Here is a 230,686-nt window from a genome sequence, read left to right on the forward strand (position 1 = left end):
TCATTTCGGGGCAGGCCTATGCCAAGGGGCTGCGCACGGTCAAAACCTGCGTAGGCTCCGACTGGTGTCGCTTCGGAACGCAGGATTCTACGGGGCTGGGTATCCGCATCGAAAAATTCATGTGGGGTTCCTGGACGCCGGCGAAGCTAAAGATGGCTGTCTCCGGTTGTCCGCGAAACTGCGCCGAGGCCACCTGCAAGGATATCGGCGTCATCTGTGTGGACAGCGGCTTCGAGATCCACTTTGCAGGTGCCGCCGGTCTCGACATCAAGGGAACCGAGGTGCTCGGCCTCGTCAAAACCGAGGACGAAGCGCTGCAGCATATCGTGGCACTCACCCAGATGTACCGCGAGCAAGGCCGCTATCTTGAGTGCATCTATAAATGGGCCAAGCGCATCGGCCTCGACGAAATCCGCCGTCAGATCATGCACGATAGCGAAAAGCGCACAGCGTATTACGAGCGCTTCGTATTCTCGCAGAAATTTGCCCAGGTCGATCCTTGGTCGGAGCGCGTCTCCGGCAAGGACAAGCACGAGTTTAACCCGATGGCGACCGTTACCTTCGGGCAAGCGGCGGAGTGAGAGGAGATGGACATGAACTGGATCCCGATCGGCAACATATCCGACATCCCGCTGCGCGGCGCCCGTTGCGTGAAGACGCCTCAAGGCAAGGTCGCTGTTTTTCGCACGGCCGAGAACGAGGTCTTCGCGATTGAAGACCACTGCCCGCATAAAGGCGGGCCGCTCTCGCAGGGCATCGTGCATGCCAAAGCCGTTACCTGCCCGCTTCATAACTGGGTGATCTCGCTGGAGACAGGAAAAGCGCTCGGTGCCGATGAAGGCGAGGTCAGGACAATTCCGGTTCGTAACGAGGATGGCACATTGTCGATTGCAACAGAACGATTAATGCTCGCAGCCGAGTAGGGGCTCCAATGACCCTTTCCCCAGGCGCGGCCGATAATTCACGGATCGGCTCACTCGACGTGTTGCCCTTGTTCTTCCCTCTTAAGGGTCGCGCGGTCTGTCTCGTCGGCGGTAGCATCGCTGCGGCCTGGAAAGCGGAGCTATTGCTGGCAGCCGGAGCTCGCATCGATCTGTTTGCGCATTCGCTTTGCGAACATATGCAATCTCTGTCCGGCAATCCCGACCTTTCGTTTTCGGGCAGGGACTGGAGATGCGCCGATCCGCAGAAATACGTGCTTGTCGTCGCAGATATCGAGAAGGATGATGAGGCACAGGTCTTGGTCGACCATTTCGGCAGGTGTAACGTCCCGGTCAACGTCGTCGACAACCCGCGATACTGCACCTTCCAGTTCGGATCGATCATAAACCGGTCACCCGTCGTCATCGGCGTGTCCACGCATGGCGCGGCTCCGGTGCTGGCGCAGGCGCTTCGACGCAGGATCGAAGCTTTATTGCCGAGACGACTGGGCGAGTGGGCCGCGCTTGCCGCAAAAATGCGCCCCGCTATCTGTGACATCTTGCGAAGCGCCGGCCACCGACGCCAATTCTGGGAAAACTTTGTCGATCGAGTCTTTGCGTTTTCTCCGGGAGGCCCAATGTCCGGTCATGAGGAAGCTACCCTGCTTAACCTCGCACGGGCGAAATTGGACATTTCCGAACTTCCGGGTGTCGTTCTGGTTGGTGCAGGGCCTGGCGATCCCGAACTATTGACCATGAGAGCAATGCGAGAACTGCAAGCGGCGGATGTTATCCTGATAGACGATCTCGTACCGCCCGAAATCGTCGAATTATCGAGGCGTGAAGCTCAAAGGATTCACGTTGGAAAACGTGGCGGTAGAAAAAGCTGCAGTCAAAGCGAAATCAACGACCTCATGCTCGCTCACGCGCAATCTGGTCGAAGGGTTGTTCGGTTAAAATCGGGAGACCCTTCCTTGTTCGGAAGGGCGGGGGAGGAGATTGAGTTCCTCATGTCGTTCGGCGTGCCGGTGAGGATCGTCCCCGGCATTACAGCAGCTAGCGCGATGGCGGCTGGCGCGACGACATCCCTCACGCATCGCCTTCATTCCAGGGCAGTCCTTTTCGTTACAGGCCACTCAAAGAATGGCACGCTCCCCACAGATCTGGATTGGCGGGCAATTTCAAATCCTTCGTCAACAACAGTGTTCTATATGGGCGGCAGGACTATCCGGGATATTCAGGAAAGACTCATTGAGGAGCGCGCTGATCCCCAAACGCCCGCTATCATGGTGGCCAATGCCAGTCGGCCCGACGAACGCATTTGGCGAGGGTCGATTTCGGCGCTGATCGACGGGGTTGGAATGATCGGGCTGCACGATCCGGTTTTGGTCGGTATCGGTGCAGTCTTTGCCGAACGGAAAAGCATTTCTGCGCCCACCTCGACTGTGTCCAGACAGCAGATTCAAGCGTGATCATCATCTGGCCGTTACGGCTATTTCAAAGGCATGTCCCGCCCAGTATTTGTTCGATGCAGACTGTCGCACGGAAACGATTTTTAATGCGATGAAGTTGTGAGGTTTTTTCTTCCCAGACAGCGCGCCATCAAGCGAATCTGGTATGCTGCTTGCTTGTACGTTTCAGGTTCTCACCGAACGCTATGGGCCAAACGCTATGCGCATGTTTGATCTTCAGGAGATCGGTACGTCAAGTAGGTTCAGCTACTGGAAAGAGGTGCTGTGCAATGTCTATGTGGCACTTGAATCCGCCCCGACATCGCGGTCGAATTTTGTCGGTTCCGTTACCGAACACCCTTTCTCAAATGTGTCCGTTTCAAAGATCAGCTCCCAACGGCAGGTGATCACAAGGAGCCCGAAGGGAATTCGCCGGGATTCCGAAGCCTACTGTTTTCTCAACCTCCAGGTCAAAGGATCGTGTAGGGTCATCCAGGCGGACAGGGAAACAATTACCGATCCCGGCGAGTTCAGCATCGTCGATTCCACTGAACCTTTCGTGCACGACTATTTCACCGATGAGTGGGAAATGGTCTCGTTCAAGATTCCAAAGGCAATGGTTGCGACGAAAATGGACATCCGACGCGATGTCGTCGCCCGCAAAGTGAGTGACAAGACTCCAGTCGGAAAAATTGTGGTCGAATATCTGATGTCCATTGCACAAAGGCCTGACAGCTTGGAACCGAGCGCGCTTGATCTGAACCGGGTCATGCTAGATTTTATAGAGCTTTCTTTGGGGCAGTCGCAGGACCCTCATCAAGGCCCGCGGCGCACCTTTCGCTCGGGGCTTTGTCGCTCGATATCCAACTATGTGGAGCTTCACTTCGCCAATCCGCAGATGTCACCTTCCAAGGCAGCAGCTCACTTCGGGATATCGACACGTTATTTGCACATGGTGCTCGCAGAGCAGGGTGAGACTTTCAGCCAGAAGTTGCTGAAGTTCCGGCTTGGGCAAAGCGCCCGGAACCTGATTGACCGGCGGTTTGCGACAATTTCGGAGGCTGCTTATGGAGCCGGCTTCAACGACTTGTCACACTTCAGCAGAGCTTTCCGGGCCCACTACGGTATGTCACCGCGAGAGTACAGAAATGCGGCTCCTGACGAAAAGTACCAGACGAGAGAGACGCGAAAACAAAACGCTTAGGGCGACGTCACAGCGACGTCGCCCTTGCCGATTTGATGTTGCTGACACAGCCTCAGCCAGCGTTGTCGGTGGGTATTACATTCCCGTCATGCCGCCGTCGATGGTGTACATGCTGCCGGTGATATAGGACGCCTTGTCCGATCCCAGGAAAAGAACGAGGTCCGCGATCTCCTCTGGCTGTGCATATCTCTTCAGGCCCGTCAGATTCTCGAACTGTCCCTTCACGCCCACAGGATCAGCCTCGGAAAACCCAGATTCGATTCCACGCATCATACGGGTATCCACGGGCCCCGGGCAGACCGCATTCACTCGTATTCCATGAGGTGCGACTTCGGAAGCAGCAGCGCGTGTCAAACCGATAACTGCGTGCTTGGAAGCCGTATAGACGCCGAGTGAGTGAAAACCGATCAGCCCAGCCATGGAGGACGTGTTCACGACTGCACCACCGGCCTGTGCCGTCATCTGCCTGAGCACATGTTTCAGACCGAAGAAGCAGCCTTTGATGTTGACGCTGAGAAGCTTGTCGACAGTTTCCTCGCTTGTGTCGACCAGCAGGCCGGTCTTGCCTTCAACACCGGCATTGTTGAAAAACACGTCGATTCTTCCGAACGTTGCAACCGTTGCTTGGACAAAGCCTTCCACCGCTGCTTCCTGCGATACGTCAGCGGCGATGACGACACTGCGGTCGGAATCAAGTCCAAGCTCGTCTGACATCATATCGAGCGCTTCCTTGCTCAGGTCGACGAGGACGAGCTTCGCACCTTGTTCGTAAAATGCCTTGGTTGCAGCTCTGCCAATACCGCCTGCGGCGCCGGTAACAAGCACCACTTTGCCTTCATACTGCATTTATGACTCCAATATTGTGTTGGGGAACGCAGTTCCCGAGGTTGTGCACAGACGACCTGATGCGCTCAGGTCGGCTGGGCGAATTCCGTGAACTTGACCTTGTATTCGACATCACGGCGACTGTACTTCCAGGCGCCGTCTACCTGTTCGAGCCAATCCTGGTAGACGCAGATGCTCCCCTCTGTCTTGCCATCCTTGACGGCAAAAAATTGCAGGTACACCTTCTGTCTGGCCGTCGCCCCATCGAAGCTGATGATTTCGTTTGTCGTCAGATGGTGCATCATGCCGAAAGTCTCGTTGCAAAGCCCGACGAACGCGGCAAGCTCTTGTGGCCCGCAGGGGCGTTGGCCCTCAATTAGAGCATTGAACACACCTGTTTTTGTAAAGCATGACGCCCATTTCTCGCCATCGGCGTCATCGACGGCGTAATTGTATTTCGCATTGAGCGCCTTGATCTCGAGTATATCGGCCAAGCGGGCCTTATCGAACGTCTCAGTCATCGGTTCCCCTTTTGGGCTCTCTTGTGAGAAATCATTTCTCGTCGCCTCCTCGGTAGAATTGCGCGTTCCCAGCGCGTGGTCTTGGAGCAGAGGGAAAAAAGACTGTGCCTGGAGTGAAATGACGGTACTGCGACATCCAAAATGAGCGTCGGCCATCGAACGGACCCTGGCAGCATCGCGAATCCGTACCGCCTGGTGACGATCGCGATAATGCATGGGGCCGATCATCCACGCTTACTTATCGAATGAGACCCGGCACGACAGATCAACTTGAGGCGCAATAGGTCAAACGGCGAGACGCCACAGACCAAGAGATCAATCCGTTCGCGCGTTACAACTCCACGACTGGCAGCTCGGTCAGATGATGCGTTTGCAGACATTGGCCGCTGGGGGAGCTGCTAGCCAAATGAGGTAATGGACTTCCGACAAGCGGAAGCCGGTCGGGAATGGGAGGAGCATATCTTGGAAAATGATGTTGATCTGAAAGCGCTTATGCTGATCAACGGCGAGTTGGTGGAGGGTGCAGGGTCGCTCGACGTCGTAAACCCGGCAACCGGTGAGCCATTCATCACCATCGGGCTCGCCTCGGAAGAACAGGCGCAGGAGGCCATTGCTGCGGCAAAGGCTGCGTTTCCGAAATGGGCCGCGCTGCCGCATTCGGATCGCCAAGCACGTCTCGTTCGCCTCGCCGATGCAATCAATGCAAACAGTGATGCGCTCGCCCGGGCGCTCACGCTGGAACAGGGCAAGCCCCTCGCGGAATCCCTGGGAGAACTGGCCTGGGTCGAGGGTTATATCCGCCACTATGCCACGCTTGAACTTCCTGGCCGTACAGTACGCGATGACGCGTCTGCTCTCGCTGTTGTGCGGTACCAGCCGCTGGGTGTCGTCGCTGGCATTGTCGCGTGGAATTTTCCTCTGCTTCTGGCTGGCTGGAAAATTGCTCCCGCAATTCTCGCAGGCAACGCGATCATTCTGAAGCCCGCGCCGACCACGCCGGTCGCAACGCTGATGCTGGGCGCCTTGTGTCGCGACATCTTTCCCGCGGGCGTGGTCAACATCATCGCCGACAACAATGACCTTGGGCCATTTTTGACTAACCATCCCGACATCGCCAAGATCAGCTTTACCGGTTCGACGGAAACCGGTCGGCGGATCATGGCCGGTGCATCCGGAACGCTGAAGCGGTTGACACTGGAACTCGGCGGTAACGATCCGGCGATCGTGCTGGACGATGTGGATGTTCCAGCGGTCGCACAGCAGATCTTCACCTATGGCTTCCTGAATTGTGGCCAGGTCTGCCTGGCAATCAAACGCGTCTACGTTCATGCCTCAATTCATGACGCGCTTTGCGACGAATTGGCCAGACTCGCCCGCGATGCCGTGGTCGGAGATGGCTTGGAACAGGGGACGACGATCGGCCCGATTCAGAACCGGCTCCAGTATGAGAAGATACAAGCCTTTCTCGAGCAAGCCCGCAAGGATGGCACCGTAATCGCGGGGGGAGAAGTTCTGGAGCGGTCAGGTTACTTCATCAGCCCCGCAATCGTTACCGATGTGTCGGATGGCGACGAAATCGTCGACAAGGAGCAGTTCGGTCCAATTCTCCCCGTCATCCGCTTCGACGATCTCGAGACGGTCATCGGTAACATCAACGCCTCGCCTCAAGGACTCGGCGGTTCGGTCTGGTCTGCCGATACCGAACGGGCCATCGGTGTCGCCAATCGTATCCAGACCGGAGCCATCTGGGTCAACCAGCATCTGGCCATCGGCCCGCATTTGCCGATGGCAGGATTCCGGCAATCCGGCATTGGCGTGGAGCAATCGGAGGAAGGGTTGAAGGAGTTCATGCAAATTCAGGTGCTCAACGTCGCACGGTGAGCCAGGCGTTTGCTGAGCTCGCACCCCGAGTGAATGCTGTCAGACGGATCATAAGCGCCGGCGCAACGGGGCGGGTGCACTGTCGATGCCAAGCGTAAACAATATCAAAAAAGGGAACGGACTATATCATGTCGATTGATTTCACCTTGAGCGATGAGCAGAAGGCTCTTCGTCAGAATGCCCGCGCTTTTGCGGAAGCGATCCTCAGCCAGGTAAAGGCGACGATTGCCCCCTTCGCTCAACCGGAAGACAGGTTCTACGCGACAAAGCCCTTCTACCAAAAGATGGTGGACGCGGGCTTCCTGAAGGCGCTGCTCCCGGAGGCATACGGCGGGACTGCCATGTCAACCTTGGACTTTGCGCTTGCTGCCGAAGAACTTGCTCGTATCGATGTGAATGTCCCTTCTGCGTTGCTCGCCACCGGTCTGGGCATCATTCCCATTGCGCGGTTTGGTACGGACGAACAAAAGAAACGCTTCTTGCCCGATTTCGCGGGAAGCGATGCCAAGCTTGCGGCGCTTGCCTTCACGGAAGTGACCGGTGGAGCGAACTTCGATTGTCCAGACCCGCGCTTTGGCGTTCAGACATTCGCGATCCGCGACGGCGACGAATATGTCATCAACGGCGAGAAGCATTATACGACAAACGGTACCGGATGGGACGGTACCACCTGCCATCTCTACACCGTCACGTGCCGCACTGACCCGGCAAAGGGCCCTGACGAATCTCTGGCCATGATTGTCGTTCCCGGCTCCGCGCCGGGCATCGAGGTGGTGGGTTTCCTCGATACGCTCGGCCATCGCGCCACGGTGTCGCCACGCATAAGGTTCAACAACGTGCGTGTACCGGTATCGAACCTTCTCGGCGCCCCCGGTGACGGTAAGCGCATCCTCGAACAGACCTTTGCATGGACAGCGGCATTGATCGGGGCAGCCTCCACCGGCGTCATGCGCGCGGCATTCGAGATAGCCTATCAATTCGCCCGTACGGACTGCCGGTCAGGCCCGGCACCCATCATCGGTTACCAGAATGTTGGTTTCATGCTTGCCGACCTCAAAATGCGGATTGAGGCTTCCCGGTATCTTACATGGAAAGCGTGCCACCGTTTGGATGAGAGCGATTTCGAGGATGTCGAACTGGCGGTCACGGCGAAGGTCTATTGTTCGGAACTTGCAGTCCAGGTAGTCTATGATGCGATGCGGCTCGTCGGCGTCGATAGCTACACCCAACTCCATCCTCTGGGTGAGCTTATGCAGGATGCGCTCTGCTTCCCGCTCTATGACGGCGGCAATATGGGCGCACGTCGGCGACAGCTCCATGAGATGTTTTTGAAAGACGACTATGATCCGTTAGGCTCTTGCGGCGGCTGAGAGGTCGTTGATCTGGCCTGCAGGACTGTTATGGTTCCTGCGGGACCATCTTGACTACGCATGACGCCGAGGCTGTTGCACAGACGGCCTCGGTGCGTGGGAATTGATGACCACGCGCGCAGAACACGCCGTTTCGATAAAAAGCATAAGGATGCGGCGGGAGGGGTTAATCGCGAGTCGGGAGTTAAGGGATGACTGTTTGGACCACGGAGAATATGCCCGAGAAAGACCAGTTTAGTTACTGGCGCGAGGTTCTTTGCGAGGCATTCATAAATCTACTGCCGGAGCGTCGAACGAACGGAGGCTTTTCAAGTCGCGTTGAAGCGAGACTTATCTCCGATACCAACGTCGTCAACGTCACGTCGCAGTCCCAGATCGTGCATAGGCGAAGTCGGGAAATTAAACGAGACGATGGCAGTTATTTTTTTCTCAACCTGCAGCTCGCCGGTTGCAGCCGCGTCGCGCATGCGGGGCGGGAAACCTTGGTTTACCCGGACCAGTTCGCGATAGTCGATTCGACACGTCCCTATTCTCTCGATTTTATCGATAACTGGAACGTCGTCTCGTTCCGCATCCCGCAACATTTGCTACGCCCGCTTTTCAACAGACCTGATGCAGCGATTGCTGTGACAGTGGGGCGTGATAGCGGTGTTGGAGGGGTACTGATCGATTTTCTCAAGTCGGTTGCTGGCAAGGCGCGGGATATCGATCCGAGCTCGGCCGAGGTGATTTCGCGCAGCATCGCACAGATGACCGCGGTTGCAATGGGCGCGACACAGCCTGCTCTGGAATCCAGCCGCGATATTCTTCGATCTGAATTGAAGCGGTCCATAGCGCGTCACATCGAAGAAAATGCCGCCGATACGGACATGAATATCGACAAGGTGGCACTACGTTTTGGCGTATCCAGACGGCAAATTCAGCGCCTGCTCCACGAGCAGAACACGTGTTTCGAAAGGATGTTACTGGAGAAACGTCTTGATCATTGCGCTGATACGCTCGCCAATCATCAGTCCCGATTGTCCATATCGGAAATTGCCTTTGCCTGGGGATTTAATGATCTTTCGCATTTCAGCCGGACCTTCCGCAAACGGTTCGGGGCCAGCCCGCGTGAGTTCCGGGAATCGCACCACGGCGGGCGGCTGCGCTTCGTCTTGTAGGTAGCAGGATGAGCGCAACTGGGGGCGAGATCATATCCGGGGGCCGTGAAGACCGGACAGGGTAATCGTCAGGACCACGAAAGCGTCTTATCCGTTCAGGGCAGAGCCGGGCCGGGCCGCACGACGGGCTAAGCAGGACGAACCGAAGGCCAATAGCCTCTCCCATTCCATCGCTGAAATCCAATGCTCTTGTCGTCACAGGAAAGGATGGCGCATGTCCATCGAACGCCCGCCTGCAGCACACTTGTCGCCCGTTCGTGCATTCGAACTCAATGGACACTGGAACACATTTTGACATCACCAGGAAATACCAATCGGGGCGGATCGAATGCGATATCCGCCCGCTAACAAGGGGAACGAATGAGATGCATTTTCTGAATAAACGGACCAAATTGCTTGCGGCGTGGCTGGCATCTGGCTTTGCGATGAGTTCACCGGCCAAGGCCGTGGATCTTGATGCGCTGGATCTAATTCCGGCTCCTAGCGGAACGAATGCCGTTCTGTCCTATTCGACCTTCGCCACGCGGGGAAGTTTCGTCACCACTGATGAACAGACGATCAAGGACGGAACCGGGCTGGATTCCTATGTGGGCATACTTCGCTATGTCCATTATACCGATATCGGCGGCCTGGCGTTTGCGCCGCAAGTGCTTCTGCCCTACGGCCGCTTGTACGATGGCAGCATAGGGGGAACGGCGCTGGAATCGGCAAGCGGCATCGGCGATCCGATCTTCGCGGCGCCGCTCTGGCTCGTCAACAACAAGGAAAGCGGGACGACATTCGCCGTTGTGCCATATCTCTTTGTGCCACTTGGGTCCTACGATGCCGGCGATGCGCTCAATCTGGGGGAGAACCGATGGAAATTCGATCTCCAGATCGGCGGTACGCAAGCACTGGGCAACGGTTTCACGGTGCAGGCGTCATTTGATGCCATGTGGTATGGGCGCAATCGCGATGCGATTTCAAACGGCGTCGGGCTGCTTGAGCAGGACAATACCTATCAGGGGCAAATCTGGCTGTCGTACACGCCGCCCGTTGATACGAGCTGGAACGTGGCCGTTGGCTATTCGAAATACTGGGGTGGAGAACAGACACTGGACGGCATTGCGACCGGTTCTGCGACCAAGTCGGACCAGATCCGGTTGCAGGTCGCGAAGTTTCTGACACCGACATTCCAGATCCAGGGTCTTCTGCAGCGCGACGTGCGTGTGGAGGGCGGCTTCAAGGAAGATACCCGCGTGACGTTGCGTTTGATGAAGTTGTTCTAGGAGCCGGAGATTTACGCGTCGTTCCTGCAAAAGAAGATACGATTTCTTTGACAACAGAGGCGACTGCCGTGTCGCATAGTCACACAGAGCTGAATTCCCGAAAGGGCAACCGGGTAGGTGTCACGGCCTGACGGCAATATGGAGAGGGACGGAGGACCGGGCATGCTCGCTGTGCTCCTCTGCCCTCCGCTCCACACGTGTGCGTCACATTGATAACGCATGAGGAGAACTGGGAATGAGCAGTTTCGTGGTGGCGCACTTCTTCGCGTGATGCCTCTGAGACAGGCGGACCATCCCGTTCAATAAGCTTGTGACTGCGAATATAGAGCTGAAAAGACTTTGATCGGATAATGACGAGTGGATTGTTGCCGCGCAAGGCAATCCGCTATGCAGGATCAGATTGCTTATCCGCCGCTGATCTATCGCTCGGCTCGCTGTGTCAAATCGAGGGATGTTTCAATCTGCGTCATCTCCAGCGGAGCGATCGCCGATGGACTGGCGAAAGGCCGCAGGCGTTATACCGGACCATTTTATGAAGGCGCGATAAAAGGCGCTTGGTTCTGCGTAGCCCAATCGAGCCGCGGTATCCGCTACGCTGAACTTCTGTGTGCCCATCAGGTTACGCGCCTGTTTGTACCGAATTTCGTCGCGAATGGCGATAAAACTCTGTCCCTCGCTTTTCAATCTGCGCCGCAAGGTTGCCGGAGACAGCTTCATCTCACCGGCAAAGGCCTCAAAATCCGGCCAGTCTGCCGCATCCGTCATTTCAAAGCGGTTCCGCAAGCGCGTGGATATGCCCTGGTCATGACGGTAGCGCAGCAGGATATTGGCGGGCGCACCGCGCAGGAAGTGCCGCAGCGATTTTTCATCCCGGATTATCGGCAGCGTTAGATAGGTTGCGTTGAAGACAAGCATGCCGCGTGATCGTTCGAAGTGCACTGGCGCACCGAAAAACTGCAGATAATCGCGACGATTTACGGGAGCTGGACAGGCGAAGTCGACCCGCCGCAGCGGTATCCGCCGCCCGATCAGCCAGCAGAGAATGCCAAGCAGGATGAGCCAGTAGGTTCGATAGGCAAAGGCGGGCCGCGGCGCATCGGCGCTGGTCAGAATGATTTCCGCTTGCCCGTCCTGGTGGCGCAGTTCTCCAGTCGGGCTGTCGAGCACGATGTTGAGAAACGTCAGGGCCCGTCGCAGGGCCTGCTCCAGCGTCCCTGCATGTAAAACAGCCTGACACAAGAGCTTAAAACTCCCCGGGCGCATCGGCCTTGCCCCCAGCCCGAAAAATTCGTCTCCGGAGAGCGCCGCGATCTCAAGCCAGAGCGCACCGTATTGCTCGTTCGAGACATAGTCGGGCACACAAGGTGAAATATTCGCCCGCGCCAAAGCCACGGATGGATCGAGATTTCGGCGCCGCAAACAATCAAGGGCGTCCTCGACGAAGCCCGATGATATCATACGTCGCTCAATCACGGCATCGCCTTCATTGTTTTTTCAATCACCAATCATGTTCATGGCTGTCATTGTTTGCAAGCCAAAACTTGATAGTTTCTATGAATACCCGGAGGAGACGCGTTCAGCGCGGGTTTATAGGAGGAAAGCATGCTGCATTCACTAGGTGATGCGCCAAAACCCAGCTATGCGGCCGAAAAATCGGCATTCCAACTGAAAGAGGCCATCGGACTTCTTGCCGGTGATCTGGACAATGCAATCAATGCCTGCGTGGAATGTTGTGACAGGCATGTGGGGGGCGACAAGGTCGCGCTTCGCTGTCTTTCTGCCGATGGTGTGTTGCGTGAATATTCTTTCGAACAACTGCGCGACATGTCGGCGCGTGCCGCGAACTTTTTCGCGTCTCAGGGTGTGAGGCAAGGAGACGTCGTCGCAGGCATGCTGCCGCGGACGGTGGAGTTGCTGGCGGCCATCCTGGGCACGTGGCGGATAGGCGCCGTGTATCAGCCGCTTTTCACCGCCTTCGGACCGAAGGCGATCGAACATCGGCTTAAGATGAGCAATGCCCGACTGGTGGTGACGAACACGCCGAACGCGTCGAAGTTTGCCGAGATTTCGGACCGTCCCACACTCGTGCTTGTTCGTGTTGAAGGCGAACCGTGCAGCGACGGTGTGATCGATTTCCGCAGTGCTCTTGCTGCGAGTAGTCCGACCTTCGAGCCGGTCATGCTCAAGGGCGACGATCTCTTTATGATGATGTCGACATCCGGCACCACCGGGCTTCCCAAGGGTGTTCCCGTTCCGTTGCGCGCCCTTGTCTCGTTCTCCGCCTATATGCGCTACGCCATCGATCTGCGCGAGGATGACGTCTTCTGGAACATTGCCGATCCGGGCTGGGCCTATGGACTGTATTACGCGGTAATCGGCCCCTTGATGCTGGGATGTGCGACCGTGTTGTACGAAGGCGGTTTTACGGCGGAAAGTACCTATAGCATCATCGCGCGACTGGGTGTTACCAGCCTGGCGGGATCGCCGACTGCGTATCGGTTGCTGATTGCCGCGGGTGACGAGGCGGCGGCGGGTGTTAAAGGGCGGCTGCGTGTCGTCAGCAGTGCCGGCGAGCCGCTCAATCCGGAGATCCTGCGCTGGTTCGAAACGCGTCTGGCCGCACCCATTTACGACCATTACGGCCAGACTGAAACGGGCATGGTCGTCAACAACCATCACGGGCTGACCCACGCGGTTCGGCCCGGTTCAGCGGGATTTGCCATGCCGGGCTACCGCGTCGCCGTGCTCGACGACGAGGGCCGAGAGCTTGGTCCCAACGAGCCCGGCGTGCTGGCCGTCGACATCGCCAACTCGCCTCTCATGTGGTTCAAGGGCTATTTCCAACAGGAAACACCGGCGATCGCCGGGGGCTTTTACCGCACTGGCGATACGGTCGAGGCCGAGGCCGATGGATCCATCAGTTTTATCGGCCGTGAAGACGATCTCATAACGTCGTCCGGCTACCGCATCGGCCCTTTCGATGTCGAGAGTGCTTTGACCGAGCATGCCGCCGTGGTCGAGGCTGCCGTGATCGGTGTGCCGGATCCGGATCGCACGGAAATCGTCAAGGCTTTTGTCGTGCTTGGCAAAGGTGTGGAGGCCACGCCCGCGCTCGCCGAGGAACTGGCGCAGTACGTCAAGAGGCGTTTGTCCGCCCATGCTTATCCGCGTCTCGTGGATTTCGTCACGGAATTGCCCAAGACGCCGAGCGGCAAGATACAGCGGTTTTTGCTGCGCAAGGCAGAGATCGACAAAATGAATGCTGACCAGAATCAGGATCATTCGGCATGAAGATTGAGAAGAGTGTGTTTCTGGTCAGTGGGGCAGGTTCCGGCCTCGGTGCTGCTGTCGCCGCGATGGCGGTGAAGGCGGGTGCTCGGGCCGTGCTTCTGGATGTGAACACGGATCGTGGGGCAGCGCTGGCGGCAGAATTGGGTGAGGCGGCCCGCTTCGTGCGCGCCGACGTCACCAACCCCGATGACGGTGCCGCGGCGGTAAGGGCCGCCATCGAAACATTCGGCCGCGTCGATGTGCTGGTCAACTGCGCCGGCGTGTGCCCCGCAGAAAAGATCGTCGGTCGTGAGGGGCCGCACGGCCTTGAGAGCTTCGCGAAAACGGTGGCGATCAATCTTGTCGGCACGTTCAATATGCTGCGTCTCGCAGCGGACGCTATGGCGAAGCAGACGTCCCACGATAACGGGGAGCGTGGCGTAATCGTCAACACCGCTTCGGTTGCGGCGTTCGAAGGGCAGATCGGGCAGGCCGGCTATGCTGCCTCCAAGGGCGGTGTTGCATCGCTCACATTGCCGGCGGCACGCGAACTGGCCCGGCACGCGATCCGCGTCATGGCAATTGCGCCGGGAATTTTCGAAACGCCCATGGTGTCAGGCTTGCCACAAGACGTGCAGGATGCGCTCGGCGCCTCCGTTCCCTTTCCGCCCCGTCTCGGGCGTCCGGCGGAATATGCGTCGCTGGTGCGCCACATCGTCGAAAACCCGATGCTGAATGGCGAGGTCATCCGCCTCGACGGCGCGCTCAGGATGCCGCCGCGCTGATTCCCTTTGCATGCTGAAAACCGGGCTAGTTTGTCGATTGCACGCTGCAACGGGATGAGCAGGAGAAACAAAGATGAATGAACGAGATCCCATCGTGATCGTCGGCTCCGCCCGCACACCCATGGGCGGTTTCCAGGGCGACCTTTCCGGTGTTCCAGCGGCGACACTCGGTGCAGCGGCCATAGACGGCGCGCTGTCGCGGGCCGGCCTGGGCAAAGAGAACGTTGAGGAAATCCTTATGGGCTGCGTGCTGTCGGCAGGACAGGGGCAGGCGCCGGCGCGTCAGGCGGCGATTGCCGCTGGGCTACCGCTGACGGCCGGTGCCACCACGCTCAACAAGATGTGCGGTTCCGGCATGAAGTCCGTCATGCTCGCCCATGACCTGATCTCTGTCGGCTCAGCGGATATCGCCGTCGCCGGCGGTATGGAGAGCATGTCGAACGCACCTTATCTTTTGCCGAAGGCACGAACCGGTCACCGTATGGGGCATGGGCAGGTTCTCGACCACATGTTTCTCGACGGGCTGGAAGATGCCTATGATAAAGGCCGCCTGATGGGCAGCTTTGCGGAGGATTGTGCCGAGGCCTATCAGCTCACCCGGGAAGCGCAGGATGCGTACGCGCTGGCCTCTCTGGAACGGGCCAGACGGGCAATCGCCGAAGGCCGGTTTGCAGCCGAAATCGCGCCGGTAACGCTTCCTGCGGGCAAAGCTCAGGCCGTTGTTTCCATTGATGAGCAGCCGGGCAAGGCACAGCCGGAAAAGATTCCCAGGTTGCGACCGGCGTTTCGGGAGGGTGGAACAGTGACCGCGGCCAATGCCTCATCCATTTCGGACGGGGCGGCTGCGCTGGTACTGATGCGGGCGTCCGACGCAGAGCGCCGTGGGTTGACGCCGAGGGCGCGCATTGTCAGCCATGCGACATATGCCAGCGAACCTTCGCTTTTTGCGACTGCCCCTATCGGAGCGCTGCGTCGGTTGTCACAGCGAACGGGCTGGGCGCTCGGGGATGTCGATCTGTTCGAGATTAACGAGGCTTTTGCGGTGGTCGCCATGGCGGCGATGAGAGAGCTCGACCTGCCGCATGACAAGGTCAATTCGAACGGCGGCGCCTGCGCGCTGGGCCACCCCATCGGGGCGTCCGGTGCGCGCATTATCGTCACATTGCTGGCAGCACTTGAAGAACGCCGCCTTGACCGCGGCATGGCTTCGGTCTGCATCGGCGGCGGCGAAGCCACCGCAATCGCCATCGAAAGGATCAGCTGATGTTGCTTGACGACCTGCAGGAGCAGATTCGTGAGACAGCGCGTGATTTTGCCATTCATCGCCTGGCGCCCGGTGCTGCGGCGCGGGATCGGGAAAATGCCTTTCCTCGCGCCGAGTTGACGGAGCTTGGCGAGCTGGGATTTCTCGGAATGCTTGTGACGGAAGAGTATGGCGGCTCGCAAACGGGAACGGTTGCCTATGCGCTGGCGCTGGAAGAAATAGCCGCCGCAGACGGTGCGTGTTCGACAATAGTCTCCGTCCACTCCTCCGTCGGCTGCATGCCCATCATGCGCTTTGGGACGCAAGATCAGAAGGCGCGGTTTCTGCCGAAAATGGCTTCTGGCGAATGGATCGGCGGTTTCGCCCTGACCGAAGCGCAGGCAGGCTCCGACGCCTCGGCCTTGCGCACCCGTGCCCGTCTGGAGGGCGATCACTATGTCATAGACGGATCGAAGCAATTCATCACGTCCGGCAAGAATGGCAACGTGATCATCGTTTTCGCCGTGACGGATCCAGACGCAGGCAAGAAGGGTATCTCTGCCTTTATCGTGCCCACCGACACGCCGGGCTACAATGTGGTATCGGTGGAACACAAGCTGGGACTACATGGCTCGGACACCTGCGCACTCGCTTTCGACGGCATGCGCATCCCGGTGGAAAATCGGTTGGGTGACGAAGGCGACGGCTACAGGATTGCACTCGCCAATCTCGAGGGCGGACGCATCGGTATCGCCTCGCAGGCCGTGGGTATGGCGCGGGCCGCATTCGAGGCTGCAACGGCCTATGCCAAGGAGCGCAAAAGCTTTGGCAAGGTCATCATCGAACATCAGGCTGTGGGCTTCAGCCTCGCCGACATGGCGACCCAGATCGAAGCGGCGAGACAACTGGTGCTGCATGCGGCAAGCCTGCGTGATGCTGGACGGCCCTGCCTGACGGAAGCCTCTATGGCCAAGCTTTTCGCGTCGGAAATGGCTGAAAAGGTGTGTTCCGCAGCCATCCAGGTGCATGGCGGTTATGGCTATCTTGCCGACTATCCGGTCGAGCGAATTTATCGCGACGTCCGTATCTGCCAGATCTACGAAGGCACCAGCGAGGTGCAGCGCCTCGTGATTGCCCGCCAACTTTAGGAAATGGCCATGCCAAGCTCGATCGACATCAGCAGGGAGGGCCGCGTCGCACTGATTCGGCTCAATCGTGCAGCACAGCTCAACGCGTTGAATTCACAGCTCGCAATCGAGATGATTGCGGCCGTCGAAGCACTTGACGCCGACAAGGGCGTCGGCGCTTTGGTGATCACCGGTTCAGACCGCGCCTTCGCCGCAGGTGCCGACATCGCCGAAATGGCGGGCAAGAGCGCCCAGGAGATGATCGAGGAAAACTTCTTCGGGATCTGGGACCGCTTTGCAGACAGCCGCTTGCCGAAGATTGCGGCCGTCAACGGTTATGCGCTCGGCGGCGGTTGCGAACTGATGATGATGTGTGATTTTGCCATTGCAGGCGAAAGCGCAAAGTTCGGACAACCGGAGGTCAAGCTCGGCGTTATCGCAGGAATGGGGGGCACCCAGCGTATGACGAAGCAGATTGGCCGGGCCCTGTCGATGGATCTGCATCTGACCGGGCGCATGATGGGAGCAGAAGAAGCACTGCGCGCCGGCCTCGTGGCCCGTGTTGTGCCCGATGCCAATGTGATCGAAACCGCGATGGCCGCAGCGACACAGATCGCCGGCTATTCGCGTTCCGTATCGCGCCTGGCACGGGAAGCCGTCATGAAGGCTGAGGAGCTGTCTCTGCGCGAAGGCATTCTGTACGAGCGAGCCATGTTCCATCGGCTGTTCGGGACCAATGACCAGCGCGAAGGCATGGCTGCCTTTATCGAGAAGCGCCAGCCCGATTTTCAGAGAGAACAGTAGGATGTCCGAGGATTTTCCAAGAGACATCGGCGCGAACGATACGGTGCTAATGGGGGTTGATGGCGCATTGGGGCGCATTCATCTCAACCGGCCGGAGGCGTTGAACAGCCTCAATCTGGATATGGTGCGCAAGATCGCCTGGGAAATCGAAGCACTGGAAAGCAACCCCGCTGTTCGCGCAATTGCGTTGACCGGCGAGGGCCGGGCACTGTGCGCCGGTGGCGATATCAAGATGATCTGGCAAACTGGACGAACAACGCCGGAAGCGGCGCTCGCCTTCTGGGCGGAGGAGTACCGTCTGAACGCCCGGATCAGCCATATGCGCAAGCCCTGGCTCGCCGTCATGGACGGGATCTGCATGGGCGGTGGCGTTGGCCTTTCCGTTCATGGAAGCCATCGTGTCGTAACGGAGCGGACACGTTTTGCCATGCCGGAGACGGGTATCGGCTATTTTCCCGATGTCGGCAGCACCTGGACGCTGGCGCGGGCGCCAGAGCATCTCGGATTCTGGATCGGTCTCACTGGGGCAAGTATCGGTGCCGCGGACACGATTGCGGCCAGTCTTGCCGATGTCATGATTCCCTCCGAAGCCGTTCCGGGCTTGTTGTCAGATATTGCATCAGGCCGGACCGTGGATGCTGCCCTCGACAGCTACAGCGTCGATCCCGGTGCGTCGGCACTGAAGGACAATGCCGCTCTCATTGACCGCATATTCCGCATTGAGAACATCGCCGGGATTTTTGCAGCGCTGCGTGCCGACGGGTCGGATTTTGCGATGGCGACACTGGCGCATCTGGCGGGGAAATCACCGACTAGCCTCGTCCTGACACTGCACCTTTTGCGTGAGGCAAACGGCTCGACGTCACTCGAAGACTGCCTCGACCGTGAATACGCCGCCGATGCGACGATACTGGCAGGGCACGATTTCTATGAAGGTGTGCGTGCCGCTGTCATCGACAAGGATCGCGCTCCCGTCTGGTCACCGGCACGGCTGGAAGACGTCAATCAGGCAGCGCTTCTTGCCGCGATCAAGCCGCGTCCCTCGCTGTTTCCAAGGCTGCCGTCAGATTCTCTCCAATGGAAGGAAAATTGATATGACCCGGTCGATCGCTTTCATAGGTCTGGGGAATATGGGCGCGCCGATGGCGGGTAATCTCGTCAAGGCGGGTTACACAGTCACTGGCTTCGACGTAGCGCCAGCGGCACGGCACAATGCCGCCGAGCGTGGAGTACGGGTCGTCGATTCCGTGAATGCGGTCGTCGATGGTGTGGATGCCGTCATCTCCATGTTGCCAAACGCGGCACTCGTCCTCGACGTCTGGACACAGCTTGCTGATATCGTCCGTCCGGGAACTCTGGTCATCGACAGTTCGACAATAGATGTCGAAAGCGCGCGCGCCGCGCACCTGCTGCTGCCCGCCTGCGTGACGGTGGATGCGCCGGTCTCGGGGGGAACGGGCGGTGCGGAAGCCGGAACACTGAGCTTCATGCTGGGTGGCGAAGCTGACGCGATCGAAGCCGCGCGTCCGGTGCTCGAGCCGATGGCCGGACGTATCATTCCCTGCGGAGCAGCAGGAGCGGGACAGGCGGCGAAGCTCTGCAACAACATGCTGCTGGGTATTTCCATGATCGGTGCGGCCGAAGCGTTCGTGCTGGGAGAGAAGCTGGGACTGGAACATCAGGCACTGTTCGATGTCCTGTCGACATCGTCTGGTCAATGCTGGTCGGTCAACACCTATTGCCCGGTGCCGGGCCCCGTTCCGACGTCACCGGCAAACCGTGATTATGCACCGGGATTTGCGGGCGCTCTGATGCTGAAGGACCTGCGCCTCGCCAGCCAGGCCGCGACCGATTGTGTGGCGGCAACCCCGCTGGGTGCAAAGGCGCGGCGGCTTTACGAGGCGTTTGTGGCGTCGGGGCAGGGCCACAAGGATTTCTCCGCCATTTTCGCTTATTTAAGGGATAATCACGTCGAGCACGGTGAGCAAACTGTGTGATGGTTCAAGCTGTGAACTGTTCCGAACGCGAAAGCATGGAATTCGACGTTGTGATCGTCGGTGCGGGTCCTGCCGGCCTTTCGGCGGCGATCCGGCTGAAGCAGGTCAATCCTGATCTCACCGTCGTCGTGCTGGAAAAGGGCTCGGAGGTCGGCGCGCACATTCTTTCCGGCGCCGTGGTCGATCCCATCGGCATCGATCGCCTGCTGCCGGACTGGCGCGAGGATGCCGATCATCCGTTCAAGACCGAGGTCACGGACGACCATTTCCTGTTCCTCGGCCCGGCCGGCTCGGTGCGCCTGCCCAACGCCTTCATGCCACCCTTGATGAACAACCACGGCAACTACATCGTCTCGCTCGGCAATGTCTGTCGCTGGCTGGCGACCAAGGCGGAAGAGCTTGGCGTCGAAATCTATCCCGGCTTTGCCGCCACCGAAGTGCTCTACAATGACGAAGGCGCCGTCATCGGTGTGGCCACCGGCGATATGGGCATCGAGCGCAACGGCGAGCCCGGCCCGAACTACACGCGCGGCATGGCGCTGCTCGGCAAGTATACGCTGATCTCCGAGGGCGTGCGTGGTTCGCTTGCCAAGCAGCTGATCGCGACGTTCGACCTCCAGAAGGATCGCGAGCCGCAGAAATTCGGCATCGGCCTCAAGGAACTCTGGCAGGTCAAGCCGGAGAACCACAGGCCCGGCCTCGTGCAGCACTCCTTCGGCTGGCCGCTCGGCATGAAGACCGGCGGCGGCTCGTTCCTCTATCACCTCGAAGACAACATGGTCGCCGTCGGCTTCGTGGTGCATCTCAACTACAAGAACCCCTACCTTTATCCCTTCGAGGAGTTCCAGCGCTTCAAGACGCATCCGGCGATCCGCGGTACCTTCGAGGGCGGCAAGCGGCTGTCCTACGGCGCGCGTGCGATCACCGAGGGCGGCTACCAGTCGGTGCCGAAACTGTCCTTCCCGGGTGGAGCGCTGATCGGCTGCTCGGCCGGCTTCGTCAACGTGCCCCGCATCAAGGGCAGCCACAATGCGGTGCTGTCGGGCATGCTGGCAGCCGAGAAGCTGGCGGATGCGATTGCGGCCGGCCGCGCCAATGACGAGCCGATCGAGATCGAGCAGGGCTGGCGCGACAGCGCCATCGGCTCGGACCTCAGGAAGGTGCGCAACGTCAAGCCGCTCTGGTCGAAGTTCGGCACGGCGATCGGCGTGGCGCTGGGTGGTCTCGATATGTGGACGAACACGCTTCTCGGCTTCTCGTTCTTCGGTACGCTCAAGCACGGCAAGACCGATGCGGCCTCGCTGGAACCGGCGGCGAAGCATCAGCGGATCGACTATCCGAAGCCGGATGGCGTTCTGACCTTCGACCGCCTGTCCTCGGTGTTCCTGTCGAACACCAACCACGAGGAAGACCAGCCGATCCATCTGCAGGTCAGGAATCCCGAGCTGCAGAAGACGTCCGAACTCGACATCTACGCCGGCCCGTCGACGCGCTACTGTCCGGCAGGCGTCTACGAGTGGGTCGAGAAGGATGGCCAGGACGTCTACGTCATCAATGCGCAGAACTGCGTGCACTGCAAGACCTGCGACATCAAGGACCCCAACCAGAACATCAACTGGGTGCCGCCGCAAGGGGGCGAAGGGCCGGTCTATCCGAACATGTAAATCCCGAAAAAGAGAGAAAATCCTCCTATGAGGAATGTTATCGAGAAACTGCAGCAAAAAAAGGAATCTGCCTATCTGGGCGGTGGGGCACATCGGATCGAGGCGCAGCATGCCAAGGGCAAGCTGACGGCGCGCGAGCGTATCGATGTGCTGCTGGATGAGGGTTCCTTCGAGGAATACGACATGTACGTGACCCACCGGGCGGTGGATTTTGGCATGGCGGAGCAGAAAGTGGCGGGCGACGGTGTGGTGACCGGCTGGGGTACCATCAATGGCCGGCAGGTCTATGTCTTCTCGCAGGATTTCACCGTGCTCGGCGGTTCTCTCTCCGAGACCCATGCCCAGAAGATATGCAAGATCATGGATATGGCGGTGCGCAACGGCGCGCCGGTGATTGGTCTCAACGATTCCGGCGGTGCGCGTATCCAGGAGGGTGTCGCCTCGCTCGGTGGCTATGCCGATGTCTTCAAGCGCAATGTCACCGCCTCGGGCATTGTGCCGCAAATTTCCGTCATCATGGGACCTTGTGCCGGCGGCGCCGTCTATTCGCCGGCCATGACCGACTTCATCTTCATGGTGCGCGATACCTCCTATATGTTCGTGACCGGGCCGGATGTGGTGAAGACGGTAACCAACGAGATCGTCACGGCTGAAGAGCTTGGCGGAGCCTCTACCCACACGAAAAAATCCTCCGTGGCCGATGGCGCCTATGAAAACGACATCGAAACACTGGAGCATGTCCGGCTGCTCTTTGATTTCCTGCCGCTCAACAATCGCGAAAAACCACCGATGCGCCCGTTCCACGACGATCCGGCCCGGCTGGAAGCGCGGCTCGATACGTTGATACCCGACAGTTCCAACAAGCCCTACGACATGAAGGAATTGATCCACGCGCTGGCCGATGAGGGCGATTTTTTCGAGTTGCAGGAGGCATTTGCCCGCAACATCATTACCGGCTTCATTCGTCTTGAAGGCCAGACGGTGGGGGTTGTCGCCAATCAACCGATGGTGCTGGCCGGCTGCCTCGATATCGATGCCTCTCGCAAGGCAGCCCGTTTCGTGCGTTTCTGCGATGCCTTCAACATTCCGCTGCTGACACTGGTGGATGTGCCGGGTTTCCTGCCCGGTACAGCGCAGGAATATGGCGGCGTCATCAAGCACGGGGCTAAGCTTCTGTTCGCCTATTCAGAGGCCACGGTGCCGATGGTAACTCTGATCACCCGCAAGGCCTATGGCGGCGCTTATGACGTGATGGCATCCAAACATATCGGCGCTGATGTGAACTATGCCTGGCCGACGGCGGAAATCGCTGTCATGGGAGCAAAAGGAGCGGCCGAAATCCTCTATCGTTCAGAGCTTGCCGATCCCGAGAAGATCGCCGCGCGCACGAAGGAATATGAGGAGCGTTTCGCCAATCCCTTTGTGGCGGCGGAACGCGGGTTCATCGATGAGGTCATCATGCCGCATTCCTCGCGCCGCCGCATCGCCCGCGCCTTCGCTTCGCTGCGCAACAAGAGCGTCGAAACACGCTGGAAGAAACACGATACTATCCCCCTTTGAGAACGAAAACATGATCAAAAAAATCCTCATCGCCAATCGCGGCGAGATCGCGTGCCGTGTTATCCGTACGGCCAGAGCCATGGGTATCAAAACCGTCGCGGTCTATTCGGATGCGGACGCCAATGCACTGCATGTGGAGATGGCGGATGAAGCCGTTCATATTGGCCCGGCTCCCTCGTCGCAGTCCTATATCGTCATCGATAAAATTCTGGAGGCGATCGCAAAGACCGGAGCGGATGCAGTCCATCCCGGGTACGGCTTCCTGTCGGAAAATGCCGCCTTTGCCGAGGCGCTGGAAAAGGTGGGCGTCGTCTTCATCGGCCCGCCTGTCGGCGCGATCGAGGCGATGGGTGACAAGATCACCTCGAAGAAACTGGCCGCCAAAGCAGGTGTTTCCACCGTTCCAGGCCATATGGGGCTGATCGAGGATGCGGATGAGGCGGTGCGGATCGCATCGCAGATCGGGTATCCCGTCATGATCAAGGCGTCCGCCGGTGGCGGCGGCAAGGGCATGCGCATCGCCTTCAACGATACCGAGGCGCGCGAGGGGTTTCAGTCCTCGAAAAACGAGGCGAAATCTTCGTTCGGCGATGACCGCATCTTCATCGAGAAGTTCGTCACCCAGCCGCGCCACATTGAAATTCAGGTGCTGGGCGATCAACACGGCAACGTCGTCTACCTGGGAGAACGGGAATGCTCCATCCAGCGCCGTAATCAGAAAGTCATTGAAGAAGCGCCTTCTCCGTTTCTCGATGCTGCGACGCGGCAAGCCATGGGTGAACAAGCCGTGGCACTTGCCAAGGCCGTTGGATATTATTCCGCCGGCACGGTCGAATTTATCGTGGACGGCAATCGCAATTTCTATTTCCTTGAAATGAACACCCGCCTCCAGGTGGAGCATCCGGTAACGGAGCTCGTGACAGGGATCGATCTCGTGGAGCAGATGATCCGCGTTGCATCCGGGGAGAGGCTTGCTTTCGGCCAGGGCGATGTGAAGCTTGACGGATCGGCGATCGAAAGCCGGCTCTACGCAGAAGACCCCTACCGGAACTTCCTGCCCTCGATCGGCCGGTTGACGCGCTATCGCCCGCCAAAAGAAGGCGCGCAGCCCGATGGTGTCGTCATTCGCAACGATACCGGCGTCTTCGAAGGCGGCGAAATCTCTATCTATTACGATCCGATGATCTCGAAACTCTGCACCTGGTCTCCCGGTGAGGCGGGGACTGCGCGGGTGGCGGCAATCGATGCCATGGGAAAGGCACTCGACGCTTTCGAGGTGGAAGGCATCGGCCACAACCTGCCTTTTCTCTCCGCTGTAATGAACCAGGCGCGGTTCCGTTCAGGACAGATCACAACCGCCTATATTGCCGAGGAATTTCCGGAGGGATTTCTCGGCGTCACCCCTGATGCGGCATCGGCACAGAAGCTTGCCGCCATTGCTGCGTTGATCAACCACCGCCTTCAGGAGCGCGCCGCACAGATCTCCGGAACGATTGGCAACCATCGTCGCATAGTCGGCAAACAATGGGTCGTCACCTTCCCAGGCTTCGAACAGGTCTTGCGGCTGGAAACCGACGCAGCCACAGCTTCCATCGTGTTTGAGGATGACGCCCGGATCGGTGTTGCCAGCGGGTGGCTTCCTGGCCAGAGCCTCGCGCCCTTCGATGTCGATGGCGAGACCATCGGGATCAAGGTTGATCTCATAGGATCCGCCATCCGGCTACGCTGGCGCGGTATGGATGTGACGGCAAGGGTGCGTAGTCCCCGCGTTGCGGAACTGGCAAGACTGATGCCGGTCAAGCGCCGGTCGAATAGGTCAAAAATGCTGCTGTGCCCGATGCCGGGCGTGATCACCTCGGTCATGGTGATTGAGGGCGAGCATGTTGAAGCGGGTCAGACACTGGCGACCGTGGAGGCGATGAAGATGGAAAACGTGCTGAAGGCGGAGCGCAAGGGCATCATCAAACGCGTCGCTGCGGCAGTCGGTCAAAGCCTTGCGGTCGACGAATTGATCATGGAGTTCGGGTGAACCCGTCTTCTGCGAATGCAAGACAGGTTTCTCAATTGCAGGCATGGTGAAATTGGAGTTAGGCGATGTCCGAGAAAACACTTTCAGACTGGGTGTTGCTTGCAGAAAAAGAGTTGAAGGCGAAGCCCGATCAGCTCATCTGGAACACGCCCGAGGGCATCGCGGTCAAACCGCTTTACACGGCACGGGATCTGGAAGGTATCGAGCATCTCGACAGCCTCCCGGGTTTCGAGCCTTTTTTGCGTGGTCCGCGCGCGACCATGTACGCAGGACGCCCCTGGACCGTCCGGCAATATGCGGGTTTCTCGACCGCTGAAGAATCCAACGCATTCTATCGGCGCAATCTGGCCGCTGGGCAGAAGGGTTTGTCCGTCGCTTTCGATCTTGCCACGCATCGTGGTTATGACAGTGACCATGAACGCGTCGAGGGCGACGTCGGTAAGGCGGGCGTGGCAATCGATAGCGTCGAGGACATGAAGATCCTGTTCGACCAGATCCCGCTGGACGAGATGTCGGTATCGATGACGATGAACGGCGCGGTGATCCCGATTCTGGCCAATTACATTGTCGCCGGCGAGGAGCAGGGTGTTGCGCGCGCCGCGCTTTCTGGCACGATCCAGAACGATATCCTGAAAGAGTTCATGGTCCGCAATACGTATATCTATCCGCCGGAACCCTCGATGCGGATCATCGCCGATATCATCGAGTATACGGCCAAGGAGATGCCAAAATTCAATTCCATCTCCATTTCCGGCTATCACATGCAGGAGGCGGGCGCGACGCTGGTTCAGGAATTGGCCTTCACGCTGGCGGATGGCCGTGAATATGTGCGGGCTGCTTTGGCCAAGGGGCTGAATGTCGATGAATTTGCCGGCCGGCTTTCGTTCTTCTTCGCGATCGGCATGAATTTCTTCATGGAGGCCGCAAAGTTGCGCGCCGCGCGCCTGCTCTGGTCTCGGATCATGGAGGAATTCAAGCCGCAGAAGGCGTCGTCGCTGATGCTGCGAACCCATTGCCAGACCTCCGGTGTCTCACTGCAGGAACAGGATCCCTATAACAATATCATCCGCACGGCCTTCGAGGCCATGTCGGCCGTGCTGGGCGGGACGCAGTCGTTGCACACCAATGCCTTGGACGAGGCGATTGCGCTGCCAACGGATTTTTCCGCCCGGATCGCCCGCAACACCCAGCTTATTCTTCAACATGAGACTGGCGTCACCAAGGTGATCGATCCGTTGGCCGGATCCTATTATATCGAAAGCCTGACGAACGATCTGGCAAACGAGGCCTGGGCGCTCATCGAAGAGGTCGAAAACCTCGGCGGCATGACCAAAGCCGTGGCGGACGGCCTGCCGAAACGCCTGATCGAAACGGCCGCGACCCGCCGCCAGGCTGCGGTTGACCGTGCCGAGGAGATCATCGTCGGTGTCAACAAATACCGGCTGAACGACGAAGCGCCGATCGACATCCTGTCGATCGATAACAGCACCGTTCGCATGGGGCAGATCAAGCGGCTGGAAGACGTGCGCCGGCGGCGCGATCCGACTCACGTCGCTGCCATGCTCGGCATACTCTCGGAAACAGCGAAAACCGGCAATGGCAATCTTCTGGCGGCTGCCGTCGATGCTGCGCGCGCCAGGGCCACTGTAGGCGAGATTTCGGACGCGCTACGACGTGTCTTCGGCGATCATTCCGCCGTGCCGGAAGTTGTCGGCAATATTTATGGACCAGCCTACGAAGGCGATCCGGAATACAGCATTCTGGTCGAGCGTCTGTCGGCCTTTTCCGCGAGCATTGGCAGCAAGCCGAGAATTCTCGTCGCCAAGCTTGGACAGGACGGACATGACCGTGGTGCAAAAGTGGTTGCCTCCGCCTTCGGCGACATCGGTTTCCAGGTGCTGGCCGGCCCTCTGTTCCAGACGCCAGAGGAGGCGGCGGACCTTGCGCTCAGCGAGAGGGTGCACGTTGTCGGTATCTCCTCTCTGGCGGCCGGGCACAAGACGCTCGCGCCGCAACTGGTCGCGGCATTGAAGTCGAAGGGTGCGAAGGATGTGATCGTAGTGGTCGGGGGGGTTATTCCACGCCAGGATTACGACTTCCTGCTTGAAAACGGCGTCGCTGCCGTTTTCGGCCCTGGCACCAATGTTCTGGATGCTGCGCGCGCCGTTATGGATCTACTTGAAGGTAAGCGTAGCAACTGGTGATGCCCTCATGATGAATGGCCAGAACCCTATTGCAATTGCCGTACCCGACATCGCGGCGATAGCGAATGCCGGTCGCCTGAAGTGAAGGTGTCAGAGCAGGATGACCCGTGGAGCACGACGTGACCGTCGTCGTCCCTTGGAGCAGGATGAACGGAAACGGCTTCTGCTTGTTGGGGGCGATCGGGCATTTTGGACCTTAAGGGAACTGTGCCGGCCACTGTGAAGCGGGCCGGACGGATTATCTCGAAAACATTGATATGTCCGGAGTCCCAAATCGGAAGTTCCAATCGTCAAGCCAATGAGCGGAATGTGATCTGCTTCATTGGTGGACTGTGGCGCCTTGAACGCCATATGGATTGGGGATTTTCATGCATACGAATTTTTCTGTCAGGGCGATGCTTCTGGCCGGAACCGCCGCTTTCGCGTTTGCTGCTCCGATGCTGGGGCGTGCTCCGGCATTTGCACAAGCGCAGTCTACGGCGCGCCCCATCAGCGTGCCGGCCGGTCCACTCACGCCGGCGCTGAACAGCCTTGCCGCCCAGACAGGCCTCCAGATTCTCTATGACGCCTCCCTGGCGAACGGAAAATCGACGGCTGGGGCAAGCGGCAGCTTGACGCCGGAGCAGGCCCTGAGCGCGATACTGGCGGGGACCGGTGTCGACGCACGGTTTGCCGGAAGCAATCAGGTGACGCTGAGTGCGGACACGGCGGGAACTGGGGTCACAGCGGGCGCGGGCGAGGAGGGGGCGACGCTCCTCGAAGCAATCACACTCTACGGTGCCCGCGACGCAACGACGCTCAACGACACGACCGCGAGCGTCGGGATCGTCGATGCCCGGGCAATTCAGAACGGCCAGATCAGGCATACGCAGGATGCCTACCGTCGCCTTGCCAACGTGTTGGACAGTGCGACTGTGAATTCCGGCTTTGTCATTCGCGGCATGAGTTCGGAAGGTTTCGTGCCGGGCGGCGCGCCGGTCGGCTCGCTCTACGTGGATGGCATTCTCCAGACCCGCTACAATGCACGCTTTGGCGCAAGAAACCTTTGGGACGTCGAGCAGGTAGAGGTCTATCGCGGCCCCCAATCGACGCTTTCCGGCCGCGCTGCCATGTCGGGTGCGGTCTATGTAAAGTCGAAGGATCCGACCTTCGATAGGGAAGTGGAGCTTTCCAGCACTGTCGGTAGCAACAATCTGGTGGGCGGCGCCTTCGTCGTGAACACGCCCTTGGTCGAGGACCAGATCGCCTTGCGCATAGCTGGTGCGTTCGAGCGGTCCCGTTCCGACGTCGACTATTCGAACTTCCAGCATTATGCGGGCTATGGCGACCTGACGAGGGATATCAGCGGCACCATAAGGGCCAAGATGCTGATCGAGCCCTCCGAAATGCCGGAGACCCGCGCGGTCGTGACCTATTCCTATTCAAAGGACCGTCCCAACGACCGTCTGGTCGGGCTTGATGACGGGCGCGGCGATTTCAACAACAATCCTGATACCTACACCGAATATCGCTGGACCGAGGTGCACAATCTCGGCCTTGAAGTGACGCACGACTTCTCCGATGCGTTGCGCTTCACCTCGCAGACGGGTTTCCAGTACGGTATCAACAAACGGCGCTCCGTCGATAGCGATACGCCTGGCTACATAACGGGCATCTGGGGTACGGACGACGATTCCATTTTTACCCAGGAGCTGCGCCTCAATTACGAAGCGGATCGCTGGAAATGGGTCGCCGGCGTCTTCGGCAGCCACCAGGTCTTCGACGGCACATCGCGCTTCATTGCGGAGCCTTATCCGGATTTCATGCCGGGCGTCATCTATCAGCTCGATGACGACCAGAACCGCCGGACGTCGAACTTCGCGGTTTTCGGCGAGGCGACCTATGAATTCTCGCCCACATGGTTTGCGACCGTTGGGGGGCGCCTGGACTATCTCAAGGAAAAGAATACCGAACTGAACTCGATGGTGCTCTACGGTATGGATCCGGCCTGGTCGCCGCCGAACGGCACATCGTCCTTCAACGAACTGAACTTCGTACCGAAAGTCGGTCTGGTAAAAGAGTTCGGCGATGACCATAAGGTCGGCTTGACCTACTCACAGGGCTTCCGCTCGGGCGGCTCCTACGTCAACCGCAGCCTGGCTCCGATCTATACGATCGATACCTACGATCCGGAGTACTCGCAGAGCTACGAGCTTTCCTACAAGGGCACATTGCTGGATGATCGCCTGACGCTGAATGCCAACCTCTTCTATACGAAGTATACGGATCAACAGGTCGAAATCCGGCCGCGCGCCGACATTCCGGGTTACCGCGTGACGGAAAACGCTGCATCTTCCCGCGCCTGGGGCTTCGAGATCGAACCGAATTATCAGATCACGGACCAGTTCTCGGCCTTCGCCTCGATCGGCTATCTCAATACCAGGTTCCTTGAATGGCACCACGCCGGTCTTGGTGACCAGTCCGGAAAGGCGTTCCCGGAGGCGCCGGAGTGGACGCTCGGTTTCGGCGGGCGGTATGAGTTCGAAAACGGTGTCTATGTCGGCGCGGATGCCAAGTACACCACAGACTACAATTCGCGCTTCGGCACGAAGGGCATGTACAAGATCGATCCTCGTTTCCTCGTGAACGCGCAGGCCGGATTCAAGAAGGACAACTGGGAAATTACCGCCTTTGCGGAAAACCTGACCGATGAGAAGTATTTCACCATCATCGACCGGGATGCGGCCTTGCCTTTCGGCCAAGCCGGCGCGCGGCGGTCTTTCGGCATCAATTTACGCACCAAGTTCTAAAATCGGACGCGGGGCGACAGCCCCGTAATCCCGCCGTTCGTTCCTCTGAAATGGGTCCGTCTTGCGTCTTTACCTGATCGTCATGTGCCTCTTGCCTCTCATCTCGTCGGCCAATGCTGCCTGCCAGGGACGGGAGATAACGGAAGGCATCTACAACCCGCCTGTCTGCGTTCCGGCGGAGGCCAGGCGGATCGTCACGCTCGATCCGTTGCTGACGCTCGGCCTTCTCATCGAACTCGAGGCGCCTGTCATTGCCACACCTTACATGGCGATTGCGGACAAGCAGGTTCTGGATGTCGTCAAGAAGGCAAAAATGGTGGATCTCGGAAATCCGCGCGAACCGAGCCTGGAGCGCGTCGTCGCTTTGAAGCCGGATCTCATCATCGGCAGCACAGAGGCCCATGCCGCGATTTATGAGACGGTTTCGAAGATCGCTCCGACGGTTTTCCTCGATCACACCGACTGGAAGGAATATCGCCGACGCGTCGCGCGGATAACCGGCCGTGAGGGCGTGGCAGAGGACGCGCTTGCACGCTATGAAACGCGCGTTGCCTCGATCCGCGAACGTATGAAGGACAAGGATCTCACCGTCTCCGCCGTCCGCTTCGCACCGGACCGTTTCGTCGTCTTTCTCGACGGCCCTTCCGCCTATGCGCCCTTCTCGGTCCTGCATGACGCCGGCGTGAAGCGCACGGCCTACGAGACGGTGACCGACGGCACAATCGTCAAACGGCCCGATTGGGAGGAGCTTGCCAATCTCGATGGCGATGTCCTGCTCTATGTATCCGCCAGTGGTTTCGAGAGCGGCCCGGACGATGCGCTAGAGAAAGAGGTGACAAGCAATCCGCTCTGGCAGCTGCTGCCCGCGGTGCAGAACGGCCGCGCCCATCGCGTCGATCGAGCAACATGGCAGAGCTTTCACGGTATTGCCTCCGCACACCGCATCCTTGACGATATCGAGCGCTACATCCTGGCAGAGCAATGACAAGCCGGGGCAGGGTGGACATGGCGCGGCGGCGTGGTCGCGCGGCAAGGGATGGAGTGAGGTCTCTCGGCCTGCTCCTTCTTTTCTGTCTGCTCGTCGCCGCTACACTGTGGTCGGTTGCGACGGGCTCCACGCGCATTCCGCTTGCGACTGTGTGGGATGCGGTCAGCAGCTTCGATGGATCGCGGGAGCACCTTCTGATCGTGATGATCCGCCTGCCGCGCGTGCTTGCGGCCGTGCTTGCGGGGAGTGCGCTTGCCGTTTCGGGTGCCGTCATGCAAGCCGTAACGAACAATCCCCTGGCGTCACCGGGGCTGCTCGGCATCAATGCCGGCGCGTCATTCGCGGTCGTGCTTGTCATCACGCTTTTTGGAGCGGGCAGCGGGGGCACCTTCATCTGGGTCGCCTTTGGTGGAGCTGCCCTCGCAGCTTTGCTTGTCCATGTCCTGGGATCGTTCGGAGCGGCGGGGCAGTCGACGATAGGGATCGTTATCGCCGGCGCGGTCGTCGCATCCTTCTTGACGGCGTTGACGAGTGCAGTCCTCATCTTCGACCAGAATACGTTGGACGCCGTTCGTCTGTGGACGGCGGGCTCCGTTTCCGGCCGGACGATGACGCAGAATGCCAGCGTGGCGCCCTATATCCTGGCAGGACTCTCAGCCGGTCTTCTCCTCGCACGCCATCTCGCAATCCTGAGCCTGGGGCGTGAAGCAGCGCGTTCACTCGGGCAGAACCAGGCGGTCTGGCGGACGGCTTCCATTGTCGTCGTCATCCTGCTGGCCGGCGGTGCCGTGGCGCTTGCAGGTCCCATCGGCTTTGTCGGGCTCGTCGTTCCCCATATCGTCCGGCTGGCGATCGGCGTCGATTATCGCTGGATCCTGCCCTTCAGCGCGATCGGTGGCGCGTTTCTTGTCGTTGTCGCCGATCTTGCCGGGCGCCTGATCTTTCACAGCCAGGACTTTCCCGTGGGTGTCACAACCGCACTGTTCGGCGCGCCGTTCTTTCTCTGGCTTGCGCGCAACCGGGCAGGGCGCCCGGCATGACGCGTTGGTGTATTTTCCTTGTGATGGTCCTTGCCGGGCTGACTGTCGCCAGCCTTGCGCTCGGAGACGTCGCGTTGTCATGGCGGGACCTCTGGAAAACCCTGATCGGTGCACAAGACGCTGACCCGCAGAATGCCATGATCCTTTACGATCTGCGCCTGCCACGCGTCCTGCTCGCCGTTCTCGTCGGTGCTGCGCTTGCGGTTGCCGGTACGATCACGCTCGCGATCATGCGCAATCCTCTCGCCGAACCGGGCGTTCTCGGCATCAACAGCGGTGCAGCGGCTGCGGTGATGGCCGTCATCGTACTTCTGCAGGACCCACCCATGCTGCTTCTGCCTGCCGCCGGTTTCCTGGGCGCCGCGGCGATGGCGGCTGCCGTTTATCTTCTGTCGTGGCGCGGTGGCACATCGTCTCTGCGCATTATCCTGATCGGCATCGGTCTTGGTTCGCTTGCGAGCGCGGCCACGACCTTCCTCTCGGCTTTTGGCGAGATCGGCGATGTGCAGCGCGCGATGATCTGGCTCGCGGGCAGCGTCTACGACGCCGATCTGGTCAAGGTTCGCTTCCTGCTTGCCTGGCTGATCGTTCCGCTTGCACTGGCCTGGATGGCAACGCGGGAGCTGGACCTCATCCGCTTCGGAGATGAGACGGCGAAAAGCTTCGGGCAGCCGGTGGATCGGGTGCGCGGCTTCATGATCGTGCTCTGCACGCTCATCTCGGGCGCTGCCGTTGCCGCGGCGGGCCTGATCGGCTTTGTCGGGCTGGTCGCGCCGCACGTCGCAGGCCGCCTTGTCGGTCCGGCGCACGCGCGCATTCTTCCGGTCGCCGCCCTGTGCGGTGCGATCCTCGTCGTGGCCGCCGATCTCGTCGGCCGGCTGATCATCGCACCCATCCAGCTTCCGGCCGGCATCGTAACGGGTCTGATCGGCGCGCCCTTCTTCGCCTCTCTTTTATGGAAGCGCCACCATGCCCGAGGATGAACACACCGTGCCGGCAAAGCTCGTCGCACAGGACGTAGCGATCGCCTATGGTGATCACCGCATCGTCGCGGACCTCGATCTCTTGCTGCCGGAACGACGGTTCACGGCGCTCATCGGCCCCAATGGCAGTGGCAAGTCCACTATTTTGCGCAGTCTGGCGGGGCTGAAGGCGCCCTCGCCCGGCTCCATCCTCCTGGATGGCAGGAGTATCGAAACGCTCAGCACGCGGGAGATGGCGCGTCGTGTGGGCGTTCTTCTTCAAGGCCCTGTGGCCCCCGACGGGCTGACTGTCCGCGATCTCGTGCAGCATGGACGTTATCCGCACCGCTCCCTCTTCGGACGATGGTCGGAAGGGGACCAATCGGCCTGTGATGAGGCCCTTATGCTGACAGGGATGACGACATTGGCCGACGCTACCCTCGAGACGCTTTCCGGCGGCCAGCGACAGCGCGCATGGATTGCGATGACATTGGCCCAGCATGGTGATGTTTTGCTGTTGGACGAGCCGACTACCTATCTTGATCTGGCGCACCAGATCGAATTGATGAACCTGATCACCATTCTCGTCCGCGATCACGGCAAGACCGTCGTTGCCGTACTGCATGATCTCAACCAGGCGGCGCGCTATGCGGATCACATCGTCCTGCTGAAAGGCGGAAAGATTCGCGCGGCGGGGCCTCCATATGATGTGATCTCGCAGGAGGCTATTGCCGAGGTGTTCGGGGTACGATCCCTCGTCATCCGCGATCCCGTGGCGGGCACGCCCCTTTGCATCCCGTTGTAGCGCTGCCGGCGTTGCGGAAATATCACGCTCTCCGGCATTCTGTGGTCTATGCCACCAGCTCGCAGTTCGAGCGCTGAAAGAATTCTGACAACGAAATCAGACATAAAGATGAGTTTTTTTGTCTTGATTTAACTGAAGGGCTGCCTGAATTCTAAGCCACTGCACTTGCACGCATTTTACGGAATCGGTAGCTGTTTGTCGAAGGCCTGAAAATCTCTTTAGCGTCAAACACCGGGCCATCGGATGCGACCGAGAACAGAGCGTCGATGCCAAACTCATCCTCTCCCCTCAATTGGGATTCCCTTGATAGCAACGATCTGCTCAACCGCGCCATGGAGGCCTACTACGCCGACATGACGAGGGCCGTGCGGCGCAAGGGGCACCCGCTTTCAACCGCCAGGGATGTCGTCCACGACCTCTATATCAAGCTGGCGGCCAAGCCCGATGTCCTGCGGCAGAAGCGTTCCATCAAGGCCTTCCTGTGCCGATCCGCCATCAATCTGGGTATCGACCGGCTGCGGCGCGAAAATCGGGAGGCGTGGCTTTTTTCAGGTACGGAGAAGGAGGCGCTCACTATCGCCTGCGTGGGCCCGGCACCCGACAGGGCGCTCGAGATCGAGGCGCGTATCGCCGTTCTCCGCGAAGCCATAGCGGAGCTGCCCGAACGTCGACGCGTTGTCTTCATCCTGCATCGGCTGCACCATCTTTCGCCCGATGAGATTTCGACGAAGCTCAGGATTTCCCGCAACATGGTCGATCGGCATCTGCGCCGGGCGTTCGCGCATTGCCTCGACCGTCTTCTTTGCATCGATTAAGAGTCCCGAACAGGCATTGCCGATCGTCTACCAAGCAGGATCGAGGCTCCAGGAGAAGTCGATGCGGAGCACCCGTGCCAATCAAATTCAGCGAAAGCGCAATCGGGAGGCGACGGATTGGCTTCTGCGTAATCGCGATCCCGGGCAGTCTGCCGAGGAGAGGGCACATTTCGAGGATTGGATGAAAGATCCCGGAAACTGTCGCACATACCAGGTCGCAGAAGGCCTGATCGGCGACGCGCGCGCAGCCATTCAGTCCGATCCAGCGCTACGCAACATCCGGACGGAAGCGCGCAGCCGTGCGAAGCCGGTCTTGTCATGCCTTCTGGTGATGGCCTGCGCTGCGACAGCGTTCTTCGCCTTCGATGGCCCCATGCGCCTCCAAGCCGATGCGCTCTCGAGCGTTGACGACATGCCGGCTCTGACGCTTGAGGACGGCTCTGTCGTGCAGTTGAATGCGTCGTCCGCGATTGCTGTCGATTTCGATGGGAAGCGTCGAACAGTGCGCCTGTTGCGCGGACAGGCGTTCTTTCAGGTCGCGCCTGCACCCGGCAGGCCGTTTACCGTGGAAGCCGGGGATACCCGCGTAACGGCCCTCGGTACAGCATTCGATGTCCGGTACGGTGCCCATGATACAGGCGTAACGGTCACCGAACATACGGTTCTGGTCGAGCCGGGCGGCGCGGGTTCGGCGTCGATGCGCGTTTCCGAGGGGGAGCAGGCCACCTATGACCGCGCCAGCGGAACAATGAATATGCGTCCGGTGGACGACCTCACTGCTCTTGCCTGGCAGCGCGGACAACTCGCCGTGGAGAACGCACCGCTGTCCTATGTCATCGAAGAGATCAGTCGCCATTTCTCCGGCCGTATTGTCCTTGCAGGAAAGGGGCTCTCCGATCGCCGGGTCAGCGGCACGATAACTGTCTCCGATACGGCGGCAGCCCTGTCCTTCCTTCACCAGGCGCTCGGCGTGAAGGTGATGCAGGTCGGTCCACTCGTCGTCATCCGGTGATGCGGATCAGAGGTTCCGCCGTTTCGAGACGTAGCAATCTGTTTAGGAGCAATAGTGTGATTAGAACGACCGCCGTAGTGAAGACCGAATTTGCCTCTAAGTATCTCGTGCAGATGTGCAAGCATTTCGCCCACAAGGTGGATGTCGAGTATACCGATACCCATGGCGAGTGCCGTTTTGATAATGGCATTGCAATGTTCGACGCAGACGCGGCGTGCCTGCATCTGGCCGTTGAGGGAACAACCGAGGAGGCCGTCACCTGGGCTCAGTCGGTTCTCGAAAGTCACCTGCTACGCTTTGCCTTTCGAGAGCATTTGGAGGGCCTCGCCTGGCACCGCTCAGATGGAGCCTAACAAAACATTCCAAACTGCTCAGACAATCAGAGCTACCTTTTTTAGCTTCTCTCGGTGCGGCAGAAACGCCGCCATGTCCTTCACAACCCTGCGCGACTGGAGCGAGCGTAAGGGCAGCACCGACGCGGAAGTGGATTCTGCCAGCGTGGCAATGCTGGGCAGGGTGCGGTAGAGGGAGAAATACTCGTCATGAAACCGCCCGCGATCGGCGAGCTCAGAACGACGTCCGGCTTTGCGTCGCGCCTCATCGATCGCGGTGCAAACGGGCCGGAAGCACTGCAGAAGGCTTCTGAGATGCTCGTGCGGTTAGCAGGCGACAGCAAGCTCTTGCAAGACGTCCGAATGGATGGACTGCCGAGCGGGCCAAGCGTCGGCCTTCACATCGACCGTGCGAAAGCCGGCGCGTTGGGTGTAAACTTTTCAACGATAAGCAACACGTTCGCCGCCGCCGCAAGCTCGACCTGCATCGATAATTTTCCGCGTGCGGAACAGCTCCAGGCATCGCGCCTTCTTCTGCGGCCCATCGTGATGACGTCGCTCGCCTTCACGTTGGGCATCGTGCCGCTTGTCATTGCCAAAGGTCCGAGCTCGGAGACACAGAACGCGATGGGGACAGGCCTCTTCGGCGGTATGATCACGGCCACTGTTCTCGCTGTCCTCTTCGTGCCGGTCTTCTTCGCGTCGATCATGCGATTTGCCGAGTGCAAGACATTGCATCAAGCTGCCGGGGCGGTCAGACAGTGAAAACGCGCTCGGACCGCGCATGAGAACAGGAAAACACTTATCCTGTAACTTCTCGAACTCAGTTTTGGAGAAAACAAGTGAGCGCATCATCGACAAGCGGTAACGTGACACTGGACATTGCGACGAAGGAGGATCTGCCGCGCTTCCGCAGGGATATTCAGGATTCCTTCGCAGTTGCAGTCGTGGAAACCTTCGGATCGCTCGACGAGGGGCCAATCCCGTCCGACGAAGACGTGGCGTCCTCCTTCCACGCTCCGAACGCAATCGTTCACCGCATCCTCGAAGATGGTCAATGGGTCGGCGGCGCCGTGGTTTCGATCAATGCAGAAACCCACCGGAACTCGCTCGACTTTTTCTTTGTGCGTGTCAGTGAATTGGGCCGTGGCATCGGCCGCAAGGCTTGGGCCGCTATCGAGGCGACTTACCCCGATACGACGGTCTGGACAACGCACACCCCTTACTTCGAGAAGCGCAACATCCACTTCTACGTCAACATCTGCGGCTTTCACATCGTGAAATACCATCACGCTGGTTACCCCGATCCAAACCGCCCGAATGAGCCTGACCTTCCGGGCGACGACGGGATGTTTGAATTCGAGAAGCGAATGCGCCCGGACGCCGGTTAGCAAGCCGAATCGCTTGCAAAAAGGATGCTCGCCGGCACTGTGAGCCTGTTAAATCGAGTGTAGCGATACGTGCTTCTCAAGCTCGGCCGCCTGCTCCTTCCGCTCGCTATAGCGGTCGGTGAGATAGGCAGAAGCGTCGCGGGTGAGGATAGTGAACTTCACTAGCTCCTCACAGACATCGACCACCCTGTCGTAGTAGGATGATGGCTTCATTCGACCATCGGCATCGAATTCCTGGTAGGCTTTGGCGACAGAGGACTGGTTGGGAATGGTGATCATCCGCATCCAGCGGCCGAGAATACGTATCTGATTTACGGCATTGAAGGACTGGCTACCGCCGGAGACCGCCATGACGGCGAGCGTCTTGCCCTGTGTTGGCCGCACGGATCCGACCGAAAGCGGGATCCAGTCGATCTGGGATTTCATGATGCCTGTCATCGCGCCATGGCGTTCAGGGCTCACCCAGACCTGCCCCTCCGACCATTGCGAGAGCTCGCGCAGCTCCTGGACCTTCGGATCGCTCGCCGGCGCTTCATCTGGCAACGGCAGGCCTTTCGGGTCGAACATGCGAATTTCGCATCCGAGCCGCTCGAGCAGCCGGCTAACCTCGAACGCGAGCAGGCGGCTATAGGAGACCTCGCGAAGCGAGCCGTAGAGGATCAGGATACGTGGCTTATGCGTCGAAAGTGTTGGGCGTAGAGCATCGAGATCGGTCGAATTCAGATGTTCTTCCTGCAATGCTGGGAGGGTATCAGGCAATGCGCTGTCCTTCCTGATCGAGGATCTGTTCACCGTCCTCCTTGAAGAACGACCCTTTGAAGCTGCTTGGCAGAATGTCCAGGGCGACCTCGGACGGGCGGGCGAGCCGGGTGCCGAGCGGAGTTACGACAAAGGGGCGATTAATGAGGATCGGTGTCTCGATCATCGCGTCAAGTAACTGGCTGTCGGTCAGGTCAGGGTTGTCCAGACCGAGTTCGGCATAGGGCGTACCTTTCTGGCGAATGGCTTCCCGGACCGTGAGCCCGGCATCCGGGATCATCGTCGCAAGCTGATCGCGTGTCGGCGGGTTCTTCAAATACTCGACGACAGCAGGCTCGATCCCGGCAGCGCGGATGAGTGCCAGCGTGTTTCGCGACGTTCCGCAGGAAGGATTGTGGTAGATGGTGACATCCATGGTCAGCGCCTTTCGGTGATAGCGTTTCGGGAAACGGCGGGAGCGGCTTCATACCAATCCTTCGAGCGGTTCACGATCCACACGACCGAAAGCATCACCGGCACCTCGATGAGCACGCCGACGACGGTGGCGAGTGCTGCGCCAGACTGGAAGCCAAACAAGCTGATGGCAGCGGCAACCGCAAGCTCGAAGAAGTTGCTGGCGCCAATCAGGGCCGAAGGGCCGGCAACGCAATGCCGTTCGCCGGTCATACGATTGAGCAGATACGCTAACCCGGAGTTCAGGTAGACCTGGATCAGGATCGGTACGGCGAGCAGGCCGATGACGGCAGGCTGGGCAATGATCTGCTCGCCCTGAAAGGCGAAGAGCAGAACCAGAGTCGCAAGAAGCGACACCAGTGAGATCGGCTGCAATTTTGCCAGCAAGCCATCCAGCGCCCGCGTTGTACCGTCAGCCGTGAGAAAGAGGCGGATGATCTGGGCGATAATGACTGGCACGACGATGTACAGGGCGACGGAGAGGACGAGCGTGTCCCACGGCACGGTAATGGCCGAAAGACCGAGCAGGAGGCCGACAATCGGAGCGAATGCGACGACCATGATGCCATCATTCAGTGCAACTTGCGACAGCGTGAACAACGGCTCCCCGCGTGTCAGGTTGCTCCAGACGAACACCATAGCCGTGCAGGGAGCCGCAGCGAGGATAATCAGCCCGGCGATGTAGGAGTCTATCTGGTCGGCTGGCAGGTAGGGGCGGAACAGCCAGCCGATGAACAGCCAGCCGAGCAGCGCCATCGAGAATGGCTTGACGGCCCAGTTTATGAACAAGGTCACGCCGATGCCGCGCCAGTAGGTGCTGACCTGCGCCAGAGATCGAAAGTCGATCTTGAGCAGCATCGGAATGATCATCAGCCATATCAGGAGGGCAACAGGAATGTTCACCTTGGCGACCTCGGCTGCGCCGATAATCTGAAAAAAGCCAGGCATGAGATGGCCGAGGGCGACACCGGCTATGATGCAAAGGAACACCCAGATCGTCAGAAAACGCTCGAACGTGGACATCAGACGGATTTTCCTTGTGGCGAAGTCGAACCTTCAATCGCGCCAATCCGGCGAACCTTCGTTTCGAGCGCCATGTGAATGATGAACGCCAGTGGCAAGTTGACGGGAGCTGCGATCCGGTTCTCGAGGTCTCGCGCAGCCTGAGCGACGGTGCGCCGTACCTCGATCTCCGAAGTTGGACGACGCGCGTCCGTCAAGGCTGCCGTGAGGCCGGCGTCGTTGACCTCAATTTGGTCCAACCTGAAGGCACTCATGACAAATTCGCCTCCGGCACGCAGCAGGGCGTCAACTCGGCGATGAGCGGAGCGCAAAGCTCCGTCGATCCGCCACAGCAATCCTTCAGAAGAAACAGGCTCAATTCCCTCAGGCCGTTGAGGTCTGCTCGATAGATGATCGACCGGCTCTGTCGTTCGCTCGTTATCAAGCCTGCCCGCGAAAGCGTAGCGAGATGCGCCGACATGGTATTTTGCGGCACCTCGATCAGGCGGGCAAGTTCACCCGCTGCGATGCCATTGGGTTCGTGCCGAACGAGAAGCCGGAAGGTCTCCAAGCGCGTGGTCTGGGCCAAGGCGCCTAGCGCCGCTATCGCAGATGTAGTATCCATAAATCCAGAATAATGGAAATATATAGGTTGTCAACAAGATGTAGACTATGGTCTTTCGACGTCACCTCACCTCCGGTTTGCCGTCGGCGGCCGGCCGGCTGATGCTTTGAAGCCGGTGATTCAATGGGCAACACGGCGCATCTCTCATCGATTTCGATCCAGGTTATTCAGGTTAATGCGCCTGAACGGCATACTGCATTCAGCGCCGAAGCCGGGCGCGCGTTATTGATCCGCGTCAAATCCTGGAAGTGCCGCACTTGATCTTCCGCAAGGCGGGCGTGCTTGTTTTTAGCTTATGCATGGCAGAGACCTTCATCCGGCATCATGCCAAGGGAGACGACGACGTGCCCCAAATAAGCGGAAGGATCTGGCACAAGCATTCAAGCATGATTCTCGTCGGGATCGCGTCAGGTGGATTGCTCGTCGGTCTGGTTCTGTCATGGCGGGGTTTCGACGATGCCGGTCTTGTCTGGACGGCTGCGACACTTGCTGTCCTCGTCAGCTTGCTCGTTCAGATTTTCGGCGCGTTGCGCAGGGGCGATGTCGGGCTCGATATCGTCGCGGCCCTGTCTATGTCCGCGGCGATTGCGTTCGGCGAGCCGCTTGCCGGAAACGTCGTCGGTCTGATGTATGCCGGCGGACAACTTCTGGAGGCCTTTGCCGAGGGACGGGCACGCCGGGAGATGACGGCCCTGATGGGGCGCGTCTCGCATTCCGCCATGCGTTACACCGCATCGGGGCTGGAGGAGATCGCGATCTCGCAGATAGGGCCAGGCGACCGCCTCCTCATCCGGCAAGGCGAAGTCATACCCATCGACGGGGTCGTCTCCGGTGAGGCGGCCACGCTTGACATGGCGGCTTTGACGGGGGAGCCGTTGCCCCAGCGGGTCACACAAGGGGCCGAGGCGCTCAGCGGCGCCACGTGCGTCGGCGCGCCCTTCGACCTCGTGGCAAGCCGCATCGCTGCCGAGAGTACCTACGCCCGCATTGTACATCTTGTCGAGGCGGCACAGGCCAGTCGGGCGCCAATGGTCCGCCTCGCGGACCGTTTTGCCATGGGCTTTCTTCTCCTGACGATCGCCATGGCCAGTGGTGCCTGGTATCTAACGGGCGATCCAATCCGGGCGCTTGCCGTTCTGGTCGTAGCGACACCCTGTCCGCTTATCCTTGCGGTGCCGGTCGCCATCATTTCTGGCATGTCACGCGCCGCAAAGAACGGTGTTCTCGTGAAAAACGGCGGCATGCTGGAAACGCTGGCACGGGTGCAAACGGCGATCCTCGACAAGACGGGTACACTGACTCACGGGCAGGCGGACGTTATAGATATCAGGACCACGTCAGGCTTTTCGGCAGACGATGTTCTGACGGCCGCCGCGGGTCTTGACCAAGCGTCCGGCCATGTCGTTGCGGCGACGTTGGTTCGAGCCGCGATCGACAGGGGGCTCCGTCTCTCCAAACCCGAGGCGGTAAAGGAAACGCCCGGAACCGGGATAGAGGGTCGGGTGGACGCGAAGACGGTGGTCGTTGGCGGAAGCAGTTTCGTACGGCGAATATCGGGTTGCGATGATCCTCGATCCCTGGCGACGCCGGCTACGCTAACCTCGCTGACAGTGGCCGTGGCGATTGACGGAAAGCTGGCCGGCATAATCGTCCTGCGCGATCAGATTCGCGCCGACGCACGATCCATGCTCGATGCCCTGCGTGAGGCGGGCATCCGCAAGATCGTGCTCGCATCGGGCGACCGCGCGGAAATCGCGCGCGCTGTCGGGGCGGAGCTGGGCATGGACGCCGTGCTGGGAGAGCTGACGCCGGAAGGCAAGGTGGCGGCCGTCAGGGCGGAAGCGCGCAATGGTACGGTGATGATGGTGGGCGATGGCGTCAACGACGCACCCGCGCTCGCTGCCGCTGATATCGGTGTTGCCATGGGTGCACGCGGCACGGCTTCCTCATCCGAAGCTGCCGGGGTCGTGCTTCTGGTGGACGAGCTTGGTCCTCTCGCGAAGGCCATCGCAATCGCGCGGCGTAGCCGCCGGATCGCGTTGCAAAGCGTATCGGCAGGCTTGGCGCTCTCCATCGCCGCGATGGTTGCGGCGGCGTTCGGATATCTGCAGCCCGTCGAAGGTGCATTCCTGCAGGAAGTGATCGACGTGGCCGTGATCCTCAATGCGCTCAGAGCACTCAGGTAAACCGTCGTATCACGCGGGGCGGGCCTGACCTAGGCGGTGGCTTCGCGTCCGCTCGTCTCGATGATCGCCAGATCGAAGAACACGTGCGGGGAAACCGCAACGGTCGCTAGGGGTTTTGGCTTGAGTGCGCCAGGCTCCCACCAGTCTACGTCATCGGACAGAAGTGACCACGCCTTAAGGCACTCACTGTCCCGCTCGGCGGTATTTTGAAGCTCATGGAATACGACGTCCAGCACCACGCTCTTCCATCGATGCCTGCCTTCCAGTGCTTCGACCAGCACGCAGGCGCGGGGGTTGGCACGGAGAAAATCAAGCTTCTTGCCCGGCATCGAAAACGCATAGAGATGGATGCCTGAATGCGCATAATGAATCGGGACGACATAAGGGACGTTATCCTTCGCGCAGGCCAGTCGCGCCAGATGGTACTTCGCAACCATCGCGATGCATTCGCTGTGCGTCATCTCTCGGATTCTCATTGCAGGCCCTCCATCGATGGATGCTCGTTCACCACGAGCGATTAGGGGACGCTCGGCAAAAGTCAGGGCACACGTTCCCCGACATCGCCGTTGAAATCTGCATGATAAACTCGCGGGATTTTCCATCCGAATGGCTGGTCGCGCATTGACACAGCGCAAGGCCGGCCTGCTCCGACAGGATTACATTCATCGGGACGGTCGCCGTTTTTTGCCCGCCGCTAGCTGGTCTCCAGCATCGCGACCGCTTCTTCGGCGATCACCTGCTCTTCGTCCGTGGCGATGACAAAGGCGGCAATGCGGCTTGCGGGATCGCTAATGAGGGTGGTGTTTGCGGCGTTTGCGGCGTGATCAAGACAAAGACCAAGCCAGCCGAGCCGATCGCACACGCCGGCTCGGATTTTCGGCTGGTTTTCACCGACGCCGGCTGTGAAGACCAGGGTGTCGAGACCGCCAAGCGTGGCGGCCAGCCGGGCGATCTCTCCAGCGACGCGGAAGGTGAAAAGGTCGATCGCCTCTTTTGCCGCCAAGGCATCGCTTTCCAGCAGGTCGCGGCTATCAGCGCTGATGCCGGAAACGCCGAGCAGCCCGCACTTGTGATAGAGGAAATCTTCCAGCGCCGCTGGCGTTTGTTGCTCGCGCATCAGCAGATGCAGCAGCACGCCCGGGTCGATCGTGCCGCACCGCGTCGCCATCGGAATGCCGTCGAGCGTTGAAAACCCCATGCTTGTGTCGCGACTTCGACCATCATGCAGACCGCACAGGCTCGCGCCACTGCCGAGATGTGCAACCACCACTCTGCCGCCGGCGTTTTCCGGCGCGACGCGGGCCAACTCGCCGGCTATGAACTTGTATGACAGGCCATGAAAACCATAGCGCTTGATGCCACTGTCATATAGCGCACGCGGAATGGCGAAACGGCGCACGAGCGTATCGTTCGTGCGATGGAAGGCTGTATCAAAGGAGGCCGTTTGCGGCAGGCCTGGCCGAACGCGTTCAACGGCGTGGATCAGGCGCAGGCTCTGTGGCTGATGGAGTGGGGCGAGCACCGTCAACGCCTCGATGGCCGCGATACTGTCCGCATCGAGACGAACAGCGCCGTCAAAGCGGTCGCCGCCATGCACGACGCGGTGACCGGCCGCTGCGACCTTGCCGATATCGAAATGGCGGCTGAAGGTTGCGAAGGTCTCGGCAAGGATGCCGCTCAAATCCGCCTGCGGCTGGGAATCCAATGTGAAATCGAGACTGGTTTCACCCGCGTCCACGTGTAACGTCAGGGGTGTATGGCGGAAGTCGATCACGCCGCGGGCGATCCGGGCGGGGCCATCGGAGCCAAGCGCGAACAGCCCGATCTTCACCGTGGAGGAGCCCGCATTGAAGGTCAGAAGCGTCTTCCTGCTCATGCGCGCAATACCTCCGCTACATGCGGTGCGGCGACTATCTTGGCGAGGGCGGCCGAGGCAATGCGGGCAGAGAGCGGATCGGCGCGGCTGGTCAGGACAATAGGCACTCGTGCGCCGAGCACCAGGCCAGCCGCCGTCGCACCGGCGAAATAGATGAGCTGCTTGGCCAGCATGTTTCCGGCCTCGAGATCCGGCACCAGAAGGATGTCTGCCTGTCCCGCGACGGGCGAGACTATGCCCTTGGTGCGCGCGGCATCCATGCTGATGGCATTGTCGAAGGCGAGCGGGCCGTCGACGCACGCACCGGTGATCTGCCCACGCGCCGCCATCACGGTCAGCGCTGCGGCATCGAGCGTCGATGGCATTTTTGGGTTCACGGTCTCCACCGCCGCAAGCACCGCCACCCTTGGCTCCTCCATGCCCAGCCGGTGCAGCAGATCGACAGCGTTCTGACAGATGTCACGCTTGTGCTCCAGCGTCGGCTGGATGTTGATGGCGGCGTCTGTGACGATGAGAGGCTTGCCATAGGCCGGAATGTCCATCGCGTAGACGTGGCTGATGCGCCTTTCGGTTCGAAGACCCGAGCCCGGTGCCACGACGGCGCTCAGCAACTCGTCCGTGTGAAGGCTGCCCTTGACCAGGACGGACACGCTGCCGGAAACGGCAATTTCAACGGCGCGCTCGGCCGCGGCATGGCTGTGCGCGACCGAAATGATCTCCACGCCTTCGAGAGAGACCTGCGCCGCCTCCGCGGCAGCAAGAATTTTCGCCTCCGGCCCGATCAGGACTGGCTCCAACAGACCGGCGTCGCGCGCTTCCAGCGCGCCGGTGATGGCCGCGGCCGAGCAGGGGTGCACGATCGCGGCGCGCAATGGCGGAAGGTCCCGCGCCCGCTTCACGAGGGCTTCGTAGCGGTCGTGCCGTCTCAACGATATGTCGGGCAGCTGCGTGCGCGGCCATTCGATCCTGTGCTCGGGCGCAATGACCTTCGCGGTTCCCTTCAGCACGATCTCGCCCTGGAGATTGGTGCAGATGGTATCGAGCAGGACAATGCGCTTCTGCGGCTGCTTCTCCTTCACTGTGACGGTTGCGGTGACCGTATCGCCAGGCATGACGGGTTTGAGGAACTGCAGGTCCTGACCGAGATAGATCGTCCCTGGCCCCGGCAGGCGCGTGCCGAGCACGGCGGAGATGAGGGCAGCTGTCCACATGCCGTGTGCAACGATGTGCCCGAAGAGGCCGGTCTTTGCGAAGGCGGCATCCAGATGGGCCGGATTGTGATCGCCGGAGACAGCGGCAAAAAGCTCGATGTCGTCGCGTCCAACAAGATGGACGATGGATGCGGTGTCGCCCGGCTGAAGTTCGCCAAAAGTCCGGTTGCGAAGGAAGTCGTCCATCGGCTGTTCACCTGTGCAAAATATCGCGGGTCGTATTCTTCAGAGCGTTTGCGTGGTCTTGTATCTGCAAGGTAACCGCTTTTTGCATCAAGTCCCATGGCCGGATGGCTCATTGTCGGGCACCTTAGAGAGCGCGTCGCCGGCTCCCCTTGACGCAGATCAAGTTTAAGCGCGCGAAATCGCCTAGCATGCATCACTATCGACGCTCGCGGCGTTGGCAGCCGTCGGTCGCTTGCGGTTTTATTGCCGCAATCGATATCCGCGCAGCCGGGTCAAGCCGGGCGAGCATACGTTGACATCCCACACACGTGACTTGGAGAAATGCCATGGCGAACGATCCGAACACCGAGGACTTGGCGCTGCTCGATCGCTATTGGCGCGCAGCCAACTATTTGTCCGTCGGGCAGATCTATTTGATGGACAATCCTCTGCTGCGAGAACCTTTGAAGGCTGAGCACGTGAAGCCCCGACTTCTTGGCCATTGGGGCACGACACCCGGGCTCAATTTCATCTATGCCCATCTCAACCGGATCATCCGGGCAAGGGATGCCGAGATTCTCTATATCTGCGGCCCCGGCCATGGCGGTCCGGGCATGGTGGCCAACACCTATCTCGAGGGCACGTATTCCGAGATCTATCCCGAGATCGGCGAGGACGAGGCAGGGCTGAAAAAGCTTTTCCGCCAATTCTCATTTCCCGGCGGCATTCCAAGCCATGCGGCTCCCGAAACGCCCGGATCGATCCATGAGGGCGGGGAGCTCGGCTACGCACTTGTGCACGCCTATGGCGCAGCGTTCGACAATCCCGGTCTTGTTGTCGCCTGCGTTGTGGGCGACGGCGAAGCCGAGACGGGGCCGCTCGCCGCCGCCTGGCATTCCAACAAGTTCCTCAGCCCGGTCTGTGACGGCACGGTGCTGCCGATCCTGCATCTCAATGGCTACAAGATCGCCAATCCGACCGTACTGGCGCGCCTGCCGGACGAGGAACTTGCCCATCTCTTCAAGGGTTACGGCTACGACCCGATCTTCGTGGAGGGCCAAGAGCCGCAGGCTATGCACCGCGACATGGCTGCCGCTCTCGACACCGCCTTCGACCGCATCGCAGCTATTCGCGCGGCGGCCAAGGCCGACCCGGCCCGCCGACCGCGCTGGCCGATGATCGTGCTGCGCAGTCCAAAGGGCTGGACGGGACCGAAGGAGGTGGACGGCAAGATGGTCGAGGGCCATTGGCGTTCGCATCAGGTGCCCGTTTCGGAATGCCGCTCGAATGCCGGCCATCGCGATATTCTCGAAGCCTGGATGCGCAGCTACGGGCCGGACGACCTCTTTGATGGAAGTGGTCGCCTGAAGCCGGAGCTGCGCGCGCTCGCACCTAAGGGTGAGCGCCGCATGGGCGCCACTCGTCACGCCAATGGCGGCGCTTTGCGCAAGGAACTGCGCACCCCTGATATCAACGACTATGCGGTTGCCGTCGACGATCCGGGGTCCATGGATGCGCAGGCGACGAAGGTTCTTGGTGACTACCTGCGCGATGTTATCCGGCTGAATGCGGCGGAGAGCAATTTTCGCGTCTTCGGCCCGGACGAAACGGCGTCGAACCGGCTCGGCAGCGTCTTCGAGGCGACGGATCGCGTTTGGATGGCTGAGACGCTCTCGACCGACGATCATCTGGCGCCTCAGGGCCGCGTGATGGAAGTACTGAGCGAGCATCTCTGCCAAGGCTGGCTGGAAGGCTATCTGCTGACCGGCCGCCATGGCTTCTTCTCCTGCTATGAAGCCTTCATTCACATCGTGGATTCGATGTTCAACCAGCATGCGAAGTGGCTGAAGGTGGCGCGCGAACTGCCCTGGCGAAAGCCGGTCTCCTCGCTCAACTACCTGCTCACCTCCCATGTCTGGCGCCAGGACCATAACGGCTTCTCACACCAGGATCCGGGCTTCGTTGATCTCGTCGCCAACAAAGGCGCCGATATTGTGCGCGTTTATCTGCCGCCGGATGCCAACACGCTGCTTTGGGTCGGCGATCATTGCCTGAAGACATGGAACCGCATCAACGTCATCGTCGCCGGAAAGCAGCCGGCGCCCCAATGGCTGACGATGGCGGAGGCGGTACACCACTGTGAGGCCGGGATTGGCATATGGGACTGGGCGGGCACGGAAGAGGGGCTCAGCCCCGATATCGTGATGGCCTGCGCAGGCGACGTGCCGACAATGGAGACGCTTGCCGCCGTCGCTCTCCTGCGCGAGGCGCTGCCGCATTTGCGTGTCCGCGTCGTCAATGTGGTGGACCTGATGGCGCTGCAATCGCCGCGTCACCATCCGCATGGGCTTCCCGATGCGGATTTCGACCGGATCTTCACGCGCGACCGGCCGGTGGTCTTCGCCTATCACGGCTATCCCTATCTCATCCACCGCCTGGTCTACAAACGCACCAACCATCCGAACTTCCACGTAAGTGGCTTCATCGAGAAGGGCACGACGACGACGCCCTTCGACATGGCAGTAATGAACGAGCTCGATCGATATCACCTCGCCATCGAGGCCATCGAGCGCTTGCCGGTTCCGGGCGAAAGGTCGGTGTCTATGGTAGACGCGCTGAAGGGCAAGCTTGCCGAGCATCACGCCTATGTGCGCGAATTCGGCGAGGACATGCCCGAGATCCAGAATTGGCGATGGCCTTATCCACGGAAGTAGGATCGTAGGCAGGCAGCGCTTTTATGGGCGCTGCTATTCTGCGAAAGTAGATTGCTCAGAGACCGCAACGTCAGCCTGCCGCGCGACGGGAGCATCGCTTTCCTGGTGCGAGATCCCTACCTACCTTCCGGAACGTTCCGCGCGGACCTGTGCTATCCGTGTGACGCCGATGTGCCCTCGCCGAGGGGATCGAGGATTGCCTGCGGCTGGCGGTGCTGGAACGTCTCGAGCTGTCGCTGGCTTGCGGACGCAACCGGCCCGCCCGCCAACAGCCTTGAACGCTGATGGAAGGTGGCCGAGATGGGGAATGCGCGGCGGCGCGCCATCACTGGCGCGTGCCACCGCGCATCTGGTCGACGTAGTACTGTTGATAAAGGTCGCGGTACTTTTCGGCCGTACCGGCATCGCTGTAGCGGGGCAATGTGTCCATGTCCGTCTTGTTGAGGATGACGCCGATGGTTTTTGCATCGATGCGGCTTTCGGCGGCGAGGAGGTCGCGCACCAGGTTCGCGGGGGTGCGACCCCATTCGACGACGAACAGGAAGCCGTCGGCCAGTGGCTCGAAAGCCTTGGCATCGATGACGGGGGCCAGCGGGGGCAGGTCTACGATGACATAGTCGAAGGCCTGGCGTGCTTCCTCGATGAGTTGTTGCATGGCTGGCGAGGAGATGAGGTCGTTGACGTGGGGTGCGCAGGCGCCGCCGGGCTGGACTGCAATCGGCAGCATGGAGAGCTGGGATTGCCGGTCGGTCTTCACGGCCTGGCCCCACGAAATGGTTCCCATAAGGGCTTCTACGAGACCCGCCTGCGGTGCCGGCTTCATGATCGCACCCAGGCTCGGCCTGCGCATATCGGCGTCGATCAGCAGCGTCCTTCTGCCGCTCGCAGCAAGAAGGGCTGCAAAATTGATCGCAACGGTTGATTTGCCTTCCCCCGGCAGGGCCGAGGTCACGCCGATCACGCGATTCTTGCTCAGGATTGTCATGTCGCTGATCAGCTTGGCGTTGCGCAGGGTTTCGGCGAAGACCGAGCGGGGCGCATCGAGAACGACGCGCGTCATCCGCTCGAGCGGAACGTTCTCCTCGCCGTCTTCCCCGGTAGGGCTGCCTGGTCCGGACTCCGACTTCACTGCCTGGGCGCCAATCGTCGCGGGTCTGCCTTTCCTTGTACCGCCGATGAGCGGCAGGTAGCCGAGCGGCTTCAGTTCAAGGATGGAGCGTATGTCGCTTTCGAGACGGAAGGCGCGTTCGCGCATTTCCTGCACGAAGGTCAGTGCACCGCCGGCCATCAGGCCGAGCACAGCGGCAAGGCCGAGCACCATGGTCTTGTTGGGGCTGGAGGCGGATGTCGGCACACCGGCGTCGGAGATCACCCGCGCCTTGGGGATCGGGAAGGACTGTTTCTGAGAGGCCTGCTCGTAACGGGCGAGATAGGATTCCGAAAGCGCCTTCAGCGCCGTTGCCTTCTGCTCCAGCTCACGCAGGTGCACGGAGGAAAGGTTCGCATCGGCATTGCTGCCGGTGACCTTCCGGATGCTCTCCCGCAGCGAAACTTCGCGTGAACGGGAAACTTCGTATTCGTTGCGGAAGCTCGCTGTCAGTTGCTGGAGTTCGCGGTAGATCTGCCCGGCGAGATTTTCCTTCTCGGCGCGCAGCGCGATGGCCTGTGGATGGTCTGCTCCGAAATTCTGCGTGATGTCCTGCGCGCGTTTCACGACGGAATTGTAGCGTTCTCGCAAATCCTGCAGCACCGAGCCACCCGTCTGCTGCGTCGGGATGGAGGCATTGTCGATGGCCTTGTCCGGTCCCTGATCGACGATGGCCCGGAACTGGGCGTAACGGGCAGAGGCGCTTGCAGCATCGGCCTGGGCGAGGATGAGCTGGCTGTTGAGGTCGGCAAGCTGCTGTTCGGACATCAGTTCGCCGCGGGCGGTGGTGAGACCGTTCTCGCTGCGGTAACGTTCGACTTCCAGGGCGGCGTCCTGCGCGCGGGTCTGAATGTCGGTAAGGCGCTCCTGCAGCCAGGTCGAGGCCTGTTCCGTCGCCGTGAAATTGGCGCTGAGCTGGTCTTCGAAAAAGGCCTCGGAATAGCGCCGGGTAACGGCGGCCGCTAGCTGGGGGTCTGTCGAGCGGAAAGAAACGGCAAGCACGGCGCTGCGGGAAACGCGCTCCACGGCCAATGACTGCTGCAGAATGCTGGCCGCCTTATCGCGGCGTCCCTTTGCAAGCGCCTCCTGCGAGGCTTCCGGGCCGGAGGAACCAAGCGAGGCGAGCGACTTCGCCCAGCCCTTGACGGTCGCGACGGGCGACTGCGGCGGGTTGAGAACGGTTTCATTGTCGGCCAGCTTGAGGTCATCGACCACGCGCAGCGCCAGCCGCCCCGACTTCAGAATTTCGACGGCGCTTGCGATACGCATGTCGACCTGTTGGCTGCTTTGGGGCGAAGGCTCGCTCTCCTCGGCATAACGCGACAGATCTTCATCGAGCAGGATCTGCGTCATCGACGTATAAATCGGTGTCGCGAACACCAGATAGGCGACAGCGAGCGCGACGGCGACCGCGACCGAAAGGGCAATCAGGCGCGCCCTGCGAACGAGGATCGTCATCAGGCGATTGAGGTCGATGAAAGAATCGGACGGGTCCGGTTCCCTGTGAAGAATGCGGCTTTGCGTTACCGTACGTTGATGCATGGGGCTCCGTTCTGCCTTTCGGCGCGATGGATGCTTTCCTCCCCGACATGTCTCCGGACCGCTCTTGGCCCGGAGACACGAGATTATGCCGCGCGAATCCGGCCCTCGTGCGACGACATCATGTCGCGCAGGGATTCATAGACGGCGCCTCCGATATCCGGACGAGCGAGCGCGAAGGCGACATTGGCCTCGATGAAGCCGTGCTTGGAGCCGCAATCATAGGTCCGTCCCTCATAGGGATGGGCGTGGAAGGGCTGGCCCCTGGAAAGTTCCAGCATGCTGTCGGTCAACTGGATCTCGTTGCCTGCGCCGCGCTGCTGTCGAGCGAGATGGCCGAAGATCTCCGGCTGGAGAATGTAGCGGCCGTTGAGGAAGAGATTTGACGGCGCTTCGCCGGCTTTCGGCTTTTCCACCATATGGGTTACGGCAAAGCCGTGACGCACGGCCGCACCTCTACCGACGATGCCATATTGCGAGGCATCCTCAGGTGCGCATTGTTCGACACCGACGACATTGCCGCCGACTTCGCCGTAAAGCTCCATCAAGCCCGCCAGGCAGCCGCGCACGCCGAAAGAAATCATGTCGGGCAGAAGCAGCGCGAAGGGCTCGTCGCCGATAAGGTCGCGTGCACACCAGACGGCATGGCCGAGGCCTAGCGGCGCCTGCTGGCGGGTGAAGCTCACCGAGCCGGCGGTTGGCAGAAGGCGGGAGAGCTCGCTGACCTTGTCGTTCTTGCCGGATCGTTCGAGCGAAGAGATGAGCTCCGGCGTGTCGTCGAAATGATCTTCGATGACCTGCTTGTTGCGGCTGGTGACGAAAACGATATGTTCGATGCCGGCCTCGCGGGCCTCGTCGAGCGCATACTGCACGACGGGGCGGTCGACGATGGTCAACATTTCCTTGGGCATGGCCTTTGTGGCCGGCAGGAATCGGGTTCCGTTGCCGGCGACGGGAATGACAGCCTTGCGGACGGTCTTGGTTCGCACCATGGCATTATCCTTTGTTCTTGAGCGCGAGTTCCTGCGCTGTCGGGGGAGCTGAGGCCGCGCGGGGCGCGGCCGTCTTGCGGTGGATCGGCGGCGCGGTCAGGCGGCGCCAACGGGCAGCGATCGGCATCGCGAGATGCCGCAGAGCACGCGGATCGCCAAGCGCTACCTTGGCGGCAGCGCCGAACGAACGGTTCTTGAGGTGTTGGACGAGTGCCAGAAAGGCGCGCGTTTCCATGAGGTTGCGCGTGCGCCGACGCTGCGCGGCGGCGGCTTCGCCCGAAAACGGGAAGCGTGCGAGAAGCCGACGATCGCCAGCCAGCATGCCATCGACATGGTGGAGGTGCAGCACGCGGGAAATCGAGCTTTCGCGGATATGGTAGAGATAACCCGCCTCCGGGACGACCGTGCAGCGGCCATCCGAAGCAAGCACGGCGGCGAGCAGAAGATAATCTTCGCCGATGCGCAGGGCCTCGTCGTAGGTGAGTCGGTTTTCCCGCAGGAAGGCGCGGCGGAAGACCGGTTTCATGTAGCCGAAATTGTGCGTGCTGCGAAAAATCCGGTTGGATTCGATGAATGCCGGCAATGTCAGGCCGGGCATGGCAGCAAGGAGGCTTTGCGGAAACATCCGCTCCGTGCGGCCATCCGCATGCAGCACATCAAGATTATCGACTGCCGCTACCGCACCCGCGCTTTCCGCTGCACCGATCATGCGGGCAAGACGGCCCGGCCGCATCGTGTCATCGGCATCGAGAACTGCGATCCAGCGGCCGCGCGCGGTGGCAAAGCCGGCATTGCGCGCTGCGCCGGGTCCGCCGTTGCAGTCGAGCGATAAAAGCTTCACGGCCGGCTCGCCCAGTGTGGTGACGATTTGGCGTGTCGCGTCGGTCGAGCAGTCGTCGGCAACGATTACCTCTACCGATACGCCATCCTGCGCCAGGGCACTGCCTACGGCTCTCTTGATCGTGTCGGCCGCGTTATATGCGGCGATCACGACGCTGACATCGGGAGTGGTCATTGCACCGCCTCCAGATTTCCATAGGGCTCGATGGCGCGTGCACCGAACAGACCGCCGATCGCGCCAGCATGAAGAAGACCGCGCAAGAAGAAGCGGTTACGGCGTACAGGGGAGAAGGCGAAGGCCGTCGCACCCGCAAAGCAGACAGCGCTTTTCGCAGCGGCCAGCGCGGCCGCGCTCAGGCGCGATGCACCTTCATGGCGCGCAGCGAGAAGCCGGCCATGGGTCTGCCCCATGCGCAGCCTCCGGCGCGCCAGCCAGGAGAGGCAGGCACGCTCCGCCGGAACGATTTCCTTCACCCAGGCCTCCTCGGCAAAGGCGATGTGCCCGCCTTCGGCATGAACCGCGCTGAAGAAGGCGGTGTCCTCACCGCCGCTACGGCCCAGCGCAAGATCGAAGCGCCGGCCAGCGATAGACGGCGCGGCACGACGCATCAGGACGTTGCAGGTATATCCGGTGCGAATTTCGCCGTTCACCCAGACGGGACGCGTGGCGTGGAAATCGCCCTCACGCATCCAGTCCGGCGCGCCTTGCCCGTAGAGCGCGCGCACGGGGCCAAGCACCACGTCGGCGCGACGTTTTCCTGCGGCGGCGAGCAGCGCGTCCAGCCAGAGGGGCTCCACCGTCTCGTCGTCATCGACGAAGGCGATGAAGTCGGCATCACTGTGTTCGAGGCAGGCGTTGCGGGCGATGGAGATATTTCCAGCGGGGCAGTGCACATAAAGGATGCTGGCCGGAAGCATTGGCATCGCGGCTTCGACGCGATCGCGGGCGCTCGGCTCCACGTCGTTGTCGGCGACAATGATGCCGAGGCGTACGCCCGCCGGAACGATCAGCTGCGAGAGTGAGGTGAGTGTTTCCGTCAGTGCGGTGCGCCGAAATGTGCAGATGGCGATGTCGATGCGAATAGGAGCCGTCATGCAAGGGCCCTCCGCTGGCGCGGATCCAGCACCTCGCGCCAGAATCCTGCCGACCACGCGAAATGCATGATCATGGCGGAAACGGCGGCGAGCGGGCCATATGGATTGCGTTGGCTGAGCGCCATCCACGCGCCATAGCCCATGCAAGCGGCAGCCCAGAGCACGAACGGCACGGCGGCAATCCAGTTGATGGCGGCAAGGAACGCACCGACGGCGACGGGCGCCACCATCAGCGGCAGCATCTGTCGGACGCTCGGGCGCGAGCGGTGTTTCAGGAAGTTTCTCGCCCGGCCGCGGCCGTAGCCGAAATACTGCCTGAAAAGCGGCAAGGCACTGGCCCTTGGATAGTAGACCATGCTTGTGCGTGCGGTCATCCACACACGGTAGCCCGCCCGATGGAGCCGGTAGTCGTATTCGGCATCCTCGTTGGCGGTAAACGCTTCGTCGTACCCGCCAATGGCGCGGAAGGCGGCGATGCGCATCAGCGCGTGATGGCCGTGATCCGTCCAGTGGCTTTCGGCGCCGACGCGGTGTTTGGCTCCGCCGTTGCCGAGGACGGAATTCTGCGCGACGGCCGTCGCCTTCTGAAAGGTGCCGAAGCCGATCGTCTGCATGGCAACCACGACCGAATCCGCGCCGGTTTCGAGCGCCTCCTCCACCAGCACGCGGCAGTAGTCGTCCGGATAGGTGCCATGGGCATCGATGCGGATGAGGTAATCGTGTTCGGCGCCGAAGGTCGCGACGGCGAGGTTGATTGCGGCGCTCTGGATGCGTTTGGGATTGTCGAGCACGTGCATGTTGGGCACCGCCACCGCGAGGCGACGAGCGATATCCCGCGTGCCGTCGCTGCTGCCGCCATCGACGACGACGAGGGTGGCAGTAAGGCCGGCCAGTGTCGGTTCGAGCTGGCGCACCAGATGCTCGAGATAAGGCGCCTCGTTGAGGCAGGGGATGACGATCAGGCAACGCACCGAGGCGACGGCATCAGCGTTCATGGCAATCCACCTTGTTGGCGATGAGGGACGGGAGGGGAGGAAGAGCCGCCAGTCCTGCCGGCTGGCGCAAGGCGCCCAGGCGCTGGACGAAGGCTGCGCAGTCGGCGCGATCCAGGACCCAGGGCCGTGTGCCAAGCGCGACAAGGCGGGCGTTGAGCGCTCGATAGGCATCTTCACCGAATGTGGCGAAGCGCTCGGTGAGCGTTTCGAGGCGGCCATCGGCAAGGGCAATGCCGATACCGTGCCGGGCGGCGAGGCGCGCGGTTTCGGTGCCGTCGAGAACGATGGGCAGGGCACCGTGCCGACCACCTTCATAGATGCGGTTGGGCAGCAGCCACTGCGAGTTCTGGCCTTCTTCGAAGAAGTCGATGGCCCAGGTGAAATCCACCTCGGCATAGATGGCCGACAGGTCCTCCGGGTTGCGGTAAGGGCCTTCGAAGCGGATGAAGGGTTCTCGATTGACGATGCCATCGAAATCGTCGAATTCGCGGTAGGCCGGCCGGCCGCGCAACACCACCTCGAAACGTCCTTCCATGCGTCGCGTGAACGCACAAAGCAGGTCAAGCGATTTTCGGCAGCGGATCGCGCCGAACCAGCCAATGCGCCACGGTGCGCCGTCCGGGCGGGCGCGTTCCGGCGGGCGGGTGTCGTGGCTGCCCAACTCCAGCACCCGGTTCTCCAGCAAGTGGATCGGCGCGCGGATGCCGGAAAGGGGTTTGAAGTAGTGTTCTATGAAGGCCGGTGAGCTGGTGACGACGAGGCCGGCGTTGCCGCCGAAATAGCTCTCGGCCCTACGCAGGACCCGGCCCACCGCGCCTGTTTTCAGCATCAGGCGGTGAACATCGAGGCATTCATAGGCAATCGGGACGGCGCCGAAGTGCGCCGAGGCGCGCCGCGCCAGCACCAGCATTTCGAGGTTGCGGGCGAGGATCACGTCCGGTTGCGGCAGGCCCGCCAGCTTCAGGGGCAGCCGCGCTACCGCACCGGCCACCGCGACCAGACGCTGGGCAAAGCGGGCGTCTGCGGTGGTGCCGAGTTCCAGCGGTGTGATGCTCTCGATGTCGGCGAAACGGTTTTCGCCGCGGCGGAAGCCTGCGAGCATCACCTCCGAGCCGCCCGCCTGCAGCATGAGAACCCGTCGGCGCACGGCAGGGTCGGAAAGGTCGTGAACGAGGTAGAGGACCCTGAGCATCGGCGTCATCCGCTCAGTTCACCAGGCAGGCGACGGAACCGTCGAACTGGCAAGGCTCACCTTCGGCGGTGAACGCGAGACGCTCCACTTCCACCCGCGTCGGGCCGGAAAACGCAAAACGCCCCATCCAGTCGGAAAGTGTGTCGGTGCCCCAAAGCGACAGGAAGATTTTCTGCGCGTGGTTGGGCAACTTCTTCGGGTCCGTCACCTCGTGCACCAAAGCGCCGTTCACATAATAGCGCAGGCTTTGCTTCTGCCAGACGAAGGCATAGTCGTTGAAGCCTTTGTCGGCGCCACCGGGAACGGGCACGAGTTTCTCGTTGCCGCCCTTACCGGCGATGTACTGGTTGAGCTGGACGCGACTGGTATCCTTGCCGAGAACCTCGAAATCTATCTCGTCATGCGGTTTTTTATCAGTCGGGCCGATATAGGTGAAGAAGGCCGAGTTGAGACCCGCGCCGGTGGCCGTTTTCATGCGCACCTCATAGGTGCCGTAGCCGTAGCGTTTGACAGTCTGCACCTCGCCACAGGCATACTGGCGCTCGCCGGAGGGCTTGGCGTCGAAGGAAAGCAGGAGTCTTCCGTCTTCGACACTCACCTGGTCCTTGGACCATGTGCAGTTCTGATGTTTCCCGTTGTCCCAGCCGTCGGAGATGTACCAGCGGGCGGCGTCGAGTCGGTCGAACTCTTCGACGAAAGAGGTACCGGAAGCCCCGTCCTGTGCGGCGAGGGGACCTGCGCCGCCAAGTGTGGCGAGGAGGGCGGATGCCCCGATGGCCTGTTTCAGCAGAATGGTCATGATCACCTCCGTTGAGCGATGGAGCCGTTGGGCTTCATCGGCGGGTGTGGGCGTTCGGCCAGCGGCCGTTTGCGATCGCCCATGCGGCGGCCGGTAAGGATGGCGTGCAATGCGGGTGCAAAGCGCCGTGCCAGCGCATGGGTGGAAAAGAGGATGACGAGGGCCAGCAGCGGACTTGCAGCGTAGAACAGCGGGTAATCGGCATGACTGCCGAGCCGATTCCAGACCATCCAGAAGAGGATGAGCAATGGATAGTGCCCGCAGAAGATCCAGAAGCTCAGTCCGCCAAGCTGCGCCAGCCTCTGGCCTGCGGCGGTGCGGACAAGGAGCGCCGAAAGTGCCCAGGCGCCGAAGATACCGGCGATAGCAGTGACGGCGCGGAGCATGTTGAGCCAGACGGGGAACTCTGGACCATAGGCGTAGAGCGCAACGGAAAGCAGTACCGCCATTGCAAGCACGGAGAGGACTACGGGCAGAGCGAAACGATCCATCCGTTTGATATCGATGCGATGGAGCGCCATTGCGACGCCGAAGCTGAAGCCGAACAGAATGGATTTCTTGAGGAAAATGCCACTGGGCACCGGCAGCACGGCATAGGCCAGCATCAGCCCGAGCACCGTGAGCGGATAGCGCAGGCCGGCAAGCGCGATCACCGGTGAGAGAATGAGGCAAACAAGCAGATCCCGCAGGAAGTAGAGCGGAATATTGATTGGCCAGTTCTCAATGGCGAGGGAGAGGTTCATCACCTCACGCGGCGTCGCATTGACGAGGTCGGGCAGGTAACCGAAGCCGATGCCGCGTGTCTGGGCAAGATAGACGAGTGCGAGAAACGCGATGTTCCAGAGCAGGAACGGCAGAAGGATCGTCGATGCCTTGCTGCGCAGTGTCCTGCGATAATCGAAGGCTTCGAAGCCGCGATGAAAGAGCAGGTAACCGGATATGGCACTAAGGCAGGGCACGCCAATACGGAACAGGCTGTCGCCCAGGAAGACGCGCATCCAGTCGAAGCCGCTGAACGCGCCTGCATAGGGGCTCGTTGCCGGATCGTGGGGAACATGCACGAAGATGATCCCAGATATCAGCACGATCCGCATCATATTGATGCGTGCCGAGACTGTCGCGTCGATTTGCACGGTTGCGTCACCCCTCTGGTGCGCCGTTCCCATCGGGCGGCCTTCGAACAAGGACAGACCGAAGCCTGAGAAGAGGAGTTTGCGCGACGGGACAGCAGAAAATGTGGCGGCGCAGCAAATTTGCCGGCGAATACGGTTGCATCGCAGCATCGGGTGCAAAATTGCATTCGGTCAGAAACACACGCTCACATACGTGTGAGACAAATGTGAAGTCCCGTTTAACAATACTTTGAAGGCTATTCGAATGTACTGATGTAGACGCAATTTTTGAGTGCAAGCGGCCCGGAATTTTTTTCAATTTTCTGCGATGATTTGGTTTGGATCAGCGACTATTCCGGCGCATCGCCCATGAATTGGGGCGGCCTCAAGGCAGGCCGACAGGCGATGTGGCGCCGGGACGACGCACCAGATCCAGCAGCTTTCGCAGCAACGGCCGCTCTGTAAGAAGCGTGAGGGCAACGTAGATCGCGCCGCCGAGCAAGATGCCGATCACGACCTGCAGCGCGGGATGGAACTCAGGCGACAGATAGTTGTCGAGGGCATAACGCACTGCAAGCGCCATTAGTGCGGCAGTGAGCATGGGGCGGATCGACTGGTAGAAGCCGGAGAGGAAAGGTGTTCTATCGGCCCGGAATACGACCCAGGAATAGCCGACGAGCACCGCCGCGTTGACAAGGCAAAGCGCGACCATCGCCTCGATGAGCGTGCCGTTATAGGCGCCGTAGGCGACGGCGGCGGTGGTTGCCGCCGCACGACCCACCGCCCACCAGAACAATGCGCTGCCATGGCCGGAACCCTTCAGATAGGGAATGAAGGTGCTGCACGGCGTCAGCAGTCCCTTGGAGATGGCCAGCAGCCCAAGCACCGGCCAGGCGGAGGCCCATTGCGCGCCAAAAAGCAGCAGCATGGCCGGCTCGGCAACTGCCCAGAGGCCGAACATCATCGGCGCGAGCAGCAAGGTCGTGACCTGTGTGCTCAGCATCAGCGCCTGCGAGCGGCGCTCGCGGTCATGCATCATTGCGCTAAAGGCGGGAAAAAGGACACCCATCACGCCCGACAGCACGACCTGATTGGGAATGCTGGAAAAGCGATTGGCGGCCGAATAAGCGCCGGCATCGGCCAGGCCGAGGAAGCGCGATATCACCACCATGGGGGACTGGAAGGTGACGAAATTGGCGAGCTCCGAGCCCATCAGCCCGAGGCTGAAGCGTGTCAGCCGAACGACGCTGGCCAGACGAAACTGCAGGCGCGGCAAATAGCGCGAAACGAAGAAGAGGCCGACAAGCCGGATCACCCCGGCGACAAAAAGCTGGCAAACGAGCGCGAAGATGCCGAAACCGGAAAATGCCAGGATCACCGCCGCAATGGCCGCGATCGATTCGGAAATCATGCTCCACAGTGCATCCCGGCTGAACTGCATGCGGCGGGCGACAAGCGCATAGGCAACGTCGCCAGCGAGCTGCAGGGGTATGAGCAAACACATAAGCCGCAGAAGCGATGCTGCGTCCGCTGCGCCGAACCAGTCCGCCAGGGGCTCGGCGAAGACATAGAGCCCAGCTGCCATAAGGAAGGCGAAGGCGAGATTGGCCCAGAAAACCGAGTGAATCGTCTCGGATTCTTCCTTCGCCTCGAGAATGAGAGCCGAAGCGAGACCGGCCCCGCCGATCATCGCCAAAAACTGCACGACGGCCAGCGCCACGGCAACCGCGCCGAATTCTTCGGGTGTCAGCAGTCGGGCAAGAATGGGCACAGTGACAAACTTAAGCCCGAATGTGCTTGTCTTGGATAAGACGCTCCAGCCGACATTTCGCGTTACCGACTTCGCGTTCACGGACTGGGACATGTCGGAAACCTGCTTCAAAAGGAGCATCGACGAAGACAAAAGCCTGCGCCGGAAACGGCCACGCCCCGGTGGGAGGAGACCAGACGAACCTCTTTCTAGAGAAACCACAGGGACGAAAAGATGGCGAAGCTGACAGTAATCATTCCCTTCTACCAGAAGGAGCCGGGCATCCTGCGGCGTGCGCTCACGTCTGTTTTTGCTCAGAAATTCAATGACTTCGATGTCATTGTCGTAGACGATGAATCGCCTTTCCCACCCCATGGCGATCTGATCGCTTTTTCGGAGGATGAGCAGGCGCGTGTTCGCGTCGTGCGCCAGGACAATGCGGGCCCGGGCGGCGCGCGCAATACCGGGCTTGATAGCGTTTCGGCCGCGACCGACTTCGTGGCCTTCCTCGATTCGGACGATATCTGGACGCCCGATCACCTCGCTATTGCCCATGCGGCGATGACCGGGTTTTCCGCGGATTGCTACTTTGCCTCCATCACGGGAGGCGAAGCGTTCTACTATCATTTCGGCGTGGAGGACCTCGCAAGGACCGAGACGGTGATACGTCTTTTGGACGATCCGCTTCTCATCGAAATTCCCGATCTCACCCAGGTCATGTTGAAGAACTGGAGCTTCCTGCATCTCTCCTCGATGGTGATCGGCCGGCCGGTGTTCGAGCGTATCCGCTTCGATGCGGCGCTGAGGCTCGCGGCGGAGGACGTGCTGTTTTTCTGCGACTGCGTGCTTGCCGCCCGGCGGGTGGTGCTGAGCGGCGCGGTCGGTGCGGTCCGCGGGGAGGGGGTCAACATCTTCCACGGCATCGACAACGACTCGCCCCAGTTCCTGCATCAACAGTTCAACACCTGGGTCGCGCTCGACCGGCTGGAGACGCGTTTTGCCGAGCGCCCGGCCGAGGTGGCCTCTCTGCGATCCTACAAGCAGACCGCCCGCCAGCAGGCGCTCTGGAGCCAGGCGCGACGCGTCAAGCACCGCAAGCTGCCGCAATTCGACATGCTGGCCCGCTGGGCGATGCGCGATCCGCGCATCCTCGCAAGCGCGGTGGGACTTGCCGTCGGCAAGTTCTCCCGCTGACCCGACAAGGAGAGACGGATGAAGCCCTATTACTGGGAATCGCAACACGGCAATTTCGGTGACGACCTCAATCTCTGGCTATGGGATTTTCTGTTGCCCGGGCTCCGGGAGGTCCATGCCGACTTGCTGCTCGTCGGTGTCGGCACCGTGCTGAACGATGCCCTCCTGCCCAAGGATGGGCGCAAGCTCGTGCTCGGCAGCGGTTTCGGCTACGGAACCCTGCCTGACATGCGCGACCGGGATCTGTGGGACGTTCGCTGCGTGCGCGGTCCGCTGACGGCCGCAAGGGTCGGCGTACCGGCGGAGCTGGGCATCATCGACCCGGCCGTTCTCGTCGCGGACATGCCGGAATTCTCGAACCGGCCGAAGCGCATCAAATGCGCCTTTGTTCCCCATTGGGAATCGGCCGTGGCAGGGCTCTGGCCGGTCGTTTGCGCCACAGCAGGCTTGCACTACATCGACCCGCGCGGCGAGGCGAAGGATGTGATCCGCGAGATCGCCGAATGCGAGCTGATTGTCGCCGAATCCATGCACGGCGCCATTCTTGCGGATGCATTTCGTGTGCCGTGGGTGGCGGTCAGCACTTCGGCCAACATCAATGGTTTCAAGTGGCGGGACTGGGCTGCGACGGTTGGCGTCGATCCGACCGCCCGGCGCATTCCCATCTCGACGCGTGCCGAGGCCATCATCAAGGGCGCCCGCTTCTGGGGTGTCGACTACGATGGCGCAGGGCACGGTACAGAGGAAGGCGCGGTTGCCGTTGCCGTTGCTGCGCCCCGTTCAGGTCTTCGCCTTGCCGCAAAACAGATGCTCGCCGCGCCCTCCACGTTGGCGCTCTGGCAAGCGAGTCGTGCTGAGCCGCAGCTCAGCGCAGATGCGCGTCTGCGGGAGCGCAAGGAGCGCCTGTATGCAGTGCTGGAAGGCGTGCGACGCGACTATCTCTAGACTTCTACCGCGTGGCGGAGGCGGGTAGCAGGTAGCGCAACCCGCCTTGCTTCACTGGCGGTTCCGATCGCATCCGGCGTTGCGCGGCTTGCAGTTTGTCTCGCAGGATGTCGCTGGCAACGGCTGGCATTGCCAAGGGGTTTTCAAGTGCATAGGTGAGGGCTGCACCTGCGCCGCCCTCCCGCTTGCGGTCGAGGAAATGACGCAGCGCATGGCGTCGGCGGATCTGGCGGCAATGGCGCCGCATGGCGTTCTGCGCCTCGTACGGCACGTTACCCGCAGCAAGGATCGCACGCTCCGCCTGATACAGTGCTTCAAGATCCTTCGTCCGGTGTTGGCCGCTCAGAGAATCGGCGCGAACGACCGCGCCATAGCCGCAGCTTTCGATAACGGTGTAGCGGGCGCCCGCAAGCAGCGCGCGCACATAAAGTTCGTAGTCCTCGCCGAGGCGCATGTCCTCGCGGTAGCGGAGATCGTGGGTGTCCAGGAAGGAACGGCGCATGACCGGCTTCAGGAAGCCGAGCTCGCCGCGCGGTGCGCCACGCCGGGAAATATTTCCGAGAACGAAATCGGCAAGACCGAGCCGGCGTGGGCGTGGCGCGAAATCGTCCGGCTGCCGGGTGAGCTCGCCCTCAGGGATGAAGGCGATGTTGTCGGCGATGAAGTCCCAGTCCGGGGAGGCGAGCATGCGTTTGAAACGGCCGGGAAAGAAGAAATCGTCCGCGTCGAGAATGCTGATCAGGGGCGCTCTGGACACCGCAATGGCATGGTTACGCGCTGCGGAAGGTCCCCGGTTCGTGCGGAAGCGAATGATATTCAGCCGTCGCGTCGTATCGTCGGCTGCGGCGGCAGCCGCAAGCGTGCGGTCGTCGGATCCGTCGTCCACGACCACGACCTCATCGACCTCCGGCTCCGCAAGGGCCGAGCGCACCGCGCGACCAATCGTTTTCTCCGCATTCTTCGCGGAGATAATGACGCAGACTTTTTCATCCTGGATCACGGCATACCTCTCGTGCACACTGAACCGATGGCGCGGACATGTCCGCGCTGCAATGCAGCATGAAAGGAAAAGGGGGCACAAAAACGGCCCTGCCGGATCAGTGCAGGGTCAGGGCTGGGAGTGGCCGGGCTCGTTCATCGAGACGGGGACCTTGGCAGATGCCTTTTCTAGATCTGTCGTGAGGTGTCCTGCTTTAGCCTTGCGGGCCTTGCTGACGCGCCAGGTGAGGTAGAGCACGGCAATAAAATAGCCGACCTGGATGAGAACTGCGCAGATGAGGGTTTGGATCGCTGTTGTCGCGACGGATCCGGTGCTGGCGTAGGTGACGACAGCGAACGCCACGAGCACGATCGCCATGCTCAGAAAAAAGCGTGGCACATAGGCCATGCTGTCCCGCCATTTTGTGTCCGGCGCTGGTTTCATCGGTGGATCGCCTTCTCCTCTGAGGCTGGCTGGAACTATAGGCGGTGGCGCGACCGCATGCAACTATCAGGATTAATGAGGTCATGCCTGGCCGGTTCCGATCCTTGACCCATCGATCTTGCGCTTCCGTTAAGACGGTTGTGGCCCTGCCGAGAATCGCGTCCGCCACTTTGCTGCCCAGATTTCGGCACCTTTCCCTCTAGAACGACTGGAAATACGCCGAAAAAGCGAGTCCGCAAATTTCCGTTGCAGCCATGGGGTTGCGCTTCGCAGCGGCAGTGATCACCTTTTGTTACAATGTGAGCGATTCCTTATGGAGAAAGTGTGCGGTGCAAAATAATATTGCGCCGCAAAATTAGTAGATGGTTTCATGTCGTGGTGTGCATATGTACCATCGCGTGTCGAGGCAGCAACGTATATCAATGTAAAAAAAGCTCATCAACCTCGGTCACTTCAGGCAAATTTGGCGCGTCTCAAGGAATATCAGTGCGTGATCGACGATCTTTTTGAACCAGACGCCTTGCTTTATGCTTTTCATATACTTCGACATCCAAAAATTTAGGACATCACGATTTTCTTAAATGTGCGGTGAGGGCGATAATTCGTCAGATCACGCGCAGAAAAACAAACTGTGACCACACACTGCGCATTGGATGTCTGAACGCGTCCGAGGGACCCGACCCTATCGCAATTCGAATGGAGCCATCTCTATGAAGTCCGCGAGCCGATCGGCCAGTTCGCCGTTATTCAGTTCTGTCGCAGCCGGCGCGCCGCCGGTGGGGGGGATATCGAAAAGGAGCTTTGACATCCTGGTAGCGCTTGCCGCGCTTATCCTGCTCAGCCCGATCTTCTTGTTGATCATGGCACTTGTGAAGTCCACCGACGGTGGCAGCATCTTCTATGGCCACCGCCGCATCGGCTACAATGGAACGACGTTCCGTTGCCTGAAATTCCGCACGATGGCGGAGAATGGCGACGCCCTTCTCCACCAGTATTTCGAAGAGAATCCTGAAGCCCTCGAGGAATGGCGGGCCACGCGGAAGCTGCAGGACGACCCGCGCGTCACTGTTCTTGGCACGGTGCTGCGCAAGCTCAGCCTCGATGAACTTCCGCAGCTCATCAACATTCTCAAGGGAGAGATGAGCATCGTTGGTCCTCGCCCGGTGGTCGAGGATGAACTGGAACTCTACGAGACGTCCGCCGTCTATTATCTGCGCAGCCGCCCGGGTCTCACCGGCCTCTGGCAGGTCAGTGGCCGTAATGACGTTTCCTACGCAGCGCGGATCGCCTTTGATACGCACTATGTGCGCAACTGGTCGCTCACACGCGATCTCGTCATCGTTGCGCGCACCATTCCGGCCGTGTGCCTTTCGCGCGGCAGTTACTGATTTCCGCAAGAGGTTCCTATGAAAACGATTCCGACCGCAGCCACGGCCGCGCACGCCTTTTCAATGAGAATGCTCGGTGGCCTCGCGCTTGTTGTGATGCTCGCAGCCGGATCCTCCGCCTCTGCGGAGGAGTACCGGCTCGGTGTCATGGACAAGTTGCGCATCCGTGTCGCGGAATGGCAGACAGCCGAAGGCGCGATCCGTGACTGGGGCGCCGTCAGCGGTGATTACCGGATCGGCGCAGATGGTTCACTCTCTCTACCGTTCATCGGCCAGTTGCCGGCCGATGGCCGCACCACTGCGGATCTCTCGGCCGATATCGGAAAGAAGATGCAAGTGCTCTTCGGCCTCAAGGACCTGCCGTCAGCATCGGTGGAGATCGCCGAATACCGGCCGGTCTATCTGTCCGGCGATGTACAGACACCCGGTGCCTATCCTTATGCGCCGGGCCTGACGGTCCTCAAGGCCGTCAGCTTCGGTGGTGGATTGCGCCGGGCTGATCCCGGCCAGCGCTTTGCTCGTGATTTCCTGCGCTCGGAAGGCGAGGCCGCCGTCTATGTCGCCGAGCGCAATCGTCTGCTGATCCGCCGCGCACGCATCACGGCGGAGATGACCGGCGCTACGGAGATCGAGATGCCGAAGGAACTCGTCAAATCCGAGGAGGCACGGGCGATCATGGAAAGTGAAAAGGCGCTGATGGCCTCACGCGAAAAGCGGCAGCGCTTGCAATTGACGGCACTGGCCGATCTCAAGTCACTGCTCGAGAATGAAATCGACTCGCTCGCCAAGAAGTCCGAAACCCAAACGCGCCAGCTTGAACTCGTCCAGGGCGACCTTTCCAAGGTCGATACGCTCGCGGAAAAGGGGCTCGCCATCAGCTCCCGGCGTCTTGCGCTGGAACAGCGCACCGCCGACCTTCAGGCAGCCCTGCTGGATATCGACACGGCCTCGCTGAAGGCGAAGCAGGATATCAACAAGGCCTCTCAGGACGAGACGAACCTGACCAATGACCGCGATGCCGAACTGGCGCAGGAGTTGCAAAACACCGAGCAGGAGCTCGACACCCTGGCGCTGAAGCTTGGCACCAGCCGTGATCTCATGTCGGAGGCACTGATGCAATCGGCCGATGCCGCCACGCTGAAGAACGGACTTTCCACCGCGAATATCGGCTATTCCATCCTCCGCACGGTCAAGGGCAAGACCGAGCAGATCCGCGCCACCGAAACGACGCCGGTCCTGCCGGGCGATGTCGTCAAGGTGGAAGCCAGCCTCGCGACCCAGTGAGACCGCCGATGCGGATCGCGCGGAGCCGGCTCATCGGACCTGACGGCAACGAGGCCTATGGCGCCTTCGCCGTCGCGCTGTCGTTTTTCGTGTTCGCCTATTCCTTCCGCTTCGGCCAGGTATCGATCCTCGCATACTACGCCCTGTGGCTGCCGCTGATCGCTGTCGATTACCGGCGGGTTCTCGGCAACTATGCGCACTACCTCTGGCTCTTCGCCTTTGCGCTTTTCGCCTGCCTTTCCGTCTTTTGGTCGCAGGCGCCAGGTGCAACGATGCGCACGTCGCTGCAGTATCTCTCGCATGTCGTGTGCGCGCTCATCGCGATGCGCGTCGTTGACACGCGCACGCTGGTGCGCGGCGGGTTGATCGGTACGGGGCTGGTGCTGTTCTATTCGCTTGCCTTCGGCGTCTATCATCTCGATCCGCTCGACGGGACCTACAGCTTTGTCGGTGCCTTTGCTTCCAAGAACCAGCTCGGATTCTACGCCTCGCTCTCTGTGCTGTTCGCCTTCGCCGCGCTCTTTCTCGGCATGGAGCGCGGTGTCTGGAGACTGGCGGCGGTTGGCTGTGTGCTGGTCGCGCTTTACTGCCTGAAGGCCTCGCAATCGGCGACGTCAGTTCTCACGACAGTCGCCGTCGCCGGTCTTTGCCTGGCGCTGCGAGCATTGGAAATGCTCGCACCACGTCACCGTAAGATGTTGTTCGCGACACTCGCCGTGCTGACCTTGGGGCTCGGTCTCGCCGCCGTCTATGGTGGTGGCTTCGAGATGGTCCTCGGCGTCTTTGGCAAGGATGCGACGCTCACCGGGCGCACCTATCTGTGGCAGCAGGGCATCGCGACGGCAAGCGAGGCGCCGCTCGTCGGCATCGGCTACCAGGCCTTCTGGGTACAGGGTTTTGCGGAAGCGGAACGACTCTGGGCGGCGTTCTTCATTGCGGGGCGCAGTGGCTTCCACTTCCACAACACGTTTATCGCCGCGACCGTCGAGACAGGCCTGATCGGCTGCCTGCTGCTGTCCATGGTGCTCCTTGGCACGCTCATCGGGCACTTGCGCCGTCTGCTGTCGGTTGCCCGCGACCGCGAGGCACTGGTGCTCTTCACGATCGCCGCCCTGCTGGCGGTGCGCACCTTCGTGGAGATCGATATTCTAAATCCCTATCACGTCGGCTCCTTCCTGCTGTATTTCGCTGCCGGCAAGCTGACGGATGGGCGGCGAAGCGAGGCTCATCGGTTCGTGACGGTTGGGCGGCCTGTCCGCCGTCGCCAGGGAGCCGTGTCCGCATGACGCCCGCGGCCATCCCCGAAGCTCGCCGAGAGACACTCTACGGTATCCAGTATCTGCGCGCGTTTGCAGCTCTTGCGGTCCTTGCCTTCCATGCAGCCGAGCGCAGTGGTTATGCCTTTGCCATCGGTGCGGCTGGCGTTGATGTCTTCTTTGTCATCAGCGGCTTCATCATGTGGGTGATTGTCGAACGGCGGCCCGTGTCGCCCGGACGCTTTCTGCGAGAGCGGATCCGCCGTATCGTGCCTGTCTACTGGCTGGCGACCGGGGTCATGGTGGCGGGAGCGCTCGCGGGGCTGTTTCCCAATCTGGTTCTGACAGCCGGCCATGTCGGCGCGTCGCTGTTCTTCGTGCCGATGCGATCGCCGAGCAGCGGAGAAATCTGGCCGGTTCTCGTTCAGGGTTGGACGCTCAATTACGAGATGTTCTTCTACGTCGCCTTCGCGACCTGCCTGTTCCTGCCTGCGCGCGCGCGCCTGACTGTCATCGCGGCGATCTTCCTGTTCCTCGTTGCCCTCGGTCTCGTGCTGAAACGCGACGATGCCCTTTTCGTCACCTATACGAGGCCGATCATCCTGGAGTTCGTCGCCGGTATGCTGATCGGCCGCCTATGGCTCTCCAGGCATAGAGCGCCCCGCTGGCTGGCATCTGCTCTCGTTGTCGCGGCAGTGGCCGGCTTTGCCACGATCGGAATTTGGAATCTGCCGTTTGACGAGTGGATCTGCGGTCCGCTTGCCGCCGCTCTCGTCTATGGCACCGCCTTCCTGGAAAAACAGGGCACCGGTATCCCGCTTTTTAAGTTTCCCGCCCTTTTGGGCTCCGCATCCTATTCTATCTATCTCTGGCACACATTCGCGATATCCGTAGCGGTCAAGGCCGGCAGCATGATCAGCCTCGCAACGTCGATCGTCTTTGTCACATCCATGTGTGCGGGATTGACTGTCGGGCTCTGCGCCTATTTTTTCTGCGAGAGGCCACTTCTACACGGCATGGGAAGAGCCCCTGCGCGTACCCGCCTTTCGCCGTCCATTCAAAACGAGAAGGCGTAACTCTGTTTCCCGAGACATGCAGGCTACTGATTTTGCTTTAAAATGGTGTTTGCCGCGATATAACCCCAGGTCATATTGGGGCCGAGTGTCGTGCCTGCTCCAACAGCACGGGTACCGAACGGGTTTGCCATTGCAAGGCCTGCCGCATATAGGCCGGCGATAACCGATCCATCCTCGCGAAGAACCTGGCCTCGCTCGTTGGTACTGGCGCCGCCCTTTGTGCCGAGGATCGAGCGGTTGAGCGACATGCCGACATATGGCGGTTTGTCGATGGGTTTCAGTCGGTTCGGCGCGCCGTGAGCCTTGTATTCTTCCCAGCTATTCTCGCCGCGGCGGAAGTCCGTATCGCGCCCTGTCGCGCACTGCGCATTCCAGCGTGCGATGGTTTCTTCAAGGGCATGCGGCGGAAGCCCCAGCTTGCCGGCCAGTTCGCTTACGGTGCTCGCCTTCTTGACCCAACCCCGGTCGTACGCCGCATACCATCGAAAGGGTAGTGCTGCGTCGAGGAAACGGTGATCGCCGACGAGGAATGCCGGGAGATTGACCGTCATTCCGTTGTCGTCGCGCGCATCCAACGCTTCGCCGATATTGAAATCGCTTTCGCTGACGAACCGCTTCGCATGTCGATTGACCACGATGGAATGCGGTTCAGCCTGAAATGTCATGGGCAGGCCGCTCGGGCGCCGCTCATACCGCGTCGGAAGGCACGGATAAATGTTTGCCTGATCCATACAGAGCAGCGCTGCATCGGCCAGGCGAGCCAGCATCTGTCCGTCGCCCTCATTGCTGCTTGGGCTGCCGATCCGGTCGATCGGGCCTGGAAAATGCTGGTCTAGCATCTCCTTGTTCCATTCGAAGCCGCCGCTGGCGATGATCACGCCTCTGGCGGCATCGATCTGGCTCTTCTTTCCATCGTGCTCGACCTCGACACCCGTGACGCGGCTTTCCGCATCCTGGATGAGGCGCACTGCGCGCGTTTCCAGCCGGAACTCAACGCCGACATCAAGGCACCCTTTGATCAGGCCAACCATCAGCGCGGTGCCTTGACCGCCTGCATTGGTCAGCCAGCGGTAGAGAAGCTTGTTCCAGACCTTCAAGCCTGCCTTAACGGGGTGATGATAGATGTCGAGATCGACGGCTTCCTTATAGGTAAAGCTATGCGGCAGGGTCGAACGGCGGAGTGTCTTGGCGAAACGGCCGAGAAGGCGGCGGCTTAAGGCCCTCGGCGTCACCATGCGGCCAAACATCTTGCCGCCCGGAGCTTCCGTGAAGGGATCGGGTTCCGCGACGAGCTGGAAATCCAGCGGCGTATTCTTCGCAAGGAACTGGAGCATGTCGGGTGCCGCTTCCACGAAGGCAGCCCACCGGCCGCTGTTAGTTTCCTTCTGCTTTGGCGGTTGGACGGCATGAAGATAGGCGAGCGCCTCCTGCTTACTGTCCGCAATGCCAGCGGCGGCGGCTATATGGTTCGCCGGGATCCAGATGCCCGCCCCCGACATGGCGGACGTACCGCCGAGCCGATCGGATTTCTCGATGACCAGGACCTTCAACCCGCCAATGGCGGCGCGCAAGCCTGCCGCGCATGCCGCGGATCCGGACCCGATCACCACAACGTCGAACTCGTTCATTGCCGTCTCCAATCGTATGCCGGCACTATAGAGAGAAGAATCTTTATCTGTCTACTATTGTGTAGACACTTTTTGCGCGCTACGCTCTCAGTACGGTTTGCTCCGGAAGGAGGCGGTCCTTCCGGCATGCCGTCGGGTCCATCCGCACCTTTTCGTGGGTAACATGCGCCTCGAAAGGGTGCGGCTCTCCGCCTAAGCCAGCCGTGTTCTAAACTTGCCCTTGCTGACCGGATTGTATCATGACCAAAGACGACATACCCGGCCTCCAGGATCCGCGCCTTACGCCGGGAGTTGAACTGCTCGTTCGTGGGCGAGCGATGGCGCGGGACTGGCGCCTTGGAACCAGCCGCTTCATGCGCGAGATGGGCGTGGCCTCCGAAGCGGAATGGAAGCGGCAGGCTGCCGCAAGCCGTCGGATCATGCAGCATGCCCATATCGGTTTCCGCGATGTCAACCGCACGATCGAGGGTATTCGCGCAGTCCATGGTTCCTGCGCTGAGGCCGGCGTGACAGTCGATCGTTTCGGTATCACGCTCGACTGGTCTATGGGATATCCCGAATCCTGGCGTGCGAAGGCGTCGCGCGGCACCGGCATCGTCCTGACTGGTCCAGAGGACTTCGCCCGTATCATCGAGGCGGCGCCTGCCGCTGCACATTTCGGCGATTTCATGCTCGGTCTTCCGGGCGCGCTGGAAAACACACGCGCCGCCATAGCGGCGGGCGCCACGGCCGTCGGCAATCTTGGCCAGTATTTCACGTTCCGTCTGCCCTATTGGGACGACGACGTGGCAACGACCGAGGCGACCGTAACGGCGCTTGGGCTTATTGCCGCGCAGGATGCCGAAATTCTTGTTCATTCCAATCTCGATGACGGTTTTGCGGGGCTTTTTATCGATATGGCTTGTGCACTGGGTATGGTGCTCATCGAAAAGCATATCGTAGAAGATCTCATAGGCGCGCGACTGGCGCACTGCTACGGTCACCACTTCAGCGATCCGCTGTCGCGCACGGCCTTCCATGCCGCCCTGGTTCAGGTAAGTGATACGCCAGGAACAATGATTTTCGGCAATACGGTTGCCTATCAATCGACCCCCGCCGGCAATTATGCGAGCCTTGCAAGCTATCTGCTGGCCGATATTCTCGCGCTCGGGCGCTGGCCGACGGGGCATGCGGTCAATCCGGTTCCCGTGACGGAAAACCAGCGCATCCCCGACATCGAGGAAATTATCGACGCGCAGACTTTCGCGCACCGGCTGACCTTGCAAGCGCCGTTTTACGATCCGGTCTTCGACTGGGCGCAGGTGGAGAAGATGGCGGGCGTGCTCGTCGAGGGTGGGCGCCGTTTTGCCAAGTCCACCCTCGAGGGGCTCGCGGCGCTTGGCGTTGCGGTGGACGATCCGGCCGCGTTGCTGCTGGCAATCCGCCGTATGGGGCCAAAGCGCATGGAAGCCCTCTTTGGCCCGGGCGCTCCTGGCGTGCGGGCCCGCACGCCGCTCATTCACGCCGAGTGGGCGCGCGAACTCAACCATAAGGCCGAGGAATGGGTCGCTTCGCGCGGCAAGGACGTCGGTGCGACCTCTGTTTCCGTGTGCATAGGCACCACTGATGTCCATGAGCACGGCAAGTATCTCGTCGAAAAGGCCTTTGAGGGGCTAGGCGTCGAAACAGTCGATGCGGGCGTCGCCGTAGACCCTGAGGCACTGGTCGCGCGCGCCGTCGAAGCCGGTGCCGATATGGTTGCGGTCAGCACCTATAACGGCGTTGCATTGTCTTATGCCAAGGCGGTGAAGGCGGCGATGAAGGCACAGGGCGTCAACTTACCTGTCTTGATCGGTGGCAGATTGAATGAGGTGCCGAAGGATTCGAACTCCGGCCTTCCAGTCGACGTGTCCAGCGATATTGCTGCAATTGGCTGCATCCCATGTCATGACCTCGATGGAATGCTGGTCGCACTCAAGGCGCATTCACAAACGCCTTAGACAAAATCCGGGATCTCAAGCGCTGCGCTTAAAAGTGTCTACACATTTGTATTGAGTTGAAGTACGAGTGTCGGCGGTGCCGCACTTCGGGAACAAGGGAACGGGAAATGCAACTTACATTCACGGCAGAAGGTCGGACCTGGCCAATTCGTCTGAGCGGAAATGCGACCCGCACACGCACGGCACTGCTTGCGAGTTTGCCTCTGCGCCTTCAGCTGCACACGCCGAAAATCGCCGGCAGCCACATCTACTGGCATGCGCCGTTCGTCGAGGATGTGGAAGGCGCAACCCACGTGCTCGACGCGAAGGCCGGTGCCTTTATCTATTGGCCCGTCCGTCAGTTCCTGGAGATCACGTTTGCTCCCTTGCAGGCGGAGAACGCGCAGATCACCGTGCTTGGGCAGCTAGACGCACCGGTCGACGGTATCGCAGAACTCGCTGCAATGCTGAAGAACGAGCAGGGCCATCGGATCATCGAGGGAACGCTTGCCTTAGCCGAGGGGGAGGAGACCGAAGCGACGGCTGCGGCTTCATCTCTGTTGCCTGATGATCTTGTGTCACGCCGAAAGACGCTGTGGGATGCCATGCCTGACGATATCGCGCGCCTGACGGTATCGCGCGCGATCATGCATCCTGCCGGCCCGGTCTTCGCGGCGGAAGCAGAGGCCCGTGTCCTGCACGAACTGCTCTGGTGGGTTCGCGCCGGCCAATCTCAGTATGATGACGCCGTGCTTCGGCAGACCATGGCGATCACACTCGACAAAACGGCGACGCGCTTGCGCGACTTCTGTCACATGGAGGAGACGCCGGCCCTGCTTTTCGCCCTGCGTGATGCAACGCAGACGGATGTGCCGCTGGCGGCCCTCGTCGATGAGGCAATCCTTGTCGCAGGCCGGATTGGCGCTTGGCTTGATCTGCTGATCCCATGGAACGATCTCAACGAAGCGTTCCGCGCTGCTCTCGATTGAGAGCGGTCATTTCTCTACTATCAGGCCTTTGAACGGCCGGACAACCTCAGTAGAACGGTGTCGCAGGCGGCTTGCCACGCCTGCGGCTGGCCTTCGCTCGCCAGGACATCAAGTCCCAGTTCCGTGATGCCACCGGGCGTCACCAATTCGCCGATCAGCGTTTCCATCGGCCTGTCGGTTTCCGCGATCAGACGACCGGCTGCGACGAAGGTCAGCGCGGCCAGCTTGCGCATCGCCACCGCATCCCCCCCCTGCGCTGTTGCCCAGTCGGCAGACTGGCGGATGAGATCCTGCGCCCAGCCGTAGACCGCTGCGTTGACAGTCGCGATCTCGAACTCATCTTCACTGCCAAGCGGGATAACAGGCCCAAGCTTTTTCAAAACCCCGATAGCCGGTTCGACGGCCGGGAAGCACACGGTCGGGCTCGCATTGATCGAGGCGGCCGTCAGCGGCATGGCGCGCATCACGCGAGCGGGGCCTGCTTCAAGATGAGAGATCGTCACACCGGCACAAAACGACACGAGCGTCTGGCCGGCGCGCCAGGGCAGGTCGGCAATGGCGGCGGGCGCATCGACAGGGCGCACGGAAAGCAGCACAATGTCCGCGCGAGTCACAAGGTCGTCATTATCGACGGCGAGGGGAATGCCCCAGCGCGCGGAGAGCGCGTGTGCCTGACCGCGTGGGGAAAGGAGAATGGAGGCCGGTTCAACGCCTGCTCTTAAGAGGCCTGACAGGATCGAAGCTGCGAGATGACCAACGCCGATGATGCCGACAATCACTGTTCGCCTCCAAAGTGATGACGGCGGCTTGCCATCGACGCGAAGTTGAGAAAAAAGATATTGTACAAAACTGTAGACACTATCATTGCAAGCGACAAGACGCAGGAAGCGCCATGACGGAAAGAATCGATTTGGAAGCGGCAGACACGTCGATGGTTGAATCCGAGCAGGACAGCCGTCGATCCGCCGACAGCAGCGAGCGTGCGTATAACACGATCCGCCAGCTCCTCGTCGAATTCAAGCTCAAGCCCGATGCGCGGTTGAACGAGGTGCAGCTTTCGCGCAGTCTTGGCGTCTCCCGCACGCCTGTCCGCGAAGCGCTCAACCGGCTTGCCTCTGAGGGCTTTGTATCGCTGACGCCGAACCGCGGTTTCTTCGTGCGCAGTCTGTCTACAGAGGGCCTTATCGATCTCTACGAATTGCGCTCCATTATCGAATGCGCGGCGTTCCGCCTGATGTGCGAACGGGCCGATGACTCAGAAATCGGCCGTTTAACGGCCTACTGGGCCAGCATCGTTGACGGCTACCAGGACAATCCGCCGGATGAGATTCTTGCGAAGGATGAGGGCTTTCATCTGCTGATCGCCGAGCTTTCAGGCAATCCAGAACTGGTGAACCAGCTTGCTGCGATCAATGCGCGAATTCGTTTCATACGGCGTATCCAGATCGAGCGCACCCATGATCCGCGCCAGGTTTCATCCCATTCTGAAATCGTCGCAGCCGCCGTGCGGCGGGATTCGGAACGCGGAATGACGTTATTGCGAGACCATATCGAAATGTCCGTTTCGGCAACGCAGGATGCTCTGAAGGACGCCTTGCTAAAGGTCTACACATCGCAGGATCCGGCCGCGCCGCCGCGAGGTCGGCGGAGGACAAAAGGCATCTAATGCAAAAATTGAACGCAATAGTGTCGACACTTTGTTGACGTCGCATTAAATGTCTGCTTCCTTATGTGCATGGCAAGAGACCGGAACGGCCGGCCGACAATTCGCGTAGCGTCCATCACAGGGGAACTCACATGAAAATCGCTGCCTCACTTTGCCTCGGCGTTTCGCTGCTTGCCACGCCGAGCTTCGCCGAAGAAATCTCCGTCGGTCTCGCTGCTCCCTTGTCGGGCCCGCAGGCCTATTTCGGCAACACCTGGCACAACGGCTTCAAGCTGTACTGGGACAAGCTGAACGCCGAGGGTGGCGTTAACGGCGTGACGGTCAAGTACAACCAGCAGGACGACAAGGCCGACCCGCGTGAAGGCACACTCGTTGCGCAGAAATTCTGCGATGACGAGAGCGTCGTCATCGGACTGGTGAACTTCAATTCCGGCGTCGCCCAGTCAACGCTTCCGATCTACGAGGATTGCGAGCTGCCGACCATGACGTTCGGCTCCAACCCGGATCTGACCAAGCAGGGCTACAAGTTCATGGTCCGCCCGGTCGCAAACGATCTGGCAAATGCACTGCTGCCTGCTGAATATGCTCTGCAGAAGCTCAATGCCAAGACCGCCGTCATCGTCAGCGACAAGCAGGTGTTCGGTCAGGGCATTTCCGAAATCTTCGGAACGAACTTCACGGCCGGCGGTGGTCAGGTGCTCGACACGCTCGCTGTTGCACCGACAGACGTGGACTTCACCTCCGTGCTCGCACAGATCAAGGCGAAATCGCCCGATGTCATCTATGTCGGCGCCGTCATGCCGCAGATCGCGCTGTTCGCCAAGCAGATGCACGAGCAGGGTGTAACTGCGTCGCTCATGGTGCCCGACGGCGGATACACGCCTGACTTCATCACGCAGGCAGGCGAAGCCAACGTTCAGGGCACGATGGTCGCCATTCAGGTTCCGCCGATGGATGCCTCCCCGGCCATCGCCGAATTCGCCAAGCTCTACAAGGAGAAATATGGCGAGGAAGCTGGCCCGTACTCGATCTACGGCTATGTCCACGGCCAGATCCTCGAAGCTGTGCTGAAGTCGACCAAGGGGCTGTCGCGTGAGGAAATCAACGATGCGCTGCATGTGGTCAAAGTTCAGACTGCGGTTGGCGAACTTGAATTCGACGACGTTGGCGAGCTGAAAGTTGCGCCCTCTTACCTCTACAAGGTGGAAGGCAACGACTTCAAACTGGCCGGCTCCAGGTAACGGTTTCGGGCCGGCTTCAGAGCCGGCCCGCCCTCCGCCGTACGGCCGGCGATCTAGCGCCGCCGCCGCGCACCGATTCCCGTTCGCCGCGATTGCTGCGAACTCTTCCGGGCAGGACATCCATGCTGGGAACCTTTATTCAACAGACAGTCAACGCTCTGACCATCGGCTCGATCTACGCACTTATCGCGCTCGGCTACACAATGGTCTATGGCGTGCTGCGCATGATCAATTTTGCTCATGGCGAAATGTTCATGCTCGGGGCGTATGCCGCCTTCCTCGTGCTGACGGTGTTCGTCGGCGACATCGGAGCGGTCGGCGCCTTCGGCCTCACATTGGCATTTTTCGGCGCCGTGATTGCCGTCGGTTTCTTCGGTGTCGGCATCGAGAGGCTGGCTTACAAGCCGTTGCGCAACTCGACGCGGCTTGCGCCGATGCTGTCGTCGCTCGGTGTTTCGCTGACACTTGTTACAGGCGTTCAGATCCTTGCTGGTCCGCAACCCGTCGCGTTTCCGAGCTTCTTCCCGACAACACGCTACGACTTAATGGGCGGCACTGTCACGTCGGTCCAGATCGGCATTCTCGTCGCCGCCTTTGTCCTGATGTTCGCACTCTATACGCTGGTCAACCGTAGCCGCATGGGCATCATCGTGCGCGCCGTTTCCGAGAGCCGTCCGACGGCGCAGCTGCTCGGCATCAACGTCAACCTCGCCATCTCGGCGGTGTTCTTCTCCGGTCCTCTGCTCGGTGCGGCCGGTGGCATTCTCTATGCAAGCTACTACGGTATCATGTCGCCGACGATGGGGGCCGTCATCGGGCTCAAGGCCTTCACCGCGGCCATTCTCGGCGGCATCGGCTCCATCCCCGGTGCGATGCTGGGTGCCTATATCCTGGCCTTCGTGGAAGTTGGCGGGACCGCGCTGCTGCCGCTTATTACGAATGGAGTTCTCGGTACGGAATATCGCGACGTTCTGTCCTTCGCCATTCTCATTCTCGTGCTTCTCGTAAAGCCCGCCGGCATTCTCGGTGAGCCCGTATCCGAGGAAAGCATGGTCTATAAGAGGGAGTTCTGATGTCCGTCGCCGGCATTTCCTCATCCGCAAAACCGCAGGCCTCGCGTCTCGTCGCAATTCTCGTGCTTGCGGCCATCGTCGCACTCGTGGCCGCAACGCCGTTCCTGCCAAACTATCATATCCGCGTCGTCAACAGCCTGCTCATCTACATCCTGCTGGGGATCGGTCTCAACATCGTCATCGGCTATACGGGGCTTCTCGATCTCGGCTTCGTGGCCTTCTATGCGGTCGGTGCTTACACCTATGCGCTATTGGCAAGCCCGCAGCTCGATCTTCATCTGCCGTTCCTTCTCATTGTCGGCATTGCCGCCGTGCTGGGCATGATCACGGGCATCCTTCTCGGCATCCCCGTGCTGAAGCTGAGGGGCGATTACCTCGCCATCGTCACGCTCGGCTTTGGCGAAATCATCCGTATCGTCATCAACAATGTCGACTGGCTGACGGGTGGGCCGAAGGGCATCGCGCGACTCGACAAGGCATCCATTCTCGGCGTCGAGATTGCGCGCCCGGTAGAGATCTACTGGCTGCTGCTCGTCACGGTGTTTCTGGTCGGCCTTTTCGTCTGGCGCCTTGAACGTTCGATCCTCGGCAAGGCATGGGCCGCGATACGCGAGGACCAGGATGCCGCGCGCGGCATCGGCATAAACACGACCAATGCCAAGCTCGCTGCCTTCGCCACATCGGCGACCATCGGCGCGATCGCCGGAACGATCTTCGCGGCCTCGCAGCGTTTCGTCAGCCCGGAAAGCTTCACGCTTCAGGAATCTGTCCTGATCGTTCTGATGATCGTCATCGGCGGCATCGGCAACATCCTCGGTATCGTTGCGGGTGCGGCCATTCTCATTCTCTTGCCAGAACTGCTGCGCGAATTCGCCGAATGGCGTATTCTCTTCCTCGGCATCCTGATGGTCGTGCTGATCATTGTGCGCCCGGCTGGCATCGTGCCGCGAACCTTCGGCCCGGAAAAACTCATTCGGGGGCTTTTCGGCAAATGACACTCGTCTTCAAAAACCTGCGCAAGCAATACGGCGCCAATGTCGCGATAAACGATGTCTCCACGGACTTCGCGCCCGGTCTCATCTACGGCGTGATCGGCCCGAACGGTGCCGGCAAGTCGACGCTGATCAATATGACAGCCGGTTCCTACACCGTTTCGGACGGCTCCATTTCGCTGGATGGACATCGCCTCGACGGGATGAAGAAGCACCAGATCGCCAATTCGGGCATCGCGCGGACCTATCAGAATATCCGGCTGTTCGATCAGATGACGGTGCTCGAGAACCTGGAGGTCTGCGCCTATCCTGCCGAAGTGTATAACACCTGGCGGGAGGTGCTTTGGCCACCCTATGGCCGAGAACGTGCCGCTGCGCGCCGCGAAAGCGCAATGGAAATCCTGCGCTTCTTCGGGCTCGAGGGCTATGGAGATGCTGAGGCTGGCAGCCTTCCCTATGGCCGCCAGCGCATGCTGGAGATCGCCCGGGCGTTGGCGATGAAGCCGCGGGTTCTGTTGCTCGACGAGCCGGCCGCCGGGCTCAACCATCATGAGACCGCCGAATTGACCGCAAAGCTCGCCGAACTGCGCTCGCCCGAACGGATCATGCTGGTCGTCGAGCACGACATGGACCTGGTGATGACGCTCTGCGACCGCATCGTGGTCATGCACCACGGTAAACTTCTCTTCCAAGGCACGCCCGCTGAAGTTCAGGCGAGCAGCGACGTTCAACTTGCCTATCTGGGGACCGACAATGACATCGATGACATCAGAGCCGCTGCTCAGGATCGCCGGGCTCAGCTCGGGATACGGGCGCGTCGGCGTTCTTGAAGGCGTCGATCTCGAGGTCGACACCCGCGAGATCGTCGTCATTCTTGGCCCGAACGGGGCCGGCAAGACCACGCTCCTGAACTCCATTTCAGGCGTTGCGCGCCCGACGGCAGGCTCGATCCATTTTGAAGGGCGCGACATCACTGGTGCACGGCCGGAGCAGGTCGTGCGCCTGGGGCTGACACATTGCCCCGAGGGGCGGCAGATCTTCCAGCGTTTGACCGTCGAGGAAAATCTGGTCGCCGCACATATCGGCCGTGCCGGCAAGAGCTTCGAGACGTTGCGTTCCGAAGTGTTCGAACTTTTCCCCGTATTGAAGGAACGCCGCAACGGCATGGCCAGTCGGATGTCCGGCGGTCAGCAGCAGATGCTGGCGATTGGCCGCGCGCTGATGGCGGAACCGAAGCTCCTGATGCTGGATGAGCCGTCGCTCGGTCTGGCCCCGAAGATCGTACACCAGATTTTCCGCATTATTCTCGACCTGTCGAAAACCGGCATGTCGATCCTGCTCGTCGAGCAGAATGTCCAGCTTGCGCTGGAATGCGGCGATTACGGCTACCTCCTGAATACGGGCCGGGTGAAATTGCACGGCCCGGCGCAGGAAATGGCGGAGCATTCGGCGCTTGGCGAGCACTATCTCGGCGGAGCGACCGAGGACACCATTCATGTTTGAGGTCGACTGGAAGACTCCGCACCTGTGGCGGAAGACGACAGTGGCCCGTAAAACCTCTCCGGCATTGACCGGCGATATCGAAACCGAAGTGCTCGTCGTTGGTGGTGGGTTTACCGGCCTGGCCTCGGCGCTCGGTGCTCGTGACAGCGGCGCCGGCGTCGTGCTTCTTGAAGGTAACGAGATTGGTTCGGCCGCTTCCGGACGCAACAACGGCCTCGTCATTTCGCACCATTCCAAGGCCTCGCCGTCGGAACTCGAGAAAGCTTATGGCAAGATCCATGGCGATCGTTTCAACACGCTCGTCGCGGGCGCAGCGGATGTGGCCTTTGGCTTGATGCAGCGTTTCGGCATCAATGCGCATCAGGTCCAGCAAGGCTGGATACAGCCCGCTCATACCGAGGCGACACATGCCCGCGCGCGGCAGTTCCATGATGAGTGGAGGGCTTTTGGCGCACATGTTTCGTGGTTCGACCGCGACGAGGTTTCACGTCGCGTGGGAAGCCGCTATCTCGGCGGATGGATGGTTCACAATTCGGGGCATATCAATCCCTTCGCCATGACAGTGGGACTGGCGGATGCCATCGAGCGCGAAGGCGTGCACATATTCGAGAATACGCGCTGTCTTCGCCTCGAGAAGGCTGAACGCGGTTGGAGGGTCTATACGGCAGCGGGCAGCGTCACTGCGCGCGAAGTCGTCCTCGCCACAAACGCGCTGACGGATGATCTCTGGCCGGGCCTGAAACGCACGCTGATTCCGATGAAGGTCTTTCAGGCGGCGACCGAGCCACTGGCTGACGACATCAAGGCGCAGATCCTCGTCGGTAATCCTGCCGTCTCGGACATGCACAACGACCTGCGCTATTTTCACTACGATTGCGATGGCCGGCTTGTCAGCGGTGCGACGCACACGTTCTGGCATGACGAGGACAGGCGCGGTCGTGCCAAGGTGGCGCGGATGCTGGCGGGCACGTTTAAGCCGCTCGGCGGCGAGCCTCGAATTACGGAATACTGGAGTGGTACCTTTGCGGTGGTGCCGAATCTCAAGCCGCATCTTTATCGGTTGGCGCCCGGCCTCGTCTTCGGGGGGCTTTATTCAGGACGTGGCGTCGCGCTCTCCATGGCGCTGGGGCAAGAGATGGGGCGTTGGGCGACGGGTCGGCGGACGGACGCGGACATGCCACTTCCTGTCACGTCAATGCAGCCGATTGCCTTTCATCCTGTCGCCGTTCAGGTCGCCAATCGCATGCATGCCTGGAACCGAATGAAGGACAGGCGCGCCTGAGCGCGCCTGTGGGCAGAACTCAGCCCGATTTATCGAGATTGCGGAAATAACGAACTTCGATGGCGCGCAGGATATCGCGCGGTTCGTCGTCGTAGCTTTCGGAAAACTGGTCATCACCACACTCGATCGTGATCGCCCAGCGGCCGCGATGCGGATTCAGCGCGCAGTCCGGAAAGTTCATGTGGTGGTGCCACACCTTGCCGGCGTCGTCGATCTCCATGAGGCGGCGCAGGAGCGGCGAGCCATCAAGCAGCGCTTCCTCTGCGCTGGAGGGGTGGCCAGCGTCGAGAATGTCGTCGCCATGCAGCATCCTTACAAGCTGCTTGTCGACCTGCGGGAAGCCGTCGGACGGCGCGATGTAAGCCGTATGCGTCGCGTCATCTTCGACTACCGCGGCGTAACGGCCGTCGAAAGGGTTGAACCGGCAGCCGGGGGACAGCACATGCGAATGCCAGGTCTTGCCTTCGCCTTGCAGGCGCCGGGCGAGCGGCAGGCATTCGTCGAGCGTAATAGTCGTGTAGTTGATGGTACTGTGGTGGGCAGTGCCGTTGCACATGACAAGGCCTTTCTTAGAGAGGGAACAGGGATCAGCTTTTCGAGAAGCGGGTGCCACCGACGACCTGCCGGGTGGGCAGCATCTCGACGATGGAGAGGTCGACGGCCGGCGGGGTTGCAAGCATATGCGAGATCGTCGCGGCGACATCGTCGGGCAGGATGCATTCATAGCCATCATAAAAATCGGCATCCATGTCGAGCTGGTTGTGGATGCCCGTGCGAACGCGACCGAGGCGGATCTCGCCGACACGGACGGGTGTTTCCTGAAGCTCGAAGCGCAGGTTGGCGGCAATCGATTGCATGGCGGCCTTGGTAGCGCTGTAGGCGCCCGGCCCCGCGCCGGGGACGTTGCCGCAGATCGAGCCAAGGAGCACGATGGTTCCGCGCTGCCTTTCAACCATTCCGGGGACGACTGCGCGCAGCACGTTGAAGAGGCCGGTGAGATTGACGGCGAGCAACTGGGCAATCGTCTCCGCAGGCGTCTTGTGAATGGGCAGGTTGGGGCCGAGGATACCGGCGCCGTGGACGAGAACATCCGCGTTTAATCCTGCAAGCGCGGCCTCGACGGCTGCCGCGTCACCGATATCGGCAGCGATGCCTTCGCAGCCATATCTTTCACAGAGTTCATCGAGGGCCGCGCGGCGGGTGCCGACCGCAATGACGCGAAAACCCTCGCTGACCAGTCGCCTGGTAACTGCATCGCCTATACCTCCCGTCGCGCCGGTTACAACTGCTGTTGCCGTCATTCGCTTCCTCCGGGAGGTAGATGTTATTTGTTGTAACATTTAACGCGATGCATTTTTTCGCGTCAAGGATGAGATTGGACATCCGGGCTTTTCTCGAGAAAATTGGAATAGCGGGACAAGCGGCGCCTGGACAGTCGTCTGGCGGTTGCGCAGTACACCCGGCCTTTCAGTGGCTTAACGCGCGGCCTTCTGCCGCCGCTCCGTACTCAGCTGCGCCTTTATCATGTCGACCAGCGTATCGGCCGCAAAATTGATGTCGACGACGACAGCGCTGGCGAGGCGCTCGGGGTCCCGTGATTGAAGTGCGCGCACCATCATGTGATGATTGTTGATGCCCTGCTCGATCTGACCGAACCGGGGATAGATGACGTTGAGATACGAACTGTTCATCATCCAGCGTTTCTCGATCATTCTCACCAGCTCATTCATCCCGCTGGCCCGATAGATCGCGAAGTGGAATTCCCAGTTTAACTCCATGACCTGGGCATAGTCCTTGCGCTCGTTTGCCTGGACCATCAGGTCGTTGATTTCGATGATATGTTCGATTTCCTCGTCGGTGATGCGCAAGGCGGCCTCGCGGGCGGCCAGCCCTTCGAGCGCCGCACGGATCTTCGTGAGCTCGATTATCCGTTCCGTCGTCAGAGTCGGAACATAGACCGAGCCGTTCGAGCGCATTTCCAGGATACCCTCGGCGGCGAGATTGTAGAGCGCTTCGCGGGCTGGCGTCAGGCTGACATCGAGCGCCGTGGCGACGGCGCGAATGGTGAGTTTCTGACCCGGCTTGAAGCGGCCGGCCATGATGGCGCTGCCGAGCTGGGTGCGGACCTGCTGGCCCAGCGTTTCGCTGCGACCGATCGGCGCCAGATCGATACCGGTGAAGGATGCGTCTGCGGTCTTGGTCTTGTTCATATTGTCGCCGGCACCCAAGACGCCTCCAGCCGGATAACTGAGGCGTGTATTGTTATTTGATGCACCACTTTACACGTGATTGCTGGTGGACGGAAAGGGGCGTTAGGCACCTCTCCCCTTTCAGTGGCTGAGTACCTGACTGAGGAAGGTACGGGTGCGTTCGTTCTTCGGATTGTCGAAGAGTTCGGCTGGTCTGCCTTCTTCGACGATCTCGCCCTTGTCCATGAAGATAACCCGGTCGGCAACCTGTCGCGCGAAGCCCATTTCGTGGGTGACGCAAAGCATGGTCATGCCGTCGTTGGCGAGTTCAACCATGACATCGAGCACTTCTTTGATCATCTCGGGGTCGAGGGCCGATGTGGGTTCGTCGAAGAGTAGAATCTTGGGCTTCATGCAAAGCGCGCGGGCAATGGCCACGCGCTGCTGCTGGCCGCCCGAGAGTTGGCCCGGAAACTTCAGTGCCTGCTCGGGAATGCGCACGCGCTTCAGATAGGTCATAGCGGTCGCTTCGGCTTCCTCGACTGGAACCTTGCGGGCAAGCGTCGGCGCAAGCGTGCAGTTTTCCAGCACGGTCAGGTGTGGAAACAGGTTGAAGTGCTGGAAGACCATACCGACGTCGCGCCGGATATGGTCGATATTGCCGATATCGTCATTCAGCTCCGTTCCCAGCACGTCGATGCGGCCTTGCTGGTGTTCTTCCAGGCGGTTTATGCAGCGGATCAGTGTCGACTTGCCGGAGCCCGATGGTCCGCACACGACGATCCGCTCGCCCGAGCGGACATCGAGGTTGATGTCACGCAGGACCTGAAACTTGCCGTAGTACTTGTTCATGCCGGTGATGCGTATTGCGGCTTCGCTCATGAGGGTTTCTTTCAATGCTGGCCGAAACGCATGCGCCGTTCGAGATAGGCGCCATAGCGGGAAAGGCTGAAGACGAACACGAAGTAGACGAGAGCCACGAAGATGTAGACCTCGAAATAGGCGAAGGACCATTCGCCGGTGCCATAGGCGGCATTGCCCGACGCGAGGATATCGAAAAAGCCGATGATGACGATCAGCGACGTTTCCTTGAAGGTGATGACGAGTTGGTTGATCGTCGGCGGCAAAGCATTGCGGAAGGCCTGGGGCAAGATGATGCGGCCAGTTCGATGCCAGTAGCTCAGTCCGAGCGCCTTGGCAGCCTCTTCCTGGCCAACAGGGATGGATTGTATGCCGCTGCGGATGATCTCCGCCTGATAGGCGGCAAAGAACAGGGCAAAACCAATGATGACGCGCCAGATCTTGTCGCCTTGAAGCCAATCCGGCAGGACGAAGGGGAAGATGAGCGCGGCCGTAAACAGGATGGTGATAAGCGGCAGGGAGCGGACACCATCAATGAGTGCACCGGTCATTCTTGAAACGAGCGGCATTTCGGATCGACGAAGCAGCGCCAAGGCAACAGCCATGGGCATGCCGATGAGGACGCCGGCGGCATAGAAGAACACCGTGAGCGTCAGCCCGCCCCAGTCGGCCGGCATAACGACCCGCATGCCAAACAGGCCGCCGCGCATCAGCACATAGAACGTGATGAAACCGGCGCACCAGAGGGTAGAGAGCCGCAGCGGTTTCCAGAACCAAGGCAGGCATGACAGCACGATCGTCGCCACCATGGCAATGCACGCCAGCATGGAGCGCCACTGTTCGTCATAGGGAAACAGGCCGAAGATGATGATGCGCCAGCGCTGTTGGATAACGGCCCAGCAGGCGCCCGCGATGTCGCGGCAGACGGCTGACGTGCCGTCGGGCGAAGCCCACACTGCTTTCAGCACCGCCCAGTCGAGCGCGTGGTAGACGAGATATAGGAGGGCTGCCATGCCCACCAGGGAAATCATGGCGTTGCCGGGCGTTCGGAAATAACGACGGCGCAGGCGCGCCCCCAGCCCGTCAGGCTGGAAGCCGGTATTGAGGGGCTGCGGGTGTGTGTTCACGTCGGAAACGGTTGTCATGGCGCGCTCCTCAGGTTCTCAACTGCGTGCCCTTGAGGGCAATCGCCTTGTTGACGCGGTTGAGGACGAAGGAGAGCGTGTTGTTCATGATCAGGAAGCCGGCCATCAGTATGGCGATCAGTTCCAGCGTCTGGCCGCTCTGGTTGATGGAAACCGAAATGACCGAGAAAAAGTCAGCGAAACCGACGACAATGCCGAGCGTTGTTGCCTTGAAAAGCCAGACATACTGGTTGATCAGGGTCGGCAGCACGGCGCGGATGGCGAGCGGCAGGTGGACGCGGGAAAAGACATGCCAGGGAGCGAGACCAAGCGCGCGCGCAGCCTCCACCTGGCCCTTGCCGACAGACAGGAAACCGGCGCGAATGACCTCTGCAATATAGGCGCCGCCATAGATTGCGGTGGCGATCGCCAGGGCCGAAAGTTCTGGCGGAATGGTGATACCCCCGCGGAAATTCAGGCCTTTCAGCTCTGGTACGGAGAAAATGTCCGATCCGGGTTCGCGGGCATAAGCGAGAATGCCGACCATGACAGCAAGCGTTAGGCCTGCAATGCCGAGCTGCAGCACGCCACGGTTCTTCATACGCTTGAAGCGCCGCGACATGGAGAACCAGGCAAGCAGCGACAGGCCGAACAGCAGTGCCAGCGCGACGGCGGCAAACCACTGGCCGCCGACGTTAAGGCTCGGCACGAACACGCCGCGGGCGGACAGGAAGATGGAATCAAAGACGGAGTAAGCCTGTCTCGTCGGCGGCAGATGAGTGAGCGCCGCATACCAGAACAAGGCCTGGAGAATGAGCGGCACATTTCGAAACGTCTCAATATAGAGAGTGCCGATATCATTGAGTACGCCATTGGAGGAAATTCGGAAGACGGCGATGATCAGGCCTATAATATTGGCCAGGACGATGCTCAGGATACCGAGGAAGATCGTGTTGACGATGCCGACCCACAGCATCCGAAGGTAGCTTTCGAACGGATCGAACGGGATGAGCGAGAAGCCGATCCGAAAACCGGTCGACTTATGAAGGAAATCGAAACCGCTGGTCATGCCTTGGGCGGCAAGCTTCGTCGAGGCCTCATGCACCGCGCCGAAGATGACGAGAGCGAGAATGAGGAGAAACGCCACCTGATAGGCGAGGCTGCGCGTTTTTCTGTTTCTGAACATCTGCATCGGAACACCCCTCCGCTGTCATCGCGGCCGCCGACGCGTGACGCGCCGGCGACCAGCCTTGGGAGAAGGATCAGTCGAGAACGAGCGGATAGAGGATGCCGCCGTTCTTCATCAGGGCGTTTACACCACGCTCGACCTTATAGGGCGAGTCCTTGCCGATGTTGCGGTCCCATATCTGGGAATAGTTGCCGACAGTCTTGATGACATTGTAACCCCAGTCATCATTAAGCCCGAGCGGCGCTCCCATGCCGGGCGTTGCGCCCAGAAGTTTGCCGATGGCGGGCGTCGGCGGGTTGGCTTTCATCTCATCGACATTTTCGCTCGTCACGCCGGCCTGTTCGGCAAGCAGAAGAGCGGTCTGCACCCAGTTGGCGATATCAACCCAATTGTCGTCGCCCTGGCGCATGACGATACCGACGGGCTCGGCCGACAGAACGTCCGGCAGGATAACGAATTCGTCCGGGTTCTTGGCCTCAGTAGCGCGCAGGACGCCGAGTTGCAGATCCCACTCCATCATGGCGTCGCAACGACCGGCGAGGAAAGCGGCGTTGGCTTCTTCCGTCTTCTCGAATGGAACGACGTTCAGCTTGTAGCCGTTCTGGGCCTCGTGCTCTACGGCGTAGCGCTCCATGGTGGTGCCGGTCGGAAGGCAAAGCGTGCCACCGTCGAGATCCTTGGCAGATGTGATGTTCAGGTCCTTGCGCACCATGTAGTGAATCGCGGCCATCATGTAGGGCTGCGCGAACTGTGCGCGGATTTCGGTATCGCGGCTGAACGTCCAGCCGGATGACTTGATGACAAGATCCAGTTCTCCCGACTGGAGCGAAGGCCAGCGCTGTGCCCAGCTGGTCGGCTTGATATCGACGTGACCTTCCCAGGTCCCGAAGATCGCCGTGGAAACGGCGCGGCACAGGTCAATGTCGAAGCCTTTCCAGTTACCTTTGTCGTCCACTTCGGCAAGACCCATGTAGGAGCCGTTATGACCGGTGCAGGCGAGGGCGCCTCGCTCCTTCACCTTTTTCAGGGTGTCGCCGAATTCCGCATGGGCCGGTGTGACCGAAAGCAGAACCGTACCCGCGAGTGCGGCGACAAGTGTCGACTTGATAGACATGGATTCCCCTTTTTTGCTGATGCCGACAAACCGGACCACCCGGCTGTCAAAAGTTATTTGTTATATAATGATCGCGGTTTGTAATTTGTCCAGATGATTCCCGTGGCGGTTGGAAGAATCTTATAAGTGCATGATTATACGCGATTTATTCCGTTTTCTGGAGGGTTTCAGGTTGAATTTTGGCACTTGCATAAAAAAACGAATTGCGCCGATTTTGCATTATGATACGTGTTATAACAAATTAAGGGTCACGAGGATTAAGATGATAAACGCGCCATCCACGGACGAACTGAAGGACATCCACCACAAGATGGTGGTGACGCGTGAATTGGAAGAAGTGCTTGGCGCCTATGCCAAGGAAGGCAAGACACGCGGCCCGATCCACCGCTGCGATGGCCAAGAGGCCGTGGGCGTTGCAGCCTGCGCGGCGCTGCGGGCCGACGATTATGTCTGCACCACCCATCGCGGCCACCATGTCTATGTCGGCAAGGGTCTGACGACGCGCGGTATCGTTGCCGAGATTTTCGGTCGCGAGACCGGATACTGCAAGGGACGGGGCGGACACATGCTGCTTGGCGATGTCAAGACGGGCATGCTCGGCGGCAATGCCATTGTCGGCGCCGGTATTCCAGCCGCTACGGGCATGGCACTGTCCATGCAGATCCTCAAGCAGGACCGCGTTTCGATGGTGGTCTTTGGAGACGGTGCGGCCCAGACAGGCATCTGCCACGAGGCGATGAACATGGCGGGTCTCTGGAAGCTGCCCGTCATTTTCGTGCTCGAGAACAACCAGTACGGCCTGACAGTGCGCCAGGAGGTGCAGTCGCCTGTCGAGGATCTGAGCGTCCGCGCCGCCGGTTATGCGATGCCTGGCGAAATCGTCGACGGCAACGATGTCGAGGCCGTCTACCGCGCCGTTGCCGCTGCCGCCGAAAGGGCGCGCCGCGGCGACGGCCCAACCCTCATCGAAGCCAAGACCTATCGCGTGAAGGGTTTCTCCACATCGGATATGGGCGGTTACCAGTCTGAAGAGGAGATGGCGCCCTGGCTAGAGCGTGACCCGATCAAGCTTTCGGCCGAGAAGCTTTCGGCATTGGTGGGGGCCGACACGGTTGCCGCCATCGAGGCTGCCGCCCGCGCGGAAGTCGCACAGGCTTTCGAGACCGCGCTCTCCGACCCATTCCCGACCTTTGAAATCCATGCCCCCTCGGCCGCCTATTCGGAGACCAAGTAATGACCGTGATGCGTTATGCAGAAGCGTTGAACGCCGCCCTAAGGGAGGAGATGCAGCGCGATCCGAGCGTGTTCCTGTTCGGCGAGGACATCGGGCGATACGGTGGTGTCTTCAAAGTATCCAAGGGATTGCGCGATGAGTTCGGCGATGCGCGCGTGCGCGACACGCCGATTTCCGAGCAGGCGCTCACGGCCATGGCAGTCACTGCCGCCATGTCCGGCACGCGTCCGGTTCTCGAGATCATGTATGCCGATTTTCTGCCCCTGTCGCTTGATGCACTCGTCAATCAGGCTTCAGTCTTCACCTATCTCTGGGAAGGGCAGGTGGATATTCCCTTCGTGCTGCGCACACAGGGTGGTGGTGGTGTGGGCACCGGTGCGCAACACGCCAAAAGCCTCGATGCCATGGTCTGCCATATTCCCGGCATCAAGGTCGTCGCGCCGGCCACGCCTGCGGATGCGAAAGGCCTGTTGAAATCGGCCATACGTGATCGCCAGCCTGTCGTCTTCCTTGAGCACAAGCTGCTCTACAACACGCGCGGTGAAGTGCCCGACGGTGACGATGTGCTCGTGCCGATCGGCAAGGCGAAAACCGTCGTGGAAGGAAAGCATGTCTCGATCTTCGCTTCTTCGAAGATGGTCATTGAGGCTGAGAATGCGGCCAAGCTGCTCGCCAAGGATGGCGTAGAGGCTGAGGTGATCGATCTGCGCACGCTGCGCCCACTCGATCTCGATGCGATCCGCCGGTCCATTGCCAAGACGAACCACGCGGTGGTCGTCAATGAAGGCTGGACTTTCTGCGGCTACGCCTCGGAACTTTCAGCGACGATCATGGAACATTGCTTCGATGATCTCGATGCACCAGTGGCGCGCGTCGCGATGCCCGATATGGCAATTCCCTATTCCGAGCCGCTGGAAATGGCCGTGCTGCCGAACGCGGTGAAGATCGCTGCAGCGGCGAAAAAGGCCCTTGCATAGGCCGGGAGACAGATATGGCAACGCCGATAACCGCGGGCGCAGTCGCCGGCGAATACATGGAAACGTTTGTGATCGTGGAGTGGCGCGTCGGCGTTGGCGATACGGTCGCGGAGGGCGACGTGCTCCTCACCATCGAAACCGCCAAGGCGGCAGTCGATATTGAGGCGCCCAGTGCCGGCGTGGTCAGCGCCATCTTCGCCGAGGCGGACAGCGAGGTACCGGCTGCGGCCGTGCTGTGCCTGATCGGCAAGGATAGCTCAGATGTGGGCTATGATGGCGATGATGCGCCGGTAAAGGGTTCCAGTCTGTCATCCGCGCCGGCACCGGCGATGATGGTGGCTGAGCGTGCCGCGGAGGCGCCGCGTGCGGCGGCGCTCTCCGCGCGCATAATTGCAAGTCCCGCAGCGCGTCGGGCGGCCAGTGCTGCCGGCGTCGATCTTCGCGCCGTCAGAGCGTCCAGCCCGTCCGGCCGCATCAAATTGCGTGACGTTTCCGGGGCATCGCAAAGTGTGCCGGCATTTGCCGCGCCGGTGTCGGCGGGCCTGCCCGCCGATGAAAATGGGCCGCTTGAGGTGCATCGCAGCGGTGCCAAAGGCGGAACGCCCGTTTTCATGATCCACGGTTTCGCCAGCGACTCGCTGTCGTGGTATCCGCTCGATCGTCAGTTGGCGAAGGACCATCCGGTTTACCGTCTCGATCTGCCGAACCATGGCACTTCGCCGAAGCGGCAGATCGGAAGCTTCGCCAATCTGGTGCGGGAGGTCCGCGACGCCTTCGATACTCTGGGCCTCGACGGCGCGCATGTGATCGGCCATTCGCTGGGCGGCGCGCTTGCCCTTGCCCTTGCCGATACGCGGCCCCGCAAGCTGGCCTCTCTAACGCTCTTTGCACCGGGCGGTCTCGGCCCCAAGGTCAACGGTGACTTCATCTCAGGTATTGCTCGCGCCTCGCGGCCCGACAGCCTTGCAGCTTGGCTGAAGGTAATGGTGCATGATCAGAAGCTCATCGATCCCGCCTTCGCCAACGCCGCCTTTGCGGCGCGCGCAGACGGGAACCTTCGTGCCGCGCAATCCCACATGGGCGAGACGCTGTTTGCCGATGGCACGCAGAGCTTCGATCTCGTGGCGGCCCTCCATCGTCTGGAATGCCCGACGCGGATCATCTGGGGTCGCAAGGACCGGGTTCTCGACTGGCACGATGCCTTGCAGGCACCCGGCCATGTCGGCCTGCACTTTCTGCCCGACGTCGGTCACGTGCCGCAGCTCGAGGCGCCGGATCTTTCGCTCGGCATCATCAGTGCCCTGATCAAGAGTGTTTGAGGAGCGATTCATGTCCCACACGCTCCTCCTCGTCGGCTGCGGTAATATGGGTTTTGCCATGTTGCGCGGCTGGCTTCGCGAAGACCCGATGCTCTCGGCTTATGTGGTGGAACCGGTCGATGCGCTTCGTGATCGTGCGGCCGCGGCGGGTGCCGTTGCCGTCTCGCACTTGGGCGATCTACCGCACGATTTAGCGCCCGATGTGGTGTTCGTCGCCGTCAAGCCGAAGCTCGTCGAAACGGTTCTGGCGGGCTGTGCGGACTTTGCCGCGCGGGGTGCGACCTTCGTTTCCGTCGCAGCTGGCGTAACCACGGCATCCATGGCGCAGCGTCTTCCCGCCGGTTCCTCCATTGTCCGCTGCATGCCGAACACGCCAGCTGCCATAGGCGAGGGCATGATGGTTCTCTACGCGTGCGATGGCGTTTCGGCTGCCGCGAAAACCCTTGTGGCGTCGCTGCTGACGACCTCGGGGGTGGTCGCCTGGATCGACGACGAAGCGCAGATGGATGCGGTAACGGCAATTTCGGGCTCCGGACCGGCCTATGTCTTCCACTTCATCGAGGCGTTGACAGAGGCCGCCGTTGCGCTTGGCCTGCCGGCGCAAACCGCTGCATTGCTGGCAAAGCAAACAGTGCGCGGAGCAGGCCGCCTTGCCATGGAGGCTGACGCCGATCCGACGGCGCTGCGCCTCCAGGTCACAAGCCCCGGCGGCACGACGGCAGCGGCCCTGAATGTCTTCATGAGCGATGAGCGTACCGGGAAACTCGTGGCGGAAGCCACGCGAGCAGCCCGCGACCGCAGCATTGAACTTGGCAAATCCAACTGACAGTCAATCTGGAAGGACAACGTAATGATCAGCCTCATAACAGGCGGCGCGCAGGGTATCGGTTTCTCCACGGCAGAACATTTCATCCGTCGCGGCGACAAGGTTTGCGTCCTGGACCGCGCCGGCGTTGCCGAAGCACGTGAGAAGCTCGGGGCTGACGTGCTGGCCATCGAAGGCGACGTCACGAACCCGGTGGATGTCGATGCAGCTGTCGCCCGCACCGTCGAAACCTTCGGCGGGCTCGACACCCTCGTTACGGCCGCAGGGATTGTCGCCGTAGAGCCGGCGCTGGATGTGGCGGCAGACGCTTTCATGCGCATGATGTCCGTCAACGTGCTCGGCAGCTTCCTGCCGGCCCAGAGCGCAGCCCGGTACATGAGCGAGAACGGCGGCGGCAACATCGTCTTCATCGGCTCCGTGTACGGCTCCGTGGGCGCGCCCAAGCGCACGGCCTACTGCGCTTCAAAGGGAGCGGTTCATAACATGATGCAGTCGTTGGCGACCGAATGGGGCCCGCTCGGCATCCGTATCAACGCTTTGGCGCCAACGGGCGTGCGCACGCCCATGGTGCAGGACCTCATCGACAAGGGCATCTACAACATGGCCGGCGTCCGCAACCGCACACCGCTTGGCCGCATCGCCGAGCCGCAGGAAGTCGCAGCGGCGGCTGCGTTCCTTTCCTCGCCCGAGGCCTCGATGGTGCATGGCATCGTGCTTCCCGTCGATGGCGGCTGGATCGCCAACGGCTACACCTGGTGACATTTCCCTATCGAACCATTTTGGTTCTGGCATGAAAGGCTGAGACAATGACGAAGCGCATCAACATTTCCTCCGGTTCCTCCTTCGAGAAAGCCTATGGCTATTCCCGCTGTGTGAAGGTGGGCGATACGGTCTACGTGTCTGGCACGGTCGGCATCAATTTTCAGACGGGTGAATGCAGCTCCGATCCGGTTGAACAGCTCCGCCAGGTCATCTGCAACATCGAGCCATGGCTTGAGAAGGCCGGCGCCTCGCTGAAGGATGTCGTCCAGATCACGACCTATGTGACCTCCGCCGAGGTGTTTGCGGCCATCGGCCCGACGCTCAAGGAAATTTTCGGCGACATCCTACCGACCAATGCGGCGCTTGTCGTGCAGTTCCCGGTACCGAACGTCAAGGTCGAGATTTCCGCAACCGCTGTCGTGGGCTGCGGCGCGTGACCGATCGGCCGCCGGTATGAACCGGCGGCCTTTCACTCCTTGAGCCGTCTGACAGGCGCCCGGCATGCTTCGCAACCTTCTTCATCCCGATAACCGGCATGCCATGACCGTTGGCATTATCCTCGTCATCGTCGGCTATTTTCTCTTTGCGTTGAACGATGTCGTCGCAAAGATGCTGGTTGCCAGTTTTGGCGTGGCGCAGGTCCTGACGATCCGTGCTATTGGCGCTTTCATGGTGCTCGTACCGCTGGTGCGCCAGCAGCAGGAGACGCCCTTTCACAATGTGCACCGGCCGTTTGTGCAGATGGTGCGAGCGCTGCTCATCACTCTCGATACGTCGCTGTTCTACGCGGCCGTCATCTACCTGCCGCTTGCCGATGTCATGACATTCTACATGGCCGGGCCAATCTACATGACGGTCGCCTCGCATTTTCTTCTGGGAGAGCGCGCCGGCTGGCGGCGCTGGACTGCGGTTCTCATCGGCTTCGTCGGTGTCGTCATCGCGCTCGATCCTTCGGCATCCGCGTTTTCCGCGCCGGCCTGGTTTGCGCTGACAGGTGGTCTTGCCTATGCGTTGACCCTGGTGCTCAACCGGTCTCTGGCACAAACCGGCGACGCGACCCTCGGTATCTACCAGGGACTTGCCACATTCCTTCTCGCCGGCGCCGCTTCTATTTTCGACTGGCGGTCCTTCACCCTTGCAGAGGGCGCTTCGATGCTGCTTCTCGGCGTAATCGGCGCTTTTTCCCACCTCGTCGTCACGCGGTCGCTGAAATTGGCACCTGTCTCCATTCTCGCGCCGTTCCAGTACACGTTGCTGCTGTGGGGCATGGTGTTCGGCTTCATTTTCTTCGACGATGTGCCGGGGACGAATATGCTTGTCGGATCGGCGATCATCGTCGTCGCCGGTCTTTTCATCTCGCATCGCAAGGCCCGGAAGATCGAGGCGGTGCCCGAGACCGATCTGCCGGCCCGCCTGCCATGACGATGCCTAATACAAACCACCAGCAGCAGTGCGACGTCTGCACAATCATTCTCGAATTCTCTTTCTGAAAACCCATCGAAGGTCAGTGATCATGTCCATGGCAAGCCCGATCGATCCCACCATGCAAGGCGTCGTCTGGACGAAGACCCTGCAAGAAACCGTCCGCGACTATCCGCGTCTTTCCGGAGAGGAGGTCGCGGATCTCGTCGTCATCGGCGGCGGATATTCCGGTCTCAACACTGCCATTCACGCCGCAAAGAACGGGCTGCGTGTCGTGGTACTGGAGGCCGGCCGCGTCGGAAACGGCGCCGCTGGCCGCAACGGCGGCTACAATGTGCCGCAGTTTCCGGGTGGCATCACCCCCTCTGTGGTCGAGGCAACCGTCGGTCGGCGCAAGGGCCTCGCGCTTGCCGACCTCGTTCTGCATGGCGCCGATGCCGTATTCCGGCAAATCGATGCCTTTCAGATCAAATGCTCGGCGGTCCAGAACGGCTGGATGCAACCAGCCCATTCCGATGCCTCGATGCAAAGGGTGCGCAAGGTCCATGATGAATGGAAGGCGCTTGGTGCCAAGGTGGAATGGCATTCTCCCGCTGATGTCGCCGATCTTCTGGGCGCACAGGGCTATCTCGGCGGCTGGTCCAATGCGCAAGGCGGAACCGTCAACCCCTATAGTCTGTCGGTCGGGCTGGCGCGAGCCGCCGAGCAAAGCGGCGTGCGCATTTTCGAAAACAGTGCCGTCGACGGCTTCGAGGAAACCGCGCAGGGCGTCATCGTTCGCTGCGGCTCAAGCCATGTGTCGGCACGGTCGGCGGTGTTTGCGACCAATGCCTATACGGGCGACTTCCTGCCGGCCGTGCAAAAATCCGTCATCCCTGTCTATCTGTACCATGTCGCCACGAAGCCGCTTAGCGAGGCGTTGCGCCAGAAAATCCTCAAGACGCAGCTGTGCTTTACGGATCTTCGCAAATCAGGCGGTTTCGGGCGCCTGGATTCGGATGGTCGACTGATTTCCGGCGGTGCCGTGTTCGATTTCGGCAACAAGGTGGCCTATGGCGAGGAGCATGCCCGCGGGCGAATGAAGATGCTCTTCCCACAATTGACCGACGATGACATTCAGCTCGAAAGCTATTGGGAAGGTTATTGTGCGGTGACGGACAGCTACCTGCCGCACATCTTGCGGCTGGGTCGGAACGTCTTCTCCATCGGCGGGTTCTCCACCCGAGGCGTCAACCTCGCGCAAAATCTCGGTCGTCTCATGGGCGAGGTCATGGCAGGCAAGCGTGAGCTCGATGACGTGCCCGTCAATGTCTATGATCACCGAAACGACATCGCGCTGTGGTCCATCAAGGCCAGAGCCGCGAGATACGTGTTTCCGTACTACCGCCTGAAGGATCGCTTGGGGATGACGTGATCGACGTTCAGATCCGATCAGCCGCAGTTGTAAGCGCGATCCGGGGCATTTCCGGTAAACCTGGTTTTCACCGGAAATGCTATTTCCAACGTCGAGGCAATCCCGCTTCGGCTGAAAATGCTCTAGCTCGCTGCGGAAAGAATGCCGCGGACATTCTCTTCGTCGAGCTTGACCGGATTGCCGCCCGCGCAGGGATCGAGCAGGCTCATCTGCGCAACCTTGTTGATGTCGACGTCTTTCAAGCCCATGCCTGACAGTTTTTCCGGAATTGACAGGTCGCTGCGCAGCGCAACGATCCAGTCGATCACGCCGTCCGCATCCTTGCGCGGAAGGTCCAGAACGCGTGCCAGCAGTTGGAGTTTGTCTGCAATGGCCGGCGCGTTGAATGTAACGACGTAGGGCATCAGCACGGCGTTCAGAAGGCCATGATGTGCATCGTGGAGAGCACCGAGCGGATGAGCGAGCGCATGGATCGCGCCCAGCCCCTTCTGCAGGGCGACACAACCCATTCCCGAGGCGATGAGCATCTGGCCGCGCGCTTCCAGATTGCCGCCATCGTGTGTGGCGATCGGCAGCCATTTGTGGATCAGCCGCAGCGCATTGAGCGCAATGCCCTCTGCCATCGGATGGAACGACGGAGCGCTGAGTGCTTCGAGGGCGTGCGACAGCGCATCCATGCCGGTTGCGGCGGTGATATTTGCAGGCAGCCCGACGGTGAGTTCGGGGTCCATGATGACAATGTCCGGCATCATGCACGGATGAAAGACGATGACCTTGCGCTTATCGGTCTCATGCGTGATCACCGAGGAGCGGCCGAGTTCCGAGCCGGTTCCGGCCGTCGTGGGGACGGCGATAACAGGCACGAGGCCGGTGGTGTTGGCGCGCTTCCAGTTGTCTCCGATATCCTCGAGATCCCACATAGGGATGGTCTGGTGGGCCATGAAGGCGATCGCTTTGGCCGCATCCAGCGCGCTTCCGCCGCCAATCGCGACCACCAGATCGTGGTCGCCAGCCCGGAATGCCGCGACACCATCGGCGACGTTGCCGCCAGTGGGATTGGGTTTGACATTCCAGTAGAGTTCGGGTGCAAGACCGCTGGTTTTCAGGGCTTCGAGCGTCCGCTGCACGGGATAGAGATCCTTCAGCCCGGCATCGGTCACGACGAGCGGGCGGCTTGCGCCAAGTTCGCGCACCATCTCGCCCAAGCCGGCGATGCGGCCGTTACCGAAGCGCACGGCGGTGGGGAAACTCCAGTTGCTGGTGGCGGTGGGCGTATCAACGGGCATGTTGGAACCTTGCTTGTTAGGATGTGGAAATGCCGGACGTCTGACGCTTCAGCGCACGGCGACGCAGCACCTCGGCGACGATGACCAGAAGAAGTGCCGGCACGAGATTGACTGTGGCAAGCGCCGGATAGATCGGCGAGGAGCCGACGGCTATGCCGCTATAGACGAAGATCGGCAGCGTGCGCGCCGTTCCGGCAAGCGAATAGGAAACGTAGAAATTTCCCCAGGAAAGCAGGAAGGAGAAGATGACGGCAGAAAAGATGCCGGGCCAGAGCAGCGGGAATGTGATCTCGCGGAAGACTTCCCAGCCACTTGCACCGGCATCGCGTGCGGCATCTTCCAGCGTCTCGTCGAAACCATAGACCTGAACGGCGACAACAACGAGTGCGAAGGGTGTGATGTAGACGACATGGCCGATGATGACGGTGACGAGGCCTGTCGAAAAACCCAGCCAGCTCCCGAGCACCGAAAACCACAACAGCATGACCACGCCGAGCAGCAATTGCGGAAACAGGAGCGGCGCGAAGGTGAGACCGCGGAATGCGCCTTGAAGGCGAAAACGGTATCTGATCCACGCGACGGCTCCGGCTGTGCCGAGGACCGTTGCGAAGATTGTCGAAACTGCCGCGACGGTGGCAGAATTCAGGACGGCTGGAAAGAAGTCCGGCTTGTTGAACAGCTCACCATACCATTGCAGTGAGAAGCTCTCTATCGGCAGCGTCAACACGCGGCTCGACGTGAAGGAAAACGCGACCAGCGTGGCGATCGGCGCGTAGAAGAATATGAGAAGGAGGACGACAGAGCCGACCAGTGTCGTATCGACCAACGCGTTGCGCATACGCTGTGACATCAGGCGGGCCTCCTCGTCGTTGCCGTGCGTCGAAGGGCGAATGCCGCGCAGGCCGCAAGCATCAGGGCGCCGGTGGTAATCAGCACCATCGTCAGGGCTGCGCCGAGTGGCCAGTTCACACGGGTCTCGAAACTCTGGCGGATCAGCTCGGACGCGAGCGGAGACGTGCCGCCACCAAGCACCTTGGGTTCGAGAAAGGCGCCGAGGCTTAGCACGAAGACCAGCACCGCTCCCGAGTAAAGGCCCGGCCGGGAAAGCGGAAGCGTAACCTCGAAGAAGGTCCTGAAGCGCGAAGCACCGGCATCATAAGCTGCGAGCACCAGATCTCGGTCGATCCGCACCAGCGAAAGATAGATCGTGAATATCGGATAGGCGACCAGATTGTAGACCATGCCGATCATCGTGCCGGTCGGTGTGAACAGCAGGTTCAGCATTTCCGGCGGAAAGCCCAAATGCATCAGCAGCCAGTTGGCCACACCGTTCTTGTCGAGGATCAGAATCCAGCCGAAGGTCTTGAGTACGGCATCGGTCAGGAACGCGAAAATGATCAGGATCTGAATTTGCGTCTTGAAGGTCTTGAGCCGCGTGGCAAGCGCATAAGCGACCGGGAACGCGATCAGCACGGTCAGAACGACGCAGATCAGCGCCATCGTCACCGTGCGCAGCATGATCGTCCAGTAATGCGGTTTGGAAAACACCTCCGTCCAGATTTTCAGGTCCCACGTCCAGACGAGCCGGTAGTATTGCGTCGTCTGGAAGGTCAGCACCGCCGTCATCAGGAGCGGTACCAGGAAGAACGCGACCATGACCACCGCGAGGGGCGCTACGGTGGCGACAAGAACCGGGTCGTTCCAGGATTTGGATTCGATCCTCATGGTCACTCCGACAGCAGAAAGGCCTGGACGGGATCGAAACCGATGCGCACCGCCTCGCCGACAGCGGCCGGCAACACGATCGATCCGGGAAGATCCATGATGACCGCGGCATCGAGCCCCTGGACGCGGATGCGGTACTGCGTGGACGCACCCTTGATGAAGTACTCCTCCACATGTCCGTCCAGCAGCCATTCGCCCGGTGCGGCATCCCCCTTCACGAAACGTATGGTTTCTGGGCGCACGAGTAGCGCCGTACCCTTCGCGGACAGAGAGGGTGAGACATGCTCGGACGCGATGGTCGTTTTTCCGGAAACAACCAGCGGAGACGTCACCGCCATGCCACCATCGGTGGCGGCGGTTGCGGTCACGGGGAGGAAATTGGTCTCGCCGATGAAGCCTGCGACGAACATGTTGGCGGGACGATAATAGATGTCGGCGGGTGTTCCGACCTGAACGACATGCCCTGATCGCATTACGCAGATGCGGTCCGCCAGCATCATCGCTTCTTCAAGATCGTGCGTGACGAGCACGAAGCTGGTGCCGAGTTCGCGGTGCAGCTTCTTGAGTTCGGCCTGAAGGGATTTCTTGAGCTTGGCATCAAGCGCGCTCATGGGTTCGTCCAGCAGCAGAACGCTCGGCTGGGACACCAGCGCGCGGGCAAGTGCCACGCGCTGTTGCTCGCCGCCGGAAAGCTGCGCGGGGTAGCGCTCGAGATAATCGGGCTTCAGATGCATCAGGTCGAGCATCGTGCGAATGCGGCTGTCCGTCTCGGTCTTGCTTACCTTCTGTAGCTTGAGGGAAAAGCCGATATTCTCGGCGACCGTCTTGTGCGGAAAGAGCGCGAGTTTCTGGAAGACCATGCGCGTGGGGCGGCTTGCCGCCGGTACGCCCCGCATATCCTTGCCCTGGATTTCAAGACGCCCGTCTGTCGGCTCCTCGAAGCCTGCGAGGATCTTCAGCAGCGTCGTCTTTCCGCAACCCGAAGGCCCGACGAGCGCGACGAATTCGCCGGTGCCGATCTGAAGCGAAACGCCGTGAAGCGCACGCGCCGCTCCGTAGTCCTTGACGATGCCGGATGCATCGATGATGGGGCTGGCCAAGCTCGATTTCCTTGATGGTCTGCAATGGGAACAGACAGGCCTGCTCTTTCGGCAGGCCTGTCCTTTTTGTGCGAACTTAGCGAGCGGCGAGCTCTTCCTGCCAGATCGCCAGCATGTCGTCGATATTGGGCGCGACCGTGTGGAACTGGCTGTTGTCCCAGGCCGTCCACATGTAATCCATCTGCAAGGCCTTTTTCTCTTCCTCGGAGAAGAGGGCCTCGGCCTTGCTGTTTGGCACCAGGTTGCAGGTCGCCTCGGTGATTGCGAGTTGTTTTGCGACCTCGGGAGACACGATGTATTTCAGGAAGTCTGCCTCGATCTGCGAGTTCTTGCCGTTGTCGATCAGGCCGGTGGCTTCCATCCAGATGATGCCCTGCTTCAAGCCGTTCTTCGGCTCGGGCACGATGGACTGAATATAATCGTGGCCCTTCATACGCAGCGCCGAGGTCGCATAGGTGCCGCCGCCGATAAGGGCGCGGAAGGATCCGTCGATCAGCCCCTTCTGTGCCACGGCGAGGTCAGCGACGATGGCGCGCGTGTTCTTGAAGGCAGCGCGCAGGACCTTTCGGACCTCTTCGAGTGCAGCGGCGTCCAGTTCCTCGTAGGGGTTGACGCCCGCATAGAGAGCAAGGGGCATGATCGGCCAGTCACCCCAGTCGAGAAGGCAAATCTTGTCCTTGTAGGCGCTGTCGAAGACTGGAGCGTAGCTCGACCAGGTCTCCAGTTTATCGAACTTGGTGTTAACGGTCGGGCCGACCCAGCCCCAGCGGGTGGGAAGGCCGGTTGCCTTGCCTTCGAAGGCGAGCGGCTCGAAAGGAGCTCGGAACTGCGGGTAGAACTCGGCGAACTGATCGGCGAAATCGGCTTCGTCGATATAGCGGCAGAAGCCTGCCGGCCCCATGCGCTGGATCCAGGGGCTGTCGGAGGAAACGAGATCGAACTCACGCGATGCGCCGGCTGCGAGCTTGGCAAAGCCGCCCGCGGAATCGGTGATGAGGTCGATCGAGATCGAGGCGTCTTTCGACTTCTGGAAGGGCTCGAGGATGCTCGGGGCATTGTAGCCTTCCCAGCACATGTAATTGAGGCTTTCGGCCGCCGCCGCATCGCGCCGTGACGCGAGAAAGCCGCTGCCGGCGGCTGCGAGGCCGAGGCCCAAACCGCCCATGCCCTTGAGCACGGAACGACGGTTCACGGCGCCGATGTTGGAGCTGATATCTGCTGTTCCCTTTTTCATTTTTCTTCCTCTCTTCGTTATTCATTGGGGCGCGGAATCAGACCACGCCCAGATAGCGCCGGATCTCCCATTCGCTGACCTCTTTCTGATATTCGCGATGTTCCACCGCGCGGCTTTCGGCGAAGCTGTCGACGAAATCGCTGCCGAAAAGCTCTATCGCCTTGCTGCTTGCGCGCAGGCGGGTGGCGGCCTCATGGAGATCACGCGGGAAGACGGCATTTTGCGCGGGTGTGGATGCATAGAAATCCTCCGCGCTGCCCGCCGGTGGCTCGATACGCTCGCGAATGCCGGCAAGGCCGGCACCCAGCATCATCGACAAGGCCAGATAAGGGTTGGTGTCTGCTGACGGTACGCGAAACTCGACGCGGGTGCTCTCCGGCTGGTCGTTGATGACACGCACGGCGGCGGTACGATTCTGCACGCCCCAATTGGCTGCCGTGGGCGCCCACGCACCCGGCACGAGTCGCTTGTAGGCGTTGACGGTGGAGGAGCACATCGCCAGAAGTTCCGGCATGAATTTCAGCAGGCCGCCAAGGAAATGCCGTGCCGCCTGGCTGAGTCCATCGGACGCCGACGCGTCGGAAAAGACGGGGCGGCCATCACGGTCGCGCAAAGAAAGGTGGAGGTGCCCAGACTGGCCGGACAGCTTCGGCGAAAGCTTCGACATGAAGCTCACCGTCTTGCCGTTACGGGCAAAATAGGCGCGGGCAAAATTCTTGAACAGCATCGCATCGTCCGCCGCCTTGATGCCCTGTGCATGATAGAGCGGCGCCTCGAAGCAGCCGGGACCGAGTTCGGTGTGGATGGCATCGAGCTTGACGCCCATGGTTTCCATCGTCGTTTCGAGGCCGGCCAGAAGATCGCCGTGAAGCGCCGACGTCTGGAGGGAATAGGTCCGGTTTCCCTGCGCAAAATGCGTGAGATCGCGATACTGCTTCGCTCTCATGCTCTCCGCCGTCTCATCGAAGACGAAGAACTCGAACTCAAAGGCGGCATGCACATCGAAGCCGAGTTCGGCAGCTTTTTCGATCTGCGCAAGGCAGACATTGCGTGGCGAGCGGCGGCCGAATTCGCCGTCGAAATCCGCGATACACAGCGCCATGTTCTCGGCGAAGGGATATTTGCGGATCGTCGTCCCATCGAGCCTGGCCGACCGGTCGACGAACGATCCGTCGCGATAGGTGCTTTCAGCAATATCCCAGAAATAGAGCACCTCGCAGAACGGATAGCCGTCCTTGGCGAGCTTCACCGCCTTTTCGGCGGAGACAAGCTTGTCACGGAATTCGCCTTCCGGATCCACCATACCGATATGGACTGACCGGGCGCCGATCTCCTGCAGTTTCGTTTCGAAGGTTTTGTATGTATCCGGTGATTTCGGCATGACTTGTTCCCAGTGTTGCGGTTAGCCTAGGGCGTGGTGTCGTTGCATGGAAATATCCCCGGGGGGATAGACGCGCCTGTCGGTTTCCGACTTCGGCAAACGGGTAAGGGGCAGCGGTTGGATCAGGGGTTCGCAGCATGGAACAGCGCGGTTGCGGCGGCCGTGCAGGCTGTCGGCACAGACAGCTTTGGCCAGCGTCTGGAGGCAGCGCTTGCAACCATCATCGATTTCGACGTGCTGATGGTCTTCGCCTATCGCGGTGCTGAAAAACCTGTCTGCTGCTACCACAACATCGATCCGAAGCGGGCGCAGACGATCGTGGGTGCCTATATCGCCGGACCTTACCTGCTCGACCCCTTCTACGGCGCTGCGCTCGACACCCGGAAAACGTCGATCCTGCGGCTGAAGGACATGGCGCCGGACCACTTCTACAGTTCGGAATACTATCGCCAGCACTATGTGCTGACGGGTATCAGAGATGAGGTCGGCATCTTGTGCCGGACGCCGAACTGGGCCGGGGTTGTCATCAGCTTCACACGCCCTGTCACTGCGCCAGCCTTCGGCCGACGGGATCTTTCCTTGATCCGCGGTGCCGAGCCGTTGCTTCGAACCCTCTGCGAAAGACATTGGAGCGTCGTCGGCAGCGATGCCGGTGCAAGTCCCATACCCGCACATGATCCCATCAACGATACGCTGAACAGAATGACGAACGGCGTGCTGACGCCGCGCGAGATCGAGGTGACGTCATTGATCCTTCGCGGCCATTCCAACGCATCGATTGCCACGACGCTTAAAATAACATCCGGAACGGTGAAAATTCACCGGAAGAACATTCATCAGAAACTGAACATCGCAAGCCAGGCAGAACTGTTCGGACTTTTCATCCGAAAGCTGACGAAACTCTGAAGTCCGATGGATTTCCGCTGAGCGATGACCCCGTCTGCCGGCGGGATGCTATGTTGCGGCAACCGCCACACTGCGCTTGCAGGTGTCCAATCGGAGCCGGTTCCTGAGATGTGAGGGTCCACTTTCAGGCGCCGGCTCCGGTGGCGATCTCAAACGCCGCCTGCAACCATGGTGTAGATCTTGCGTGTCTGCTCGTGAATGGTCCATTCCCCACGCCAGCCAAGCGGCAGGACGAACATTTCGCCGGGACCGATGTCCCGGGACGTGCCGTCGCCATTGTGAAGCGTCACGCGGCCGCTGAGAAGGTAGCAGATTTCGGCATTCTGGCTTCGATCCGCCGTGAAGCGGCCGGGTGTGCATTCCCAGATACCCGTCTCCATCTGGCCGTTCGCACTGCTCCAAAGCGCCAGCGTGGCTTCCATCTGGTCGCCTGCAATTGAGGTGGGCTTTGGCGTGAACTCGCCGATGTCGCGGTTATGAAGATCGCCGAAATTCTCGAAACTGATCATTGAATATGTCCTTGAAAGAAGTCAGTGGCCGGTGATGGCGTCCGCGATGGCGGCGAGCCTGGACGTTTGGGCAAGGCCGGCGAATTCACGTTCGTCGGCAATTCGATAGAGCTGGTACATGGAATGCACGCCGAGCCAGCGGAAAGGTTCCGGCTCCCATTTGCGCACCGTTCGGTTGACCCAGGGAAGACCTGTCAGCTCCGTTTCCCGGCCAAGAACGAGATCGGCGAGCGTGCGGCCGGCAAGGTTGGAGCTGGACACACCGAGGCCGACATAGCCGCCGGCCCAGCCGATACCGGTCTGCCGGTCGAAGCCCGCCGTCGTGCACCAGTCGCGCGGCACGCCCAACACGCCGCACCAGGCATGGTCGATCCTCAGCGATTTCGTCTGAGGCAGCAGGCGCGTTAGAATGGCATGCAGCGCTTCGATGGTCGCCTGCTGTGTCTGGCCGTTGACGTCGGTCTTCGAACCGAAACGGTAGGGAACACCGCGCCCGCCCATGGTGATGCGCCCCTCGCGCGTTCGCTGGGCGTAGCAATAGGCATGTGCGGCATCGCCGAGCAATTCATGCCCCTCCCAGCCGATCTGTTCCCACAGCGCGTCAGGCACGGGCTCGGTGACGATCTGCGCGCTGTTGAGCGGCAGCCAGGTGCGCTCTTCTCCGGGCAGGCCGGCGGTGAAACCTTCCGTCGCACGGATGATGACGGGCGCGCGCACCGTGCCGCGATCGGTCGTCACACGGCCCTTCTCGAAAGTGGTGACGGCCGTGCCTTCGAAAATCCGGACACCAAGCCCCTCGACCACCGCCGCGAGGCCGCGCACGAGCTTGGCCGGCTGCACGCGCGCCATGTCGCGAATGACGAAGCCGCCCTTGACGTCTGCGATGCGGATGCGTTTGCCCGCCTCTTGCGCCGACAGCATCTCGATTTGCTCGGGCGGCATCTCCCAATCGAGATAGAACTGGTATTCCTCCCGTGCGCGGTCGAGCTGAGGCTGGTTGGTGGCCACGGTGAGGTTATCGGCGCGCAGGATATCGGCATCTATGCCTTCCGTTGTCGCCACCCGGATCACCTCATCGACCGTGCCCGCCATAGCACGCTGCATGTCGACAACGGCACCGCGGGTGGACGTCTTCAGGTATTTTTCCCGCGACCATCCGAAACCGCCGGAAAGCCAGCCGCCATTGCGGCCCGACGCCCCAAAGCCGGCGAATTCGCGCTCCACGACGACGATGTCGAGCGAAGGATTGGCCTTCTTTAGATAGTAGGCCGTCCACAGGCCCGTATAGCCGGCGCCGATGATGCAGACATCGGCGGTGCGGTCACCGGGCAGAGGTGGCCGCTTCTGCGGCAGGCCGCCGATATCCGCGTACCAGAAGGAGATGTTACCGTTGGTCTTGACGTCCATGGCAGAGGCTTTCGGGTTCAGGTCAGCGTCACGTCGGCGCTGGCATCGTCGGGGAGGAGGATGAGATCGGAGCGGAGGAAGGTGACGTCGACGGTATCTCCTATGACGAAATCAGCGGCTCCGAGCGGGCTTCGCGCGACGGCGGTCGTACCGTCCGACAGCCGCACCTCGTATTTCGAGCCGGAACCAAGATAGATCGCTTCGGCAATCGTGCCGGTGAGACGGTTTTCGCCCGCAACGACATCCGCGCCGACACGCTTCAGGGCGACACGTTCAGGCCGCAGCAGGATCACCGGGCGAGCACCGTCAGCCAGGCGGCCATGGGCGAAAACCCTCTGTCCGCCGATAACCATGGCTGTTTCATCACCCGAAACCTCGGCCGATCCACGCAACACGGTGGACTCACCGATAAAACGGCCGACGAAGAGCGTTGCCGGAGTGTCGTAAAGCTCACGGCCCGTGCCGATCTGCTCGATGCGGCCGCCGTTGAAGACAGCGATACGGTCGGAAAGAACGAGCGCTTCCTCCTGGTCATGTGTCACATAAACGAAGGTTGTGCCGAGTTCGCGGTGAATGCGCTTGATCTCGAGTTGCAGCCATTCACGCAGCTTCTTGTCGAGCGCGCCCAGCGGCTCATCCATGAGAAGCAACGGCGGATCAAACACGAGCGCGCGGGCAAGCGCCACGCGTTGCTGCTGGCCACCCGAGAGTTCGCTTGGGTAGCGATGGGCGAAATCGGCCATCTTCACCATGTCGAGAGCACGCCGGACGCGCTTCGCACGTTCATCACCCTTGATGCCGCGCAGCGCCAGCGGGTAGGCGACGTTCTTGCCGACCGTCATGTGCGGGAACAGAGCGTAGTGCTGGAAAACGACGCCGATATTACGCTTATGCGAGGGCAGGCCCGTGACGCTCTTGCCGCCGATTTCCAGCGTGCCTGAGGTGATGTCGGTGAAGCCCGCGATCAGGTTCAGCGTCGTCGTCTTGCCGGAGCCGGATGGTCCGAGCAGCGTCATGAACTCGCCGGGGCGGATATCGAGGTCTATGTCGTTGAGGGCCGTGAAGGCACCGTAACGTTTGGACGCCTTGCGGATTTCGATCGCGGCACCGGTGGAAGGTTGGGAAGCATGCATGGTCAGGTCCTTTCGCGGCGCATACCCAGGAGCAGGCCAGCGATGATGATGAGCGACGTAGCGAGGAAGAGCAGGGTACCGACGGCCGCGACGGTCGGATCGGCATCACGCGTGATCGACGAATAGATCTGCACCGGCAGCGTCTTCAGATAGGGACTGGTGATGAACAGCGCGACGATGATCTCATCGAACGATGTGATGAAGGCGAAAAGCGCGCCCGACAGCACTCCCGGCAGGATCAGCGGCAGGGTCACCGTGCGGAACACGGTGAGGCGACCGGCCCCCAGACTCGATGCCGCCGTTTCCAGTCGGCGATCGAAGACTTCGAGGCTCGCCTGCACGGCGATCAGCACGAAGGGAATGGCTAGCATGGTATGGGCGAGCACGAAGCCCGTGACGGTGCCGACGAGATGCGTATCAAGATAGACCGCATAGATGCCGATTGCCAGCACGACACCAGGCACCACCATGGGCGTGATGAGCAGGGCCCGCAACAGGCCGCCGGTGCGTGCCGCGGCGCGGCTGACGCCGAAGGCCGCGAGCGTGCCGATCACCGTTGCCACCACGGCCACGATGAGGGCGACGATCAGCGAATTGGAGAAGCTTGTCGTCCAGTCCGGGCTGCTGAAGAAATTCGCGTACCACTGCCAGCTGAACCCGACGGGCGGGAAGGCGAGCGACTTGTTGCCGTTGAACGACATCGGAATGACGACCAGCGTCGGCGCAAGAAGCAGGATCGCCACTAGTAGGCAGAAGAGGCCGAGAACAATGCGAGAGAACGAGGGCATGCTCACACCTCCCTGCGCGAGGCTGTGTGTTTCTGGCGCATCAAAGGAGCGGCGATGGCGAGAAGCAAGAAGGTTGCGACAAGCAGAACGACCCCCATGGCGCCGCCGCGACCCCAGTTGAGCAGACTGAGAACCTGGTTCTGGACGAGCGACGACAAAAGGATGCTGCGCGGGCCGCCGAGAAGCGCCGGCGTGATGTAAAAGCCAAGCGAGAGAATGAAGACGATAATCGCGCCGGCGTAAACGCCGGGCAGCGAAAGCGGAACGTAAATCTGAAGGAACGCCTTCCAGGGCTGGGCGCCCAGGCTTCGCGCGGCCGGCAGCAGACGTGTGTCGATACCCTTCATCACGGAATAGATCGGCAGGATCATGAAAGGCAGCAAGACCTGCGTCATGCCGATGACGACGCCCGGAAGTGTGCGGATGAGTTTTACGGGTGGGAGGCCGATGCCGCGCAGCATGGAGTTGATGACGCCGGAATCCTGCAGGAGAATTACCCATGCGAGCGTGCGCACCACGCCGCTCAGCCAGAAGGGCACCAGAACGCAGAGGATGAGCGCCAGGCGCATGTTTCTGCCGACGATGGTCATGGCATACGCATAGGGATAGGCGCAGATGAGGCAGGCGAGGGTGACCCAGGCGGCGACGACGAAGGTCCTTTGCAGCACCGCGCGGTTGACGGCAGACTGGAAGAACCAGACGTAGTTGTCGATGCCGATCGCCGGATCGGAAAACGAGCGCCACAGCACGATGCCAAGTGGGTAGGCAAGCACGAGGAGAAGCACAAATAAGGCCGGCGTGGCAAGCCAGACCGGGCCCCGCGGCCGAAAACGCGACAGGAATGGGGACTGCGCGAGATCGGTGGCCGCAGCGTTTGGCGCGCCATCATCGGGCGTGGCTGTCATCATCATCTCCCGTTTGGAAGGCAAGCCCGGTGCGCAACCGGGCTTGCTGGGCTGGCGATTGGCTCAGTTGCCGGAAAGAAGCGCGTTCCACTTCTCGGCAGCGAGATCGAAGTTCTTCACCCAGAACGGGATGTTCTGCTGATAACCCTGCGCATTGCGCTCAGGCGTCGAGGTGAGGAAGGCTGCCGTCGCCTCATCGACCTTCGGCCTCGCATCCATGTTGATCGGCGTATAGGAGGTTGTTTCCGTGAGCACGGCTTGCGCATTCGCACCGAGATACGCGTTGATAAGCGCATAGGCCGCATCGGTGTCCTTGACGCCAACAGGAATGGTCAGCTGGTCCATGACGACGAGCCAATCCTGCCATACCGGCGTATAGGCCGCGCCGTTCTTGACGGCGGTCATGGCACGGCCGGTCCACATCATGACCATGTCGGCTTCGCCGGATTCCGCAAGTTGCTGGCTCTCGGCACCGGTTTTCCAGTAGATGGTGTCGGGGCCAAGGTCGCGCAGTTTCTGGATGCCTTTTTCGATATCGTCTGATGTCATCGCCTTCGGATCGCCGCCCGTCGCCTTGAAGGCCTGCTCGATCAGACCGCCGGTAGGGTCGCCTGAGCCGTCGATGGCGCGAACGCCCGGGAATTTCTCCGTGTCAAAGAAATCTGCCCAGCTTTTCGGCGGGTTATCCTTGTAAGTCTCGTTCTTGTACATCAGGACGACGCCATAGTTCATCGCCGGAACCGAGCATTCGCCAACCTGGCCGGGCGGGATTTTGGAGACGTCGAGCTTGGAGAGATCGAGCTTCTGGAAAAGCGTGCCGCAATGGACATAGGGCGGAAGGTCGGCGGTATCGACGACATCCCAGGTGACGTTGCCCGCATCGACCTGAGCCTTCAGCTTGGCGATTTCGGTCGGGCCGTCGTTCAGGAGCGTTACACCGGATTTGTCGACGAATTCCTTCAGGGCAGCGACCTGACCATCCTGATAGATGCCACCGTAGGAAACGAAGGTCAGCGTCTTGCCCTTGAGCGATCCTTCCTTCACCTCGCCGGCGACCGGCTTGTCCTGTGCCCATACCGGCAACGCCAGGGCGCACGTCATCGTTAGGGCCACAGCCCTCGCAAATTTCTTCATGTTGATACTCCCAGTAGCGCTCGCGTTACGTTGTTCCTGCCGGGGCTACGAGCCGGGCCGGGGCAGGTATTGGTCCAGATCATCCGCGACGCTGGTGGGCGGCGCGATCATCCAGATGACTTCAGCGGTTTCCGTGCCGATATTGACGGTCTTGTGCGGAACCGAGCTTGGATATTCGATGCTGTCACCGGATGATAGTACATGACGCTCCTCGCCGAGGGTCAGCTCCACCTCGCCGCGCATGACAAAGAAGAGTTCCTGCGAATCCCCGTGGCTATAGGGCTTCTCACCCGTCGAGCCGCCCGGATCGAACTCGCCGATATAGACTTCCATGTCGCGGATCGGACGCCGGGACAGGAGCATCTTGCGATAACCCTCCGCCGGCGGCAGGGCCGGACGCTCCGCCTTTCGCAGCACGCGACCGACAGCGGGTGAGCCGTCATCGAAAAGGTCCGTCAGGCTGATGCCGAGCGCACCGGCAATGCGCATCAGCGTACTGATATTGACGCCGCTCAGGCCGCGCTCGAGCTGGCTGAGAAAACTCGCAGTCGTTCCCGTTGCATCTCCCAGCGCCCGCAGCGACATGCGCCTGGCGGTGCGGAAGGCCTTGACCTTCTCGCCGATGCCAGACTGGTTGTCAGCGGTTACGGAAATCTCGTTCACGACCTCACCCTTCACTTAACGCCATATTAAGTGAAGGGTGAGGATTAGCAATATCGAAATACACGAATCGATTTTTTAATTTGGATGACAAGCCTCCGGCCGCACAATGCTCGTCAAGCAATCCGCCATCTGTGGGAAAAATTCAAATATCTTCAATGATTTAGTGCCGTGGAGATGTGCTGATGCTGAGTGCGGCTAAAGCTCGTATCGAGCCGCGATCGATTAACAAATGTCAGACAGGCGTTCCGCGCGCCGCTGCTATTCCCGGGAACTTGCAAACTCACGCGCGGCCTGGATGAACGCGGTGAATGCGGCAGATGGGTTCTTCCGGCCAGGATAGTAAAGTGCCAGCGGCGCCAGATTGGGGGTCCAGTCTTTGAGAACCCGGACAAGCCTCCCAGCTGCAATGTCATCGCGCACGTCCGCTTCCATGACATAGCCGAGACCGATGCCGTTCTGCGCGGCGATCCGGACAAGGCTCGGCTCATCAAGGGTGATGGCGCCCTGGACGTTGATTTGCAGCGGGGTTCCGTCCTTCTCAAATCGCCAAGGGAACAGGGCGTTGTTGGGAAGGCGCGCGCGGATGCACCTGAACCGATAAAGATCGTCGGGTACGGCCGGTTCGCCGTGGATGCGCACAAAATCGGGTGAAGCGACGACCGCATTTTCACGCGGCAGCCCGAGCGATACGGCGATCATGTCGGTGGGCACGAGATCCGCGGGCCTGAGCCCCATGTCAAAGCCGCCAGCGATGACGTCGACCAGTCGTCCCTCCGTAACCAGATCGATGTGTACGTGCGGATAACGCTGTAGAAACGACAGGATGAGCGGCGCCATCACCTCACGGGCCGCCGATGCAAAGGCGTTGATGCGCAAAGTGCCTGATGGCGTTTCCTGAAGCGATTGTACGGCTAGCATGGCGTCGTGGATATCCGTCATTGCCGGCCCAACCCTTTCGACGAAGGTCTTGCCGGCATCGGTGAGCGACACGCTTCGCGTCGTGCGGTTGAACAGACGGACGCCCAGGCGCTGTTCGAGCTTGGCGACAGCATTGCTCAAGGCCGTCGTGGACATGCCGAGATCCAGCGCGGCCGCACGGAAAGATCCGTGCCGTGCGATGCTGAGAACGGCGTCCAGGTCGGAGAGGATGTCCCGCGTCATTATCCCTCTTTTCGCAATTCCTCGTTCCTGTTTGTCCCAGTTATCGCAGCGTTCGTCCAGGCATAGATTATTGCGTGCCGGCCCAAAGAGAAGCCTGGCCCTACCTGGAGACGTGAAATGACAATCAAAATGCCCGAAAGCATCGCGGCCTTTTTCATCGCCGACCGTGACGGCGGCCCTGACGAACTCGCTGCCGGTTTCACGGAAAACGCAATCGTCAAGGACGCTGGCGAGACCCTCGTCGGTCATGAAGCCATCCGCCAGTGGAAGGTCGATTACACCCGGAAATACGGTCCCACCACAACGGATCCCTTCTTCATTGTCACCGAGGACGGCAGAACGCAGGTGACGGCGCATGTCGCCGGCGACTTCCCCGGCAGCCCGGTCGATCTGCGCTACTTCTTCGTCATCGCCGGCGACAGGATCGCCGAACTGGAGATCACGATATGACCGCTTTTCTCACATTGCAGGGCCGTCGAGCCCTGATTACGGGCGGTACCTCGGGCGCCGGCGCCGCGACGGTTGCGCTCTTCCGGGAGCTCGGAGCACGCGTGTTGACGACGGCGCGCGCCAAACCGGCCAACTTTTCCGGTGCCGCTTTCGTTGCAGCGGACCTGACCACCAAAGAAGGGGTTCAGGCCGTCGTCGATGCGGTTCATCGGGAGCTCGGCGGGATCGATATCCTTGTGAACGTTCTGGGTGGCTCATCTGCCCCTTCGGGTGGCTTTGCTGCGCTCGACGACGTTGAATGGGACAAGGAGTTCGATCTGAACTTCTTTCCAGCAGTGAGGCTTGATCGGGCCTTGATCCCTGGAATGATCGCTCAGGGCAGCGGTGTCGTCATTCATGTGACATCGATCCAGAACCGCCTGCCATTACCCGAAGCGACGACGGCCTATGCATCTGCAAAGGCGGCGCTCAACACCTACAGCAAGGGCCTCTCCAAGGAAGTCTCGCGTAAGGGCGTGCGCGTCGTCCGGGTTTCGCCCGGCTGGATCGCCAGTCCTGATGCCAACGGTCTTGCCCTTCGAATAGCCGACGAAGCCGGCATCGGCTACGACGAAGCGGTGCAGGTGATCATGAATTCGCTCGGTGGCATCCCGCTGGGCCGGCCGGCCGAGCCGAGAGAGGTCGCAGACCTCATAGCTTTCCTGGCTTCGGACCGGGCGACGTCCATTACCGGTACAGAGCATGTGATCGACGGCGGCACCATCCCGACCATCTAAATATCGATGCGCGCCCACGGTGCGCATCTGTCCGATCAAAAGGTTCAAGGGTTTTGGCAGCGCTGGACGCGAATTGTCCATGCAGGGCGACGGGAACCCCTTCAGCGTCTTTCTTCGCACAACGGTGATTAGGGCTGGTTCTCTCGACCGGTTTCTTAGGAAACCACCCAGCATTTTGTCAGTGCATGCCCGCCCATGAGCTCGCCGTTCGGATCATCGATCCAGCCGCCGACACGTGGGGTCGTCGCATCGATATAGTTATTGAACATGGGAACGATCACGCCCCCCTGGTCACGCAGGATCACGGCCGCCTGGCGGTATAGAGCCTTGCGCTTGTCGGCATCGAGTTCGGCGCGTGCGCCGATGATCAGCTTGTCGAAATCGTCGCGGAAGAACCGGGTGTCGTTCCACTCCGCGCCGGAGAGATAGGCGAGGGAATAGACCTGATCCTGCGTCGGGCGTCCGGTCCAGTACGACATCGAAAACGGCTGCTTGTTCCACACGTCCGACCAGTACCCGTCGCCCGGCTCGCGCTTGATCTCAAGCGTGATGCCGCATTTTGCTGCACTTTGTTGAAAGAGCTGGGCGGCATCCACCGCACCTGGAAAGGCGACCTCCGACGTGCGCAAAAGTATCGAGCCGTTGTGGCCGGACTTCTTGAAGTGCTCAGCGGCCTTTTCGGGGTCGAACACCCTCTGTTCGATATCGTCGTCGAACAGCGGGTAGCCTTTTATCATCGGTGTGTCGTTGCCGACCGTGCCGTAGCCACCCAGGATCTTCTCGACCATCTCCTCGCGGTCGACGGCATATTTCAACGCCATCCGCAGATCGTTGTTGTTGAAGGGGGCGGTGTCGCAATGGGCAATCATTACGTAATGACCCTTGCCCGGCACGTTGCGGATCGTGACGCCCGGAACGCGTTTCACGAGTTCCACGATCTTGGGCTCGACCCGGTTGATCATGTCGATCTGGCCGCCGTGCAGGGCGGCCGTACGCGCGGTGGAATCGTTCATCACGATGATCTCGATGCCGTCGGCGTGGCCGCGCAGATCGCTGCCCCAGTAGCCTTCGTGCTTCTCACCGACATGGCGAACACCCGGCTCGTTGACGACGATCTTGTAGGGGCCGGTGCCGATCGCTGCGGTCGGATCATCCTTGCCGCCGTTCGGCTGGATCATCAGATGGTAATCACCGACCACATAGGGCAGGTCGGCATTGGGCTCTTTCAGTGTGATGACGACGTTCCGGCCATCGGCTTTGACCGTCTCGAATGCGGAAACAAAGGGAAGCGCTGCCGATTTGGAATTCTTGTCCGCATGGCGCTCGAAAGTCGCGACGATGTCCTCGGGCGTTACGACCTTGCCATTGTGGAAGGTGACGTCCTGACGGATTTTGAACGTCCACGTCTTGGCGTCGCGCGAGGCCTCATAGGCTTCCGCCAGGCGATATTCGATCTCGCCGGCCGGAGATATCTCGAGCAGCTGTTCGCCCCAACAGCGACCGAGCGTATAAGGTACCTGACTTGCCCATGTTGCGGGATCGAGGCTGTCGGTGGCTGCGCCGCCGACCATTCCAGCCCGCAACACGCCGCCCTTTGCTGGCGCCTGAGCGGCTGCAGCCCGCGCAAGCACCGTGTTCGCAGCAGCCGCAGAGAGGCCGAGTGCTGCGGCACGCCCCAGAAAATCCCGCCGGGTCAGCCGCCCGCCGATGACAAGCCGGCTGAGTTGATCGAGGTCTCTGGACATGCGCGCTTTCCTTCTGACTTGATCTCCTGGAGCATCTTGCATGCCAGCGGTGCTTTTTGCCAAGGGGGGCGGAGCGACTTTTCGAAACTGAAAATCCCCGCCGTTGCGGCTGCGGCCTTATCGGCGTCCGGCCTTAGAGGAAATCGTCTCGGCGTGGTGTGAATGTGTCGATCAGCAAGCCTGCCGTCAGTGCGACAACGCCGTGAACGAGGTTCGGCGCGACAATAAAGCTGCTGCCGGCGCCAAGCCGGGCAGTGACACCATCCACCGTAACGTCGAATGTGCCTTCGGCAACATAGCTGACCTGCGTATGCGGATGCGAATGCAGTGCGCCGATGGCGCCCTCCTCGAAGCTGAAGGCAACGAGCATCATTTCCGGACGCTCGCTCAAGACGGCGCGGCGATTTCCGGGGGCGACTTCGGTCCAGACCGTGTTTTGGGGCAGGGAATAAAAGGACATTTCAACCTCTCATCGGGCAAGCCATCCGCCATCGACCGGCAGGATGGCGCCATGCACGTAATCGGACGCGGCACTCGCAAGGAAAACCGCGGCACCGGCCATGTCTTCCGGCCGAGCCCAGCGACCGGCGGGAATGCGCTTCAGGATATCGGCGCTACGCTCGGCATCCGCACGCAGCGCTGTCGTGTTGTTGGTCTCGACATAACCGGGCGCGACGGCGTTCACATTGATGCCGCGCGCAGCCCATTCGTTCGCAAGAAGTTTGGTGATACCGGCAAGGCCGCTCTTTGCCGCGGTATAGGACGGTACGCGAATGCCGCCCTGAAACGACAGCATCGAGGCGATGTTGATGATCTTTGCCTTGCGTTCTGCTGCAAACGCCGCCTTGGCAAAGGCCTGGCAAAGGAAGAAGACGGACTTGAGATTGGTGTCGAGCACGGCATCCCAATCCTCTTCCGTGAAATCCAGTGAATCCGCACGCCGGATGATGCCGGCGTTGTTGACCAGAATGTCGGGCGTGGCGCCGGCATCCAGCGCGGCGGTCATGACCCTGGCGGCACTGCCCGTTTGAGAAAGATCCGCGGACACGGCGGCAAACATCCGCCCCGTCGCCTTCACTTGCATTTCGGTATCCGTCATGGCGGAGCGACCGACGCCGACGATATCCGCGCCGGCCTTCGCCAATCCAACTGCAATTGCCTGCCCGATGCCGGTATTGGCACCGGTGACGATGGCCCATCGGCCGGAGAGATCGAACGGGTTCATCGCAGTGATTCCATCGGTACCTTGTCCATGTCGGTAAAGCTTATATTATCGCCGGCCATGGCCCAGATGAAGGCGTAACGCCCGGTACCTGCGCCCGAGTGGATCGACCAGCCGGGCGAGAGCACCGCCTCGTGGTTCTTCAGAACGACATGACGTGTTTCGCCCGGTTCGCCCATGAAGTGAAAGATGCGCGTTGCCTCCTGCATGCCGAAATAGAGGTAGACCTCCATGCGCCGGTCATGCACGTGCGCCGGCATCGTGTTCCAAACCGAACCTGGCTCGAACGTGGTGAGCCCGACCACCAGCTGGCAGCTTTCGCAGACATCGGGATGAACATACTGGTTGATGGTGCGGTGGTTGGATTCCTCCGCCGAGCCCAGATGCACCTTCTTCGCCATGTCGCGCGTGATGAGTACGGTCGGGCAAGTGCGATGGGCCGGTGCGCTCAGGACATAGAATAGCGCCGGCTCGGCCTCGTTATCGCTCGCAAAGCTAAGCGCGCCCGAGCCCTTGCCCACATAGATGGCTTCCTGGAAGCCGAGTCTATAGCCCTTGCCGCCGACGCTGACCGTTCCGGCACCACCAATATTGATGATAGCGGCCTCACGGCGCTCGAGGAACTGGTCCGTGCCGGTTTCGTCAACACGGTCGATCGTGAGTGTACCGCCGGTCGGCACCACGCCACCGACGATCATGCGGTCGAGATGGCTGTAGGTGAGATTGATCTTGCCGGGCTGGAACATCGCCTCGATGACGAAGCCATCGCGCAGGCCCTGGGTGTTGCGCCTTGCGGCGTCTTCAGGTCCGACGACCTGGCGAATGGATACGGAGAGTGTCACGGCATCTGCCTCTTTCTTTCGGTAATGGACATCAGTTGAGCACGACATATTCGGTGAGCTGGTTGATCGTCGTGTCGGCCTTGGCGACATCGAAGACCTTGGTGCCGTGGCTCATGATCACGAACCGGTCGCAGACCTGATAGGCGTGGTAGATATTGTGTGTCACCAGCACGCTGGAAACGTTCTCTGCCTTCAGCTTCAGCACCTGGTTCAGCAGTGCTTCCGTCTCGCGCACCGAGAGTGCGGAGGTGGGCTCGTCAAGCAGCAGGATGCGCTTCTTGAAGTATACGGCGCGTGCGATGGCAACCGCCTGCTTCTGGCCGCCAGAGAGGTTGCCAACGAGCGTGTCCGGGCTGTCGATGCCCGAGATATGCACGGCATTCTGCAGGACCTCCATGGCGATCTGGCGCATTTCGGCCTGACGGAGGAAGCCGAAACGGTCGGTCAGTTCGCGGCCCATGAAGATGTTGCGCGTAATGGAGAGACTGTCGACCAGGGCTGTGTGCTGGTAGATCGTCTCGATGCCGGCGTCCGCGGAATCCGACCTGCAGGTGAAGAGCGTCCTGGTGCCGTCGACGCTAAGATAGCCGTCCGTCGGTTTGTGGATGCCGGAAATGAGATTGACCGTGGTCGACTTGCCGGCGCCGTTGTCGCCGAGCAGGCCAACCACTTCCCCCTCGCCAATGTGGAAGCTGAGGTTGCGAAGCGCCGTCAGCGCGCCGAAACTCTTGGAGATATTGTGCAGTTCGAGAAGATTGGACATCACGCCACGCCTCGCCGCTCGATGAGATGATTGAAGATGGCGGCCAGCACGATCAGCGTCGCGATGAACATGTCGAGATAGAAGCCGGGCGCCCGCAGAAGCAGCAGCACGTCGGTGATCGTATGAATGAGCAGCACCCCGAGGAAGATGCCGATGATCGAGCCACGGCCGCCACGCAGCGAAAGCCCGCCGATAACGCAGGCGGCAATCGCCTGGAGTTCGAGACCGGCACCCTGACCCGGCTGAACGCTGCCGACGCGCGCGGTGGCAAGAATGCCCGCCATGGCGGCCATGCCACCGGCAACGGCGAAGGCAATGAGTTTCACGAGATTTGTGTTGATGCCGATCGCCTCGGCCGCACCGCGATTGCCGCCTGTCGCGAAGACATGGTTGCCGAAGCGATGGCGGTGCAGCAGATAGTGAAAGCCGACCACGAAAAGCACGATCCAGATGAAGGCGGCATTGATGCCGAACAGCGTACCGGAAAACAGGCTGGTGAAGGCCGGCTCGGGATCGAAGCGCACTTGCACAGCACCGTTGTAGAGAAGCACGGCGCCGCGCCAGAACAGCAGGCCGCCGAGCGTCACGATGAAGGATGGAAGGCCGAAGCGTATCGTGATCTGGCCATTGAGCAGCCCGATCAGCAGGCCGGCGACGATGCCCAGTGGCGCGGCAAGAAAGGCACTGAGGCCTGCGCCGACCAAGCTCGCCATGAGGACGGCGGTAAAGGTGTAGACGGAACCGATGGACAGGTCGAACTCTCCCGCAATCATCAGCACACCCGCACCAAGCGCCAGGCAGCCAAGCACGGGTATCGCCTTCATGAGGATCGTCAGGTTCTGCGGCGAAAGATAGCGAAACTCGTTCGGATAAAGCAGCGCACCGGCGATACAGACTATCTGCAACGTCATGAAGACGAGGAAAATCGCTCCGGCGGGCATCGCCATGATCTGCTTGAGAATGGATTGTCTTTGCGTGCGCGAACGGTGCACGGCGTTGTCAGCAAGGATAGGTGTCACGGTCTGGCACTCGATTTTGGGGCGTGGGGAGCCGGCCGGGGTCTTCGACAGGCTCCCGCAACATCCGGTTAGCGGTAGCTGCCGATCAGGGGCTTGACCGAGCTGATGCGCGACTTGTCGAGGAAGGCACCCTGTCCGGTGTCGACGTCCGTCGGCGTCAGGCCGTACTTCTTGGCAAGCGCGATCTGGGCGATCGGATAGTAGCCCTGAAGGTAGGGCTGCTGGTCCATGGTCGCGAACATCGCACCGGACTCGACTGCATTGACGATCTCGACGGCAAGGTCGAATCCGCCAAAGGGAATGTTGACGCCGGCATCCTTGATAGCACCCGCACCGACCGTCGAAGTGACCGAGCCCGTGCCGAACAACGCCTTCACGTTCGGATTGGCGATCAGGAACTGTGCGATGATGTTCTGCGCTTCGGCGGGATCGAGACCTGCACGCACCGTCTCGACCTTGATGCCGGTCTCCGTCATCGCCTTCTCGATCCCGCCGCCACGCGCCACTGCAAAGCTCGCCTCGGGAATTTCGCGCGGGTTGAAAACGACGTCGCCGGATTTCAGGCCGAACTCCTTGATCATGCGGTTGCCGAGCTCGTAGCCCGAAGCAAACTCATCCATGCCGACATAGGCCTGGCGGCAATTGCCCTTGGCGCCGTCGAGGTCGTCATTGTTGAAGCCGATGACGATGATTCCGGCCTTTGTGGCAGCGCAAATGCTTTCGTCAAAGGCGTCTGACGAGGAGATCGCGACCGCGATGCCATCGACGCCGCTAGCAGTCGCGCTTTCGATCAAGTCGTTCTGGCGTACCGGATCATTGTTGGCATATTGCACGTCGAGATCGACGCCGAACTGGCTGGCGGCGTCTTGCGCGCCCTTCACCACGGGATTAAAGAACTGGACACTCGGATCGAGGTAGATGATCATCGTGGCCTTGACGTCAGCGGCAAGCGCCGTCGATGCCATCATGGTGGCAATGCCAGCGGCGATTGCCACGGCTTTCAACTTGGTCAACTTCATTTGCGTATCCTCCCTTTGGATGTGCAATGTGGGTCCAAAAGACCCAAGTCTCGGCTGGCGGGCTCCGACCAAAGATTTCGCCAGCCGAGATTTTCCTCCTCATGACCGCCCGGATGGGCAGCCCGCTACCCGAACCAGGGCGCGGGGCGCCCGAGCGTGACATGCACGCCCTTGAACTGGGAATATTCGTCGAAGCCGTACCGGCCGAGTTCACGCCCGAGGCCGCTCTTCTTGTAGCCGCCGATCGGCATTTCCGGCGTGCCGTCGATGACGCTGTTGATCCAGCAGCGGCCGGCGCGGATGCGGCGGATGCTTTGCAGCGACTTTTCAAGATTGGTGGACCAGACGGAAGCCGACAGGCCGAACTCCGTGGCATTGGCCATGGCTACCGCCTCATCTGCCGTCTTGAAGGTCAGCGTTGAAAGCACCGGCCCGAAAATCTCCTCGCGCGCGATCGACATGTCGGGCGTGACACCGGCAAACACTGTCGGTGCATAATAGAGACCGGCCTCCCTGCCGACCCTCTCCCCGCCCAGCAGGAGCTTTGCGCCGGAGGCAAGGCCAGCCTCGACATAGGAATGCACCTTCTCCGCATGCGCCTCCGAAATCATCGCGCCAATCTTCGTGCGCTCGTTCAGCGGATCGCCGAAGGTGACCTTGCGCGAGATGTCCAGCAGGCGCTCCATCAGCGCGTCGCGGACGCTTTCCTCGACCAGCAGTCGGCTACCTGAAATGCAGCATTGCCCTGCATTGTGATAGACGCCATAGGCGATGCCGTCAGCGGCGGCTTCCAGGTCTGCATCGGCAAAGACGATCTGCGGCCCCTTGCCGCCGAGTTCCAGCCCGACGCGTTTGACGCTGCGCGCCGCGATCTCGCCGAGCTTGGTGCCGACACGGACGGAGCCGGTGAAGGCAACCATGTCGACGTCAGGATCTTCGGCCAGAACCTGCCCCGCCGGGTCGCCGTAGCCGGTAACGACGTTGAACACGCCGTTGGGAATACCGGCCTCGCGCGCCAGTTCGGCCATGCGGATCGAGGTGCCGGAGGTGAATTCCGACGGCTTCAGCACCACCGTGCAGCCAGCGCCGATCGCCCATGGCACGCGCTCCGAAGCGATGATGAAGGGGAAGTTCCACGGCGTGACGATGCCGACCACGCCGACAGGTTCACGCAGCACGAGGCCAAGACGGTCGTCACCGATATTGTTGTGGCTCTGGCCCTCCAAAGCCCTTGCCTGGCCCGCAGCATAGGACCACAGGTCTGCGCAGAAGCCGATTTCGCCGCGCGCCTGATTGATCGGCTTGCCGACTTCCAGACTTTCGGCCAGCGCAAGCTCTTCCTGATGGAGAAGGATAAGGTCCGCCACCTTGAACATCAGGCGCGAGCGCTCGGCGCCCGACATGCGCGGCCATGGACCGGTATCGAAGGCCCGGCGTGCTGCTGCAATGGCCACCCGCATATCATCTGCCGAGGCTTCCGGCCAGATGCCGACGACCGCGCCGGCGTGGCCAGGGCTCACGCGCTCGATCGTCTTGCCGGATGCCGCATCGACGGACTTCCCATCGACAACCATCTGATAGCGGGCTTTACTGTTCAGCCGCGGGTCACGGGAATCGGGTGTTATGAAATTGGACAGCAATATCGTCTTCCGGCCGGCAACGGTGCGCCAGCCCCTCCCTGTTGATCCGGTTTTCAGGCCACCGGATTTCTGTTGCGTATGAATTGTATGGTACTGTATGGTGGCTCAGATTGGATGTCAACGCATGACGATGGGAAAAGACGTGAACCTTGAATCCCTCAAAATAGACACCGGTGAAACCGCGGCAGCGCAGGTGGAACGGGATTTGCGCGAGTCCATCATCCAGCTGGAACTCACGCCAGGAATGCGCCTCTCCGAACAGGAAATCGCCACACGCATGGGCGTCTCACGTCAGCCGGTGCGCGAGGCGCTGATCGCGCTTGGCAAATCGAAGCTGGTGGATATCCGGCCCAACCGCGGTACGGTCGTCGTGCGCATCTCGGCGCGAAAGATGATGGAGGCTCGCTTCGTGCGCGAGGCGATAGAGACCGCCGTCGCCCGTCGCGCAAGCGGGGCCTTCGACAGCTGGACGCGGCGCAAGATCGACACGATCCTCGACCGCCAGAAGAAGGCGATGGAAGCGCACGATCACAACGCCTTCCGCCGCGAGGACGAGCAGTTCCACATTGCGATTGCCGAGGGGGCCGGTTGCGGCCTTGCCTGGAGCGCCATATCCGACATCAAGGCGCATATGGACAGGGTCTGCAATCTTCAGCTCCGCCATCCCGATTCCATGGTCCGGCTGATTGCCGAGCACGAGGCGATCATAAACGCCATCGACACGCGCAACGCCGATGCGGCCGAGGCCGCCATGCGCAGTCACCTGAACGGGATCCTCGCAGACCTCCCGCAAATCGAGGCCGACAATCCCGATCTGTTCGAGTGAACGTGTCGGCACCAAGGACATGAGAAAACGTCTTCGTCGCTGGTGATCGACAGGATCAGGCAAGAAACAGGCAGGACCGTTTATAGCCACCAACGGGGTTGAGCCGTAAATTGCATGGTGTTGGCGCGGAACGCGCCGATGTCCAATCAAGAATGGAATTCGCTCTATGAGAACTTGGTTCATTACCGGGGCCAATCGTGGTCTCGGCCTGGAAGTCGCGCGCGCCGCACTCGACGCCGGCGACAATGTCGTTGCCACGGCGCGCAAGCCAGATGAGATTGAGAATGCGTTGGCAGGCTTTGCCGACAAGCTTCAGACAATCCCTCTCGATGTCACGGACCATAAGGCGATCGCTGAAGCGGTCAGCGTTGCGCAGGCCCGGTTCGGACGGATCGACGTTCTCGTCAACAACGCCGGATATGGCCAGCTCGGCGCGTTCGAGGAGGTCGCCCCGGAAGCCGTGACACGACAGTTCGCCACCAATGTCTTTGGCGCCTTCGATGTCACACGGGCCATTCTGCCGATCATGCGTGCGCAGCGCTCCGGTCATGTCATTACGATATCGTCGATTGCAGGCATGGAGGGCTTTGAAGGCGCATCGATCTATTGCGCGACGAAACATGCCGTGTCCGGCTGGTCGGAAGGTCTCGCCCGCGAAGTGGCACCGTTCGGTATCAAGGTGACCTGCGTCTATCCCGGTCGCTTCCGTACCGACTTTCTTGACGGCAGTTCCGTTCACTATGGCAATCTATCGATCGAGGATTATGCGTCGGCTTCGGCCCAGCACAGACAGGCGCTTGATGGCGCCAATCATCAACAGATCGGTGACCCCAAGAAATTTGCTGCGGCCATGCTGGCTGTCGTTAGGGCTGAGAGGCCGCCTGTATGGCTGGCAACGGGCTCCGACGCGTTTGCCGTATTCGACAACAAGTCCCACGCGCTCGCGAAGAACATCGAGCAGTGGAAAGAGCTGGTCCTGTCGACGGATTTCTAGGCTATAGCTCAAGGGAGCGGATCTGCAGGAGACGGGAATGGCGTATCGACGCAAAGGAAGGCTGCAGCGGAAATGAATGGCATCGAACTCGCCCGTCATCGCATGTGCGAGCTTGTCGAGAGGCGCCTTCCGCATGAGGGCTCTCTTGCTACAGCCATTCCTGGTCTCTCCCTGCATCGGCGCACATCTTCGATGACGCCAGACTCTTCGCTCTATGAACCCTCCTTCGCGTTCATCATCAAAGGCGCGAAGCGCGTCGTCCTGGGAAATGAGACATATGTCTATGATCAAGATCATTTCCTGCTGACGGCCGTGGGCCTGCCAACGATCGTCCAGGTGCTCGATGCAAGCGCATCGGCGCCTTATCTCTCGTTAAAGCTCGACATCGACCTCGACATGGCGCGTGACCTGATTGCCGAGGTCGATCAGCTTGGAAGGCCTGCGGAGGGCAACGGAACAGGCATTGCGATCGGACCCGTGACGCCGGAGCTGACAAACGCTGCGCTGCGCCTTCTCGACCTTTTGGATGAGCCACGCGATATTCCCATTCTGGCGAGGTTCATCCAGCGGGAAATCCTCTACCGGATCGTGACTGGCCCCGTTGGCGGCCGGTTGCGGCACGCTGTCGAAGTCGGCACGCAAACCAATCGGGTCTCGGCGGCAATTCGCTGGCTGCGTGATCATTTTGACCAGCCGGTCCGCATCGAGACCTTGGCAGGTGTCGCAGGAATGGGCGAATCGACCCTGCACCATCATTTCCGCGCACTGACGGCCATGAGCCCGCTGCAATACCAGAAGCATCTTCGTCTCCATGAGGCGCGTCGAATGATGATCGCCGATCGCATAGACGCAGGCAGCGCGGCGCTTCGCGTCGGTTACGAGAGCGTCACGCAATTCAACCGCGAGTACCGCAGACTGTTCGGCGCGCCGCCTAAAACGGACGTTCGGGTCATTCTTTCGCACGCATGATACGGCGGATTAGTGGCTCTGGCGTTTGCAAACTCACATTGGTGAGGATTGCGGCGGCTGCACCTTTCGGACGCCTGGCCTGCGGCTGGCGGCGTGGTCAGTCGATATCGCTCCTGGCGTCGAAGTCCTCCCTCGACCTCCGGAAGCGATCCGCGTTCTCGACGATCCACGTCCACAACGGGATCATGCGCAGGAGCAGATCCATGCCCGTTTCGGAAAGCGCGTATTCGACCCTCGGAGGGTTCTCCCCGAAGTCGTTTCGGATGACCAGGCCGTCACGCTCCAGCTGACGCAGCGTCCGTGTCAGCATGCGCTGTGTGACGCCGTGCATGCGTCTTCCGATCTCCGCGTGGCGCAGCCCACCGTACACGCCAAGTGTGTGGATGATGCCGAGTGACCAGCGGTTTCCGGCATGCGCCAGCACTTCGCGGCGCACGCCGTCGTCATCGTCCCTCAAGCCATCGCAGACCGTCTGGGAATACCTGAGAACGTCTTCACTGCTCAAAGTCTGGTTCACAGTATCACGCATGTACCTTCTTTCATGTGCTTGGGCGCATCGCTAGATCGGGGTCGAAACGCATTCTCAATGAGGCAAAACAATGAGTGATACAGCTTACACCACCACGCCGCGGTCCATTCTTGTACTGGGCGCTGGAGAACTCGGGCAACCCGTCCTTCGCAATCTGGCACGCCGTGCACGCGAGGCAAAGGATACGACGATCAGCGTTCTCCTGCGCGCCAGCGCTGTCTCGTCGGATGACCCGGAAAAGCAGCGTGCCATCGCGGAGATCCGGGAGCTCGGCATCGAGGTCGTCGTGGGCGACCTGGTCAAGAGTTCGATCGACGAACTCGCCTTGCTGTTTGCACGATTTCACACCGTGATTGGTTGTGCCGGTTACGCCGCAGGCATAGATACGCCGATGAAGCTGGCGAAGGCCGCTTTGCAGGCCCGTATCCCGCGCTACTTCCCTTGGCAGTTTGGCGTTGATTTCGAGGCGATCGGACGCGGCAGTCCGCAGGACATTTTCGATGCACAGTTGGACGTCCGCGAACTCTTGCGAGCCCAGACCCAGACCGAATGGGTCATCATCTCGACAGGGATGTTCATGAGCTATCTGTTCGAGCCGGAGTTCGGCGTCGTCGACCTGAAAAATTCCAAGGTCAATGCATTGGGAAGTCTCGATACGGCCGTGACGCTGACGACGCCCGATGACATCGGGAAGCTGACGGCGGAAGTCGTCTTCGCCGAACCGCGCATCCGGAACGAAATCGTGTTCCTGGCTGGCGATACGGTGACCTACGGGGAGGTCGCTGACAAGCTGGAAGCCGGTCTTGGCCGGCCTTTCCGGCGTTCTGAGTGGAGCGTGCCCTTCCTGATGGAAGAACTGGCGAAAGATCCGCAGAACATGATGCGCAAGTATCGTGCAGCCTTTGCCATGGGCCGGGGCGTCGCGTGGGATAAGGCAGGCACCTTCAACGAGCGTCACGCCATCCCCGTCACGGACATCGATGCGTGGATCGGCGCAAACCTGGATGCCTCCGTTCGGGCGTAGCCCGCATTCGGCTTGGGTTCGAAAGGGTGGGACGTACAACGAATGGATGCCTCGCCCGCCCGTTTTCCCGGCGGGCGGCAAGCCGCGCCGGGATTGGCCGGCGACGAGGTAGTCTGCCGTTGTCTGGACGGCAAGAGCCTCGCCTCGCCGCTGAAATTCCTGGCGATAGATCAATCCCATGCCATGCGGGCGACCCTGCCGAACGCGCGTCTGATCGCCCGAAGGCGTGACGTGCCCACCTCTCGTCGGTTCGGGAGTTTGTCGATAGTTGGACGACCGCTCCACGTGCCCGTGATTAATGCGGGCGTAAGGCTATCGTCAGATCGACCAGTCTTTCGCTTCAAAACCGGCCGCGGCCCCCTGGGGAGGCTTCTTCCATTGCATCGGGCTGGCTCACATTCGGGGTCTCGTTCAGAGGCAGGGGACGCCGCGTGTAGGAAGCCATGGGGCATTTCAAGCAGCGAGGCGGTTTTACGGCGTTCATCGTCTTTCCCGTCCTGCTTGACCTCTGCGTTGCGCCATTGACCGCGTGCAGAAGATTGAATTCCTCAAAACGCACTCAGTTTGGAACATGCATCTTTGATAATCTACAAAAAACATAGAAATTAAAAACAATTGGATTTGAGGTGATCGATGAAAATTCTCGGCATAAGCGGCAGCGTCAAGCGGCCTTCGCGTACGGCGCATGTCGTTGAGCGCATCGTCGCCGCGATCGGGCGGGCGGCAAATGTATCGACGGATGTCATCGACCTTGCGGATGCGGCGCCTGTGCTGTTCAGGGCGTTGCGTGCCGATCAGCTCGACGATGCGGGGCGGGCGATCATTGACGCTGTCGAGAGCGCCGATGTGCTCGTCGTCGGCTCGCCGGTCTACCGTGCGTCCTATACCGGCGCGCTCAAGCATCTTTTTGACCTTGTCGATTTCCGGGCCCTGCAGGGCAAGCGCGTCGTCCTTGCAGCGACCGGCGGCACGCCACTGCACGGCTTGATGCTGGAGCATCAGTTCCGGCCACTGTTCGGCTTCTTCGGCGCCGTTACCGTGCCGACGACGGTCTACGCCGTCGAGGCCGATTTCACCGAATACACGCTTTCGAACCCGGCCGTCGAAGCGCGCATCGAGCGTGCCGTCGTCGATCTGTTCGATCTATTGCCCGCTACGGCCCTTGCCGCCGGCGATGCCCATCCGGCCCTTCGCGTTGTTTCGCGCGAGACGGCCGCCAACTGACATCAGGAGAGAGGAGTACCCCATGACTGAACAGAACAGGGATGCCGTGAAATTCGCCTATTGGGTGCCGAACGTTTCCGGTGGACTCGTCATTTCCAATATCGAGCAGCGCACCAGCTGGACGATCGAATACAACCGCAAGCTCGCGCAGATCGCGGAAGCCAGCGGCTTCGACTATGCGCTGAGCCAGATCCGCTTCACGGCTGGCTATGGCGCGGAGTTCCAGCATGAATCCGTGTCGTTCAGCCATGCTCTTCTTGAATCCACCACGACGCTGAAGGTCATCGCCGCAATCCTGCCCGGTCCGTGGAACCCGGCGCTCGCCGCCAAGCAGATTGCCACGATCAACCATCTGACGAACGGCCGCGTTGCCGTCAACGTCGTCAGCGGCTGGTTCCGCGGCGAATTCCACGCCATCGGCGAGCCCTGGCTAGACCACGACGAGCGCTACCGCCGCTCGGAAGAGTTCATCCGCGCGTTGCGCGGCATCTGGACGGAAGACAACTTCACCTTCCGCGGTGATTTCTACCGCTTCAACAACTATTCCCTGAAGCCGAAACCGATCGATCCGCAACCGGAAATCTTCCAGGGCGGCTCGTCGCGTGCCGCGCGCGACATGGCCTCGCGTGTCTCCGACTGGTATTTCACCAATGGCAACACGCCGGAGGAAATTGCCAAACAGGTCAATGACATCAGGGCGAAGGCCAAGGAGAACAATCACGCCGTCAAGGTTGGCGTCAATGCCTTCGCTATCGTGCGCGAGACCGAGGAAGAAGCCAAGGCAGTGCTCGCCGAGATCATCGAGAAGGCCAATCCCGAAGCGGTCAACGCCTTCGGTCACGAGGTGAAGAATGCCGGCAAGGCCTCGCCCGAAGGCGAAGGCAACTGGGCGAAATCGAGCTTCGAAGACCTCGTCCAGTACAATGACGGCTTCCGCTCCAACCTGATCGGCACGCCGAAACAGGTGGCCGAGCGCATCGTGCACCTGAAGCGCGCCGGTGCCGATCTCATCCTGCTCGGCTTCCTGCACTTCCAGGAGGAGGTGGAATATTTCGGCAAGCACGTCATTCCGCTGGTGCGCGCGCTGGAAGAGGCCGAGGAGACCGCGGCTATCGCGGCCGAGTAAGGCAAAACAAACAAGGGAGCGGCGGCTCGACCGTCGCTTCCTGAAACGCGGGCGCGATGGTGTCCGCGAACCCAAACCCGTGCCCGTAGGGCGATGGACGAAACGAACCATGTCGGCATCGAATTATCTGCTCGCGGGCCTCAGCGGCGAGGTGGCAATCCCGCCCGACATTGCGGAGCATCTTTCGCTGCGCAATGCACCTGCTGCACAGCCCACACTACGGACTGATGCGTCTCTTGCGCTGGAGTTGCGCGGCATCGATCTGTCGTTCGGCGGGGTGGTCGCGCTCAAGGAGGTCGACCTTGCGGTGCGTCATGGCGAGATCCGGGCGATCATCGGCCCGAACGGTGCCGGAAAGAGTTCGCTGATCAACGTCATCTCCGGCGTCTATCGGCCTGACCGCGGTCACGTTGCTATCAATGGCGCGCCCTACCAGCCGGTGCCGACGCACAAACTCGCCCGTCTCGGCGTTGCTCGCACCTTCCAGAACCTCGCGCTCTTCAAGGGGCTGAGCGTGCTCGATAATGTCGCGACAGGTCGGGCCTATGCCGGCCGCACGAATTTCCTCAGCCAGATCATCGGACTGCCCAATGCGCGCCGCGAACAGGCAAATGCGCGCGAGCGGGCGCGCAGCGTCATCGATTTTCTGCATCTGACGCCCTACCTCGACCGCCTTGCCGGCACGCTGCCCTATGGATTGCAGAAGCGGGTGGAACTGGCGCGGGCACTGGCCGCCGAGCCGCGCATCCTGCTGCTCGACGAGCCCATGGCGGGCATGACGGCGACGGAGAAGAACGAGCTTGCCGACTACGTGCGCCTCGCTCGAGAGGAATACGGCATCACGGTCGTGCTGATCGAGCACGACATCGGCGTGGTCATGGGCCTGTCCGACCGGATCGCCGTGCTCGATTACGGGCGCAAGATCGCAGACGGCACACCGCAGGAGATCGCCAGCGACCAGCGCGTCATCGACGCCTATCTCGGCGTGCCGCCGGAAAACGAAGACGGGGAGGGCATCTGATGGCCGAATTCGACTGGCTTTTCTTCACCGAGGTGCTGATCGGCGGGCTGCTCTCCGGCGTGATGTACTCCCTGGTCGCAATCGGCTTCGTGCTGATCTACAAGACCTCGGGCGTCCTGAATTTTTCGCAAGGCGCGTTGCTCCTCTTCGCCGCGCTCACCTTCGTCAGCCTCGTCGAGAAGGGCGTGCCTTTCGCGGCCGCCTTCGCCATTACTTTCGCGGCGATGGTCGTTATCGGTATCGCCATCGAGCGCACGGTGCTGCGACCACTTACCAACAAGCCGCCGATCACGCTGTTCATGGCGACGCTCGGCCTCTCCTACATCATCGAGGGTGCGGCGCAGCTCATCTGGGGCACGCAGGTGCATGGCCTCGATCTCGGCATCGAGGATATCCCTTTCGATGTCGGCGGTGTCTTCATCAGTCAATTCGATATCTTCGCCGCCGTGGTTGCGGCCGGCATGGTGGCGGCGCTTTCGGCCTTCTTCCGCTACACCCGCATCGGCCTCGGCTTTCGTGCAGTCGCGGACGATCAGTTCGCCGCCCTCGCCGTCGGCCTCAAGCTGCCGTGGATATGGGCAAGTGTATGGGCCGCTGCCGGTCTCGTCGCGCTGGTTGCCGGATTGCTGTGGGGCGCACGTCTTGGCGTGCAGTTCTCGCTCTCGCTGGTGGTGCTGAAGGCGTTGCCGGTGCTGGTCCTTGGCGGCTTCGATTCCATTCTCGGCGCCATCGTCGGCGGCCTGATCGTCGGCGCATCCGAAAAGCTCGCCGAGGTCTATATCGGCGATTATTTCGGCGGCGGCATCGAGGGCTGGTTCGCTTATGTCGTGGCACTCGTCTTCCTGCTCGTGCGCCCCTCGGGCCTGTTCGGCCAGAAGCTCGTGGAAAGGGTCTGACATGTCTGTCGTCACAGCCGATCTTTCGCCGTCTTTCTCCGTCCCGCGCCATGCCGGCGCGATCGCAGTGCTCGCCGTCGCCTATCTCGTCGTGCCCTTCCTCGGCTCAAGCTATCTCTTCGAGGCGATCCTGCTGCCTTTCCTGGCGCTCAGCCTTGCCGGCGTCGGGCTCAATCTGCTGACGGGTTATGCAGGCCAGGTCTCGTTGGGCTCGGCCGCCTTCATGGCGGTGGGCGCTTTCGCGGCCTATAATTTCAATCTGCGGGTGGACGCGCTGCCGCTGGCCGTCTCCATAGTGCTGGCCGGGCTTTCGGCGGCGGCGATCGGCATCGTCTTCGGCCTGCCGAGCCTGCGGCTGCGCGGCTTCTACCTCGCCGTCTCGACGCTCGCTGCGCAGTTTTTCGTGCAATGGGCACTGACGAAATTCAGCTGGTTCTCCAACAACTCCGCGTCCGGCGTCATCGACGCGCCGCCGCTGTCGCTTGCTGGCTTCTCGTTCGAGGGCCCTGTCGGACGCTATCTCTTCGCGCTGACGGTCGTGGCGGTCCTGACCTTCCTCGCTTTCCGCCTCGTCTCATCTCAGACCGGCCGCAACTTCATCGCCGTGCGCGACAACGAGACCGCCGCGCGCATCATCGGCGTGCCGGTCCTGCGCACCAAGCTGCTCGCCTTCGGGGTTTCATCCTTCATCATCGGCGTCGCCGGCGTGCTTTGGGCCTTTGCCTATCTGCGCACCGTGGAGCCGGCGGGCTTTAATCTCGATCGCTCGTTCCAGATCCTGTTCATCGTCATCATCGGCGGCCTCGCTTCGATCCGCGGCGCCTTTTTCGGCGCGGCGCTGATCGTTGTCTTTCCGCTCGTGCTGTCGAGACTCGGTTCCTTCCTGCTGGGTGACGTCTTCGATTCCGGCGTGCTCGATATGACGCAACGTATCGTGATCGGCGCCTTCATCATCCTGTTTCTGGTGCTGGAGCCTGATGGCCTTGTCGCGCTCTGGGATCGCTTGAAATCACGCATAACGGCCGCCGTCCGGCGGGTGTGAGATCGAAGCCGCGGGCTTCCAACAATAAAAACCTTGAACCCTGACAGCAAACCGGACGGCCCAGCGCCGCCGACAGACGGAGTGTGTCCAGCCATGACCCTTTACACAAAGATAAGAGCCGCTGCTTTCGCCGCCGGCATCGGCCTTGCAGCCATCGCCGCACCGGCGCTTGCCGACGAGCAGCATTTTCCCCTTCAGAGCTATCGTGTCGGCCCCTACGCGGCCGGCGGCACGGGCTTCTTCGGCGGCTTCATCGACTATCTCAACCTCATCAATACCAGGGACGGCGGCGTCAACGGCGTAAAGCTCACCTGGTCGGAGGCCGAGACCCAGTATGAGGTGGAGCGCGGCGTCGAGGCTTATGAGCGCCTGAAGAGCAACCAGGGCATCGCCGCCTGGAATCCGCTGTCGGTCGGCATCGCCTATGCCATGATCGACCGCATCACGCAGGACAAGGTGCCGCTGATCACCATCAACCATGGCCGCACGGATTCGACCGACGGCCGCGTCTTCCCCTATGTCTTCCCGCTGCTGCTCAATCCCTACAGCGAGACCTCGGGCATCGTAAACTACATCGCCTCCAAGGAGGGCGGTCTCGAAAGCCTGAAGGGCAAGAAGATCGTCGTGCTTTACCACGGCTCGCCCTATGGCAAGGAGACGATACCGATCTACGAACTGCTCGCCGAAAAGTACGGTTTCGAACTGCAGCAGATCGAAGTGCCGCATCCGGGCAACGAGCAGCAGTCGCAGTGGCTGACAATCCGTCGCGCCAAGCCCGATTATGTCGTGCTACGCGGCTGGGGCGTGATGAACCCCGTTGCGCTGAAGACGGCAGCCAAGACCGGCTTCCCGGTCGATCACATCATCGGCAATGTCTGGTCGAACTCGGAAGAGGACGTCATTCCGGCGGGTGATGCGGCCAAGGGCTATACGGCGATCACCACACAGGCGTCCGGTGCCGAATACCCCGTCGTCAAGGAGATCGTGAAGACGGTCTATGATGCCGGCAAGGGCAATCTGGAGGACAAGAACCGTATCGGTTCGGTCTACCACAATCTCGGCATCGTCAACGGCATCCTGAATGTCGAGGCCGTGCGCATCGCCCAGGAAAAATTCGGCAAGCGCACGCTGACGGGCGATGAAGTGCGCTGGGGCTTTGAACATCTCCAGCTCGATCCCGCCCGTGTCGAGGCGCTCGGCGCCAAGGACCTTTTCCACTCGATCAATGTCACCTGGGACAACCACGAGGGCAACGGCTACGTGACCTTCCAGCAGTGGGACGGCAAGAAGTGGAACGTCGTTTCCGACTGGATCGCCCCGGACTGGGCGCTGCTGCGGCCGATCATTGAAAAATCCTCCGAAGCCTATGCCGCTGAAAAGGGCATCAAGCTTCGCACGGCCGAAGATGCGGGCGGCGTGACGAACTGATGTCGCAAGGCCGCGCACGGCACCGCGGCCCTGTCGCCGGGCATCGGAACAATATCTCCGATGCCTGGCCGGAATTTTCCGAAAACGCGAAGGGATTCGACATGCCCGAGGACAGCAGGCTGCTCACCGTCGAGGGCCTTCATGCCACCTACAACCATTCCATCACCGCGCTGCATGGCGTGACGCTCTCGCTTGCCCGCGGCGAAATCCTGGCCCTTCTCGGCGCGAATGGCGCCGGCAAGACCACGACGCTGAAGGCGGTGTCGAACCTGCTGCCGGCCGAACGGGGCCAGATCCTGGCCGGCAGCATCCGGTTCGAGGGGCGCGACGTGACGCGTGAGGCGCCCGCAAGCCTTGTCCGCAGCGGTCTCGTGCAGGTTCTGGAAGGGCGGCATTGCTTCAAGTCGCTGACGGTGGAGGAAAACCTCGTTTCCGGCGGTCTTGGCCGCAGCGGATCGCGTGCCGAAATCGCCACCGACCTCGAAAAGGTCTACGCCCATTTTCCGCGGCTCAAGGAGAAGCGCCGGGTTCTTTCTGGCCTGACCTCCGGCGGTGAGCAGCAGATGACGGCGATCGGCCGGGCACTGATGTCGCGTCCGCGGCTGCTGGTGCTCGACGAGCCTTCGATGGGGCTCGCGCCCCTCGTCGTACAGGATATCTTCCGCACCCTGAAACGCCTCAACCGCGAGGAAGGCCTTTCAATCCTCGTTGCCGAGCAGAACTCGGCGGTCGCGCTCACCTATGCCGACCGGGCGGTCATTCTTGAAAACGGCGTCAGCGTTCTCTCGGGCAGCGCCGCCGAGCTCAAGGCGCGCGACGACGTTAAGGCCTTCTATCTCGGCCGGAAGCCCGTCGCGGCCACCCCTGTCTTTGCCCACTGAATCCAATCTGAAGAGGAGACTTGCGATGACCATTTCCAACGTAAACACAAAGGGTGCCGCCGAGGGTGTTCCAGCCGTGCCCCGCCCAGGCGAACCCGCGCATATCATCAAGAGCGACGCCGAGGCGATCTCGGTCGCGAAGGCGATCGCGGCCGAGATCGCGCCGGGAGCGGCAATCCGCGATCGGGACCGCATCTGGCCGGTAAAGGAACTCGACGCCTTCTCGCAGAGCGGGCTCTGGTCGATCAACGTGCCGAAAAAGTTCGGCGGACCTGAAGTGTCCTATGCAACACTCGCCAAGGTGATCGAGATCGTCTCGGCAGCGGATTCCTCCATCGGCCAGATCGCACAGAACCATCTCGGCGTCGTCGCCGCCATTCGTACAGTGTCCGACGAGGCGCAGCAGAAGCTGCTCTTTGCCGAGGCGCTGCGCGGCACGCGCTTCGGTAACGCTTTTTCGGAATTCGGCTCCAAGCGGGCCGCGGATTTCGAGACCAAGTTCACCGATGCGGGCGATCACGTCGTGGTCAACGGCCAGAAATTCTACTCCTCCGGCGCGTTGCTCGCTCATCTGGTGCCGATCGTGGCGCTCGATGACGAGGGCCGCGCCTGGTATGCGATTGCCGAGCGCGATGCACCGGGCCTCACCGTCATCGATGACTGGTCGGCCTTCGGCCAGCGTACCACGCTGTCAGGGACCGTCATCCTCAACAATGTGAAGGTGCCGAAGACCCATCTGGTGCCCGGCTACAAGGGCTATGAGGTGCCGACGGCCGATGGCGCGATCTTCCAGATCATCCAGGTGGCGGTCGATACCGGCATCGCGCAGGCGGCGATCGATGAGACCGTCTCCTTCGTCCGTACCAAGAGCCGTGCCTGGATCGACAGCGGCGTGGAACGTGCCTCGGACGATCCCTACACGATCCAGGCCGTCGGCGATCTGACACTGCGGCTCCATGCGGCGCAGGCGCTGCTCGAAAAGGCCGGAAAAGCCATCGACCGGGCCATCGAGACCCCAAATGCCGAGACGGTCGCCGACGCGCAGATCGTCACTGCGGAGGCAAAGATCCTGTCGACGGAAATCGCGATTGCTGCGACCAATAAGCTGTTTGAACTCGCGGGCACCCGCTCCACGCTTGCCGAGCATCACCTCGACCGCCATTGGCGCAACGCCCGTACCCATACCTTGCATGACCCCGTGCGCTGGAAATACGCCATCCTCGGCAATTATTTCCTGAACGGCGAGAAGCCCCCGCTCCACGCCTGGAGCTGAGTTATCTAAAAAAACCGGGGCGCCAGAGAGGCGCCCCGCTTCAATTGCGACGTGGGTTTCAATATCTTCAAGACAATGCGTCTGACACATCGGTCGCGGATCAGTGCAAGGTCCTGAAGCAGCGCGTCCAGATCGATAATCTTCCTAGGCGTGTAGGACTTCAGTCCCTCTTCGACCACGATCCGGCTTACGAGGCCGAACGGTTCCTGATGCAGGAGTGGCACAACGAAGGGGGGCATGCAGGCGATATTGGGAGTGCTTCTCCCTGTTCTTGCCGCGATCGACAGCACCCTCTCGCTTCTCGGGCGAGCGCCGATTGTCGGACACACCTTTTTCGGTGTCGTGCTGATTGCGTTTCTTCTCTCATGCCTGCCGGTTTGGTGCGGCAAACGCGAGGGAGGGGGCAGCCGATTTTGCAGGGCAAGGCGGTGCTAGTCTGCCCGGGAGCGATATCCCAGCTGGATCGAAAGAAGCTCGGCGTGTTTTATGACAAGCTGGGCAAGGTCCGGTATCCTGTCGTCCGTGAGCTTGCGCCGCGTGCTGCTCAGGCTCAGGCCCGCAATGACGCGGCCGGCGGCGTTTCGCACCGGCGCGCCGATGCACCGCTCATGGGCATCCATTTCGCCATTGTTGATCGCATATCCGCGTTTGCGGGTCGTGGCCAGATCATCACGCAGTTTGATGGGGTCCGTAAGTGTATCGCGGGTATAGGGGTGGAGCCCCTGCTTTATGATGCGCTCGATCGTCTCCGTCGGCTGGAAAGCCAGCACGGCCTTGCCGACGCTCGTGCAGTAGCAGGGAGAGCTTTCCATTGTTGTGGTGGAGTTGAAGCGGCCGGCCCGGCCGCCGATCGTGCGCGTCACGAAAATCATCTGGTTGCCGTCGAAGACGCACAGGTGGCTTTTTTCGCCCGTGCTTCGGCTGAGTGCCTCCAGAACGTGACGGGCGTCGCGCGAAATGTCCATGTTGGCCAGCGCGCTGTTGCCGAGGTGGATGAGGCGCAGGCCGAGGCGGTACACGTCGCCGGTATTGTCCTGATCGAGCAGGCCCGCATTGCGCAGGGTCGTGACCCAGCGGTGCGTGGTGGAGCGCGGCATGCCGGTCATGTCGGCGATATCGCCGACGGACAACTGCCCGCTGCTCAGGGTGAAGCAGTCGAGGATGCGGAGCATCTTCTCCGGTGCATTTCCCGATGTTTCTGCAATCGTGTTCACGTGTCGCTCCTCCCCTGCGGGCCGCCTTTGTGCAGCACGAGGATGCAGATTGCAAGAAAAGCTTGGAAAAAGATGTCCCAAAAAATGAGACAAATTCGCACTGCACAAAAATCAAGTGTATGTTTTTAAAAGATAAACAAAATTTGCGGCGTGTTTTTCGCAGCTTATAATTCAGGCATACACATTGGAGAGGAGATACTTCCATATGACTGTCGACCTGCACGGGATCATTCCAGCACTCGTGACCCCTTTCGATGCGGATGGCGAAATCAACGAACGGCTGTTTCGCGACCATGTGCGTTTTATCCTGAACAAGAACGTGCACGGCGTTTGTCTGGCGGGCAGCACGGGCGAGGGCTTCACCTTCTCGCCGGCAGAACTGCGCCAGCTGACGGCTGCGACCGTGGAAGAAGTCAACGGCAAGGTTCCTGTCGTCGCCGGCATCATCGCCAACAGCACGCGTGAGGTCATCGAGCGCGCCAATGCGGTCAAGGATCTCGGCGTCGCCGCGCTCCAGGTCACCCCGACCTACTACGTCTTCAACTATGGCGAAGAAGCCATGTTCCAGTATTTTAAGCAGATCTGGGAAGAGACCGGTATTCCGCTTGTCATCTACAACGTGATTCCGTGGAACCTCCTCGGTGCCGATCTGGTCGTGCGGATGATGGAGGAGATTCCGGGCGTCATCGGCATCAAGCAGAGCCAGGGCAACATTTCCCGCGCTGCCGAACTCGTCATCCGCGCGCCGAAGGGAAAGTCCATCCTCGCGGCCATCGACGATCTTCTCTATCCCTGCTTCATGATGGGTGCGCAGGGCACGCTGGCCGCTTCGCCGACAGCGGCACCCGGTCCTTGCGTCGCGCTGTGGAACGCCGTAAAGGCCGGCGATCACGACCTGGCGCGCAAGATTCACGATCGTCTCGTCATTTTCTGGCACCTGATGGGACATGAGAACCTGCCGGCCCTGGTGAAATACTGCCTCGAGCTTCAGGGCTGCGAGGTGGGCATTCCGCGCCATCCGATGCCGCTGGCTTCCGCAGAGCAGAAGGCGAAGATCCGGCCCGCGCTCGAAGCGCTTCTCCAGTTCGACCCGCAACTCGCCAAGGCAGCGTGAGGCAAAGCCGCGCGGAGAAGGGTGCGGCTTGCTAGGCATGGTCCCGGGCACAGGCGTGGCCGGGACAGGAGGAAAAGCCGCCGGGTGTATCCGGCATGTTGATATTCTGGGAGGAATTCTATGAAACGTGATGACAGAACCGCTGCGGAAACCGCTGCATCCGCCGGCCTTTTCCGGCGCGATGTGCTGAAGTTCGCCCTTGCCGGCTCCGCCCTGGCGGCCGTCGGTCTGCGTGCGCCGGCCGTGCTCGCGAATGCAAAACCCTTCGAGGGTGTCACCCTGCGTGGCGCATGCTTCCAGCACATCTTCCACACCTATATCCAGAAGCTGCTGCCCGAGTTCGAAGAACAGACGGGCATGAAGGTCGAGTTCGATCTGCAGGCTTTCCCGGTCTACAACCAGCGCATGGACCTCGAACTGTCCACGCATGGTTCGAGCTATGACTTCTGCAACATCACCCACTCGTTCTCCGGCCGCTGGATCAGCGCTGGCTGGCTGACACCGCTGAACGACTTCCTCAACGATCCCAACAAGACGGCCGCAGACTTCGATCCGGACGATTTCGTCAGCGGCACGCAGATCGCCTATATCGATGCGAACAAGCAGCTTCACGGCTTCGCCTGGGAAGCCGGCGCCATGCTGCTGGCCGCCTCGCGCTTCGATATTCTCGACAAGGAAGGCATCGCCATGCCGACCACGCTTGCCGGCATGATCGATGTCTGCAAGGCGATCCACAACAAGAACGGTGTCGCCGCCTTCGTGGCGGATCGCCTGCATCACTGGAACTTCCCGCCCTACCTGATGGGCTTCGGCGGCAAGGTCTTCCGCGATCCGCCGCGCGACCTGATGCCGGTGCTCGACACGCCCGAAGTGATTGAGGCGGCAACCTACTATTCCGAGCTGCTTTCCAATTACTGCCCGCCGGGCGTGCTGTCCTACACGGACGACCAGGCGATGCGCAATCAGCTGGCGGGCCGGGCGAACATGCGCATCAACGCCATGTCGTGGCTGCTGCCTCTGGCGAAATCAGACGATTCCCGCGTCAAGGACACGGTGCGTTTCGCGCTGATGCCGGAAGGCCCGGCCGGCGGCTTCCCTGCCTGCAACGCCAATGCCTACGGCATTCCGGCTGGCTCTAACCAGAAGGACGCCGCCTGGGCGTTCATCCAGTGGGCGACATCGAAAAAGACCTTCGAGCGCACCGCGCTGGAAATGGGCGGGCTTGCGACCCCGCGTCGTTCGATCATCGAGGATCCTCGCTACAAGGAGGCGCTGACGATCAACGGTCAGGACATCGCCTCGATGTATCTCGACGTTCTCGAGCGCAGCGGCCGGGAAGGCTATATGGCCTATCGTACCGTGCCCATCTGGCCGCAGACCGGTGAGAAGATCAACAAGGCGATCGAGCGCATCGCCAGCGGGCAGGCCGACGCGGCCACCTCAATGAAAGCCGCCCAGGCGGAAGCAGTCGAGGACATCAAGAAAGCGGGCGTCAAGTTGTGAGCGCGGTCGATGTGGAAAACCGGCGCCGCGACGTCGCGGTCAATGCGGTAGGCCATGCAGCGAAGGCGGGGAAAACCCCCGCCTTCGAGCGCCAGCGCCAGCGTTTCTTTTGGCTGCTTCTGGCGCCGGTCCTTGCCATCCTTGCCGTCGTCACGCTGCTGCCGACACTTTATCTGCTGGTGACGAGCTTCACCCCGCTCAACCTCGCCAACCCGGCGACGGCGTGGGACTTTTCCGATCCGCTGGTCAACTATCGCACGCTTTTGACCGATGACCGGCTGCACAACAGCTTCTGGGTGCAGGCGAAGCTGTCGGTGGTGACGGTGGTGCTTCAGCTTCTGTTCGGTCTCGTCGTCGCATTGCTTCTCAACATGAGAACGCCGCTGATGAACGCGCTTCGAACCTCGTTTCTCGTGCCGATGGTCTTGCCGCCCATCGTGGTGGCGATCATCTGGAAGGTGCTCTACTCGCCCGACATCAGCCCGGCCTGGTGGCTTTTCCAGCTTCTCGGCTGGAACGTGCAGACACCGATCACCGATGCCAGTTGGGCGCTGACAGCGATCATTGTGGCGGACACCTGGGAATGGTTTCCCTTCACCATGATCATCATCCTGGCGGCGCTTGCCATGATGCCGGAGGAGCAGCGCGAGGCGGCGGAAGTCGACGGTGCCAGCATCTGGCAGCTCACATGGTACATCACGCTGCCCTATCTCAAGGGCACGCTGCTGGTCGCGGGGCTTTTCCGGCTCATCGACAGCATCAAGACCTTCCCGCTCATCTACATTCTCACCGATGGCGGACCCGGCTCGGTTACCGAAGTCTCGAACTACTACATCTTCGTCCAGTCCTTCAGCTTCAGCTATATCGGCTATTCCGCCGCCGTCACCATGGTGCTGCTTGCCATGATCGTCGTTCTGAGCTGGGTCATCATCCGTGCGGTTTCGGGAGGCTCGAATGCCCAGGAGTAAGCTCGACGCGGCCGCGCGCCGCAACCGTATCCTGGCGAACACGATCGTCATCGCACTTGCGATCATCACCCTGCTGCCGTTCCTCTGGTTCGTCGTGATGAGTTTCAAGCCGGCGGACGACATCTTCGCGGGCATTGACGGCTTCTTCTTTACCCCGACGCTCGAAAACTACACGTCGCTGTGGAACGACCGGTTTGCGGGATCGATGCTCAACAGCTTCATCACGAGTTCGGTATCGACGATCCTGGCGCTCGTCATCGGCACGCCGGGTGCCTATGCGCTCTCACGGGCGACGATGAAGCAGGAGCGGACCTTCTCGCTGCTCATTCTCGCCTCGCGCATGGCCCCGCCGGTCGCCTTCGCGATCCCGTATTTCCTCGTCTACCGCTACATGGGCCTGCTCGACACCCGCACTGGCCTTATCCTGGTCTATCTCACGTTCAACTTGGCGCTCGTCGTCTGGCTGATGCGCAACTTTTTCGATGCCACGCCGCGTGCGCTCGAAGAAGCGGCGTGGATCGACGGGGCGAGCCTGTGGAAGACGTTCATGGTCATCGTCCTGCCGATGTCGGGTCCGGCGCTCGTTACGACGGCGATCCTATGCTTCCTCTATTCGTGGAACGACTTCTTCTTCGCGCTGACCCTGACGCGAAACAACGCCATGACCGCTCCGGTGGAGGTGGTCAACTTCATGAACTACGAGGGCTGGGAGTGGGGCAAGATAGCGGCCGGCGGCACGCTGATCATGGTGCCGGTTCTCGCCTTCTCGCTCCTGATGCGCAAATACCTCGTCGCGGGAATGACGGCGGGTGCGGTCAAGGGCTGATCAGAAATCTTTGGGAGGAATACGCAATGAACGGCGTTCGAATTGAAGGCGTTCGCAAGGCTTACGGCGCGCTGGATGTGCTGCACGGCATCGACATCGATATCGAGGACGGCGAGTTCGTCACCCTGGTCGGCCCCTCGGGCTGCGGAAAATCAACGCTCCTGCGGATGATCGCGGGCCTGGAGACGATCAGTGACGGGACGATCAACATCGCCGGCCGCGTCGTCAACGAGGTGGCGCCGAAAGACCGCGACATCGCAATGGTCTTCCAGAACTATGCGCTGTATCCGCACATGACGGTGGCGCAGAACATGGGCTTCTCGCTCAAGCTGCGCGGCGTCGATGCACTGAAGATCAAGTCTGCCGTCGAGGCGGCGGCCGAGATCCTCGACCTGTCGAAACTTCTGGAACGCTATCCCAAGCAGCTCTCCGGCGGTCAGCGCCAGCGTGTCGCCATGGGGCGCGCCATCGTGCGCGATCCGGAAGTCTTTCTCTTCGACGAGCCGTTGTCGAACCTCGACGCGAAGCTGCGCGTGCAGATGCGCTCGGAGATCAAGGGGCTGCATCAGCGCCTGAAGACCACCACCATCTACGTCACCCACGACCAGATCGAGGCGATGACGATGGCCGACAAGATCGTCGTCATGCGCGACGGGCGTGTCGAGCAGGTCGGCAAGCCGCTCGATCTTTATGACCGACCGGCCAATCTCTTTGTGGCCGGCTTCATCGGCTCGCCCTCGATGAATTTCCTGCCGGCGACGATGAGCGCGGGCAGCGTGCGGATGGCTGACGGCATCGCGCTGCCGGCCGGTGCGCGTGCTGATGCGGGCAATGCACCGCAACAGGTCATGTACGGCATTCGTCCCGAGCATATCGCGGTTGCAGCCGAAGGCATTCCCGCCACGGTCTCGCTTGTCGAGCCGACCGGCGCCGAGACGGTCCTTTCTTTCGCGATCGGGAAGGAAACGCTGACTGCCGTCGTGCGCGACCGGTTGTCCGTTCAGCCGGGAGACCAGGTGTTTCTTCAATTCCAGCAAGGTGCCGAACACCTTTTCGATGCGGCGAGCGGTGCCCGTCTGGCCTGAGGCGGAAACCGAAATCGGAGGGAAAAGGCGATGCGGTCGGCGGGAGGAATTGACAGTAAATTATATGTCCATTATTCAGACATCATGTCCGCATAATGGAGAATATGATGAGCGCAGGTCCGCAGTTCTTTGGCGTCATTCCGCCCACCACCACACCCTTTGACGCCGAAGGCAACATCCTTTTCGACGACTTCCGGGCCCAGGTCCGCTTCATGGTCGATTCCGGCGTGCATGGCCTGTGCGTCGGCGGTTCGTCCGCCGAGGGCCACACGCTGGAAATGGGCGAACTGCAGGCGCTCCTGGAAACGGCCGCCGAGACGCTCGACGGCAAGCTGCCGCTGATCGCCGGCGTCATCATCAACTCCACCCGCCAGGCGGTCGACCGCTGCAAGATGGCGGCGCGTGCCGGCTCCGTCGCCCTTCAGGTGACGCCGCCGCATTACGTGTTCCGTCCGTCCGACGATGCCATCGTCGATCACTTCCGGGCGATCGCCGAAGAGAGCGGCCTGCCGGTCCTCATCTATAACGTCGTTCCCTGGTGCTATCTCAATCCTGCGCTTCTCATCCGCATCATGCGCGAAATCCCCGGCGTCATCGGCGTCAAGCAGAGCAACGGCGACCTGAAGCTGCTGGCCGATCTTCTGCAGGAAATCCCCGAGGGCAAGCTGGTGTTCACGGCTGTCGATGCGCTGCTCTATTCGAGCTTTGCGCTGGGCGCGCACGGCACGATCGCCGCCAATCCGGCGGCTGCCCCCGTTGCCGTGGTCAAGCTGTGGGATCTCGTCCAGGCGGGTCGTCATGACGAGGCGCTTGCACTGCACCGCAAGCTCCTGACGTTCTGGAACGCGCTGATCTGCGACGATCTGCCGGCGTGCATCAAATATGCCCAGTCGCTGCAGGGCGTGCCGCTGGCCCTGCCGCGCGCGCCGATGCGCATGCCCGACGAGGCCCGCAAGCGCCGCATCGCCGATGCCTTCGCAGCCATCAACGGTGCGGAGCGCGCCGCGGCGTGAGTGAATTCGGGAATGCGCGCTCCGGCGCGCATTCCAGCGCCCTGTGGAGGCAGGGGCCCGCTTCGGCGGTCATCCGATTTCAAATCGTTTCTGGGAGGGAAGCAATGTTTCGCATCAACCGTTTCAAGGTCACGGCAGCCGCGGCTTTATTCTTTGCGGGTCTCGCTGCGTCGAGTGTCACCGCTGCCGATCTTCGCGCCGGCACCAGCATGGCCGCCAACCATCCGTCTGCGCAGGTGCTGACCAAGCTTTCCGAACTGGTCAAGGAAAGAAGCAACGGCAATCTCAACATCACGGTCTATACCGACGGCACGCTCGGCAATGACGGGCAGATGCAGCAGCAGGTGCAGTCCGGCACGCAGGATATTTCCACGGCCAACGCCGCAGGTCTGGCGGCTCAGGTCAAGGAAATGGCCGTGGTAGAGTTCCCGTTCATTTATCGCAATTCGGATGAATTCTACACTGTTCTCGGTGGCGAGATGGGCAAGGAGCTGGCCGACAAGCTCTACGAGAAGGGCTGGGTCGCGCTCGGCTTTTCGCATAACGGCTTTCGCCATGCCACCAACAGCAAGCATCCCATCGAGAAGTGGGAGGATTTCGCAGGCTTGAAGATCCGCGTCATCCCCAATGCGATGTATATCGACATGTTCTCCGCGCTCGGCGCCAATCCGACGCCGATGCCGGTCTCCGAAGTCTATGCCGCGCTCGAGACCGGTGCGGTGGACGCGCAGGAGGCGCCTTTCGCGCAGATCAACGCCATGCGCATCTTCGAAGTGCAGAAGTACATGAGCACGACCGGCCATGCCGTGAACTCCGAAGTCATCATCCTGAGCCGCAAGACCTATGACGCGATGTCGCCGGAAGACCAAAAGCTCGTTGTCGAGGCGGGCAGGGATGCCGTGGAATGGAAGCGCCAGCAGTTCCAGGAAATGGAGGCCGGGCTCGCAAAGGCCATCGAAGAGGGCGGCATGACGATCAACGCGGTCGAGCCCGCCGAACTCGCCCGCATGGCCGAGAAGATGCAGCCCGTCATCGAGAAGCATGCCGAACTTGCCGGCAAGGACTTCACCGAGCGTTACATCAAGGCCATCGAGGCCGGCCGCACCGGCAACTGACGGGAGAGGGGCGGGCTAGGCGCCCGCCCTTGATCCCCGGGGACAACGCATGCGTATCGTCGACCTTCTGTTCCGCTTCTTCGAGTTCGTGCTCGTCGTGCTCCTGACCGCCATGGTGGTCATGGTGTTCGGCAATGTCGTTCTGCGGTACGCCTTTAATTCGGGCATAACCGTTTCCGAGGAACTGTCCCGCTTCGCCTTCATATGGCTGGCCTTTATCGGCGCGGTCGTGGGCGTGCGGGACCGCGCCCATCTGGGAGCCGATTTTGTCGTCAACGCGCTGCCGCCGGCGGCCCGCAAGGTCTGCTTTCTCCTGTGCTCCGGTCTGATCATCTGGAGTGCGTCGCTGATCTTCATCGGCACGTTCCGTGGCCATGCCATCAATATGGAGAACTACTCTCCGGTGATGGGCATACCGATGGAGTATGTCTATGCCTCGGCCTACGTCCTTTCGATCGGCATTATCGCCCTGACCGTTGCGCGTCTCTACCAGTTCGCGACCGGGAAACTCAGCAACGCGGAACTGTTCGCAGCCGTTGATCCCGAAGAGGCGATGGCGCTCGAAACCAACGTTTCCGGCCAGAATTCCAGCGAGACAAAACGATGACCGTCGCCATATTCGTAGGTGCTCTCCTTGGCGCCATGGCGATCGGTCTGCCGATCGCATTCGCCCTGCTCGTTACCGGCATCGCGCTGATGGTCTATCTCGGCACGTTCGACGCGCAGATCATTTCGCAGAACCTCTTCGCCGGCGCGGACAGTTTCCCGCTGATGGCCGTGCCCTTCTTCATGCTTGCCGGCGAACTGATGAATGCCGGCGGGCTTTCACGCCGCATCGTCGAAGCAGCAATGGCCTGGGTCGGCCATTGGCGAGGCGGGCTCGGCTATGTCGCGGTCATTGCCTCGGTGATCATGGCGTCGCTTTCCGGTTCTGCCGTTGCGGATACGGCGGCCATCGCCGCGCTGCTCATCCCCATGATGCGCAAGGCGAACTACAACGTACCGCGTGCGGCGGGCCTGATTTCGGCCGGCGGCGTCATCGCGCCCGTCATTCCGCCATCGATCGGCCTCGTCCTCTATGGCGTCTCAGGAAACGTTTCCATCCGCCAGCTCTTCCTCGCAGGTATCGTGCCGGGCATCCTCATGGGGCTGGCGCTGATGACCACCTGGTGGCTGGTCGCGCGCCGTGACAGCGTCGCCGTCAGCGAAAAGATGGGCTGGGACACGCGCATCAAGACGCTTGTCGATGGCTTCTGGGCGTTCCTCCTACCCATCGTCATCATCGGCGGCCTGAAAATGGGTGTCTTCACGCCCACGGAAGCCGCCGTCGTCGCCGCCGTCTACGCCTTGTTCGTCGGGCTGTTCATCTATCGCGAACTCAAGATTTCCGATCTCTATCACGTCTTCCTGGCCGCCGCGAAAACGACTTCCGTCGTGATGTTCCTTGCCGCCACGGCCGTGGTGTCCGCCTGGCTGATCACCATCGCCAACGTGCCGGCCGAAGTGACGCAACTGCTTGAACCCTTCATGGACAACAAGATCCTGCTGATGTTCGTGATCATGGTGCTCGTCGTCATCATCGGTACGGCGCTGGATTTCGTGCCCACCATCCTGATCCTCACGCCGGTTCTCGTGCCCGTCATCAAGACGGCGGGCATCGATCCGGTTTATTTCGGCGTACTCTTCATCATGAACAATGCGATCGGGCTCATCACGCCGCCGGTCGGAAACGTTCTGAACGTTGCGGCCGGCGTCGCAAAAGTGCCGCTCGGTTCGGTCATTCGCGGCGTCATGCCCTTCCTGGTGGCGGAAATCCTCGTCCTGTTCCTGCTGGTCCTCTTCCCGCAGCTTGTGACAGTTCCGCTTCAATACCTTCGTTGAGATGAGATCATGACGCCTTTATCCTCACAGACCCGTTTTGCAGCAGAGGTATTGCCGGAACTGTCCGCTCTTCTGGGCGACCGGATCGTGACCTCTCACGCCGTGCGCGAACAGCACAGCCATGGGGAGGGCATGCCGGACAGCGTTCTGCCCGATGCGGTTGCTTTTGCCCTCACCACCGAAGAGGTCTCGGCCATCGCCGCGATCTGCAATCGCACGTCGACCCCGCTCATTCCCTTCGGTGCCGGTTCCTCCCTGGAGGGTCACGTCGTTCCGCTTCGTGGCGGCGTGGCCCTCGACTTGTCCGGCATGACGCGCATCGTGGAAATCAATGCCGACAGCATGGATTGCCGCGTGGAGGCGGGGGTCACGAAGGAACAGCTCAACGAGGAGCTGCGCGCGAGCGGCCTGTTCTTCCCCGTCGATCCGGGCGCGCACGCCACGCTCGGCGGCATGGCCGCCACGCGAGCGTCCGGAACGAATGCTGTGCGTTACGGCACGATGCGCGATGTGACACTCGGCCTGACAGTCGTCACGCCGGACGGGCGGATCATCCGCACGGGTGGCCGGGCGCGCAAATCCTCCGCCGGCCTCGACCTCACCCGGCTTTACGTCGGCAGCGAAGGCACGCTCGGCATCATAACCGAAGTCGCACTGCGGCTGAGCGGCATCCCTGAATCCATTGCCAGCGCGATCTGCCAGTTCCCAGATCTGGAAAGTGCCGTGGCAACAGTCATCGCGGCGCTCCAGATCGGCATCGACGTTGCGCGCATCGAGCTTGCGGACGATATGCAGATGCGCGCCTGCATCCGCTATTCAAAGCTGGAAGGCCTCGAAGAACTGCCGACCCTGTTCTTCGAATTTCATGGAACGCCGGCCGTGGTCGCCGAGCAAGTCGAGATGATGCAGGCGCTTGCCGGCGAGAATGGCGGCGAAGGCTTCAAGTTCGCCAACAGGCCCGAGGAGCGCTCGCGTCTTTGGGCCGCCCGCCACAATGCCTATTTCGCCAATATCGCGATGATGCCAGGTCACAAGCTCATCGGAACGGATGCCTGCGTGCCGATCTCGGAACTCGCCGCCTGCATCGAGGCCACCCAGCGCGATATCGCCGAGAGCGGACTTGTCGCGCCGCTGGTCGGGCATGTCGGTGACGGCAATTTCCATCTCGGCATCCTGTTCGATCCGGACACGCCAGCCCAGCGCCGGGCGGCCGAGGCGCTGGCGAGCCGGGTCAGCCTGCGCGCCATCGCGCATGGTGGAACCTGCACAGGCGAGCACGGCATCGGCGTCGGAAAGATAGGCTACATGGAGACCGAGCACGGCCCGGCTCTCGATGTCATGCGCGCAATCAAGGCGGCGCTCGACCCGAACGGAATCATGAACCCGGGCAAGATGCTGCCCGAAGCCAAAAGGGAACACTGACATGAAGAAACTGATGAATGCGCCGGGTGATTTCGTCGATCAGGCGCTCGACGGCTTGACGCTCGCCAACCCGTCCCTGGTGCGGGACGGCGAAAGCGGTCGTGTCATTCGCCGGGCCGAAGGCATTCGCAAGGGCAAGGTCGGCATCGCCTCGGGCGGCGGTTCCGGTCATTTGCCGCTGTTCACCGGCTATGTCGGCCGTGGTCTGCTGGATACCTGCTCCATCGGAAACGTGTTCGAGGGGCCGAATGTCGGCTCGTGCATGGATGCCATCCGCCTTGCCGATGGCGGCCGCGGGGTCCTGCGCCTCTACGGCAACTACGGCGGCGACCGCATGAATTTCGACATGGCGGGCGAAATGCTGGAGGATGAGATTCGCACGACGACGGTGCTCGGCAACGACGATATCGCGAGCGCCCCGCCGGAGGAGAGCGCAAAGCGGCGCGGCGTTGCGGGCATCATCTATGCCTACAAGATCGCCGGCGCGAATGCTGAAACCGGCGCCGACCTCGATGAAGTGACGGCAATCGCGGCGAAGGCCGTGGCCTCCACCCGCACCATCGGCGTCTCGCTTTCGCCATGCCAGGTGCCGGGCTCGGCAAAACCGACCTTCGAGATCGCCGATGACGAGATCGAAATGGGCATGGGCATCCACGGCGAACCCGGCATCTGGCGCAACAAGCTGCGTCCGGCGGACGAGATCGCCGACGAGATGGTGCAGCGGCTGCTGGCCGAAGCGCCCGGCAATGCGGGCTCGGAGGTCTCCGTCCTCGTCAACGGCCTCGGCGCGACGCCGCTGGAGGAACTCTTCATCCTTTATCGTCGTGTGGCGGAGAAGCTCGGCGAGAGCGGCTTGCGCATCGTCCAGCCGCTGGTCGGGAATTATGTCACCTCAATGGAAATGGCAGGAGCGTCCATCAGCCTCTGCTTCCTGGACGACGAAATGAAGGGCCTGCTGGCTGCGCCGGCCGAATGCCCATTTTGGAGGGTATGATGAGCACTTTCGATATTCAGGATGTAAAACGCACTGTCGCGATGGCGGCCACGGCCATGACCGTCCTCGAACAGGAGCTGAATGCGGCCGACGCGAAGCTGGGCGACGGCGATACGGGCGGCATGCTGGCGCGCGTCATCGGGGCGCTCGATAACGCATCCCTGCCCGACGGTGGGGATGTCGGCGCGGGTTTCTCCGCCTATGCCAAGGCGGCCGCAATGGCGACGGGTTCGAGCCTCGGAACGCTTCTGGCGACGGCGCTGATGACGTTTGCCAGGGAAACGAAAGGGCGCGCCGAGGTGCCGGTCGCGGAACTCGGCGACCTGCTCGCCAAGGCGCGTGATGCGATGATGGCGCGCGGCGGCGCCAATCTCGGCGACAAGACCATTCTCGATGCGCTCGATGCAGTCGCAAAGGCTATTTCCGGCATCGACAGTGCCCAAGAGGCGCGATCGAAAGCGGTGGCGGCCTCGGGCGAGGCGCTGGATCAGTTCCGCCAGAAACCGAACAAGGTCGGCAGGGCACGCATGTTCGCCGATGCCACCATCGGCATGGACGATCCGGGCATGCTGGCCTTCGCGCGGCTTTGCGCCGCGGTGGCCGGGCCTGGGGCGCAGTAACGCGCCAAACATTCCAACGCCACCGGAAGCATGGTAACCCGGAGCTTTCAAAACCCTGAGGCGACGAGGAGCCGACGTACCGATGACTACCCAAAACCGGGAAAGGGATGCAGACCGCAATTCCAGCCAGATGCTTTCCTTCTCGAAAATGCTCTCCGTGCTGGACTGTTTTTCGCGGGATGACCGTTCGCTGACGGTGCTGGAGATATCCAGGCGCACCAAGCTGCCGCGCACGACGGTTCACCGCATCGTCGCTTCCCTGAAGGCATTGGGCCTCATCGATCAGGACCGGGACCGGGAGAAATACCGGCTCGGTCTGAAGCTCTTCGAACTCGGCAATACGGTGCTGGCCAACATGGATGTGCAGCGCGAGGCCAGCGAAAGCATGGCGACCCTTGTCAACAAGACCGGCCAGTCGGTGCATCTCGGCGTGTTCGACGGGTTCGAAATCGTTATGGTCGAGCGGGCCGATTCAAAGGTCGGCCAGCTCAACCGTGTCGTAACGCTGGAGAGCGCGGCGGCCTATTGCAGCGCAACCGGCAAGGCCGCCCTGGCGTTCCAGCCGCAATCCGTCGTGGATCGCATCATCCAGCACGGTTTTACGGCACTGACGCCCAACACCATTACCAGCGGCAAGCAGCTGATGGATGAACTCGAATTGATCCGCACGCGCGGCTACTCGATCGATGACGCGGAATATGAGGAGTGGCGTCGCTGCGTCGCCGCACCCATCCGCAATGCGACCGGGCGCGTCTTCGCGGCAATCAGTGTGACCGGCAAGAAGGAAGAGTTCACGGATGCGACCATCCGGCAATACGCATCGCTCGTCATCGCGCAGGCCGACCAGATTTCCCGTCGGCTTGGCTATGAGCGCGAGCAAGATTGAGGGTGAAAAGGCTTGACGCTCCACCGTATGTCCATTATTCAGACATCATGTCCGCATAATGGAGAATATGATGAGCGCAGGTCCGCAGTTCTTTGGCGTCATTCCGCCCACCACCACCCCCTTTGACGCCGAAGGCAACATCCTCTTCGACGCCTTCCGCACCCAGGTCCGCTTCATGGTCGAGTCCGGCGTGCATGGCCTGTGCGTCGGCGGTTCGTCGGCCGAGGGCCACACGCTGGAAATGGGCGAACTGCAGGCGCTCCTGGAAACGGCCGCCGAGACGCTCGACGGCAAGCTGCCGCTGATCGCCGGCGTCATCATCAACTCCACCCGCCAAGCGGTCGACCGATGCAAGATGGCGGCGCGTGCCGGCTCCGTCGCCCTTCAGGTGACGCCGCCGCATTACGTGTTCCGTCCCTCGGACGATGCCATCGTCGATCACTTCCGGGCGATCGCCGAAGAGAGCGGCCTGCCGGTCCTCATCTATAACGTCGTTCCCTGGTGCTATCTCAATCCTGCGCTTCTCATCCGCATCATGCGCGAAATCCCCGGCGTCATCGGCGTGAAGCAGAGCAATGGCGACCTGAAGCTGCTGGCCGATCTTCTGCAGGAGATCCCCGAGGGCAAGCTGGTGTTCACGGCTGTCGATGCGCTGCTCTATTCGAGCTTTGCGCTGGGCGCGCACGGCACGATCGCCGCCAATCCGGCGGCTGCCCCCGTTGCCGTGGTCAAGCTTTGGGATCTCGTCCAGGCGGGCCGCCACGACGAGGCGCTTGCGCTGCACCGCAAGCTCCTGACGTTCTGGAACGCGCTGATCTGCGACGATCTGCCGGCCTGCATCAAATATGCCCAGTCGCTGCAGGGCGTGCCGCTGGCCCTGCCGCGCGCGCCGATGCGCATGCCCGACGAGGCCCGCAAGCGCCGCATCGCCGATGCCTTCGCCGCCATCAACGGCGCGGAGCGCGCCGCGGCGTGAGTGATATGAGGCCGCCGGCATCGGAGGTTGCCGGCGGTCTCCAAACATACCGGAGCATCCGCTTCACCACATCAAAGGGAGGATATCATGACAGACCGTACTCGCACGTTTTCTCGCTATGCCGCAGGCTTCCTCATGGCGGGCAGCCTGCTTTCTGCGTCCGCTGCCATGGCCGAGTGGCCCGAGCGACCCGTGACGCTTGTCGTCGTGGCCGGTGCCGGCGGCGGCAGCGACTACACGATGCGTCTTCTCGGCGCTGAGCTGGAAGCAGCCCTCGGCAAGCCCTTCACCATCGTCAACCAGGCGCAGGCCTCGGGTATCGTCGGCTACACGACCTATACCAGCGCAGCGGCCGATGGTTATACACTCGGCCAGCTTTCCCCCATCGCGCAGTTCAAGCTGCTTGGGCAGGCGAACTTCACGCCGGACAATTTCACGGCTATTGCCCAGTTCAACGCCGACCCGTCCGCTATTCACGTCGCCAAGGATTCCGAGATCACGGACATGAAGGCGCTCGTCGAGATCCTGAAGGCGGATCCGGGCAAGCTCAAGATTTCCTGCGGCGGTTCCTGCAATGCGAGCTGGGACATCCCCTTCGTTTCGATGCTGCTCGATCAGGGTGTCGATGTGACCAAGCTGAACCTCATCCCAGGACCGGGGTCTGCCGCAGCCCTGCAGGAACTGGCCGCAGGCGGCGTGGACGTCGTTCTGTGCTCGATCCCCGAAACCACCGCTCTTGCCGAGGCCGGCATCGTGCGTAGCGTCGCGGTCATGAGCGAAGAACGTATTGCGATCGATGACAGCATTCCGACCGTCAAGGAGCAGCTCGGCAAGGCCTATGTCGGCGGTACCTGGCGCGGCATCGGCGGCCCGGCCAACATGGATCCGGCCCTTGTCACGAAAATCGAAGGCGCGATCAAGCAGGCTGTCGAGAGCGAAAAGTTCAAGACGGGCATGGAAGCGCGCGGCTTCGGCGTGGCGTGGCTTGACCATGCCGCCTTCACCGCTTTCCTCGACAGCCATTTCGAGGAAACCACGAAGGTCATCAACGCTCTCAAGGGGCAGTAATCCCGAGGAGATCGCCGATATGGTGAAGTTTCACGACCGGCATCTGGGCGTGGTGATGGTGGTGCTTGGCGCTGCCATCACCGGCCTCGCCATGGTCCTGCCGGGGCCGATTACCGGGGCACATATCGCCTATGGTCCCGGCTTCTTCCCATCGCTGCTCGGCGTGGCTACCATGCTGGCGGGGCTGGCGCTGGCCATTCGTGGCCCCCAGGCGGACACGGATAGCGATGCGTCCGATGCAGAAGCCAAGGGCAGGCCCCGGTTCGTCGCCCCGCTTCTCGTTCTCGGTTCGATGCTCGCCTATGTCTATCTGAGCGACACGGTCGGCTTTCTTCCGATAAGCCTGGTCATTCTCGTGGTGCTCCTGATGGTCGGCGGCATGCGGTTCGTCTCCGCGCTTCTGCTGTCGCTTGCCACGAGCATCACAATCTATCTCCTCTTTTCAAAGGTGCTGATGGTACCGCTTCCGCGCGGCCTGCTTCAGCCCTGGGCAATCTGGCTATGATGGTACATATCCTGTCGGCGGCGTCCGAACTGTTTTCGCCCTATGTGATGGCGGTCATTTTCGGTAGCGCCGTCTTTGGCCTGTTCATCGGCGCCATTCCCGGCCTTACCGCCACCATGGCGACGGCTCTGCTCGTGCCCATCACGTTCTATATGGACCCGGTGCCGGCCGTTGCCGCCATGGTCACCGCGTCGGCTATGGCAATGTTTGCCGGCGATATTCCCTCCGCGCTGCTTCGCATGCCGGGCACGCCGGCTTCCGCCGCCTATACCGACGATGCCTTCGCCTTGACGAAAAAGGGCATGGCACATGTTTCCCTCGGCATCTGCCTGCTGACCTCGGCCATCGGCGGGATCTTCGGTGCCCTCGTTCTCTCCGCGTTCGCGCCGCCGCTGGCATCGCTCGCGCTGAAATTCAGCAGTTTCGAATATTTCTGGCTGTGCCTGCTGGGCCTGACGACATCCGCCTTCATCATGCAGGGCTCGCCGATCAAGGGCATCATCTCACTCTCCCTCGGCCTTTTCGTCTCGACCATCGGCATCGATCCTGTAAGCGGCGTGCCGCGTTTTACCTTCGGCGCGCCCTCGCTCATCGGCGGCGTCTCGCTCGTGCCGGTCATGATCGGGGTTTTCGCGGTGGCCGAAATCTTGCGCTTCTACGCGCATCGCAATCCCAAACTGGCGCTGGAACAGGTCGAACTGAAGGGCGTGTTTACGGGGCAGGGGCGTATCCTGTGGCGCGAGCGCAAGGCGATCGCGCAGGGCAATGTGCTTGGAACGCTCATCGGCATCGTGCCGGGCGCGGGCGCCGATATCGCCGCCTGGATCTCCTATTCGGTGGCCAAGAAGTTTTCGCGCAAGCCGGAAGAATACGGCCGCGGCTCTGAAGAAGGCCTTGCGGCGGCGGGCGCCGCCAACAATGCAGCCGTCAGTGGCGCCTATATCCCCGCGCTTGTCTTCGGCATTCCCGGCGATGCCATCACGGCCATTGTAATCGGCGTGCTCTTCATGAAGGGCGTCAATCCGGGACCGACGATCTTCCTCAACAATCCGTCCACGGTCTACGGCATCTTCATGGCGTTCCTTGTCGCCAACCTCTTGATGATTCCGCTCGGATGGGTGGCGATCCGCTGTGGCCGCGTAATCCTGAAGGCGCGGCTCTCCATCCTCATGCCGATCATTCTCGTTTTTTGCATGGTCGGGTCGTTTGCCGTCGACAACACGGTAGCGGCCGTCGGTGTGGCGCTCGCTTTCGGCGTCATCGGCTACTTTATGGAAGAGGCCGGCATTCCCATCGCCCCCTTCGTTCTCGGCATCGTACTGGGCCCTCTGGTCGAGCAGAACTTCCTGACGTCGATGATGAAATCGGGTGGGTCTTTCGTTGCCTTCTTCGACCGGCCGATTGCGGCGGGGTTGGCGCTTGTGACAATCATGATCTGGTTGTCGCCGCTGCTCGCGTTCTGGCGGCGCCGCAAACTGGTAGACCAAGCGTGAGAATGCGGGCGTACCAGCCAGTCTGTATTGCTTCTCGAAAGAGTTCAGGCCGTTATTCCATTCGGCGCCGACCGGTCGGCGTCGTGTGAACCTGTCGATCTTCGGTTCGCCACCGCGGCTGCATATCTTCACCGTTCTTTAACCGGGTTTTTTGCCATCGGCTTAAGTCCAATTGCTCTAATATCCCAGGCATAATCAGGACCTGGCGATGACCCGAAAGCTCCAGTCTTCATCTCTTTTGAAATGGATCTTGCCGGCAAGTACTTCGCTCGCGATCTGCGGCCTCCTGTTCCTGACGCTCATCTGGGCGGCGGGAAAGGCGGACGAGGTGGCGTCATCGCATCAGCGGGGTTTTATCACGCTTGCGATGATGAAGCTGCAATCCGCGATCGCCCATGATCAGGAGAGTGTCACGGTTTGGGACGACGCCGTTGTCGAAAGCCAACGCGGCGACACGGCTTGGATAGAGGCCAATCTCGGGTCGTGGATGCACACCTATTTCAGCCATGATGCATCCCTCCTGCTGTCGCCCGATTCGTCGCTCGTTTATCAGTTCATTGCCGATCCGAAAGGCTCGCCTGATGCGCAGCAATTCCGCGACGCCTATTTGCCACTGGTAACGAAACTGCGGACGCGCCTGTCGCGCGGCGATACGCAAGGCACAAGTGCGCAGGTCCTTTCAATCGGGGAGGTGGACGTGTCGCGTATCGGGAACCGATCCGCGATCGTCAGCATCAAGCCGCTCATGTCGCATACGGGAAATGTCGTGCAGGCGCCCGGCACGGAATTCCTTCACGTCGCCGTCCGATTTCTCGATGGTGATCTTCCCGCGGAGATCGGGCACGAATACGCGTTTAGCGACCTTCGGTTCACGCGCGATCAGCCGAGCGAGACGGGGGCGGCCTTTATCCCGCTGACCTCTCGTGACGGAACGCCTGCCGGGTTCTTTCGCTGGGCTCCATTTCAGCCTGGAAATGACGTTCTTCGCGCTACCGTTCCGGTCCTGCTGGTGACGTTCGGTACATTGTTTGCAGGCTCAAGCCTTGCCGGCCACGCTCTGTTCCGCCGCTCTGAACGGCTCGCCGCAAGCCGCAAAGAACTCGAACATCAGGCGTCACACGATGCCCTGACGGGTCTGGCAAACAGAAACTTCTTCGCAATTGAACTGGCATCCACGCTGGCAAATGCCGCCGCAGATCAGCGTCACTGCATTCTCTTTGTCGATCTCGATCGGTTCAAGACCGTCAATGACACCTTTGGCCATCCCGTTGGCGACAAGCTGATCATGAAGGCGGCTGCCCGCATGCGCGACCTGCTGCCGAATTCCCTGATCGCCCGTGTCGGCGGCGATGAGTTCAACATACTCCTCAGCAATGCCGATGCGCAGAATGTGGAAGAGATTGCCAAGAACATCGTGACCGCACTCAGGGCGCCGTTTGAAATCGACACCGTCCACATCGCAATAGGCGCCAGCATCGGCGCCGCCGTGACAACGGGACCTTGCGATCCGATCGAGTTGACCCGCAAGGCCGACATTGCATTGTATCACGCCAAGGCGGCAGGCAGAAATACGCATGCCATCTTCGGGAGCCACATGGATGAACTACTGAGCGACCGAAGGGCGCTGGAAGCAGACCTGCGCCTCGCCCTCAAGACGCATTCCCAGCTGGAAACATTCTATCAACCCGTCTTCGCGGCCGACACCGGCGCGCTGAGTTCCCTAGAAGCGCTGGCACGCTGGAAGCATCCGACATTGGGTTATGTCAGCCCTGACCAATTCATCCCGCTCGCCGAGGAAACCGGCCTTATCCACGAGATCAGTGTGCTGGTCCTCGAAGACGCCTGCCGGACACTTGCCGAACTTCCCGATATTCACATCGCAGTCAATGCGTCGGCTCTCGAGCTTGCCTCACCAGGCTATGCGCTGCGCGTTCTTGGCATCCTCGCTAAGCGGCAGGTCCAACCCAACAGGCTCGAAATAGAGTTGACGGAAAGTGCCATGACGCCGGAGAAGAGCGAAGTGGAAACCACGATATCGACCCTGCGATCAGCCGGCGTCCGCTTTGCGATCGACGATTTCGGAACCGGTTACTCGACGTTCTCGCGAATTCAACGCATCGAGGTCGACCGGATAAAGATCGATAAATCCTTCATCGGCGAGATGCATCAAGGTGCAAGCAAAGCCGTTGTTTCTGCGATGATCAGCATGGCGAAAGCCAAGGGGTTACTCGTGACCGCCGAAGGCGTTGAAACGGACGAGCAGCGAAGCGCATTGCAGGATTTCGGCTGTGACCATCTGCAGGGCTTCCTGTTGTCTAAGCCTTTGCCACGCTCGACGGCCATTACTCTTGCCACAGCGGATCAAAGGGTAACCGGCATCCGCGCCTGACCTTGTGGAGGCGAGAAAACAAATATCACGGCACGCAGCTTGCCGGGCCCGCGCCGTCACTTCCATTCATAGGCTTTTGGTGTGTGATATGGTCGTGCACAGACGAAGGCTTCTGGATCGTTTGCGGAAGCGGCATAATCCGATGCGTCCTTATCGTCATTGAACCCGACGAACACCATCAGCATCGCGCGTTCGGCGGGATGACCTCTCTTGCGGTAGGAAAAATTGATGGCGCAGTGCGGATACTGCATTTCGAGCGGCTGCCGTGTGGTCCCTGTCAAAGCGATGAACTGACCAAGCGAGAAGAAGTGATTGATCGCGGCAGCCGCGGTTTCACGCGAAATCTGTCGGTTGGATGTGGTCTGGGCCGGGCGGCCATAGAACAGATTGTCGGTCTGGCCTTTTCGCCGCTTCGTTTCATAGACGACAAGGCTTCCAGCGGCGACCAGTTCGATATGCACATGGAATGTCTGGAAGAGGCCGCTGTCGTCGTTCAATTCCGCAAACAGGGTGCGCAACTTGGCAATGTAGTCGGCGTAGAACGAAACGGTCATGGCAATCATCCGGCTGGCTTCAAGGTGCGGCCTGCCTACCATGGCCTTCGCGCGTGGCAAACGTCTTTGTGAGCGCTTCGTTCAGTCGGTCTTGCCGATGCCGCTGGAGTAGATCGCACACAAGGCGAACAGCATCGCAGCAAGTAGGCACAGCGCGAGCCCCTGAAAGCTGGTATACATCAGCGCGCCGACGATCCCGCCTACGGCAAAGGCCAGGATTGTCACGGCGTGAAGGCGAAGGCGCGTGGCAATTTCCTCTCGCTGGACGTCTCCCCGTGCACCCCACAGCAGCGCGAGGCCGACCCCGATATCAGTGGCGAGCCCTGACACATGCGTCGTCCGCACCCTGGCGCCCGATATGCGCGTCGAGGCCGCGTTCTGGATGCCCATGGACAGCGCAAGCAGGCTGACAATGACGAAGCCGTTCACGGCATCGGGTACTGCCGAGACACAGATGCCGACGAGCATCAGGATGACGCCTTCGACACCCAGTGTGAGGGCATAAACCGTCTTAAGCCGGTGTCGCTTGCCCATCTGAATGAACAATGAGGCCAGAAAGGCGCCCGTGATGAACATCAGGACGATGGTGAAAAATGCAGCAGCCGCGCGTAGCTGCCAGTAGGACAGAAGTTCCGACACCAGGGAGACATTGCCTGTCATGTTCGCAGAAAAGTAGCCGTAAGCCAGAAAACCGACGCTGTTTACGCCTCCTGCAACGAAGGCGAGAATGGTCGCCAGCAGAAGATCCACGGCCGGTGTCCGGGTGTCGCCTTCATGAATGAGCATCGCAATTCGCGTTCCTGTATGGCCCGATGTGATGGCAGGATAACAGGACGTGCGTAGCGCTCAAGCAGCCTTGCTGCAAGCGGAAGGGTGCTGCGGAGATGTGCAAATCAGTCTGGGTTCTGACCAGACCCCAATGTAGCCGGACTTTTCGGATTTAGGCTCGTCTTGCGGTTCGAAACGTTGCTGAAATCGCTCAGACTGTGAAGCGCTCCATCAGGAAATCGGGGCGGGCGCCATGCGTTTCGCAGACCGGGGCGAGGGCGCTTTCGGGCGTGGCCGCGAGGATCCCTGTCCGTACGAGGCACGACGCCAGGCCCGCACCGGCGGCGCCGGCGATATCGTGCTCGATGCTGTCGCCGATGCAGACGATGCGGTCGGCGGCTATAGTCCCAAGCAGCGATTGCGCCTGCTTGTATATTGCGGGGTGCGGCTTGCCGAACCAGCGGACCGGGCCGCCGAGCGCCTCGTAGGCCAAGGCGATGCTTCCGGCACCGGGCGCGGTTCCGCCACCTTTTACAAGTTTGTGCCGGTCCGGGTTGGTGCAGTAGCAGGGAATGCCACGCTCCGCCGCAGGCCTTAGTCGGTCACGATAGGTCGACAGCGGAATGCGCTCCGCTTCGCTTCCCGAGATGATCACGATGTCCGCGAGCGCTGCGTCCCCCACGCTCTCGAAGCCCAGCCGTTCGGCGAGATTGCGGTCGCCGCCGCTCGAAATCGTCAGGCACCGCGTTATGCCGGATTTCTCGCCCGTTTCCTGTGCCAGAATGTGATGGGCGACGTCGCCGGAGGTCAGGAAGTGGTCGAAGCCGGAACGGTCGAAGCCGAGCTTGACCAGGCGGTCACCGTTATACTCGCCGCTGCGGCCCGAATTCGACAGGATGACGACGGTTTTGCCCAGAGACTTCAGGCGAAGCAGGGCGGCGTTGGCGCCCGGATAGGCGCCGTCGTCGTCGCGCAAGACGCCAAACTGGTCGATGAAGAAGGCATCATAGCGATCCGCCAGGGCGGCGAGCGTGGTATGCGGTGCAATGCTCAAGGCCAGCGATCCTTTCCTGCAAGCACAAGCGAGGCGGTGCCGACGGACGCTTCCGCCGAGCGCGCCGCAAGAAAAGGTACGCCGAGCGCCTTTTCGCGCATCCGCGTCCAGGCTTCGTTGACCGCGCCCCCGCCGACCGTGCGCACGGATAGCACCGTGGGGCCGCCCAGTTCAGCCAGCCTGTCATAACCCGACTTTTCGATTGCGGTAATGCCCTCGAGGATTGCCTGGAAGAAGATGACGTCATCGGCCGGGCGGGGGGCAAGTCGCGGGGGGTAGGCGGGATCGTTGACGGGAAAGCGCTCGCCGGGCGCCGGTAGCGGATAATAGGAGAGGCCGGTCGGCGCGTCCGGCCGCAATTTCGGGGTCATCGCTTTCAACTGTTCGCCGTCGAAGAACTTGCGGATGACCGTGCCACCAGAATTCGACGCACCGCCCGCAAGCCAGAAATCAAGGATGCGGTGGGAGTAGATTCCATAATTGGCCGCACTGATCGGCTGTGCGCAGGCGAGTTTCACGACCAGCGTCGAGCCGAGCGCCGTCACCCCATTCCCGATGGCCGAGGCGCCCGTCGCCAGGAACGAGGCGCAGCCATCGGTCGTGCCCGCATGGTAGCGGCACTGCGGCGGCAGGCCGAGTGCGCGCCCGCTCGCCGTGACTTCCGAGAGCGGCGCGCCGGCCCTCGCGACTGATGGCAACAGGGTTACGTCCATGCCGCATGCTTCCAGCCAGTCGGGCCAGCGCTCGGCGTCGAGATCATAGCCCGTCTTCAGCGCATTGTTTTCATCGCTGGTTGGAGCGGCAAGGCCAAGCTGCATCAGGATCCAGTCGGCCTGGTGCAGGATGGCATGCACGCCCGGCCTGCGTGAAAGGTAAATGGCGCGTGCCAGCGCCGATGTCGCACCACGCGCCGGGCTGTCCGGAGGTGCCACCGCACCGATGCGGTCGACGATCGCGCGATCGGGGCAGGGGTCGTTGTACATCAGAACCTCGCTCACGGGCACGCCGGCGGCGTCCACGGCAAGCACGGTTCCTGAGGTCCCATCGACGGCGACGCCTTCAAGTGACGAGAAGGTGCTACGTGAGGCGAGTTCTGCAAGGCACGACATGACGCCGTTCCACCAGGTCGATGGCAGGCGCGCGGACGCGGCATCCGGGAAGGGGCATGCCGCGATATCCACCGGCACGCCATCCTTCGAAAGAAGGGCGGCGCGCACGCCCGATGTGCCGAGGTCGATGCCGAGCGCGACGGCGGGCTCCGTGCCGGTATTCATGCCTGCCGGCTCGCCTTGCGGTCGAGCGCCTGACGATATTGCTCGGCCTCCCAATGGGTCAGTTCATATTCCTCATCGGCGTTGAGATAGGCCACCGATGCACCGTCCGGTATGCGGGAGACGACTTCGGCAAGGCAGCGGGCCATCACGCGGCCGCCGGCGGTGAGTTCATTGGCGAGCAGCACGCCGAGTCCCGGCGCAAGCAGCATCTTCGGGATGGAAAGGTCGTGCGCGCGGCGCGTATCGGCATAGGCATTCACCGTTTCGCCACCGGCGAGAACGCCAATTTCCGTGCCCAGGAAGATGACATGATCCGGGTAGAGCGAACCGCCCGCCGCAAACGAGACATTGGCCGGGCTGAGCGCCGTCTTGTGGCTCTCGGCATCTTCCGCAACATGAAAGTCCGAGCCTTCCGTCAGTGCCGTCAAGGCAGCGCTATCGGCTGTCGCCTCTGCGCGCACAGCGACCGAGAGTGCTTCGGTGACACGTTCGATGCGCTCGCGCACCTCTTCGACGGTCTCGCCGGTGACGATGATGCCATGATTGTAGAGGATCAGCACATCCGGCCGCGTCTCGGCAACGCGGTCGATTTCAAGCGCGAGCGGCGTGCCGGGTCGGCGGTAGGGTATGGTCGCCCAGCGCAGGTCGGGGAGTTTCGCCATGTGTCCGGCAATGACGGCGTCGCGGTCGTTGAGAACCGAGAGCGCGATGGCGTTGACGCAGTGATAGTGCGCCACGACAGCCTGCGGCAGCGCGGCGTGAAAGCTTGTCTCGATCGACGGGCGAAGACCGGACGCGTTCAGCGCCGTGACGATAAAGTCGGTCGATTTCTCCGCACTCGGATCGCCAGCCCGCAGTGCGGCCACCAGCGGTGCCACCGTCACCGGCACCATGATGTCGCGTTCGCCGGCATGGGCAAGCCATGTCCCCGATGCCTTGACCCACATCACGCCGTCGCATTTGAACGAAGTGTTGCCGCCGGCGCCCTGGGTTTTCAGCACGTCGCTGCCGATATCCCTTGAAAGCTCGAGAAACGCGTTGAAGGCCGGATCATTGCCCGACCGATTGCCCGAAGCCATGCCAGCCTCCTCCTCTAGATCACCTGATCACCGCCGGCCGCATATCACGACAGACGGTGATCAAACTTTTCGTCAGATGGTATTGATATGATCGCATATCGTCAACTGTGAAGAAAATACGTCATGATGCTTGATCGATTTGGATTGTTGTGATTATCTTCATTCATCGGCGATGGAGACGCCGGGAGGAGCATCCGTGAACGACACGCAACGCCACAAGGCTATCATCGAGCTCTTGCGCGAGACGCCGTTTGCTTCGGTGCGCGATCTTCAAGAGCGCCTCGGCGCCTCTCCCGCCACCATCCGCCGTGATATCGACAAGCTTCATGAACTGGGTCGGGCCCGGAAGGTCTATGGCGGGATCTCTGCCAGCGAGGCCGGCGACAGTGGCCGCCTTTCCGCCAGACCCTATGACGAGAACCGCGACATCGCAGTCGAGGCAAAGCGGGCGATTGCCGCAGCCGCAGCAGGCCTCGTACGTGACGGCGATTCCCTCATCATCCATGCCGGCTCGACCTGCTACCAGCTTGGCACGCTGCTCGCGCGCCGCAATCTGCGCGTCTGGACGAACTCGATGCCGCTTGCTGCTCATCTTGGCGAGCACGGCACATGCCAGCTCTCCATTGCGGGCGGCGAACTCTATCGCGAGCCCGGCATCATCCACGATCCGTCGGGGGGCTCGCCAAGCTTTTTCGCCTCGCGTTTCTTCGTCGGTACGCAGGGCATCAGCAGCAAGGGGCTGCTTGAATCCCATCCGCTGCTCGTGAAGGTGATTGGCGAATTGGCGGCCTGTGCGGACGAAATCGTGCTGCTCGCCGACAGCCGCAAATTTTCGATCCAGCCGCGCAATGTGGCCCTGCCTTTGTCGCGTATCGGCACGATCATCACAGATGACGGCCTGACCGACGCGGCGGCCAAGATGCTGGAAGATGCAGGCGTCACGATCATGATCGCGACGACGGGAGGCGTAAATTGAGCCGGTTCCCCATTGCGGTCTTCGATCTCGGCAAGACCAATTCCAAGCTATTCGTGGTGTCGCCCGAGGGGCGGGTGATCGACGAGGCGCGAACGCGGCCCGTCTGGCGTAACGAAGGGGATCTGCGCGTACTGGATGATGTCGCGCTCTTCGGCTGGATGGAAGCTGAACTGGCTCGAGCCGTTGCGGCGCATGGTGTCGACCGCATGACGTTTTCCGGCCACGGCTGCACCTTCGCGCTGGTTTCCGGCGGGGCGCTTGTTCATCCCATTCTGGACTATGAGCAGGAGCCACCCGCGGACATCGCCGGCCGCATCGACGCGATGGCGCCGGATTTTCAGGAGACGTTTTCGCCGCCGCTGCCGCTGGGCTTCAACTATGGACGCCATCTTCTCTGGCTGAACGAACGCGATGGAAGCCTGATCGGCAAGGCGGAAGCCATTCTCGCCTATCCGCAGTTCTGGACCTGGAAATTCTCTGGCCGTTCGATCTCGGAAGTCTCCTATCTCGGCTGCCATTCCAACCTGTGGGCGCCGCTGCAGGACGATTTCAGCAGTCTCGTCGACCGCATGGGCTGGCGCAGCCGGATGCCGCAATTCGCAAGAGCGGGTGAGGTCGTTGGCAACCATGCCATGACACTCGACGATGGACGCAGCGTGGACGTCGCGGTCCATAACGGCGTGCACGACAGCAATGCGGCGCTCTATTTCTACCGCTCGCTCGGCTTTACGGATTTCACCCTGGTCTCGACGGGAACCTGGGTGATCATCTTCAATCCGGCAAGTCCGCTGGAACGGCTCGATGCTGACAGGGACATGCTGGCCAATGTCACGGTCGATCATCAGCCGGTCGCGACCATCCGCTTCATGGGCGGCCGGGAGTATGATGTCGCCAGCGGGGGCTGGACGAAACCTGTCTCGGCCGAAGCGGTGGCCAGGGTCATCGCCGCAAAGGCGTTCGCTTTGCCGTCCTTCGCGCCGGGCGGGCCGATGCCGGGACACGAGGGCCGCTTTGTCGGTCCGGCTGTCGAGGGCGAGGAGCGCGCGGCCGTCGCGATGCTTTATGTCGCCCTGATGACCGATCTCTCGCTCGACATCATCGGCTCTGAAAACGCGATCGTCATCGACGGCGGCCTGGTGAAGACGGGGCTATATGCCTCCGTGCTTGCCGCCCTTCGGCCTGGGCAAACGGTGCACACCAGCGCCAACCCGGAAGGCAGCGCCTTCGGCGCGGCGGCGCTCGTCTTCGATGCCATTGGCGACAATCCCTTCGTCAATGACTGCGCGGTGGCCGAGCCGGCATCCATTTCCGGCCTTGATGAATACCGGCGGCAATGGCGGCACCATGTCGATGCCATGGCATCAGCTGACGAGGTTTCGCGAAAGGAGAAGCGCGCATGACGGCCCACGAACAGCGACCGCTTCTGGAGATGCGCGATATCAGCAAGACCTTCGGTGCGTCGAAGGCGCTGTCGCAGGTCAGCCTGACGGTTCATGCCGGTGAAGTGCATGCGCTGATGGGCGAGAACGGTGCGGGAAAATCGACGCTGATGAAGATCCTGTCGGGCGCTTATACCGCCGATCCCGGCGGTTCGGTACTGATCGATGGCGCTGCGGCGACGCTCGGCGACCCGCTGAAAGCCAAGGCCTACGGTATCGCCGTCATCTACCAGGAGCTTTCGCTCGCGCCGAACCTGACGGTCGCGCAGAACATGTTTCTCGGCAACGAGCCGTCGCGCTTCGGTCTTGCCGACCGTGCGGAGATGCGTCGTCGCGCCGACCCCATCCTCAAGCAGCTCGGTATCGATTTCGATGCTTCCCGCCGCGTCGCGGAATTGTCGCTCGGCGAGCGGCAGATGGTGGAGATCGCACGGGCGCTGACGACCAATGCCCGCATCATCGTCATGGACGAGCCGACCACTTCGCTGACCAGCCGCGAAACGGAAAAGCTCTTCGACGTCATCGCCCGGCTGAAGGCCGACGGCATCGCCATCATCTATATCAGCCACCGTATGGAAGAGATCTACCAGCTCTCCGACCGGGTGAGCGTGCTGCGCGACGGCGCCTATGTCGGAACGCTCGACCGCGCGGATCTTTCCGCCAGCAAGCTGGTCTCAATGATGGTCGGCCGCGATCTTTCGTCCTTCTACAAGAAGGAACATCGTCAGGTCACGGACGAACGCGCGGCCGTGCTTTCCGTCAGGAATATCGGCGACGGCATCAAGGTGCATGATTGCTCGTTCGAGGTGCGCGCGGGCGAAGTGCTCGGCATTGCCGGCCTTGTCGGCTCTGGGCGCACGGAGCTGGCGCGCCTTGTCTATGGTGCCGACCACCGTACCTCCGGCGAGGTGATGCTGAACGGCAAGCCGCTTTCCATTGCGTCGCCGCGCGACGCGTTGGACGCGGGCATCGCCTATCTCACCGAGGACCGCAAGGCGCTCGGCCTGTTCCTCGACATGTCGATCAGCGACAACATCAATATGGGCGTCATCGCGGCTGATGCGAAAGTGGGCGGCGCGCTGGATTTCAAGCGGGCGAGGGAGCGTGCTGCGCAAGCGGTAAAGGCGCTTTCGATCCGCACCGCCGGCACGCAGATCAATGTCGGCGCGCTTTCGGGCGGCAACCAGCAGAAGGCGCTGCTTGCCCGCCTGCTCGAAACCAGGCCGAAGGCGCTCATCCTCGACGAGCCGACGCGCGGCGTGGATGTCGGCGCGAAGTCCGAGATCTACCGCATCATCGACGAACTCGCCCAGAACGGCATCGCTATCGTCGTCATCTCCAGCGACCTGCCGGAGATCCTTGGCATTGCCGACCGTGTGCTTGTCATGCGGGAGGGGCGCATTGCCGGCGAGGTGAACCAGCCGATCGAGCAGGAAGCGATCATGGCGTTTGCCACCGGCACGACCGGCAACGCGGCCTGAAGCAGAAAACAGACAGACGAAGACGGGAACGGACATCATGACTGCAGGCGAAACCGAACAGATCCGGATGGACAAGCTGAAGCTGCGCTCGACGCTGACGGCGCTCGGCATGCTGCCGGTGCTGGTACTGCTGGCCATCGGCTTCCATGTGCTGAGCGGACGGTTCCTCTCCGTCAACAACCTGTCGATCGTCATGCAGCAGGCATCGATCAACACGGTGCTGGCCGCAGGCATGACCTTCGTCATCCTGACAGGCGGCATCGACCTTTCGGTCGGGTCCATCCTGGCGGCATCGGCCATGATCGCCGTCATCGTCTCGCTGGTGCCTGACCTCGGCATGCTTGGCGTTCCCGCGGCCATCGCCGCTGGCCTTGCCTGCGGTTTCCTCAACGGCGCCATCATCGCCTGGCTGAAGCTGCCGCCCTTCATCGTGACGCTCGGCTCCCTCACCGCCATCCGTGGCGTGGCGCGTCTGCTCGGCAGCGATACGACCGTATTCAACCCGGACCTGCCGTTCGATTTCATCGGTAACGGCTCGCTGTTTGGGGTTCCGTGGCTCGCCATCATCGCTATCGCCACGATCATCGTGTCCTGGTTCATCCTCAAGCGCACAGTGCTGGGCACCTGGATCTATGCCGTCGGCGGCAATTCCGAAGCCGCGCGTCTGACCGGCATCAAGGTGCCGCTGGTGTTGCTCTTCGTCTATTCCATGTCCGGCCTGCTTTCTGGCCTCGGCGGCGCCATGTCGGCCGCACGCCTCTATGCGGCCAACGGCCTGCAGCTCGGCCAGGCCTATGAACTCGATGCCATCGCGGCCGTCATTCTCGGCGGCACCAGCTTCGTCGGCGGTGTCGGCTCGATCTGGGGCACGCTGATCGGCGCGCTCATCATCGCTGTGCTCTCCAACGGCCTCATCCTCGTGGGGGTCTCGGACATCTGGCAATACATCATCAAGGGCCTCGTCATCATCGTCGCCGTTGGCCTCGATCGCTACAGGCTCAAAGGGCTTAGCCGGACGTGAGGTCCGGCTGAAAGAACCGGTCACAACCGGAGACAACGGCGCGACAAGCGTCACCAAAGGAGGAAAAAATGCGTCTTATGTCCAAATTGCTCGTCGGCACCGCTATGGTCGCCGCACTCGCCATGCCCGCCGCCGCCAAGGACCTCAACAAGATCGGTATCTCGGTCGGCCTGCTCGGCAACCCGTTCTTCGTCGCCACGATCAAGGGCATCGAGGACCGCGCAAAGGAAATCAACCCGAATGTCGAAGTCACCTCGGTTTCGGCCGACTATGACCTCAACAAGCAGGTTTCGCAGATCGACAGCTTCATCGCTGCCGGCGTCGACATCATCATGCTGAACGCCGTCGACGCGAAGGCGATCGCGCCCGCCGTCAAGAAGGCCCAGGCTGCCGGCGTCGTCGTCGCGGCGTTCGACGTTTCGGCTCCCGGCGCCGACGTCACCGTCATGACCAACAACGTCAAGGCCGGCGAAGAGGCCTGCAACTACATCGCCGAGAAGCTTGGCAACAAGGGCGACGTGGTCATCATCAACGGTCCGGCATCATCGTCGATCCTCGAGCGCGTGCAGGGCTGCAAGGAAGCGCTCGGCAAACACGCCGATATCAAGATCCTCTCTGACGACCAGAACGGCCAGGGATCGCGCGATGGCGGCCTTGCCGTGATGCAGGGCCTGCTCACGCGCTTCGACAAGATCGATGCCGTCTTCGCGATCAACGACCCGACCGCGATCGGCGCCGAGCTTGCCGCCAAGCAGCTGAACCGCAGCGAATTCTTCTTCACCGCGGTTGATGGCGCGCCGGATATCGAAAAGGCACTTGCCAGCGGCAATTCGATGATCAAGGCCTCCGCCTCGCAGGATCCTTACGTCATGGCCGGCGAAGCGCTGAAGCTCGGCGTAGAGGTTCTGAACGGCAACAAGCCGGCCGAACCGGTTGTGCTGCTCGATCCGCAGCTCATCACGGCTGACAACGTCAAGGATTACAAGGGCTGGACCGCAGCCCGCTAAACCTTCCTCCCGATGGCCGGGCACGCTTGCGAAAGCGGTGTGCCCGGCCGACCGTGTTTCAATTCCTTCCTTTCAGAAAGCAGCCGGGATCATGTCGAAAATCGGTGTTCATTCCTTCGTCTGGAGCGCAGGCTCCTCGCGTGACGAGCTCGAAAAGGCGCTCGAGAACACGCACAGGCTCGGCTACAAGCTCATCGAGTTTTCCTATCTCGACCCCAAGCAGGTCGATGTGAAATGGCTCGCCGGCCGGCTGCGGGAGCTCGAACTCGATGTGGCGATCAGCATGGGCCTGCCGCCGGAAGGCGACATTTCCAGCGATGACGCCTCTGTCGTCGCCAACGGCACGGATATTCTCGACAGGGCGGTGGCGCTGGTGCGCGACCTCGGCGGCACGAAGCTCGCCGGCATCCTGAGTTCCGCCCATGGCAAGCAGGAACACGCGCTGACCCGCAAGAGCTGGGATACCAGCGTGTCGGCGCTGACCAAGGTCGCAGAGCGTTCCAAGGCGGCAGGCGTCACCCTCAATCTGGAGATCGTCAACCGCTTCGAGAGCAACATGCTCAACACCGCAGCGCAGGGCATGGCTTATATCCGCGATACCGGCGCATCGAACGTGCTGCTGCACCTCGATACGTTCCACATGAACATCGAAGAGGCGGATGTCGGCCTCGCGATCCGGCACGCCGCCGACAAGATCGGCTACATCCATATCGGTGAAAGCCATCGTGGCTATCTCGGAACAGGCACGATCGATTTCGCCGCGATCTTCGATGCGCTGGTGGCCATCGGCTGGGATGACTACGTGACGTTCGAATCCTTCTCGACCACCATCGTCGACAAGGACCTGTCGCTGAAGACCGCGATCTGGCGCAACCTGTGGGACGATAATGTCGCGCTTGCCCGCCACGCCCATCGCTTCATCGAACTGGGCCTCGAGACGGCCCGGCTCAAGGACGCGCTGGTCCGCCAGGCGCACCTTCCGGCCTGACGGAGCAGAAACTGCCGGTGGCTTGCGCGTGCAGGCCGCCGGTGCCTTGCATCAGACGATGCCGCCGCCCGCGCCAGATATTGCGGGGCGTTGCGCGGCGACCTTGGCGCGATAACCGGACGCGCGGAAAGCGTTGACCGGATCGATCGCTGCGCCCTTCTCGAACCGCGCCATCGCCAGGATCGGCTCGACATCGGTGCGGAACGCTTTTTTCAGCGTGGTCGTCGCCATCAGGGCATCGTTGCCTTCCTGGAAGCCCTCCAGCGCCTTTCGGTCGACAAGAAGGGCGGCAGCGTAGGCGCGTTGCACTTCCATGGCCGAAACCATCAGGCTTTCGATAGGGTCCGTGACGTTGTGCGACTGGTCGAGCATATGGGCGGGACGGAAGCCTTCCGCACCGCGGATCTCGGCGTCGACCAGTTCGTTAAAGACGAGGAAGAGGCGATAGGGATCGATCGAACCCGTATCGAGGTCGTCGTCGCCATATTTGGAATCGTTGAAATGGAAGCCGCCGAGCTTCTTCGCCTGGATCAGGCGGGCGACGATCATCTCGATATTGACGTTTGGCGCATGGTGACCGAGATCGACGAGGCAAAAGGCCTTGGGCCCCAGCGCCTCGGCGATCATGTAGTTTGTGCCCCAGTCCTGCACGACGGTCGAGTAGAAAGCCGGCTCGTACATCTTGTGCTCGGTGAAGATGCGCCAGTCGTCCGGCAGCGCCTTGTAGACCGTTCGCATCGCGTCGAGATAGCGTTCGAACTGCCTGGTGAAATTCGTCTGGCCGGGAAAGTTGGAGCCGTCGCCGATCCACACCGTCAGCGCCTTCGAGCCGATGGCCTTGCCGATCTCGATGCATTCGATGTTATGCTCGGCTGCCTGCTGGCGGATATCGGCATTGGCATGCGACAGCGAGCCGAACTTGTAGGAATGCGTCTGGTCCGCCTGGTCCTGGAACGTGTTGGAATTCATGGCATCGAAGGCAAGACCCGTTTCTTCGGCCTTGGCCTTCAGCGCGGCCGGATCGGCCTTGTCCCAGGGGATATGCAGAGAGACTGCGGGTGTCGCGCCCGTCAGGCGGTGGATGACGGCGCAGTCGTCCATCTTGTCGAAGATGCCGCGTGGTTCGCCGGCGCCCGGAAAGCGCGCAAAGCGCGTGCCGCCGGTTCCCACGCCCCAGGAGGGAATGGCAACGCCATAGCGCGCCACCTTCGCCTTGATTGCATCGATATCGATGCCGCGGCGCGACAGATGTTCGCCGAGCGCTTCGTAGTCTGCTTTCAGCGCCGCGATAGCCTGATCATTGTGCGCGTCCACGACGCCCTTTTCGATTCCCGTCATCATCATCCTCCCCGAACAGTCGGTGTCAGCGCGTGAACGCCTGGACGTTGCCGGCGTCCACGTTGATGATGTTACCGGTCGACTTCGAGGAGGCCTCCGAGGCGAAGAAGTAGGTCGCTTCCGCAACGTCCTCCGGCAGCACGGAACGCTTCAGCATGGAGCGCTGGCGATACATTTCCTCCAGTCCCTGCTTGTCCGTCTTGTAGGTCGAGGCGCGCTGGTCGAGCCATTCGCCGGACCAGATCTTGGAGCCGCGCAGCACGGCGTCCGGATTGACCACGTTGACGCGAATGCCCGCATCCGCGCCCTCCAGCGCAAGGCAGCGCGCGAGGTGGATTTCGGATGCCTTTGCCGTGCAATAGGCCGATGCGTTGGGGGAGGCGGCAAGGCCGTTCTTGGAGCCGATGAAAATCACCGAGCCGCCGATCGCCTGCTGGCGCAGCACCTTGAATGCCTCGCGCGCGACGAGGAAGTAGCCGGTGGAAAGAATGGCGAGGTTTCGGTTCCAGAGTTCCAGCGACGTTTCCTCGACCGGGGCGGACGACGCGATCCCCGCATTGGAAACGACGATATCGACGCCGCCGAATTCGACCGCGATCTCCGTATAGGCAGCAATCACGGCGACCTCGTCGGTCACGTTCATCCTCACGGTGTGAACGACATCCTTGCCATGGCGGCCTGCAAGGTTTTCGGCGGTCGAGGCAAGGGCGGCCTCGTCGATATCGGCGAGCACGACGCAGGCGCCCTCGGAAAGCAGCCGGGCGGCCGTGGCAGAGCCGATGCCGCCGGCGCCGCCGGTGACGATTGCGATCTGGCCGGCAAGCGACTTCGGCTTCGGCATGCGCTGGAGCTTGGCTTCCTCAAGCAGCCAGTATTCGATGTCGAAGGCCTCCTGTTCGGGCAGGCCGACATAGGTCGAGACAGTCGAGGCGCCGCGCATGACATTGATAGCGTTCGTATAGAACTCGCCGGAAATGCGCGCCGTCGCCTTGTCCTTGGCGAAGGTGATCATCCCGACGCCCGGCACGAGGTAGACGATGGCGTTGGGATCGCGCAACGCCGGACTGTCGGCATGCCGGCAGCGCTCGTAATAGGCGGCATAGTCCTTGCGGTAGGCCTCCACAGCCGGCTTGAGGCTTTCCAGCGTTGCCGCGATATCGGGCTTTGCAGGATCAAAATCGACGACCAGCGGACGGATTTTCGTGCGCAGGAAATGGTCGGGGCAGGAGGTGCCGAGCGCTGCGAGCGCTTCCATGTCCTTCGCGCAGACGAATTGCAGCACGGCGTTGCTATCATCGAAATGGCCGACCATATGGGCCTCTTGCGAGATCATGCCTCGGATGGCGGGCATCAGGCGTGCAGCAACGGCGCGGCGTTCCATGTGGGCAAGCGCGTTGTGTTTCTCACCGCCGAAAATCGCCTTGCCGGCGGTTTCCGTCTCGAACCAGGCGATCGCCCGGTTGATGATGTCGATGGTGAGGCCGTAGCAGGCCTCAGCGTCGTCTGCCCAGGTAAAGAGACCGTGGCTTTCGAGAACCACGCCTTTCGCATCGGGGTTTTCGTGGCAGAATGTCTCCAGCCAGAGGCCGAGTTCAAAGCCCGGGCGCTTCCACGGCAACCAGCCGATCTCGCCGCCGAAAATCTGCCGGGTCAGCGCCTTGGAATTGGCGGACGCCGCAATGGCGATGATGGCGTCGGGATGCATGTGATCGACATGCCTTTTCGGCACATAGGCATGCAGCGGCGTATCGATGGAGGCGGCGCGGGCGTTGAGGTTGAATGTGCAGTGCGGCAGGTAGCCGACCATTTCGTCTTCGAATTCCACGCCGCGATAGATGCGCTTCAGCGCGCGCAGCTTGTCCATGTAGAGCGTGGCGAAGCCGTCTAACTTTATCGTACCGACATCGCCACCGGAGCCCTTGACCCAGAGGACCTCGACTGTCTCGCCGGTGAGCGGGTCTTTCTGCATCACCTTCGCGGAGGTGTTGCCGCCGCCGTAATTGGTGACACGCTTGTCTGATCCGAGGAGGTTGGAGCGGTAGAGAAGCTGCTCCGGCTCGCTCATGCCGGCCGCACGGGCCTTATCCCACAGGTTCGTCAGCCGTGACCCGGCTTCTTGTGTCGACATCTCTTCCTCCCGACGCGATGCGCATATTCGGCTTTTGCGCTATCGATGCGGCAGAATTGTCGGCAAGTCAATCGTATTCAATCAAAAACGATCATGTTGCGCTGCGATATGATTATTTATGATTGGATATGATTGACAAGTTCCGTGATCAGTGGAAAGTTCAGGAAAGGGAGGACTTCATGCACGAGAAAGAGCGCCATCGCATCATTTTGTCCGCGGTCCAGGAAAAGCCTGTCGTGACCGTCGGCGAAATGGTTGAACTGACGGAATCGTCGGAAGCGACGATCCGCCGGGACATTGCGACGCTGCATGTGCAGAAGAAGCTGCGCCGCGTTCGCGGCGGCGCGGAGGCAATCAATCCGCCGCAATTCCCAGGACTTGCCGGCCGGCCGTTCTCCGTCAACGAAACGATCAACATCGCTCAGAAGCGCGCGATCGCGCTGAAGGCGGTGGAATTGTGCGCCGATGGTGATCCGATCATCATCAACGGCGGCACGACGACCTTTCAGATGGTCCATCTCTTGGCCGCGCGCCGGATGCAGATCTTCACCAATTCCTTTCCGATCGCCGAGCACCTGCTGAAGAATTCCAAGAACACGATCATGCTGTCGGGTGGCGTCATATACCGCGAGCAGAACATCATCCTCAGCCCTTTCGAGAACGATGTGACGCGCAATTTCTACGCCAGGCGCATGTTCATGGGCGCGCAGGGTCTCGGCAAGCTCGGTCTCATGGAGGCCGATCCGCTGCTGATCCAGGCCGAGCAGAAGCTCATGGGCCAGGCCGACGAACTTGTCGTGCTGGCCGATTCCTCGAAATTCGGCAAGCGATCCAGTCTGGTGCTCTGCCCGCTGGAACGGGTGACCACTGTCATCACCGATGACGGAATTCGTGACGAGGACCGACAGATGCTGGAGGAGGCAGGCGTCGGGCTCATCATCGCGGATAAAACAGCAAGGGAACAAGCCCCGATCGTTGCGTAAGCGCGGCCGGAAGAACTTCAACGGGAGGAACCACCATGAAATTTCTGCACAAGCTTGCAATCTCGACGGCGATTGCCGCCGCGCTGATGGCCGGGCCGGCGTCTGCCGCCGAGCGCATCGCTCTGGTCGTCAAGTCCCTCGGCAACGGCTTCTTTGATGCCGCAGCCAAGGGGGCCGAGGAGGCCGCCAAGGAAATCGGCGACATCGAGGTCATCTATACCGGCCCGACCTCGGCAACCGCAGAAGGCCAGATCGAGATCATCAATTCGCTGATCGCCCAGCAGGTCGATGCGATCGCCATCTCGGCCAACGATCCCGATGCGCTCGTTCCGGTCCTAAAGAAGGCCATGGACCGCGGCATCAAGGTGATCTCCTGGGATTCCGGTGTCGCCAAGGATGGCCGCATGCTGCATCTCAACCCGTCCGATACGAACCTGATCGGCGAAACCATCATCAAGCTTGCCGCCGATCACCTGCCCGATGGTGGCGAAGTCGCGATCCTGTCGGCGTCGTCTACCGCGACAAACCAGAACGCCTGGATCGAGGCCGCCAAGGAAGTGCTGCCGACCAAGTTCCCGAAGATCAAGCTTGCAGCCGTCGTCTATGGTGACGATGACTCGGTGAAATCCACCAACGAAGCCAAGGGCCTGATTTCGTCCTATCCTGATCTCAAGGCCATCATTGCACCAACCACCGTCGGCGTCGTGGCAGCCGCACAGGTCGTCACCGACCAGAAGCTGATCGGCAAGATCAACGTGACCGGGCTGGCGCTGCCCTCCGAGTTCAAGAAGTTCATCGATAACGGTGCGTCGGAAGGCGTCGCGCTGTGGAACCCCATCGACCTCGGCTACTCAGCCGTCTTCCTCTCCGACCAACTCGTCAAGGGCAAGAAGGCGGAGCCGGGCGCGACCTTCTCCATCGGCAAGGTCGGTTCGATCACGCTCGATGATACCAATGCCGCGGCCATGGCCGCGCCCTACCAGTTCGACAAGTCCAATATCGAGAAGTTCTCGAAGATCTACTGAGCCTTGAGAGGCAAAAGCGGCGGAGCGAAGGTCTCCGCCGCATCCTTCCTGCGCGCTGGAGCCGGTTTCCGGTTGCCTTCTCGCGCACTCATTCTCGAAGACAGGTCGGGTCCTGAAGCCGATGATTATCCCAAAAGAGCCGAAGGTCGAGCTGTCGGGGATCTCCAAATCCTTTCCCGGCGTGCGTGCGCTCCACAAGGTGGGGCTGCGCCTCTATCCGGGAGAGGTCACCGCGCTGATCGGCGAGAACGGTGCCGGCAAGTCGACGCTGGTCAAGACAATGACCGGCATCTATCAGCCGGACGAAGGCGAAATCCGTATTTCGGGCAAACCCGTCGTGCTGTCGTCGCCGCATGCCGCCTTCCAGGCCGGCATCACCGCGATTCACCAAGAAACGGTTCTCTTCGACGAGCTGTCGGTTGCGGAAAACATCTTCCTCGGCCATGCGCCCCGCGCCGCGTTCGGCCTGATCGACTGGCGGGGAATGAATGCGCGGGCCAGGACGCTTCTTGCGGAAATCGGCGCCGGCCATATCGCGCCCGACACCAAGCTGAAGGACCTGTCCATCGCCAACAAGCATCTGGTGGCGGTGGCGCGCGCGCTTTCGGTCAATGCCGAGGTCGTCATCATGGACGAGCCGACGGCAGCCCTGTCCTACAAGGAAATTCAGGACCTGTTCGATCTGATCGACTTCCTGAAGTCGCAGGGCAAGGCGATCCTGTTCATCTCCCACAAGTTCGACGAGATCTACCGCATCGCCGACCGCTACACGGTCTTCCGCGATGGCGAGATGGTGGGCGAGGGACTGTTGAAGGATACATCCCAGCAGGAGATCGTGCGCATGATGGTCGGCCGCTCGGTCGATCAGGTGTTTCCGAAGAAGCAGGTGACGCCCGGAGACGAGGTGCTCAAGGTCGTCGGCTACTGCCATCCGACCGAGTTTGCCGATATCGGCTTTTCGTTGCGCGCCGGCGAAATCCTCGGCTTCTACGGCCTCGTCGGCGCGGGCCGCAGCGAAGTCATGCAGTCGCTGTTCGGCATCACGAAACCATCCAAGGGTGCTGTGCGCATCGATGGCGAAGTGGCGGTCATCCGCTCGCCCGCCCAGGCTGTCGACAAGGGAATCGTCTACGTGCCCGAGGATCGCGGCAAACAGGGCGCCGTCACCGGCCTGCCGATCTTCCAGAACGTGACGCTCGCCTCGCTGAAGAAGACGTCGCGGCACGGCTTCCTGCGTCTGGCGGAGGAGTTCAAGCTGGCGCGCGAATATACCGAGCGGCTGGACCTGCGCGCCGCCTCGCTCGACCAGAATGTCGGCAACCTCTCCGGCGGCAACCAGCAAAAGGTGGTGATCGCGAAGTGGCTGGCGACGAAGCCCCGCGTCATCATCCTCGACGAGCCGACCAAGGGCATCGACATCGGCTCGAAGGCGGCCGTACATGAATTCATGTCGGAACTCGCCTCGCAGGGGCTTGCCGTGATCATGGTGTCGTCCGAGCTGCCCGAGATCATGGGCATGAGCGACCGCATCATCGTCATGCGCGAGGGCCGTATCGTCAGTGAATTCGAAAACAATGCCGGCCTGAAGCCTGAAATGCTAGTCAGGGCGGCCGCAGGCATCGGGGAAGCCGCATGAGCGCCATCGTCAAAATGCGGGAATTCTGGCTGGCGGTACTCATCGCAGCGCTGGTCTTTGCCGCTAACCTGCGCGCGCCGGGCTTCGCGTCGCCGTCCCGCCTTGCCGGCATCGTCGAGGATTCGTCCATCCTGATGATCCTTGCGCTTGGCCAGATGGTGGTGATCCTCACCCGGTCCATCGACCTCTCTATGGCTTCCAACCTTGCCCTCTCGGGCATGATCGTGGCGCTGATCAACCAGGCCGCTCCCGGCATTCCAGTTCCGATGCTGATGGCGGTGGCGGCTTTCAGCGGCTTGCTGCTTGGCGCGCTCAACGGTGTATTTATCTGGGGGCTCGGCATTCCGGCCATCGTCGTGACGCTCGGCTCGCTCACCATCTATCGCGGCGTCATCTTCCTGATCGCCGGCGGACAATGGGTCAATGCGGATGCGTTTTCGCCCTCGTTCATCGCCTTCACGCGCATCGAGGTTTTGGGGCTGCCGCTGCTCGTCTGGTATGCGGTCGTCATTGTCGTGGCCTTCGTCGTCCTGATGTCGCGCACGGCACTCGGCCGCTCGTTCTACGCGGTCGGCGTCAATCCGACGGCGGCGGTCTATGCCGGCATCAATGTCGGGCGCACAATGTTCCTGGCCTTCTGCATCTCCGGCCTTCTGTCCGGCTTCTGTGGGTATCTGTGGGTTTCGCGCTATGTCATCGGCTCGGTCGAGGTGGCGCGCGGCTACGAGCTGACTGTGGTGGCGGCCTGCGTCATCGGCGGTATCTCGATTTCCGGCGGCGTGGGTACTGTCGCGGGCGCCGTGCTCGGCGCGTTGTTCCTCGGCGTCATCAATGGTGCGCTGCCGGTCATCAACATCTCACCCTTCTGGCAGATGGCGATTTCGGGCGCTGCCATCATCCTTGCCGTCGTTCTCAACGGACGCGGCGCCAAGCGCAGCCAGCGTCTCATTCTCAGGACAGCGGAGGCGTCGGCATGAGTGTGCAATCCACCGAAACCCGCCGCATTCCCGACCGGCTCGGCACGCCGCTAAGCGCGGCGGTCTTCTCGTGGCCGAGCCTGCTGCTGGTGGTCGGCCTCGTGCTTTTTGTCGTCAATTCGCTCGCCTCGCCCTATTTCCTGTCGCCGTGGGCGCTGTCGGATGCGACCTTCAACTTCACGGAAAAAGCGCTGATCGCGCTCGCCATGGCGCTGCTGATCATCTCGGGCGAGATCGATCTTTCGGTGGCCTCGATCATCGCGCTCGCCTCGACCATGATGGGCCTGGCGCTGCAATACGGCGCGGGAACGTCCGAGCTTGTGCTGATCGGGATCATGTCCGGCCTCGTCTGTGGCGCGTTCAATGGCTTTCTCGTTACCGGCCTCGGCCTGCCGTCCATCGTCGTGACGATCGGCACGATGAGCTTCTTTCGCGGCATTTCCTATATCGTGCTCGGCGACCAGGCGTTCAAAGGCTATCCGGCCAGCTTCGCCTATTTCGGCCAGGGCTATGTCTTCTGGGTCTTCTCCTTCGAATTCACGCTCTTCGTCCTTTTCGCGCTCCTCTATTACGTGCTCCTGCACCGCACGAATTTCGGCCGGCAGGTCTTCGCCATCGGCAACAACGACGTGGCTGCGCGCTTCTCCGGCATTCGCGTCGAGCGGGTGAAGTTCATCCTCTTCCTGCTGACGGGCCTCATGTCGGGCATCGCCGCGGTGCTGCTGACCTCCCGACTCGATTCCACGCGCCCCTCCATCGCCGCAGGCTGGGAGCTTGAGGCGGTGACCATGGTCGTGCTGGGCGGTGTCTCCATTCTCGGCGGTGCGGGAACGATCCAGGGCGTGGTGCTGGCCGCACTGATCATGGGCCTCGTCACCTTCGGCCTTGGTCTTCTCAACGTGCCGGGTATCGTGATGTCGATCTTCATCGGTCTGTTGCTCATCTTCGTCATCGCCCTGCCGATCGTCTTCCGCAAGATCAGGAACCGCCGCCGATGAGCCATGCCGGTCTCGAGAAACACGCCTTCAAGATGGCGCTTAATCCTGGCATGAAGGCGGAGTACAGGCGCCGGCACGATGCGATATGGCCTGAGCTGGTGGATCTTCTGCACGCCGCCGGCGTCTCCGATTATTCGATCTTCCTCGATGAGGAGACGAATGTGCTGTTCGGCGTCCTGTGGCGGCGCAAGGATCACACGATGGCCGCGCTGCCGCAGACGGCGCTCATGCAGAAATGGTGGGCGCATATGGCCGACATCATGGCGACGAACGACCGGAACGAACCGATCGCCATCGATCTCACGCCCGTCTTCCACATGGAATGAGCGGGAAGGCCGCCATGCGCCACATCGCCGTCATCGACATCGGAAAGACCAATGCGAAGGTCGCGCTGGTCGAGCGGGAGAGCCTGACGGAAATCGCCGTCGCACGCAGGCCGAACGCGGTGGTGAAGGGCTCGCCCTATCCGCATTATGACATTGAGGGCCTGTGGGATTTCATTCTGGATGGGCTGAAGCGTCTTCAGGCTGAGTTCGGTATCGACGCCATTTCGATCACCACCCATGGCGCCTCGGCTGTGCTTCTCGATGCTGAGGGCAAGCTCGCCACACCGGCGCTGGATTATGAATTTGACGGGCCCGACAGCCTTGCCGCGGAATATGATGCTGTTCGTCCGCCCTTTGCCGAGACGGGTTCGCCACGCCTGCCACTGGGCCTGAACCTCGGCGCGCAGCTTTTCTGGCTGTTCAGGGCATTTCCGGGATTGCAGGAGCGGACGCGCACGATCCTCACCTATCCGCAATACTGGGCTTTTCGCCTGAGCGGCGTGGCGGTCAATGAGGTGACGTCGCTCGGTTGCCATACCGATCTCTGGATGCCGCAGGCGGGCCGTTATTCCGCGCTGGTCGAGCGCGAAGGCTGGACGGCGCTGATGGCGCCGGTTGCGCGCGTCGCCGACCGGCTGGGGCCTGTCCTGCCTGAGATCGCCGCGGCGACAGGGCTTGGGCCCGACACACCCGTTGTCTGCGGTATTCACGATTCCAACGCCTCGCTTTATGCCCATCTTGTTGCCCGCGAAGCGCCCTTTTCCGTCGTCTCTACCGGAACATGGGTCATCTCCATGGCCGTGGGAGGCGCCAAGATCATGCTCGACCCGGCGCGCGATACACTGGTCAATGTCAACGCGCATGGCGACCCCGTTCCTTCCGCCCGCTTCATGGGGGGGCGGGAATTCGAGCGCCTGATCGGCGATGGCCCAAAGACCTATATGCGTGCCGATGTCGACGCCGTGCTCGCGCGGGGCGCCATGCTCCTGCCGGCGGTCGAGAACCAGTCCGGCCCGTTCCAGGGGCGCAAGGCGGAATGGACGGTGGAGGAGGCAACGCTGACGCCTGCCGAGCGGTTCGTCGCCGTTTCCTTCTATCTCGCCCTGATGACGGCGATGGGGCTCGAGATCGTTGGGGCGCAGGGCCTGGTTCTGGTCGAAGGCCCGTTTGCCGAAAATGCGGCCTATCTCGACATGCTCGCCGCCGCGACCGGGCGTCCGGTGGAGGCGGTTGCCGGTACCGGCACTAGTCTCGGCGCCGCCTTGCTGTATGCCGGCCCTCGCCCCGCCATCGCCAGGGAAGCAAATCCGCGCCCCTTGCGGGAAGGTGCCATGCGTCGGTATGCCAGCGCGTGGCAGGCACGGCTCTAGGCTCAGAGGTTGGCGATCAGCGTGCGAAACTGCGCCATGATTTCTGCGCTGGCGGGGTTGTAGACCATCATGTTGAGGTCGGGCCGGCCTTCGACCGCAAAGCTCGAGAACTCCAGCTCTATAGCCCCAAGATAGGGGTGATGGAGGCGCTTGATGCCTTCCCGCGCGGCCGCAATCTCGTTGTCGTCCCACATTGCCTTGAACTCCGGGCTGCTGGCAGAGAGTTCATCGACCAGCTGCCGGATTTCCATTCCTGCGCCGGCACGCGCGGCGTCCGCGCGGAATGCCCCGACGACATAACGGGCGACATTGCGCCAGTCATCCTGGGCGGCGCGCACCCGCTCATCAGAAAAGATCATGCGCAGGATGTTGCGCCGGTCCCGGGGCAGCCTGGCATAATCCGTCAGGATGAAGGTGGCCGCCTTGTTCCATGCCACCACATCCCAAGTTGCGGTGCGGATGATGGCGGGGCTGAAAGGCATGGCGTCGAGGACCCGCTGCAGCCGGGGCGTGATGCTTTCGTGCTGGCGATAGTGCGGCTCGGGCGGGTGGCCGAATGCGAGGACATGAAGGTGATCGCGCTCCGGCTCGGTCAGCATCAATCCCACGGCGATGCGATCGAGCACATGGGCGGATGGAGCCCCGCCGCGTCCCTGCTCCAGCCAAGTATACCATGTCGGGCTGATATTGGCGCGCTGGGCGACTTCCTCGCGGCGCAGGCCCGGCGTGCGCCGGCGGCCAGGCTGAAAGCCGAACGTGGCCGGATCGAGCCGCATGCGCCGGTCGCGCAGGAAGATGCCCAGAGCATTGTCGTTGGCGGTTTCGGTCATGCGATCCTGTTGCTAATTATACTAGGATAAAGTCACTACTTTAACAGGACAATTTTTCATGAGATCCCGATGCGCGTCAATGCAGGAGATATTTCATGCGTGTTTTTCTGACAGGTGCCACCGGGTTCATTGGTTCCCGTATCCTCGGCGAATTGCTGGCCGATGGTCATGAGGTGATCGGCCTCACGCGCTCCGATGCCGGAGCGCAAGAGCTGGCGAGCGCTGGCGCTTTAGCCCATATCGCAACGCTGGACGATCCGGCGAGCCTCGCGAAAGGAGCCGAGCATGCCGACGCCGTCATCCACACGGCGTTCGATCACGACTTTGCGAATTTCGTGGCCAATTGCGAAAAGGATCGGCGGGTCATCGCCGCGCTGGGAGCTGTGCTCAAGGGATCGGACCGGCCGTTGCTTATTACGTCGGGCGTCGGCCTGGGCAATCCCGGTAACGGAGAGCCGGCGCGCGAGGACGTGTTCGATACGCACCATCGCAATCCCCGCATCGCCTCGGAACTGGCGGGCCAGGAGCAGCTGGAGGCGGGCGTCAATGTCGGCGTCGTTCGGCTTCCGCAGGTGCACGACACGGTCAAGCAGGGCCTCATCTCGCCCTATATCGCGATGGCACGCCAAAAGGGTGTCGTCGCCTATATCGGGCAGGGCGCCAACCGGTGGTCGGCAGCACATGTAAGCGATGTGGCGAAGCTCTATGCTCTGGCACTTGCGCGTGCCGAGCGCGGTGCCCGCTACAATGCCGTCGCGGAAGAGGGCATTGCCATTCGCGATATCGTCAGCGTGATTGCCGGCGGCCTCGGACTTCCCGCCGTGTCGCTGCCGCAGGAAGAGACCGACCGCCATTTCGGATGGTTGGCCCTCTTCGCCGCAGCCGACATGGCGGCTTCGAGCACGTTGACGCGGCAAAAACTCGGCTGGACGCCGACAGGGCCGGGTCTGCTGGATGATCTCCGAAACATGAATTATGCCGCGCTCCCGGCGTGAATTCATGGGCGCGAACAGCCTCGTCTCGGTGGAACTTCCCATCGAGGCGATGCCATCGCCGGCTAGAAATTCACGAGGAGGTTTGCCTGGGCGGTGTGGGAGTGCAAGCCTTTGGCGAACTCGCCAGAATAGGCGAGCGTGAGCCTTGCCGATTTCGAGAGCCTGGCGGTGACGCCAGCTTTCACGACGGTGGCGTCGCGGGGTAGCGTAACGCCTTTCAGGATGAAGGGTGAGCCGCCCGCGAAGGCGAGCGTTGCCGATGGAGACAGATCGCCGGCCGCATGCCGCCAGCCAAGCGTTCCTGACAAGGTGACGGGGATGTCGTATGCTGGCAGATCCGCTGAGAAGCGCGCGCCGATGGTGGAAATGACCAGATCGCTTGAACCGCTGCCCGCCGTCAGTGCCGCAGCCCCGCCCGTCTCACCGAAGACGTCAGTATCGAGATTGACATAGGCGAGGTTGGCGAAGGGCTGGAGCCTGATACCCGACAGGTCGATATTCGATGATATCTCGGCAAAAGCCTGCAGGCTATCGCTGGCATAATCGGCTTTGACGCGGTCTTCGAAGTTGCCGAAGGCGATGGTGCGCCGGGTCGATATCTCGTTGCGGCTATAGGTAGCCCCGCCCGTGAGGTTCACGGCACCGACCGAGCCGGTAGCATAAAGGCCGACGTGATAGGTGTCGGCATCGGCCTGCTGCTGCACGGAAAGATGGCTGTAGCCGACGAGGCCGCCCAGCCGCCAGTCGTCGGCGACAGCCACATCACCTGCAAAAAGGCCGCCCGTGAACCGGCTGTCGATGCCCCTTGCATTGCCATCGGCCGAAAAACGGTTTGTGGCAAACGCGCCAGATGTCCAGAAGGCAACGCCATTATCAGGCGTGGGACGATCGTCGGCCGACAGGCCTGCACGATCGAGCACGGCTTCGCGGGGAAAACGGCTTTCCCAAAGCAGCTGGCTTTGCAGGGAGACGTGCACCTCGCCGTTCAACTGCGCGAAGGCGTCTGCCGCTTCGGTGACATCGAGCGGCAACACGGCGAGGAAAACCGGGTTCGAAGCCCCCAGCGCTTCGACGGCCGTTGCCGTGGTGCGGTCGTTTCCGGTTTCCGCAACGTCGGAGAAGCGCACATCGTTACGATCGAGATCGAGGTCTACCTGCTTTGCGCCGTAGACGAGAGTGGGTGAAAGAAAGGCGAAGTCGCTCGCAACGGCGTCGAAACGGCCCGTGACGCTGTCCGCCGTCAGGATCGTGTAGTGGTTCGTCAGGCCATAGGTGCCGCCGGCATTGTTCAGTCGCACCGTACCGCCGTCGATGGAAAGGGCATTGGCGGCGTCCACCCTGTCGGCACTGCCCATGCCGTTGATGTCGACATCGTAGAACGAGCCTTCGCGAAACCGCAGGTCGCCGTTCACGGTCAGCGAGGCCAGTCCCGGTCCTGGCGAAAGCACGCCGCCGGCGTTCACGGTTATGCCGCCCGCGATGCCGGTGCCGGAAAGCAGGCCGCCGTCGAAGATATCGATCGTGCCATCCACCGTGCCATGATTGACGAGCACGCCGCCGGTTATTTTGGCCGCTCCGGCGATTTCGCCGGTATTGGTGAAGGTGCCGCCACTGTTGTCGAGCCCGGCAACGACACCGTCATTAGAGGCGACGCCTGCATTGGCGACCGCACCGGTCCTGCCGCTGTTGTTGTTGGTAAAGACACCCGCGGCGGCGATATTGACGTCCGCCAGCGTCGCATTGTTGATGACCGTGCCGCCGTTGACAGATGTCGTGCCTGTCACTTCCCCGCCGCTGTTGTTGGTGAACGTGCCCGCGTCATTGCGGATGGAGGCGATCGTTCCGGCATTCGAGACGGTGCCGGAATTCCTGATGGCGCCGGCCTGCGCATTTGTGTTGTTGATGAAGGCTGCGGCTGCGGCGACATCGGCATCGGTGATGATGAAGTTGTTGGTCACCGTTCCGCCGGTGACGCTGGTCTGTCCCGTGATCCTGCCATCTGTATTGTTGGTGAAGCTTCCGGCCGTGTTGGTCAGGGAGGCGATGGTGCCGGCGTTGGACGCATTGCCGGCATTGGTGACCGCGCCCGCCGTTGCATTGCTGGAATTGGTGAAGATGCCGGCCGACCCCACGACGACCGCGTGGAGCGCTCCGTTGTTCGTTACGACGCCCCCGGCGACGGTGGTTCTGTCCGTGACCTCGCCGTCGTTATTGTTTGTAAAGGAACCGCCATCGTTTCGGATCGATGCAATGGTGCCTGCATTCGACGCGGTGCCGGCATTTCTGACATTTTCGGCGACGCCATCGGAGTTATTGATGAAGATGGCCGCTGCGGCGACATCGGCGTCGGTGATCACGAAATTGTTGGTCACTGTTCCGCCGGTGACCTTGGACTGTCCGGTAATCCTGCCATCATTGGTGAACGTGCCGGCCGTGTTGTTCAATGCATCGAGTGTGCCGGCATTGCTGGCGGTGCCCGCATTGGTCAGCGTGCCGCCAGATGCGCCGTTGTTGTTGGTGAAGGTGCCGCCAGAGGACACGGTAACGTCGCCGACCGTGCCATTATTGGTGAGCGCCGTCGTGTCTCTCACGGCGGCGCTGCCGAGCGCGCCGTTTACCGAGACGTTGCCCTTGTTGAGTGTCAGCTTTCCATTGAGAGTGCCGTCGATGAACAGGCTGCCGTCATTGAGTTCGACATTCGAATTCATCACGCCGTCGGCATTGATACCGAGGCTGCCGGACTGGATGGTCGTGCCGTTCCTGACGGTAAGGTTGCCGGTATCGCTGATGGTGACATCGCCGCCGTTGATATCGAGCTTTCCCACAGTGGCGTCGTTGGTAACCTGCGGTGAGCCGGTATTGACCTCGGCCGTATCGTTCTCTCCCGGCGCGGAAGGATTCCAGTTCGTCCCGGTGCTGAACTCGTTGTTCGTGTTGCCGGACCAGACCGACTGGGCGAGGGAAGGCGTGACCAGGGTGACGGATGCCAGGGCCGTGAACAAGCCGATACGTCGGGAATAGGCCGAGAGCGGTTGATGTTTCATGGGGCCGCCGATGCTTATAACCCCGCCATCCATCGGCGGGCAGATAACAATCCCTAAGCAATCATGGTTAACGAGCCGTAAAATTCATGGGCGGGAGGGGCCAACGGACATGCCTATCCTTTGCCTCAGGACGTGTGCGAAAGCACCCTTTCGATGGTTTCGCAGATCGACAGGAGATCGTTGTCGCCATTACGCGCGGCATGCTCTTGGGCGGCTTCCCGCGCGAGGCCAACTCACGGGTGGATATTGGTGGCGTCGCAACATTTTTCCGCATGCCGGATGTGATTGCGGTGGCGCTCGGCGGTGGTACGGTAATCGATCCCGAGACGCGAAAGATCGGGCCCACCAGCGTCGGTTACCGCATTTCCGAAAAGGCGCGCGTGCGGGGCGGCGATACGCTGACCCTCACGGACATCGCCGTGCGCATGAAACGCATGGAATTCGGCAATCCGGCCCTGGTCGCAGATGTGCCCGACGACCTTGCCGGGCATGTCGAAGCGTGGATCCAGAGCCGCCTCGCCGATCTCGTCGACCGCATGAAGACGAGCGCGGCCGATATTCCCGTCATCGCCGTCGGCGGGGGTGCCGCGCTGGTGCCGGACAGCCTGCCGGGCGTCAATCGGATCATCAAGGTCGAGCACGCTGGCGTGGCCAATGCCATCGGTGCCGCGATGGCGCAGGTGAGCGGCGAGTGCGATCAGGTGTTCTACGGGGTGTCCCGCGAGGAGGCCATCAACGAGGCCCGTGTAATCGCGGACGCCCGTGCCGCGACGGCGGGCGCCAATCCTGAAAGCATCGAGCTGCTCGATGTCGAGGATGTGCCGTTGTCCTATATTCCGGGCAATCCGCTGCGGGTCCGCGTGAAGGTTGTCGGCGATCTGGCTCTATCCGGTTCGCGCGCCTGAGGGCGACGATAGTGGCTGTTGCGTGCGGGCGGATCGATGTAGATATGGCCCGATTCCCACGTAGTTCCGCAGGTCCATGGAAACGTCGCTTTATCTGCCGGTCAAAGGCTTTCTTGAAAAGGCAGGTTATACCGTCAAAGGTGAGATCGGGGGATGCGATCTCGTTGGCCTGAGCGAGAGCGATCCGCCGGTGGTCGTGATCTGCGAGCTGAAGCTGAGTTTCAATCTGGAGCTCATCCTCCAGGCCGTCGATCGCGCGGCCGCGGCGGACGAGGTCTGGATCGCGGCGCGGGTCTCGGCCAAGGGCAGGGGCCGCGAGGCGGACAAGCGTTACCGTGATCTCTGCCGCAGGTTGGGCATCGGTATGCTCGGCCTTTCCGACACCGGTGAGGTCAGCATCATCGTCGGCTCCGTGTCGCCGATGCCGCGAACCAATCCGAAGCGTCGCTCCAGGCTCATGCGCGAACACCAGAAGCGGCGCGGCGATCCGGTCCTGGGCGGAAGCACACGCACGCCGCTGATGACGGCTTACCGGCAGCAGGCCCTCGATTGCGCTACGGCCCTGGCATCAGGCCCGATGCGGGTGCGCGACGTCAGGGTGAGCACGCCGGATGCCGGAAAGATCCTGCTTTCGAACGTTTATGGCTGGTTCGAACGGCTGGACCGCGGCGTTTACGGCCTCACGGATGCGGGCCGGGAGGCCCTGCAGCGGTGGCCGCGGGACGGCATGTCTGCAACGACCGACATTCTCACCTGATCTGCTGGAGAGCGCCCCGCGCTAGGACGCATTGAGCGAACCGAGGCCGAGAAGCCAGTCGCGCACGCCCGCGGCCTTCGGCGTCAGGGGGCGTCCCTTGCGGTAGACGAGGAAAAAATCGTTTGTGGTGGTCTGGGCTTCCTTCAGCGGGCGCACCAGAGCGCCGCTGGCGACAAGGTCGCCGACGGAATGCTGCCAGCCGAGACCGATCCCCGCTCCCGACAGCACGGCATGAACCACCAGGATATAGTTGTTGAATGTCGAGACGCCGCCGGGCAGCGTGTAGCTCAGGCCGTAATGGGCAAGGAAATCCCGCCACGTCGCGCCTTCGTGATAGTGACTGTCGAGATGCAGGAGATTATGGGCCGGCAGATCCGCAAGGGATGACAGCGGCCCGTGCTTCTCGAGATAGCCGGGACTGCAGACCGGAAACATCGTTTCCGCCGTAAAGGGCAGGACCTCGTAGCCCTGCCAATCCACCCGTCCGTTGGTGATCGCCATCGACACGCCATCTGCCGGAAGATCGAGTTTCTTGTCGGAATTGTAGAGCTGCATCTCGATGCGCGCATCGTGGCTGGGATAGGTCGATATCCGCGGCAGCAGCCAGTAGGTGCCCACGGTGATCGAGGCATAGACCTTGATATCGGATGCCGCCGTCGAATGGATCTCGATCGCCGTGCGCTCGATCTGGTCGAGCCCGCTTTCCACCGAGCGAAAGAGTTTTTCACCGTCGTCCGTCAGCTGCAACTGGCGATGTTTGCGGTGAAAGAGCGACGCTCCCAGTCCCGTTTCGAGTTGCCGTATCGCATGGCTGATGGCCGCCGGCGTGACGTTCAGTTCCTCGGAGGCCTTCGTGAAACTTTGCAGCCGAGCGGCCGCGTCGAACACGTAGAGCAGGTTCCCCGAAGGGATGAAGCGACGCATGTCTCGCATGAGCTGTATTCATCCAAATGTGAGTTTTTTTGCTAGTCACAGCCGGTCTTCTTTGAACTAGCTCTATTCGACAGTCAAATCCTGTTTGCAGGATGCCCAGCTGGCCGGGAGAGGTTTGAGGATGGAGATGCTTCACGCGGACGGCATTCGCAAGACTTTCGGCAATCTCGAAGTCCTGCGCGGCGTCAGCCTGACAGCCAACAAGGGCGATGTGATTTCGCTGATCGGCGGAAGCGGGTCGGGCAAGTCGACCTTCCTTCGCTGTCTAAACTGTCTGGAGCATCCGACCGGTGGCGAGATCCGGGTCCAGGGCGAGGCGATCGCCTTCAAGCCCGACGGCCACGGCAACAGGGAGCCGGCGTCAAAGGCGCAGATGCGCCGTATCCGCGCGCGGCTGGCCATGGTCTTCCAGAGCTTCAACCTGTGGAGCCACATGACCCTCCTCGAAAACGTCATCGAGGCGCCCGTTCACGTGCTGGGTGTGGATCGAAAGCAGGCAATTGATGAGGGATTGCGGCTGCTCGAACGCGTCGGCCTCTACGACAAGCGCGATGTCTATCCGGCCTTTCTCTCGGGCGGCCAGCAGCAGCGCGGCGCCATCGCCCGCGCGCTGGCGGTGCAGCCGCTCGCCATGCTGTTCGACGAGCCGACCTCGGCGCTCGATCCTGAACTCGTCGGCGAGGTTCTGAAGGTCATCCGCGCGCTTGCCGAGGAAGGCAGGACGATGATCCTCGTCACCCATGAGATGTCCTTCGCGCGCGACGTTTCCAACCAGGTCCTGTTCCTGCACGGCGGCCTCGTCGAGGAAACCGGAGCGCCGGCAGAGGTCTTCGGCAATCCAAAATCCGAGCGCCTTGCGCGGTTTCTGGGAAGCTTTCACTAAAAATCCAAAAGGGGAATGACATGAAAAAATACATGCTTGGAATGATGGCCGGCGCCCTGCTCGCCATGGGTGGTACGGCGCACGCCGAAAAGACGCGCGTCGGCTTTGCGCCGGAAGCCTATCCGCCCTTCTGGGTGGCGGATGCGAACGGTAACTGGACGGGCTGGGAAGTCGAGATCATCGATGCCGTCTGTGCCGAGGCCAAGCTCGATTGCGAGCGCGTACCGGTCGCCTGGGAGGGCATCATTCCCGCGCTGCTGGGCGGCAAGATCGACATGATCATGAACTCGATGCGCATCAACGACGAGCGCCGCAAGGTCATCGATTTCTCCAACAAGTACTACGAGGTCCCGACCGTCGTTGTCGCGGCCAAGTCCGCCACCGTCGACACGACGCCCGAGAGCATGGACGGCAAGATCATCGGTGTGCAGGTCTCGACGGGCCAGCAGGCCTACGCCGAAAAGAACTTTGCGGCGAACGCGTCCGAAATCCGTGGCTACAATACGCAGGACGAGGTCTATCAGGACCTCGCCGCCGGCCGCATCGATGTTGCGATCGACGGCGTGGTCGCCATGAACGAGTTCCTCAAGTCGGCGTCCGGTACCGAGTGCTGCGAATCCAAGGGTGTGCTCAAGCGCGATCCCTCGACGCTCGGAGAGGGTTATGGCGTCGGCCTGCGCAAAGGCGACGATGCGCTGAAGGCGAAGATCAACGACGCCATCGCCGCCATTCGCAAGAACGGCACCTATGATGCCATCACCAATAAATACTTCGACTTCGACATCTACGGCGGCGACTGAGGCTCAGGCCAGGTTTGCGTTTGCACTGAAGATGCTGGAGAACGACGATTAAAGAACTGTTCGACATGATCTGGTCTCCCGCCGCCGGCAGCATCGCGCTGTTGACGACGGGAGGGTGGGGAAGCGCCATGCTCGTCGGCCTGGCGCGCTCCCTCACCATCGCGCTTGGCGCCTTTGGCCTCGGGCTGGTGATCGGCGTGGCCGGTGCGCTGGGCAAGCTTTCCGGCGGCGCCGTGATGCGCCAGGCCCTCGACCTCTACACGACGATCGTCCGCTCTGTGCCCGAACTGGTGCTGATCCTCATCGTCTATTTCGCCGGGGCCGATCTCATCAACGGCATCCTCACGGCCCTCGGCCAGGCGAAGATCGACTTCAACGGCGCGATTGCCGGCATTGTCGTGCTGGGCGTTGTCCAGGGCGCCTATTCCACCGAGGTTATCCGCGGCGCCATACTTTCGGTTCCGCGCGGCCAGATCGAGGCTGCGCAGGCCTATGGCATGTCGTCCTGGCTGACGCTTCGCCGTATCACGCTTCCCGCCATGCTGCCCTTCGCGCTGCCGGGACTTTCCAACCTCTGGCTGATCGCGATGAAGGACACGGCGCTGCTCGCCGTGCTCGGCTTTGGCGAACTGACGCAGGCAACCCGTCAGGCGGCGGGCACCACCAAGGCCTATTTCACGTTCTTCTTCGCGGCCGGGTGCATGTATCTGCTCGCCACAATGATCTCCAATCTGCTCTCACGTCGGCTCGAAGCCCGCGCGTCCAGGGGAATGGCCCATGTCTAGCCCGCCGGATGCGATCGTCCGTGAAGCGACGGCACGCGGCGGGCGACGGTGGCTGGATGCCGGGACGCTGACGCCCGTCATCGCCGCCCTTCTCTTCGGCGCCTATGCTGCGCTTCAGATGCGCTGGGACTGGCTCGGTACCTATTATCCGCTGCTGCTGCGCGGTCTGGGCATGACGGTGCTTCTGGTGGTCGTCACCAGTTCGCTCGGCATGCTGCTGGCGATCCCCATCGGTCTGGTCCAGGTCGTCGGCCCTAAATGGCTTGCACTGCCGGCGCGCGCCTTCTGCACCGTCATTCGCGGAACGCCGCTGCTGCTTCAGCTCTGGCTGCTCTATTACGGTCTCGGTTCGCTGTTTCCGCAGTTTCCCTGGATCCGTGATTCCGTGCTTTGGCCCATTCTGCGGCAGGCGTGGCCCTACGCGTTCCTCGGTCTCACCCTGTCCTATGCCGCCTATGAGGGCGAAGTCTTCCGCGGCGCCTTCAAGGGCGTGCCGAAAGGCCAGCTCGATGCGGCCAGGGCTTATGGCATGTCCGGTTTCCTGATGTTTCGGCGCATCTGGTTGCCGCAGGCCTTCAAGCGGGCGATGCCGACGCTTGCCGGTGAAACGATCCTCCAACTCAAGGCGACCCCGCTGGTGGCGACGATCACGGTCATCGACGTCTATTCGGTGGCAGCCCAGGTGCGCCAGCAGACATACCTGACCTACGAGCCTCTTCTTCTCATTTCCGCCATCTACATTCTCATGGCGGTGGTGATCACCAAAGTCTTTGCCCGCCTTTCCGGGCAGGGCCACGACGACACCGCCTTCCGCAAATCCTGATTTCAAAGAGCATCCGATGCCACTCACTCTGGCCAAGAGCCTGAAAGCGCGACTTCGCAGCGACCGACCCGTATTCGGCGCATGGGTCGGCATTCCCCATCCCACCGTCATCGAGCTGATGGCGCGGTCGCAGTTCGACTTTCTGCTGCTCGATGGCGAGCATTCGCCCATCGGCGTGCAGGATCTGGCAAGTCTTCTGCCCTCAGCCGAACTGCATGGGACGCCCACCATCTTCCGGCCGCGGTCGAAGTCGGCAGCCGATATCAAGGCTGCGCTGGATGCAGGCGTATCGGGGCTTATGGTGCCGATGATCGAGACGGCCGAGGAAGCCCGCGCCATCGTCGCCGCCAGCAAATACGCGCCGGCCGGCATTCGCGGGATCGGCCCGTGGCGGGCATCCGGCTACTACGAGGGTTTCGAGACCTATCTTGCCGAGGCAAACGACGCGACGACCCTGATCCTGCAGCTGGAGAGCGCCAAGGGCCTCGCCAATGTGGACGACATTCTGGCCGTGGAAGGGTTCGACGTGCTGTATGTCGGGCCGGCCGACCTTGCCTCGTCGCTTGGCCTGCCGATCGGCCGGTTCGACGGCGAGATGCGCGATGTGCTGCAGCGCACTGCTGATGCCGCAAGACGCGCGGGAAAGCTGGCCGCCATTGACGTGTCCGCCGTTTCGGCCATTTCTGAACTGATCGAGATGGGCTATTGCCTCTTCACCATCGGCTCGGACATGGGGTTCATCCAGGCTTCGGGCCGCGGGCTGGTCAGGGATTTGGCAGCGCTTTCGACAGGGCAGGGCACATGATCGATCTTGAGGACGCACGGCAAATCGTGGGCGCGCGCAATGTCATCGACGCGACGGCACTGCGCGACCGGCCGCAGGATTTCTGGATCAATACCCCCACCCGGGCGCTCGGCCTCGTAAAGCCCGCCGACACGGTCGAGCTTTCCGCGCTTCTGACGCTCTGCCACGAGCATTCGCAGGCGGTCATCTTCGAGGGCGGGCGCACCAACCTTGTCGGCGCGACGCAATCCGATGACGAGACCCTGCTGATCTCGCTCGAGCGCTTCAACCACATCGGCGCGCCGGACCGGAAGGGCATGACAATCGAAGTCGGTGCCGGCGCGATCGTCGAGGCCGTCCAGCAGCTTTGCACGGCCGAGGGGCTGCGTTTCGGTCTCGATTTCGGGGCGCGGGGAAGCGCGATGATCGGGGGCGCGCTTGCCACCAATGCCGGCGGGTTTCAAGCCCTGCGGTATGGCGTGGCGCGCGATCAGGTGCTCGGGATCGAATGCGTGCTTGCCGACGGAACGGTACTGAGCCACCTGACGCCTTACACGAAGGACAATACCGGCTACGACCTGAAACACCTCTTCATCGGGTCGGAAGGCACGCTCGGCGTCATCACGCGGGCCGTGCTGAAGCTGCATCCCGCGCCACGCTCGGTCAACACCGCGCTACTTGCTTTCGAGAGCTTCGACGCGGTTGCAGAAACGCTCGGGCTGATGCGCCGCGATCTGCACGGCACGCTGTCGTCGTTCGAGATCATGTGGGCCGAATTCTTTCATTTCAATGTTGATGCGCTTCTCGGCGGCCGCTCGCCGATCGAAGGCCGGTTCCCGTATTACATCCTGTGCGAGTCCGAAGGCTTCGACCCCGAGGAGGATGCCGGGCTTTTCGAGCGGGTGGTCGGCCAGGCGCTGGAAGCCGGTCTCATCGCCGATGCGGTGATCGCGACTTCGTCGCGCCAGCGCTCGGAGCTCTGGAAAATCCGCGAAGACTTCGAAGCCGAGATGCAGCTCTTCAAGACGATGGTCGATTTCGACGTCTCTCTTCCCGTTGCCAGCATGGAGGCCTTCGTCAACGACGTGCAGCGCCGCTTGGACGAAGAGGTGCCCGATAATCTCGGTCTGCATGTGCTCGGTCATCTGGGCGATGGCAACCTGCATGTCACGACAGGCCTGCCGACCCCGGAGGGCAAGGGTCAGGTTCGCGCGCTCGTCTACGCGCTCATCGCCGGTTATGGCGGGTCGATTTCCGCCGAGCACGGCGTCGGCGTTGCCAAGCGCGATTACCTGCATTACTCGCGCACGCCGGCCGAAATCGCCACCATGCGCCTCCTGAAAGCCGCGCTCGACCCGAAGGGCATCCTCAACCCTGGCAAGGTCATCTGACGTTTCAAGGCGCGGGATAACGCCATGAAGGGCAAACCGCCCGAAGCCGAACCGCAGGAAGAACAATGGTCAAATCGTCGCTCGACAGGATCGTAAACACCGATGATCTGGAGCAGGCGGCGCGGCGCTATCTGCCCCGCATGCTTTACGACTGGATTGCCGGCGGCGCGGGAGACGAGCGCGGTCTTTCAGAGAACCGGTCCGCGTTCGACCGGTTCCGTTTCATGCCGCGCTATCTGCGCGATGTCGCGACGTGCTCGATTTCGAAGACTATGCTGGGACGAAGTTTTGCAGGGCCGCTTGGTATTGCGCCAATGGGCTATTCGGGACTGTTCCGTCCGCAGGCAGAGCTTTTCTTCGCGCAGACCGCGAAGCGTTTCGACGTTCCCTACATCATGTCCGGCGTCAGCGTCTCCTCGATGGAAGCGGCAGCGCAGATCGCCGGCGAAAACCTGTGGTATCAGATCTACACAACCGCTGATGACGCCATCAACCGCGACATGATCCGCCGCGCGGAGGATTGTGGATGCGGCGCGCTTGTCATGACCGTCGACATTCCGGTCGCGGCCAAACGGGAACGTGATATCCGCAACGATATCGACATTCCTCCGAAATTCACGCCCAAGGCGATCCTTGATGGTTTGATGCATCCCGCCTGGACCCTGCGTTATCTGCTCACAGGCGGCCTGCCCGTGATGGAGAACTGGGCGCCCTATCTTCCCAAGGGCGCTTCAGGGCTCGATGTGGCGAAATTTTCCATCGAACACGGCTACGCCTTGCAAACATGGGAACATCTGCGTCAGTTCCGCCAGCTTTGGCCGCGCGCACTCGTCATCAAGGGCATCCTGCATCCCGAAGACGCGCGCATGGCGCGCGAAGCGGGTGCGGATGCCATCATCGTTTCCAATCATGGTGGACGACAGTTCGACCGCGCCGTCGGCTCCATCGATTGCCTTCCCGCCATTCGCGAGGGGGTCGGGCCGGATTTCCCCGTCATGTTCGACGGCGGTGTGCGCCGCGGGTCGGATGTGCTCGCTCTCATGTGCTGCGGCGTTGACTACGTCTTCGCCGGCCGGCCGTTCCTCTATGGCGCGGCAGGCTTCGGTCAGGGCGGCGTGCACCGGGCGATGGAAATCTTCAACGACGAGCTTGCCGGCCTGATGCGGCAACTCGGATGCCTCGACCTCGAGCGTGACGATCTCGACACTTTCATGTTGGACGAGCTGGGCCGGACGAAACGCTAACCGCGTTGAGAACGACAGGTGTGTCATTTTGCGGGTAGACATCACATCCTCAAGGGGTGAAAAACCTTGCCGACCATTGTGTGCCGCATTTTGCGGCCCATTTGCTGACCAGGCTTAAAGCTCTTTACGGAGGTTTCATGTTCGATAGTCCGCAAGCTGCCGGTGAGGCCCTGCTCGCGTGGTTCGACAGGCCACGGATCGAGATCATCGTGGAGGCGCTGGTGCCGGCAATCGTGCTGCATCCCTCTGCGGGACACATCGTCATCGGCGCAAGTCAGCTTGGCGGCACGCCGCATGCATCGGCCGATTTCAAATGGCCGCGCCCGCAAAAACCTGATGATCCCGAGGAGATTGCAAAGCGCGGCAATGCGGACGCGGCGCAGGAAATGCGGGAGCATATGGCGCAGGGCCTGCCCTATGCGTTCATGGCGCAGATCGATCTCGCCGAAGCCGCAAGGCTCGGTCCGGTCGCGGCTTCGCTGCCTGCCGAGGGCCGCCTGCTGTTCTTCTACGACATTGCCATCGGCCCGTGGGAAACCGGTATGCGGCCGGCAAAGGTCATCTGGGATCGCACGCCGATCGATCGGCTCGCCGTGCTGTCCGTTCCGGATGACCTTGCTTCCGCTCAGGTAAAGGCGCGGGAAGAGGCGGCGGCTCTGGAGGCTGAATTCGGAACGCCGGGCGAAGCATCGTCCAGGCAGCAGGGCACGAACTATGGTGCACCGGCACGCGCCGTTTCAATGGAAGCGACCTATCGGCTGCCCAATCCCGCTGCGCTCGAATTCGACCGGCTTGGCGATTTCGCCCGCGCGCAGCCGGCCAGCAAGGAGAGTGAGGATGCGCTTGCCGCCTATGAGGAGGCGCTTCAAGCCAGCCACGACCAGTATCCGCAGGAAGGCTGGCGGCGCCAGCAATTGCTTGGCAGCCCCATGCCGGAACAGGACGATCCGCGCTTCGACGCTGTGGTGGTGAGCGAATTCGGCAAGCAGCATCTGTCGCGGGAGGAGTGGGGCAAGCACCGCGCAGCCATATTCGAGAAGGCGCGGGATTGGACCCTTCTCCTACAGGTCGATCTCGCCGATTGGATGCAGGCGCCGTATGTGGAGGGAACGGTCTTCTTCGTGATCCGGCGCGACGACCTCGACAATCGCTACTTCGACAAGGTTATTGCCGTCTATCAGCAGACATAGCGGCGCGCGCTCGCGCTGTCAGTTCTCGAAGAGAACGAAGGCGGCCCACACGAGCGGGTCCTTCGCTGTCGGGATCTTTCCAGCGATGGCATCGCGCCGGGTGTTGCGCAGCGCTTCGGCGTAGGTCTGCCCACCCTTCAGGTATTCATAGTAGCGCACCATGAAATCGGCGGTCCCGTCGTCGGCGACCGGCCAGAGCGTCAGGAGGGCGCGTTTGGCGCCGGCAAGGCTTGCGGCCGTCGGCAGGCCGCGAACACCGCCCACGAAGGCCTCGTCGCCGAGCGCTGTCTCGCAAGCAGAGAGCACGAGCAGATCGAGGCCGGACAGGTCCCAGGCCATCAACTCGAACGCATAGAGCCGCCCGTCCTTCTCGTCGCGGCGCATGTTGCGCGTGTCGCCAGAGCGCGCGAGAATGACTTCGCTCTGCCAGAGCGTATCCACATTGCTGGTGCCGCCGTTCTTCGGGCTGCCATAGGCGCCGTGGGTCGCCAGATGTGCGATCTTTGCTCCGGTCATGCGCTCGCGCAACGCTGTCTCGCTGGCCGCAGACCCCGTGAGCATCTCGACCTTCATGTCTGGTTCGTCCAGGATACGGCCGATGGCCTCCACTTCGCGTAGCGTGCCGGGCAGGGGCGTGGCGCCCGCCTCGTCGTCCTTTTCATAGTCGATGCCGCCGGCGAGGACCGCGCGTCCGTCTTTCGGCATGCGGGCATCCTCGACGGCGCGATAAAGCGCCTCCGGCTCGGTGAGAAGCCGCAGGGTGAAGCGCTCCTCCAGCAATTTGCCATCGCGGTCTTCCAGCAGGGAGAAGGGCAGGGCGAACAGACGCCCGTCCGGCACGATGAAGAGCGTCTTGGCACCGGCCAGGTCCTTTTCGATCGGCCCGATCAGCCGGTCGTGCAGCCGCGCGAATGCACGCTGATGGGCCTCGATGAGCAAGCCCCTGTTTTCCTCGCGGCCACTGCGGCTCTGGAGTGCGGCAACCGCGTCGCGGTCATTTCCCAGCACCTCGCGGGGATCGCCGAGCGCACGCATCAAGGGCGCGTTGTTGCCGCGCCAGACGATGGCATAGAGCTGCGTGTCCTCGATCGGGTCGGCTGCGTCGCGATCGGCGCGCCACTTGCGCGTCGTGAAATATTGCACGAAAGCCCGGCCCTTGCCGACGAGTTCTCCGGGTGTCGGCAGCGGCTGGTTCAGGATCGCCTGGCGGTCGATACGGTAGCGCTTGACGAGCCGCTGGTGGAGTTCGCCCTCCATCGCCTTGGTGTCCGTCAGATAGGCGTAGGCGAGGTCCTGCTCGACATCGGCGGCGAAGATTTCGCGGGCGATGCGCGAAAGGCGCGAGATACGGTCGAGCAGGCGGGCGGTTTCGGTATCCCACGTGTCTATCATGCGCGTGAGCTTCAGAGCATTGTCGGCATCGGGCGTGGCCAGCGATGGCCACCGCCGGGCGGCATCCGCAAAGGCCGGCACGGCCGAAGGGTTGCGCTCGGCAAAACGCGCATAGTGGTAGAGCATATCGTCCGCCATGGCGCGCACCGTCTCGCCGACGTCACGTCCGCCGGCGACCGAGACCTGCAGATGGACCCAGCGCAGCATGTCCTGATCGATGCCGGCGAATTCCTGTGCGGCCGTCGCCGGATCCGTCTCGGCCTTGGCGTTGGCAATGGCGATGCGCCCCGCAAAGGCCAGCGGATGGCCGTTGCTCATTTCGCCTGCGGCAATGCTGTAGGCCTGTTGCAGGTGCTTGATCTGCCGCGCATGGTCGCCCTTCGCGGCGAAATGATCCGCCAGCAGATTGGCCGCCTTTATGCTCAGGATGCCGGGATAGTTGGAATCGGTGACGAGCGCATCCATGCGGCTGACCGCCGCGGTGTCCATCGGCGCTGCGCCGGACAGGAGGTCCGTATAGGCGATCCATGCCTCCATGCCGGCGATATTGCCGGTATCGCCGAGCGCTTTGGAAATATCCAGGCACAGCGCGAAATAATGGCGCGCCCTCGCGTAATCGCCGAGATCGAGATAGTTCTGCGCGGTGTTGTTTGCGCTCACCAGCGTGTTGAAATGGTTCTGGCCGTAATGGCGCGTGCGGTTTTCCAGAACCTTGAGATCGTATTCGAGCGCGCGGGAGGGTGAACCCAGCCCACGCAGCATGTCGGCCAGATTGTTGGCGATACGCCATGTGATGGTATTGTCTGCACCCAGCGACTTCTCCGCGATCTCGTAATTGCCCTTTTCGAGGTCGATCGCCGTGCCGTACTGGCCGACGCCCGATAGCGCGCTCGCGAGCTTGTCGTTCGCATGGATCAGCTGCTCGGATTCGGTGCCGTAGAAACGGGCGTACAGATTGGTCGCCATAGAATAGAGCGGCACGAAATGCTGCTGGCTGTCCGGCACAGCCGTTCGGAACTCCGCATAGGCGAGATAGAAGTCCGCCAGTTCCTTCACCTCCGCCTGCATGGCGGCGGTGCCCTCGGCCTCGCGAAAGAACGCGGCGGCATCCTCGTTGAGGCCGCTCGCATGAAAGCTGCGCGCAGCCTGGGTATAATGTCGCAATGTCACGGCATGAAGCTTGGTTTTTGCCGAGGCCGCGAGGGCCGCGCGCAGGTGCTTGCGTCCATCGTCCAGACGGCCGCTTTCGAGCAGGCTATAGGCCGCGCGCACCCGTGCATCGATGTCCTGCTCGCTGTTTGCGCCATGCGCCGTGCGGAGGCGCTTTTCATAGAACTTGACCAGCTCGTCCTGCCCGGCGCGATCCGAAAGCCGGCCCTTGGCGTCCATCAGCAGCTCGATCAGGAGGTTGGCGCGGGTCTCCTCCACGGGATCGAGTGTCGCGAGCAATTCGCGCATGCGCGGATAGTATTCGGCGTTCACCCGCGCGGCGTCGCCCATGCGCATGGCGTAGTCGGCGGCCGATACCATGTAGCTTGCCGAAAGCCATGCCTCACCTTCGGCCTTGAAGTGCGCGCTCGCCTCTTCCGCGATACGGCGCGCGCCTTCGTGGTCCCCTCGGGCGGACCGCGCCTTCATTTCCGGGGCAATCTGGTCGGATCGCTTGATCGCTTCCTGTGTCGGTGCCTGCGCGAAACCGGGCGCGGCAGAAAGCGTGACGATGAGGGCGGTAGCGACGATGCGGAGGATCTTGATAGAGAGCAGCATGAACCCACGATCTGGTATTGATATCGGATGGCGTGCGGCGTGGCTGAAGGCCCCTGCCATATCAAAGACGGTCAACATAAAGGCTTTATTTCAAATTCAAGGCGGAACATGCTTGCCCTTAGCTCTAGCCGGCCCCTGCGCGTGATCTTTTCTGCCCTGCGGTTGACCCGCCGGCGGATGTGACGATATCCATCCGTTCGCTTCATCAGCAACGAGGATACAGGCATTGGCTTCGGCCCAGCTCCGCCCTTCGCGAAAAAACGACCCGGACGCAACCCGCGAAAATATCCTGGAGGTTGCGACGCGGGAATTCGTCGATGCCGGCTTTTCCGGCGCGCGGGTGGATGCGATCGCGGAGAAGACGCGCACCTCCAAGCGCATGCTGTATTACTATTTCGGCAGCAAGGAAGGGCTCTATCTCGCCGTTCTCGAACGGGCCTATATCAAGATCCGCTCGCGCGAGAACGGGCTGAATTTGAACCATCTCGCGCCCGATCTGGCCATGCGCAGCCTGATTACCAATACATTCGACCATGATGACGCCAATCCGGATTTCGTTCAGCTCGTGAGTATAGAAAACATCCATCGCGCCGAGCATCTCAAGAGTTCGGATGTGCTGCGCGTGGCGAATTCCGGGGTCATCGGTCTCATCTCTGATATCCTGAAGCGCGGCGAGCAGGACGGGACCTTCAGACGGAAGGTCGACCCGGTCGACCTGCACCAGATGATCAGCGCCCAGTGCTTCTTCCGCGTCTCGAACCGCCACACGTTCGGCGCGATCTTCGGCCGCGACCTGATGGACGACGAGATCAAGGCGCGGCATCGGGAGATGGTCGCGGACATGATTCTCGCCTATCTGCAATCCTGACTGAACATGCCTGCCTGCAACACGATGCAGGCGTGCAGGCCCCGGAAACGCGGCATTCCTTCATCTCGAATTTTCTCTATGTTCGCGTCCGGAAAGCAGAATCTGCCAATTGACTTCACTAACCAGTTCGTACATTTCATGGGTCAGTGAGGTGGCGGGCATGACGGCATGCCCGTGAAATGGCATAGGGGCGGAGATTGGTTTCACTTACGCAAACGGCCGTCCGGACGGTGCATGCCGGCCTGATCGGAAGCGGAATCCAGCGGTCGCGCACCCCTGCCATGCATGTCGAGGAAGCTCGCTGCAACGGCATCGCGTGCCGATACGATCTCATCGATCTCGATGTGCTGGGCGTGGGCGCGGATGCGCTGCCCGTGCTCATTCAGCGCGCGCAGGAAGACGGTTTCGCCGGACTGAACATCACCCATCCCTGCAAGCAGGCCGCGACCCACGAAGTCGACGAACTGTCGGAGCATGCCGAGGCGTTGGGCGCGATCAATACGATCGTGTTCCGCAATGGTCGCCGCATCGGCCACAATACCGACTGGTGGGGCTTTGCGTCCGGATTTCGCAGGGGGCTGCCCGAGGCTAACGTCGGCGATGTCGTGCTGATTGGTGCGGGCGGTGCCGGTGTCGCCGTAGCCCATGCGCTTGCGACGCTCGGTGCGCAGGCCATCCGGGTTTTCGATATCGATCCGCAGCGCACCGCAAGGCTCGTCGCGCAGCTTGCGCCGCATCATGCCGCCTGCCGGTTCGAGGCGGGTGAAGACATGGCGCAGGCCTTGCGGCAGGCCGACGGCCTCGCCCATGCGACGCCCACGGGCATGGCGGGCCATCCCGGCCTGCCGATCGATCCCGATCTTCTCGAGCAACGGCACTGGGTCGCCGAGGTCGTGTATTTCCCGCTTGAGACCGCGCTGCTTCAGGCTGCCGCGCAGCGTGGCTGCCGCGTCGTCAACGGCGGCGGCATGGCGGTCTATCAGGCCGTCGGAGCATTCGAGTTGTTCACAGGCGTTGCCCCCGACGTCGAGCGGATGATCCGGCATTTCGGATCGCTTGGCGAGGGTGGGGGAATCTGAATTCACGGGTTGGGAAACCCGTGGAGACATGACTTTCCGTCGGTTGCGACGGAAGGTGAATGAGGAAGGACCGCGAGGCGGTCGCTACGGCTTATGCCGAGGGAGGGTACTATGAAATTGCGTATTTCGATGACGCTGGCGGCTTCCATGCTCGCCGGCCTGATGGCGACGGCCGCGTACGCCGACAGCAAGGGCACGGTCGTGGTTTTCGTGCCGTCCAGCACGAATCCTTATATTGGGCAGTTCCAGCTTGGTGCCAAGGAAAAGGCCGCGGAACTCGGCTATGACATCAAGGTGATCGAGAACAACTTCAACCAGTCCGAACAGGACAGCCAGGTGCAGCAGCAGCTCGCATCCGGCGAGACGGTCGCCGGCTATATCTGGTGGCCCTTCGAGAATGCGGCCGGCGTCGGTTCGCTGCGCGCGCTCTCGCAGTCCGGCGCGCCGGTCATCGTCTCCAACCAGTATCCCATCAAGGGCACGGAAGCGTACTGGACGGCCTATGCCGGCGCAAACGATTTCCTGAGTGGCAAGACCGCGGCCGAAATCCTGCTGGACGCCTGCGCCAAGGCCGACGCAAAATGCGACAAGGGTGCCATCATCCGCTTCCCGGCCGGCGTCTCGGCTGGCGATGACCGCGCAACCGGTTTCGAGGATGCGGTCAAGGGCAAGCTCGACGTGGTCGATGTCGTGCCGACGGCAGGTTTCCTCGAGGACGAGGGCTACAAGGTTGCGGCGCAGATCATCCCGGCTCGCAAGGGCGAGCTGACCTGGCTCTACACCCAGAACGACTCGCTTGCCGGTGCCGCCGCGCAGGCCGCACGCGAGAACGGCCTGACGCCGGGCAAGGACATCTTCATCGTCGGCGGAACCTGCCATGGCGATTCCAAGCATGTGAAGAGCGGCGAGATCGCCGGCACGGCGATCCAGTCCGGTTACTGGGAAGGCTGGATGGCCATGCAGGCGCTCGGCAAGTTCGTCGTGCAGGGCAAGGTCGTGGACGGTGAGAGCTACCTGGAAGGCACGCCGGATGCACCGCCCTCCGACGCCGATCCGCTTTACAAGTACAACTTCCTGCCCAACCCTGCGGTTGCCAACAGCCAGGCCGCCTATGACGCAGCGAAGCTCTGGGGCAAGACGGCAGACCAGCTCTGCAATTTCTGATGCAGACAGCGCCGCGTCTTGTGACGCGGCGCTTCCCGGGAGGAGAACGCGATGCTCAGAATGAGCGGGATTGTTAAGAGCTATGGCCCGACGCGGGTGCTCGAGGACGTGGACCTTGCCGTCGAGGCGGGCGAGGTCATGGCGCTGATGGGCGAAAACGGCGCGGGCAAGAGCACGCTCGTGAAGATACTCGCCGGCATCGAGCCCGCCGACGGCGGGACGATTTCCATCGATGGCGCGACGGTCTCCATCCGCTCGCCGGGCCATGCCCAGGCGGCGGGCATCGGCTATGTGGCGCAGGAGCTTTCCATCGTCGAAAGCCTCAGCGTTGCCGAGAATGTGTTCCTGGGTGACGAAACCCTCGGCTTCTTCCGCTCCGCCGCCTCGCTGGCACGTCGGGCGAAGCCCTATCTGGCGCGGGTCGGCCTCGACCATATCGATCCGCTGTCGCTTGCCGAGGAGCACTCGGTGGCCGAGCGCCAGCTGGTCGAAATCGCGCGCCTTCTGTCGCGCAAGGCGCGCATCGCTATCCTCGACGAGCCGACGGCCGCGCTCTCCGAGACGGAAATCGTGCGTGTTAAGGCCGCGGTCCGCACCCTGGCGGCAGAAGGCTGCGCCATCATCTATGTCACGCACCGCATGCCTGAGGTCTTCGACCTCACCCAGAAGGTCACGGTGCTGCGCAACGGAAAGAGTTTTCCCGCCGTCGAAACCGCGGGACTGTCCATCGGCGACCTCATCGAAGCCATGCTCGGTCGCCAGCTCGGCCAGATGTTTCCGCCGCGGGCCGCCCATGCCGGAGAGGAAATCCTTCGCCTGGATGCATGCCGGGCAAGCGGTCTCAAGGCACCCGTTTCCCTGTCGCTGCGCAGAGGCGAGATCCTCGCTCTGGCCGGGCAGGTCGGCAGCGGTGCCGGGGCGGTTCTCAGAATGCTGGCTGGCGTAACGCCCATCCAATCTGGCTCGGTGACGCTCGAGGGCAGTGCCTACGCGCCCTCCGGCATCGCCGGCAGCATTGCGCGCAAGGTGCTCTATTGCTCCGATGACCGAAAGCGCGATGGCATCTTCGCCGTCCGCTCCGTACCGGAAAACCTCTCGGCGCCCGCGCTTTCGGCCGTCAGCCGCTTCGGCTTGCTGTCGCCGGCGCTCGAAGGCGAGCACGTGACGCGCATCGCGCGGCAGTTCGGCCTTGGCGAGCGCTTTCTCGGTCGCCTCGCCGGCAATCTCAGCGGCGGCAACCAGCAGAAAGTTGCGCTCGGCAAATGGATCGGGCTCGACCCGAAAATCCTCCTTGTCGAGGAGCCGACGCGCGGCGTGGACGTGGGCGCACGCTCCGAAATCTACAACAATCTTCGCAATCTTGCCGACGAAGGCCTGTCGATCATCTTCGCCTCCTCCGATACGCAGGAGGTCCTTGGCCTCGCCGACCGGATCGCCTCCTTCTTCCATGGCGAACTGGTGCGCATCTGCAATGCGGACGATGTCACCGCCGAAAGCCTTACGCGCGATGTGACGCGCGCCAGCGAAGCTGCCTGACGGGCACAAGCATGAGAACCGCCATGACAAGCCAGGACGCGTCGCAACGCGCGAAATTCACCATCCCCAAGACGGCCTACGGGCTTATCGCCATTCTCGTTCTGCTTGTGGTCGCGAGCGTGACGACACCGAGTTTCGCGCGGGTCGACAATATCTTCGTGGTGATCCGCGCCGCTTCTCTCACCGGCATCGTCGCGATCGGCATGAGCTACATCACGATTTCCGGTAATCTGTTCGCCCTGTCGGCAAGTGCGCTTGGCGCCCTGCTCGCTGTGCTGTTCGCGCTTCTGACGGCCGCCTTCGGCTTCGCAGCCGGCCTTGTCCTGACGCTGGGCCTTGCGGTGTTTTGCGGGCTTGCACAGAGCCTGGCGATCTCGCTCATCGGCAATCCGATCATCACGACGCTCGCCTTCGGAACCGTCTTTCGCGGCTTGGCGGCGCTTTTCAGCGGCAACTCCATCCTGCGCATCGAAAGCGAAGCGGCGCTCTGGCTCGGCACGGCGCGGCCCCTGGGTATCCCCACGCAGAGCTGGGCCTTCATCATCGCTGCGCTCCTCAGTTGGTTCGTCATCCGCCACTTCAAGATCGGTCGTGAAATCGTGCTCTGCGGGGCAAATCCCAAGGCGGCGGTAGCAAGCGGCCTTCGCGTCGGCCTCGTCACCGCCATCGCCTGTGCCGCGTTGTCAATCGGCGTGGCGATCATGGCGATCATGACGGTGTCCCAGTTCTCGCAGGCCAAGGCGGATCTCTTCATGGGATACGACTTCGACTATATCGCCGCGGTGCTGGTGGGTGGCATCGCGCTTCGCGGCGGCAAGGGAACGCCGCTCCAGGCCGCGCTCGGCGCCGTGCTGATCGCGCTCCTGCAGAACTTCATGTTGCTGCATGGCTTGAGTGCCGGCGTTCGCATGACGATCGTCGGCCTGCTGGTGATCGCCTCCATCAGCCTTTTCCACATTCTTCAGGGACGGGGACGCTGAGATGACGTCGGAAACGAAAAGCAACCTCGCCCGCCTAGGGCTCATGATCGCGGTCTACCTCATCCTCGCGGCGCGCATTCCGAGCTATTACTCGCAACCCGGTATCGCCGCGCTTCTCGACAGTGCGGTCCTCGCCGGCATCATCGCCATCGGCGTGGGACTGACGATGATCGCAGGCGAGATGGATCTTTCCGTCGGTTCGATGGCGGCCTTTGCCGGCATCCTGTCGATCCAGCTTTTCCCCTACGGCATGGTGCCGGCGCTTGTGATCGTGGTCCTGTTCTGCGGCCTGCTCGGTGCGCTTCAGGGGTATTGCATCTACAAGCTCAACATCAGCTCGATGGTCTTCACGATCGGCACGCTGATCGCTTTGCGCGGCCTCACCCTCGTCGTCTCGAACGAGAAGACCGTTCTCATCCCCTTCGAAAACATTGCCGAGACGGATTTCCTGTCGGCGAAGTTCTTCGTCTTTTCCATCCCCTCGGCGACACTTCTGGTCCTGGTGCTGCTGGTCGACTTTTTCAGCCGGCGCACGCTGTGGGGGCGCGAGATTTTCGCAATCGGTGGCGGCAGGGGCGAGGCCCGCGCGGCCGGCGTCTCGATCCGTCGCCCCATTATCGTGGCCTTTTCGATTTCCGCGGCGCTTGCGGGCCTCGCCGGCGCGCTGCTTTCCTTCCGTACCGGCAGCGCCAGCCCGCTTGGTTTCGAAGCTGTCCTGCTTGAAGCGGTCACCGCCTGCCTTATCGGCGGCATCGCGCTTGCGGGCGGGCGCGGCAGCATCCTGGGCGTGCTGATCGGCCTTTTCACGATCCGCTTTCTCGTGAGCGGCATCGCCGCGCTCGGCGCACCCTTCTGGATGCAGAGCCTCGCGACGGGCGCGCTGCTCATCTTCGTCATCATCGCCGAAGCTGCTATCGGTTACGTGACCCGGCGCAGGCGCATGGCACGCGCCCTAACAGCATGAGGCCGAGACGATGACGGACAAGATCAATCCCGCCCTCGGGACCGAATGGTTCCCCTCCCGCTGGGGCCCCGACGACGAGCGAGGCGCCGGCAACCTGCTCGGGCCGCACAAGGTGTTGCAGGCGCGGGACCTGATCCGCACCGGTGAGACGATTTCCCTCGGCTTTCCCTACCGCGTCGGCATGCCGCTTTCGCCCGGCCGCACCTTCGGGCTCAAAATGCCAGGTGGTCCGACCGGCGGCCCGGAAGGCGCAGTAAGCCGCACCGTATGGAACGACGATTTCATCTGCACGGAAATCGGCCAGATCGGCACGCATATGGATGCGCTCGGCCATCTCGGTCACCAGGTGACCTATCCGTGCGGCCATTGCGATACGCTGGTCTATAACGGCAACAAGCTCTCCGAGATCTGGTCGCCCTACGGCCTGAAGAAGCTCGGGATCGAGAAGGCGCCGATCTTCTTCACCCGGGCGGTCCTGCTCGATGTGCAGGGGCTTTTCGGTCGGCCGCTCGAAAACGGCTTCGTGATCACTCCGGACCATCTGCGCCAATGCCTTGTGCGACAGGGCATGAACCCCGACGACTGGCTGTCGCCGGGCGATGTAGTCCTGATCCGCACCGGCCACGGCTCGCGTTTCTTTTCGGAGGCCGAAACGTGGTACGATGGCGAGCCCGGTCTCGGGCTCGAGGCAGCGGAATACCTGTCCGCGCTCCAGCCGGTCATCGTCGGCGCCGACAATTTCGCAATCGACGTGGTGCCGCCGGTTGATCCCGATATCGTGCTGCCGTGCCACCAGCATCTCATCATGCGGCACGGGATTTATCTTCATGAGGGCATGAACCTCGACCCGATCGCCGAGGCCGGGCGCTATGAGTTCGTCTACGGCTTCGCGCCGCTTGCCATCGAGGGCGCAACCGGCTCACCCGGAACGCCCTTCGCGATCCTGTAGAGCGTCCGCCTAACCCGCGCGTCTTTCAAGGCTTGCGCCGTCCGCTCCGAAGAGCGACGCACGGTCGGCATCGATGGCGATGCCGACTGTTTCGCCGATGCGCACAGGCGTATCGGCGGGTGCGTTGATGTTGACCAGTCCGAGACGGTCGTTGCGCACGAAGACGCTGGTGCTTGCGCCGAGATATTCGGCGACCTCGACCGTGCCCCGGCAATGCCCGGCTTCGGGTGAAACGAGCTGCAGGTGTTCCGGGCGTGCGCCGAGGCGGGTCGGCGCGCCCGAGAAGGCAAGGTCGATGCGGCCTTCACCGGCAAGATCGAGCGTGCCGTCGCCTGCGGCTTTGCAGTCGAGCACGTTCATTTTGGGACTGCCGATGAATTGCGCGACGAAGAGATTGGCCGGCCGCTCGTAGAGTTCGTGCGGGCTGCCATGCTGCATGATGTGCCCGTCTTTCAGCACGACGATGCGGTCTGCGAGCGTCATCGCCTCCACCTGGTCATGGGTGACATAGACCATGGTTGCGCCCAACGTGCGGTGAAGTCTCGCGATCTCAAGCCGCATATCGACGCGCAAGGCCGCGTCGAGGTTGGAGAGCGGCTCGTCGAACAGGAATGCGGTGGGCTGGCGCACAATGGCGCGGCCGATGGCAACGCGTTGGCGCTGGCCACCGGAAAGCTGCCTGGGATAGCGGTCGAGGAGGGGTGTGAGCTTCAGCGCCTCGGCGGCCGCGTCCACCTTGGCCTTGATGGACGCGGCGGGCAGCTTGGCGAGCTTGAGGCCGAAGCCCATGTTCTGGCGCACAGTCATGTGCGGATAGAGCGCATAGGACTGGAACACCATGGCGAGCTCGCGTTCCACCGGCGGCGCCTTCGTCACGTCGCGGCCGTCGATGAGGATTCTGCCGGAAGTGGTTTCCTCGATGCCGGCGATCATGCGAAGCAGCGTGGACTTGCCGCAGCCCGATGGCCCGACGATGACGACGAATTCCCCGTCGGCGATGGCAAGGTCGAGATCGCGCATGATCTCCACGCCGCCATAGCGCTTTCCGGCCTTTTCCAGCAGAATCGTACCCATTTGAACCTCCGGGGAACCTGTTTCAGCCCTTGACCGCGCCCGCCGTCATCGAGCCGCTGATCTGACGATACATGAGAAGGCCGAGCAGCATGGGCGGCAGGGCGCCCACGATCATAACGGCCGAGGCGACGCCCCACTGCACGCCGCCGCCGCTGGCGGCGAAGAAGAACGACGCGCCGACGGTGATCGGCACAGCATTGGATGTCGTCAGCATCAGGCCGAAGAGGAACTCGTTCCAGGCGGTGATGAAGCCGAAGATTACGCCTGTCACGATAGCCGGACGGCAGAGCGGGGCGATGACCCGCAAAAGGATCTGCGTGCGCGTCGCGCCGTCCATCAAGGCAGCCTCGTCGAGTTCACCCGGCAGGTCTCTGATGGCGTTGACGAGGATGACGAGCGCGAGCGGCAGGTTGACGATGGTAAGGATGAGGCCGAGGCCCAGCCGCGTATCGAGCAACGAGAGCCACTGGAACATCATGTAAAGCGGGATAGCGAAGATAACGAGCGGCACGGCGCGCAAGTTGACGATGAGCGGCAGCAGCGTGCGTTCACCGACTTTGCCCCGCGCGATGGCATAGGCGGCGGGAAGCGCCAGCGCTACGGCAAGCAGCGTGCCGAGAGCAGCAACGGCAAGGCTGTTGACGAGATAGAGGAAGATGTTCAGCCGGTCGGAAACGGTGAAAACAGTCGCATAGTTGTCAAGCGTCGGCGCCTGAACCCAGAGACCCGGATTGGACGTGAGTTCGCGTGGGCTCTTGAAGGAGGTGACGAGGGTCACGATGATCGGGAAGTTCATCGCGATGGCGGCGATGGCAAAGACGATCCAGCGCAGGATGTTGATCATCGGGCAGCTCCCTTGCGGCGGGCGGCGATGGTGTTGAGGCCGTAAAGCACGACAAACGAGGCGATGAACAGAACGACGGATGCGGCGACGGCCTTGCCGATAGCGCCCTGCTTGAAGAAGGCCTCATAGATATAGATGGAGAGCGAGGCGGTGGACCCGCCGGGACCGCTGCCGGTCAGGACATAGACATTGTCGAACACGCGGAAGCCATCGATGAAGCGGATGAGCAGGGCCACGACGATGGTCGGCGCCATCAGCGGCAGCTCGATATACCAGAGCCGGTGGCGGTAGCGTGCACCATCCATCGCCGAAGCCTCGATGATCTCGCGGGGGATTGCCTGATAGGCCATGTAGAACAGGAGGAACGCGAAGGGCGTCCACTGCAGCGTCTCGACGGTCACCAGCGTCCAGAAGGCCGAACCGGGCCCGAGGAAGGAGAGGCTCGCGCCGAACCACGTCCACAGGTAATAGGGTACCGGGCCGGCGAATTCGTGCAGCACCAGCCGGTACATCAGGCCGACCAGCGCTGGCGCCACCATCAGAGGCAGCATGAGGATCGCCATCAGCCAGCTGCGTCTTTCAATGAGCGGTGCCAGGAAGATGGCAAGGAACAGGCCGAGCCCGCATTCCAGTAGTGCGGTGAGCAGGCCGAAGCGGAAGGAAAACCAGCTCGCTTGCCAGAAGGCACCATCGTTCCAGACTGCAACGAAGTTGCTAAAGCCGGTGATTTCAGGGCTGCGCAACGTCTCGAAGCTGACCGAGGAGACCGAATAGACAAGGTTGACGATGGCCGGAAAGCCCAGGAAGACGAGCAGGAACACGACCAGCGGCATCGTCAGCAGGCGGAATTCGGATGCGGGGCTGCGATGCGTTTTCGTTGTCATCGATCGATCCTGGTTCGGTCTTTCCGGAACCCAACGATGGCCTCATCGCCATCGCCACGATAAAACCGGCGGCCGCCGAAGGGCCACCGCCGGTAATGGCCTTACTTGAGCAGTTCAGCCATGCCTTTTTCGGTGTTCTTCAGCGCGTCGTCGAGCGACTGCTGGCCCGACCAGTAGCCGGTGAACTCCTTGGCCTGGAGCTCATAGACCGAGAGCGCCTTGGCCGAGGTGCCGCCGTTCATGACATAGCCGTACTTGCCGGCGAACTCGCCGAGCTTGACGAGGTCCGGCCGCTCGGCTGCAACGTCCTTGACGACTTCCGGTGTCAAAGCGGGTGCACCGCTGTTCCTGGCATAGACGAGTGCCGCCTCCTTCGAAGACAGCCATGAAATGAAGGCCTTTGCACCTTCCTTGTTGGCGGCATTCTTGTTGAGGCCGAAACCGAGGCCGTGGATATGGGTGAAGCGGCCTTCGGGGCCAGCCGGCGGGGCGATGGCCTCCGTGACCTCGCCGACGGTGGGCGACTTGTCCTTCGACATCAGTTCGGACGCAGCCGCGTTCCACTGCATCATCGCCGCAACCTGGCCCGAGGCATAGGCCGCATTGGCTTCGGCAAACTCGTAGGAAAGCGAGTCACGCGGCGTCGCGCCGGCGTCGTAGAGCATCTTGTAGGTTTCGAGACCCTTGCGGTAAGCCTCCGAATCCACCGTGACCTTGCCGGCTTCATCCATCCAGTTGCCGCCATAGGCGCGCGGCAGCGACTGGAACACCATCATGTTGAAGAGCAGGTTCTTAAGCTGCAGCACGGTGCCGTAGCGGGTCGGGCTGTCGGGGTTCACTGCCTGGGTGAAGTAGAGCGCGGTCGCGGCATAGTCGTCCCACGTCCACTCATCGGGGTTCTTCGGCTCAAGCTTCTTGCCGAGGTGCTTTTCAGCGATTTCCGCGTATTTCGCCTTGGCGCCATCGTCGTTCAGCAGCGCGTCGATCAGGTCCTTGCGGTAGTACATGAAATGCAGCGAAAGGTCTGTCGGCACACCGAACTGCTTGCCTTCATACTGCATGGTGGTGAGAACCTGGTCGCCATAGACCACCTTGGCTTCGCCCGAGAGTTCCACTGGCTCCATGAACGGTGCGTAACGGCCGATGGAATAGGTGGCGAGCAGGTTGACGTCGAAGGCCGTTGAGCCGGCGGCAAGGTCGGCCTGCAGCTTGTCCCAGAAGCCGTCGCGGTTGAAGAACAGCAGCTCAACCTTGTTGTCGTCGCTCACATCGGGCTTGGCATTGTAGGTGTCGGCGGCGGCACGCAATGCGGCTTCTTCCGGGCCGCCCGGCCAGCCGAGCACGGTCACTTTCGCAAAGGCGGGGCCGGCCAGCAGGGTGGCGATCGCAGCGGCGATCAGGCCGCCTTTCTTCATTCTGGCAAAGGTCATGTTCTGGTTCTCCCTCAGGTTAATTTTGACGTCTTGCGAGATCCGCTACTCCAACGACGCCCGCCTTTTCGGCGAGTGCGGCGGGGTGAAGCTGCGGGGTGAGCCGTGGCGGCAGGCCTCCCAGGGCCTGACGGACGGATTCGAGATAGCTGGGCGCAAGACCGATGCCGCCGCCGATGACGATGCGGACAGGGTCGAGCGCGAGCTGGATATTGCCGCACAAAAGCGCCGTCTGGCGCGCCGAGGCGTGGATAATGGCCTCAGCCCAGCCATGACCGGCTGCGGCAGCTTCGAACACATCGCGTGCGGTCGCGCCCGGCCGGTGGGGTGCAGCCTCCGTGGCGATCCAATGGCCGGAGACCTTGTCTTCCAGCGCGCGGCCTTCCTCGTCGAGGTTGCGGAACTGGCCGAAATGGCCGGCGAGCCCGCCGAGCAGACGGCCGTTCACGACGATGCCGCCGCCAATCCCGGTGGAGATGGTGAGGAAGACGAGGTCATGCCCCTGGCCGGCGCCGAAGGCATATTCGCCCCAGGCGGCGGCCTGCGCATCGTTGGCCGCGAACACGCTTGCGGCGCACGAAAGCCTTGATACGGTCTCGATGAGCGGAAAGCGATCCGGGATGTCGAGCGTCCGTCGGTTGAGCGGCGACCAGTGACCCGAATCGATGATCCCGGTAACGGCGACGCCGACGGTATCGTAAAGCCCGCGCCAGCTTTCAATTGCTTCAAAGAGCGCCGAAAGCCAGGCCTCCGGGTCGCCATTGCGTGGGGTGGCCATGGTGTGGGTTTCGCTCACGACATTCCCACGCACCAGCGCGGCGAGCATCTTGGTGCCGCCGATATCAAGGGCGAGGGTCGTGTCGGAGCGCGCCATGGAGTCAGACCTCCTGTCCGGCGAGCGCTGTGTCGAGCGCCGAGCGGAACCAAGACGTGACATATTCCGGCCGCGTGATGGCCGAGCCGACGACGACCATGGCGGCGCCGGCGAGCAGTGCGTGCTGCGCCTGTGCTGGGGTGCGGATGTTGCCTTCCGCGACGACATGCGGTGTCAGGCGGCGCATGGCGGCAACCAGGGCGAGATCGGGTTCGGTGGGTTCGACCGGGCCGGTATAGCCCGCAAGCGTTGACCCCACCACGTCGGCGCCCTCTGCGAGCGCCTGTTCGGCATCCGCCAGGACCGAGCAGTCGGCCATGGCGATGCGCCCGTGCGCGTGGATGCGTTCGACGAGTGTGCGGGTCGCGACCGGGCGCAGGCGCTGTGTCGCATCATAGGCGATGATGTCGGCGCCGGCATTGGCCAGCGCATCGACGTCCTCGATCCACGGGGTGATGCGGACGGGGCTGTCGTCAAGGTCACGCTTCACCAGCCCGATGATCGGGCGGTCGGTGGCCGCGCGGACCGCGGCAACATATTCCGCCGATTCGATGCGCAATGCCGCTGCACCCCCATCGAGCGCGGCCAGCGCGAAGCCGACGACCATCTCGGCCCGGTCCATGGCGCCGCCCTTCACGGGCTGGCAAGATACGATCAGACCCTTGTCGAGGGATTTGAAATCAAGTGGCACGAGGCAATCTCCTGTCATTGCCCGGATGGTAGCAAAACAAGACCAGATGGCAACAGGATTTAAACTGGTATTATCGCATCAGTTCGATGACGAAATCGTAGACATCGCCGCGATATTTGGTCTGCGTGAACTCCACGATCTGACCGTCCGCCAGAAAGCAGCGGCGCTCCATGATAAGGAGGGAGGCATCGTCAGGGGCGGCGAGAAGCCGTCGTTCCTCGTCAGTGCCGGGCTTCGCCTGCATGCGTTGCAGCGCGCGCACGGGCAGGGCGCCTGCGGCCTCCAGATATTCGTAGAGTGAGTCTCCTATGGCCTGAGGCTCGGGAACGAAGCGCGCGGGCAGGGTTGCCATCTCGATGGCGATCGGCTGTCCGTCCGCGGTTCGCAGGCGGCGCAGCCGAACCACCTTTTCGCTTCCCGAAATCCCCAGTGCCATCATTTCCGCTGGAGAAGGCCGCGAAATTTCACGGGAAATCCAAGTGCATCCGGGCTCGAGGCCGCGTGAGCGCATATCCTCGGAAAAGCTGGTCATCGTCGCCAGCGATTTTTCCAGGCGGGAGGAGACGATGGTTTTTGCGCCGTGGCGTCGATCGAGCACGCCATCCGATACGAGCCCGTCGATCGCCTTGCGTACGGTGACGCGCGACAGGCCGAGTTCCTGGCTGAGCACCCGCTCGCTCGGGATGACCCCGCCACGCTTGATCTGCGCGGAAGTAATCGCCTGCTTGAGGGCATTTTCCAGCTGCCGATAAAGGGGTTCGCGGCTGGCGGCCGCCAGCTCATTGGCAAGGAAGTCGAGGATCGGTCGGTCAGTCATGAAAAGCGCGCCTTCAAGGCGATTCCTTACCAGAATTTTTTTCTGATGTTAAACTGGTATTGATTTTGTGCAACGGATTTCGCGTGCGGCGGGGCTTTGGCGCGAGAACTGCATCTTCCGGCCTGACACGCGGCGCCCGATCATCCGCGCCTCGCCCGCTCTCGCATGCGGTCAGGGCTGAAGGCTGGCGATGGCCTTTATGAGGGCTGCGGCGGAGACCGCGCCGGGATCGGCATGGCCGAGCGAGCGCTCGCGCAGGCGTGCGGCGCGGCCCTTGGTGGCGATCATGGTGGCGGTGGCGGCCGCGCCGTTTTCCGCAGCGGTCTCCACCGCCTTCCAGAATGCGGGCCGGGGCAGGTTGCTGGCGACCGCGACCGTCGCGGCTTCGGCGGCCGGCAGCCAGACATCGAGCATGGTCTTGTCGCCGCGCTGCGCCTTGCCGCGGTCTCGGATACCTTCTGAAATGGCTGTCAACATGTCGCGGCAGGCCGGTAGGTCGAGCATGTCACGGCCTGCAAGAGCCTGCGCGGCGCGGCGGAAACCCGTTGCATAAAGCGGGCCGGTGGAGGCGCCGACGGCGTCAAGAAAGCCGCTCGCCGCCGTCGACATCACGTCGGATGGGCTCGCCGTTTCGAGGTTCATGCCGGCCAGCGCCGTCGTCACAGCCTTGAAGCCGATCGACATGGTAATGCCGTGGTCGCCATCGCCGATGGCGCCGTCGAGTTCGGAAAGATGGTCCTTCTCCGCCTCGATCACCTCGGACATCCGTTCGAACATCCGGGCGAGGGTCCGCGCCGCAGTTTCAGACATGTCTTCCTCCCATTGGGCAAAACGGTCTCAGCCGCGCGCCGCTCCGTTCGTTTCACGCCCATCGATGGTCAGGATCGCCGTCCGGCACGGATGGTACAAAAGTTCTGTCAGCTGGCGGTCGAGATGCAGGATCGATATGGAGGCGCCCACCATGTCCAGCGAGGTACAGTAGTGCCCGACCCAGTTGGCCTCGATCTCGATGTTCTTGGCAGCGAGCCGCTGCTCCACCCGGCGATACAGGATATACAGTTCCATCAACGGCGTGGCGCCGAAGGAGTTGACGAGAACCGCCACCTTGTCGCCCGCTTCCGCCTTCATCTCCTTGAAGATGTTGTCCATGATCGCATCGACGATCTCGTCGGCGGTGCGCAGCCGCTCGCGCGACACGCCGGGCTCGCCATGGATGCCCATGCCGAGCTCCATGTCGTCAGGGCCGATCTCGAAATTGTGCCGCCGTGTCTGCGGCATCGAGCAGGATTCGAGCGCCACGCCCACCGTATAGGTACGGTCGTTCGCCTTGCGGGTGATTGCCTCGCATTCGTCGAGCGTCAGGCCGCGGTCGCAGGCCGCGCCGGCGATCTTGAAAACGAAGAAGTTGCCGGCCACGCCGCGGCGTCCCTCCTTGTCCTCGACGGGCGAGGAGGCGATGTCGTCGGTCGTCAGCACGGTGCGGATCGGTATGCCCTGTTCTTCCGCAAGCTCGGCGGCCATCTCGAAATTCATCACGTCGCCGGCATAGTTGCCATAGACGAAAAGCACGCCCGCGCCGCCGGAAGCCGCGACCGCGCATTTGACGATGGGATCGGGTGGCGGCGAGGAGAAGATATTGCCGAGCGCCACCGCATCCGCCAGCCCCTTGCCGACATAACCGACGAAGCAGGGCTCGTGCCCCGTGCCGCCGCCGATGACGAGGCCGACCTTTCCCGGACGCGGACCGTTGCGCGCGACGAGCGCCCGGCGGGATGTGCCCACCGTCTCAATGTAAGGCCTGTGCGCGGCGATCAGTCCGTCCAGCATTTCCTCGACAACATCGTTGGGATTGTTGAGGAATTTCTTGACGTGGGTGCGGTAGCTGTTGGCGACCGGCACGCTTCTCTGCCGCTGCGAGAGCTTTCCGTCGAGGCTGGTGACGCCGTCGGCGCGCAGGATGCCGGCGCCGGTTGCCGCATCCGTCACCAGCACGTTGACATAACCGCCGCGCAGCGCGGCCAGCAGCGCCGGAACCTTGTCGAAACCGCCGGCAATGGCGATACGGGTGGGAATGTCGCGCAGCATGTCGAGCGAGATGCCGATGGTGCGGTCGTCCAGCGGGCCCGCGACGGGGCGGCCGCGCTCATCGATGAAGCGGCCGGCCAACACGCCCGCGGCGCCTTTGGCGAGGTAGTGCTGCAAGGGCACGGTTTCGAAGAAACCGCTGGTGTGGATGGTCGAGTTGGGACGCAGCGATGCGATGCCGAAGACGACGCGGTTGGCGCGCGCCAGCGTTTCGAACTGTTCGCGGATCAGCGGTTCGGCCAGAAGCATGTCGTGCATCTGCGCGGAGCCGACGATGGCCGGTGCGGTAATGCTGACGCAGCGCGCGGAGATGGCGCGCGCAACGGCGGCGGCGGTGAGTTCGGGCGTGTAGGCGAAGCTTGCTGTGGTGCCGCCCGTTGCCTGCACGACGGTCACGTCCTGCAACGGGCCCGTCTGCAAATGCTCGCCGACCGAAAGAATGGTGCGGCCCCAGGCGACGGCGAGCGTGTCGCCGGACTTGATCATCTTGGAAAGCGCCTGCGCGCCGGCCGCGCCGAGCCTGCCGATCAGCGGGCGCGTATCGTCGTCATTGGGCACGACGAGGCAGTCGGCCAGACCGAAATGGCGTTTCAGTTCCTGCGCGATGGTGAGTGAGGCGAGACGCGCAGGCTCGATGGAAATGTTGACGATGCCCTTTTCGCGGGCCTCGGCGAGGTAGCTGTTGACGGTCGCGCGCGACACGCCCATCGCCTCGGCGATCTCGCCCTGCGTCATGCCGTCTTCGTAATAGAGCCAGCAGGCCCAGACATAGGGGTCGTCGCCGTAGCGCAGGGGTATCGCGTCGAGACCGTCCGCACCATTCGCGCGGCCGGCCACACCCTTGCGCGGCGCGGAAGTCTTCAATGCCATCGGTTTCGCCGGTCCCCCGTTATGGCGGCGAAGATGAAAGCAACGCCGCCGGTTTGCAACATGCCTCGGCAAAAAAGCGGTGCGCGACCCGCCACGAAGGGCAGGCCGCGCATCCCGGGAGGAACTTCTGTGCCGTTTATCAGGCGAGACGGGCGCGCGCGCCGTCGGACAATTCCTTGAGTAGGATGGCGCAGGACGTCGCGCCCGCATCCAGCACACCGCGGGAACGTTCGCCCAGCCGGCTGGCGCGGCCGATCTTCGCCACGAGATCGATCGTCGAATCACGGCCTCTTTCGGCGGCGGCGACGAGATCTTCCAGCGCAGCGCCGAACGATTTGCCCTCGGCCGTTGCCGCGTCGAAGGCTTCGACCGCGGGCACGAGCGTGTCGAGCAGCGTCTTGTCACCCACCTTGGCCGAGCCGATGGACTGGATACCGGCGAGGCCGGCATGTAGCATCTTGCTGTAGGTGGCTGCGTCGATCTTCTCCACGCTTTCGATCGTCTCGGCGAATTCCGTGAACATGACGCCATAGAGCGGGCCCATCGAGCCGCCGATCTCCGTCATCAGCACCGTGCCGAGCGTATCCAGCGAACTGGCAAGCGAGGCGTCCGTGCCCTTCAGGCGCTCGGCCGCCATGCCAAAACCCTTGGCCATGTTCACACCGTGGTCGCCATCGCCGATCTTGCCGTCGATTTCACTGAGATAGGCGCGGTTCTCGATGATCCGTTCGGCCATCGACAATACGATGGGGCCCGAAGAAGCGTTATCGAAAGTCTGCATGGGCGTTCTCCGTTACAGGATGATCGTGCAACGCGTCTCGACATCGAGCAGCGTCTTCAGTTCATCGTCGAGCGCCATGACGGTCAGCGTCGCGCCGACCATTTCCAGCGAGGTGAAATAGTTGCCGATCCAGGTCTTGCGGATCTTCAGCCCGCGGGCGGAAATCTCGCTCTCGATCGTGTCGTTGAGGATGTAGAGCTCGTTCAGCGGCGTGGCGCCAAGGCCAGAGACCAGCACGGCCACCTCGGTGCCCGCCGGCAGATTGTGATCGTCGAGCACGATCTTCACCATGTCCTTGGCGACCTCTTCAGCCGTCTTCAGCTTTTCGACGCGCACACCCGGTTCGCCGTGGTGTCCGATCCCGACCTCCATCGTGCCTGGCTCGATCTGGAAATTCGGATGGCCGACGGCGGGCAGGGTGCAGGGACCGAGGCCGACGCCGATCGAACGGCAATTGTCGATGGCCTTCTGCGCGGTGGCGCGGACCTCTTCGAGGCTAGCGCCGGTCGCGGCCTTCGCGCCGCCGATCTTCCACATGAAGATCTCGCCCGCCACACCGCGGCGCTTCTCGCGCTCTTCCGGTGGGGCCGAGCAGACGTCGTCGTTGGCAACGACGGTCGCGACCTCGATGCCGTCCTTGGCGGCGAGCTTCATCGCCATCTTCACGTTCATGTTGTCGCCGGCATAGTTGCCGTAGAGCACGACGACACCCTTGCCCGCATTGGCTTCGCGGATGGCGTCATGGAAGCTCTTGGCGGTCGGCGAGGAGAAGAGTTCACCGACGGCAACGGCATCCAGCATGTTCTTGCCGGTATAGCCTATGAAGGCCGGCTCGTGGCCCGAACCGCCGCCCGTGACAACGCCGACCTTGCCGGCAACGGGAGCATCCCTGGCCACCACGACGCGCGGGTTTTCGGCGAGGCGAACGATGTCGGAATGGGCTTTTACAAAACCCTTGACGGTATCCTCGACCACCAGATCCGGATCATTGATGAAACGCTGCATGACAAATCCTCTTACAGAATGGTGTAGCCGCCGTCGATCAGGAGATCGGCGCCATTGATCATGTCGGCGCCGGGCGAGGCAAGGAACACGGCGGCGGCGGCAATCTCCTCGGGGAAGGCGAAACGGCCGTTCGGGATACGCTTCTTGGCGTTCTCGCCCTTCTCGCCGGCCCAGGCCTGCTTGCCGAGTTCGGTCAGGACGATGGTGGGGGAAATCGTGTTGACGGTGATGCCGTGCTTGCCCCATTCGGCGGCGAAGGTCTTGGACATGCCGATGACGCCGAACTTGGAGGCGCAATAGGCGACATGCTCCTCGATGGCGACCGTCCCTGCCTGGGAGGCGAGGTTGACGATCTTGCCGCCCTTGCCGGCGGCGATCATGGCGCGGCCGACAGCCTGCGTGATCAGGAAGGAGCCCTTGAGATTGATGTCGATCGTCCGGTCCCACTGGGCAAGCGTCAGGTCTTCGGCGGGCGCGAGCGCCACGATGCCTGCACTGTTGACCGCGATGTCGATGCCGCCGAAGGCAGCGACCACGTCGGAAACGGCCTTCTCGACGGAGGCGGGGTTGGACACGTCGCAAACGAAGGCTTTCGCCGCGCCGCCCAGCTCTTCCGCCTTCTTCTGTGCGACATCGGCATTGATGTCGAGCACGGCGACCTTCGCACCCTTGGCGGCGAAGGCAGAGGCGATGGCGGAGCCGATGCCGGAAGCGCCGCCGGTGACAAGTGCGACCTTGCCGTCGAGCGGGAAGTTGAGATCGATCCTGGGAGGTGTGTCGGTCATCGGTTCAGCCTTCGAGAGATTTGGAGGGCGGGGCGGCGAGTTGGCCGCCCCGCAGATCAATTTACTTGCGCATTTCCAGGAGCTTGTCGACGTTATCCGCCGTGACCGGCGTCCACGGAACATTGTATTCCTTGTCCTTGCCGTCGTTGAACGGCATATCCGGATACTGTGCCCAGATATCGGATTCCGGCTTGTAGTCACCCTTCTTGGCGTGGAAGATGGCGAGGTCGAGCGCGCCCTGTGCCTGCGCGCGGGCGTCCTGGAGGATCGAGGTCATCGTGCCTTCCTTGACGGCCGTCAGTGCGTCGGTGATGCCGTCGATACCGGCAATCGCGAAGTCGTCCGTCTTGAGGCCAGCCGACTTGATCGCCTCGATTGCGCCCAGCGCCATCTCGTCGTTCTGACCGATGACGCCGTTGATCTGGCCGGAATGCGAGGTTAGCCAGTTTTCCATCAGTGTCTGGGCTTCGGCGCGCGACCAGTTGGCGGTCTGCTGCTCCAGCACCTTCACGTCCGGGCACTCGGCAAGGGCCTTCTTGTTGCCTTCCAGGCGCGAGATCTGCGCCGACTGGCCGATCGGGCCTTCCAGGATCACGACATTGCCCTTGCAGCCGATCTTGTCGAGCACGGCCTTGGCTTCCATGTAGCCCGAGATCGTGTCGTCGGAGCCGACATAGGAGGCGAGAAGATCGGAGTTCACGCGGGTGTTGGAACCGACCACCGGAATGCCGGCATCATGCGCGGCCTGGACGGCGGTGGCGCCGGCCTCGATGTCGATGGGCACGAAGATGATGGCATTGAACTTCTGCGTGATCATCGTGTTGAACTGTTCCTGCTGGACCAGTGCGTCGTAGCGGCCGTCGAAGACGGTCAGTTCGACTTCGCCGCTCTTGACGGCCGGGTGCTGTTCGAGCGCTGCCGACCAGATCTGCATGAATTCAGCATTGAGGCCGTAGGGCGCCGCACCGATCTTCAGCTTCTCCTGAGCCATGGCGGACGACGCGAGCAGTACCGTCGCCGAGGCGAGTGCGATCATCAGTTTCTTCATGTCATTCTCCTCCTTTGAGAATTGCGGCCGCCCTCCGGCGTGCCGTTCTGTCCACGGGCACCGGGCCCGGTTCCTTGGGGCTAGAGGCCCTGATTTCGCTTCTGGTCGAGCATGACGGCGCCGACGATGAGGGCGCCCTTGAGGACCTGCTGGTAGTAGGACTGGATGCCCATCAGATCGAGGCCGTTGTTCATGACGCCGATGATGAGGGCACCGATCAGCGTGCCCGTCACCCGGCCGACGCCGCCCGAAAGGCTGGTACCGCCGATGACGACGGCCGCGATGGCGTCGAGCTCGTAGGCGATCCCGGCCTGCGGCAGGGCCGAGCCCGTTCGCGCCGACAGGATCATGCCGGCAAGGCCCGACAGCGCGCCCGAGATGACATAGACCATGAAGCGGATGCGGCTGACATTGAGGCCCGAGGTCTTGGCCGCGTGCGGATTGCCGCCGACGGCGTAGATGTAGCGGCCGAAGCGCGTGCGGGTCAGCACCCACCAGGAAATGCCGAAGACCAGCGCGAGCAGGATGACCGGCATGGGAATGCCGAGGATGTTGCCCGTGCCGATCCAGCGGAACTCGGCGCTCAAGCCCGGCACCGGCCGGCCGCCGCCATAGATCAGCGTGGCGCCGCGTGCGGCCGAGAGCATGCCGAGCGTCGCCACGAAGGCGGGAACGGAGAAGCGCGAGACGATGAGGCCGACCACCGCGCCGCAGGCGACGCCGACGAGGATACCGGCCGCCAGCGCCAGGACCATCGGGTAGGGCGCTCCGGCGATGCCGGCGGTGGCCGAGCTTGTGACGAAGCTCGCGCTGACCATGCCCGCCAGCGCCACGACGGAGCCAACCGACAAGTCGATGCCGCGTGTCAGGATGACGAAGGTCATGCCGATGGCCAGGATGCCGTTGATCGATGTCTGGAGCAGCACGTTGGAAATGTTGCCGGGCGTCAGGAAGAACTCGTTCGAGACGGAGAGAATGGCCACCAGCAGCAGGAAGGCGAGGAAAATGCCGTATTCCTGCACGATCAGCCTGCGGCGATCGGAGTTCAGCCAGTTTCCGGCGGACTTGTTTTCGATGCTGGACACGGTCTTACCTCTTGTCACGCGGTTCTTGTTGAGGCCCTTCGGCACGTCTCAGGTCGACAGGTGCACGAGCGTCTGGGCGTCGGTTTCCTGCCTGTTACGGATGCCGGCGGACCGGCCCGCGCGCATCACGAGGATGCGGTCGGACATGCCCAGGATTTCGTCGATTTCGGAGGAGATCATCACGACCGTGCCGCCGGCGGCGGCGAAGTCGCAGATGATGCGATAGATTTCACGCTTGGCACCGACATCCACGCCGCGAGTCGGCTCGTCGAGCAGTAGCACGCGCGGTTGGCGAAGGAACCACTTGCCGAGCACGACCTTCTGCTGGTTGCCGCCAGACAGGCCTGAGACAGGCATGGTGTCGCGCGCCGCCTTGATGGCGAAGCGGTCGATCATGTCGGCGCTGGCCGCCTGTTCCTGGCTCCTGCGCATCACGAAGGCGGGGCTCATTTCCGGCAGGCTGGCAAGGCAGATATTGTTGCGCACGCTGTCCGAAAGATTGAGGCCCGTGACCTTGCGATCCTCCGTAACAAAGGCGATGCCTTCGGCCATCGCGTCGGATGGCTGGCGAATGGTGACGGACTTGCCCTCGATGCGGATATCGCCCGCCGAAGGATTGTCCATGCCGAACAGGCAGTTGAAGATTTCCGTGCGCCCGGAGCCCATCAGGCCATAGATGCCGAAAATCTCGCCCTTGCGTGCCGTAAACGAGATGTCTTCGATCTTGCCCGGCGCCGACAGGCCGGACACTTCCAGGCCGGAAATATCGGTTGGCGTGTTGGTCTTGATATATTCCTCGCCGAGTTCGCGGCCGACGATCATGCGAATGAGACCGGGCCGGTCGATATCGGCAAGCTTGCCTGCGCCGACGAAGCCGCCATCGCGGAAGACGGTGTAGCTGTCGGCGATCTGGAAGATTTCCGAGAGGCGGTGCGAGACGTAGACGATACCCTTGCCTTCGGCTTTCAGGCGTTCGATGGCGGAAAAGAGATGCTGGGCCTCTTTCTCGCCGATGGCCGATGTCGGTTCGTCCATGAAGATGACATCGGCCTCGTGGCTCAGCGCCTTGGCGATCTCGACCAGCTGCATCTGCGCCACCGACAGGTTCATCATGTATTGCGTGGCGGAGATGCTGAATTCCAGGCGGTCGAGCAGCGCCTGCGCATTGCGGTTCATCGTCTTGAAGTCGATGCCGCCGAAGCGGGCGGAGGGCTCACGACCGAGATAGATGTTTTCGGCCACGGTCATGTGCGGGACCGGGCTCAATTCCTGTTCGATGATGGCGATGCCGGAGCGCAACGCTTCGGCGGGGCTGCCGAATTCCACCGGATTGCCACGATGCAGGATCGTGCCGCCGTCGCGCTTGTGGATGCCCATGAGAATGGAGAGGAAGGTCGACTTGCCGGCGCCGTTGCCGCCGCACAATGCATGGACCGAGCCGGCTTCCAGTTCGAACTGGCCGTCGCGAAGCGCCGCAACACCGCCAAAGGACTTTTTCAGTCCCTCCACTTTCAGAAGTGGCTGCATGCATTCCTCCCGGCATTTCGGACGATGCTCTCCCATCGATTTTTACAAAATAAGGCCGAAGGTCGACAAATGTCAACGAAGCTTTTGACAAATTTCTAACAGCTGCTGTCATTTGTAAGATTTGCGACGAAAGTGCGCGTGAAAAGCCTAGGAAAAAGCAGACGAACCCGCCGCTGAGTTAGCGGCGGGTTCGGACGTGAGGGCTGTGGATTGATGGTCTGCGTCAGACTGTGAGGTGCTGGCGTGCCTCTTTCGTATCGAGCGTTTCGGCCGCGCCTTCATGCACGATCTCACCGCGATCCATGATGTAGACGTGGTCGGCGAGCTCGCGGCAGAAATCGAGATATTGCTCGACAAGCAGGATGGCCATGCCGGTGGAATCGCGCAGGTAGCGGATCGCCCGGCCGATATCCTTGATGATCGAGGGCTGGATGCCTTCGGTCGGTTCATCGAGAACGAGGATTTTCGGCCGTGTCACCAGGGCCCGGCCGATGGCAAGCTGCTGCTGCTGGCCGCCCGAGAGATCGCCGCCGCGCCGACCGAGCATGGTGTGCAGCACCGGGAAAAGACTGAAGATCTCGTTGGGAACGAAGCGCTCCGAGCGCTTCAGTGGCGCATAGCCGGATTCGAGATTTTCCTTCACAGTCAGCAGCGGAAAGATTTCTCGGCCCTGCGGTACATAGCCGATGCCCTGCTTGGCACGGTTGTAGGGCGCCATGCCGTCCAGCTTGACGTCGTTGAACCCGATGGAGCCGCCCGAGAGCGGATGCTGGCCTGTAATGGCGCGCAACAGGCTCGATTTTCCCACACCGTTGCGGCCGAGCACGCAGGTGATCTTGCCCATCTCCGCGGTCAGCGAGACCCCGCGCAGCGCCTGCGCCGCGCCATAGTGCAGATTGGCCTTTTCGACGGTCAGCATGGCCTCATCTCCCCAGATAGTTCTCGATCACCTTAGGATCGGCGCTGACGAAATCGATCGAGCCTTCAGCCAGGACAGAGCCTTCGGCCAGGCACGTCACCTTCACGCCAAGATCCCGGATGAAACCCATGTCATGCTCGACCACCACCACCGAGCGTGTCTTGGCGATTTCCTTCAGAAGGAGCGCCGTTTCCGTCGTTTCCGCATCTGTCATGCCCGCAACGGGCTCGTCGACCAGAAGCAGTTCGGGCTCCTGCGCCAGCAGCATGCCGATCTCCAGCCATTGCTTCTGGCCGTGGCTGAGATTGGCGGCGTAGTCGTCCTTGCGGTTGGTGAGACGCACGGTGGAAAGGATCTCTTCGATGCGTGCCTTGTCCTCGGCGGTCAGGCGATAGAACAGCGTGGAGAACACGCCGCGCTTGCGGTTGAGCGCCAGTTCCAGATTGTCCCAGACCGTATGGCTTTCGAACACCGTCGGCTTTTGGAACTTGCGGCCGATGCCGAGTTGGGCGATCTCCGCCTCGTCCTTCTGGGTGAGGTCGACCGCGCCCTTGAAAAAGACCTCGCCCTCGTCGGGACGCGTCTTGCCGGTGATGATGTCCATCATCGTCGTCTTGCCCGCGCCGTTCGGGCCGATGATGGCGCGCAGTTCGCCGGGCTCGATGACAAAAGAGAGCGAATTGAGCGCCTTGAAGCCATCGAAGGAAACGGAGACGCCGTCGAGATAGAGGATGCTGGTGGGCTTGGCATTACTTGCGAGCGTGTTCATGGTCGTCACTCCGCCGCCTGGGGTTCTGCTGCAAGGGCTCGTGCCGCCTCGGCCTGCCGGGCCTTGTGGTAGTCCCGCCGGCGCTCGATGACCTGCCGGGCGGTGCCGACGATGCCCTTGGGCAGGAACAGCGTGACGAGAACGAACAGGCCCCCGAGCGCGAAGAGCCAGAATTCCGGGAAGGCGGCGGTGAAGATGCTCTTTCCGCCGTTGACGAGGATCGCACCGACGATCGGGCCGATCAGCGTGCCGCGTCCCCCGACCGCCGTCCAGATGACGACCTCGATGGAATTTGCCGGCTCGAACTCGCCCGGATTGATGATACCGACCTGCGGAACATAGAGCGCGCCGGCGACACCTGCCATCATGGCCGAGACCGTGAAGGCGAAAAGCTTCATGTGCTCCACACGGTAGCCGAGGAAGCGGGTCCGGCTTTCGGCATCGCGCACACCGATAAGGACCTTGCCGTATTTCGAGCGCACGATGCCGGACGTGATGACCAGCGAGAGGGCGAGAGCGATGGCCGAGGCCGCGAAGAGCGCCGAGCGCGTACCGTTCGACTGGATGCTGTAGCCGAGGATATCCTTGAAGTCCGTGAGGCCGTTATTGCCGCCGAAGCCCATGTCGTTGCGGAAGAAGGCAAGCAGGAGGGCAAACGTCATCGCCTGCGTGATGATGGAGAGATAGACGCCGTTGACGCGCGAGCGGAAGGCGAACCAGCCGAAGACGAAGGCGAGCAGGCCCGGAACAAGAACCGCCATCAGCGCGGCAAACCAGAACATGTCGAAGCCATGCCAGAACAACGGAAGTTCCTTCCAGTTGAGGAAGACCATGAAATCCGGCAGCAACGGGTTTCCGTAGGAGCCGCGCGCGCCGATCTGGCGCATCAGATACATGCCCATGGCATAACCGCCGAGCGCGAAGAAGGCGGCGTGGCCGAGCGAAAGGATGCCGCAGAAACCCCAGACCAGATCGAGCGCCAGCGCCAGCAGCGCATAGGTGAGATACTTGCCGAACAGCGAGACGATATAGGTGGGGATGTGCAGCGGGTGGTCCGGCGCCGTCATGAGGTTGAGGGCGGGAACAAGGGCCGCGATCACCAGCAGCAGTGCCGTGACCCAGACGATATTGCGGTCTAGCGCCTTGAGGACAAATGAGGTGATCATGCTTCCACCGCCCTTCCCTTGAGTGCGAAGAGCCCCCGTGGCCGCTTCTGGATGAAGAGGATGATCAACACGAGCACGAGGATCTTGCCGAGCACCGCGCCCGCATAGGGCTCAAGGAACTTGTTGAGGATGCCGAGTGTGAAGGCACCGACGAGCGTTCCCCAGAGATTGCCCACGCCGCCGAAGACCACGACTATGAAACTGTCGATGATGTAGCCCTGGCCGAGATTGGGCGAGACATTGTCGATCTGGCTGAGCGCGACACCGGCAATGCCTGCGATGCCGGAGCCGAGCGCGAAGGTGAGGGCATCCACCCAGGGCGTCTTGATGCCCATGGAAGAGGCCATGCGGCGGTTCTGGGTGACGGCGCGCATCTGCAGCCCCATTGGCGTCTTTTTGAGCAGGAACAGCAGAAAGGCGAAGACCGCGAGGGAGAAGACGATGATCCACATTCGGTTCCAGGTGATCGTCATGCCGCCGAGATCGAACGCCCCGGACATCCAGGATGGGTTGCCGACTTCCTGGTTGGTCGGCCCGAAGATCGAGCGCACGGCCTGCTGGAGGATGAGCGACACGCCCCAGGTGGCGAGAAGGGTTTCGAGCGGCCGACCGTAGAGAAAGCGGATGATGCCGCGCTCGATGGCGAGGCCCACCACGCCGGTCACGATAAAGGCGAGCGGCAGCGCGATGGCCAGCGACCAGTCGAACAGGCCGGGGAAGGACGTGCGGATGATCTGCTGGACCACGAAAGTGGTGTAGGCGCCGAGCATCACCATCTCGCCATGCGCCATGTTGATGATGCCCATCACGCCGAAGGTGATTGCAAGGCCGATGGCAGCCAGCAGCAGAACGGAGCCGAGCGACAGGCCGTACCAGATGTTCTGTCCGGCGGCCCACAGCGCCTGCCGGTCCTCGATCTGCTTAATGCCGGCCTCGATATCGGGCCGCAGGCTCTCATCGGCGGTGGCAAGAGCCGACGACAGCAGCGAAAGCGAGTCACGGCCGCCGGTCTCGACCACCGTCGCGACCGCCGCCTTCTTCTCGTCGACCGGAAGGTCCGAAACGAGTACGGACGCTGCACGGGCCTTTTCGAGCACAGCCCGAACGGCGCCGTCGGTCTCGGCAGCGAGGACGGTATCGAGGCCATCGAGTGCGTCGGCCGAAGGGGTGCGCAGGATCGTGTTTGCCGCCTGAAGACGCACGCCTGTCTCGGGGCTCATCAGCGTCAGGCCGCCGAGCGCGGCGCGAATGGTACGGCGCAGGCCGTTGTTGACCTTGATTTTCTCCAGCGCTGCCTTGGCCTCTTCGCCGGCCGTGTCACCCGTCAAAGCGTCGATCAGCATGAAATTGGAACCGGCCGGCTTGACGATGAAGACGGTGCCATCGGTCTTGCGCTGGTACAGATCGCCCTCCGAGAGCGCTTCCAGAGCCGGGACGATCTTCGGATCGCCGGTCTTCGCCAGTGCTTCCACCTGCTTCTGGCTCTGCTGAAAATTGCCGCCGCCGAGCGCGTTGACCATGGCGCGCAGGTCGTCGGCCGCCCTCAGATCGGTCGCAAGCATCGTCACCATCACGCAGAATGCGACGAGCAGGCATTGCAGGAATCGGTGGATGAGCCGCGCGTGCATGTCACGTCCTCAAGCAGTCAGACTGAAAGGGTTACGTCCCGGCGGCCCAACGCCGGGATGCAGAGTGGGGCCGCCGCGAGGAGAGACGCAGCGGCCGTGACCAGACGGATCAGGAGCCCTTGCCGCCGCACTTGCCGGTGGCGACGTTGAAGTTGCCGCATTCCATGGGCTTGCGCCAATCGGCGATCAGGTCCTTGGAATCAGGCAGGAAGTCCGACCACTCGTCGCCGACGACGAGGCCGGGCGTTTCCCAGACGGTCTCGAACTGGCCGTCGGTCTGGATTTCGCCGATCAGCACCGGCTTGGTGATGTGGTGGTTCGGCATCATGGTAGAATAGCCGCCCGAAAGGTTCGGCACGGAAACGCCGATCATCGCGTCGAGCACGGCGTCCGTATCGGTGGTGCCTGCCTTCTCGACGGCCTTCAGCCACATGTTGAAGCCGATATAATGGGCTTCCATCGGGTCGTTGGTGACGCGCTTGTCGTTCTTCGTGAAGGCCTGCCACGTCTTGATGAACTCGGCATTCGCCGGGTTGTCGACGGACTGGAAGTAATTCCAGGCGGCGAGATGACCGACGAGCGGGCCGGTGTCGAGGCCGGCAAGTTCTTCCTCACCCACGGAGAAGGCGACGACAGGGATATCCTCAGCCTTGACGCCCTGGTTGCCGAGTTCCTTGTAGAAGGGAACATTGGCGTCACCGTTTATGGTCGAAACCACGGCGGTCTTCTTGCCCGCCGAGCCGAACTTCTTGATGTCGGAGACGATCGTCTGCCAGTCGGAATGACCGAAGGGCGTGTAGTTGATCATGATGTCCTCGGCGGCGACGCCCTTGGACTTCAGGTAGGCTTCGAGGATCTTGTTGGTCGTGCGCGGATAGACATAGTCGGTGCCGGCAAGCACCCAGCGCTCGACGCCTTCGTTCGCCATCAGGTAGTCGACGGCGGGAATGGCCTGCTGGTTCGGTGCCGCACCCGTGTAGAACACGTTGCGCTGGCTTTCCTCGCCCTCGTACTGGACGGGGTAGAAGAGGATCGAGTTCAGTTCTTCGAACACCGGAAGCACGGACTTGCGCGACACCGACGTCCAGCACCCGAAGACGGCCGAAACCTTGTCGACCGAGACCAGCTCACGGGCCTTTTCAGCGAAAAGCGGCCAGTCGGAAGCCGGGTCGACCACGACGGCTTCGAGCTTCTTGCCCAGAAGGCCGCCCTTCTTGTTCTGCTCTTCGATGAGCATCAGCATGGCATCCTTGAGCGTCGTCTCGGAAATCGCCATGGTGCCGGAAAGCGAATGCAGGATGCCGACCTTGATGGTGTCGTCGGCAGCGAATGCGCCGTGGAAGGCTGTCGTGGAAAGAATGGCTGCAAGCAATGCGCCGGTGGCGCGCCTCTTGATGGACATGGTCTGAACCCCTCTGTTCGTTTGACCGCAACGGGGCGGATTGGTTGTTTTTGGCCGTTGCTGCGGGAACTATCCGACAGGCATGCTGCGCTGCACATACGTCATATTGCGTAGAAGGCAGGGGTAAGCGGGAAGCTTTTGCGGCGGCGCACCAATTTCGGGGGCGGCGCTTCTGTGTTAGGAACACTGACAGACGGCCGGCAAACGGCCCAGGGAACAGCAGGACACGATGGCCGCACGCCAGCGCATCATACCGATCCGCCGCGAATACAATCGCTGGGTCGCCAACCAGACGCTGGAAGACTACGCTCTGCGTTTCACCGCAAAGAGTGCGCGCCGGTTCTCGTCCGACCGCATCTCCCAGACCGCCATCGGCGCGATTTCCTTCCTGGCGCTGGAGGCAATCGGCGGTGCGATCACAATGTCCTATGGCACCACCAACGCCATCGTGGCGATCCTCGTCGCCAGCCTGATGATCCTCGTGGTCGGCCTGCCGATCAGCCGCTACGCCATCCGCCACGGCGTCGATATCGATCTTCTGACGCGCGGTGCAAGCTTCGGCTATATCGGCTCCACCTTGACCTCGCTGATCTATGCGAGCTTCACCTTCATCCTGTTTGCCATCGAAGCGTCGATCATGTCCGGCGCGCTCGAGCTCGCGCTCGGCCTGCCGCTGTGGATCGGCTACATCATATCGTCCATCGTGGTGATACCGCTTGTCACCCACGGCGTGCAGCTCATATCGCGCTTCCAGCTGGTCACCCAGCCTTTCTGGATCGTGCTCAACGTCCTGCCCTTCGTGTTCATCGCCTTTGCGGACTGGCAGAAGGTGGGCGAATGGCTTGCCTATTCGGGCCTGCATCATCCCTCCGGACCGCCTGGAACCTATGCGCCCTTCAACCTCGTGGAGTTCGGCGCGGCCTCGGCCGTGATATTCGCTCTGATGGCGCAGATCGGCGAGCAAGTCGATTTTCTGCGCTTCCTGCCGCCGGACGGGCAGCGCAAGCTGCATCACCGCATCGCCGTCTTCCTTGCCGGTTCCGGCTGGGTCATCGTTGGCGCGCCGAAGCTCATCGCGGGCTCCTTCCTCGTCGTGCTGGCGCTGTCATCGGGCGTGCCTTCGACCCGGGCAGCAGATCCTGCACAGATGTACTACACGGCCTTCGGCTACATGCTACCGTGGGACATGGCGGCGCTCCTGCTGATGGTCGCCTTCGTGGTGGTGTCGCAGCTCAAGATCAACGTGATGAACGCCTATGCCGGGTCGCTCGCCTGGTCGAACTTCTTCTCGCGCCTCACCCACAGCCATCCCGGCCGCGTTGTCTGGCTGGTCTTCAACGTCGCGATCGCTCTGCTCCTGATGGAGCTCGGCATCTACCGGCTGCTGGAGGAAACGCTCGGGGTGTTCTCCATCATTGCCATGGCGTGGCTTTGCACCATTTCGGCGGACCTCTTCCTCAACAAGCCGCTTGGACTGTCGCCGCCCGGAATCGAGTTCAAGCGGGCGCATCTTTACGACATCAATCCTGTCGGCCTCGGCGCCATGACGCTGTCGGCGGTGATCGCGCTGACCGCCCATTTCGGCACGTTCGGCGAGATCGCGGCCTCGCTCGCGCCCTATATCGCCGCCATCGTCGCCTTCATTGCCTCGCCGCTTATCGCCTGGGCGACGGGTGGAAAATACTACCTCGCCCGCAAGCCGCGCCGAAGCTGGGCGCTTGAACAGTCCATTACCTGCTCGATCTGCGAACATCCCTTCGAGCCCGAGGACATGGCCTGGTGCCCGGCCTATGCAGCGCCGATCTGTTCGCTCTGCTGCTCGCTCGACAGCCGCTGCCACGACCTGTGCAAGCCGAAGGCACGGTTCAATGCTCAGATTGCGGGCGTTGCGAAAACCATCTTGCCCGAGACGGCGGTGCGCGCTCTCGGCACGAGGCTCGGCCGCTACGGCATCGCCGCCGTTCTTTCCATCGCGGGCATGGGCGTCATCCTTGCCATGATCGCCCATCAGGTCGGGACCCACTCCCCGGAAACAGCGGCCGTGGTGGAGCGCACCATTGCCGTCGTCTTCTTTGTCTTTGCAGTAGTCGCTGGCGTGGTCTGCTGGTTCTACGTGCTTGCCCATGACAGCCGGGTGGTGGCGGAGGAGGAGTCCTCCCGTCAGACCACGCTTCTTCTCAAGGAAATCGCGGCACACAAGAAGACGGACGCCGCCCTCCAGCAGGCGAAGGAAGCGGCCGAGTCGGCCAATCGCGCCAAGAGCCGCTATGTCGTGGGCCTGAGCCACGAGCTGCGCACGCCGCTCAATGCCGTGCTCGGCTATGCGCAGGTGCTGGAACGCGACGAAAGCATCCCGCCGCAGCGCCAGAACGCCATCCGCGTCATCAAACGCAGTGCCGATCACCTTTCCGGCCTCATCGACGGCCTGCTCGATATCTCCAAGATCGAGGCCGGCAAGCTGCAGGTCTATTCCAACGAGATCCATCTGCCCGATTTTCTCGACCAGATCGTCGAGATGTTCCGACCGCAGGCGCAGGCCAAGGGTGTGGCCTTCGAACACACGCGCCCGCCGAACCTTCCGCGCTATGTGCGCACGGATGACAAGCGGCTGCGCCAGATCCTCGTCAACCTTGTTTCCAATGCGCTGAAGTTTACCGATCAGGGCGCAATCCGCCTCGATGTCGCCTATCGCAGCCAGGTCGCGACCTTCACCGTCAGCGACAGCGGCCAGGGCATTCAGGAAAAGGACCTGTCGCGCATCTTCGAGCCGTTCCAGCGCGGCGGCGCCGAGCACGGCCGCATGCCTGGCCTTGGTCTCGGCCTCACCATCACGCGCCTCCTAACCCAGACGCTCGGCGGGGAAATCTCCGTCACGAGCGAATGGGGCAGGGGCACGGAATTCCGCGTCCGCCTGATGCTGTCGGCCATCGATCGCCCGGCGGCCCCGAAGGACGCCGTGCAGCGCATCAAGGGTTACAGGGGCCCGCGCCGCACCATTGTTGTCGTCGATGATAATACGGACCACCGCAACCTCATGGAGGAGGTCTTGCGCCCGCTCGATTTCACGGTGCTCACCGCAAAGAGCGGCGAGGAATGCCTGTCGCTCGTCGAGGGGCTGAAGCCCGATATGTTCCTCGTTGATATCTCCATGCCCGGCATGAACGGCTGGGAGCTGGTCGAGCGCCTGCGCGCGCAGGCCCAGTCCGCTCCTGTCATCATGCTTTCCGCCAATATCGGTGATGGCTCGACGGCCCATTCAGGCCACAACGACATGCTGGCAAAACCCTTCAATCTGCGGGAGCTCACCGACAAGCTCGCCCTCCAGATGGGCCTCGACTGGATCTATCACGACGATGCGGCGGCGGACGATCGCTCGAAAACCAGCATCGTCATTCCGGAGGAAGACCATGTGCGCGAGCTGATCCGCCTTGGCGAGATCGGCTATATCAGAGGCATCGAGGCCAAGCTCGCCGAAATCGCCGGCGTGCCGGAACATCAGCCCTTTGCGGAAGCCGTACGCGCCTATGTTCAGGTTTTCGACCTCGCCGGCTATGATGCCTTCCTGAAAACCATGGATCGGAAAGACGCCGCTGCCCGTGACTGAGACAGCCATCCCCCGCGACATCGTCCTTCTCGTCGACGATTCCCCCGAGGCCCTGGGCTTCCTGACGGAGGCGCTGGAGCAATCCGGCTTCTCCGTGCTGATCGCTACATCCGGCGCGTCGGCACTCAACATCGTCAGCCGCATCACCCCCAACATCATCCTGCTCGACGCCGTGATGCCTGGCATGGATGGCTTCGAGACCTGCCTGAAGCTGAAGGCCGACCCCGCCATCAGCCCCGTTCCCGTCGTCTTCATGACCGGCCTGACGGAGACCGAGCATGTGGTGCGGGCGCTGGAATCGGGCGGCGTCGATTACCTGACCAAACCGATCAATATCGACGAGCTGCGGGCGCGCATCCGCGTGCATCTCACCAATGCCCGCTCCGCCCAGAGCGCGCGCGTGGCGCTTGATGCCGCAGGGCGACACCTCCTGGCAGTCAGCAGCGAGGGCAAGATCCGCTGGTCGACACCGCAGGCGACCCGGCTGGTCAATGCCGCGACGGGCAGCGACGAGGGGCTCGACGTCGTCTCGGACCATATCCGCAACTGGATGAAGATGCGCGGCACGAACCGCGAAACCACTTTCGTCATCCGCCAGCCAGGGCAGGCAAGCCTGCAACTATCCTTCCTCGGCAGGATCGATGCGGATGAGTTCCTCTTCCGCCTGACGGCAGAAAGCCGTCTGTCCGACGATGAGATCCTGCGCCAGCACTTCTCGCTCACGCACCGCGAATCCGAGGTCCTGTTGTGGATCGCGAAGGGCAAGTCGAACCGCGACATCGCCGAAATCCTGGGCCTCAGCGCCCGCACGGTCACCAAGCACCTGGAGCAGATTTACGTGAAGCTCGGCGTCGAAAACCGTGCTTCCGCCGCCGTGAAGGCCGCGAACGTTTTGCACGAAATTTAGCATCGGTGCTGGTGACGCTCGGCGTTTGCAGAGACGCCGGGGGGAACCCGCTTGGCGGCGTCGGTCAAATCGGCTTAAACTTGCAAAAACCGGTGGTTGATGACAGTGCGGCGGCATCAGAACTCGCTGCGGCGAGGGAGACGACGCGATGAAGAGATATGCGGCTTCCGCCATTCTGGTGCTGTGTGCCGCCGGCCTCGCTCATGCTGCCGACGGTGCCGTCGCCGTCGAGGCAGACCCGGCCGCAGGACTGCATTCCGACTGGGCCTTGCAGATCACGCCCTATATGTGGGCAACCGGTCTCGATGGCGATATCTCGCCTTTCCGCCGCGCTCCGACGCTTTCTGTCGAAAAGTCGTTCTCCGATGTGATTGACGACCTCAACTTCGGCGGCTTCGTCAATATCTGGGGGCGTTATGACCGCTTCGTGCTGTCGGGCGATGTCATGTATGTCAACACAACCGTCAGCAAGGCAACGGGTCCGCTGCCGGCGTTGCAGATCCCCGGGATTGCGGCGATCCCTGCTGGCGCGCGCATCGATGCCGATGTCGATACGCGTGAATTCATGGCGACCCTGCAGGGCGGTTATCGTGTCATCGACACGCCGGAACTCTCGCTGGATGCCCTTGGGGGCGCGCGGTTCTGGTATATTTCCAACGATGTCTCGGTTACCGCGAGCTATCCCGGTCTGGGCCGGATTTCCGCCAGTCACGAGGAGAGCTTCGGCTGGGTGGATCCGGTCATCGGCGCCCGGCTGTTCGTAAACCTGACCGATAAGCTTTCCATACAGGGGCAGATCGATATCGGCGGTTTTGGCGTCGGGTCCGACCTGACCTGGTCGGCGCTGGCGACGGTAAACTATACCTTCACCGACAACCTGTCCGTCTCGGCCGGATACAAGGTGCTGGATGTCGACTACGAGCATGACGGCCATGTCTTCGACACGCGCCTTTCCGGCCCGGTGCTCGGTCTGACATATCGGTTCTGAACGCGTGAACGCCCTAGTCGTCCGCCCGGGCTTCGAAGGCCCTCGCTCGATATTCTCCCGGCGGTAGGCCGAAATGGGACTTGAAGGCACGGGAGAACTGGGTCTGGTCGCTGAAGCCCCAGCTGTAGGCGATCTCGGCGGCAGTCTGCACATTGCCGGGATCCGCCAGCGCCTCGCTGCACGCAGAAAGCCGCTGGATGCGTATCCAGTTGCGGACCGTGTCACCCGTATCTCTGAAAAGCTCGTGCATGTAGCGGGTGGAGATGCCGCAGGCGCGGGCGATACGCTCTGGGTCGAGGCGGAAATCCTGGAGATGGGCGCGAACATAGGTCTCGACGCGGGCGAGATGGGCGCTGCGCACCGTCGAGTTGCCTGATGTCAACACGCGGTCATCCGCCTTGATCGCAAGAACAAGCAGATCGACAAGCTGGCGGCCGACCGTCGTGCGCGCTTCCTGGGTCATGCCATCGAAGCGCGCGGGCAGGAGGTGCAGCATATCGGTAAACAGGCCGCCGGCACCATTGTTGGCCTCGAATTGCAGGGTACAGAAGCGGTCCGGCGCGCGCATGCGTCCGCCAAGCGCCTCCGCCTCGACCTCGAGCACCCACATGTCGGCCGCCTCCGAATGGCTGAACTGGTAGGGCTCGCTGCTGCGCTCCAAGAAGAAGCCGCCAGGCCGGCACGTCATCTCGCGGCCGCCTTGGGAA

At 61.5% G+C, this 230,686-nt stretch carries 208 protein-coding genes (2 of these 208 cut by a window edge); 121 read left to right on the plus strand and 87 right to left on the minus strand.

Annotated elements, in window-relative coordinates; all coding sequences use genetic code 11:
* The 4 genes from nirB to MNR02_RS21665 form a co-directional block, all read left to right on the plus strand.
* Nucleotides 1-581: the end of a nitrite reductase large subunit NirB gene (gene nirB / locus MNR02_RS21650; protein WP_241949808.1), read on the plus strand. It extends 1,870 nt beyond the left edge of the window; the window shows 581 of its 2,451 coding nt (coding positions 1,871-2,451); its start codon lies off the left edge, out of view; its stop codon occupies nt 579-581.
* Nucleotides 582-587: 6 nt separating this feature from the next.
* Complete coding sequence (gene nirD / locus MNR02_RS21655; protein WP_241949809.1) at nt 588-923, plus strand: nitrite reductase small subunit NirD; 336 nt, start codon at nt 588-590, stop codon at nt 921-923.
* 8 nt (nt 924-931) lie between these two features.
* Nucleotides 932-2,392, plus strand: a complete 1,461-nt coding sequence (cysG, locus tag MNR02_RS21660; RefSeq protein ID WP_241949810.1) for a siroheme synthase CysG — start codon at nt 932-934, stop codon at nt 2,390-2,392.
* A 205-nt stretch (nt 2,393-2,597) separates the two neighbouring features.
* A complete protein-coding gene (locus tag MNR02_RS21665) occupies nt 2,598-3,575 on the plus strand; it encodes a helix-turn-helix domain-containing protein (RefSeq protein WP_241949811.1) in 978 nt (325 codons plus the stop codon).
* 75 nt (nt 3,576-3,650) lie between these two features.
* On the opposite strand, the gene MNR02_RS21670 is transcribed toward MNR02_RS21665, so the two are convergent.
* Both MNR02_RS21670 and MNR02_RS21675 read right to left on the minus strand, forming a co-directional pair.
* Complete coding sequence (locus MNR02_RS21670) at nt 3,651-4,421, minus strand: SDR family NAD(P)-dependent oxidoreductase (protein ID WP_241949812.1); 771 nt, start codon at nt 4,419-4,421, stop codon at nt 3,651-3,653.
* 65 nt (nt 4,422-4,486) lie between these two features.
* Complete coding sequence (locus MNR02_RS21675; protein WP_241949813.1) at nt 4,487-5,137, minus strand: nuclear transport factor 2 family protein; 651 nt, start codon at nt 5,135-5,137, stop codon at nt 4,487-4,489.
* Nucleotides 5,138-5,413: 276 nt separating this feature from the next.
* On the opposite strand from MNR02_RS21675, the gene MNR02_RS21680 reads away from it, so the two are divergent.
* The 4 genes from MNR02_RS21680 to MNR02_RS21695 all read left to right on the plus strand — a co-directional run bounded on the left by MNR02_RS21680 (nt 5,414) and on the right by MNR02_RS21695 (nt 10,600).
* On the plus strand, nt 5,414-6,802 hold the full coding sequence (locus tag MNR02_RS21680) for an aldehyde dehydrogenase family protein (protein WP_241949873.1): 1,389 nt from the start codon (nt 5,414-5,416) through the stop codon (nt 6,800-6,802).
* A gap of 128 nt (nt 6,803-6,930) precedes the next feature.
* A complete protein-coding gene (locus MNR02_RS21685; RefSeq protein ID WP_241949814.1) occupies nt 6,931-8,172 on the plus strand; it encodes an acyl-CoA dehydrogenase family protein in 1,242 nt (413 codons plus the stop codon).
* Nucleotides 8,173-8,363: 191 nt separating this feature from the next.
* Nucleotides 8,364-9,332 (plus strand): helix-turn-helix domain-containing protein, encoded by a 969-nt coding sequence (locus MNR02_RS21690; protein WP_241949815.1) that lies wholly within the window; start codon nt 8,364-8,366, stop codon nt 9,330-9,332.
* A gap of 365 nt (nt 9,333-9,697) precedes the next feature.
* Entirely contained in the window at nt 9,698-10,600 is a 903-nt protein-coding gene (locus tag MNR02_RS21695; protein WP_241949816.1) for a transporter, read from the plus strand.
* 456 nt (nt 10,601-11,056) lie between these two features.
* Here the strand turns inward: MNR02_RS21695 and MNR02_RS21700 are convergent, their stop codons facing one another.
* Nucleotides 11,057-12,070: an AraC family transcriptional regulator gene (locus tag MNR02_RS21700; protein WP_241949874.1), complete on the minus strand. Its 1,014-nt coding sequence runs from the start codon at nt 12,068-12,070 to the stop codon at nt 11,057-11,059.
* 132 nt (nt 12,071-12,202) lie between these two features.
* Between MNR02_RS21700 and MNR02_RS21705 the strand changes: the two genes are divergently transcribed.
* From MNR02_RS21705 to MNR02_RS21805, 21 genes are all read left to right on the plus strand, one after another.
* Entirely contained in the window at nt 12,203-13,891 is a 1,689-nt protein-coding gene (locus tag MNR02_RS21705) for an acyl-CoA synthetase (protein WP_241949817.1), read from the plus strand.
* Nucleotides 13,888-14,655 (plus strand): SDR family NAD(P)-dependent oxidoreductase, encoded by a 768-nt coding sequence (locus MNR02_RS21710; RefSeq protein ID WP_241949818.1) that lies wholly within the window; start codon nt 13,888-13,890, stop codon nt 14,653-14,655. The genes MNR02_RS21705 and MNR02_RS21710 overlap by 4 nt, the downstream gene beginning before the upstream one ends.
* A gap of 73 nt (nt 14,656-14,728) precedes the next feature.
* On the plus strand, nt 14,729-15,919 hold the full coding sequence (locus MNR02_RS21715) for an acetyl-CoA C-acyltransferase (protein WP_241949819.1): 1,191 nt from the start codon (nt 14,729-14,731) through the stop codon (nt 15,917-15,919).
* Complete coding sequence (locus MNR02_RS21720; RefSeq protein WP_241949820.1) at nt 15,919-17,046, plus strand: acyl-CoA dehydrogenase family protein; 1,128 nt, start codon at nt 15,919-15,921, stop codon at nt 17,044-17,046. The genes MNR02_RS21715 and MNR02_RS21720 overlap by 1 nt, the downstream gene beginning before the upstream one ends.
* 9 nt (nt 17,047-17,055) lie before the next feature.
* Entirely contained in the window at nt 17,056-17,829 is a 774-nt protein-coding gene (locus MNR02_RS21725; RefSeq protein ID WP_305854565.1) for an enoyl-CoA hydratase-related protein, read from the plus strand.
* Nucleotides 17,762-18,922, plus strand: coding sequence for an enoyl-CoA hydratase/isomerase family protein (locus MNR02_RS21730; RefSeq protein ID WP_371746786.1), 1,161 nt, complete (start codon nt 17,762-17,764; stop codon nt 18,920-18,922). Before MNR02_RS21725 ends, MNR02_RS21730 begins: the two co-directional genes overlap by 68 nt.
* Nucleotide 18,923: 1 nt before the next feature.
* Nucleotides 18,924-19,826 (plus strand): 3-hydroxyisobutyrate dehydrogenase, encoded by a 903-nt coding sequence (mmsB, locus tag MNR02_RS21735; RefSeq protein WP_241949822.1) that lies wholly within the window; start codon nt 18,924-18,926, stop codon nt 19,824-19,826.
* Complete coding sequence (locus tag MNR02_RS21740; RefSeq protein ID WP_241949823.1) at nt 19,826-21,490, plus strand: electron transfer flavoprotein-ubiquinone oxidoreductase; 1,665 nt, start codon at nt 19,826-19,828, stop codon at nt 21,488-21,490. Before mmsB ends, MNR02_RS21740 begins: the two co-directional genes overlap by 1 nt.
* A 27-nt stretch (nt 21,491-21,517) precedes the next feature.
* Entirely contained in the window at nt 21,518-23,050 is a 1,533-nt protein-coding gene (locus MNR02_RS21745) for an acyl-CoA carboxylase subunit beta (RefSeq protein WP_241949824.1), read from the plus strand.
* 10 nt (nt 23,051-23,060) lie between these two features.
* Nucleotides 23,061-25,079 (plus strand): acetyl/propionyl/methylcrotonyl-CoA carboxylase subunit alpha, encoded by a 2,019-nt coding sequence (locus tag MNR02_RS21750; RefSeq protein ID WP_241949825.1) that lies wholly within the window; start codon nt 23,061-23,063, stop codon nt 25,077-25,079.
* A 65-nt stretch (nt 25,080-25,144) separates the two neighbouring features.
* Complete coding sequence (gene scpA, locus MNR02_RS21755; protein WP_241949826.1) at nt 25,145-27,283, plus strand: methylmalonyl-CoA mutase; 2,139 nt, start codon at nt 25,145-25,147, stop codon at nt 27,281-27,283.
* 368 nt (nt 27,284-27,651) lie between these two features.
* A complete protein-coding gene (locus MNR02_RS21760) occupies nt 27,652-30,072 on the plus strand; it encodes a TonB-dependent receptor (protein ID WP_241949827.1) in 2,421 nt (806 codons plus the stop codon).
* A 61-nt stretch (nt 30,073-30,133) separates the two neighbouring features.
* A complete protein-coding gene (locus MNR02_RS21765; protein ID WP_241949828.1) occupies nt 30,134-31,057 on the plus strand; it encodes an iron-siderophore ABC transporter substrate-binding protein in 924 nt (307 codons plus the stop codon).
* Between the two features lie 20 nt (nt 31,058-31,077).
* Nucleotides 31,078-32,100, plus strand: a complete 1,023-nt coding sequence (locus tag MNR02_RS21770) for a FecCD family ABC transporter permease (protein WP_371746787.1) — start codon at nt 31,078-31,080, stop codon at nt 32,098-32,100.
* Nucleotides 32,097-33,083 (plus strand): iron ABC transporter permease, encoded by a 987-nt coding sequence (locus MNR02_RS21775; protein WP_241949830.1) that lies wholly within the window; start codon nt 32,097-32,099, stop codon nt 33,081-33,083. Before MNR02_RS21770 ends, MNR02_RS21775 begins: the two co-directional genes overlap by 4 nt.
* A complete protein-coding gene (locus tag MNR02_RS21780; RefSeq protein WP_241949831.1) occupies nt 33,070-33,867 on the plus strand; it encodes an ABC transporter ATP-binding protein in 798 nt (265 codons plus the stop codon). Before MNR02_RS21775 ends, MNR02_RS21780 begins: the two co-directional genes overlap by 14 nt.
* A gap of 266 nt (nt 33,868-34,133) precedes the next feature.
* Nucleotides 34,134-34,682 carry an RNA polymerase sigma factor gene (locus tag MNR02_RS21785; RefSeq protein ID WP_241949832.1) on the plus strand — a complete coding sequence of 183 codons (549 nt, stop codon included), beginning with the start codon at nt 34,134-34,136 and terminating at the stop codon, nt 34,680-34,682.
* Nucleotides 34,683-34,743: 61 nt separating this feature from the next.
* Nucleotides 34,744-35,694: a FecR family protein gene (locus MNR02_RS21790; protein ID WP_241949833.1), complete on the plus strand. Its 951-nt coding sequence runs from the start codon at nt 34,744-34,746 to the stop codon at nt 35,692-35,694.
* A gap of 56 nt (nt 35,695-35,750) precedes the next feature.
* Nucleotides 35,751-36,047 (plus strand): DUF2218 domain-containing protein, encoded by a 297-nt coding sequence (locus MNR02_RS21795; protein WP_241949834.1) that lies wholly within the window; start codon nt 35,751-35,753, stop codon nt 36,045-36,047.
* A gap of 189 nt (nt 36,048-36,236) precedes the next feature.
* On the plus strand, nt 36,237-36,791 hold the full coding sequence (locus tag MNR02_RS21800; protein WP_305854566.1) for an efflux RND transporter permease subunit: 555 nt from the start codon (nt 36,237-36,239) through the stop codon (nt 36,789-36,791).
* Between the two features lie 77 nt (nt 36,792-36,868).
* Nucleotides 36,869-37,417 carry a GNAT family N-acetyltransferase gene (locus MNR02_RS21805; RefSeq protein ID WP_241949835.1) on the plus strand — a complete coding sequence of 183 codons (549 nt, stop codon included), beginning with the start codon at nt 36,869-36,871 and terminating at the stop codon, nt 37,415-37,417.
* Nucleotides 37,418-37,465: 48 nt separating this feature from the next.
* On the opposite strand, the gene arsH is transcribed toward MNR02_RS21805, so the two are convergent.
* The 5 genes from arsH to MNR02_RS21830 are packed head-to-tail and all read right to left on the minus strand — an operon-like array spanning nt 37,466 to nt 40,256.
* Nucleotides 37,466-38,194, minus strand: coding sequence for an arsenical resistance protein ArsH (gene arsH, locus MNR02_RS21810; protein WP_305854570.1), 729 nt, complete (start codon nt 38,192-38,194; stop codon nt 37,466-37,468).
* Nucleotides 38,169-38,591, minus strand: a complete 423-nt coding sequence (gene arsC / locus MNR02_RS21815; RefSeq protein WP_241949836.1) for an arsenate reductase (glutaredoxin) — start codon at nt 38,589-38,591, stop codon at nt 38,169-38,171. Before arsC ends, arsH begins: the two co-directional genes overlap by 26 nt.
* Before the next feature lie 2 nt (nt 38,592-38,593).
* Entirely contained in the window at nt 38,594-39,652 is a 1,059-nt protein-coding gene (gene arsB / locus MNR02_RS21820; protein WP_241949837.1) for an ACR3 family arsenite efflux transporter, read from the minus strand.
* A complete protein-coding gene (locus MNR02_RS21825) occupies nt 39,652-39,906 on the minus strand; it encodes a hypothetical protein (RefSeq protein ID WP_241949838.1) in 255 nt (84 codons plus the stop codon). Before MNR02_RS21825 ends, arsB begins: the two co-directional genes overlap by 1 nt.
* Complete coding sequence (locus MNR02_RS21830; protein WP_241949839.1) at nt 39,903-40,256, minus strand: helix-turn-helix transcriptional regulator; 354 nt, start codon at nt 40,254-40,256, stop codon at nt 39,903-39,905. The genes MNR02_RS21825 and MNR02_RS21830 overlap by 4 nt, the downstream gene beginning before the upstream one ends.
* Before the next feature lie 386 nt (nt 40,257-40,642).
* Here MNR02_RS21830 and MNR02_RS21835 point away from each other — a divergent pair, with 386 nt between their 5' ends.
* Nucleotides 40,643-42,442 (plus strand): heavy metal translocating P-type ATPase, encoded by a 1,800-nt coding sequence (locus MNR02_RS21835; protein WP_241949840.1) that lies wholly within the window; start codon nt 40,643-40,645, stop codon nt 42,440-42,442.
* A 29-nt stretch (nt 42,443-42,471) separates the two neighbouring features.
* Here the strand turns inward: MNR02_RS21835 and MNR02_RS21840 are convergent, their stop codons facing one another.
* The 3 genes from MNR02_RS21840 to MNR02_RS21850 all read right to left on the minus strand — a co-directional run bounded on the left by MNR02_RS21840 (nt 42,472) and on the right by MNR02_RS21850 (nt 45,715).
* On the minus strand, nt 42,472-42,903 hold the full coding sequence (locus MNR02_RS21840) for a pyridoxamine 5'-phosphate oxidase family protein (protein ID WP_241949841.1): 432 nt from the start codon (nt 42,901-42,903) through the stop codon (nt 42,472-42,474).
* A 233-nt stretch (nt 42,904-43,136) separates the two neighbouring features.
* Nucleotides 43,137-44,318, minus strand: coding sequence for an acetate/propionate family kinase (locus MNR02_RS21845; protein WP_241949842.1), 1,182 nt, complete (start codon nt 44,316-44,318; stop codon nt 43,137-43,139).
* Entirely contained in the window at nt 44,315-45,715 is a 1,401-nt protein-coding gene (locus MNR02_RS21850; RefSeq protein ID WP_241949843.1) for a bifunctional enoyl-CoA hydratase/phosphate acetyltransferase, read from the minus strand. Before MNR02_RS21850 ends, MNR02_RS21845 begins: the two co-directional genes overlap by 4 nt.
* 326 nt (nt 45,716-46,041) lie before the next feature.
* Here MNR02_RS21850 and MNR02_RS21855 point away from each other — a divergent pair, with 326 nt between their 5' ends.
* Nucleotides 46,042-48,408 carry a phosphoketolase gene (locus tag MNR02_RS21855; RefSeq protein WP_241949844.1) on the plus strand — a complete coding sequence of 789 codons (2,367 nt, stop codon included), beginning with the start codon at nt 46,042-46,044 and terminating at the stop codon, nt 48,406-48,408.
* Nucleotides 48,409-48,733: 325 nt separating this feature from the next.
* Here MNR02_RS21855 and MNR02_RS21860 read toward each other — a convergent pair whose 3' ends face one another.
* The 9 genes from MNR02_RS21860 to MNR02_RS21900 all read right to left on the minus strand — a co-directional run bounded on the left by MNR02_RS21860 (nt 48,734) and on the right by MNR02_RS21900 (nt 59,983).
* Nucleotides 48,734-51,097 (minus strand): polysaccharide biosynthesis tyrosine autokinase, encoded by a 2,364-nt coding sequence (locus tag MNR02_RS21860; protein WP_241949845.1) that lies wholly within the window; start codon nt 51,095-51,097, stop codon nt 48,734-48,736.
* An 83-nt stretch (nt 51,098-51,180) separates the two neighbouring features.
* Entirely contained in the window at nt 51,181-52,086 is a 906-nt protein-coding gene (locus tag MNR02_RS21865) for a UTP--glucose-1-phosphate uridylyltransferase (RefSeq protein WP_241949846.1), read from the minus strand.
* 4 nt (nt 52,087-52,090) lie between these two features.
* Nucleotides 52,091-53,101, minus strand: a complete 1,011-nt coding sequence (locus MNR02_RS21870; RefSeq protein ID WP_241949847.1) for a glycosyltransferase family 2 protein — start codon at nt 53,099-53,101, stop codon at nt 52,091-52,093.
* Complete coding sequence (locus MNR02_RS21875; protein ID WP_241949848.1) at nt 53,098-54,021, minus strand: glycosyltransferase family 2 protein; 924 nt, start codon at nt 54,019-54,021, stop codon at nt 53,098-53,100. Before MNR02_RS21875 ends, MNR02_RS21870 begins: the two co-directional genes overlap by 4 nt.
* Nucleotides 54,018-55,016: a glycosyltransferase family 2 protein gene (locus MNR02_RS21880; protein WP_241949849.1), complete on the minus strand. Its 999-nt coding sequence runs from the start codon at nt 55,014-55,016 to the stop codon at nt 54,018-54,020. Before MNR02_RS21880 ends, MNR02_RS21875 begins: the two co-directional genes overlap by 4 nt.
* Nucleotides 55,006-56,208 (minus strand): glycosyl transferase family 1, encoded by a 1,203-nt coding sequence (locus tag MNR02_RS21885; protein ID WP_241949850.1) that lies wholly within the window; start codon nt 56,206-56,208, stop codon nt 55,006-55,008. The genes MNR02_RS21880 and MNR02_RS21885 overlap by 11 nt, the downstream gene beginning before the upstream one ends.
* Nucleotides 56,209-56,221: 13 nt before the next feature.
* Nucleotides 56,222-57,007 carry a glycoside hydrolase family 16 protein gene (locus MNR02_RS21890; protein WP_241949851.1) on the minus strand — a complete coding sequence of 262 codons (786 nt, stop codon included), beginning with the start codon at nt 57,005-57,007 and terminating at the stop codon, nt 56,222-56,224.
* A gap of 2 nt (nt 57,008-57,009) precedes the next feature.
* A complete protein-coding gene (locus tag MNR02_RS21895; RefSeq protein WP_241949877.1) occupies nt 57,010-58,134 on the minus strand; it encodes an acyltransferase in 1,125 nt (374 codons plus the stop codon).
* Nucleotides 58,135-58,504: 370 nt separating this feature from the next.
* Entirely contained in the window at nt 58,505-59,983 is a 1,479-nt protein-coding gene (locus tag MNR02_RS21900) for a lipopolysaccharide biosynthesis protein (RefSeq protein ID WP_241949852.1), read from the minus strand.
* Between the two features lie 120 nt (nt 59,984-60,103).
* On the opposite strand from MNR02_RS21900, the gene MNR02_RS21905 reads away from it, so the two are divergent.
* On the plus strand, nt 60,104-61,063 hold the full coding sequence (locus MNR02_RS21905) for a glycosyltransferase family 2 protein (protein WP_241949853.1): 960 nt from the start codon (nt 60,104-60,106) through the stop codon (nt 61,061-61,063).
* Between the two features lie 18 nt (nt 61,064-61,081).
* Nucleotides 61,082-62,008, plus strand: a complete 927-nt coding sequence (locus tag MNR02_RS21910) for a polysaccharide pyruvyl transferase family protein (RefSeq protein ID WP_241949854.1) — start codon at nt 61,082-61,084, stop codon at nt 62,006-62,008.
* A gap of 4 nt (nt 62,009-62,012) precedes the next feature.
* On the opposite strand, the gene MNR02_RS21915 is transcribed toward MNR02_RS21910, so the two are convergent.
* Both MNR02_RS21915 and MNR02_RS21920 read right to left on the minus strand, forming a co-directional pair.
* Complete coding sequence (locus tag MNR02_RS21915; protein WP_241949855.1) at nt 62,013-63,008, minus strand: glycosyltransferase; 996 nt, start codon at nt 63,006-63,008, stop codon at nt 62,013-62,015.
* Between the two features lie 108 nt (nt 63,009-63,116).
* Complete coding sequence (locus tag MNR02_RS21920; RefSeq protein WP_305854569.1) at nt 63,117-63,431, minus strand: exopolysaccharide production repressor protein; 315 nt, start codon at nt 63,429-63,431, stop codon at nt 63,117-63,119.
* Between the two features lie 710 nt (nt 63,432-64,141).
* Here MNR02_RS21920 and MNR02_RS21925 point away from each other — a divergent pair.
* The 4 genes from MNR02_RS21925 to MNR02_RS21940 all read left to right on the plus strand — a co-directional run bounded on the left by MNR02_RS21925 (nt 64,142) and on the right by MNR02_RS21940 (nt 68,435).
* Nucleotides 64,142-64,819, plus strand: a complete 678-nt coding sequence (locus MNR02_RS21925) for a sugar transferase (protein ID WP_241949856.1) — start codon at nt 64,142-64,144, stop codon at nt 64,817-64,819.
* Nucleotides 64,820-64,882: 63 nt separating this feature from the next.
* On the plus strand, nt 64,883-66,103 hold the full coding sequence (locus MNR02_RS21930; RefSeq protein WP_241949878.1) for a polysaccharide biosynthesis/export family protein: 1,221 nt from the start codon (nt 64,883-64,885) through the stop codon (nt 66,101-66,103).
* A gap of 8 nt (nt 66,104-66,111) precedes the next feature.
* On the plus strand, nt 66,112-67,389 hold the full coding sequence (locus MNR02_RS21935) for an O-antigen ligase (RefSeq protein ID WP_241949857.1): 1,278 nt from the start codon (nt 66,112-66,114) through the stop codon (nt 67,387-67,389).
* Nucleotides 67,386-68,435, plus strand: coding sequence for an acyltransferase (locus tag MNR02_RS21940; protein ID WP_241949858.1), 1,050 nt, complete (start codon nt 67,386-67,388; stop codon nt 68,433-68,435). The genes MNR02_RS21935 and MNR02_RS21940 overlap by 4 nt, the downstream gene beginning before the upstream one ends.
* A 23-nt stretch (nt 68,436-68,458) precedes the next feature.
* Here MNR02_RS21940 and MNR02_RS21945 read toward each other — a convergent pair whose 3' ends face one another.
* Nucleotides 68,459-70,063, minus strand: coding sequence for an FAD-dependent oxidoreductase (locus MNR02_RS21945; RefSeq protein WP_241949859.1), 1,605 nt, complete (start codon nt 70,061-70,063; stop codon nt 68,459-68,461).
* Between the two features lie 239 nt (nt 70,064-70,302).
* On the opposite strand from MNR02_RS21945, the gene MNR02_RS21950 reads away from it, so the two are divergent.
* Together MNR02_RS21950 and MNR02_RS21955 are read left to right on the plus strand one after the other, a co-directional pair.
* A complete protein-coding gene (locus tag MNR02_RS21950; protein WP_241949860.1) occupies nt 70,303-72,042 on the plus strand; it encodes a cobalamin-dependent protein in 1,740 nt (579 codons plus the stop codon).
* 107 nt (nt 72,043-72,149) lie between these two features.
* Entirely contained in the window at nt 72,150-73,010 is an 861-nt protein-coding gene (locus tag MNR02_RS21955) for a hypothetical protein (protein ID WP_241949861.1), read from the plus strand.
* 20 nt (nt 73,011-73,030) lie between these two features.
* Here the strand turns inward: MNR02_RS21955 and MNR02_RS21960 are convergent, their stop codons facing one another.
* Nucleotides 73,031-73,789 (minus strand): pyrroline-5-carboxylate reductase, encoded by a 759-nt coding sequence (locus tag MNR02_RS21960; protein WP_241949862.1) that lies wholly within the window; start codon nt 73,787-73,789, stop codon nt 73,031-73,033.
* Between the two features lie 17 nt (nt 73,790-73,806).
* Here MNR02_RS21960 and MNR02_RS21965 point away from each other — a divergent pair, with 17 nt between their 5' ends.
* From MNR02_RS21965 to MNR02_RS21995, 7 genes are all read left to right on the plus strand, one after another.
* A complete protein-coding gene (locus tag MNR02_RS21965; RefSeq protein WP_241949879.1) occupies nt 73,807-74,676 on the plus strand; it encodes a GntR family transcriptional regulator in 870 nt (289 codons plus the stop codon).
* 131 nt (nt 74,677-74,807) lie between these two features.
* Nucleotides 74,808-75,917 carry a branched-chain amino acid ABC transporter substrate-binding protein gene (locus tag MNR02_RS21970; protein ID WP_241949863.1) on the plus strand — a complete coding sequence of 370 codons (1,110 nt, stop codon included), beginning with the start codon at nt 74,808-74,810 and terminating at the stop codon, nt 75,915-75,917.
* A gap of 122 nt (nt 75,918-76,039) precedes the next feature.
* On the plus strand, nt 76,040-76,990 hold the full coding sequence (locus MNR02_RS21975) for a branched-chain amino acid ABC transporter permease (protein WP_241949864.1): 951 nt from the start codon (nt 76,040-76,042) through the stop codon (nt 76,988-76,990).
* Nucleotides 76,990-77,985: a branched-chain amino acid ABC transporter permease gene (locus MNR02_RS21980; protein ID WP_241604485.1), complete on the plus strand. Its 996-nt coding sequence runs from the start codon at nt 76,990-76,992 to the stop codon at nt 77,983-77,985. The genes MNR02_RS21975 and MNR02_RS21980 overlap by 1 nt, the downstream gene beginning before the upstream one ends.
* Entirely contained in the window at nt 77,982-78,812 is an 831-nt protein-coding gene (locus MNR02_RS21985; RefSeq protein WP_241949865.1) for an ABC transporter ATP-binding protein, read from the plus strand. The genes MNR02_RS21980 and MNR02_RS21985 overlap by 4 nt, the downstream gene beginning before the upstream one ends.
* Nucleotides 78,736-79,485 (plus strand): ABC transporter ATP-binding protein, encoded by a 750-nt coding sequence (locus MNR02_RS21990; RefSeq protein ID WP_312409720.1) that lies wholly within the window; start codon nt 78,736-78,738, stop codon nt 79,483-79,485. The genes MNR02_RS21985 and MNR02_RS21990 overlap by 77 nt, the downstream gene beginning before the upstream one ends.
* Nucleotides 79,478-80,767 (plus strand): FAD-binding oxidoreductase, encoded by a 1,290-nt coding sequence (locus tag MNR02_RS21995; RefSeq protein ID WP_241949866.1) that lies wholly within the window; start codon nt 79,478-79,480, stop codon nt 80,765-80,767. The genes MNR02_RS21990 and MNR02_RS21995 overlap by 8 nt, the downstream gene beginning before the upstream one ends.
* A gap of 19 nt (nt 80,768-80,786) precedes the next feature.
* Here MNR02_RS21995 and MNR02_RS22000 read toward each other — a convergent pair whose 3' ends face one another.
* The 7 genes from MNR02_RS22000 to MNR02_RS22030 all read right to left on the minus strand — a co-directional run bounded on the left by MNR02_RS22000 (nt 80,787) and on the right by MNR02_RS22030 (nt 87,244).
* Nucleotides 80,787-81,323, minus strand: a complete 537-nt coding sequence (locus MNR02_RS22000) for a hypothetical protein (protein WP_241949867.1) — start codon at nt 81,321-81,323, stop codon at nt 80,787-80,789.
* Nucleotides 81,324-81,354: 31 nt separating this feature from the next.
* A complete protein-coding gene (locus MNR02_RS22005) occupies nt 81,355-82,068 on the minus strand; it encodes an SDR family oxidoreductase (protein ID WP_241949868.1) in 714 nt (237 codons plus the stop codon).
* A gap of 174 nt (nt 82,069-82,242) precedes the next feature.
* The gene (locus tag MNR02_RS22010) at nt 82,243-82,977 is read right to left on the minus strand and encodes a GntR family transcriptional regulator (RefSeq protein ID WP_241604475.1); all 735 of its coding nucleotides are present in this window, start codon (nt 82,975-82,977) and stop codon (nt 82,243-82,245) included.
* A gap of 120 nt (nt 82,978-83,097) precedes the next feature.
* Nucleotides 83,098-83,838: an amino acid ABC transporter ATP-binding protein gene (locus tag MNR02_RS22015; protein WP_241604473.1), complete on the minus strand. Its 741-nt coding sequence runs from the start codon at nt 83,836-83,838 to the stop codon at nt 83,098-83,100.
* 11 nt (nt 83,839-83,849) lie between these two features.
* Nucleotides 83,850-84,962, minus strand: a complete 1,113-nt coding sequence (locus MNR02_RS22020) for an amino acid ABC transporter permease (RefSeq protein ID WP_241949594.1) — start codon at nt 84,960-84,962, stop codon at nt 83,850-83,852.
* Nucleotides 84,963-84,972: 10 nt separating this feature from the next.
* Nucleotides 84,973-86,133 carry an amino acid ABC transporter permease gene (locus MNR02_RS22025; RefSeq protein WP_241949595.1) on the minus strand — a complete coding sequence of 387 codons (1,161 nt, stop codon included), beginning with the start codon at nt 86,131-86,133 and terminating at the stop codon, nt 84,973-84,975.
* 70 nt (nt 86,134-86,203) lie between these two features.
* A complete protein-coding gene (locus tag MNR02_RS22030) occupies nt 86,204-87,244 on the minus strand; it encodes a transporter substrate-binding domain-containing protein (RefSeq protein WP_241604467.1) in 1,041 nt (346 codons plus the stop codon).
* Nucleotides 87,245-87,506: 262 nt separating this feature from the next.
* Here MNR02_RS22030 and MNR02_RS22035 point away from each other — a divergent pair, with 262 nt between their 5' ends.
* The 8 genes from MNR02_RS22035 (at nt 87,507) to MNR02_RS22070 (ending at nt 95,198) form a co-directional block, all read left to right on the plus strand.
* Complete coding sequence (locus MNR02_RS22035) at nt 87,507-88,478, plus strand: thiamine pyrophosphate-dependent dehydrogenase E1 component subunit alpha (RefSeq protein ID WP_241949596.1); 972 nt, start codon at nt 87,507-87,509, stop codon at nt 88,476-88,478.
* Nucleotides 88,478-89,455, plus strand: a complete 978-nt coding sequence (locus MNR02_RS22040; RefSeq protein WP_241949597.1) for an alpha-ketoacid dehydrogenase subunit beta — start codon at nt 88,478-88,480, stop codon at nt 89,453-89,455. Before MNR02_RS22035 ends, MNR02_RS22040 begins: the two co-directional genes overlap by 1 nt.
* 14 nt (nt 89,456-89,469) lie before the next feature.
* Nucleotides 89,470-90,774 (plus strand): alpha/beta fold hydrolase, encoded by a 1,305-nt coding sequence (locus tag MNR02_RS22045; protein WP_241949598.1) that lies wholly within the window; start codon nt 89,470-89,472, stop codon nt 90,772-90,774.
* A gap of 10 nt (nt 90,775-90,784) precedes the next feature.
* Nucleotides 90,785-91,600 carry a pyrroline-5-carboxylate reductase gene (gene proC, locus MNR02_RS22050; RefSeq protein ID WP_241949599.1) on the plus strand — a complete coding sequence of 272 codons (816 nt, stop codon included), beginning with the start codon at nt 90,785-90,787 and terminating at the stop codon, nt 91,598-91,600.
* Nucleotides 91,601-91,624: 24 nt separating this feature from the next.
* Nucleotides 91,625-92,359, plus strand: coding sequence for an SDR family NAD(P)-dependent oxidoreductase (locus MNR02_RS22055; RefSeq protein ID WP_241949600.1), 735 nt, complete (start codon nt 91,625-91,627; stop codon nt 92,357-92,359).
* Between the two features lie 47 nt (nt 92,360-92,406).
* On the plus strand, nt 92,407-92,799 hold the full coding sequence (locus MNR02_RS22060; protein ID WP_241949601.1) for a Rid family hydrolase: 393 nt from the start codon (nt 92,407-92,409) through the stop codon (nt 92,797-92,799).
* A 64-nt stretch (nt 92,800-92,863) separates the two neighbouring features.
* A complete protein-coding gene (locus MNR02_RS22065) occupies nt 92,864-93,784 on the plus strand; it encodes a DMT family transporter (protein WP_241949602.1) in 921 nt (306 codons plus the stop codon).
* 91 nt (nt 93,785-93,875) lie between these two features.
* A complete protein-coding gene (locus MNR02_RS22070; protein WP_241949603.1) occupies nt 93,876-95,198 on the plus strand; it encodes an FAD-binding oxidoreductase in 1,323 nt (440 codons plus the stop codon).
* Between the two features lie 122 nt (nt 95,199-95,320).
* Here the strand turns inward: MNR02_RS22070 and MNR02_RS22075 are convergent, their stop codons facing one another.
* From MNR02_RS22075 to MNR02_RS22100, 6 genes are all read right to left on the minus strand, one after another.
* Nucleotides 95,321-96,484 (minus strand): iron-containing alcohol dehydrogenase, encoded by a 1,164-nt coding sequence (locus MNR02_RS22075; protein ID WP_241949604.1) that lies wholly within the window; start codon nt 96,482-96,484, stop codon nt 95,321-95,323.
* Between the two features lie 16 nt (nt 96,485-96,500).
* Entirely contained in the window at nt 96,501-97,334 is an 834-nt protein-coding gene (locus tag MNR02_RS22080) for an ABC transporter permease (protein WP_241949605.1), read from the minus strand.
* On the minus strand, nt 97,334-98,209 hold the full coding sequence (locus tag MNR02_RS22085) for an ABC transporter permease (RefSeq protein WP_241949606.1): 876 nt from the start codon (nt 98,207-98,209) through the stop codon (nt 97,334-97,336). Before MNR02_RS22085 ends, MNR02_RS22080 begins: the two co-directional genes overlap by 1 nt.
* 2 nt (nt 98,210-98,211) lie before the next feature.
* A complete protein-coding gene (locus MNR02_RS22090) occupies nt 98,212-99,309 on the minus strand; it encodes an ABC transporter ATP-binding protein (protein ID WP_241604443.1) in 1,098 nt (365 codons plus the stop codon).
* Nucleotides 99,310-99,385: 76 nt separating this feature from the next.
* Nucleotides 99,386-100,543, minus strand: a complete 1,158-nt coding sequence (locus tag MNR02_RS22095; protein WP_241949607.1) for a PotD/PotF family extracellular solute-binding protein — start codon at nt 100,541-100,543, stop codon at nt 99,386-99,388.
* Between the two features lie 37 nt (nt 100,544-100,580).
* Nucleotides 100,581-101,924, minus strand: a complete 1,344-nt coding sequence (locus MNR02_RS22100; RefSeq protein WP_241949608.1) for a glutamine synthetase family protein — start codon at nt 101,922-101,924, stop codon at nt 100,581-100,583.
* Between the two features lie 117 nt (nt 101,925-102,041).
* Between MNR02_RS22100 and MNR02_RS22105 the strand changes: the two genes are divergently transcribed.
* Nucleotides 102,042-102,830, plus strand: coding sequence for a helix-turn-helix transcriptional regulator (locus MNR02_RS22105; protein ID WP_241949609.1), 789 nt, complete (start codon nt 102,042-102,044; stop codon nt 102,828-102,830).
* A gap of 149 nt (nt 102,831-102,979) precedes the next feature.
* On the opposite strand, the gene MNR02_RS22110 is transcribed toward MNR02_RS22105, so the two are convergent.
* The 8 genes from MNR02_RS22110 to MNR02_RS22145 form a co-directional block, all read right to left on the minus strand.
* A complete protein-coding gene (locus MNR02_RS22110) occupies nt 102,980-103,339 on the minus strand; it encodes a cupin domain-containing protein (protein ID WP_241949610.1) in 360 nt (119 codons plus the stop codon).
* Between the two features lie 21 nt (nt 103,340-103,360).
* Complete coding sequence (locus MNR02_RS22115; RefSeq protein WP_241604432.1) at nt 103,361-104,746, minus strand: FAD-binding oxidoreductase; 1,386 nt, start codon at nt 104,744-104,746, stop codon at nt 103,361-103,363.
* A gap of 17 nt (nt 104,747-104,763) precedes the next feature.
* A complete protein-coding gene (locus MNR02_RS22120; protein ID WP_241949611.1) occupies nt 104,764-105,879 on the minus strand; it encodes an ABC transporter ATP-binding protein in 1,116 nt (371 codons plus the stop codon).
* Nucleotides 105,880-105,881: 2 nt separating this feature from the next.
* The gene (locus tag MNR02_RS22125; RefSeq protein ID WP_241949612.1) at nt 105,882-106,667 is read right to left on the minus strand and encodes an ABC transporter permease; all 786 of its coding nucleotides are present in this window, start codon (nt 106,665-106,667) and stop codon (nt 105,882-105,884) included.
* A 2-nt stretch (nt 106,668-106,669) separates the two neighbouring features.
* The gene (locus MNR02_RS22130; RefSeq protein WP_241949613.1) at nt 106,670-107,572 is read right to left on the minus strand and encodes an ABC transporter permease; all 903 of its coding nucleotides are present in this window, start codon (nt 107,570-107,572) and stop codon (nt 106,670-106,672) included.
* 63 nt (nt 107,573-107,635) lie between these two features.
* Entirely contained in the window at nt 107,636-108,673 is a 1,038-nt protein-coding gene (locus MNR02_RS22135; RefSeq protein ID WP_371746788.1) for an extracellular solute-binding protein, read from the minus strand.
* A gap of 78 nt (nt 108,674-108,751) precedes the next feature.
* Nucleotides 108,752-109,369, minus strand: coding sequence for a helix-turn-helix domain-containing protein (locus MNR02_RS22140; protein WP_241604421.1), 618 nt, complete (start codon nt 109,367-109,369; stop codon nt 108,752-108,754).
* Between the two features lie 258 nt (nt 109,370-109,627).
* Nucleotides 109,628-110,530 (minus strand): LysR family transcriptional regulator, encoded by a 903-nt coding sequence (locus MNR02_RS22145; RefSeq protein ID WP_241949615.1) that lies wholly within the window; start codon nt 110,528-110,530, stop codon nt 109,628-109,630.
* A 117-nt stretch (nt 110,531-110,647) separates the two neighbouring features.
* On the opposite strand from MNR02_RS22145, the gene MNR02_RS22150 reads away from it, so the two are divergent.
* Both MNR02_RS22150 and MNR02_RS22155 read left to right on the plus strand, forming a co-directional pair.
* On the plus strand, nt 110,648-110,980 hold the full coding sequence (locus MNR02_RS22150; protein WP_241949616.1) for a nuclear transport factor 2 family protein: 333 nt from the start codon (nt 110,648-110,650) through the stop codon (nt 110,978-110,980).
* Complete coding sequence (locus MNR02_RS22155) at nt 110,977-111,756, plus strand: SDR family oxidoreductase (RefSeq protein ID WP_241949617.1); 780 nt, start codon at nt 110,977-110,979, stop codon at nt 111,754-111,756. Before MNR02_RS22150 ends, MNR02_RS22155 begins: the two co-directional genes overlap by 4 nt.
* Before the next feature lie 155 nt (nt 111,757-111,911).
* On the opposite strand, the gene MNR02_RS22160 is transcribed toward MNR02_RS22155, so the two are convergent.
* From MNR02_RS22160 to MNR02_RS22195, 8 genes are all read right to left on the minus strand, one after another.
* Nucleotides 111,912-113,501, minus strand: a complete 1,590-nt coding sequence (locus MNR02_RS22160; RefSeq protein WP_241949618.1) for an ABC transporter substrate-binding protein — start codon at nt 113,499-113,501, stop codon at nt 111,912-111,914.
* Nucleotides 113,502-113,634: 133 nt separating this feature from the next.
* Nucleotides 113,635-113,961, minus strand: a complete 327-nt coding sequence (locus MNR02_RS22165) for a cupin domain-containing protein (RefSeq protein ID WP_241949619.1) — start codon at nt 113,959-113,961, stop codon at nt 113,635-113,637.
* Nucleotides 113,962-113,970: 9 nt separating this feature from the next.
* Nucleotides 113,971-114,726: a 2-dehydro-3-deoxy-D-gluconate 5-dehydrogenase KduD gene (gene kduD / locus MNR02_RS22170; protein WP_241949620.1), complete on the minus strand. Its 756-nt coding sequence runs from the start codon at nt 114,724-114,726 to the stop codon at nt 113,971-113,973.
* Entirely contained in the window at nt 114,723-115,565 is an 843-nt protein-coding gene (gene kduI / locus MNR02_RS22175; protein WP_241949621.1) for a 5-dehydro-4-deoxy-D-glucuronate isomerase, read from the minus strand. The genes kduD and kduI overlap by 4 nt, the downstream gene beginning before the upstream one ends.
* A 31-nt stretch (nt 115,566-115,596) precedes the next feature.
* Complete coding sequence (locus tag MNR02_RS22180; RefSeq protein ID WP_241949622.1) at nt 115,597-116,328, minus strand: ATP-binding cassette domain-containing protein; 732 nt, start codon at nt 116,326-116,328, stop codon at nt 115,597-115,599.
* Nucleotides 116,328-117,347, minus strand: coding sequence for an ABC transporter permease (locus MNR02_RS22185; RefSeq protein WP_241949623.1), 1,020 nt, complete (start codon nt 117,345-117,347; stop codon nt 116,328-116,330). The genes MNR02_RS22180 and MNR02_RS22185 overlap by 1 nt, the downstream gene beginning before the upstream one ends.
* A gap of 68 nt (nt 117,348-117,415) precedes the next feature.
* The gene (locus tag MNR02_RS22190; RefSeq protein ID WP_241949624.1) at nt 117,416-118,366 is read right to left on the minus strand and encodes a substrate-binding domain-containing protein; all 951 of its coding nucleotides are present in this window, start codon (nt 118,364-118,366) and stop codon (nt 117,416-117,418) included.
* A gap of 125 nt (nt 118,367-118,491) precedes the next feature.
* Nucleotides 118,492-120,006 carry an aldehyde dehydrogenase family protein gene (locus MNR02_RS22195; RefSeq protein ID WP_241949625.1) on the minus strand — a complete coding sequence of 505 codons (1,515 nt, stop codon included), beginning with the start codon at nt 120,004-120,006 and terminating at the stop codon, nt 118,492-118,494.
* 124 nt (nt 120,007-120,130) lie between these two features.
* Here MNR02_RS22195 and MNR02_RS22200 point away from each other — a divergent pair, with 124 nt between their 5' ends.
* The 3 genes from MNR02_RS22200 (at nt 120,131) to MNR02_RS22210 (ending at nt 122,795) form a co-directional block, all read left to right on the plus strand.
* Nucleotides 120,131-120,832, plus strand: a complete 702-nt coding sequence (locus MNR02_RS22200) for a GntR family transcriptional regulator (protein WP_241949626.1) — start codon at nt 120,131-120,133, stop codon at nt 120,830-120,832.
* 166 nt (nt 120,833-120,998) lie between these two features.
* Entirely contained in the window at nt 120,999-121,826 is an 828-nt protein-coding gene (locus MNR02_RS22205) for an oxidoreductase (RefSeq protein WP_241949627.1), read from the plus strand.
* Between the two features lie 72 nt (nt 121,827-121,898).
* The gene (locus MNR02_RS22210; protein ID WP_241949628.1) at nt 121,899-122,795 is read left to right on the plus strand and encodes an AraC family transcriptional regulator; all 897 of its coding nucleotides are present in this window, start codon (nt 121,899-121,901) and stop codon (nt 122,793-122,795) included.
* Between the two features lie 97 nt (nt 122,796-122,892).
* Here the strand turns inward: MNR02_RS22210 and MNR02_RS22215 are convergent, their stop codons facing one another.
* On the minus strand, nt 122,893-123,324 hold the full coding sequence (locus tag MNR02_RS22215; RefSeq protein ID WP_371746783.1) for a winged helix-turn-helix transcriptional regulator: 432 nt from the start codon (nt 123,322-123,324) through the stop codon (nt 122,893-122,895).
* A 70-nt stretch (nt 123,325-123,394) separates the two neighbouring features.
* On the opposite strand from MNR02_RS22215, the gene MNR02_RS22220 reads away from it, so the two are divergent.
* The 9 genes from MNR02_RS22220 (at nt 123,395) to MNR02_RS22260 (ending at nt 133,239) form a co-directional block, all read left to right on the plus strand.
* Nucleotides 123,395-124,348, plus strand: a complete 954-nt coding sequence (locus MNR02_RS22220; protein ID WP_241949629.1) for an aromatic alcohol reductase — start codon at nt 123,395-123,397, stop codon at nt 124,346-124,348.
* Nucleotides 124,349-124,981: 633 nt separating this feature from the next.
* The gene (msuE, locus tag MNR02_RS22225) at nt 124,982-125,572 is read left to right on the plus strand and encodes an FMN reductase (RefSeq protein WP_241949630.1); all 591 of its coding nucleotides are present in this window, start codon (nt 124,982-124,984) and stop codon (nt 125,570-125,572) included.
* A gap of 22 nt (nt 125,573-125,594) precedes the next feature.
* Nucleotides 125,595-126,698 (plus strand): dimethylsulfone monooxygenase SfnG, encoded by a 1,104-nt coding sequence (sfnG, locus tag MNR02_RS22230; protein ID WP_241949631.1) that lies wholly within the window; start codon nt 125,595-125,597, stop codon nt 126,696-126,698.
* A 109-nt stretch (nt 126,699-126,807) separates the two neighbouring features.
* Entirely contained in the window at nt 126,808-127,719 is a 912-nt protein-coding gene (locus tag MNR02_RS22235; RefSeq protein ID WP_241949632.1) for an ABC transporter ATP-binding protein, read from the plus strand.
* Nucleotides 127,719-128,615 (plus strand): branched-chain amino acid ABC transporter permease, encoded by an 897-nt coding sequence (locus MNR02_RS22240; protein ID WP_241949633.1) that lies wholly within the window; start codon nt 127,719-127,721, stop codon nt 128,613-128,615. The genes MNR02_RS22235 and MNR02_RS22240 overlap by 1 nt, the downstream gene beginning before the upstream one ends.
* A 1-nt stretch (nt 128,616) precedes the next feature.
* Nucleotides 128,617-129,657, plus strand: coding sequence for a branched-chain amino acid ABC transporter permease (locus tag MNR02_RS22245; RefSeq protein WP_241949634.1), 1,041 nt, complete (start codon nt 128,617-128,619; stop codon nt 129,655-129,657).
* A 93-nt stretch (nt 129,658-129,750) separates the two neighbouring features.
* A complete protein-coding gene (locus MNR02_RS22250) occupies nt 129,751-131,085 on the plus strand; it encodes an ABC transporter substrate-binding protein (protein WP_241949635.1) in 1,335 nt (444 codons plus the stop codon).
* 101 nt (nt 131,086-131,186) lie between these two features.
* Entirely contained in the window at nt 131,187-131,966 is a 780-nt protein-coding gene (locus tag MNR02_RS22255; RefSeq protein WP_241949636.1) for an ABC transporter ATP-binding protein, read from the plus strand.
* A 25-nt stretch (nt 131,967-131,991) separates the two neighbouring features.
* On the plus strand, nt 131,992-133,239 hold the full coding sequence (locus MNR02_RS22260) for an SfnB family sulfur acquisition oxidoreductase (RefSeq protein WP_241949637.1): 1,248 nt from the start codon (nt 131,992-131,994) through the stop codon (nt 133,237-133,239).
* A gap of 431 nt (nt 133,240-133,670) precedes the next feature.
* Here MNR02_RS22260 and MNR02_RS22265 read toward each other — a convergent pair whose 3' ends face one another.
* Complete coding sequence (locus MNR02_RS22265) at nt 133,671-134,453, minus strand: IclR family transcriptional regulator (protein ID WP_241949638.1); 783 nt, start codon at nt 134,451-134,453, stop codon at nt 133,671-133,673.
* 205 nt (nt 134,454-134,658) lie between these two features.
* Between MNR02_RS22265 and MNR02_RS22270 the strand changes: the two genes are divergently transcribed.
* The 18 genes from MNR02_RS22270 (at nt 134,659) to MNR02_RS22355 (ending at nt 154,311) form a co-directional block, all read left to right on the plus strand.
* The gene (locus MNR02_RS22270) at nt 134,659-135,567 is read left to right on the plus strand and encodes a dihydrodipicolinate synthase family protein (protein ID WP_241949639.1); all 909 of its coding nucleotides are present in this window, start codon (nt 134,659-134,661) and stop codon (nt 135,565-135,567) included.
* Between the two features lie 120 nt (nt 135,568-135,687).
* Entirely contained in the window at nt 135,688-137,070 is a 1,383-nt protein-coding gene (locus tag MNR02_RS22275; protein WP_241949640.1) for an ABC transporter substrate-binding protein, read from the plus strand.
* Nucleotides 137,067-138,038 (plus strand): carbohydrate ABC transporter permease, encoded by a 972-nt coding sequence (locus MNR02_RS22280; RefSeq protein WP_241949641.1) that lies wholly within the window; start codon nt 137,067-137,069, stop codon nt 138,036-138,038. Before MNR02_RS22275 ends, MNR02_RS22280 begins: the two co-directional genes overlap by 4 nt.
* The gene (locus MNR02_RS22285; RefSeq protein WP_241949642.1) at nt 138,025-138,864 is read left to right on the plus strand and encodes a carbohydrate ABC transporter permease; all 840 of its coding nucleotides are present in this window, start codon (nt 138,025-138,027) and stop codon (nt 138,862-138,864) included. Before MNR02_RS22280 ends, MNR02_RS22285 begins: the two co-directional genes overlap by 14 nt.
* Before the next feature lie 26 nt (nt 138,865-138,890).
* Nucleotides 138,891-139,949, plus strand: coding sequence for an ABC transporter ATP-binding protein (locus MNR02_RS22290; RefSeq protein ID WP_241949643.1), 1,059 nt, complete (start codon nt 138,891-138,893; stop codon nt 139,947-139,949).
* Nucleotides 139,950-140,056: 107 nt separating this feature from the next.
* Entirely contained in the window at nt 140,057-140,962 is a 906-nt protein-coding gene (locus MNR02_RS22295; RefSeq protein ID WP_241949644.1) for a dihydrodipicolinate synthase family protein, read from the plus strand.
* A gap of 104 nt (nt 140,963-141,066) precedes the next feature.
* Complete coding sequence (locus tag MNR02_RS22300; protein ID WP_241949645.1) at nt 141,067-142,077, plus strand: DctP family TRAP transporter solute-binding subunit; 1,011 nt, start codon at nt 141,067-141,069, stop codon at nt 142,075-142,077.
* A 49-nt stretch (nt 142,078-142,126) separates the two neighbouring features.
* Nucleotides 142,127-142,684: a TRAP transporter small permease gene (locus tag MNR02_RS22305; protein WP_241949646.1), complete on the plus strand. Its 558-nt coding sequence runs from the start codon at nt 142,127-142,129 to the stop codon at nt 142,682-142,684.
* Complete coding sequence (locus tag MNR02_RS22310; RefSeq protein WP_241949647.1) at nt 142,681-143,958, plus strand: TRAP transporter large permease subunit; 1,278 nt, start codon at nt 142,681-142,683, stop codon at nt 143,956-143,958. The genes MNR02_RS22305 and MNR02_RS22310 overlap by 4 nt, the downstream gene beginning before the upstream one ends.
* A 9-nt stretch (nt 143,959-143,967) precedes the next feature.
* A complete protein-coding gene (locus tag MNR02_RS22315; protein WP_241949648.1) occupies nt 143,968-145,380 on the plus strand; it encodes an FAD-binding oxidoreductase in 1,413 nt (470 codons plus the stop codon).
* Between the two features lies 1 nt (nt 145,381).
* Nucleotides 145,382-146,374 carry a dihydroxyacetone kinase subunit DhaK gene (locus MNR02_RS22320; RefSeq protein ID WP_241949649.1) on the plus strand — a complete coding sequence of 331 codons (993 nt, stop codon included), beginning with the start codon at nt 145,382-145,384 and terminating at the stop codon, nt 146,372-146,374.
* Nucleotides 146,374-146,994, plus strand: a complete 621-nt coding sequence (locus MNR02_RS22325) for a dihydroxyacetone kinase subunit L (RefSeq protein ID WP_241949650.1) — start codon at nt 146,374-146,376, stop codon at nt 146,992-146,994. The genes MNR02_RS22320 and MNR02_RS22325 overlap by 1 nt, the downstream gene beginning before the upstream one ends.
* A gap of 82 nt (nt 146,995-147,076) precedes the next feature.
* Complete coding sequence (locus MNR02_RS22330; RefSeq protein ID WP_241949651.1) at nt 147,077-147,880, plus strand: IclR family transcriptional regulator; 804 nt, start codon at nt 147,077-147,079, stop codon at nt 147,878-147,880.
* Nucleotides 147,881-147,950: 70 nt separating this feature from the next.
* The gene (locus MNR02_RS22335; protein WP_241949652.1) at nt 147,951-148,856 is read left to right on the plus strand and encodes a dihydrodipicolinate synthase family protein; all 906 of its coding nucleotides are present in this window, start codon (nt 147,951-147,953) and stop codon (nt 148,854-148,856) included.
* Nucleotides 148,857-148,943: 87 nt separating this feature from the next.
* On the plus strand, nt 148,944-149,924 hold the full coding sequence (locus tag MNR02_RS22340; RefSeq protein WP_241949653.1) for a tripartite tricarboxylate transporter substrate binding protein: 981 nt from the start codon (nt 148,944-148,946) through the stop codon (nt 149,922-149,924).
* Nucleotides 149,925-149,943: 19 nt separating this feature from the next.
* Nucleotides 149,944-150,429, plus strand: a complete 486-nt coding sequence (locus tag MNR02_RS22345; protein WP_241949654.1) for a tripartite tricarboxylate transporter TctB family protein — start codon at nt 149,944-149,946, stop codon at nt 150,427-150,429.
* Nucleotides 150,426-151,922, plus strand: a complete 1,497-nt coding sequence (locus MNR02_RS22350; RefSeq protein ID WP_241949655.1) for a tripartite tricarboxylate transporter permease — start codon at nt 150,426-150,428, stop codon at nt 151,920-151,922. The genes MNR02_RS22345 and MNR02_RS22350 overlap by 4 nt, the downstream gene beginning before the upstream one ends.
* A gap of 208 nt (nt 151,923-152,130) precedes the next feature.
* Nucleotides 152,131-154,311 carry a bifunctional diguanylate cyclase/phosphodiesterase gene (locus tag MNR02_RS22355; RefSeq protein WP_241949656.1) on the plus strand — a complete coding sequence of 727 codons (2,181 nt, stop codon included), beginning with the start codon at nt 152,131-152,133 and terminating at the stop codon, nt 154,309-154,311.
* Nucleotides 154,312-154,367: 56 nt separating this feature from the next.
* On the opposite strand, the gene MNR02_RS22360 is transcribed toward MNR02_RS22355, so the two are convergent.
* From MNR02_RS22360 to MNR02_RS22380, 5 genes are all read right to left on the minus strand, one after another.
* Nucleotides 154,368-154,865 (minus strand): hypothetical protein, encoded by a 498-nt coding sequence (locus MNR02_RS22360; protein ID WP_241949657.1) that lies wholly within the window; start codon nt 154,863-154,865, stop codon nt 154,368-154,370.
* 81 nt (nt 154,866-154,946) lie between these two features.
* Complete coding sequence (locus MNR02_RS22365; protein ID WP_241949658.1) at nt 154,947-155,651, minus strand: YoaK family protein; 705 nt, start codon at nt 155,649-155,651, stop codon at nt 154,947-154,949.
* Nucleotides 155,652-155,844: 193 nt separating this feature from the next.
* Nucleotides 155,845-156,687 (minus strand): TIGR01459 family HAD-type hydrolase, encoded by an 843-nt coding sequence (locus MNR02_RS22370; RefSeq protein ID WP_241949659.1) that lies wholly within the window; start codon nt 156,685-156,687, stop codon nt 155,845-155,847.
* Entirely contained in the window at nt 156,684-157,961 is a 1,278-nt protein-coding gene (locus MNR02_RS22375) for an FGGY-family carbohydrate kinase (RefSeq protein WP_241949660.1), read from the minus strand. Before MNR02_RS22375 ends, MNR02_RS22370 begins: the two co-directional genes overlap by 4 nt.
* Nucleotides 157,958-159,040 carry a class II aldolase/adducin family protein gene (locus MNR02_RS22380; RefSeq protein ID WP_241949661.1) on the minus strand — a complete coding sequence of 361 codons (1,083 nt, stop codon included), beginning with the start codon at nt 159,038-159,040 and terminating at the stop codon, nt 157,958-157,960. The genes MNR02_RS22375 and MNR02_RS22380 overlap by 4 nt, the downstream gene beginning before the upstream one ends.
* A gap of 196 nt (nt 159,041-159,236) precedes the next feature.
* Between MNR02_RS22380 and MNR02_RS22385 the strand changes: the two genes are divergently transcribed.
* The 6 genes from MNR02_RS22385 to MNR02_RS22410 all read left to right on the plus strand — a co-directional run bounded on the left by MNR02_RS22385 (nt 159,237) and on the right by MNR02_RS22410 (nt 165,952).
* On the plus strand, nt 159,237-160,016 hold the full coding sequence (locus tag MNR02_RS22385; RefSeq protein ID WP_241949662.1) for a DeoR/GlpR family DNA-binding transcription regulator: 780 nt from the start codon (nt 159,237-159,239) through the stop codon (nt 160,014-160,016).
* Nucleotides 160,013-161,416: an FGGY-family carbohydrate kinase gene (locus MNR02_RS22390; RefSeq protein ID WP_241949663.1), complete on the plus strand. Its 1,404-nt coding sequence runs from the start codon at nt 160,013-160,015 to the stop codon at nt 161,414-161,416. Before MNR02_RS22385 ends, MNR02_RS22390 begins: the two co-directional genes overlap by 4 nt.
* On the plus strand, nt 161,413-162,936 hold the full coding sequence (locus MNR02_RS22395; RefSeq protein WP_241949664.1) for a sugar ABC transporter ATP-binding protein: 1,524 nt from the start codon (nt 161,413-161,415) through the stop codon (nt 162,934-162,936). The genes MNR02_RS22390 and MNR02_RS22395 overlap by 4 nt, the downstream gene beginning before the upstream one ends.
* Nucleotides 162,937-162,973: 37 nt before the next feature.
* Nucleotides 162,974-163,957, plus strand: coding sequence for a ribose ABC transporter permease (locus MNR02_RS22400; protein ID WP_241949665.1), 984 nt, complete (start codon nt 162,974-162,976; stop codon nt 163,955-163,957).
* Nucleotides 163,958-164,025: 68 nt separating this feature from the next.
* Nucleotides 164,026-164,964 (plus strand): ABC transporter substrate-binding protein, encoded by a 939-nt coding sequence (locus tag MNR02_RS22405; RefSeq protein ID WP_241604371.1) that lies wholly within the window; start codon nt 164,026-164,028, stop codon nt 164,962-164,964.
* 91 nt (nt 164,965-165,055) lie between these two features.
* Complete coding sequence (locus MNR02_RS22410) at nt 165,056-165,952, plus strand: sugar phosphate isomerase/epimerase (RefSeq protein ID WP_241949666.1); 897 nt, start codon at nt 165,056-165,058, stop codon at nt 165,950-165,952.
* Between the two features lie 51 nt (nt 165,953-166,003).
* Here the strand turns inward: MNR02_RS22410 and rhaI are convergent, their stop codons facing one another.
* Both rhaI and MNR02_RS22420 read right to left on the minus strand, forming a co-directional pair.
* On the minus strand, nt 166,004-167,296 hold the full coding sequence (gene rhaI, locus MNR02_RS22415; protein ID WP_371746784.1) for an L-rhamnose catabolism isomerase: 1,293 nt from the start codon (nt 167,294-167,296) through the stop codon (nt 166,004-166,006).
* Nucleotides 167,297-167,315: 19 nt separating this feature from the next.
* Nucleotides 167,316-169,418 (minus strand): bifunctional rhamnulose-1-phosphate aldolase/short-chain dehydrogenase, encoded by a 2,103-nt coding sequence (locus MNR02_RS22420; RefSeq protein ID WP_241949668.1) that lies wholly within the window; start codon nt 169,416-169,418, stop codon nt 167,316-167,318.
* Nucleotides 169,419-169,597: 179 nt separating this feature from the next.
* Between MNR02_RS22420 and MNR02_RS22425 the strand changes: the two genes are divergently transcribed.
* The 7 genes from MNR02_RS22425 to MNR02_RS22455 all read left to right on the plus strand — a co-directional run bounded on the left by MNR02_RS22425 (nt 169,598) and on the right by MNR02_RS22455 (nt 176,733).
* Nucleotides 169,598-170,401, plus strand: coding sequence for a DeoR/GlpR family DNA-binding transcription regulator (locus MNR02_RS22425; protein ID WP_241604363.1), 804 nt, complete (start codon nt 169,598-169,600; stop codon nt 170,399-170,401).
* A gap of 35 nt (nt 170,402-170,436) precedes the next feature.
* The gene (rhaS, locus tag MNR02_RS22430) at nt 170,437-171,426 is read left to right on the plus strand and encodes a rhamnose ABC transporter substrate-binding protein (protein WP_241949669.1); all 990 of its coding nucleotides are present in this window, start codon (nt 170,437-170,439) and stop codon (nt 171,424-171,426) included.
* 121 nt (nt 171,427-171,547) lie between these two features.
* The gene (locus MNR02_RS22435; protein ID WP_241949670.1) at nt 171,548-173,062 is read left to right on the plus strand and encodes a sugar ABC transporter ATP-binding protein; all 1,515 of its coding nucleotides are present in this window, start codon (nt 171,548-171,550) and stop codon (nt 173,060-173,062) included.
* Nucleotides 173,059-174,039 carry an ABC transporter permease gene (locus MNR02_RS22440; RefSeq protein ID WP_241949671.1) on the plus strand — a complete coding sequence of 327 codons (981 nt, stop codon included), beginning with the start codon at nt 173,059-173,061 and terminating at the stop codon, nt 174,037-174,039. Before MNR02_RS22435 ends, MNR02_RS22440 begins: the two co-directional genes overlap by 4 nt.
* Complete coding sequence (locus MNR02_RS22445; protein WP_241949672.1) at nt 174,036-175,037, plus strand: ABC transporter permease; 1,002 nt, start codon at nt 174,036-174,038, stop codon at nt 175,035-175,037. The genes MNR02_RS22440 and MNR02_RS22445 overlap by 4 nt, the downstream gene beginning before the upstream one ends.
* On the plus strand, nt 175,034-175,363 hold the full coding sequence (rhaM, locus tag MNR02_RS22450; RefSeq protein ID WP_241604351.1) for an L-rhamnose mutarotase: 330 nt from the start codon (nt 175,034-175,036) through the stop codon (nt 175,361-175,363). The genes MNR02_RS22445 and rhaM overlap by 4 nt, the downstream gene beginning before the upstream one ends.
* Nucleotides 175,364-175,377: 14 nt before the next feature.
* Nucleotides 175,378-176,733: an FGGY-family carbohydrate kinase gene (locus tag MNR02_RS22455; RefSeq protein ID WP_241949673.1), complete on the plus strand. Its 1,356-nt coding sequence runs from the start codon at nt 175,378-175,380 to the stop codon at nt 176,731-176,733.
* Nucleotides 176,734-176,735: 2 nt separating this feature from the next.
* On the opposite strand, the gene MNR02_RS22460 is transcribed toward MNR02_RS22455, so the two are convergent.
* The gene (locus MNR02_RS22460; RefSeq protein ID WP_241949674.1) at nt 176,736-177,563 is read right to left on the minus strand and encodes a helix-turn-helix transcriptional regulator; all 828 of its coding nucleotides are present in this window, start codon (nt 177,561-177,563) and stop codon (nt 176,736-176,738) included.
* Nucleotides 177,564-177,658: 95 nt separating this feature from the next.
* On the opposite strand from MNR02_RS22460, the gene MNR02_RS22465 reads away from it, so the two are divergent.
* The gene (locus MNR02_RS22465) at nt 177,659-178,558 is read left to right on the plus strand and encodes an SDR family oxidoreductase (protein ID WP_241949675.1); all 900 of its coding nucleotides are present in this window, start codon (nt 177,659-177,661) and stop codon (nt 178,556-178,558) included.
* Between the two features lie 62 nt (nt 178,559-178,620).
* On the opposite strand, the gene MNR02_RS22470 is transcribed toward MNR02_RS22465, so the two are convergent.
* Nucleotides 178,621-181,602, minus strand: a complete 2,982-nt coding sequence (locus MNR02_RS22470) for an autotransporter domain-containing protein (RefSeq protein ID WP_241949676.1) — start codon at nt 181,600-181,602, stop codon at nt 178,621-178,623.
* A gap of 134 nt (nt 181,603-181,736) precedes the next feature.
* Between MNR02_RS22470 and MNR02_RS22475 the strand changes: the two genes are divergently transcribed.
* Nucleotides 181,737-182,507: a hydantoinase/oxoprolinase family protein gene (locus MNR02_RS22475; RefSeq protein WP_241949677.1), complete on the plus strand. Its 771-nt coding sequence runs from the start codon at nt 181,737-181,739 to the stop codon at nt 182,505-182,507.
* A gap of 76 nt (nt 182,508-182,583) precedes the next feature.
* Nucleotides 182,584-183,264, plus strand: a complete 681-nt coding sequence (locus MNR02_RS22480; protein WP_241604330.1) for a DUF2161 domain-containing phosphodiesterase — start codon at nt 182,584-182,586, stop codon at nt 183,262-183,264.
* A 21-nt stretch (nt 183,265-183,285) separates the two neighbouring features.
* Here MNR02_RS22480 and MNR02_RS22485 read toward each other — a convergent pair whose 3' ends face one another.
* Nucleotides 183,286-184,197 carry a LysR substrate-binding domain-containing protein gene (locus MNR02_RS22485; protein WP_241949678.1) on the minus strand — a complete coding sequence of 304 codons (912 nt, stop codon included), beginning with the start codon at nt 184,195-184,197 and terminating at the stop codon, nt 183,286-183,288.
* 121 nt (nt 184,198-184,318) lie between these two features.
* Between MNR02_RS22485 and MNR02_RS22490 the strand changes: the two genes are divergently transcribed.
* The 8 genes from MNR02_RS22490 to MNR02_RS22525 all read left to right on the plus strand — a co-directional run bounded on the left by MNR02_RS22490 (nt 184,319) and on the right by MNR02_RS22525 (nt 192,097).
* Nucleotides 184,319-185,080 carry an ABC transporter ATP-binding protein gene (locus MNR02_RS22490; protein WP_305854562.1) on the plus strand — a complete coding sequence of 254 codons (762 nt, stop codon included), beginning with the start codon at nt 184,319-184,321 and terminating at the stop codon, nt 185,078-185,080.
* 20 nt (nt 185,081-185,100) lie between these two features.
* Nucleotides 185,101-185,880, plus strand: a complete 780-nt coding sequence (locus MNR02_RS22495) for a transporter substrate-binding domain-containing protein (RefSeq protein ID WP_241949679.1) — start codon at nt 185,101-185,103, stop codon at nt 185,878-185,880.
* 65 nt (nt 185,881-185,945) lie between these two features.
* Complete coding sequence (locus MNR02_RS22500) at nt 185,946-186,665, plus strand: ABC transporter permease (protein WP_241949680.1); 720 nt, start codon at nt 185,946-185,948, stop codon at nt 186,663-186,665.
* Nucleotides 186,658-187,488: an ABC transporter permease gene (locus MNR02_RS22505; RefSeq protein WP_241949681.1), complete on the plus strand. Its 831-nt coding sequence runs from the start codon at nt 186,658-186,660 to the stop codon at nt 187,486-187,488. Before MNR02_RS22500 ends, MNR02_RS22505 begins: the two co-directional genes overlap by 8 nt.
* Before the next feature lie 16 nt (nt 187,489-187,504).
* A complete protein-coding gene (locus MNR02_RS22510; RefSeq protein ID WP_241949682.1) occupies nt 187,505-188,293 on the plus strand; it encodes an HpcH/HpaI aldolase/citrate lyase family protein in 789 nt (262 codons plus the stop codon).
* Nucleotides 188,290-189,663, plus strand: coding sequence for an FAD-binding oxidoreductase (locus MNR02_RS22515; protein WP_241949683.1), 1,374 nt, complete (start codon nt 188,290-188,292; stop codon nt 189,661-189,663). The genes MNR02_RS22510 and MNR02_RS22515 overlap by 4 nt, the downstream gene beginning before the upstream one ends.
* A gap of 65 nt (nt 189,664-189,728) precedes the next feature.
* Complete coding sequence (locus MNR02_RS22520; protein WP_241949684.1) at nt 189,729-190,907, plus strand: alpha-hydroxy acid oxidase; 1,179 nt, start codon at nt 189,729-189,731, stop codon at nt 190,905-190,907.
* Between the two features lie 137 nt (nt 190,908-191,044).
* Nucleotides 191,045-192,097, plus strand: a complete 1,053-nt coding sequence (locus MNR02_RS22525) for a DUF1963 domain-containing protein (protein ID WP_241949685.1) — start codon at nt 191,045-191,047, stop codon at nt 192,095-192,097.
* Between the two features lie 18 nt (nt 192,098-192,115).
* On the opposite strand, the gene MNR02_RS22530 is transcribed toward MNR02_RS22525, so the two are convergent.
* The gene (locus tag MNR02_RS22530; protein WP_241949686.1) at nt 192,116-195,256 is read right to left on the minus strand and encodes a CHAT domain-containing tetratricopeptide repeat protein; all 3,141 of its coding nucleotides are present in this window, start codon (nt 195,254-195,256) and stop codon (nt 192,116-192,118) included.
* Nucleotides 195,257-195,482: 226 nt separating this feature from the next.
* On the opposite strand from MNR02_RS22530, the gene MNR02_RS22535 reads away from it, so the two are divergent.
* From MNR02_RS22535 to MNR02_RS22565, 7 genes are all read left to right on the plus strand, one after another.
* Nucleotides 195,483-196,124, plus strand: coding sequence for a TetR/AcrR family transcriptional regulator (locus tag MNR02_RS22535; protein ID WP_241949687.1), 642 nt, complete (start codon nt 195,483-195,485; stop codon nt 196,122-196,124).
* A 197-nt stretch (nt 196,125-196,321) separates the two neighbouring features.
* On the plus strand, nt 196,322-197,203 hold the full coding sequence (locus MNR02_RS22540; protein WP_241949688.1) for a shikimate dehydrogenase: 882 nt from the start codon (nt 196,322-196,324) through the stop codon (nt 197,201-197,203).
* A 111-nt stretch (nt 197,204-197,314) separates the two neighbouring features.
* Complete coding sequence (locus tag MNR02_RS22545; RefSeq protein ID WP_241949689.1) at nt 197,315-198,367, plus strand: sugar ABC transporter substrate-binding protein; 1,053 nt, start codon at nt 197,315-197,317, stop codon at nt 198,365-198,367.
* Nucleotides 198,368-198,418: 51 nt separating this feature from the next.
* On the plus strand, nt 198,419-199,903 hold the full coding sequence (locus tag MNR02_RS22550; protein ID WP_241949690.1) for a sugar ABC transporter ATP-binding protein: 1,485 nt from the start codon (nt 198,419-198,421) through the stop codon (nt 199,901-199,903).
* Nucleotides 199,904-199,926: 23 nt separating this feature from the next.
* A complete protein-coding gene (locus MNR02_RS22555) occupies nt 199,927-200,883 on the plus strand; it encodes an ABC transporter permease (protein ID WP_241949691.1) in 957 nt (318 codons plus the stop codon).
* A 1-nt stretch (nt 200,884) separates the two neighbouring features.
* On the plus strand, nt 200,885-201,847 hold the full coding sequence (locus MNR02_RS22560) for an ABC transporter permease (protein WP_241949692.1): 963 nt from the start codon (nt 200,885-200,887) through the stop codon (nt 201,845-201,847).
* A 10-nt stretch (nt 201,848-201,857) separates the two neighbouring features.
* Nucleotides 201,858-202,796 carry a cyclase family protein gene (locus tag MNR02_RS22565; RefSeq protein ID WP_241949693.1) on the plus strand — a complete coding sequence of 313 codons (939 nt, stop codon included), beginning with the start codon at nt 201,858-201,860 and terminating at the stop codon, nt 202,794-202,796.
* A gap of 9 nt (nt 202,797-202,805) precedes the next feature.
* Here MNR02_RS22565 and MNR02_RS22570 read toward each other — a convergent pair whose 3' ends face one another.
* The 20 genes from MNR02_RS22570 to urtA form a co-directional block, all read right to left on the minus strand.
* Nucleotides 202,806-203,870 (minus strand): ABC transporter ATP-binding protein, encoded by a 1,065-nt coding sequence (locus MNR02_RS22570; protein ID WP_241949694.1) that lies wholly within the window; start codon nt 203,868-203,870, stop codon nt 202,806-202,808.
* A 22-nt stretch (nt 203,871-203,892) separates the two neighbouring features.
* Nucleotides 203,893-204,714, minus strand: coding sequence for a carbohydrate ABC transporter permease (locus MNR02_RS22575; RefSeq protein ID WP_241949695.1), 822 nt, complete (start codon nt 204,712-204,714; stop codon nt 203,893-203,895).
* Nucleotides 204,711-205,598: a carbohydrate ABC transporter permease gene (locus MNR02_RS22580; RefSeq protein ID WP_241949696.1), complete on the minus strand. Its 888-nt coding sequence runs from the start codon at nt 205,596-205,598 to the stop codon at nt 204,711-204,713. Before MNR02_RS22580 ends, MNR02_RS22575 begins: the two co-directional genes overlap by 4 nt.
* 101 nt (nt 205,599-205,699) lie before the next feature.
* Complete coding sequence (locus MNR02_RS22585) at nt 205,700-207,028, minus strand: extracellular solute-binding protein (protein ID WP_241949697.1); 1,329 nt, start codon at nt 207,026-207,028, stop codon at nt 205,700-205,702.
* Nucleotides 207,029-207,047: 19 nt separating this feature from the next.
* Nucleotides 207,048-207,902, minus strand: a complete 855-nt coding sequence (locus MNR02_RS22590) for an ROK family protein (RefSeq protein ID WP_241949698.1) — start codon at nt 207,900-207,902, stop codon at nt 207,048-207,050.
* 4 nt (nt 207,903-207,906) lie between these two features.
* A complete protein-coding gene (locus MNR02_RS22595) occupies nt 207,907-208,593 on the minus strand; it encodes an N-acetylmannosamine-6-phosphate 2-epimerase (RefSeq protein ID WP_241949699.1) in 687 nt (228 codons plus the stop codon).
* A gap of 70 nt (nt 208,594-208,663) precedes the next feature.
* Entirely contained in the window at nt 208,664-209,410 is a 747-nt protein-coding gene (locus MNR02_RS22600; protein WP_241949700.1) for a GntR family transcriptional regulator, read from the minus strand.
* A gap of 171 nt (nt 209,411-209,581) precedes the next feature.
* Nucleotides 209,582-210,220, minus strand: a complete 639-nt coding sequence (gene dhaL / locus MNR02_RS22605; RefSeq protein WP_241949701.1) for a dihydroxyacetone kinase subunit DhaL — start codon at nt 210,218-210,220, stop codon at nt 209,582-209,584.
* A gap of 27 nt (nt 210,221-210,247) precedes the next feature.
* Nucleotides 210,248-212,365 carry a bifunctional sugar-binding transcriptional regulator/dihydroxyacetone kinase subunit DhaK gene (locus tag MNR02_RS22610; protein WP_241949702.1) on the minus strand — a complete coding sequence of 706 codons (2,118 nt, stop codon included), beginning with the start codon at nt 212,363-212,365 and terminating at the stop codon, nt 210,248-210,250.
* Between the two features lie 139 nt (nt 212,366-212,504).
* A complete protein-coding gene (gene dhaL / locus MNR02_RS22615; RefSeq protein WP_241949703.1) occupies nt 212,505-213,146 on the minus strand; it encodes a dihydroxyacetone kinase subunit DhaL in 642 nt (213 codons plus the stop codon).
* Between the two features lie 12 nt (nt 213,147-213,158).
* Nucleotides 213,159-214,151 carry a dihydroxyacetone kinase subunit DhaK gene (locus tag MNR02_RS22620; RefSeq protein ID WP_241949704.1) on the minus strand — a complete coding sequence of 331 codons (993 nt, stop codon included), beginning with the start codon at nt 214,149-214,151 and terminating at the stop codon, nt 213,159-213,161.
* An 11-nt stretch (nt 214,152-214,162) separates the two neighbouring features.
* Nucleotides 214,163-214,936, minus strand: a complete 774-nt coding sequence (locus MNR02_RS22625; protein ID WP_241949705.1) for an SDR family oxidoreductase — start codon at nt 214,934-214,936, stop codon at nt 214,163-214,165.
* Between the two features lie 61 nt (nt 214,937-214,997).
* A complete protein-coding gene (locus MNR02_RS22630) occupies nt 214,998-215,984 on the minus strand; it encodes a substrate-binding domain-containing protein (RefSeq protein WP_241949706.1) in 987 nt (328 codons plus the stop codon).
* An 80-nt stretch (nt 215,985-216,064) separates the two neighbouring features.
* Nucleotides 216,065-217,069, minus strand: coding sequence for an ABC transporter permease (locus MNR02_RS22635; protein ID WP_241949707.1), 1,005 nt, complete (start codon nt 217,067-217,069; stop codon nt 216,065-216,067).
* Between the two features lie 48 nt (nt 217,070-217,117).
* Nucleotides 217,118-218,596 carry a sugar ABC transporter ATP-binding protein gene (locus MNR02_RS22640; RefSeq protein WP_241949708.1) on the minus strand — a complete coding sequence of 493 codons (1,479 nt, stop codon included), beginning with the start codon at nt 218,594-218,596 and terminating at the stop codon, nt 217,118-217,120.
* A 223-nt stretch (nt 218,597-218,819) separates the two neighbouring features.
* The gene (gene urtE, locus MNR02_RS22645; protein WP_241604247.1) at nt 218,820-219,515 is read right to left on the minus strand and encodes an urea ABC transporter ATP-binding subunit UrtE; all 696 of its coding nucleotides are present in this window, start codon (nt 219,513-219,515) and stop codon (nt 218,820-218,822) included.
* A 4-nt stretch (nt 219,516-219,519) separates the two neighbouring features.
* Nucleotides 219,520-220,284: an urea ABC transporter ATP-binding protein UrtD gene (gene urtD, locus MNR02_RS22650; protein WP_241949709.1), complete on the minus strand. Its 765-nt coding sequence runs from the start codon at nt 220,282-220,284 to the stop codon at nt 219,520-219,522.
* 5 nt (nt 220,285-220,289) lie between these two features.
* Nucleotides 220,290-221,450 carry an urea ABC transporter permease subunit UrtC gene (gene urtC / locus MNR02_RS22655; protein WP_241949710.1) on the minus strand — a complete coding sequence of 387 codons (1,161 nt, stop codon included), beginning with the start codon at nt 221,448-221,450 and terminating at the stop codon, nt 220,290-220,292.
* Nucleotides 221,447-223,078, minus strand: a complete 1,632-nt coding sequence (gene urtB / locus MNR02_RS22660) for an urea ABC transporter permease subunit UrtB (RefSeq protein WP_241949711.1) — start codon at nt 223,076-223,078, stop codon at nt 221,447-221,449. Before urtB ends, urtC begins: the two co-directional genes overlap by 4 nt.
* A 109-nt stretch (nt 223,079-223,187) precedes the next feature.
* A complete protein-coding gene (urtA, locus tag MNR02_RS22665; protein WP_241604234.1) occupies nt 223,188-224,480 on the minus strand; it encodes an urea ABC transporter substrate-binding protein in 1,293 nt (430 codons plus the stop codon).
* A 229-nt stretch (nt 224,481-224,709) separates the two neighbouring features.
* On the opposite strand from urtA, the gene MNR02_RS22670 reads away from it, so the two are divergent.
* The 3 genes from MNR02_RS22670 to MNR02_RS22680 all read left to right on the plus strand — a co-directional run bounded on the left by MNR02_RS22670 (nt 224,710) and on the right by MNR02_RS22680 (nt 229,979).
* Complete coding sequence (locus MNR02_RS22670) at nt 224,710-228,084, plus strand: ATP-binding protein (protein WP_241949712.1); 3,375 nt, start codon at nt 224,710-224,712, stop codon at nt 228,082-228,084.
* Nucleotides 228,077-228,991 (plus strand): response regulator, encoded by a 915-nt coding sequence (locus MNR02_RS22675; RefSeq protein ID WP_241604227.1) that lies wholly within the window; start codon nt 228,077-228,079, stop codon nt 228,989-228,991. The genes MNR02_RS22670 and MNR02_RS22675 overlap by 8 nt, the downstream gene beginning before the upstream one ends.
* A 148-nt stretch (nt 228,992-229,139) precedes the next feature.
* A complete protein-coding gene (locus MNR02_RS22680) occupies nt 229,140-229,979 on the plus strand; it encodes a hypothetical protein (RefSeq protein WP_241949713.1) in 840 nt (279 codons plus the stop codon).
* A 13-nt stretch (nt 229,980-229,992) separates the two neighbouring features.
* Here MNR02_RS22680 and MNR02_RS22685 read toward each other — a convergent pair whose 3' ends face one another.
* Nucleotides 229,993-230,686, minus strand: the 3' portion of a protein-coding gene (locus tag MNR02_RS22685) for a helix-turn-helix domain-containing protein (protein ID WP_241949714.1). It continues 272 nt past the right edge of the window; only the last 694 of its 966 coding nucleotides appear in the window; its start codon lies off the right edge, out of view; it ends in the stop codon at nt 229,993-229,995.

Origin of the sequence: Shinella sp. H4-D48, from assembly GCF_022637395.1 — a bacterium.
Taxonomy (GTDB): Bacteria; Pseudomonadota; Alphaproteobacteria; order Rhizobiales; family Rhizobiaceae; genus Shinella; species Shinella sedimenti.

Coding starts and splice junctions, on each gene's coding strand:
- arsC (WP_241949836.1), bottom strand. CDS start 38,591: ATGGATGTCACCATCTACCACAATCCTTCCTGCGGAACGTCGCGAAAC.
- MNR02_RS21925 (WP_241949856.1), top strand. CDS start 64,142: ATGAAGTCCGCGAGCCGATCGGCCAGTTCGCCGTTATTCAGTTCTGTC.
- MNR02_RS21900 (WP_241949852.1), bottom strand. CDS start 59,983: ATGTCCCAGTCCGTGAACGCGAAGTCGGTAACGCGAAATGTCGGCTGG.
- MNR02_RS22410 (WP_241949666.1), top strand. CDS start 165,056: ATGTCGAAAATCGGTGTTCATTCCTTCGTCTGGAGCGCAGGCTCCTCG.
- MNR02_RS21990 (WP_312409720.1), top strand. CDS start 78,736: ATGACATCGATGACATCAGAGCCGCTGCTCAGGATCGCCGGGCTCAGC.
- MNR02_RS22070 (WP_241949603.1), top strand. CDS start 93,876: ATGTCCATGGCAAGCCCGATCGATCCCACCATGCAAGGCGTCGTCTGG.
- MNR02_RS21855 (WP_241949844.1), top strand. CDS start 46,042: ATGGCGAACGATCCGAACACCGAGGACTTGGCGCTGCTCGATCGCTAT.
- MNR02_RS21850 (WP_241949843.1), bottom strand. CDS start 45,715: ATGGACGACTTCCTTCGCAACCGGACTTTTGGCGAACTTCAGCCGGGC.
- MNR02_RS21940 (WP_241949858.1), top strand. CDS start 67,386: ATGACGCCCGCGGCCATCCCCGAAGCTCGCCGAGAGACACTCTACGGT.
- MNR02_RS22340 (WP_241949653.1), top strand. CDS start 148,944: ATGACAGACCGTACTCGCACGTTTTCTCGCTATGCCGCAGGCTTCCTC.
- MNR02_RS21715 (WP_241949819.1), top strand. CDS start 14,729: ATGAATGAACGAGATCCCATCGTGATCGTCGGCTCCGCCCGCACACCC.
- MNR02_RS22585 (WP_241949697.1), bottom strand. CDS start 207,028: ATGACCTTTGCCAGAATGAAGAAAGGCGGCCTGATCGCCGCTGCGATC.
- MNR02_RS22465 (WP_241949675.1), top strand. CDS start 177,659: ATGCGTGTTTTTCTGACAGGTGCCACCGGGTTCATTGGTTCCCGTATC.
- arsB (WP_241949837.1), bottom strand. CDS start 39,652: ATGTCCACGTTCGAGCGTTTTCTGACGATCTGGGTGTTCCTTTGCATC.
- MNR02_RS22250 (WP_241949635.1), top strand. CDS start 129,751: ATGACCCTTTACACAAAGATAAGAGCCGCTGCTTTCGCCGCCGGCATC.
- MNR02_RS22135 (WP_371746788.1), bottom strand. CDS start 108,673: ATGACGTGCGCCCTGGCGTTGCCGGTATGGGCACAGGACAAGCCGGTC.
- MNR02_RS22240 (WP_241949633.1), top strand. CDS start 127,719: ATGGCCGAATTCGACTGGCTTTTCTTCACCGAGGTGCTGATCGGCGGG.
- MNR02_RS21930 (WP_241949878.1), top strand. CDS start 64,883: ATGAGAATGCTCGGTGGCCTCGCGCTTGTTGTGATGCTCGCAGCCGGA.
- MNR02_RS22360 (WP_241949657.1), bottom strand. CDS start 154,865: ATGACCGTTTCGTTCTACGCCGACTACATTGCCAAGTTGCGCACCCTG.
- MNR02_RS22165 (WP_241949619.1), bottom strand. CDS start 113,961: ATGTCCTTTTATTCCCTGCCCCAAAACACGGTCTGGACCGAAGTCGCC.
- MNR02_RS22285 (WP_241949642.1), top strand. CDS start 138,025: ATGCCCAGGAGTAAGCTCGACGCGGCCGCGCGCCGCAACCGTATCCTG.
- MNR02_RS22680 (WP_241949713.1), top strand. CDS start 229,140: ATGAAGAGATATGCGGCTTCCGCCATTCTGGTGCTGTGTGCCGCCGGC.
- MNR02_RS22030 (WP_241604467.1), bottom strand. CDS start 87,244: ATGTCTATCAAGTCGACACTTGTCGCCGCACTCGCGGGTACGGTTCTG.
- MNR02_RS22130 (WP_241949613.1), bottom strand. CDS start 107,572: ATGACAGCCACGCCCGATGATGGCGCGCCAAACGCTGCGGCCACCGAT.
- MNR02_RS22205 (WP_241949627.1), top strand. CDS start 120,999: ATGAGAACTTGGTTCATTACCGGGGCCAATCGTGGTCTCGGCCTGGAA.
- MNR02_RS22355 (WP_241949656.1), top strand. CDS start 152,131: ATGACCCGAAAGCTCCAGTCTTCATCTCTTTTGAAATGGATCTTGCCG.
- MNR02_RS21710 (WP_241949818.1), top strand. CDS start 13,888: ATGAAGATTGAGAAGAGTGTGTTTCTGGTCAGTGGGGCAGGTTCCGGC.
- MNR02_RS22045 (WP_241949598.1), top strand. CDS start 89,470: ATGGCAACGCCGATAACCGCGGGCGCAGTCGCCGGCGAATACATGGAA.
- MNR02_RS21685 (WP_241949814.1), top strand. CDS start 6,931: ATGTCGATTGATTTCACCTTGAGCGATGAGCAGAAGGCTCTTCGTCAG.
- MNR02_RS22600 (WP_241949700.1), bottom strand. CDS start 209,410: ATGACTGACCGACCGATCCTCGACTTCCTTGCCAATGAGCTGGCGGCC.
- MNR02_RS21840 (WP_241949841.1), bottom strand. CDS start 42,903: ATGACGCACAGCGAATGCATCGCGATGGTTGCGAAGTACCATCTGGCG.
- MNR02_RS22115 (WP_241604432.1), bottom strand. CDS start 104,746: ATGGACGTCAAGACCAACGGTAACATCTCCTTCTGGTACGCGGATATC.
- MNR02_RS22555 (WP_241949691.1), top strand. CDS start 199,927: ATGACAAGCCAGGACGCGTCGCAACGCGCGAAATTCACCATCCCCAAG.
- MNR02_RS22245 (WP_241949634.1), top strand. CDS start 128,617: ATGTCTGTCGTCACAGCCGATCTTTCGCCGTCTTTCTCCGTCCCGCGC.
- MNR02_RS22425 (WP_241604363.1), top strand. CDS start 169,598: ATGCACGAGAAAGAGCGCCATCGCATCATTTTGTCCGCGGTCCAGGAA.
- MNR02_RS22015 (WP_241604473.1), bottom strand. CDS start 83,838: ATGAGCGAAGCCGCAATACGCATCACCGGCATGAACAAGTACTACGGC.
- MNR02_RS22380 (WP_241949661.1), bottom strand. CDS start 159,040: ATGGCTTCGGGCAATCGGTCGGGCAATGATCCGGCCTTCAACGCGTTT.
- MNR02_RS22625 (WP_241949705.1), bottom strand. CDS start 214,936: ATGACCGACACACCTCCCAGGATCGATCTCAACTTCCCGCTCGACGGC.
- MNR02_RS22180 (WP_241949622.1), bottom strand. CDS start 116,328: ATGTCCAATCTTCTCGAACTGCACAATATCTCCAAGAGTTTCGGCGCG.
- MNR02_RS22580 (WP_241949696.1), bottom strand. CDS start 205,598: ATGACAACGAAAACGCATCGCAGCCCCGCATCCGAATTCCGCCTGCTG.
- MNR02_RS22570 (WP_241949694.1), bottom strand. CDS start 203,870: ATGGGTACGATTCTGCTGGAAAAGGCCGGAAAGCGCTATGGCGGCGTG.
- MNR02_RS22530 (WP_241949686.1), bottom strand. CDS start 195,256: ATGCTGCTCTCTATCAAGATCCTCCGCATCGTCGCTACCGCCCTCATC.
- MNR02_RS21760 (WP_241949827.1), top strand. CDS start 27,652: ATGCATACGAATTTTTCTGTCAGGGCGATGCTTCTGGCCGGAACCGCC.
- MNR02_RS21910 (WP_241949854.1), top strand. CDS start 61,082: ATGAAGCCCTATTACTGGGAATCGCAACACGGCAATTTCGGTGACGAC.
- MNR02_RS22640 (WP_241949708.1), bottom strand. CDS start 218,596: ATGCAGCCACTTCTGAAAGTGGAGGGACTGAAAAAGTCCTTTGGCGGT.
- MNR02_RS22110 (WP_241949610.1), bottom strand. CDS start 103,339: ATGATCAGTTTCGAGAATTTCGGCGATCTTCATAACCGCGACATCGGC.
- MNR02_RS21860 (WP_241949845.1), bottom strand. CDS start 51,097: ATGCATCAACGTACGGTAACGCAAAGCCGCATTCTTCACAGGGAACCG.
- MNR02_RS21885 (WP_241949850.1), bottom strand. CDS start 56,208: ATGCTCAGGGTCCTCTACCTCGTTCACGACCTTTCCGACCCTGCCGTG.
- MNR02_RS22290 (WP_241949643.1), top strand. CDS start 138,891: ATGAACGGCGTTCGAATTGAAGGCGTTCGCAAGGCTTACGGCGCGCTG.
- MNR02_RS21745 (WP_241949824.1), top strand. CDS start 21,518: ATGAGGAATGTTATCGAGAAACTGCAGCAAAAAAAGGAATCTGCCTAT.
- urtC (WP_241949710.1), bottom strand. CDS start 221,450: ATGATCACCTCATTTGTCCTCAAGGCGCTAGACCGCAATATCGTCTGG.
- urtD (WP_241949709.1), bottom strand. CDS start 220,284: ATGAACACGCTCGCAAGTAATGCCAAGCCCACCAGCATCCTCTATCTC.
- MNR02_RS22145 (WP_241949615.1), bottom strand. CDS start 110,530: ATGACGCGGGACATCCTCTCCGACCTGGACGCCGTTCTCAGCATCGCA.
- urtA (WP_241604234.1), bottom strand. CDS start 224,480: ATGTCCATCAAGAGGCGCGCCACCGGCGCATTGCTTGCAGCCATTCTT.
- MNR02_RS21985 (WP_241949865.1), top strand. CDS start 77,982: ATGACACTCGTCTTCAAAAACCTGCGCAAGCAATACGGCGCCAATGTC.
- MNR02_RS21740 (WP_241949823.1), top strand. CDS start 19,826: ATGGTTCAAGCTGTGAACTGTTCCGAACGCGAAAGCATGGAATTCGAC.
- MNR02_RS22150 (WP_241949616.1), top strand. CDS start 110,648: ATGACAATCAAAATGCCCGAAAGCATCGCGGCCTTTTTCATCGCCGAC.
- MNR02_RS22315 (WP_241949648.1), top strand. CDS start 143,968: ATGACGCCTTTATCCTCACAGACCCGTTTTGCAGCAGAGGTATTGCCG.
- MNR02_RS22490 (WP_305854562.1), top strand. CDS start 184,319: ATGGAGATGCTTCACGCGGACGGCATTCGCAAGACTTTCGGCAATCTC.
- MNR02_RS22440 (WP_241949671.1), top strand. CDS start 173,059: ATGAGCGCCATCGTCAAAATGCGGGAATTCTGGCTGGCGGTACTCATC.
- MNR02_RS22435 (WP_241949670.1), top strand. CDS start 171,548: ATGATTATCCCAAAAGAGCCGAAGGTCGAGCTGTCGGGGATCTCCAAA.
- MNR02_RS22215 (WP_371746783.1), bottom strand. CDS start 123,324: ATGCGTGATACTGTGAACCAGACTTTGAGCAGTGAAGACGTTCTCAGG.
- MNR02_RS22055 (WP_241949600.1), top strand. CDS start 91,625: ATGATCAGCCTCATAACAGGCGGCGCGCAGGGTATCGGTTTCTCCACG.
- MNR02_RS21875 (WP_241949848.1), bottom strand. CDS start 54,021: ATGACGGCTCCTATTCGCATCGACATCGCCATCTGCACATTTCGGCGC.
- MNR02_RS22420 (WP_241949668.1), bottom strand. CDS start 169,418: ATGTCGACACAAGAAGCCGGGTCACGGCTGACGAACCTGTGGGATAAG.
- MNR02_RS22365 (WP_241949658.1), bottom strand. CDS start 155,651: ATGCTCATTCATGAAGGCGACACCCGGACACCGGCCGTGGATCTTCTG.
- MNR02_RS21780 (WP_241949831.1), top strand. CDS start 33,070: ATGCCCGAGGATGAACACACCGTGCCGGCAAAGCTCGTCGCACAGGAC.
- MNR02_RS21725 (WP_305854565.1), top strand. CDS start 17,056: ATGCCAAGCTCGATCGACATCAGCAGGGAGGGCCGCGTCGCACTGATT.
- MNR02_RS21835 (WP_241949840.1), top strand. CDS start 40,643: ATGATTCTCGTCGGGATCGCGTCAGGTGGATTGCTCGTCGGTCTGGTT.
- MNR02_RS21720 (WP_241949820.1), top strand. CDS start 15,919: ATGTTGCTTGACGACCTGCAGGAGCAGATTCGTGAGACAGCGCGTGAT.
- MNR02_RS22000 (WP_241949867.1), bottom strand. CDS start 81,323: ATGTGCAACGGCACTGCCCACCACAGTACCATCAACTACACGACTATT.
- MNR02_RS21995 (WP_241949866.1), top strand. CDS start 79,478: ATGTTTGAGGTCGACTGGAAGACTCCGCACCTGTGGCGGAAGACGACA.
- MNR02_RS22480 (WP_241604330.1), top strand. CDS start 182,584: ATGGAAACGTCGCTTTATCTGCCGGTCAAAGGCTTTCTTGAAAAGGCA.
- MNR02_RS22550 (WP_241949690.1), top strand. CDS start 198,419: ATGCTCAGAATGAGCGGGATTGTTAAGAGCTATGGCCCGACGCGGGTG.
- MNR02_RS22610 (WP_241949702.1), bottom strand. CDS start 212,365: ATGGCATTGAAGACTTCCGCGCCGCGCAAGGGTGTGGCCGGCCGCGCG.
- MNR02_RS22310 (WP_241949647.1), top strand. CDS start 142,681: ATGACCGTCGCCATATTCGTAGGTGCTCTCCTTGGCGCCATGGCGATC.
- MNR02_RS22525 (WP_241949685.1), top strand. CDS start 191,045: ATGTTCGATAGTCCGCAAGCTGCCGGTGAGGCCCTGCTCGCGTGGTTC.
- MNR02_RS21945 (WP_241949859.1), bottom strand. CDS start 70,063: ATGAACGAGTTCGACGTTGTGGTGATCGGGTCCGGATCCGCGGCATGC.
- MNR02_RS22125 (WP_241949612.1), bottom strand. CDS start 106,667: ATGCCCTCGTTCTCTCGCATTGTTCTCGGCCTCTTCTGCCTACTAGTG.
- MNR02_RS22160 (WP_241949618.1), bottom strand. CDS start 113,501: ATGTCCAGAGACCTCGATCAACTCAGCCGGCTTGTCATCGGCGGGCGG.
- mmsB (WP_241949822.1), top strand. CDS start 18,924: ATGACCCGGTCGATCGCTTTCATAGGTCTGGGGAATATGGGCGCGCCG.
- MNR02_RS22005 (WP_241949868.1), bottom strand. CDS start 82,068: ATGACGGCAACAGCAGTTGTAACCGGCGCGACGGGAGGTATAGGCGAT.
- MNR02_RS22025 (WP_241949595.1), bottom strand. CDS start 86,133: ATGCAGATGTTCAGAAACAGAAAAACGCGCAGCCTCGCCTATCAGGTG.
- MNR02_RS21880 (WP_241949849.1), bottom strand. CDS start 55,016: ATGAACGCTGATGCCGTCGCCTCGGTGCGTTGCCTGATCGTCATCCCC.
- MNR02_RS22305 (WP_241949646.1), top strand. CDS start 142,127: ATGCGTATCGTCGACCTTCTGTTCCGCTTCTTCGAGTTCGTGCTCGTC.
- urtE (WP_241604247.1), bottom strand. CDS start 219,515: ATGCTGACCGTCGAAAAGGCCAATCTGCACTATGGCGCGGCGCAGGCG.
- MNR02_RS22060 (WP_241949601.1), top strand. CDS start 92,407: ATGACGAAGCGCATCAACATTTCCTCCGGTTCCTCCTTCGAGAAAGCC.
- MNR02_RS22470 (WP_241949676.1), bottom strand. CDS start 181,602: ATGAAACATCAACCGCTCTCGGCCTATTCCCGACGTATCGGCTTGTTC.
- MNR02_RS21800 (WP_305854566.1), top strand. CDS start 36,237: ATGAAACCGCCCGCGATCGGCGAGCTCAGAACGACGTCCGGCTTTGCG.
- MNR02_RS21845 (WP_241949842.1), bottom strand. CDS start 44,318: ATGAGCAGGAAGACGCTTCTGACCTTCAATGCGGGCTCCTCCACGGTG.
- scpA (WP_241949826.1), top strand. CDS start 25,145: ATGTCCGAGAAAACACTTTCAGACTGGGTGTTGCTTGCAGAAAAAGAG.
- MNR02_RS21705 (WP_241949817.1), top strand. CDS start 12,203: ATGCTGCATTCACTAGGTGATGCGCCAAAACCCAGCTATGCGGCCGAA.
- MNR02_RS21770 (WP_371746787.1), top strand. CDS start 31,078: ATGGCGCGGCGGCGTGGTCGCGCGGCAAGGGATGGAGTGAGGTCTCTC.
- MNR02_RS21665 (WP_241949811.1), top strand. CDS start 2,598: ATGTTTGATCTTCAGGAGATCGGTACGTCAAGTAGGTTCAGCTACTGG.
- MNR02_RS22335 (WP_241949652.1), top strand. CDS start 147,951: ATGAGCGCAGGTCCGCAGTTCTTTGGCGTCATTCCGCCCACCACCACC.
- MNR02_RS22670 (WP_241949712.1), top strand. CDS start 224,710: ATGGCCGCACGCCAGCGCATCATACCGATCCGCCGCGAATACAATCGC.
- MNR02_RS22445 (WP_241949672.1), top strand. CDS start 174,036: ATGAGTGTGCAATCCACCGAAACCCGCCGCATTCCCGACCGGCTCGGC.
- MNR02_RS22320 (WP_241949649.1), top strand. CDS start 145,382: ATGAAGAAACTGATGAATGCGCCGGGTGATTTCGTCGATCAGGCGCTC.
- MNR02_RS21955 (WP_241949861.1), top strand. CDS start 72,150: ATGCAACTTACATTCACGGCAGAAGGTCGGACCTGGCCAATTCGTCTG.
- MNR02_RS22080 (WP_241949605.1), bottom strand. CDS start 97,334: ATGTCACAGCGTATGCGCAACGCGTTGGTCGATACGACACTGGTCGGC.
- kduD (WP_241949620.1), bottom strand. CDS start 114,726: ATGAACCCGTTCGATCTCTCCGGCCGATGGGCCATCGTCACCGGTGCC.
- MNR02_RS22330 (WP_241949651.1), top strand. CDS start 147,077: ATGACTACCCAAAACCGGGAAAGGGATGCAGACCGCAATTCCAGCCAG.
- MNR02_RS22190 (WP_241949624.1), bottom strand. CDS start 118,366: ATGAAGTTGACCAAGTTGAAAGCCGTGGCAATCGCCGCTGGCATTGCC.
- MNR02_RS21890 (WP_241949851.1), bottom strand. CDS start 57,007: ATGACCATTCTGCTGAAACAGGCCATCGGGGCATCCGCCCTCCTCGCC.
- MNR02_RS22235 (WP_241949632.1), top strand. CDS start 126,808: ATGTCGGCATCGAATTATCTGCTCGCGGGCCTCAGCGGCGAGGTGGCA.
- rhaI (WP_371746784.1), bottom strand. CDS start 167,296: ATGATGATGACGGGAATCGAAAAGGGCGTCGTGGACGCGCACAATGAT.
- MNR02_RS22325 (WP_241949650.1), top strand. CDS start 146,374: ATGAGCACTTTCGATATTCAGGATGTAAAACGCACTGTCGCGATGGCG.
- MNR02_RS22455 (WP_241949673.1), top strand. CDS start 175,378: ATGCGCCACATCGCCGTCATCGACATCGGAAAGACCAATGCGAAGGTC.
- MNR02_RS21975 (WP_241949864.1), top strand. CDS start 76,040: ATGCTGGGAACCTTTATTCAACAGACAGTCAACGCTCTGACCATCGGC.
- MNR02_RS22065 (WP_241949602.1), top strand. CDS start 92,864: ATGCTTCGCAACCTTCTTCATCCCGATAACCGGCATGCCATGACCGTT.
- MNR02_RS21775 (WP_241949830.1), top strand. CDS start 32,097: ATGACGCGTTGGTGTATTTTCCTTGTGATGGTCCTTGCCGGGCTGACT.
- MNR02_RS22620 (WP_241949704.1), bottom strand. CDS start 214,151: ATGCAGCGTTTCATCAATGATCCGGATCTGGTGGTCGAGGATACCGTC.
- MNR02_RS21690 (WP_241949815.1), top strand. CDS start 8,364: ATGACTGTTTGGACCACGGAGAATATGCCCGAGAAAGACCAGTTTAGT.
- MNR02_RS21670 (WP_241949812.1), bottom strand. CDS start 4,421: ATGCAGTATGAAGGCAAAGTGGTGCTTGTTACCGGCGCCGCAGGCGGT.
- dhaL (WP_241949703.1), bottom strand. CDS start 213,146: ATGCAGACTTTCGATAACGCTTCTTCGGGCCCCATCGTATTGTCGATG.
- MNR02_RS22020 (WP_241949594.1), bottom strand. CDS start 84,962: ATGACAACCGTTTCCGACGTGAACACACACCCGCAGCCCCTCAATACC.
- MNR02_RS22270 (WP_241949639.1), top strand. CDS start 134,659: ATGACTGTCGACCTGCACGGGATCATTCCAGCACTCGTGACCCCTTTC.
- MNR02_RS21865 (WP_241949846.1), bottom strand. CDS start 52,086: ATGGTGCGAACCAAGACCGTCCGCAAGGCTGTCATTCCCGTCGCCGGC.
- MNR02_RS22220 (WP_241949629.1), top strand. CDS start 123,395: ATGAGTGATACAGCTTACACCACCACGCCGCGGTCCATTCTTGTACTG.
- MNR02_RS21980 (WP_241604485.1), top strand. CDS start 76,990: ATGTCCGTCGCCGGCATTTCCTCATCCGCAAAACCGCAGGCCTCGCGT.
- MNR02_RS21870 (WP_241949847.1), bottom strand. CDS start 53,101: ATGACCACTCCCGATGTCAGCGTCGTGATCGCCGCATATAACGCGGCC.
- MNR02_RS21905 (WP_241949853.1), top strand. CDS start 60,104: ATGGCGAAGCTGACAGTAATCATTCCCTTCTACCAGAAGGAGCCGGGC.
- MNR02_RS22510 (WP_241949682.1), top strand. CDS start 187,505: ATGCCACTCACTCTGGCCAAGAGCCTGAAAGCGCGACTTCGCAGCGAC.
- cysG (WP_241949810.1), top strand. CDS start 932: ATGACCCTTTCCCCAGGCGCGGCCGATAATTCACGGATCGGCTCACTC.
- MNR02_RS21830 (WP_241949839.1), bottom strand. CDS start 40,256: ATGGATACTACATCTGCGATAGCGGCGCTAGGCGCCTTGGCCCAGACC.
- MNR02_RS21920 (WP_305854569.1), bottom strand. CDS start 63,431: ATGAAACCAGCGCCGGACACAAAATGGCGGGACAGCATGGCCTATGTG.
- MNR02_RS22100 (WP_241949608.1), bottom strand. CDS start 101,924: ATGCCGAAATCACCGGATACATACAAAACCTTCGAAACGAAACTGCAG.
- MNR02_RS22120 (WP_241949611.1), bottom strand. CDS start 105,879: ATGCATGCTTCCCAACCTTCCACCGGTGCCGCGATCGAAATCCGCAAG.
- msuE (WP_241949630.1), top strand. CDS start 124,982: ATGAAAATTCTCGGCATAAGCGGCAGCGTCAAGCGGCCTTCGCGTACG.
- MNR02_RS22460 (WP_241949674.1), bottom strand. CDS start 177,563: ATGACCGAAACCGCCAACGACAATGCTCTGGGCATCTTCCTGCGCGAC.
- MNR02_RS22095 (WP_241949607.1), bottom strand. CDS start 100,543: ATGAAAAAGGGAACAGCAGATATCAGCTCCAACATCGGCGCCGTGAAC.
- MNR02_RS22300 (WP_241949645.1), top strand. CDS start 141,067: ATGTTTCGCATCAACCGTTTCAAGGTCACGGCAGCCGCGGCTTTATTC.
- MNR02_RS21730 (WP_371746786.1), top strand. CDS start 17,762: ATGACCAGCGCGAAGGCATGGCTGCCTTTATCGAGAAGCGCCAGCCCG.
- MNR02_RS22035 (WP_241949596.1), top strand. CDS start 87,507: ATGATAAACGCGCCATCCACGGACGAACTGAAGGACATCCACCACAAG.
- MNR02_RS22255 (WP_241949636.1), top strand. CDS start 131,187: ATGCCCGAGGACAGCAGGCTGCTCACCGTCGAGGGCCTTCATGCCACC.
- MNR02_RS22590 (WP_241949698.1), bottom strand. CDS start 207,902: ATGGCGCGCTCCGACACGACCCTCGCCCTTGATATCGGCGGCACCAAG.
- MNR02_RS22155 (WP_241949617.1), top strand. CDS start 110,977: ATGACCGCTTTTCTCACATTGCAGGGCCGTCGAGCCCTGATTACGGGC.
- MNR02_RS22575 (WP_241949695.1), bottom strand. CDS start 204,714: ATGATCAACATCCTGCGCTGGATCGTCTTTGCCATCGCCGCCATCGCG.
- MNR02_RS22210 (WP_241949628.1), top strand. CDS start 121,899: ATGAATGGCATCGAACTCGCCCGTCATCGCATGTGCGAGCTTGTCGAG.
- MNR02_RS22495 (WP_241949679.1), top strand. CDS start 185,101: ATGAAAAAATACATGCTTGGAATGATGGCCGGCGCCCTGCTCGCCATG.
- MNR02_RS22630 (WP_241949706.1), bottom strand. CDS start 215,984: ATGAAGAAACTGATGATCGCACTCGCCTCGGCGACGGTACTGCTCGCG.
- MNR02_RS22485 (WP_241949678.1), bottom strand. CDS start 184,197: ATGCGAGACATGCGTCGCTTCATCCCTTCGGGGAACCTGCTCTACGTG.
- MNR02_RS22295 (WP_241949644.1), top strand. CDS start 140,057: ATGAGCGCAGGTCCGCAGTTCTTTGGCGTCATTCCGCCCACCACCACA.
- MNR02_RS22505 (WP_241949681.1), top strand. CDS start 186,658: ATGTCTAGCCCGCCGGATGCGATCGTCCGTGAAGCGACGGCACGCGGC.
- urtB (WP_241949711.1), bottom strand. CDS start 223,078: ATGCACGCGCGGCTCATCCACCGATTCCTGCAATGCCTGCTCGTCGCA.
- MNR02_RS22500 (WP_241949680.1), top strand. CDS start 185,946: ATGATCTGGTCTCCCGCCGCCGGCAGCATCGCGCTGTTGACGACGGGA.
- MNR02_RS22400 (WP_241949665.1), top strand. CDS start 162,974: ATGACTGCAGGCGAAACCGAACAGATCCGGATGGACAAGCTGAAGCTG.
- MNR02_RS22375 (WP_241949660.1), bottom strand. CDS start 157,961: ATGAATACCGGCACGGAGCCCGCCGTCGCGCTCGGCATCGACCTCGGC.
- MNR02_RS21750 (WP_241949825.1), top strand. CDS start 23,061: ATGATCAAAAAAATCCTCATCGCCAATCGCGGCGAGATCGCGTGCCGT.
- MNR02_RS22075 (WP_241949604.1), bottom strand. CDS start 96,484: ATGCCCGTTGATACGCCCACCGCCACCAGCAACTGGAGTTTCCCCACC.
- MNR02_RS22520 (WP_241949684.1), top strand. CDS start 189,729: ATGGTCAAATCGTCGCTCGACAGGATCGTAAACACCGATGATCTGGAG.
- nirD (WP_241949809.1), top strand. CDS start 588: ATGGACATGAACTGGATCCCGATCGGCAACATATCCGACATCCCGCTG.
- sfnG (WP_241949631.1), top strand. CDS start 125,595: ATGACTGAACAGAACAGGGATGCCGTGAAATTCGCCTATTGGGTGCCG.
- MNR02_RS22040 (WP_241949597.1), top strand. CDS start 88,478: ATGACCGTGATGCGTTATGCAGAAGCGTTGAACGCCGCCCTAAGGGAG.
- rhaM (WP_241604351.1), top strand. CDS start 175,034: ATGAGCCATGCCGGTCTCGAGAAACACGCCTTCAAGATGGCGCTTAAT.
- MNR02_RS22560 (WP_241949692.1), top strand. CDS start 200,885: ATGACGTCGGAAACGAAAAGCAACCTCGCCCGCCTAGGGCTCATGATC.
- MNR02_RS22405 (WP_241604371.1), top strand. CDS start 164,026: ATGCGTCTTATGTCCAAATTGCTCGTCGGCACCGCTATGGTCGCCGCA.
- MNR02_RS22515 (WP_241949683.1), top strand. CDS start 188,290: ATGATCGATCTTGAGGACGCACGGCAAATCGTGGGCGCGCGCAATGTC.
- MNR02_RS22350 (WP_241949655.1), top strand. CDS start 150,426: ATGATGGTACATATCCTGTCGGCGGCGTCCGAACTGTTTTCGCCCTAT.
- MNR02_RS21675 (WP_241949813.1), bottom strand. CDS start 5,137: ATGCATTATCGCGATCGTCACCAGGCGGTACGGATTCGCGATGCTGCC.
- dhaL (WP_241949701.1), bottom strand. CDS start 210,220: ATGTCTGAAACTGCGGCGCGGACCCTCGCCCGGATGTTCGAACGGATG.
- MNR02_RS21935 (WP_241949857.1), top strand. CDS start 66,112: ATGCGGATCGCGCGGAGCCGGCTCATCGGACCTGACGGCAACGAGGCC.
- MNR02_RS21950 (WP_241949860.1), top strand. CDS start 70,303: ATGACCAAAGACGACATACCCGGCCTCCAGGATCCGCGCCTTACGCCG.
- proC (WP_241949599.1), top strand. CDS start 90,785: ATGTCCCACACGCTCCTCCTCGTCGGCTGCGGTAATATGGGTTTTGCC.
- MNR02_RS22395 (WP_241949664.1), top strand. CDS start 161,413: ATGACGGCCCACGAACAGCGACCGCTTCTGGAGATGCGCGATATCAGC.
- MNR02_RS22545 (WP_241949689.1), top strand. CDS start 197,315: ATGAAATTGCGTATTTCGATGACGCTGGCGGCTTCCATGCTCGCCGGC.
- MNR02_RS22565 (WP_241949693.1), top strand. CDS start 201,858: ATGACGGACAAGATCAATCCCGCCCTCGGGACCGAATGGTTCCCCTCC.
- MNR02_RS21825 (WP_241949838.1), bottom strand. CDS start 39,906: ATGAGTGCCTTCAGGTTGGACCAAATTGAGGTCAACGACGCCGGCCTC.
- MNR02_RS22200 (WP_241949626.1), top strand. CDS start 120,131: ATGACGATGGGAAAAGACGTGAACCTTGAATCCCTCAAAATAGACACC.
- rhaS (WP_241949669.1), top strand. CDS start 170,437: ATGAAATTTCTGCACAAGCTTGCAATCTCGACGGCGATTGCCGCCGCG.
- MNR02_RS21970 (WP_241949863.1), top strand. CDS start 74,808: ATGAAAATCGCTGCCTCACTTTGCCTCGGCGTTTCGCTGCTTGCCACG.
- MNR02_RS22260 (WP_241949637.1), top strand. CDS start 131,992: ATGACCATTTCCAACGTAAACACAAAGGGTGCCGCCGAGGGTGTTCCA.
- MNR02_RS21695 (WP_241949816.1), top strand. CDS start 9,698: ATGCATTTTCTGAATAAACGGACCAAATTGCTTGCGGCGTGGCTGGCA.
- MNR02_RS22085 (WP_241949606.1), bottom strand. CDS start 98,209: ATGAGGATCGAATCCAAATCCTGGAACGACCCGGTTCTTGTCGCCACC.
- MNR02_RS21965 (WP_241949879.1), top strand. CDS start 73,807: ATGACGGCGGCTTGCCATCGACGCGAAGTTGAGAAAAAAGATATTGTA.
- MNR02_RS21680 (WP_241949873.1), top strand. CDS start 5,414: ATGCTGATCAACGGCGAGTTGGTGGAGGGTGCAGGGTCGCTCGACGTC.
- MNR02_RS22275 (WP_241949640.1), top strand. CDS start 135,688: ATGAAACGTGATGACAGAACCGCTGCGGAAACCGCTGCATCCGCCGGC.
- MNR02_RS21785 (WP_241949832.1), top strand. CDS start 34,134: ATGCCAAACTCATCCTCTCCCCTCAATTGGGATTCCCTTGATAGCAAC.
- MNR02_RS21790 (WP_241949833.1), top strand. CDS start 34,744: ATGCGGAGCACCCGTGCCAATCAAATTCAGCGAAAGCGCAATCGGGAG.
- MNR02_RS22010 (WP_241604475.1), bottom strand. CDS start 82,977: ATGAACAAGACCAAGACCGCAGACGCATCCTTCACCGGTATCGATCTG.
- MNR02_RS22345 (WP_241949654.1), top strand. CDS start 149,944: ATGGTGAAGTTTCACGACCGGCATCTGGGCGTGGTGATGGTGGTGCTT.